Here is a 230686-nt window from a genome sequence, read left to right on the forward strand (position 1 = left end):
GGTAAACGGCGGCCGTAACTATAACGGTCCTAAGGTAGCGAAATTCCTTGTCGGGTAAGTTCCGACCTGCACGAATGGTGTAACCATGGCCATGCTGTCTCCACCCGAGACTCAGTGAAATCGAATTCGCCGTGAAGATGCGGTGTACCCGCGGCTAGACGGAAAGACCCCGTGAACCTTTACTACAGCTTGGCACTGAACATTGAACCTACATGTGTAGGATAGGTGGGAGGCTTTGAAGGCGTGACGCCAGTTGCGCTGGAGCCGTCCTTGAAATACCACCCTTGTATGTTTGATGTTCTAACGCAGGGCCCTGAATCGGGCTCGCGGACAGTGCCTGGTGGGTAGTTTGACTGGGGCGGTCTCCTCCCAAAGAGTAACGGAGGAGCACGAAGGTTGGCTAATCCTGGTCGGACATCAGGAGGTTAGTGCAATGGCATAAGCCAGCTTAACTGCGAGACGGACAGGTCGAGCAGGTACGAAAGTAGGTCATAGTGATCCGGTGGTTCTGAATGGAAGGGCCATCGCTCAACGGATAAAAGGTACTCCGGGGATAACAGGCTGATACCGCCCAAGAGTTCATATCGACGGCGGTGTTTGGCACCTCGATGTCGGCTCATCACATCCTGGGGCTGAAGTCGGTCCCAAGGGTATGGCTGTTCGCCATTTAAAGTGGTACGCGAGCTGGGTTCAGAACGTCGTGAGACAGTTCGGTCCCTATCTGCCGTGGGCGTTGGATGATTGAAGGGAGTTGCTCCTAGTACGAGAGGACCGGAGTGAACGAACCTCTGGTGTTCGGGTTGTCACGCCAGTGGCACTGCCCGGTAGCTAAGTTCGGAATCGATAACCGCTGAAAGCATCTAAGCGGGAAGCGAGCCCTGAGATGAGTCATCCCTGACCCCTTGAGGGTCCTAAAGGGCCGTTGGAGACCACAACGTTGATAGGTGGGGTGTGTAAGCGCGGTGACGTGTTGAGCTAACCCATACTAATTACCCGTGAGGCTTAACCATACAACACCCAAGAAGTGTTCTGGGCCTTGTAGCGAATGAACGAACTACTCAAATTCAGTGATAGTGACAAGCCAAGCGCAACATCACTACTCACGTCAGCTTTCCAAGATTGAAGAATTTGCCTGGCGGCCATAGCGCCGTGGAACCACCTGATCCCATGCCGAACTCAGAAGTGAAACGCGGTAGCGCCGATGGTAGTGTGGCATTCGCCATGCGAGAGTAGGACACTGCCAGGCACCCAATACAAGAAACCCCGCTCATCGAGCGGGGTTTTTTATTGTCTGAAAATCAGCAAATAGCCTGATAATTGCCCCGTTTTATTACTATCCCTTTGAATTCCTCGTCTTCCCCGTCTGTTTTACTCATAAAAAACGGTCGCAACAGCTTAAAATGGCGCTTTATTTCGTCGGAGATAGCCCATGTTTTGTCCAAAATGCGGCGGTCAAACCCTGCAGAGCGTCAGCCCCAAAGAGCTTCGTTGTGGCTGCGGTTTTCATTTTTTCCAGAATGTGGCGACGGCGGTAATGGTGGCGCTTTGCTGGCAGGATGAGGTGCTGGTTGCGGGGCGTGCCCGCAATCCGGGCAAGGGGTTGCTGGATCTGCCTGGCGGATTTGTCGATCCCGGCGAGTCGCTGGAGGTAGCGCTGGTGCGCGAGTTGCAGGAGGAGCTGGGACTCGATGTCAGCGCTCAACCTTTTACCTATCTTGGTTCCTTCCCCAATATCTATCCCTACGATGGCATTACCTATCACACCTGTGACACCTTCTTTGCCATCAGGCTGAGTGAAAAACCGGTCATCCAGCCGGCTGACGATGTGGCCGCCTGTCAGTGGTTGAAGATCAGCGATATCCCCTTGTCCCGCTTTGCTTTCGAGTCGACGCGCACCGCTATGGCGCGGCTGCAGCAATCCTCTTTGCAAGCCTGATCCCTGCTGATGACGATGGGGATTGGCAGCGACCATCCCTGTCTCATCCTTGTCCGCTTTTGTCTCGTAGACGCCATTCGTCAGACGGTGAGTGGTATAGTCAGCAGTGGATCCGGATTCAAGGAGCATATCGTGAAGAAGATAGTTCTCATCTTGCTCGGCATCGCCGTGGCGGCCTTGCTGGCCATAGTGACGTTGATAAGCCTTATCGACCCCAATCAATTCAAGCCCCAACTGGCTGAACAGGTGCGCAAGAGCACGGGCCGGGAACTGGTGATGGCGGGGGAGATTGACTGGCGTTTCTGGCCGAGTCTCGGCCTCTCGCTGGAGAAGGTTGCTCTGCGCAATCCGGCCGGTTTTGCCGAGCCGGATCTGGTTCGTTTCGAACAGGGGGAGGCCTCGGTGGCCCTGTTGCCGCTGCTCTCCCATCGTCTGGAGATTGGTAAGGTGACCCTGAGTGGCGCCCATCTGTTTATCCAGACCAAGGCGGATGGCAGCTCCAATCTGAGCGGACTGATCAAGGATGCCACTGCTGATGCAAGCGAACCGGTCGTCCCTGCAACCCCTGCGCCAACCTCTGATAGCAAGCACTGGCAGATCAGCTTGCAGGGTGTCGCGCTCTCCCAGGCCAGTGCGCTGGTACAGGATGATCGCAGCGGCACCTCGCTGCGACTGGATCGCCTCGATCTCGATATGGGGCAGCTGGCCACCGGTCAGTGGGTACCCGTAACGCTAGCCGCCAAGGGGAGTGCCGACAAGCTCGCTTTCGATGTTAAAGGGCAGACCCAGGTCAAGCTGGCGCAGGAGGTGATGGCCAGTGAACTGAAAGATCTGAGCCTCAGCGGCAGCCTGAGTGACCCGTCCCTGCGACTCGACAGTTTCTCTATCAAGGGAGACCGACTGGCTCTGGGTGAGTGGAGTAACCTCACGTTGGTGCTGAAAGGAGCCAAGGGTGAGGGGCAGCAAGCTTCACTGGCTGGCTCGTTGGAAGGCACGCTCAAGGGACGGCTCGATAAAGAGATGAAGCTGGCCGAGCTCTCCGATGTGCTGCTGACGGCAGCGCTGGAAGGTGATGCGCTGCCACGCCCGCAGATGAAGCTGAAACTGGCCGGGTTTGCCCGTGCCGAGCTCGACAAGCAGTTGATTACCCTGAGCAAGCTGGTGATGAGTGCCGATGAGGCACTGTTGAGTGGCGATGGAACCGTGCAGCTTGGCGCTGTTCCCACAATCAGCTTCGATCTCAAGGGGGAGAAGCTGGATCTCGACAAATGGCTCGCCAAATCGGTGCCGACCACACCTGCGCAGGTGAAAGAGGACAAACCGACGGCCGGTGTTGCCAGCACAGCTGCAAGTGGCAATAAAGCGGTAACCGGCAAGAGCGAAGCCCTCTCCGCGGTCGAACCGGATCTGGGCGCTCTCAAAGGGGTGGATCTGGATGGTCGGCTGCAACTCGGCAGCCTGCGTCTGAAAGGGTTGGATCTCGGTGCTGTCGATCTGCAGGTGGCTCTGGCCAAAGGGCTGCTGACGCTCAAACAGTTCAGCGCGACCGTGGCAGGTGGTCAGGTAAACGCGAACGGGGTACTCGACGCGCGCCAGCAACCCGCCACCTACAAGGTGCACAAGCAGGTGGCCGGGGTGAACATTCGTCCCTTGCTGCAGACTCTGGCCCAGAGTGATCTGCTGGAGGGCAAGGGCGATCTGGATGTGCAGGTGCAGGGCCGTGGTCTCTCTGCGCTGGCACTGCGCAACGGGATGCAGGGCAAGGTTACCTTGAAGCTGAGCGATGGTGCCCTGCATGGCATCAACCTGCCTGAGATGATCCGCGAGGCGCGGGCCACCCTCACCGGCAAGGGGGCCGAACAGGTGAAGGAGGCGCGCAAGACCGACTTCAGCGCCCTGACCGCCAGCTTCCTGATTGCCGATGGCATCGCCCGCAGCAACGACATCCAGCTCTTTGCCCCGGCCTTGCGAGTCAAGGGTGAGGGGCAGACGGCGCTGGTGCCGGAGAGCCTCGACTTCCTGTTCCTCACCTCCATTGTCGAGAGCAGCAAGGGGCAGGGAGGAAAGGATGTGGACGAGCTCAAAGAGATCACCATTCCGGTGCGGATCGGCGGCCACTGGCAGGCTCCCAGCTATCAGCTCGACGTGAAGGCGCTGCTCAGCAACAACAAGCTGTTGGAGGATAAGGCGCGCAAGGAGGCCGAACGCGGCCTCAAGAAGCTGCTGGGGGACAAGGCCGACAACGAGGCCGTCAAAGGGGTGGCTGACCAGCTGCTCAAGGGTCTGTTCAAATAGGTGACGGTTCACATGGGCTGGCGGGAGCCGCGCAAATGCCGTTAGCGGTTGACCGGATGTCAGCGCCATTGAAAAATGGCGCTGACATTTTTTATGGCGCAGTGATCTGCTGTGTCTTCATCCGGAGTCATCTCGAGTTGAAACCATGCGCCTGATCCTGCTGCTCTGTTCCCTGATCTGCTACAGCATGGCTTCTCCGGTGCTGGCCGGGCCGCTGGCGGATCGTCTGGCGGGCGAGCTGGCCAAGCAGGCTCCCGAACAGGCGCTGCCTCTTGACGAGGTGCAGCGGCTCGACCGGCGCTTGATTGCTCCTGACGCCCTTCATCCCGCCTGGCAGCGTTATCCACTGCGCCAGTTGCAGGCCATCTATCGCTACCAGCAGGAGTGCGGGACAGATAATGACTTGCCCGCCGAGTGGCTGCCGCTGCTGCGGGCGCTTTGCAAAGATGGGCCAATGCCCTCGGCCAGCTGGTTTGCCGCTCACCCCGTCTATCCGCTGGGCGGCTCCAGCGCAGCTCGCTGGCAGGCTGGTCATCCGGCGGCCGGGCTCGACGCTCTGTTCCATGTGCGGGAGCGGCGCGATCGGTTGGGGCAGCTTGGCGAGCTTGCTGATGACAACCTAGACGCCCTGCTGCGGGGTGAGCGCTGGCTGCTGCAATCGGGCCAGCTCTGGCTGCTTGCCGATGGGCAGTGGCGCCGCTATGGCGCCGGGCAGTGGCAACCGCTGGCCGATCGGCTTGGCGTGACGCTGGATAGCCGTACCGATGGTCCCTGTGAAGAGCGAGTCGGAGCGATTTGCTTCAATACTCGCCCCACGCTTGGCTGGCAGTGGCTGGCGCTGGCCAGCTCCTTTGGTTTCATCTTGCTGCTGGGGTGGGCCAGCTGGCAGCGCTGGCGCCTGCTGCGGGAGCGGCGCGTCGCGTTGCAGATGCTGACCCACGAGCTGCGTACCCCCATCATGGCGCTCTCCGGCATCAGCGAGGAGCTGCGCCACGATTTCGACCGGCTGCCCTCTTCCGCCCAGCAGAGCGTGGGGCAACTGCTGGGCAGTGTCGCCCGCCTGCATCAGCTGGCGCAGGCCAGTCGCCACTATCTGGCGGCAGAGACCTTCGAGGATGAGCGGGTGGCTGTCAGTCTGGCTGAGTGGCTCACCCTGGCTTGCGAGCGGCATGACGCCACCTTCTGCCTTGAGCGGGAGATGACTCTGGCGCTCCCCTTTTATTGGCTCGATCTCGCCCTCGACAACCTGCTGCGCAATGCCAGCCAGCATGGTCGTGCGCCGGTTCGGATCTGTGCCAGCTGGCAGGCGGGGCGCTTGAGCCTCGCAGTCAGCGATGGCGGCGAGCTGCCAAATTACCGGCTCGCTACCCTGCTGCGCCGCGGTGCCCGTGGCGAGGGTTTGGGGCTGGGGCTTGCCATCGTGCGCCATCTGCTGCGCCGTCTTGGCGGGCGCCTCGCCCTATCCGGCCCGCCCACCACCTTCACCCTGACGCTGCCCTGCCAACTCTGGAGCGACCCCGAATCATGAAGACCATCCTGCTTGTCGAAGACGAGGCATTGCTGGCGGAGAACCTGCAACGCTATCTGACCCGCGAGGGGTATCGCTGCCTCTGGTGCGACACCCTGGCTGCGGCGGAGCAGCAGTGGCTGGCGGCGGATCTGGTGCTGCTCGATCGCACCATGCCGGAGGGGGATGCCCTCGACTGGCTGCCCCAGTGGCTGGCGCGCAAGGCGCTGCCGGTGATCGTGCTCACCGCCAGGGTGGAGGTGAGCGATCGGGTGGCCGGGCTCGATGCGGGGGCGCGCGACTACCTGACCAAGCCCTTCTCCCACGACGAGCTGCTGGCGCGGATCCGGGCCCAGCTGCGCCAGCTGGGGGATGGCACTCAGGCGGTGGGCGGCTTGCAGCTTCATCCCGCCCGGATGCAGGCGAGCTGGCAGGATGCGGAGGTGAGTTTTACCCCCACCGAGTTTGCCCTGCTCACCCTGCTGGTGCGGATGGCGGGGCGGGTGCTGAGCCGGGAGGAGATCCTCAACCGGGTGTGGGGCTATCAGGCGTTTCCCTCCACTCGCACCGTCGATACCCATATTCTGCAACTGCGCCAGAAGCTGCCCGGGCTGGTCATCGAGACGGTGCGCGGCATCGGCTACCGGCTGGAGGTGCCAGCGTGAAGCGCGCAACGCTGGCTGTGCTGCTGGTTATGGGCGTTGGCCTTCTGAATGCAGGCAGCGTGATGGCAACAGAGGGTTTGGCAACTGATAACACCGACCCGCTGCAACCAGCTACTTTGGCGCTGTTGCAGGGGGATAACCGGCACGCCTGGCAATCTTTGCAGCAGGCATGGCCCGCCCTCACAAGTGATGCCGAGCGCCGTAGCTGGCAGGGGATGCTGGCCGCGCTGAGTGCCCAACACTGCGGCAAGGATTTCCCGCTGGCCTTGCCTGATGGGGTGAGCGAGCTGCGCCTTGAGCTGATCCAGCGCGATGCGCCGCTGTTGCGGGACTATCGGGTGCAGTTGACCGGAGAGAGGTCCATCACCGCCGCTGAACTTGTCGATCCCGCTGGCCACAACCGGTTGGCAGGTGCCCAGTGGGAGGCGGAAGGGAGTGAGGGGGTCAGGGTCGTGGGGGCCGATCTGCCGATGCCTTTACCAGCCGGACTCTATCAGCTACGGCTGACGGTGGCGGGCAAGGAGTGGCAGGTGGCGTTGCCGCTGCCTGCGGTGCAGGATCTGGATTGGCTCTCCCGCTCGCCGCAGGCGGTGGCCAATCCCCCCTCTAATCCCGCTTCGTGTACTCCGCTCTGGCTCGATCAGGCGGTGTTGGCCCGCCCGCAATACACCCTGCTCTGGTGGCACCGCATTGCGCCCGATGAGCCGGTGAACTGGCCTGCTGCCACGCCCGACAGCTGGCGTACCCTCTCGCTGGTGCAGACCAGCCAGCGCGGCCAGCTGGTGTTGCAGCTGAGCCACAGTCAGGCGGGGCCGGTGGAGTGATGCCGGGTGATTGAGTCGCTGCTTCTGGCAAAGATTGTTTCGCAGGTGCAATGACTGTTACTTTTTGCTGATGTTATTTGCAACAATTGGCCAGTGGATGGTGGTGGCTATCAAACAGGAAATGGCAGAGCAGCCTCTCCGCTTCTGCTCTGGGCTTAATCCTGACATTGGCCTGACAATCTGAGCCTGCCGATCTGCTGCAATGGCGGCTCCCGTTTGTATCAGGAATCTCCGACCATGACTTCTTTCCCCGTGCTAACGAGCCGGATCCGCCCGCTGCTACTGTTGGCGCCGCTGTTCTCCCTGCCTGCCGAGGCGCTGACCCTTGCCAACGATCAGTGGCGCATCGAGCTGGATCCCGCCACCCTGGCGGCCGAGGCTGTGCTGCCATCGGGCAAGCACCTTCTCATCTCTTCTCCCGGCCCGCGTCAGCCGGTCACCGCTCTGCAGCAGGAGGGGAAGCGCGCCAGCTGGCTGACCCGTGCCGATGGCGAGGTGCGGGCCTTGGCTCGCCTCGAGGGCAATCGTCTGATCCTTACCCTCAGCCGTGCAACTGCTGGCGAGCTGGTGTGGCCGCGGGTACCGGCAGGGGCGCAGGCGCTGATGCTGCCGATCCACGAGGGATTTCGCATTCCGGCTACGCACACTGCGTGGCGCAAGGCGCTGGCGCAGGAGTATCAGGGGATCAACACCACGGATAATCTGACCCTGCCGGTGGTTGGGCTGGATCACGGCGATCAGCAGTTGGCGATCCTCTTTGCCAACCCCTTCAACAACCGGCTCACCTTTGCGCCCAAGCAAGATGGCATTGCCCTCACCGCGACCCATAGCGTCAATCGCCTCAATCTGGCTGACCCCTATGAGGTGGCAGTGTCGTTGCAACCGGGCAACGACTGGCTAGCGGCGGCCAAGGCCTATCGCAGCTGGTTGAAGGCACGGGGTGAACTGGTCTCGCTCGAGAGCAAGCTGGCGGCGGTGCCGGATGGCAAGCGGCTGCTCGGCGCCTCTCACCTCTATCTCTGGGGCGAGCGACTGCTGGTGCCACAGGATGTGAAGAGTTGGCCCGCGCTGCGCCGCCTGATCCCCGCCGACTGGCTTAAGGGGGAGAGCAAGCGTGCGCTGCAAGCGCCCGATCTTGAGCGCAATCGCTACCTGCAAAATCTGGTATTGGCCGGAGTGGAGCAGGCGCTGGCGCTGCGCCATCCGGGTCGGCAACCGGCCGATTTCGCTGCCCGGCGCACGCTGGCGGCCACGCAACTGGGGGCTGAGCTCAACGACCCGCAGAGCTGGGGGGATGGCAGCTCGGCCAAGATGATCGCCGCTCTCAAGCAGGCTGGACTACCCAAACTCTGGCTGGGTCTGCCCCAGTGGACCGCCGGTTTTGCTGCGCCAGAGGGGATTGAATTTGCCAAACAGGCGGGCTATCTCATCGCACCTTACGACTCCTACGATACCGCGCTGCCGGAGGGGAATCGCCAGCAAAGCTGGCTCACCGCCCAGATGGGGCAGGATAGCTATCTGCGTTGCGGCATCATGCAGGAGAGCGGGCGGCGCAAGAGCGGCTTTCAAAACAGCGGCGTTTACACCAATCAGGCCTGTGTGCGCCCGGTGATGGAACAGCGCGTACCCTTGTTGCAGCAGGCGAGCCACTACAACAGCTGGTTCCTCGATGTGGCTGCGACCGGCATGGTGTTTGACGACTTCGACCCGGCCAAGCCAACCACTCAGGCGCAGGATGCGGACAACCGGATGGCAGGGATGGCGTGGATTGCCAGGAGTCAGGGGGTGCTGGTGGGCTCCGAGGAGGGCGGCGCGGTTGCCAACCGCACTGCGGCCTTTGCCCACGGCCCCCAGACCAGCGGCTTTGGCTGGCAGGATCCCGATATGCGCCGCAACAAGCGCTCTCCCTACTATTTGGGGGCCTGGTATCCCGACTATCAGCCTGCATTTTTCTTTCGCCAGAGCCACCTAAAACCTGAGTATCAGGGGCTCTACTTCGATCCGGCGCTGCGGTTGCCGCTGTTCCAGAGCGTCTTTCACGACAGCATAGTGACCACCCATCACTGGACGATGGACAGCCTCAAATTCAGGGAGAGCCGTCAGGTAACCGAGCTGTTGCAGCAGCTCTACAACGTGCCGCCGCTGCTCAACCTCAGTCTGGATAGTGCCAGCGTGCGCATTCCCTATCTCAAGGGGCTCGATGCCTTCTTCCGCCCGTTGCATGAGCGGCTCTACAACCAGCCACTCACCGGTTTTCGCTGGCTCGACAAACGAGGAGTGGTGCAGCAGAGCGAGTTTGCCGATGGCACTCGACTGATAGCCAACTTCGGCCCGGCCACCGAGCTGGCAGGGATAAAACTGGCCGCTCAAAGCGTGCTGGCGCTGCTGCCTGATGGCAGCCAGCAGCAGTTTGTTTCGCAACCGGATGGTGCCCGCTAATCTGGCGTTCTGGCTTCTATTTCATCAGAAGATGCTGTGGCATAACTTTTCATGTATAGATGAACGTTCTGCAAAATAAATGAGAGGTAGTTCTGATGATTGAGAGTGAAGTGATTAGAGAGGCAAACCATCCGGCGTGGCCGCTGGTCTGGCAGATCTATGGCGAGAGTTTTCCCCGCTACGAGCAGCGCCAGTCACAGCATCAGCCACAGAAGATGCGGGATCCTCGCTATCACTGCCAAATCTTTTATCAGGACGGCCTGCTGCTCGGTTTCATCTTCTGGTGGGCGTGTGGCGAGCAGATCTATATCGAACATCTGGCCATCAATCCGGTGCTGCGCGGCCGCAACTACGGCAGCCGCCTGCTGGCCGAATTTTGCGAGCGGGCAGGCAAAACCGTCATTCTCGAGATCGATCCGCCAGAGGATGAGATTGCCATTCGCCGTCTGCGCTTCTATCAGGGGCTGAGCTTTTGTCTCAACGACTATGCCCATCTCCACCCACCCTATCATCCTGACTATCAAGGTCATGCGCTGCGGGTGTTGAGCTATCCGGGGCTTCTTGAGGAAGAGGCCTATCAGCGTTTCAACAGCATGCTGGTGGAGACGGTGATGGATCACGGCTTGAGTTGGAAAACGGGGATGTTCATTGCGAGATGAAGGGGGGATTCCCCCCCTCCTAATTGCAACTATTCATAGACTGATGTCGCGGTCAGCAACTGATCTGCAAAGGTAAAGATTTCATCGATCGAGGAAATAGGATGCCTAGTCTCTTTTTTGTCAGCGTCAAATAAACCGATATATTTCTGCCTTGCATTGAAATGCAACCGGCATAACGGCTTGCGATTATTATCGTCGAGGAGAATACCAAAATAACTTTGGGTATCTCTTGCCGCGATTCTTGTTACATCAAATCGCTGTCTCAGAATTGCTTTGACAACATTAAAGCCTTCCATCTCTTCAATCGTTGTATCGACCTTTGATTTTTCCTCACTACAGCCTTCGGCATTATTGTTATCACTTGATGGATTACTATCAAATGCCGGTTGGATAGTTGAGGAGTTGACACTGCCACCAATCGCAGATTTCAATCTTGCATTGATGCTGTCATTCAGAAATTGGCTAAGTGCCTTCTTGGTAATGTCGGTAAAGGACTGTTTGACCTTTGCCGTTAGTACACCGTCATAGATTCTGGATGCAAAAAACTTAACAAAGTCTTCTTCCGGTGAGCCAAATTGTTCGGCTAGCAATTTTTTGATCTGGCTAAGGTACTTCAGTTCGCCAGCTGCATCGACAACTGAATCAACATCGAAAGAGGTTTTGGTTAGTTTTAATACCTCAGGCACTATGTGTTCATCTATGTCTTCCAGATCGAGCGTCAAAAATGGTTTTTCGTCCATTTTGTTTGGGGCATCAAGGTCTGTGTGAACTCATATTGTGCCCCATTGGTAAGAATGCCGATTCGAGCATTGGTAACTGAAAAATAGCGAAAGAGTTGACCAGAGTGCTTGGCCGAGAGTTTTTCACTGTATTTTTTACACTCAACCAGAATTTGCACTTGGCCATCTTTGAGAATGGCGTAGTCAACCTTTTCCCCTTTTTTGATGCCTGTATCTGCGGTGAATTCCGGAATCACCTCCGTAGGGTCAAACACATCATAACCAAGTACACGATTGAGAAATGGCATGACAAATGCGTTTTTGGTTGCTTCTTCTGTGGTGATCATCGATGACTGTTGAGCAATCTTTTTGGCTAGACTCTGTAGCTGCTCTGAAAAATCCATTTCTTCCTCTCTGCGCTGGGACTGGAATTGTTGAGTTGATATTCACCCGTCATATCTGGCCAAAATCAGGTGAGGTCATAGAGACGGTTTATCTCTACGTATATTCAGCAAAGTGCCATACGATTCCAAGGCTGGTATGCCTGAAACAGGATCCAGCTCACCGCTATTGAGTGTTATATGAAGAAAATATGAGCTTGTAGCTGATGTTTATATTAGAAAGGGGCGCCCAAGCGCCCCTTTCTCGTTGAACCTGCTGTGGTTTATCTCACTCCCCCAGCAGCTTGTGCCAGACGGCGAGCACATGGCTGCGCTCGTTTTGCAGCTGATCGTCGCTCACCTTGCGGGAGATCTCCGAGAGGTTGAGGCGATGGCCGAGGTTGCGGATCTCCAGATAGGCCTGCTTCAGCCCCTCCGCCTGCTCTAGCGTCAGCACCCCCGCCATCACGCACTCATCGAAGATGCGCACGTTATCGGACCAGCGGGTGAGCGCCTCGGGTTCACCGCAGGCGTGGGCCAGCACCAGATACTGGGCGATAAACTCGATATCCACCATGCCACCGGGGGACTGCTTGAGGTCGAACTCGCCGGCACCGGCTTTGAGCAGGTGATCCCGCATCTTGTGGCGCATCTCGCGCACCTCGCGGGCCAGGGTCGGCAGCTCCCGCTCCTTGGCCAGCACATCGCGGCGGATACGGGCAAACTCGGCAACGATGGCGTCATCGCCATAGATGGGGCGAGCCCGTACCAGCGCCTGATGCTCCCAGGTCCATGCCTCGTTTTGCTGGTATTGCTCGTAGGCCGACAGCGACGAGACCAGCAGGCCGGAGTCGCCGGAGGGGCGCAGCCGCATGTCGATCTCGTAGAGTATGCCGGAGGGGGTGCGGGTGCTGAACAGGTGCAGGATCCGCTGCGCCAGACGCAGGTAGAACTGGCGGCTGTCGATGGGCTTGCGACCATCTGTGTAGCTGTTGGGGTCGCCGCCGTGCAGGAACACCAGATCGAGATCCGAGCCGTAACCGAGCTCGATACCGCCCAGCTTGCCATAGGCCACCACCGCAAAGCCGCGCTGGCCGCTGGTTGCCACATCGGGCGGCACCCCGTAGCGCTCGCTCATCTGGGCCCAGGCCTGATTGACCACCTCCTCGGTGATCGCCTCCGCAAGCCAGGTGAGGTGGTCGCTCACCTTCATCAGCGGCAGGGCGCCAGCGATATCGGCCGCCACGATGCGCAGCAGCTGCACCTGTTTGAACTGGCGCAGCGCCTCCATCTGCTGCTCCACGTCCTCTTCGGGGATGCGCAGCAGGAACTGGCGCAGCTGGGGCTTGTACTGGTCGAGCGGGGTGGGGTGGTAGAGGTGCTGGGGATCGAGCAGCTCGTCCAGCAAAATGGGGTAGCGGGCCAGCTGTTCGCTCACCAGATGGCTGGCGTCGCACAGCCGCACCAGCTGGCGCAGGGCGCCCGGGTTTTCCGCCAGCAGTTGCAGATAGGCGCTGCGGGTGAAGATGCGGGTCAGTAGCTCACATACCCGTTCGAACAGGCGGGCGGGCTGCTCGCTGGCGACCACCAGTCGCAGCAGCTCCGGCATCAGCCAGTCCAGCGCGATGCGCCCCTGCGGCCCCACCTGACGGCGCTTGTACTCCTCCTTGAAACGCAGCAGCGCGGCGCAGAGCGGGGCGGGCTCGGCCCCCCCCTGTGCAGTCAGCAATTTTTCCAGCTCGGCGGCGTCGAGCTCGGTGCGCCACAGATCGAGCCAGAGCTGCTCCAGATGGGCGGGGGCCTCCTTCTCTTCCCCCACCACGGCGGCGAACTCTTGATGGACGGCGGCCATCTCCTCATCCAGATGAGCCATAAAGGCGCCCCAGTCAGCAAAGCCGAGGGCAGCGATCAGCCGCTGGCGATCCCGCTCTTCGGTGGGCAGGGTTTGGGTCTGCTGATCGCCGATCTCCTGCAATATGTTCTCGACCCGGCGCAGGAAGCGATAGGCCTCCAGCAAGCGATCGCAATGGGCAGATTCGAGGGCGCCACATTGGGCGATGGCGGCCAGCGCTTCGGGCAGGTGGCGCACCCGCAGCGCCGGTTCACGACCGCCGCGAATAAGCTGCAGCGCCTGGGCGATAAACTCCACTTCACGGATGCCGCCAGCCCCCAGCTTGATATTGCCCTCCAGCCCCTTGCGGCGCACCTCGGCGGCGATCATCGCCTTCATCTGGCGCAGACCGTCGATAACGCCGAAGTCGATATAGCGGCGAAACACAAAGGGGCGCAGCATTTCGGCGAGCTCCACTGCGTGCTCGCATTGGGGGCCCAGCACCCGCGCCTTGACCATGGCGTAGCGCTCCCAGTTGCGGCCGTGATGCTGGTAATAATCCTCCATGGCGGCAAAGGAGATGGCCAGTGGCCCCGCATCGCCAAAGGGGCGCAGCCGCATGTCGACCCGGAACACCTGACCATCCTGGGTGGGCTGGTGGAGGGCGTTGATGATGCGCTGACCGAGCTTGATAAAGAACTGCTGGTTGGCGAGCTCGCGCCGTCCGCCGACCGTGTAGCCGTTCTCGGGGAAGGTGAAGATAAGGTCGATGTCCGAGGAGAAGTTGAGCTCGCCGCCCCCGAGCTTGCCCATGCCGAGAATGAGCAGCGGCTGCGGGTTGCCATTGCCGTCCATCGGGGTGCCCAGCTCGCCGCACTGTTTGGCGTAGAGCCAGTCGCGGGCAGAGCAGATCAGCGTATCTGCCAGCTTGGTGAGGTGGATAAAGCTCTCTTCTACTGTCGCGTGGCCCAGCAGCTCGCGCCAGGCGATCACCAGCATGCGGCTGCGGCGGAACTGGCGCAGGATGCGCTTGAGCGCCTCTTCATCACTCACCTCGGTGAGCAGGGCGGTCAGATCGCTCTGGTAGGCGGGCCACCGCTCGGAGCGCTCCAGATCTCCGGAGGCGAGCAGTTCGGTCAGCAACTCCGGCTGTTTGAAGAGAGAGTCGGCGACAAAATCGGAGAGGCCGAGCAGGGTCAGCAGGGTCTGGCGCACCGGCTCGGGCTGGTTGCCGTAGTCGGGGGCCAGTTCAGTCAGCCGTTGCCACTGGCGCTGGGCCAACTCCTGCAGCAGGGGGGAGAAGGCGGAGAAAGAGGGAGAGTGCTGGGCCACGGTTGCCGTCCTTGTGATTAACGAAACTGCCGGATAAAAAGCTGGCTGCCAATCTAGCACCGTCAGGCCCCCGCGTCACAGCGCAGGGGCGAGAAGCATGATCCAGAAAGGAAAATGGGTTGCTGGTGGGGATATGAAGAAAGGCCCCGCAGGGCCTTTCTGTCTATGCGCTGTGGTCACGCCAGCTTGAAGGACTGGATCTGGCTGTCGAGCTCCTTGCTGTGCTGCTCGACCAGTTCGGAGGCCTCTTGCAGTTCGCGCAGCACCACGACGGAGCCTTCGGCGATCTGCTTGACCTGCTCCAGATTGCCGCGCATCTCTTCGGCGACCGAGCTCTGCTGCTCGGAGGCCGCGGCGATGTGGCGGTTCATGTCGGCGACACCCTGTACCCGCTGCACTATGGTGGCGAGCTGGGTACCGGCCTGGGTCACCTGTTCCACCCCCTTGTCGGCCTGCTGTACGCTTTGGGCCATCAGCTCGCCAGCCTGATGGGCATTGCCCTGCAGCTGTTCGATCATCTTCTGGATTTCGACGGTGGCGGCCTGAGCCCGGTTGGCCAGTTCACGCACTTCGGAGGCCACCACGGCAAAGCCACGACCCGCTTCACCGGCGCGAGCCGCTTCGATGGCGGCGTTCAGTGCCAGCAGGTTGGTCTGCTCCGAGATGCCGCGAATGGTGTCGACCACAGAGCCAATGCGCTCGACCCCCTGCTCCACCTCGTTGACCACGGTGGCGGAGCGCTGGATGTTGCCGGAGAGGGTGTCTATGGTGCTGACGGTGTCGGCGACGCAGCGGCTCCCCTCTTCCGCCAGTTGGCTGGTTTCGGCGGTGGCGTGAGAGGCCTGATCCGCATGGGCGGCCACTTCGCGAATGGCACCGACCATCTGGCTCATGGCGCTGGCCAGCTGTTCGATCTGGGTGAACTCTTCGTTGATCGCTTCGTTGGCCTCTTCCATGCAAAGGGTCACCTGGGAGGCGATGTCGTTGAGCTCCTTGCAGGCGGCGCGCTGGTTGCCAAACACCTCTTTGAGGTTCTCCTGCGAGTGAGAGACCGCCTTGGCGATGTCACCGAATTCGTCACGAGACTTGAGCAGTACCTTGTGGCTGAGGTCCCGCTTGGCGAAGCGTTCCAGCAGGCCCACCAGATAGTGCACCTGCTTGACCATCAGGCGGGAGCCGGTGAGCAGCAGGATCACGAACAGCAGCCCCATGATGGCGGTCTCCATCAGACCGGTCCAGAGCAGGCGATTGGAGATCGCATCCGCCTTGGCGGGATCGAGCCCTTCGCTGAGCAGGGTCGCTTCCAGATTGTTGGCGTCAAACCAGAGTTTTGTCAGTAGCAGGAGGGTACTGAACACCATCAGCAGCACCACTTTGGGTACCAACCGGATGTTGCTCATTCTTTTCTCCAGCAGGTTAAGCTGCATTGTCATTCTCCTTTTAAAAGCCGTTTTTTCCTTTGCCCTCAGGACTATCGGCATTATCTTCTCTTTTATTAATTTGCACTGTGCTTAAAGTTGGAAAATGTATGCGACATCACTTAACTCATCTGCGGGCGATGGATCTGCTGATGGCATTTCTGTCGATTATCTCGGTTGTGCTGGTGACGGCCCGCTGGTGGGGCCATGAGAGCCTGACACCACAGACCCTGCAGCTCTTCTATGACCTCGACAGTCTGATCTGCTACTTCTTCCTCGCGCACTTTGCTTATGGCTGGATCCGGGCCTCCGATCGCAAGGCCTATTTCAAGGCCAACTGGATCTATCTGCCGGGTAGCTTGCCGATGGCGGAGCAACTGCGCTGGGCGCGGTTGATCCAGCTGTGGCGGGTCTATCAGCTGTTCAAGGAGCACCCAGATCTCTGGGCCATGTTCCGTCGCGAGCGCAACGAGACCACTCTCTCCGGCATCCTGTTTCTGTTCTTCCTGCTGCTGGGGGTGGGCTCCGGCGTCATGTACTGGATTGAGTCAGGCCAGCCCGGCAGCCAGATTGAGACACCCTATGACGCATTCTGGTGGACGCTGGTGACCCTCTCGACAGTAGGTTACGGGGATCTGGTGCCCAAGACCGAGGAGGGGCGGTTTGTCGCCAGCCTGCTGATCCTGTTCGGAGTCGGTCTGTTTGGTGCCATCAGCGGTTTCATGGCCAGCCTGTTTTTGCAGCCCAACAAGGGGGATGGCGAGACCGACAAGTGGCGTCATCACTACAACAACCAGCAAGAGGTGCTGCTGCGGGAGATCCGCGCCCTGCGCAGCGAGGTGCAGGAGCTGAAAAACAAGTGAGGCCGCAGACGGGCAAGTTGCGAGGTGACTCGCAACTCTGCGCGTATTATCCCGGGGGAGGTGCTTTTTCTTTGCTTGTCCTTTAACCTGCTGGCGGCTTAACATTCAACCTCTTGTCCAAACCTGAAAAAGAGAACCGATCGACCATGCGCGCCCTTCTCGGGATTTTGATCTGCTTGTGTGCCCAACAGGCACTGGCCGATACCCGTTATGTTTCAGACAACATCTTTACCTATATCCACAATGGCCCGGGTACCCAGTACCGGATCCTTGGCAGCGTCAAGGCTGGTGAACCGCTGGAGGTAAAGGCGGTGAACAGCGAGGCCGGTTTCACCCAGGTGGTGGACGGTCGTGGCCGCGAGGGGTGGATCAAGAACAGCGAACTGCAGAGCCAGATCAGCCTGCGCGAGCGTCTGCCCCAGGTGGAAAAAGAGCGCGATGAGCTTAAAGATCGCCTGCAGAACCTTAACGGTGACAACGAGAAACGCTTCACCGAGAAGGATGGTCAGATCGCTGCCCAGAGCAAGGAGATCGCCGCCCTCAAGGCTCAGCTGGTCAGTCAGGGTGAGGAGATGAGCAATCTCAAAGAGCAGAATGATGCCCTGACCCAGAGCTACGACAACCAGGAGCACGACATGCAGATGGACTGGTTTATTCGTGGTGGTGCCATGGTGGGGGCCGGTATTCTGCTTGGCATCCTGCTGCCCATGCTGCCCCGTCGTCGCAGCCGCGGCGATCGCTGGATGAACTGACAGCATCTGGCTGAATGAATTGCTGAGAAGGGTCGCCGTGGCGGCCCTTCTTTTTTTGGGGCGTATTGGGCGGAATGCGTGGCTGCTTTGCGATAGAGCGGCGGCAAATCGTATACAAAATGAAGTCAGATGACCCTCACGCTTGCTGGCGTATTAGCTTCAAAAGGGAATTCATGGGGGGAATGAGCGATCTTTGTTAAAGAGTGGCAACAAATTCATTTCATATAGGGTGCAACATTGTATACATTATCGGCGTTTCGGCGGCGCGTCCGCCTTTGTCGATATCAGCCCTAGGGCGTACAGGAAGACCCCATATGTTCAAAGCTACTCAAGTGCTTGCCGCTGACTATATCCCCTCTGATCTGGCCGCCCTGCGCGAAGCCATCACCCAGAACTACGTGGTGGATGAAAATGCCTATCTGGCCGAACTGTCGGCCATGTTGCCGGGGGATGGCGCCTCGCTGGAGCAGGTGACCCAGCGTGCCCGTACCCTGGTGACCAAGGTGCGCAAGGAGAGCGGCTCCGGTGACGGTATCGACGCCTTCCTGCAGGAGTACAGTCTCGATACCCAGGAGGGGATTATCCTGATGTGTCTGGCCGAGGCGCTGCTGCGCATTCCCGATGCCGAGACCGCCGATGCCCTGATCAAGGACAAGCTCTCCGGCGCCAACTGGTCATCCCATTTCCGCAAGAGCGACTCTACTCTGGTCAACGCCTCCACCTGGGGGCTGATGCTGACCGGCAAGATCATCAAGCTCGACAAGAAGCTCGACGGCAACCCGGCCAACCTGCTGGGGCGTATGGTCAACAAGCTGGGGGAGCCGGTGGTGCGCTCCGCCATGTACGCCGCCATGAAGATCATGGGCAAGCAGTTCGTGCTGGGGCGCGACATGAAAGAGGCGCTGAAGGCGAGCCGCAAATCCCGCGAGCTGGGCTACACCCACACCTACGACATGCTGGGTGAATCGGCGCTGACTTTGCAGGATGCCGACAAATACCTGACCGATTACCGCAACGCCATCGAGGCGGTGGGCAACGAGCGCATCAGCGACGGCGGCCCGGCCCCCTCCATCTCCATCAAGCTCTCGGCGCTCCATCCGCGCTATGACGTGGCCAACCGCGAGCGGGTGCTCGGCGAGATGTGTGAGCGGCTGGTGGGGTTGGTGCGGCTGGCCCGCGACAAGGATGTGGCCATCAGCATCGATGCCGAGGAGATGGACCGCCTCGAGCTGTCACTGGACTTGTTCGAGCAGCTCTACCGCTCCGATGCCAACCGCGGCTGGGGTAAGCTCGGCATGGTGGTGCAGGCTTACTCCAAGCGCGCGCTGCCGGTACTCTGCTGGCTTACCGCACTGGCCCGCGAGCAGGGTGACCTCATTCCGGTTCGCTTGGTAAAAGGCGCCTACTGGGACAGCGAACTGAAATATGCCCAGCAGGCGGGCTTGCCCGGCTACCCGCTATTTACCCGCAAGGCGGGCACCGATATCTCCTATCTCGCCTGCGCCCGCTATCTGCTGAGCGAGCCGACCCGCGGCTTTATCGCTCCCCAGTTCGCCACCCACAATGCCAATACCGTGGTCAGCATTCTGGAGATGGCCGGTGATCGCCAGTTTGAATTCCAGCGCCTGCACGGTATGGGGGAGGAGCTGCACAACGCCGTGCTGAACGACAATCCCGGCCTGCACTGCCGCATCTATGCGCCGGTCGGCGCCCACAAGGATCTACTGCCCTATCTGGTGCGCCGCCTGCTGGAGAACGGGGCCAACACCTCCTTCGTCCACAAGCTGGTGGACCCCAACACCCCGGTCGATTCGCTGGCCGAGCACCCGCTGCGCACCCTCAAGCGCTACTCCGGCTTTGCCAACGACCGCATTCCGCAGCCGGTGAACCTGTTCAGCGACCGCAAGAACTCCAGCGGCGTCAACATGAACATCCTCTCCATCCAGCGCCCCTTCTTCGCCCGCTTGAAAGAGCTGGAGAGCAAGCAGTGGCTGGCGGGCCCCATCGTCGATGGCGAGACCCTCAAGCGCAGCGAGGCACGCACAGTGCTGAGCCCGCAGGATGTGAGCCTCACCGTCGGCAAGATCCACTGGGCTGACGAGCCGGCGGTGGAACAGGCTTTGGCATCTGCCCACGCAGCCTTCCCGCGCTGGCGTGAAACCCCGGTGAGCGAGCGTGCTGCCGCGCTGGAGAAGCTGGCAGATCTGCTGGAAGCGAACCGCGAGCAGTTTGTCTCCCTCTGTACCCGCGAGGCGGGCAAGCTGCTGCAAGATGGCATCGACGAGGTGCGTGAAGCGGTCGATTTCTGCCGCTACTACGCGGTGCAGGCCCGCAGCCTGATGGGGCAGGCGACCCTGCTGCCCGGTTATACCGGCGAGCAGAACGAGCTGTTCCTGCAGGGGCGCGGCGTCTTTGTCTGCATCAGCCCGTGGAACTTCCCGTTGGCGATTTTCCTCGGCCAAATCGCTGCGGCGCTGGCCACCGGCAATACCGTTATCGCCAAACCGGCGGAGCAGACCGGCCTTATCGCCCATCTGGCGGTGACTCTGGCCCATCAGGCCGGTATTCCGGGCGACGTACTGCAATTGCTGCCCGGTGACGGTGCGACTGTCGGCGCCAAGCTGACAGCGGATCCGCGCATCGGCGGCGTCTGCTTCACCGGTTCCACCGAGACCGCCAAGCTCATCAACATGACCCTGGCCCAGCGCGATGGCGCCATCCTGCCGCTTATCGCCGAGACCGGCGGCCAGAACGCCATGATTGTCGACTCCACCGCCCTGCCGGAGCAGGTGGTGCGCGACGTGGTGAGCGCCGCCTTCCAGAGCGCCGGTCAACGCTGCTCGGCCCTGCGGGTGCTCTACCTGCAGGAGGAGATTGCCGAGCGGGTGCTGGAGATCCTCACCGGCGCCATGCAGGAGCTGAAAGTGGGCAACCCGGCCGAGCACAACACCGATGTCGGCCCGGTGATCGATGCCGATGCCAAGGCGGGGCTGGATGCTCATTTGGCCCGGATGATCCCGCGAGCTCGCCTGATTGCCCAGGCGCCGATGCCCGCCGCGACCATGGAAGGGCACTTTGTTCAGCCGACCGCACTGGAGATCGGCTCCATCCGCGAGCTGGCCAAGGAGCAGTTCGGCCCAATCCTGCACGTGGTGCGCTACGCGACCCGGGATCTGGACAAGGTGATCAGCGACATCAACGGCACCGGCTACGGCCTGACGCTCGGGATCCACAGCCGCAACGAATCCCACGCGGAGGAGCTGGCGAGCCGCATCAACGTCGGCAACGTCTACATCAACCGCAACCAGATCGGCGCCATGGTCGGGGTGCAGCCGTTCGGCGGCCAGGGACTCTCCGGCACCGGCCCCAAGGCGGGTGGCCCTCACTATCTCGGGCGGTTTGTTACCGAGAAGACCCGTACCATCAACACCACGGCGGTGGGCGGCAACGCCTCCCTGCTGGCGATGGGCGATGCCTGATCCGCGTCGAGAGAGGCCGGATACGGGATGCCGGATAACAGCGGGCCGCCTTCGGGCGGCCTCTGTATTTGCACCATCCGTTTTTTACGAATGGGACAATCGGCCACGGCGGGGTCGTCAGCGACTCGTGCTGGTCGTAAGATGGGAGCCACTCGCGCGGCGTTTGCTCCTTGGCGGGTCCGCCGTAGCCAGGGTTTTGTTTTAACGAGAGTGTTTATCTGATGTCATTAACCGAACAAGCCCGCTGGTTCGTGCTGGGGGGCGATCATCTGGTACTGCTCGATCAGCAGGGAGAGGTGCCACAGGGAAGTAAAGCGTGCCTGCCCGCAGCGCTGGCTGACGCCCATTTCGAGCGTTTCGACGAGTGGCAGGGGCTGCCCTGCTATCTGCTCGATCTGGGTGATGAGGCCGGCACTAGCGCCATGAGCCCGCTGCGCCAGCTGATGGTGGCGGGGGACGAAGAGGGCTTTCGTCTCGCCGGTCGCGCCTGGCAGCTCGCCACCTTCCGCCGTACCCACCGTTTCTGTGGCGAGTGCGGCGCCCCCATGACCCCGAAGGCGGGGGAGTGGGCGCAGGTGTGCCAGCAGGGGCACAGCGTCTATCCACGCATTTCCCCCTGCATCATAGTGGCGGTGCGCAAGGGACCGGAGATCCTCTTGGCAGCCCATCGCCGTCACTATCAGGCGGACGATCCCATGTATACCGTGCTGGCCGGCTTTGTGGAGGCGGGGGAGAACCTCGAGCAGTGCGTGGCACGGGAGGTGTTCGAGGAGAGCGGCATCCGGGTGCGCAATGTGCGCTATGTGGCGAGCCAGCCCTGGCCATTCCCCCACAGCCTGATGATGGGCTTCACCGCCGACTACGAGAGCGGCGAGATCCGGGTGCAGGATGACGAACTGGTGGCCGCCGCTTTCTTTGCTGCTGACCGCTTGCCGCGCTTGCCACCCCACGGCACCATTGCCCGGCGCTTGATCGAGTTGTCACTGGCGGGCGAGGGGTAACGAGGCGCTTATCTTTTCGCCAATCCTTTTGTACTTCTTGTTACAAGCGGGGCGCTCAGGTTTGCGCCCCTTCACATCTTTGCAACCGCGCGTCCATTTGCCACGTTTTGGGCAGTCCGATCCGGTGGGCAAAGTGGTATTATGGCCGCCATTTTATGCGTGATATGAACTCAGGAACTGGGATGAAAGAGCTGAAGAACGATCGATACCTGCGCGCTTTGCTGCGTCAGGATGTAGACATGACGCCGGTATGGATGATGCGCCAGGCTGGCCGTTATCTGCCGGAATACAAGGCGACTCGCGCCCAGGCGGGGGATTTCATGTCCCTGTGCCGCAATGCCGAGCTGGCCTGTGAAGTCACCCTGCAGCCGCTGCGCCGCTACCCGCTCGATGCCGCCATCCTCTTCTCCGACATCCTTACCGTGCCCGATGCCATGGGGCTGGGTCTCTACTTCGAGCAGGGCGAAGGCCCGCGCTTCGAGCGCCCGATCACCTCCATAGCCGACGTGCAGGCGCTGCCCATTCCGGATCCGGAAGATGAGCTGGGCTACGTGATGAACGCGGTGCGCACCATCCGCCGCGAGCTGAAGGGCGAAGTGCCGCTGATCGGTTTCTCCGGCAGCCCATGGACCCTGGCCACCTACATGGTGGAGGGGGGCAGCTCCAAAGCGTTCACCAAGATCAAGCAGATGATGTACGCAGAGCCGCAGACTCTGCACCTGCTGCTCGACAAGCTGGCCGACAGCGTGATTGCTTACCTCAACGCCCAGATCAAGGCGGGTGCCCAGGCGCTCATGGTGTTCGACACCTGGGGCGGCGTGCTCACCCCGCGCGATTACCGCGACTTCTCCCTGCAGTACATGCACAAGATTGTCGATGGCCTGATCCGCGAGCACGACGGTCGCCGCGTGCCGGTCACCCTGTTTACCAAGAACGGCGGTCAGTGGCTGGAGCAGATTGCCGCCACCGGTTGCGATGCGCTGGGTCTGGACTGGACCACCGACATCGCCGACGCCAAGCGTCGGGTCGGCGACAAGGTGGCGCTGCAGGGCAACATGGACCCCTCCATGCTCTACGCCACTCCGGCTCGCATCCGTGAAGAGGTCGCCTCCATTCTGGCCGGTTTCGGTCACGGCAATGGCCACGTATTCAATCTGGGTCACGGCATCCATCAGGATGTGAACCCGGAACACGCCGGCGTGTTCGTCAACGCGGTACACGAGCTCTCCGCCCAGTACCACGGTCGCTAAGGCCGGGGCGAGAGAAGAAGAGTGTGTTTGATATCCGGGGCCGTCAGGCCCCGTTTTACATTAAAAAATGGCGCTGCGATGACGAGAGCGTGGCGCCAGTGCAGGAGGCAAGATGAGCAGCAAGTCACTGGATTGGGGTATCGATCTTGGCGGTACCAAGTGTGAATGCGTGGTGCTGGAGGGTGACGAGGTGCTGCTGCGCCACCGCATCCCCACCGAGCGGGCGGGCGGTTATGACCATATGATCGGCCAGATCGCCAAGCTGGTAGCTGAGTGCGCCGAGAAGATTGGCCAGCGCCCGGCTGTCATCGGCATGGGCACACCGGGGGCGCGGGATCCGCAGACCGGCCTGATGAAAAACTGCAACACCACCGAGCTCAATGGCAAGCCGTTCAAGGAGGATTTGGAACGCAAGCTGGGCGTGCCGGTGCTGATCGCCAACGATGCCAACTGCTTCGCGCTGGCAGAAACTCATCTGGGGGCGGTGCGTCAGCACCATCCCGATGCCAAGGTTGTATTCGGCATCATCATGGGCACCGGGGTCGGCTCCGGCATCGTCATCAACGGCCGCATTCTCAACGGTCATCACGGCATTGCCGGTGAGTGGGGCCACAACGTGCTCTCTCCCGACGGCCCCGAGTGCTACTGTGGCAAGCACGGCTGCGTCGAGACCCTGATCAGCGGCCCGGCGCTGGAGGCCTGGTACGAGGCCAAGGCCAAGCGCCGCCTCTCGCTCGCCCAAATCGCGGCCGCCACGGCTCACGATCATGTGGCCAGGCTCACCATCGACCGGCTGCATCTGCTGTTTGGTCAGGCGCTGGCCAACGTGGTCAACATTCTCGACCCGGATGTTATTGTCATCGGCGGCGGTGTGGGCAACGTGCAGAGCCTCTACAGCGTGGGGCGACAGACAATTTTGCCCTTCCTCTTTAATCCCCGCTTCGCAACCCCCATTATTGCTCCTGCCCTTGGTGACAGTGCCGGGGTATTCGGGGCCGCACTGCTGGCCCGCGGTGAATTCAAGGAGGCCCTGCTGTCGTAGCCGGGGCTCCCGGGCGGCCGGTGCGCCGCCCTGTTGCTGGTTCAAGGAAACGGATTCTCGATGATCAAGATTGCCATCAATGGTTACGGGCGGATCGGTCGCAACGTGTTGCGAGCCCTCTATGAAAGCGGGCGCGACAAGACCATCAAGATCGTCGCCATCAACGAGCTGGCGGCCCCCGAGGCCATGGTGCACCTGACCCGTTACGATACCAGTCACGGTCGCTTCCACCATCCGGTGCAACTGGCGGGCAACAGCATGCTGGTGGGGGAGGATCTCATCTCCCTGTTTGCCGAGCGGTATCCGTCAAAGCTGCCGTGGCGGGCGCTGGGGGTGGACGTGGTGCTCGATTGTACCGGGGTATTCGGCTCGCGGGCCGATGCCGAGCTGCATCTGGCGGCGGGGGCGGGCAAGGTGCTCTTCTCCCACCCGGCGGATGCCGATGTGGATGCCACCGTGGTCTACGGGGTCAACCATCATACCCTCACCGGAGCGGAGCGGATCGTCTCCAACGCCTCCTGTACCACCAACTGCGTGGTGCCGGTGATTGAAACATTGCATCGAGAATTCGAGATAAATTGTGGTACTATTACGACAATTCATTCGGCCATGCATGATCAGCAAGTCATCGATGCCTACCACAGTGACTTGCGCCGAACCCGCGCTGCCAGTCAGTCCATCATTCCGGTGGACACCAAGCTGGCAAAGGGGCTGGAGCGTATCCTGCCCCACTTCGCCGGCAAGTTCGAGGCGATCGCGGTGCGGGTGCCGACCATCAATGTAACAGCGATGGATCTCAGTATTACTGTTCGTAAAAAAGTGACAGTTACTGACGTAAATCAAGCCCTGCAACGGGCATCCAGAGGTACATTACACGGTATTCTGGATTACACGGAAGAACCGCTGGTCTCCGTAGACTTCAATCATGATGCACACTCCTGCATCATTGATGGTACCCAGACCCGGGTGAGCGATGCCAACCTCGTCAAGATGTTGATGTGGTGCGATAACGAATGGGGCTTCGCGAACCGGATGCTGGATACCACCCGGGCCATGATGGCCGCAGGCTGAGCCTGCCCCGGGCGAAAGGTTACTGTTTTTAACATTACCTGGAAAATATAGAGGACTGAATATGTCTGTTATCAAGATGACTGACCTGGATCTGGCGGGTAAACGCGTTCTGATCCGTGCTGACCTGAACGTACCGGTAAAAGACGGCAAGGTCACCTCCGATGCACGTATCGTTGCGACTCTGCCGACCATCAAGCTGGCTCTGGAAAAGGGCGCCAAGCTGATGATCACCTCCCACCTGGGTCGTCCGACCGAGGGTGAATACAACGAAGAATTCTCCCTGGCTCCGGTTGTCAACTATCTGAAAGACGCTCTGTCCTGCCCGGTTCGCCTGGCCAAGGATTACCTGGATGGCGTAGAAGTCGCTGCCGGTGAGCTGGTTGTGCTGGAAAACTGCCGCTTCAACAAAGGCGAGAAGAAGAACACCGAAGAGCTGGCCAAAAAATACGCCGCCCTGTGTGATGTCTTTGTAATGGATGCGTTCGGTACTGCTCACCGCGCCGAAGGTTCCACCTACGGTGTTGCTCAGTTCGCACCTGTTGCTTGTGCCGGTCCGCTGCTGGCGGGTGAACTGGAAGCCCTGGGCAAAGCCATGCTGAAGCCCGAGCGCCCGATGGTTGCCATCGTTGGCGGCTCCAAGGTCTCCACCAAGCTGACCGTACTGGAATCCCTCTCCAAAATCGCTGACCAGCTGGTTGTCGGTGGTGGCATCGCCAACACCTTCATCGCTGCTGCCGGTCACAACGTCGGCAAGTCCCTGTGCGAGCACGACCTGATCGACACCGCCAAGAAACTGGCTGCCGAGACCAACATTCCTGTGACCACCGACGTGGTTGTAGGTGCCGAGTTCTCCGAGTCCACTCCGGCCACCATCAAGTCCGTCTCTGACGTGACCGACGGCGACATGATCTTCGACATCGGCCCGGATTCTGCCAAGGCCCTGGCTGACATCATCATGAACGCCAAGACCATCCTGTGGAACGGCCCGGTTGGTGTATTCGAGTTTGACCAGTTCGCCGAAGGCACCAAGGTGATCGCTGAAGCCATCGCTGCTTCTCCGGCCTTCTCCATCGCTGGCGGTGGTGACACCCTGGCTGCCATCGACAAGTTCGGCATCGCTGACAAAGTCTCCTACATCTCCACTGGCGGCGGCGCCTTCCTGGAGTTCGTAGAAGGCAAGGTACTGCCGGCTGTTGCGATTCTGGAACAGCGCGCCAAAGCCTAATTGACCCGGAACGGGGGGCAAAAGCCTCCCGTTTCGTTTATCATGTGCCCGCTGTGCCGGTTCATGATGAACCCCCCATTTTTTATTAACGGCATACGAGACAGGACGATTAAACATGTCTAAGAAAATTTTCGACTTCGTAAAACCCGGCGTGATCACTGGTGATGACGTTCAGAAAGTGTTCGCCATCGCTAAAGAGAACGGCTTTGCTCTGCCGGCCGTAAACTGCGTTGGTACCGACTCCGTGAACGCCGTACTGGAAGCTGCCGCCAAGGTTAAAGCGCCGGTTATCGTTCAGTTCTCCAACGGTGGTGCCGTGTTCACCGCCGGTAAGGGTCTGAAGCTGGAAGGTCAGAAAGCTGCCATCCTGGGTGCCATCTCTGGTGCCAAGCACGTTCACGCTGTTGCCGAAGCTTACGGCGTGCCGGTAATCCTGCACACCGACCACGCTGCCAAGAAGCTGCTGCCGTGGATCGACGGTCTGCTGGAAGCGGGCGAGAAGCACTTTGCTGAAACCGGCAAGCCGCTGTTCTCCTCCCACATGCTGGATCTGTCCGAAGAGTCTCTGGAAGAGAACATCGACATCTGCTGCGAGTACCTGACCCGCATGGCCAAGATGAACATGACTCTGGAGCTGGAACTGGGTTGCACCGGTGGCGAAGAAGACGGCGTCGACAACAGCCACATGGATCAGTCCGCTCTGTACACCCAGCCGGAAGATGTTGCTTACGCTTACGAGCGTCTGTCCAAGATCAGCCCGCGTTTCACCATCGCTGCCTCCTTCGGCAACGTACACGGTGTATACAAGCCGGGTAACGTCAAGCTGACCCCGTCCATTCTGGACGCTTCCCAGAAGTACGTTTCCGAGAAGTTTGGCGTTCCAGCCAAGTCTCTGGACTTCGTATTCCACGGTGGTTCAGGTTCCACTCTGGAAGAGATCCGCGAGTCCATCTCCTACGGCGTAGTGAAGATGAACATCGACACCGACACCCAGTGGGCAACCTGGGAAGGTCTGCTGAACTTCTACAAGAAGAACGAAGCTTACCTGCAAGGCCAGCTGGGCAACCCGGAAGGCGCCGACAAGCCGAACAAGAAGTACTACGATCCGCGCGTATGGCTGCGTGAAGGTCAGACTTCCATGATCGCTCGTCTGGAGAAAGCATTCTCCGACCTGAACGCCATCGACGTACTGTAATTCGTTACAGCACCTTGATTGCATGAAAAGGCGCCCTTCGGGGCGCCTTTTGCATTTCTGTGATCCGCACCGGTTGGTGAGTGGAGGAGGAACTGGGTATTATCGAAACAACTTTGCTTATTTTATTAAACAATTTGCAACCAAGGCAGGATGCTGAGTATGCAGGCAGGAAAGCACAACGGATATCAGGAGCACGTCGCCTCCTACTACGCGGCCACCCGCAACGACCCGCAACAGTGGCCCGAGCTGGAGGGGGAGCACAAGGCTGACGTCTGCATCATCGGCGGCGGCTTTACCGGTCTCAATACCGCCATCAATCTGGCGGATGCCGGGTACAAGGTCGCCTTGCTGGAGGCCAACCGTATCGGCTGGGGCGCCTCCGGGCGCAACGGCGGCCAGCTTATTCGCGGTATCGGTCACGATACCAGCCAGTTCGCCCGCTGGATTGGTGAGGAAGGGGTGCGCGAACTCGACCTGATGGGGCTGGAGGCGGTGCAGCTGGTGCGCGAGCGGGTTGAGCGTTTCAATATCGACTGCGACCTCACCTGGGGTTACTGCGATCTGGCCACCCGTCAGCGCCATCTGGCCGGCTTCGAAGAGGAGCTCGACCATCTGGCGAGTCTGGGGTATGAGCACGAGTTGAAGCTGGTGCCGCGAGAAGATATCCATAGCGTGGTGGGGTCTGATCGCTATATCGGCGGCCTTATCGACATGGGCTCCGGCCACCTGCATCCTCTCAATCTGGCGCTGGGCGAGGCGCGCGCCGCTGCCAGCCTCGGGGTTTCCCTGTTTGAACACTCCCGGGTGACCCATATCGATTACGGCAAGCAGGTCGAGGTGACCACGGCTCATGGGCGGGTCACCGCCGATTATCTGGTGATCGGCTGCAACGCCTATCTCAACGACCTCAATCCGGAGCTGGGAGGGCGGGTGCTACCGGCCGGCTCCTATATCCTCGCCACCGAAGTGCTGGATCGCCGCTTGCGCCAGCGCTTGCTGCCGCAAAACATGGCGGTGTGCGATCAGAACGTGGCGCTAGACTACTACCGCCTCTCCGCCGATGGTCGCCTGCTGTTTGGCGGGGCCTGCAACTATTCGGGGCGAGATCCGAAGGATATCAAGGCCTTTATGTTGCCCAAGCTGCTGCGAGTCTTCCCCGAGCTGGCTGGCACTGCCATCGAGTTTCAGTGGGGGGGCATGATCGGGATCGGCGCCAACCGGCTGCCGCAGATTGGCCGCTTGAAGGAATACCCAAACGTGCTATACGCCCAGGCCTATTCGGGTCACGGTCTCAACGCTACCCATATGGCGGGCAAGCTGGTGGCCGAGGCGATCCGCGGCGAGAGCCGGGGTTTCGATCTCTTTGCCAGCGTGCCCCATATCACCTTCCCCGGCGGCCCGGCGCTGCGCTCCCCGCTGCTGGCACTGGGAATGTTGTGGCACCGGATGAAGGATATCTTCTGACCCCCATTGTCAGCCTGTGCAGTGATGGCTGAACTAAGCCCCCTTGCCAGCCCTTGTTTATAGCGGGTTAGCACTATCGTTCCGCCCGATAGACCAAAAGATGCATTCGCGCCAATCTCGTCCGGTTGGCGCTATCTTTTAGGTGTGAGAGCGGTTATCTGCCAAGGGGACGAGGGTGTGTCTGCTTGCCGGAATACTTGCCGAGAAAGAGCTGAGGACGGGGAGAGGAGGGCCAAGATGGAGATAAATGTGGTCGCGTCAGGCGGGCTCAGCCCGCTGGCGCAACGGCAGGGTTCTCCCGCTGTGCAGGCACAAGAGAGGGCTGCAACTTCACCATCAACGGGCAGTGACAGCCTGGTGCGCGACCTTGGCGCTGTGCTGGACGAGCTGGTGCTAGGGGCGGATGGCGGCGGGAGCAGTGCTTCAATCAGGGATTCGCTGGAGGCGTTCATCAACACCATGATGGGCTCCCTGCAACAGCAGCAGGAGCAACAGTTGGCATTGCAGCAACAACAGCGGCAAGAGCAGGAACAGCGCAAACTCGCCATCGCCGACAGCAGCGAAAACCCGCTCAAGCGGGATCTGGAGCGCCTGCTGGAGACGCTGGATCAGCAGGGCGGACAGGAAAAAGAGAGCGAGCAAGGGGCCGAAAGCGAAGCGGTGAACCCCTTGCAGAACCAGCTGGCCAAGCTGCTGGAGAGCATTGGCGCGGCAGAGAGCGGGGTCACCCTCAAGGAGGTGCTCTCAGGGTTGGCCAGCAAGTTGCCGAGCGAAACCGCCGAGCGAAAAGGGTATCGGGTCGATACCCAGGTTTGAGCTGGTTGGCAACGGCAGTCCAGTCGTTGCAGAGCATAAGGGGCGGAAAGCGCTTTATTGGGCCGGTTCCGCCAGCCGCCAGCCCTGTTCGTCCTTCATCATCCACACCTCGGCCTCTTGCGGCAGCACCTGGCCCGCCTCGAACTCGCCATATTTGCGCTCGAGCTCCATCAGCCCCATCTCCTGCTGGAAGGGGCCAACCCGGTCGTAGACCAGATCCTCGTCGTGCAACACCTGCAACTGATCGAGCCCCTGCTTGAAGTGGAGCTGGTAACTCACCTTGACCAGATAGACCCCCTCCATCCGCTCCTCCTTGCCGAGGATGGTGAAGTCGCTGATATCGAACAGGTTGGCGTCTGTCTCGGCCAGTAGCCTGGCGGTGACCTGCTGGCGGATATCCTCTTCACCGGGCCCTGCACTGCAGCCATAAAGCCAGAGGGCTAGCAGGGGGATGAACCACTTTTTCATCAAAACTCCGGACAAGTGCAAAACGAGAGGGGCGATTGTGCCACGCGAATGCGCGGCGGCAAACCTCGGCTCACGGTTCCAGTGAACGTTCCAGCACGATGGCCTCGGCCCGATAACCAGCCAGCTCGCGGCGATAGCACTCGGTGAAGCCTCTGCGCAGCCAGAAGGATAGAGCACTCTCATTGCTGGCAATCACTGACAGGCGAAGCCGGGTAGCCCCCCATGAGCTTGCCAGCGTGCAGGCGTGAAGATAGAGCGACTGACCACGGCCACTCCCTTGCCAGGGTTCCCCCACCAGTAACAGACCCAGATAGGCGGTGTCTGGATTGGGGTAGCCGCGCAGCAGATCAATGACAGCGGTGAGTTCTCCCTGCTCCCAGCGGCCGATGAGATGTTTGTCGGAGAGAGGCAGGCCGGATGGGCAGGCGACAAGTTCCTTTTCTCCTGCCTGTGCAGAGAGAGGGTCATTGCTCACCGCCGCCTGATAGGAGGGGGCCTGCTCGAACAGCCGCTGCAAGGCAGGTGCATCGCTTGTCTGCAGCCGACGCAACTCAGTGTGCATCACTTACCATCTCGAGATGTTTGGCAAAGGGGATAGGCCCCATAAAACCGGTGACCCGCTGCCCTGTCAGCTCCTTGCCCTCGCGGTCGAAGAAGATCAGGGTCGGCAGCCCCAGCACATTGAGGCCGTTGAGCAGCTCGATATCGGCATCGTCGTTGGCGGTAACATCCGCCTGCAGCAGCACCATCTGGCCGAAGCGCTCGCGCACGGTTGGGTCACTGAAGGTCTTGTGCTCGAACTCTTTGCAGGCGACGCACCAGTCCGCGTAGAGGTCGAGCAGCACCGGCTTGCCGCGGGCGGCGGCCAGCTGCACCTTGAGATCATCCAGCGTCTTGACGCGGATAAACTGCGGCGCCGTTTGACTGGCATCCGCCGTGGCGGCAGCAGGACCGGCCGGTTGCAGCAGATCCTTGCCCACAACCACGGCGCTGATCATCGCCAGCAACAGCACGAAGCCGCGCACGCTTTTGGCCACCGAGTGGGGCTGATGCTGGTTGTGGTGATAAAGGTAGCCGCACAGCAGCAGCCCCCAGCCAAGCCAGGCGAGAGTAGCAATCTGGTCGCTCCAGAGCCGTGACAGCAGTAGGATCGGCACCGCCAGCAGGGCAAAACCAAACAGCTGCTTGATCACATCCATCCAGGCGCCTGCTTTGGGCAGCAACTTGCCACCCGAGGTGCCGAGCAGCAGCAGCGGTAGCCCCATCCCCAGTGACAGCGCATAGAGCGCCGCCCCGCCGAGCCAGAGATCGCCGCTCTGGGCCACGTAGATCAGCGCCCCCGAGAGCGGTGCCGTGGTGCAGGGGGAGCAGACCAGCCCGGAGATCATCCCCATGATGGCGACCCCGACCACAGAGCCGCCCTGCTGGCGGTTGGAGAGGCCGGAGAGACGCGTCTGCAAACTGCTCGGCAGTTGCAGGGTGTAGAGCCCGAACATGGAGAGGGCCAGCAGCACGAACATCACCGAGAGGCCGATCAGCACATAGGGGTGTTGCAGCGCCGCCTGGAATTTCAGGCCCGCCGAGGCCACTATCAGCCCCAGCAGGGTGTAGGTGACCGCCATCCCCTGCACATAGACAAAGGAGAGCAGGAAGGCGCGACCGGTAGAGAGGCGATGGCCAGCACCGGCGATGATGCCGGTCAGAATGGGATACATGGGGAAGACGCAGGGGGTGAAGGCGAGCCCCAGCCCCAGCGCGAAGAAGGCGACGATGCTGAGCCAAAAACCCTGATTGCCGAGGGCGGCGGCGAGCTGATCCTGCTGGCTAACCGGTGCGACGCTTTGTGCCGTTTCAGCAGTAGATGCTGTGGTTGCCGTAACCAGCGGGGCCACATCGATCAGCTTGTCGGTCGGCGGGTAGCAGAGGCCGTCGGTACAGCCCTGATAGCGCACCCGCAGGGTGGCATTTTCCCCCACCTCCTTTAGCGGCACCGCGATGCTCACCTGCTGGTAGTAGACCCGGGTCTTGCCGAAGAAGTCATCCTCGTGCTCGGTGCCTTCCGGCGGGGTCGGCTCGCTGAAGGTGAGGTTGTTCCCCTTGAAGCGTAGGCTGTGGCGATAGAGGTAGTAATCGTCGGCGATGTGGAGGGTCAGCAGCAGCTGATCGCCACGCTGTTCGCTCTCGATCTGAAAGGCCTCATCGACCTGCAAAAATTTGGGTTTGGCGTTGGCTTCAATGCCCAGCGAGCTGAGCAGATCGGCTCCGCTGGCGTGGGCAGGGGAGCTGCCCACCGCTGTCGTCAACAGGGCACAGAGCAGCAACAGGGGAGAGAGCAAGCGGGTGAACGTCATGCGGTCTCCCCATTGAGCCAGTCGAGATAGGCGGGTAGTCCGGCACTCACCGGCAGAGCCAGCAGCTCGGGCACTTCATAGGGGTGATTGGCCTGAATACATGCCTGCAGCTCGGCAAAGCGCGACTGGCGGGATTTGATGATGAGCTGGATCTCGGTGGCGCGCTCCACCTTGCCTTGCCAACGATAGACGGAGGTAATGCCCGGCAGTTGATTGATGCAGGCGGCCAACTGCTGGTTCAGCAGCTGTTCGCAGAGAAGGTCGGCACTGGTTTGATCTGGGCAGGTGCAGAGCACCACAATGGCGTCGGTCATAAAGCGGATCTTCACCTCGTTGGGGTAAACCGGGCAGGCGCCCTTGCCGTCTCATCCCTTTCTGCGGATGAAGGTGAAAAAAGCGCCTGAAAATCAGCGGCTACTATACCCCAGAGCCGCTTCAAATAGCATCTGTAGCCATTTGTGAGCCAGCGCCAAAAATTTGTGGGGGGCATGAGATAGACGCTGTCATGGGGACAGGGCAGAATGAGCGGGCTTGTTCCCAATTGACGTAAGGAAATGTATGACCCAACAGAATGAGCAGCAGAGAAACCGCATGTTGAGCCTGCTGCGCGAAGGTGAGCGCCGCATGTTGGTTCAATTGGCCGGGCTGCTGCGCACGACCGCCGATGAAATCAATGCCGAGCTGGAGAAAGAGGAGCTGATGGCCACCCTGGAGCAGCCCATTACAGTGGAGTATCTCAACGGCGTGGTGCAGCACCATCTGTTCGAGCGCAAACACAAGGGAGATATGGCGGTTGCCCAGCAGATCCTGAGCGATTATCAGAGCGAGCTGGAAGCGCTGCAGGCTGCCCAGGCACAGCCTGAAGAGGCTGCCGCTGCCGACGAAAGCGGCGAAGAGCTCAAGGCCCAGGCTTGAGCAACGGACAGGCCTGAATCCTTACCTCTGAATCAGCCGGCCTGCCAGCACTGATCCCTCTTGCGGCCTCATCATGTCTGCCATGATGGGGCCGTGTCGTTTCTTCTGTTGCCTTCCCTTGTTGACCTTCACTTCTCGGTTTCAATCCAACTGATTCGTGCCTTAGCGCGCCTCTTGGGGCATGCCGTGCGGCACTTCGCGGGGTATGGGGAACACCTTGTCATAGCCCCAGTTGTAGACGAAGGCATAGATCAGATAGAAGACGACGAAGCCCAGATCCAGCACCAGCGCCTCCAGCAGGCTGACGCTCAGCCACCAGGACATGACCGGCAGCGCGACGATCAGCAGACCGCCCTCAAAGCCGAAGGTATGCAGCACCCGTTGCCACAGGGTTTTGTGGGTATGGCCCTGATATTTGAGCAGCAGCTTGTCGACCCCGATGTTGTAGATGTAGTTCCAGACGGTGGCCAGCACCGAGAAGAACAGTGCCAGCGGGCCCATATGGTTGAGCCCTACCCCGGTAACCCAGCTGGCCAGCGGGGCGGCAATCAGCAGGCCAATAAATTCAAAGCCAATGGCATGGCGCAGGCGATCGTTACGGGTACGCATAAGTCACTCTCTCAATCAGGTTCATTCACGAATTGCAGGTTAATCTATAGAACTTTAGCGATAGATTCATGTTGGTATCCATCGCTAAAATAGATGGATGAGAGGGCTTGCCGGAGGGCCATAAGATGACGCCATCACTGGAACAACTGAGGATCTTGCTGGCGGCCGCCGAAACCGGCTCGTTTTCCGCTGCCGCCCGTAAGCTGGGCAAGGCGCAGTCGGTGGTGAGCAGCGCCATCGCCAATTTGGAGATCGATCTGGCGCTCACCCTGTTTGATCGCAGCGGCCGCTATCCGCAGCTGACGGAGGCGGGGGCCCGCATGGTGCAGGAGGCGGGGATCCTGCTGGCGCAGAGTGAACGGTTGCAATCCATTGCAGGGGCGCTGGCGGCCGGGGTGGAGACGCGGCTCACTCTGGCCATCGATGATGACTCCCACCTCCCCTGGCTCGGCACCCTGCTGGAGGAGTTCGCCACTCGCTACCCGACCGTGGAGCTGGAGCTGCTCTTCCCGCTGATGGAGGATGTGACCGAGATGCTGGTGACCGGTCGGGCCCAGCTCGGCATCAGTTATCAGAAGGTGCATCCCCAGCGGGAGATTGTCGCCCATTCGCTGGGGGAGGTGACCATGCCGCTGGTGGTGTCACCGGATCATCCGCTGGCCCGCAAGCAGCCGCTGCGGGAGGTCGATCTGCAGGGGGCACGTCAGCTGATGGTCACCGGCCGACGGGAAGGGAGCGAGCGCCAGCGTTTTCGCATCTCGGCTCAGGTGTGGTGGGTCGAGGGGGATCTCGGGGTGCTGGAGCTGGTCAAGCGGGGCCTTGGCTGGTCCGCCATCCCGGAATTTCTGCTGCATCAGCCGTTGGCTCGCGGCGAAGTGGTGGTGCTGGAGCCGGACTTTATCGCCAGCCACGCGCTGGCGCTGGAGTTGCAGTGGCATCGCGCCCGCCCGCTGGGGCAGGCGGGGCGCTGGCTGAAGGAGGCACTGCTGGCGCGGGTGCCTCGCTAGCCGACCTTACTCGGTCAGGGCGTAAGGCAGGGGCTGCAGGGTGAGGCGGGAGCCTTCGTCCTGCTTGAGGCGGAATTGGGCGTCAGCCTCGGTATCTTTCGGCAGTACGGCGGTGAGCCACACCTGTCCGGCCTGTTGCCAAGCGTTGAGCACCATGCCGCTGCGGCGCCAGTTGTCACCCAGTTGCAGCTCCAGGGTATCGCCGCTGGCGACCGGCTCGCCGGTAGTCCCCGCCAGCAGGAACAGGGCGCGGTTGTTGGCGCCGCGATACTTGGCGCGGGCCACCGTCTCTTGCCCCATGTAGCAGCCCTTGTTGAAGCTGATGCCGTCCAGTGCCTGCAGGTTGAGCATCTGCGGGATGAACTCCCCCTGATGCACCGCTTCCATGTGTGGCAGGCCCGCCTTGATCTCGAGCCCCCACCAGAGTGATTCGTCACCTTGCGGCAGGGCGTCGGCTTGCTGATTGCTCACCAGCAGCCAGCGATCCTGCTCAATCTTCACCGCCATGCCGCCATCGATAAGACCGCTCTGCAGAAGGCCAAACTGCTCGGCGATCCAGCCATCGCTGCCTGTACCGGCGATCCCGGTGGTGTGGCGTTCGTCTGCGGCGATCTCGACCTTGGAGAAGACGGCAAATTTCTTCAGCTCCGGCAACTGACGTTCCAACACGGAAGGGCTGGTCAGCAGCAGCAGACTGTCGTCGAGGCAGAGCAGGCGGAAATTGCTCCACAGCTTGCCCTTGGGATCACAGTGGCCACCCGGGGTCTGTTGCCCCGGTTGCAGGGCGTTGACATCACAGGTGACCTGACCTTGCAGATATTTGACGCGATCCTGGCCGCTGATACGGGTGATGGCCAGCTTGGTCAGGGAGAAGCGGGTCGGCTCGGCAGGAAAAACAGGTGGTTGCAGGCTCACGATGGTATTCCAGAGAGAAAGTATGTGAGCTGCATGGTAAAGACGTAACTAATGTTTGTCAGCCGGAAAATCCAGCTGGTACCATCCCCCGGTCTTTGTAAGGAGAGTGCCATGTTGAGCCCAGTTGAAAAATCCCGCCTGAAGTGGGCCTGCCGTCGCGGTATGCTCGAGCTGGATGTGATCTTTATGCCCTTTTTCGAACACGAGTTCGACTCCCTGAGCGAAGCCGATCAGCAGACCTTTATCCGCCTGCTGGCGAGCGACGATCCGGATCTGTTCAAATGGTGCATGGGTCATGGTGTTCCTGCCGATCCCGCATTTGCCGCCATGATCCCGATGATCCTGGAGCGCAATCAGGCGCGCCACGACCGCCAGGGGTAATACCGTGGAGCGGGTGATCATGAAGGTTCACCCCTCCCGCCATCAGCAATATTTGCTGGTGGCCCTCTTTCTGTTGCTGCTCTGGCCGGTGGCTGGCCTGATTGCCGGTTGGCAGTGGGCGCTGTTGCTGCCCGTCTGGCTGGTGGCGCTCTGGCTGAGCTGGCGTGCGCTTGCCGAGCCCCCGTTCGAGCTTGTCTGGGATGGTCAGTGGTTGCAGTGGCAAGGTCGCCGCTATCAGCTCGACAAGAAAAGCCGCATTCTGCCCGGTGTGCTCAGGCTGGCGCTTTGTTCCGAACTGCAAGAGAGTGGAGCTGTGTCGCCACGGCAACTGTGGCTCTTCTCCGATGCCCTTCCCCCCGAACATTACCGCCTGCTGGCGCGAGCCATCCACTTTCTGCCGTCCCGGCGCTGACGCCTGTTTTCCGTGATGACCATGCGCTGATTTATCGCGATAAGCCGCTGCCATGTGGTTGGTGGCACTATTTGCTGAAAAAACAGTGACCCCGCCGGGGCGGGGTCACTGATTGCTGCAACGCTTTACGGGAAGGGGGATTAATCCCGCTCCGGGGTCAGCACGGTCGGTTTGGAGTCCGGCAGCATATCCGGATAATCCAGGTTGTAGTGCAGGCCGCGCGACTCCTTGCGCTGCAGGGCGCAGTTGACGATAAGCTCGGCCACCTGCAGCAGGTTGCGCAGCTCCAGCAGGTTGTTGGAGACGCGGAAGTTGGCGTAGTACTCCTGCACCTCCTGCTTGAGCAGGTCGATGCGGCGCTTGGCGCGGGCCAGGCGTTTGTTGGTACGCACTATCCCCACGTAGTCCCACATCATCAACCGCAGTTCGTGCCAGTTGTGCTGGATCACCACCAGTTCGTCGGAGTCTTCCACCTTGCTCTCGTCCCACACCGGCAGGCGCGGCGGCTCCACACTCATCGGCAGCTTGGCCAGAATGTCTGCACCCGCCTGATGGGCATAGACTACGCATTCCAGCAGGGAGTTGGAGGCCATGCGGTTGGCGCCGTGCAGACCGGTGTAGGTCACTTCGCCGATGGCGTATAGGCCGGGGATATCGGTCTGGCCGTTGTTGTCGATCATCACGCCACCACAGGTGTAGTGGGCGGCCGGCACGATGGGCATCGGCTCCTTGGTGATGTCGATGCCGACCGCGAGGCAGCGCTCATAAATGGTCGGGAAGTGCTTGATGATGAAGTCGGCCGGTTTGTGGCTGATGTCCAGATACATGCAATCCGCCCCGAGCCTCTTCATCTCGTGGTCGATGGCGCGGGCGACGATATCCCGTGGTGCCAGCTCGGCCCGCTCGTCGAACTCCGGCATAAAGCGGCTGCCGTCCGGGCGGCGCAGATAGGCCCCCTCGCCACGCAGCGCTTCGGTCAGCAGGAAGTTGGGGTCATCGGGGTGGAACAGGCTGGTGGGGTGGAACTGGTTGAACTCCAGGTTTGCCACCCGGCAGCCAGCCCGCCATGCCATGGCGATGCCATCGCCAGAGCTCACATCTGGGTTGGAAGTGTACTGGTAGACCTTGGAGGCGCCGCCGGTGGCCAGTGCCACGAAACGGGCGCGGATCACCTCGACCTGCTCGGCGTTGCGGTTCCAGACGTAGGCGCCCAGTACCTTGTTGCCCGGCAGGTTGAGCTTGCGGGTGGTGATGAGGTCGACCGCGTTGAAGCGCTCCATCAGCTGGATATTGGGGTGGGCGCGCACCTGATCGATCAGGGTCAGTTGCACCGCCTTGCCGGTGGCATCCGCCGCGTGGAAGATGCGGCGATGGCTGTGGCCCCCTTCCCGGGTGAGGTGGTACTGGGACTCGCCGTCGGCGTTCTCCTCCTGATCGAAGGGGACCCCTTGCTGAATGAGCCACTGGATGGACTCGCGGGCGTGGCGTGCGGTGAACTCCACCACTGCCGGGTCACACAACCCGGCGCCCGCGTTGAGCGTGTCGCTCACGTGGGATTCGATGCTGTCGGTTTCGTCGAAAACGGCAGCGATGCCTCCTTGCGCATAGAAAGTGGCCCCTTCACTGATGGGCCCCTTGCTCAGAACCAGGACTTTGGCGTGGTCTGCCAATCGCAACGCGAGGGACAAACCAGCGGCACCGCTGCCAATGATCAGTACATCGCAAAGGTATTCAACACTTGCTTTCATAAGTATCATTGGCCTGGATTAAGAACTGGCACCATGGTAGCCCAAGCGAGGGCGAGGATGCAGCCTGCATCACATTTTTTTCAATTGAAGCGAACTTTCTCTGATTCTCCCTGTCTGAACTTGTGCGCTTAGGAAGGGCCGGAAAAGAAAAACGATAACCTGATGGGGGTTTTACGGCTCTGATGAGCGACCAGAATCTACTGGACGAACAGCTGGTTGAACGGGTCCAGCGCGGCGATAAAGCAGCTTTCAACCTGTTGGTAAAAAAATACCAGCATAAGGTGGTCAACCTGGTTGCCAGGTATGTCAACAATCCCGGTGATGTGCCCGATGTGGCGCAAGAGGCCTTTATAAAAGCCTACCGTGCATTGCCGACATTCCGTGGCGAAAGTGCTTTTTACACTTGGTTGTACCGAATTGCCGTGAACACGGCGAAGAATTATCTCACCTCCCAGGGGCGCAGGCCGCCCAGCAGTGATGTGGAGGCTGACGAAGCGGAGTCTTATGGTGGTGGTGAAGCCTTGCAAGAGGTCTCAACCCCCGAAAACCTGGCGCTGACTGACGAGATCAAACGCACCGTGTTTTCAGCCATAGAGGCATTGCCGGAAGACCTGAGGACAGCTATCACCCTTCGCGAACTGGAAGGGCTGAGCTACGAAGAGATTGCCGAAATCATGGATTGCCCTGTGGGTACGGTCAGATCCCGTATCTTCCGGGCGAGGGAAGCAATCGATAAAAAGCTGCAACCTCTGATCGAGAATTAACTGGGGAAAGACGGGTTAACTTATGGCAAATAAAGAGCAAATCTCTGCCCTGATGGATGGTGACCTGAGTGACGCAGAGGTACTGAACGAGCTGGAGATGGACTCCGACTTGCAAGATACCTGGGGTCGTTACCACCTGATCGGCGATGCCATGCGGGGTGACCTGCCGGTCAATCTGCAACTGGATCTCAGTGACAGCATCATGGCTGCGCTGGAGGATGAGCCCACCATACTGGCACCCAAGCCGGTCGAGGCGGCTCCCGTGCTGCAACCTGCCGTTGCGCCGGTCAAGACTGATGCCAATGTGGTTCCGTTGTTCCGCCGTGTCGGTCAGCAGCTGGGTCAATATGCCATCGCAGCGTCTGTGGCCGCTGCAGTTATCTTCGGGGTGCAGCAGTATCAGGGACAAGATGGCGTTCCGGCCAATCCGGTACTCAATACCATTCCAATCGGTGGCAGTGCGGCGCCTGTGAGTGTTCACTATCCGCAACAGGATGGCGCCCGTGCCCGTCAGCAGGGGCTGACCGAACAGCAGATGCAGGAGCAGCGGGAGCGGATCAACGCCTTCCTGCGTGACCACCAGTTGCAGCAGCGCCTGTTGCAAGACAGACAGATCCAACAATAACGAATTGTCAGGGATACAAACGTGCGCCAGTCCAGCTGTATTTTGCTGGCCTCTCTCCTGCTGATTAGTGCCAAGGCCTCGGCCGACGATAAGTCGGCCGAGGCCTTGTTGCAGCAGATGCAGAGTGCCGTGCAGCAACAGAATTTCGAGTTGTCCATGGTCAAGGCCCGTCAGGGGCGTCTTGAACCGATCCGGATCAGCCATGCCGTGATCAACGGCAAGGAAGTGGCCCACCTCAGTTACCTCGACGGCAAGGCGATCGAGTATCTCCAGCGCCAGAACGAATACACCTTCTTTGAAAACAGCCACGATCCCTACACCCTGAAGGATGCCCGCTTCCCCGGCATCTGGTCGACCCTGGTGAAGATGCCGCTGGCACAGGTGCTGGAGAGCTATGATCCTGTGCTGGCCGGCCGCAGCCGGGTTGCCGGTGTGGTGGCGCAGGTGGTAAGGCTGGTGCCTAAAGAGGCCGACAAATATGGTTTCGTGCTCTGGATTGATGAGCAGAGCCACTTGCTGCTGCGGATCGACATGGTCGAGCGGGAAGGCAATCTGGTGGAGCAGGTGCTCGGTGTCGAGCTGGATCTGCAGAGCAAACCGGCCCCCTGGCTGGTGAAGCTTGCCAACAGCAAGCAGCCTCCGGCGCTGGCGCTGGAGGATGCCTATCCGGCGCCACAACAGCAGTTGAACTGGCAGATCACCTGGCTGCCCGATGGCTTCAAGGTGCTGTCGCAAGACCGGCACCAGCTGGTGACCACCAGTATGCCGGTGGATTACATGATGCTCTCCGACGGGCTGGTGGATCTCTCGGTCTACGTCTCCCGGGTCGATCCCAAGCAGGCGGTGCGCCAGCAGCTGATCCGCCAGGGGGCGACCTCGCTGGTGAGCTATGTCAACGAGGTGGGGGTCGAGATCACCGTGGTCGGTGAGGTGCCTGCCGAAACCGCCAAGCGCATCGCCGAGTCGGTCCAGCCGCTGGCCCGCAACGAAGCGGTGCAGTAACGGGGGATGCGGGGTTCTTCCCCGCTTGCCGAGCGTGGCGAGTCGTGGTCAGATCCCCTGATTGTGTGAACCCGAGGTGTTGCCGTGAATGAGATGAGTGAAGAGCTGGCGACCGTGGTGGCCATTGAGGGTGACCATGCCTGGGTGGAGTGCGAGCGTCGCTCCGCCTGCAGTGGTTGTCAGCAGCAATCCAACTGCGGTACCGGCACCGTGGCCAAGGCGTTTCCCCTGAAAGCTCCCCGCTTGCGAGTCAGGCTGACCGCCGAGGTGCGGGTTGGCCAGCAAGTGAGGCTCGGTATCCCGCAGGAGAGCCTGCTACGCGGAGCGGCGCTGGTCTATGTGCTGCCGCTTTTCTGCTTGCTGGCCGGAGCCCTGCTGGGGCAACTCTGGCTGGCGCCACTGCTCTCGGGGGGGGAGGGGATCACCATCCTCTCCTGCCTGCTGGGGGGCTCTATCGGTTTTTTACTGGTTCGTTACTTTTCCAACCGCCTGGATCAGGGGCGCTACGGCCCGCAGATGCTCGGCGCTGTCGTCCCTGTCCGCATCCTCCCCTGACTGAACAGGCGCTATTTCACTGGCGCTGGCGACTAAAGAATGGCCGTCAGCCGGGTTATCCAGTAAAATCGCGCCTCCATAACTGACCTTAACTAATTTTGAGTGACTCTTGCTCGATGAAACACATTCGTAACTTTTCGATTATTGCGCACATCGACCACGGTAAATCGACCCTGTCGGACCGTCTGATCCAGACTTGCGGTGGCTTGTCCGACCGCGAGATGCAGGCTCAGGTGCTTGACTCCATGGATTTGGAGCGCGAGCGCGGCATTACCATTAAAGCACAGAGTGTGACCCTGAACTACCAGGCACAAGACGGTAACACCTACCAGCTGAACTTTATCGACACCCCGGGCCACGTGGATTTCTCCTACGAGGTCTCCCGCTCTTTGGCGGCCTGTGAAGGGGCGCTGCTGGTGGTGGATGCCGGCCAGGGGGTTGAGGCACAGACTCTGGCCAACTGCTATACCGCCATGGAAATGGATCTGGAAGTGGTGCCGGTGCTGAACAAGATTGACCTGCCGGCCGCGGAACCCGAGCGGGTTGCCGAGGAGATCGAAGACATCGTCGGTATCGACGCGGTCGATGCGGTGCGCTGCTCCGCCAAGACCGGTCTGGGTGTTGATCTGGTGCTGGAAGAGATCGTTGCCAAGATCCCGGCACCGGAAGGTGACCCGGATGCCCCGTTGCAGGCGCTGATCATCGACTCCTGGTTCGACTCCTATCTGGGGGTTGTCTCTTTGGTGCGGATCAAGAACGGTTCTTTGAAGAAGAACGACAAGATCAAGGTGATGAGCACCGGTCAGGTGTGGGGTGTCGATCGTATCGGTATCTTCACACCAAAGCAGGTGGATACCCAGGGGCTGGGCTGTGGCGAGGTAGGTTGGGTTGTCTGCGGTATCAAGGACATCCACGGCGCGCCGGTGGGCGATACCCTGACTCAGGCCAAAAACGGTGCCGACAAGGCGCTGGCTGGCTTCAAGAAGGTGAAGCCGCAGGTTTATGCGGGTCTGTTCCCCATCTCCAGCGATGACTACGAGTCGTTCCGTGACGCCCTCGACAAGCTCTCCCTGAACGATGCCTCCCTGTTCTTCGAACCGGAGAGCTCCACGGCGCTGGGCTTCGGCTTCCGTTGCGGCTTCCTCGGCATGCTGCACATGGAGATCATTCAGGAGCGTCTGGAGCGTGAATACGATCTGGATCTGATCACCACGGCGCCGACCGTAGTGTACGAGATCGAGCTGACCGACGGTTCCACCATCCATATCGACAGCCCGGCCCAGATGCCCGCCATCACCAGCATCAAGGAGATGCGCGAGCCGATCGCCGAGTGTCATATCCTGCTGCCGCAGGAGTACATGGGCAACGTGATCACCCTCTGTATCGAGAAGCGTGGCGTGCAGACCAACATGGTCTATCACGGCAAGCAGGTGGCACTGACCTATGAAATCCCGATGGCGGAAGTGGTGCTCGACTTCTTCGACCGTCTGAAATCCACCAGTCGCGGTTACGCCTCGCTGGACTACGGTTTCAAGCGTTTCGAAACTTCCGACATGGTCCGTCTGGATATCATGATCAACGGTGAGCGCGTCGATGCCCTGGCCATCATCACCCACAAGGACAACGCCCAGTATCGCGGTCGTCAGGTGGTGGAGAAGATGCGTGAGCTGATCCCGCGCCAGATGTTTGATATTGCCATTCAGGCGGCCATCGGCAACCAGATCATCGCTCGCAGCACTGTCAAGGCTCTGCGTAAAGACGTAACCGCCAAGTGCTACGGTGGTGACGTGAGTCGTAAGAAGAAACTGCTGAACAAGCAGAAAGAAGGTAAGAAGCGGATGAAGTCCCTCGGCCGTGTCGACGTGCCGCAGGAAGCCTTCCTCGCGATTCTCCACGTCGGAAAGGATTAATAGATGGCAAGCACGTTTTCCCTGATCCTGGTGGTGGTCTGCGCGATCACCGGTGTTATCTGGTGTCTGGACAAGATGATTTGGTCCAAGCAGCGCGCCGCCAAGATTGCCGTGGCTCGTGCCCATGGCGGTGCCCACCTGGATGAGAAGACCCTGGCCAAGGTCGCCCCCGTACCGGTCTGGATTGAACAGACCGCTGGGGTCTTCCCGGTCATCACCTTTGTGCTGATCCTGCGTTCGTTCATTTTTGAACCGTTCCAGATCCCGTCAGGTTCCATGATGCCCACCCTGCTGGTGGGCGACTTCATCCTGGTGGAAAAATTTGCCTACGGTCTGCGGGACCCGGTGACCAACACCAAGTTCCTCGAGACTGGCGAGCCCAAGCGTGGCGACGTGGTGGTGTTCAAGTATCCCCTTGAACCGCGCGTTGACTACATCAAGCGGGTGGTCGGCATGCCGGGTGATCGGGTCATCTATCGCAACAAGGAGCTGATGATCCGGCCCAAGTGCGAAGAGCAGGAAGGGAAAACGTGTCCGGGCTTCAAGAAGCTCGACGTCAAGTTTGAACAAAGAGGCGAATTTACCCAGATGGGGATCCCCCTTGATCGCTATACCGAGCAGTTGGGCGATGTCTCCCACGAGACCCTGCGCAATCCGCTGATGCCCGACATGGTTGGCCGTTACTATCGCCAGCCCGGCACCTACCCCGACGAGTGGGTGGTACCGGAAGGCCAGTATTTCGTGATGGGCGACAACCGCGACAACAGCACCGACAGCCGCTTCTGGGGTTTTGTGCCCGAGCAGAATCTGGTCGGCAAGGCGGTCGCTATCTGGATAAGTTTTGAATTCGAGCGCGAAGAAGGCTCCCTGCTGCCAAGTTGGGTACCGACAGGTGTGCGCTTCAACCGCATTGGCGGAATCAAGTAAATGAATATCAAGATGAACAGACTGCAGTCCCGTCTCGGGCATGTTTTTGCGGATCTGGAACTGCTGACCCGGGCGCTGACTCACCGCAGCGCCGGTTCCCGTCACAATGAGCGACTGGAATTTCTGGGTGACTCCATTTTGAGTCTGGTGATTGCCGACGATCTGTTCCACCGCTTCCCGCAAGCGGCGGAAGGGGATCTCAGCCGGATGCGCGCCACCCTGGTGCGCGAGAAGACCCTGGCCGAACTGGGCCGGGAGTTCGACCTCGGGGATCACTTGATCCTCGGTCCCGGCGAACTCAAGAGCGGCGGTTTTCGCCGCGAATCCATTCTGGCCGACACGGTCGAGGCGGTGATCGGTGCCGTCTATCTGGATACCAATCTTGAGACGGTGCGGACACTGCTGCTGAGCTGGTATGCCAGCCGCCTGGAAGAGATCAAGCCGGGCATCGAGCAGAAAGATCCCAAGACCCGTCTGCAAGAAATTTTGCAGGGAAGCCGCAAATCCCTGCCGACCTACACCGTGACCAATGTCAAGGGCGAGGCCCACAACCAGGAGTTCACCGTCCAGTGTGACGTGGAAGGTCTGGATGGTCCCCTCGTCGGGGTCGGCACCAGCCGTCGCAAGGCCGAACAGGCCGCGGCGCAGCAAGCATTGGAAAAACTGTCATGACAGATACCACCTACTGCGGCTTTGTCGCCATCGTGGGCCGCCCGAATGTGGGCAAGTCCACCCTGCTCAACAAGCTGCTTGGCCAGAAGGTCAGCATTACCTCGAAGAAGCCCCAGACCACCCGTCACCGGATTTTGGGGATCGACACCGAGGAGAACTACCAGACCATCTATGTGGATACCCCGGGTCTGCACATTGAAGAGAAACGGGCCATCAACCGCCTGATGAACCGTGCCGCCACCAGTTCGCTGGGTGATGTGGCCATGGTGGTGTTCATGGTCGACGGTACCCACTGGACCAAAGACGACGAGATGGTGCTGGGCAAGCTGCGCAATCTCAAGTGCCCTGTGGTGCTGGCGGTCAACAAGATTGACAACGTTAAAGAGAAAGAAGATCTGCTGCCCCACCTCGAGTGGTTGGGCCAACAGATGAACTTCGCCCATATTCTGCCCATCAGTGCCGAAAAGGGCACCAACGTGGAGAAGATCCGTGAGTGGGCCAAGGATCTGCTGCCGGAAAACGTCCATTTCTTCCCGGAAGATTACGTGACTGACCGCTCCTCCCGCTTTATGGCCTCCGAAATCATCCGCGAGAAGCTGATGCGCTTCACCGGTGAGGAGCTGCCCTACTCGGTGACGGTGGAGATCGAGCGCTTCAAGGTGGAAGAGAACGGCCTCTACCACATCCACGGCCTCATTCTGGTCGAGCGCGATGGCCAGAAGAAGATGGTCATCGGCAACAAAGGTGAGAAGATCAAGACCATCGGCACCGAGGCGCGCCTCGATATGGAGCGTCTGTTCCAGAACAAGGTGCACCTCGAGCTGTGGGTCAAGGTCAAGTCGGGCTGGGCTGACGATGAGCGCGCCCTGCGCAGCCTCGGGTATGGTGACGACTGATTGCTGACCCCGGCTTTCGTCATCCACAGTCGGCCCTATCGGGAGACCAGCCAGCTGGTCGAGGTCTTCACCCAGGATAGTGGCCGATTTACTCTGGTGGCTCGCGGTTCTCGCGGGCCACGCTCCCCTCTCAAGGGGTTGCTGCAACCCTTTACCCTGCTCACCATCGCCTGGCGCGGCAAGGGTGATCTCAAGAACCTCACCCAGGTCGAATGCCCGGATCACTCCCTGCGTCTCGGCGGCGATCGTCTCTTCTACGGCCTCTATCTCAACGAGCTGGTTTACTACCTGCTGGAAGCGCACACCCCGTTCCCTGAAGTGTTCGATGCCTATGCCCGTGCCATCATGGCGCTGGCCGACGGCGAGACGCCGGAGCTGCCGCTGCGCCGCTTCGAGTTCCTGCTGTTGCAGGCGCTCGGCTATGCGGTGGATTTCGAATACACGGCGGACGACGAGTCGCCCATCGAGCCGACCTTGCTCTATGGCTTCGAGCGTGAATTGGGCTTTGTTGCTTGCGAGCGGGCGCCGGATCCCCGTACCCTGTTTCTCGGTGCCCACCTGCTCGCCTTTGCCGAGGGACGTTTCGATACCCCTCCCTTGCTGCAGGCGGCCAAACGTTTCAGCCGATTGGCGTTGCAACCCTATCTGGGCAAGCGCCAGCTAAAGAGCCGGGAGCTGTTTTTAAAACGCAAAGCCAGCATGCAAGGCTGACACAGATTACAGACATACGGATATTGGCGCGGGGTGAATCGCTGACCGCGCAGTCAACAGATGAAGCCTTTCAAGGAGTTCTCAATGAGTGAAATCTATCTGGGTGTGAACATCGACCATATCGCCACCCTGCGCAACGCCCGTGGCACCCAGTATCCGGATCCGGTACAGGCCGCGTTCGTGGCCGAGCAGGCCGGGGCCGATGGCATTACCGTGCATCTGCGTGAAGATCGCCGCCACATCACCGACCGCGATGTGGAGATCCTGCGCCAGACTATCCAGACCAGAATGAACCTGGAGATGGCGGTGACCGAAGAGATGATCGGCATCGCCTGCCGCATCAAACCCCACTTCGTCTGTCTGGTGCCGGAGAAGCGCACCGAGGTGACCACCGAAGGCGGTCTGGACGTGGCCGGTCAGCTGGACAAGGTGACTGATGCCGTTGCCCGTCTTTCCGCTGTCGGGGCCCAGGTTTCGCTCTTTATCGATGCCGATCCCATCCAGATCGATGCGGCTGCCGAGAGTGGTGCCCCCTTTATCGAGATCCACACTGGCCGTTATGCCGATGCCACCACAGATGCCGAGCGCAACGCCGAGTTCAAGCGCATCGCTGCCGGTGCCTCCTATGCCGCTGGCAAGGGCTTGAAGGTCAATGCCGGTCACGGCCTGCACTACCACAACGTCAAGGCCATCGCCGCCATCCCCGAGCTCTATGAGCTCAACATCGGCCACGCCATCATCGGTCGTGCCGCCTTCGATGGTCTGGCCAAAGCCGTGAGCGACATGCGCCTGCTGATGCAGGAAGCCCGTCAGGGGATCTGATGCTTCGGGCACTGGCAACGCACAGTGGCCATATGAAACAAAAGGGACGCCATGGCGTCCCTTTTGTTGTTTCTGCCGATGGGAATATCGCACTCGTCAGACCTGCTGCTGCGCCCATCTTCCCAGACGTTGCAGCGCCTCGCCGAGCAGCTGGCGGGAGGTGCCTATGTTGATCCGCACATACTCTTCGCCATCGCTGACGTAGTGGGAGCCATCTTCTATGATGACCCCCGCTTCGACTGCCCACCTGCGGGTCACCTCGCTTGCGCTCATTCCGCTCCCTTTGGTATTGACCCAGACCAGATAGGAGGCATCCATCGGCATGACTTGGAAGTCGGGCAGATTCTCCCTGAAGTAGCGCGCCAGCAGGGCGTAGTTCTCTCTCAGATAGAGATTCAATTCGGCCAGCCATGCATCGCACTCGTTATAGGCGGTGATAATTCCCCAGAGCCCGAACACATTGGGAGAGGTGATGGAGTTCTGCTCAAGGCGCGCTCTGAAGCGGTTTCTTATCTGCGGATTTGGAATGATGCTGTAGGAGGTTTTCAATCCGCCCAGATTGAATGCCTTGTTGGGCGAGCTCATCAGCATCATGTTGTTGCAGTAACGCTCCTCCAGTGCCAGAAAGGAGACGAACTCGCCATGGATGATGTGCTCTGCATGCACTTCATCGACCATCATCAACACCTGATGGCGCAGACAGATGTCGGCAACGGCTTCCAGCTCGGCCTGACTCCAGATCCTGCCCGACGGGTTATGGGGCGAGCAGAGAAAATAGATTTTGGGCTTGTGGCTAATGATCTGCTCCTCCAGCTTCGCCAGATCGATCCGGTATCGTCCTTTGTTCAGGGCTAACGGGTTGGCGACAACCTTGACCCCCTGCCTTTCGGTCGCCTTGGCAAAGGGATCATAGACAGGGGTGTTCATGATGATGCTGTCACCCGGCTGGCAGAATGCCTGCACCGTGTAGTGCAGGGTGGAGACGGTACCATAGGAGAGGGTGATCCACTCCCGTTCCACCGCGACCTTGTGGTGGCGGGCCTGGAAGTTGATGACCGCCTCGTAGAAATCATCGATGCAGTGGGTGTAGCTGAAGGTGCCCCAGCTGATGATTTCGCTGAACTTGCGAGCCACAGCCGGCGGCGATTTGAAATCCATATCGGCAATCCACATGGGAATGCTGTCGGCGGGAACGGGGCCAAAGCGGCTCTCGATCACTTTCATATCCCACTTGCGGCATTTGTCGCTGATGCGATCTGCCAGCTCGTCGAAACGGGAGGATTGCAAGTCGGCAGAGGGGGTTGGGAGGCGCAGGGCCTCCCGATCTTTACAGGAGAGCATCGAGATTATCCTTCACGGTTTGAACCTGAGCGCCAATGATGACCTGCACGCTGTGCTCGTCGATCTTGACGACGGAGAGGGCGCCAGCCTGTTTCAGGATCTTTTCCTGCAGCTTGCCCATATCGTGTACCACCAGTCTCAGCCGGGTAACGCAGTTGTCCAGGCTGACGATATTTTCCTTGCCACCGAGGGCACTCAGGATCACGGCTGGGTCATGTTTCGCAATCTGGATATCATCGACCTCATCCCTGCCGGGGGTCTTGATGTCATATTTCTTGATGTACCAGTAGAAGACGGTGAAATAGATGGCAGACCAGATGAGGCCAATGGGAATTATCAGATACCACTTGGTTTGCCAGCCCTGCATGATGCCGAAAATAAGCAGGTCGAGTGCACTGCCATCGGTATTGCCGATGGTGACGCCACACATGGCCACTACAAAGAGCGCGGCGCCGGTCATAAAGACATGGAACAGATAGAGTACCGGCGCGACAAACAGAAACAGGAATTCGATGGGTTCGGAAATACCGGTCACGATAGAGACCAGTACCCCGGAGATAATCAGGCTCTTGATTCTGGTTCGATTGCCGGGCGTGGCTGCCATATACATGGCTAACGCTGCGGCAGGCAGACCGAATATAAAGGTCGGCATAAACCCTTGCGACAGGAAGGCGGTTGCTGCCGGGCTGATGGGTTCACCCGCTTTCAACTGGGCGAAGAAGATATTGAGAGCGCCGGAAATGGTTTCGCCATTGACCAGCTCGGTGCCTCCTGCCGGGGTGAAGCGCACCATGGCCAGCATGATGTGGTGCAGACCGAGCGGTTTGAGCAGGTTGATGGCCACTCCGTAGAGGAAGGCGCCAAAAGAGCCGGCAGAGATGATCATGTTGCCGACCGCAGTAATACCGAGCGCCACATAGTGCCAGAAGAGCGGCATGGCGAGACCGATCAGTGACATGACCAGCACAGTGATAATGGGCACGGAGCGCAAGCCGCTGAAGAACGAGAAGGCGTCGTGCAGTTTGAGGTTATAGAAACGGCGATGGATGAAGTAGGTCACGATCCCTGACACTATGCCACCCAGCACACCCATGGAGAGGGTCTGAACCCCCATCACCATGGCTTGCCCCGCCAGTTTGATATTTTCCGGCGAAGCCAGTTGATTGGTACTGGCGAGATAGAAGTTGATCCCGATATTCATCGCCATATAGCCGACGAAACCGGAATAGGCCGCGACACCCTTGTTCTTTTCGGTCAATCCCATCGGAATGCCGATGGCAAACATGATGGGCAGATAGGTGAAGCCGAAGCTGCCTACGGTTGCCACCAGATTGAAGACGAGCTGGGTATATTCCCCACCAAGAAAAGGAAAATTATCTATGGTGGAGGGGCTGGTAATGGATGATCCCACTCCCAGCAGTAATCCCATGAATGCCATCAGAGAGACGGGAAACATAAATGTTTTCCCCAAACTCTGGGCAAATTCCCATACCTTATTTCGCAAGGATGCGCGAGCCATCATTATTATCTCCCAGACCTGTTACCGTAATTTTATTGTTATCAAATCTTGTTATTGCTCATGCACATACGGATTTTCGTCTCGACGACTTCCTCCATGGCTGCCATGGCGGGCACCAGATACTGGCGCGGGTCGCTGGCATCCGGATGAGAGCCAAGGAAGGCTTTCATCGCATCGGCGAAGGCGATCTTCAGTTCGGTCGCAACGTTGACCTTGCAGATCCCGAGCTCGATGCAGCGGCGCACATCGGCTTCCGGTACGCCTGAGGCGCCGTGCAGCACCAGCGGAATATCCACCTGCTCGCGAATGGCGGCGAGGCGGGCAAAGTCGAGGCGGGGCTCCTCCTTGTAGAGGCCGTGGGCGGTACCGATGGCCACCGCCAGCGAGTCGATACCGGTGCGGCGGACAAACTCGGCAGCCTTGAGCGGATCGGTAAATTTGGCGTGAGCGGCATCGACGATGAGGTCATCCTCCTGACCGCCCAGCTGACCCAGCTCCGCTTCGACGCTGGCCCCCATGCGGTGGCAGAAGGTGACCACGCTGCGCACCTTCTCGATGTTCTCTTCAAACGGAAAGTGCGAGGCATCGATCATGGCGGAGCGAATCCCCGCTTCGACCTTGCTGTGGATGTCCTGCTCGTCTTCGTGGTGATCCAGATGCAGCACCAGCGGGATACGGTACTCATGGGCCGCGGCCTGACAGATGGAGACCAGATAGTCGACCCCGGCATGGCGATAGGTGCCCGGGGTGCCAGCCAAAATCACCGGAGATCGCATGCGAGCGGCGGTGCGAGCCACCACCTGCACGGTTTCCAGGTTGTGGATGTTGAAAGCCGGTACGGCGTAGCCGCGGCGCTGGGCATCTTTGAGCATTTCATGGGAAGAGATCAGATACATAGTGACTCCTGAGCGTCCTGATTGACGCGAGATCCTGAGAAAAGGGAGGAGAGCTGGGTCGGGTTTATCTCCCGGCCAGCCACCCAGATGTGTTGTTGATTGAGTTCAGTGGTGAGGGCGAGCAGGTTGGCCTGTTTGCCAACTGCCAGTGAACCGAGACGATCGGCAATGCCGAGCATCTTTGCTGGTGCCAGCGAGGCCATTGTGATGGCTTCATCGAGCGGCACATCCGCCAGCTGCACCATGTTGCGTACGGCGCCAAGCAGGGTGAGGGTGCTGCCCGCCAGACCGCCGGTTTCGGTGCGTACCACGCCGTTTTTCATCTCGACCCGATAGTTGCCAAGCAGATAGTGACCGTCTGGCATACCGGCGGCGCGCATCGCATCGGTAACCAAGAGCAGGCGCTGGCCGGCACAGCAGTGACAGAGCTTGAGCACGCTCGGGTGGAGATGATGGCCATCGGCGATCAGCTCCAGCCAGGCTGCGGGATGGACAAGGCCCGCACCGACCATGCCGGGTTCGCGGTGGTGCAGGCCGCGCATGCCGTTAAAGCAGTGCACCAGCCCGGAGGCGCCCGCTGCCAGTGCCGCCATGGTGGTGTCGTGATCCGCCGCCGAGTGGCCCAGCATTACCCGCACGCCGTTTGCGGCAAGATGGTGAATGGCCGCGATGGCGTTGGGCTTTTCCGGTGCCAGCGCGACCACCTTCAGGCTGCCGCGCGCCAGCTGTAGCAGATGGTTCAGCTCGGCAATATACAGCTCACGGAACAGCGCCTGATCGTGGGCGCCCTTGTTGTCCGGAGTGAAGTAGGGGCCTTCCAGATAGCAGCCGAGCAGCTCGGCGCCCGGCATGCCGCGGGCAACGCCATCGGCAATCCGAGCAAGTGTTTGCTCTATCTCGGGGAGTGGGGCGGTGACCGTGGTGGCAAGGAAGGCGCCGACCCCTTCTGCCGCCTTGGCCATCGACAAGGTTGCCAAGGCATTGTCCTCGCTATCCATGACATCGACGCCTGCACCGCCGTGGACATGACCGTCGATCAGCGCAGGCACCAGCAGCTCGACATCTCGCGCCGGATCGCCATCCGTGATGGGGTCGATGGCGGTGATGATGCCCCCTTCATGGGTCAGCTCCTGATGTTCCAGCCAACCCTGTTCGGTCAGCAGGCGACGGGCACGGATCCGTGAGGTCATCAGATGCCCTCCTCGGCGAGAGCGACATCTGTCTGACGCTCTTTACCCATCTCATCTGCCAGCGAGGTGAGCCCCCGGTGGCCACAATCAAGGGCCTGCCGGCGGAATTCACGGGCGCTGAGGCCATCGCGCTCCAGCGCCATCTCCAGCAGCAGTTGCAGGTTGGTACCGGTAATAACCTCCCGCTCTGGCTGGTGCAGTGAGAGGGTTGAGGCGACCCGAAACGGGGTGCCGCCGAGCAGGTCGGTCAGGAAGACCACGCCATCCCCCTTGTCGACCTCTGCCAGCGCCGCTTCGCACTGTGCCTGCAGCTGGGCGGTGGTGGAGCTCTCGGGAAAGTCGATGGCGATAACCGCGTCCTGTTCGCCGAGGATCTGCAGCATGGCGCGCTCCAGACCGCTGGCGAAACCGCCATGACCACAAATGATGATGCCCAACATAGTCTGTTCCTTTACTGCAAAGGGGGCCGGCTTGCTGCCGGCTCCGGATTAGAGGAAACCGGCGAACTTGCCGACGATACCGAGTACCACCGTGATGACGATGAGGCGCAGCGGGCTCCAGCCTTTGCGGATCAGGGCGTACATCGCCAGGGTGTAGAGCAGCGGCAGGAAGGCGGGCATCAGCTTGTCGAGCACATCCGCCTGCAGTTTGACGACAGCATCACCGGCAGTGATCTCCAGCGTGGTGCCAAGACGCACATAGGTGGCGACCAGCGCGCCGATCACCGTCATACCGACGATGGAGGCAGCATGGCCCACCTTGCGGGTATTGGCCTTGATGACCGGAATTGCCGCCACCCCCATGCGGTAGGCGTAGTGCGCCAGACCAAAACGCAGGCCGAAGTGAACCACGTTGAACAGCAGGAAGAAGACTACGGCACCCATGATGGAACCTTGCAGCGCCAGATCTGCCCCTATGCCGCCGCAGATGGGGAGCAGGGTGAGCCAGAACATGGCATCGCCAATCCCGCCGAGCGGTGCGCCTACGGCAATCTTGGTGCTCTGGATGCTGTTGACGTTCTGCTTGGAGCGCTCCATCGCCAGCACGATCCCCATCACGAAGGTGACCAGGAAGGGGTGGGTGTTGAAGAAGCCCATGTGCCCTTTCATGGCCCGGGAGAGATCCCGCTGATTGGTGTGGATCTTCTGCAGTGCCGGCAGCAATCCATAGAGCCAGCCGGAGGCCTGCATCCGCTCATAGTTGAAGGAGGCCTGCAGCAGCAGGGAGCGCCAGGCAAAGCGGTTGATATCCTGCTTGGTCAGCTCGGCGCCAAGCTGCTGATCTTCATAGGTGTCGTCGGATTGTGGCCGGGTATTGTGCGGTTCGGCGCTGGAGATGATCCGCGCAGCTGTGTTGTTAGATGCCATCTTCGGTTTCCTCCTGAACAGGACGAGCTTGCGGGGTGGTGGTGCGCATGAAGTCGATCAGGGCCATGGCCAGCGCGGCGGCGGCGATGGCCAGCACCGGCAACTGGAGCCAGGCGGCAGCGACGAAACCGAGGATGAAGTAGGGGATATAGACGTTCTTCATCATGATCTTGAGCAGCACGGCAAAACCGATGGCGGGCATGATGCCGCCAGCAACGCCGAGGCCATCGATGAGGCGGGCGGGCAGCACGTCGATGGCTGCCTTGGCATGTTCGGCCCCGAAGTAAGTGGGCAGGAAGGCACAGAGGAAGTAGAAGGTGCCCAGCGCCAGCAGCGCCAGGTAGTTGACCCGCTCGATACCGCGCACGTCAGCCGCTTCGGCCATGCGATCGCAGCGGGACATGACCCCCGACATCACCGAGAAGAGGAAGGTGATCCCCATCTGCACGGCCACGGCGAAGGGAACGGCAACCCCGACCGCCACATCCGGCTTGACCCCGGTGGTGATGGCGAAGGTGGCGCCGACTATGGTGCCGATAATGACGTTGGGCGGTTGCGCCCCCGCCAGCGGGGCCAACCCCATCCAGACCAGCTCCAGGGTACCGCCCACCAGAATGCCAGTGGGCAGGTCGCCGAGGATGAGGCCAACCAGCGGCCCCAGCACCACGGGACGGTGGAAGTGGGTCAGACCGTTGAACAGGTCGAGTCCGGCGAAAAACGCCAGGATGCCAAGCAGCAGACCTTGTAACAAACTGATTTCCATCACAATTGTCCTTAATCAGAGCAAATTGAAAATGTCCTGTGCCGGTTCGGTCGGCACGCCCTGGACATAGCACTCGACACGGGCGTCCCGCAGGGCGCGAAATGCGGTGATGTCCTGTTCGTCCACGGATACGGTCTTGTGGATTTGACGCTTGCCGTCGGCGTAATGCATGTTGCCGACGTTGATCCGGGAGATGGGGACACCTCCCTGAACCAGGGTGTTGAAATCGGTCGGGTTTTTGCAGACCAGCAGGATCTTCTGGCGATCCGCCGCCTTGTGGATGTTGTCGATCACCTTCTGGAGCGGCCAGAACCGCACCGCAATGCCTTCGGCCAGCACCATCTCCATCAGGTTCTGCTGGATGGGGTCCTCTGCCACCTCGTCGTTGGCGACCAGCACCAGATTGGCACCGGCAAAGCCGACCCACTGGACACCGACCTGACCGTGGATCAGACGCTCATCGATCCGGCTCAATACGATATTGGGCATCACAGCACTCCTTCTTGGTGGAACGGGTAGATATTGACCCCCTGTACGACCCGGTTGACCTGACCGGTGGGGCAGGGATTGTCCGGGCTGATCCCCAGTCCCAGCGAGGTATGGAAGGCGTAGTACTGGGCATAGAGCAGGTAGCAGAAGGCGAGCTGGGCATCGTCGCCATGCAGAGTGTGGGGCAGGTAGATGTGCTCCCCCTCCTCGATGGCGGGATGGCGCTGGTCAGCGATGGCAACTACCCGGGCAGCCTTGCCATCGCTTCGCAGCTCGCGCAGCAGATCCAGATCGTATTGCCGGGTGTAAGGGTCGTTGGAGATGAGCAGCACGATGAGCGTCTGTTCGTTGACGACCGATTTCGGACCGTGGCGAAAGCCGGTGGGGGAGTCGAACATGGCGACCAGACGGCCGGCGGTCAGCTCCAGCAGTTTGAGTGCCGCCTCCTGCGCCACCCCTTGCAGACTGCCGCTGCCAAGATAGATGACCCGCTCGGGCAACGGCTCGTTCCAGGCCGGTACGCGCTGCACAATCTGCTCCAGAATGGCGTCACTGGTGGTGACCAGCTGCTCGCAGCGCTGGCGGTTGAACCGCTCTGGCAGAAAGAGAGCCAGACAGCTCAGCATCATGCTGGTGAGGCTGCTGGTCATGGCGAAGCTGCGATCATTGGTCTGGGGCGGCATCAGCAGGGCCAGAGAGTGGGCATCTTGCTGGCAGCGGCGATAGAGCGCCCCTTCACCGTTGCAGGTCAGCACCAGATGGTGGCAGTGGCTGAGCAGCTGACTGGCCAGTTCGACCGCAGCCACGCTCTCGGGGCTGTTGCCGGAGCGGGCAAAGGAGATAAGCAGGGTCGGGCAATCTTCGGCCAGATACTCGGCCGGGTCGGTGACGATATCCGTGGTGGCGATCGCCTCGACCCGGGCATGCAGGTGGGCCGAGAGATAGGGGGCGAGCGCCCGACCGGCAAAGGCGGAGGTGCCAGCCCCGGTCAGGATAATGCGCAGCTCTTGCCGGGCGAGCAGGGGGGCCAGAAAACGGGTCAATGCTGGACGGCACTCCTCGACCATGGTGAGGGTCTCGCGCCAGGTGGCGGGTTGCTGGCGAATTTCACGGGCAGTCGCCAGGCCATTGGCACTGCGCAACATCTCTTCTGGATAACCAAGGATCATGTCTGCAACTCCTTATACAACGGGGTCGAGCTGGGAATGGCGGCGAGAGGCCGCAGTGCAGGCGCTGGCGTAGTGCCGCAGCACCTCCTGCACCTGATCGAGAATGAGGTCATGGGGATTGGCCGAGAGCGTGCCCTGACGCACCTTGCGATACTGCAGGGGCAGATGCTGGCTCAGCAGTGGCAAGGGAATGGGCTCCGCCGCCAGATTGGCCAGCAATCTGGCGTAGCACTCATCGACCCGGCTATCGGGCCAGTAGTAGCGAATGCGATCCGAATAGCTGTAGCCACGGGCCAGCCGGCACTCGTTGGCACTGCCCTGGTAGTGGCTGCGCCAGAAGTCGGGGCGCTCCAGCATGGTCTCTTCCATCACCTTGCGCAGACCTGAACAGGCCTTGGCAACCACCAGTTCCTCCTCGATGGCGGCAAGGGCAAACAGCGCTTCGCGCAGGGCGAAGGTGAGGGCTGGGCCGACTTTGAGAATGGCAAAGTGGTCGCGTACCAGCTGGCGGTAGGCCTCGGGAGTTTGGTAATCGGTGGAGTGAGCCTCGAACACCATGTGGGGATAGGCTTCGATCATCCGGCTAAGGGGAGCCGCTTTTTCGGGCCGGTAATCGATGACACGGGTATGGTCAAACTCGACACCGGGTTGCACCACCAGACCGATCACCCTCGGCCAGATATGGGCCAGCCCCGCCTTGTTGAAGGCCTGTTGATGGGCCTCGAGGGTATGGCGCGCCGCCTCCGGCGTGGTGACCGCCAGCTCGGCAAGATCTTCATGGGCACCGCCCGGTACCGGCACCTCGGTGCCAATCACATAGACCAGATCGCTCTCGCCAAAAGTGGCCAGACAGGTTTGCTCGGCGATCTGCGCCAGCCGTGCGGCTCGCTCTGCGACCAGCTCATCGGTCAGGGGAACGGGATCGCCCTGACAGGACATGCTGCAGTCGAGGTGGATCTTCTTGAACCCGGCAGCGACATAGCTGGCGATGAGATCTTCGGCATGTGCCATGGCCTGCTCGGCCGGTTCCCCCTGCCAGCGGTTGGGGCCCAGATGGTCGCCCCCCAGAATGAGGCGCTGCGCCGGAAAGTGACATTGTGCCGCCAGCTCGTAGAGGCGATCGCGAAAGTCGGCGGGGGTCATGCCGGTATAGCCGCCAAACTGATCCACCTGATTGGAGGTGGCCTCGACCAGCAGCAGCTCATCCCCTTCGGCGGCTAGCCGCAGCGCGGCTTCCAGCACCAGCGGGTGAGCGGAGCAGACGGCGTAGATCCCGGTCTGTTCTCCCTGTTTGTGTCTTTCGACCAGTGCCAGCATGGATTTCATTTTGATGTTCCTTGGTTGCTGCGGATGGAAAGGTTCTTTCGATTTCTTTTCTTTACGGTAGTAGGGAGGGAAAGAAAACGAAACAAAAGAGTCGTTAGATCTTGAGATGGATCACAAAAAGAAAGGTATCGAAAGGTTGTGGATGATGGGTAAAGATGGGGAGAGTGGTGGTAAAGCGTAATGAAGGCTTGATTTGGCACCTTCGCTGAGCGTTAATATGCAAACGTAACGAAGTGAAAGCGATCTTTCACTACAGCATTTCGGCAGAAGAACTATGCAAACAAGCGAAAAAGGTGCGCTCGGAACCAGCGAGCGGCGGGAGCGGATTATTCAGCAGCTGCGCAGCAATGGCAGCGTTCAGGTCAACGAGCTGGCGACTCACTATCAGGTCTCTACCGTGACCATCCGCAACGATCTGGCCTTTCTGGAGAAGCAGGGGGTGGCCGTGCGCGCCTACGGCGGCGCCCTACTGTGCGAGCCTGGCCAGACGGTGCCGGAGCGCACTATTGCCGACAAGAGTGTGCTCAATACCCCGGTGAAACAGCGGATAGGTGCGCTGGCGGCGACCCTGGTGCCCTCCGGTTGTCGCCTTATCCTCGATTCGGGGACGACAACACTGGAGGTGGCGCGTCATCTGAAGGGACATCAGGAGATCCTGGTGATGACCAACGGCATGAATGTGGCGAATGAACTGCTCGAAGCAGAGGGGGTGGAGCTGCTGATGACGGGCGGACATCTGCGCCGCAAGTCGCTCTCCTTCTACGGTGCGCAAGCGGAGCAGTCCCTGCAAAACTACCACTTTGACATGCTGTTTCTCGGGGTGGATGGCATCGATCTGGAGCGCGGCGTCAGCACCCATCATGAGGACGAGGCGCGCCTTAACCGCTGCATGTGTCAGGTGGCCGAGCGGATTGTGGTGGTCACCGACTCCACCAAGTTTGGCCGGCGCAGTCTGCACAAGATCATCGATACCCTGCGTATTCACACCCTGATCACCGACGATGCCGTGCCTGCCGATATCCTTTCCGGCCTGCGCAATGCCGGTATCGAAGTGCTGTTGGTACCAGCCGATGGCAGCAAGGGGCAGGAGAAGCAGGGGCAATATAATCCAGTACAATCAGCTATAAGCGGTTGATGACAAACGCGATAGACTGGGTTTCTTACTCACTGATCGAGCCTGTTATGTACCACCCCGATATCACCGAACTTGAACCTGTCGCTCGCGCGGCGGGAGCGGCCATCATGGCCATCTACAGCCAGCCCTTCGCGGTGGAGTACAAGAGTGACGAGAGTCCGCTGACCGCGGCCGACAAGGGGGCTCATGAGGTGATCGTTCAGGGGTTGGCACGGCTGACTCCGGATATTCCCGTATTGTCCGAGGAGTCGGGGTCCGAGGTGATGGCGGCGCGCCACGGCTGGTCCCGCTACTGGCTGGTGGATCCCCTCGACGGCACCAAGGAGTTTGTCTCCCGCAACGGCGAGTTCACCGTCAATATCGCGCTGATTGAAGGGGGGGCGCCGCGCTGGGGACTGGTCTATGCGCCGGTGCTGGACAAGCTCTGGTATGGCGGCAAGGGCGTGGGGGCCTGGCGTATCGCCGATGGCAAGTGCGAGCCTATCCAGACCCGGCCTCATCGTGAAGGAGAGGCGTGGCGAGTGGTGGGTAGTCGCAACCACCTGTCGCAGGAGACGCTCGACTTTTTGGCTCCTTTTGGCGAGATCGAGCTGGTTTCCATGGGCAGCTCCCTCAAGTTCTGCATCATTGCCGAGGGGGGCGCCGAGCTCTATCCACGCCTCGCCCCCACCTGCGAGTGGGATACCGGCGCTGCGCAGGCGGTGCTGGAGGGGGCGGGGGGCAGCGTCACCCAACTCGATGGCTCGTCCCTTGTCTACAACAAGCCCGATATCCTCAACCCCTGGTTTGTCGCCAGGGCATAAACGAGATATCGGGATGCAAAAAGGCCGGACTGGAATGAACTTCCAGTCCGGCCTTTTTTATTTCGCTATGCGCTTTGCGGTCAGAAGACCTTTTTGAACGGCTTGATGGTGACCTTGGCGTAAACACCGGCGGTCACATAAGGGTCGGTATCGGCCCAGGCTTTGGCGTCAGCCAGCGAGGCAAACTCGGCGATGACGGTGCTGCCGGTAAAGCCTGCATCGGCCGGATCCTCGGCATCGATAGCCGGGTTGGGGCCGGCGGTCAGCAGGCGCCCTTCATCCTGCAGGGCTTGCAGGCGAGCCAGATGGGCAGGGCGAACTTGCTTGCGCAGTGGCAGGCTATCGGGGACATCTTCGGAGTAGATGAGATACCACATGAGACAATCCTTTTCTGATGAGGGTTACTTTTTGGGTTCGTCTTTTTGCTGGGACAACTGCTCGGCAGGGATGTGGCGATAGAGATAGACGCCGCTCAGCAGGGTAAAGACCAGCGTCATCCCCAGCAGGCCGAACACCTTGAAGTTGACCCACATCTCCTGCGGCAGGTTGAAGGCCACGTAGAGGTTGAGCAGGCCACAGACGGTAAAGAAGCCGACCCAGCCGAGATTGACTGTGTCCCAGACCTTATCGGGCGCTTGCAGTTCTTTGGCCAACATCTGTTTGATTAGATTCTTGCCAAAGCCGTAGCGGCTGATGAGCAGACCCAGTGCGAACAGCACGTTGATGACAGTCACTTTCCACTTGATGAAGGTGTCATCGTGGAAGAAGACGGTGAGGCCGCCGAAGAAGCCGACCAGCAGGAAGGTAAAGAGCTGCATCTTCTCGACTTTGCGATAGCGGATCCAGCTATAGGCGAGCTGCAGACCGGTGACCACCACTAGGGCGCCGGTAGCCATGTAGATGTCGTAGAACTTGTAGACCGCGAAGAAAACGATAAGTGGAATAAATTCAATAAATTGCTTCATTGTTGGCGCCTAGTCCTCAAAGATGGCCTGCAAATTTCGCCCAGTCTACCTGCATGGCGGACAACGGCAAATGAATAAGACCGCTCATTTTTACGCCGGTTCCGTGCTGTCGCCAAACAGTTGGCGTGCAATGGAGATCCCCAGTCGCTGCTGATCGGCCAGCAGTTCACGGATATGACGCTCTTCGATAAGCGGGTTGAGCAGCACGGCGCGCAGCAGGGTGAGCGGTTGGGCGCCGTAGCGCACCACGGCGCGCTGGGTGCGGGAGACAAAGCTGTGTCCCTCGGCGCGCTGGGCTTTTTGCAGCGCTACGTTGAAGGCGTTGATCTGCTCGTTGGCCGCTTCATCCAGCACCTTGCCCTGCAGATGGGGCGGGATGCAGCGATAGGAGAGCAGGTTCATCACCGGTGCCGACATCAGCTCGAAGGCGGAGTCACTTTCGATGAGATCTGCCATCAGCCGGGCGCGGTCGTAGTTGGCTTCGATAAGCTCGGCGTAGCCTTGCTGGCCGAACAGCTGGAAAGCGGCATCCAGATAGAGGGCATTGGCCGGGCGGGTGCCCTCCAGCGTAAAGCGGCCCTGATCGAACGAGGTGGCACGAATGGCGTAGGGCGCCTCTCGCTTGACCGCCATCATCAGGTCGTGCTGGCGGCAGAGCAGCATGCCTGTACCAAGCGGCACCAGCAGTTGCTTGTGGCCATCGAGGGTGACTGTGTCGGCCTGCTCTATTCCGGCAAGCAGACCTTGATAGCGGGGAGAGAAGAGGGTCGGGCCGCCCCAGGCGGCATCCACGTGGAAGTGGATCTGCTCGCGCTCGGCGATGGCGGCCAGCTCAGGCAGGGGGTCGATGGAGCCAAAGTCGGTACTGCCTGCAACGCCGACCAATGCCAGTACTTTCAATTTCTGCTCTTTGCACTGGATCAGCGCCTGCTCCAGCGCAGCCAGACTGAGCCGGTTCTGCTCGTCGGTCTCGAGGCGCCAAACGCTGCGGGCGCCCAGCCCCAGCAGATCCATCCCCTTGTCGAAGGAGTAGTGCATCAGGCGGGAGCCCAGAATAACGGCGCCGCGATAGCCCTGCTCATAGAGGGTGAACAGGTTGTCGCCGCAGGCGCGGTTGCGGGCCAGCCACAGTGCCGTGACGTTGGCGATGGTGCCGCCGCTGGTCATGACGCCGAGGGCGGCATCCTTGGCATGCATCTGCTCGCCGTAGAAGGCATCGTCCCTGCCATAGATGAGGCGGTGCAGCTTGGCCAGCACCTCTCGCTCCAGAAAGCTGAGCAGGCGGGAGGACTCCATCTTCATCGGATTCTGGTTGAGCATCACCAGCAGGCGCGACAGCTCGGCGGTATAGGCCGGCAGGGGCGCCGTCATGTGGCCCATGTAGCGTGGCGAGGTGAGGTGCGAGGCGCCGGGCACCAGAGTGGCCAGCCGCGCCAGATACTCCTCGATAGGTTGGCCGACTGCAGGCATGCGGGATTGATCGAGCTGGTGGGTGAACAGGTCGCGCTGATAGGGGGGCTGACTGTCGTCGGAGTGGTGGAAGCTCTCCAGCAGGGTGTTCATCGCCTCGCCAAAGGCGGGATCCGCTTGTGCAAACAGCTCAGTCAACTTCATCAGGTTCTCCAGACCAGGTCACCGGGGTAGGTGTCTATGCCGCTTGTCTCGGGCATCGGCGGCAGAGCATACACCAAAGGTTGGCAGGTGACAGCCACTCCATTTTTTAAGCGAACACTTGTACTCCGAAATGGCGCTGGGTAGAGTGAGCCACAGTTATTGTGGAGTCGATGTTATGAGTGGTGTGATGGATTACTCCCCCCGGGAGGAGCTGGCAAACCGGCTGAGCCACGGTGCGGGATTGTTGCTGGGGATTGTCGGGCTGGTGCTGTTGCTCATCAAGGGATGGGGGCAGGGTACGCAAGCGCTGGTGAGCTACAGCCTTTATGGCGGCAGTCTGGTGCTGCTCTATCTCGCCTCGACCCTCTATCACAGCATGGGGTCAGGGCGGGCCAGACGCTGGTGCAAGGTGTTTGATCACTGCGCCATCTATCTGCTGATTGCCGGCACCTATACCCCCTTCCTGCTGGTTGCACTCGACACGCCGCTGGCGAAGGGCTTGATGGTGGTGATCTGGGCCCTAGCGCTGGCTGGCGTGGTGTTCAAGCTGGTGTTTATCAATCGCTTCAAGAAGTTGTCGCTCTTTACCTACCTGATGCTGGGCTGGCTGTCGCTGGTGGTCATCTACCAGCTCTATATCCATCTGGCCGGTGAGGGGCTGCTGCTGCTCGGGCTTGGCGGCCTTATCTACAGCTTCGGGGTCATCTTCTATGTGGCCAAGCGGATTCCCTATAACCATGCCATCTGGCATCTCTTTGTGCTGGGTGGCAGCGTTTGTCACTTTATGGCCATTTACGGCTACGTCGCCTAACGTCTTACAACTAGCCCTTAATTGGTATTTTTAGCGCGTAAAAGGATAAATTCGTGCGGTATCACACAGTTGGCATCAGCGTTTGCTGACAAGCTAGGGCCAGTTCAATTCGCAAAGGATGCACGAAATGAGTGAAATCGCGCTTTCCATCAGCATGTTGTCGCTGGTGGCAGTGCTAGGACTCTGGCTGGGAAACTGGCGAGTCTATGGCGTTGGGTTAGGAATAGGGGGGGTGCTGTTCGGCGGCATCATTGTGGGTCACTTTGCAGGTGCCTCCGATCTCGCGCTGGATGCACAAACGCTTCACTTTATTCAAGAATTTGGCCTGATCCTGTTTGTCTATACCATCGGCATCCAGGTTGGGCCGGGTTTCTTCTCGTCATTGCGCAGTTCGGGTCTCAAACTCAACGCCTTTGCCGCTTTGCTGGTCATCCTTGGCTGCGTGGTGGCTGCTGGCTTGCATCAATTTTTCGATGTGCCGTTGCCGGTCATTCTGGGGGTCTTCTCCGGTGCCGTCACCAATACGCCATCCCTCGGTGCGGGCCAGCAGATCCTGGCCGAGCTGGGCGCCGCGCCCGGTTCTACCGGTTTGATGGGGATGGGATATGCGGTTGCCTATCCGTTTGGTATCTGTGGCATTTTGCTCACCATGTGGCTGGTCAGGGTCTTCTTTCGCATCAAGATCGACGATGAAGCCGCCCAGTTCGAGCTACAAACCGGTAAAACCAAGGAGAGCTTGCAGACCATCAACATCGCGGTGCGCAACCCCAACATGCACGGCCTGATGCTGAGCGAGATCCCGAGTCTCGACGAGTCTGATGTCATCTGTTCACGGCTCAAACGGGGCGACGAGCTGATGGTGCCACGGCCGGAATCCCGTATCGAACTGGGTGACTTGCTGCACCTGGTGGGTGAGCGTCACGCGCTGCACAAGGTGTTGCTGGTGTTGGGGGAGGAGGTGGAGACCTCGCTCTCGACCCGGGGCACCGATCTGCGCGTCGAGCGAGTAGTGGTGACCAACGAGCAGGTTCTTGGCAAGAAGATCCGCGATCTGGACATCAAACAGCGCTATGACGTGGTGATCTCCCGTCTCAACCGGGCTGGTATCGAACTGGTGCCGACCAGTCAGACCAGCCTGCAGTTTGGTGACATCCTCAACCTGGTTGGCCGTCTCGACGCCATCGAAGCGGTGACCAATGTGGTCGGCAACGTGCAGCAAAAACTGCAACAGGTGCAGATGTTGCCGGTATTTATCGGGATTGGCCTTGGCGTATTGCTCGGCTCCATCCCCTTCTATCTGCCCGGTTTCCCGGCCGCCCTCAAGCTGGGTCTGGCGGGGGGGCCGCTGGTGGTGGCGCTGATCCTGTCGCGGATCGGCAGCATCGGCAAGCTCTACTGGTTCATGCCACCCAGCGCCAACCTGGCGCTGCGGGAGATCGGGATCGTGCTGTTTCTGGCGGTGGTTGGATTCAAGTCCGGTGCCGGCTTCGTCGATACCCTGATCAACGGCGATGGTCCAGCCTGGATGCTCTATGGTATGGCGATCACCCTGATCCCGCTGCTGGTGGTCGGTGTGCTGGCGCGCCTCTACGGCAAGATGAACTATCTGACCCTGTGCGGTTTGCTGGCCGGCTCCATGACAGACCCTCCCGCGCTGGCCTTTGCCAACGCCATGCACCCGACCAGTGGCGCCAGTGCGCTCTCATACGCCACTGTCTACCCGCTGGTGATGTTCCTGCGGATCATCTCGCCACAACTGCTGGCTATCATCCTCTGGGCGGGAGCATAGGGTTAATCCTGACGGGAGCATGCCTTGTCATGCTCTCGTCATCATTCTGTAATTTATTGATAATTTTGGTTTTTACCATTATCACAACCTGGTCTTACACACTTCTGTCTGGCTGAACAGTTCAGCCTCAAATCTCCCTATCCTTTCGAATTTTCGAGCTGGTTATTTTTGCCATGTGTATGCACAGTAAGTTGTGGCTTGTTGCATTCAAATCAGGATTCAGGAGAGAACATGATTACCAATGCCGTTACCTTGGAACAGGGCGTAACCGTAACCCAACTTAAAGGACAAATTTATCTGGTTGCCGAAGATGGCAGCCGGAAGCTGTTGGCTGAAGGTGATGTGCTGCCGAAAGGGGCGGTGATCATGTCGCCGGATGGCGCCAGTTTCATGGGGGGCGGACAGTCGTTCACTGTGCAACCGGCCAGCGAACAGAGTGAGCCTGCCGAAGAGGGGGATGCCCCCCAGTTGGCGCAAAACGGTGCTGCAGGTACTCCTGATGATATCAGTGCTCTGCAACAGGCCATTTTGGGTGGGGCTGACCCGACCCAGGCTTTTGAAGCCTCCGCAGCAGGCGGTGCGCCTGCTGCCGGCGGTGGCGGTATTGGGGGGGTCGCCGGTGCCAGTGGCAACGGTGGTTTTGTCACCATCGACCGTACCGGTGATGCAACCATTGCCGAAGCCGGGTTTGATACCGATAACCCCGCAGATACAGCCCCCATAGGGGATGCCCTTGGTGGTGAGGACGATATCCTGTTTGATGGCGTTCCACCATCCATCACCGTGAACGCCCCAGACAACACCAACGACACCACCCCGACCATTACCGGTACGACGGATGCCCCGGCGGGCAGTACCGTTACCCTGGTCGTGACCGATGCCAACGGCAACCAGCAGACCCTGACCGCCATCGTGCAACCGGGTGGCAGCTATAGCGTGGATGTCACTACCCCGCTGGCGGAAGGGAGCTACAAGGTGGATGCCAGTGTCACTGACCCGGCTGGTAACACCGGCACTGCGACCGACGATGGCAGTGTGGAGATTGATGACCCGGTCGATGCGGTAAACGATAGCTACGAGGTCAACGAAGATGGCTCGGTGAGTCTGAGCCTGCTGGCCAACGACAAGGCGCCGGATGGCGGGCTGAAGGTTGTCGCCATCAATGGTGTGGCGCTGACTGGCGGTGCCCAGAGCATCGCGGTCAAGGACGGGGTCGTGGAGATTGCCGCCGATGGCAGCATGACCTTCAAGCCGAGCAAGGATTTCAACGGTAACATCAGCTTTGACTATGAGGTCGAGGATACTGACGGCGATACCGACAGCGCCATCGTCAATATCACTGTCAACAACGTTGATGATCTGGTCGATGCGGTCGATGACGAGTACACCGTCAACGAAGATGGCTCGGTGAGTCTGAGCCTGCTGGCCAACGACAAGGCGCCGGATGGCGGGCTGAAGGTTGTCGCCATCAACGGTGTGGCGCTGACTGGCGGTGCCCAGAGCATCGCGGTCAAGGACGGAGTCGTGGAGATTGCAGCCGATGGCAGCATGACCTTCAAGCCGAGCAAGGATTTCAACGGTAACATCAGCTTTGACTATGAGGTCGAGGATACTGACGGCGATACCGACAGCGCCATCGTCAATATCACTGTCAACAACGTTGATGATCTGGTCGATGCGGTCGATGACGAGTACACCGTCAACGAAGATGGCTCGGTGAGTCTGAGCCTGCTGGCCAACGACAAGGCGCCGGATGGCGGGCTGAAGGTTGTCGCCATCAACGGTGTGGCGCTGACTGGCGGTGCCCAGAGCATCGCGGTCAAGGACGGGGTCGTGGAGATTGCCGCCGATGGCAGCATGACCTTCAAGCCGAGCAAGGATTTCAACGGTAACATCAGCTTTGACTATGAGGTCGAGGATACTGACGGCGATACCGACAGCGCCATCGTCAATATCACTGTCAACAACGTTGATGATCTGGTCGATGCGGTCGATGACGAGTACACCGTCAACGAAGATGGCTCGGTGAGTCTGAGCCTGCTGGCCAACGACAAGGCGCCGGATGGCGGGCTGAAGGTTGTCGCCATCAACGGTGTGGCGCTGACTGGCGGTGCCCAGAGCATCGCGGTCAAGGACGGAGTCGTGGAGATTGCCGCCGATGGCAGCATGACCTTCAAGCCGAGCAAGGATTTCAACGGTAACATCAGCTTTGACTATGAGGTCGAGGATACTGACGGCGATACCGACAGCGCCATCGTCAATATCACTGTCAACAACGTTGATGATCTGGTCGATGCGGTCGATGACGAGTACACCGTCAACGAAGATGGCTCGGTGAGTCTGAGCCTGCTGGCCAACGACAAGGCGCCGGATGGCGGGCTGAAGGTTGTCGCCATCAACGGTGTGGCGCTGACTGGCGGTGCCCAGAGCATCGCGGTCAAGGACGGGGTCGTGGAGATTGCCGCCGATGGCAGCATGACCTTCAAGCCGAGCAAGGATTTCAACGGTAACATCAGCTTTGACTATGAGGTCGAGGATACTGACGGCGATACCGACAGCGCCATCGTCAATATCACTGTCAACAACGTTGATGATCTGGTCGATGCGGTCGATGACGAGTACACCGTCAACGAAGATGGCTCGGTGAGTCTGAGCCTGCTGGCCAACGACAAGGCGCCGGATGGCGGGCTGAAGGTTGTCGCCATCAACGGTGTGGCGCTGACTGGCGGTGCCCAGAGCATCGCGGTCAAGGACGGGGTCGTGGAGATTGCCGCCGATGGCAGCATGACCTTCAAGCCGAGCAAGGATTTCAACGGTAACATCAGCTTTGACTATGAGGTCGAGGATACTGACGGCGATACCGACAGCGCCATCGTCAATATCACTGTCAACAACGTTGATGATCTGGTCGATGCGGTCGATGACGAGTACACCGTCAACGAAGATGGCTCGGTGAGTCTGAGCCTGCTGGCCAACGACAAGGCGCCGGATGGCGGGCTGAAGGTTGTCGCCATCAACGGTGTGGCGCTGACTGGCGGTGCCCAGAGCATCGCGGTCAAGGACGGGGTCGTGGAGATTGCCGCCGATGGCAGCATGACCTTCAAGCCGAGCAAGGATTTCAACGGTAACATCAGCTTTGACTATGAGGTCGAGGATACTGACGGCGATACCGACAGCGCCATCGTCAATATCACTGTCAACAACGTTGATGATCTGGTCGATGCGGTCGATGACGAGTACACCGTCAACGAAGATGGCTCGGTGAGTCTGAGCCTGCTGGCCAACGACAAGGCGCCGGATGGCGGGCTGAAGGTTGTCGCCATCAACGGTGTGGCGCTGACTGGCGGTGCCCAGAGCATCGCGGTCAAGGACGGGGTCGTGGAGATTGCCGCCGATGGCAGCATGACCTTCAAGCCGAGCAAGGATTTCAACGGTAACATCAGCTTTGACTATGAGGTCGAGGATACTGACGGCGATACCGACAGCGCCATCGTCAATATCACTGTCAACAACGTTGATGATCTGGTCGATGCGGTCGATGACGAGTACACCGTCAACGAAGATGGCTCGGTGAGTCTGAGCCTGCTGGCCAACGACAAGGCGCCGGATGGCGGGCTGAAGGTTGTCGCCATCAACGGTGTGGCGCTGACTGGCGGTGCCCAGAGCATCGCGGTCAAGGACGGGGTCGTGGAGATTGCCGCCGATGGCAGCATGACCTTCAAGCCGAGCAAGGATTTCAACGGTAACATCAGCTTTGACTATGAGGTCGAGGATACTGACGGCGATACCGACAGCGCCATCGTCAATATCACTGTCAACAACGTTGATGATCTGGTCGATGCGGTCGATGACGAGTACACCGTCAACGAAGATGGCTCGGTGAGTCTGAGCCTGCTGGCCAACGACAAGGCGCCGGATGGCGGGCTGAAGGTTGTCGCCATCAACGGTGTGGCGCTGACTGGCGGTGCCCAGAGCATCGCGGTCAAGGACGGGGTCGTGGAGATTGCCGCCGATGGCAGCATGACCTTCAAGCCGAGCAAGGATTTCAACGGTAACATCAGCTTTGACTATGAGGTCGAGGATACTGACGGCGATACCGACAGCGCCATCGTCAATATCACTGTCAACAACGTTGATGATCTGGTCGATGCGGTCGATGACGAGTACACCGTCAACGAAGATGGCTCGGTGAGTCTGAGCCTGCTGGCCAACGACAAGGCGCCGGATGGCGGGCTGAAGGTTGTCGCCATCAACGGTGTGGCGCTGACTGGCGGTGCCCAGAGCATCGCGGTCAAGGACGGGGTCGTGGAGATTGCCGCCGATGGCAGCATGACCTTCAAGCCGAGCAAGGATTTCAACGGTAACATCAGCTTTGACTATGAGGTCGAGGATACTGACGGCGATACCGACAGCGCCATCGTCAATATCACTGTCAACAACGTTGATGATCTGGTCGATGCGGTCGATGACGAGTACACCGTCAACGAAGATGGCTCGGTGAGTCTGAGCCTGCTGGCCAACGACAAGGCGCCGGATGGCGGGCTGAAGGTTGTCGCCATCAATGGTGTGGCGCTGACTGGCGGTGCCCAGAGCATCGCGGTCAAGGACGGAGTCGTGGAGATTGCCGCCGATGGCAGCATGACCTTCAAGCCGAGCAAGGATTTCAACGGTAACATCAGCTTTGACTATGAGGTCGAGGATACTGACGGCGATACCGACAGCGCCATCGTCAATATCACTGTCAACAACGTTGATGATCTGGTCGATGCGGTCGATGACGAGTACACCGTCAACGAAGATGGCTCGGTGAGTCTGAGCCTGCTGGCCAACGACAAGGCGCCGGATGGCGGGCTGAAGGTTGTCGCCATCAACGGTGTGGCGCTGACTGGCGGTGCCCAGAGCATCGCGGTCAAGGACGGGGTCGTGGAGATTGCCGCCGATGGCAGCATGACCTTCAAGCCGAGCAAGGATTTCAACGGTAACATCAGCTTTGACTATGAGGTCGAGGATACTGACGGCGATACCGACAGCGCCATCGTCAATATCACTGTCAACAACGTTGATGATCTGGTCGATGCGGTCGATGACGAGTACACCGTCAACGAAGATGGCTCGGTGAGTCTGAGCCTGCTGGCCAACGACAAGGCGCCGGATGGCGGGCTGAAGGTTGTCGCCATCAACGGTGTGGCGCTGACTGGCGGTGCCCAGAGCATCGCGGTCAAGGACGGGGTCGTGGAGATTGCCGCCGATGGCAGCATGACCTTCAAGCCGAGCAAGGATTTCAACGGTAACATCAGCTTTGACTATGAGGTCGAGGATACTGACGGCGATACCGACAGCGCCATCGTCAATATCACTGTCAACAACGTTGATGATCTGGTCGATGCGGTCGATGACGAGTACACCGTCAACGAAGATGGCTCGGTGAGTCTGAGCCTGCTGGCCAACGACAAGGCGCCGGATGGCGGGCTGAAGGTTGTCGCCATCAACGGTGTGGCGCTGACTGGCGGTGCCCAGAGCATCGCGGTCAAGGACGGGGTCGTGGAGATTGCCGCCGATGGCAGCATGACCTTCAAGCCGAGCAAGGATTTCAACGGTAACATCAGCTTTGACTATGAGGTCGAGGATACTGACGGCGATACCGACAGCGCCATCGTCAATATCACTGTCAACAACGTTGATGATCTGGTCGATGCGGTCGATGACGAGTACACCGTCAACGAAGATGGCTCGGTGAGTCTGAGCCTGCTGGCCAACGACAAGGCGCCGGATGGCGGGCTGAAGGTTGTCGCCATCAACGGTGTGGCGCTGACTGGCGGTGCCCAGAGCATCGCGGTCAAGGACGGGGTCGTGGAGATTGCCGCCGATGGCAGCATGACCTTCAAGCCGAGCAAGGATTTCAACGGTAACATCAGCTTTGACTATGAGGTCGAGGATACTGACGGCGATACCGACAGCGCCATCGTCAATATCACTGTCAACAACGTTGATGATCTGGTCGATGCGGTCGATGACGAGTACACCGTCAACGAAGATGGCTCGGTGAGTCTGAGCCTGCTGGCCAACGACAAGGCGCCGGATGGCGGGCTGAAGGTTGTCGCCATCAATGGTGTGGCGCTGACTGGCGGTGCCCAGAGCATCGCGGTCAAGGACGGGGTCGTGGAGATTGCCGCCGATGGCAGCATGACCTTCAAGCCGAGCAAGGATTTCAACGGTAACATCAGCTTTGACTATGAGGTCGAGGATACTGACGGCGATACCGACAGCGCCATCGTCAATATCACTGTCAACAACGTTGATGATCTGGTCGATGCGGTCGATGACGAGTACACCGTCAACGAAGATGGCTCGGTGAGTCTGAGCCTGCTGGCCAACGACAAGGCGCCGGATGGCGGGCTGAAGGTTGTCGCCATCAATGGTGTGGCGCTGACTGGCGGTGCCCAGAGCATCGCGGTCAAGGACGGGGTCGTGGAGATTGCCGCCGATGGCAGCATGACCTTCAAGCCGAGCAAGGATTTCAACGGTAACATCAGCTTTGACTATGAGGTCGAGGATACTGACGGCGATACCGACAGCGCCATCGTCAATATCACTGTCAACAACGTTGATGATCTGGTCGATGCGGTCGATGACGAGTACACCGTCAACGAAGATGGCTCGGTGAGTCTGAGCCTGCTGGCCAACGACAAGGCGCCGGATGGCGGGCTGAAGGTTGTCGCCATCAACGGTGTGGCGCTGACTGGCGGTGCCCAGAGCATCGCGGTCAAGGACGGGGTCGTGGAGATTGCCGCCGATGGCAGCATGACCTTCAAGCCGAGCAAGGATTTCAACGGTAACATCAGCTTTGACTATGAGGTCGAGGATACTGACGGCGATACCGACAGCGCCATCGTCAATATCACTGTCAACAACGTTGATGATCTGGTCGATGCGGTCGATGACGAGTACACCGTCAACGAAGATGGCTCGGTGAGTCTGAGCCTGCTGGCCAACGACAAGGCGCCGGATGGCGGGCTGAAGGTTGTCGCCATCAACGGTGTGGCGCTGACTGGCGGTGCCCAGAGCATCGCGGTCAAGGACGGGGTCGTGGAGATTGCCGCCGATGGCAGCATGACCTTCAAGCCGAGCAAGGATTTCAACGGTAACATCAGCTTTGACTATGAGGTCGAGGATACTGACGGCGATACCGACAGCGCCATCGTCAATATCACTGTCAACAACGTTGATGATCTGGTCGATGCGGTCGATGACGAGTACACCGTCAACGAAGATGGCTCGGTGAGTCTGAGCCTGCTGGCCAACGACAAGGCGCCGGATGGCGGGCTGAAGGTTGTCGCCATCAACGGTGTGGCGCTGACTGGCGGTGCCCAGAGCATCGCGGTCAAGGACGGGGTCGTGGAGATTGCCGCCGATGGCAGCATGACCTTCAAGCCGAGCAAGGATTTCAACGGTAACATCAGCTTTGACTATGAGGTCGAGGATACTGACGGCGATACCGACAGCGCCATCGTCAATATCACTGTCAACAACGTTGATGATCTGGTCGATGCGGTCGATGACGAGTACACCGTCAACGAAGATGGCTCGGTGAGTCTGAGCCTGCTGGCCAACGACAAGGCGCCGGATGGCGGGCTGAAGGTTGTCGCCATCAACGGTGTGGCGCTGACTGGCGGTGCCCAGAGCATCGCGGTCAAGGACGGGGTCGTGGAGATTGCCGCCGATGGCAGCATGACCTTCAAGCCGAGCAAGGATTTCAACGGTAACATCAGCTTTGACTATGAGGTCGAGGATACTGACGGCGATACCGACAGCGCCATCGTCAATATCACTGTCAACAACGTTGATGATCTGGTCGATGCGGTCGATGACGAGTACACCGTCAACGAAGATGGCTCGGTGAGTCTGAGCCTGCTGGCCAACGACAAGGCGCCGGATGGCGGGCTGAAGGTTGTCGCCATCAACGGTGTGGCGCTGACTGGCGGTGCCCAGAGCATCGCGGTCAAGGACGGGGTCGTGGAGATTGCCGCCGATGGCAGCATGACCTTCAAGCCGAGCAAGGATTTCAACGGTAACATCAGCTTTGACTATGAGGTCGAGGATACTGACGGCGATACCGACAGCGCCATCGTCAATATCACTGTCAACAACGTTGATGATCTGGTCGATGCGGTCGATGACGAGTACACCGTCAACGAAGATGGCTCGGTGAGTCTGAGCCTGCTGGCCAACGACAAGGCGCCGGATGGCGGGCTGAAGGTTGTCGCCATCAATGGTGTGGCGCTGACTGGCGGTGCCCAGAGCATCGCGGTCAAGGACGGAGTCGTGGAGATTGCCGCCGATGGCAGCATGACCTTCAAGCCGAGCAAGGATTTCAACGGTAACATCAGCTTTGACTATGAGGTCGAGGATACTGACGGCGATACCGACAGCGCCATCGTCAATATCACTGTCAACAACGTTGATGATCTGGTCGATGCGGTCGATGACGAGTACACCGTCAACGAAGATGGCTCGGTGAGTCTGAGCCTGCTGGCCAACGACAAGGCGCCGGATGGCGGGCTGAAGGTTGTCGCCATCAACGGTGTGGCGCTGACTGGCGGTGCCCAGAGCATCGCGGTCAAGGACGGGGTCGTGGAGATTGCCGCCGATGGCAGCATGACCTTCAAGCCGAGCAAGGATTTCAACGGTAACATCAGCTTTGACTATGAGGTCGAGGATACTGACGGCGATACCGACAGCGCCATCGTCAATATCACTGTCAACAACGTTGATGATCTGGTCGATGCGGTCGATGACGAGTACACCGTCAACGAAGATGGCTCGGTGAGTCTGAGCCTGCTGGCCAACGACAAGGCGCCGGATGGCGGGCTGAAGGTTGTCGCCATCAACGGTGTGGCGCTGACTGGCGGTGCCCAGAGCATCGCGGTCAAGGACGGGGTCGTGGAGATTGCCGCCGATGGCAGCATGACCTTCAAGCCGAGCAAGGATTTCAACGGTAACATCAGCTTTGACTATGAGGTCGAGGATACTGACGGCGATACCGACAGCGCCATCGTCAATATCACTGTCAACAACGTTGATGATCTGGTCGATGCGGTCGATGACGAGTACACCGTCAACGAAGATGGCTCGGTGAGTCTGAGCCTGCTGGCCAACGACAAGGCGCCGGATGGCGGGCTGAAGGTTGTCGCCATCAACGGTGTGGCGCTGACTGGCGGTGCCCAGAGCATCGCGGTCAAGGACGGGGTCGTGGAGATTGCCGCCGATGGCAGCATGACCTTCAAGCCGAGCAAGGATTTCAACGGTAACATCAGCTTTGACTATGAGGTCGAGGATACTGACGGCGATACCGACAGCGCCATCGTCAATATCACTGTCAACAACGTTGATGATCTGGTCGATGCGGTCGATGACGAGTACACCGTCAACGAAGATGGCTCGGTGAGTCTGAGCCTGCTGGCCAACGACAAGGCGCCGGATGGCGGGCTGAAGGTTGTCGCCATCAACGGTGTGGCGCTGACTGGCGGTGCCCAGAGCATCGCGGTCAAGGACGGGGTCGTGGAGATTGCCGCCGATGGCAGCATGACCTTCAAGCCGAGCAAGGATTTCAACGGTAACATCAGCTTTGACTATGAGGTCGAGGATACTGACGGCGATACCGACAGCGCCATCGTCAATATCACTGTCACCCCAGTGAACGACGCGCCTACTACCTCCGGTGGTTATGCCCAGGGTGAAGAAGATATGCCGCTTACTTTGAAGTGGAGCGACTTCAAGGCTAGCGATGTCGATACCGCTGCGGACAAGCTGTCGATCAAGATCACTTCGCTGCCGGCGGACGGAGTGCTGCAGTACAAGGATGACGACGGTAACTGGCTGGCTGTGGTTGAAAATCAGGTATTTACTCAGGCAGAAATCGCCGCCGGCAAGCTGCAGTTCAAGCCTGATCCGCATGAGGCGAGCGGGTCGGCGGATAGTGGCGCAGGTTCAGGTGGGGTTGGCAACAAGCTGGGGGATTATGCGTCGTTCGGCTATCAGGTGAGCGACGGGGTAAACAGTAGTGGTAATGCGACCTTTGTGGTCGATATCAAGCCGGTGGTTGACGGCGTGACGCTGAAGGTTGAGCTGGTGAGTGGCGGGTTTGTGCCGGGGGCGGCTAAGGTAGAGCAGATTCTGTCCGACCTGAATGGCAAGACACCGTCTAGATCGCCGACCACAGAGGATGATTATCTGGTTACCAATGGCAGCCGAGTTAATGGCGGTGGCGGTAACGACACCATCAAGTACGGCACAGGTTTCCATTTTGAGGCCGATGGTGGGACTGGTAACGATATTCTGATCGGTGGTGGCAGTGTCACTGACAACCTGGATGGTGGTGATGGGGATGACATCTTGATTGGCGGTAAGAATGCTACTGCGTCGGTCACTCTGAATGCTGGTGCTGGCGATGACATGCTGATTGCGCAAAGCCTGAAGGCGTCCACGACCTATTACGGTTGGGACGGGAAAGATGTGGCCTATGTCCCAGGCTCAATGAAGGATTTTCAGCTGGTGATGGGCGGTTCGCCAAATCAATTTGATTATCGACTGATTTATACAGGTACCAATGCTGGGTCCAACAGACCCTTCCATGATTTTTACAGTGTTGAGACTCTTTACCTGCAAGATGGCAAGTATGAGTTCAAGAATGGCAATCTGACTAAAGTAGCTGATCTGGCGACCTTGAAGGTTGATGTCGACTTGAAAGATATCGACGGCAGCGAGCGCTTCACCGATCTGACCATTACCGGCCTGCCGACTGGGGCCGTGGTGCAAGGCGGCAGCCTGCAGGCCGACGGCAGCTGGAAGGTGCCGGCCAGCATGCTGGATCAAGACGGGAAAGTGTCGCTGCAGGTGGAGTTGCCGACCGGTAGCGAGAACCTCAAGGTGACGGTCAAGGCAGGCTCGCAAGAGTATGAGATGGATGGTCTGCCAATAGCCGGTGAAGTGAAATATACCGAAGCGGATACCGGCTTTATGGTCAAGCCCACTAACCCGAATGGGGACAATGGTACGTCAGACAAACCTGTCGAGGGTGGGCGTGGTGATGATGTATTGCTGGGAGATATAGGTGGTATCAAGACCTCGGTTGAACCGGGCAAAAACTACAATATCGCCCTGATTGTAGATACATCAGGCAGTATGAAATTTGGCCTGGATGGAAGGGAAAACCCGCCTGCAGGTCAGGACAGAATGACCTTGACGATTAACGCCCTGAAAGCGTTGGCCAATCAGCTGGCAGGCCATGATGGTGTCGTTAACGTGACGCTCATTGGCTTTAGTACCTCGGCGAGTTCGCTGTTGACGATTAACGACCTGTCGAAGAGCGGTAAAGAAAAACTGCAGGATTTTATCGACAAGCTTAGCTCGTTGAAGGCCGACGGGGCGACCAACTACGAGGATGCCTTTATCAAGGCTGCCGCGTGGTTCAACAGCCAGCCGGGCAGTGGCAGCGGGAAAACGTTCGAGAACCTGACCTACTTCCTGACTGACGGTAACCCGACGGTTTATAACGGGGATACTTCGGGCAGTGGTGGCACAACCGACGATATCGATATGCAGAAGGCCATCGATGCTTTTGCGAATCTGTCCGGCCAGAGCGAGGTCAAGGCGATCGGCATCGGTAATGGCGTGACGCAGGGGAACCTGGCGTATTTCGACAATACCAAGGTGGTCGGTTCTGGCAGTAAATATGAGAACGCTCAGTTGCTGAATGATTTTTCCGGCAATACAGGGCCGTGGAGCGCGAGTAGCTGGAGCAAGACCGGCGATAGCTCGGGCTCGGTTGATATCTCCGGCGGCCGTCTGACGCTGACGGATAAGGGTGATAATGGTGTGTCAGTGTTTAGAAGCGAAAAGCTGACAGTGGCGGCGGGGACCGGCCTGCGCTTCGATCTGAGTACGGGTAATGATTTCGGCCGCGGAGACACTTTCTCGGTGCAACTGCAACGCTGGAATGGCTCTGCCTGGGAGAACGTGGGTGCCGCGGTGACCTCGGCCGGAACAGTCAACAGCGGTGCGTTGGCGGCGGGGGATTACCGCTACGTATTCACTGTAAATGAGGATGATAGAGGGGATTCTGCCACGCTGCTGATCGACAATCTGAACAAGGTGATGGGCGGGCGTCCGCCGGTTGGCCAACCCGACATCATCACCACGGCAGATCAGCTTAAGGCTGTGCTGGTTGGCAGTTCGACCACCAATACACCTGCTGAAGTGGGGGTCGATGTCCTGCACGGTGGTGCGGGTAACGATATTCTGTTCGGGGATGCCATCAATACCGATCACCTGCCGTGGGGCACGGCTGGCAACCCGACCAAGCCGGCAGACTGGGTCAATGGCAAGGGGCTGGATGGTCTGACCCAGTTCCTGACCTTGAAAAATGGTTATGCACCCAGCTCCCTTGAGCTTTACGAGTACATCAAGGGGAATGCCAACTCATTGGATGTGGCGGGCGATACCCGAGGGGGGAACGACAAGCTGCACGGTGGCCTTGGTGACGATATCCTGTTTGGCCAGGGTGGCAACGATGAGCTCTATGGTGATGATGGCAACGATATCCTTTATGGCGGCACTGGCAGTGACAAACTGTATGGTGGTTTGGGTAACGACATTCTGACTGGCGGCGAAGGTAAAGATTTCTTCGTATGGAGTCAGGGAGATGCGAGTGCCAGCAATCCTGCCGTTGATACTGTCACGGACTTCAAACCGAGCCTGAGTGATCCTACGCTGCGCGACAAGCTGGATCTGAGTGACCTGCTGGATCATGATGGGTCTAAAACGGAGTCATTGCTTAAAAGTCTGTTGTCTGTGTCTGCAGATAGCCAAGGTGTGCATCTCAAGGTTAGCGATTCGGTGGGTGGTTCTGTGACCCAGGAGATTGTGTTGTCTGGTCACACTTTTGGCTCTCTGACCGGTAATAGTGGTGCAACGGCTAGCCAGGTGATCGATTACATGTTGGCCAACAACATGCTCGATATTGATAAACAGTAAGCACTAACAACTACGCAATAAAAAAGCGGCAGAGCAATCTGCCGCTTTTTTTATCTTTGCAAGGAAGAGAAATCAGTTGCCGAGGGTGGCGAACAGGCTCTGCTCCAGGGTGCCGCGGGAGACGCAGACCGGCTTGATGGACGGGGCCGGTACGCGTTCGCCTGAGGACTCAACGAAGAACAGCTCGGTGTTGCCCTTGACGTTGACCGTGGCCACGCTGCTGTTGCCGCTCTGGGTGATGATCAGGTTGATCTGCAGGTTCGGGTTGCCCAGTGCAACTTTGGAACCCATAGTTCCGCAGTCCAGCCACTCCAGCCCGTCGGCTGACTGGTTGACGTTGGCGGTCATCAGGCCGGAGCCACGCTGGCTGTTTTCGATGGTGAGGCCGTGATCGGTGAACCACTTCTCGGCGCGAGCCCACACCAGATCCACCGGGATCGCCATTTCCTGAGTGTTGTTGGTTGCCTTGGCAATTGGCGGGTTGTAGCGATACTCCTCACCGCCGTTATTGTCACCAGCACAACCAACCAGCAGCAGCGCCAATGCGCTCCCCATAATCTTTTTCATCTTGTTTCTCTCGTCCATATCACCAGGCCATTGGCCAACCGGCGCCTATTATCGCCGGAGCGACAATCTCTGTCAGCAACCATCCAGCGTTCGATGTTATGGGGAGGTGATCGGGGTGCTTTACAAAATTGGTTTGCTATCATAGATTTGCTCGAAATTCCTCCATAAGCACCCCTGTGACCAACATGCTCACCCCGGATCTGCTGCAGCAGATCATCGACCAATTGCCAATGAGTATCTTCTGTCGAGATAGTCATGGGCGTTACCTGTTCGCCAATCGTGAGTTCGCCCGTGAAGCCAAGCTGGAGTCGCCTGCCGAGATTGTCGGCAAGACAGATGCAGATATGCCATGGGGCGATCTCTTTCGCAGTGAGGATGAGCAGCTGCTTGCCGGAGGCGTGCCGATGCTGTATCAGCAGCTCCATTGCAACCGGGGTGGGAATACCTGTTGGATGGAGGTGCACAAGGTGCCTCTTTACACCCCGCAGGGAGAGGCGTGCGCAGTATTCGGGGTGGTTAACGAGATTGCCCAGCGCAAGAGCCTGGAACAGACGGTCAAAAAGCAGCAGTTGTTGCAGCGTTTTCTGCTCGATGCCATTCCTGACCTGATCCGTTTCGATGATCACAACGGGGTATTGCTGGAGTGCAATCAGGCATTCCTCGACTTTATCGGCCAGGGGGCGGATGAGGTGCTGGGTCAGCAACTGCCGTTCCGGTTGGCGGCGCCGCAGGGGATGGGTCATGGCGAGTGTTGTCTGCTGGATGCCAGCGGGCAGGGGCGACACATGGAGATCACCCGGGTCGATGTCCCCGATGGTGACGGCCACTCCCTCGGGATCCTGACGCTGGGGCGTGACATCACCGGCCTGCGCACCACTCAGGCGCAGTTGCAGCAGGAGCAGCACTACGACAGTCTGACCGGGCTGCTCAAACTCTCCCGGTTCTTGCAGACCAGCCGCCATCTTGGGGGACGCAGTGCCACATTGGTGCTGGTCGATCTGCACCATTTTCGTGAAATCAACGATCGCTTCGGGATCCGGATTGCCGACCGCTTGCTGAGCCAGGTGGCCAAGCGGTTGCAGCAGCTGGTACCGCCGCGTTCCCTGCTCTGTCGGGTCGCTGCCGATGACTTCAGCCTGCTGCTGCCGGACTTCAACGAGCCATTGCAGGGGTGGAGCCAGCATCTGCAGCAGCAGTTGATGGAGCACTATCAGGTGGAAGATCATCGCATCCAGATCCCGGTGTTTCTGGGGCTGGCTCAGGGGCGGGCAAGCGATGCCGAGCGGTTGCTCAGTCATGCCGAGGCTGCGCTGGCGCAGGGCAAACGGCAGCAGCAGTACTGCACCCTGTTTGATCCCGAGCTGCATGCCCGGCTCAAGCGGCGTCAGTTGATCGCCGCCCAGTTGCCGCTCGCCATCAAGTCCGCCCAGCTGGTTGCCGTCTATCAGCCCATCATCTGTACCCGCACCCACCGGCTGCATGGCGCCGAGCTGCTCTGTCGCTGGCCCCATCCCGAGCTTGGGATGATCTCCCCCGACGAATTCATTCCGTTGGCGGAAGAGATGGGGATCATCGGTCAGCTTGGCCAGTTAATGCTGGAGCAGGGCTGTGCCCAGCTGGCGCAGTGGCAAACTGCGCAGCCGGATATGGTGCTCTCCATCAACCTCTCGCCGCTGCAGTTCCGTGATCCGGCGCTCTGTGAGCGGGTCTCTGCCTGCATCGCTCGCCATGGTCTCAAGGCCAGTCAACTGGAGCTGGAGATCACCGAAGGGGTGTTGATGGAGAACGCCGACGAGATTGAGACCAACCTCGACAACCTGATCGCCGCCGGTTTTCAGTTGGCCATCGACGACTTTGGTACCGGTTACTGCTCGCTGGCCTATCTGCCACGTTTGCAGGTGGCGACCCTCAAGCTAGATCGCAGCTTCACTCAGGGGCTCGCCAGCAATAGCGCGACCACCGCTATAGTGCGTTCGGTCATCGGGTTGGGCCATGAGCTTGGGATCCGGATCACCGCCGAAGGGGTAGAGACACCCGAGCAGCAGTTGTGGCTGACCGAGGCGGGGTGTGATCGGCTACAGGGCTATCTGTTCAGTCGCCCCCTGCCGCCGGCGGAGTTTGCTGCCAGCTATCTGGTGTGAGAGATCGTCAGAAACAACAAGGCCACCGCAAGGTGGCCTTGTTGTTTTACGATGGAGGCAGGATCAATCCTGGAAGTAGGTGCCCCAGCCATCGTAATCCACCCCATATTTTTCCAGGATGGGCAGCATCTTGGCGATATCGGCGACGATCGCTTCGACATTCAGCTTGCACTCGATGGTGGCATCGAAGCAGAAGATGGTGGCGCCGTCATCCAGCTCCATCTCTTCGGCATCGGTCACTTCAAAACCGGCTTTGAACAGGTCAACCGCTGCTTTTTCCAGACGGTCGAAATCCTGGCAGGCGAAGTGGTGCTCGATGTCGTAATCCGCATCGGGATTGCTGCCATCGGCCAGCAGTTCGTTGACGATCTCGGTGGTCTCATCACGCCACTCTTGCATATTCAGACTCATGTTGCCTCCAGGCGGTATCATTGCGGCAAAGCATACTCGCAGAGTGGATTCGGCTCAATGCGGCGGACCCACTGAACCTCGAATTTCCATCATATTGGCGCAGACTGCAGGGTGTTCAGAGGCCAGCAAGTGCGTGAAACGGGACTGGAATGGATAATAAATGGTCGCTTCGTTCGGTTGTTGAGCGAACGCACTTTTTATCGTGTCATCATGGTTGACACTCTGCGCTGGAAAGGGTTTAATGCGCGCCGTTGCCCAGATAGCTCAGTCGGTAGAGCAGGGGATTGAAAATCCCCGTGTCGGCGGTTCGATTCCGTCTCTGGGCACCATAATTCCTCCTTAGTTCAGTCGGTAGAACGGCGGACTGTTAATCCGTATGTCACTGGTTCAAGTCCAGTAGGAGGAGCCAAATTCGAAAAGCCCGCTCAATCGAGCGGGCTTTTTCATTTCTAGTTGCTGTTGCATGCGGCCAAAAAGAGCGTCGCGCCACAGGTGGCACTGAACAGCAGCATTCCGGTTTGCAGCATGCTGCCAGGGCATGGCTTCTTCTCTCTTTTTCTGGCCCTGATCCACTTCGGTTTCATCACATTCCCTTATCCATTTTGTCGGCCTGAATGGCTGCACTCCTGTGCAGGCGAGCCATCTTTGTTGAATGGCGCCATAGCGTCAATCTCCCCTGCAAAACAATTAATTCAGCACTGTTGAAGAGCTGCTTGTCGGGTGATGTTTCGACCTTTAAGCCATTGTTAACATTTTGGAAAACTGGAGTGACCCTGTGGCCGGGCGGGGATATGATGGGATCAATGATGTTCCCATCCTGACGGAGAGATCCCAGATGAACAGCCCCTTGAGCTATGTACTGGACGGCATTCATTGCGAGCCGCACTTTTTTACTGTTCCCCTCGATCATGATGAGCCTGATGGCGACAGCATTACCCTGTTTGCCCGCACCCTCTGCCGTAAAGACAAGCTCGATGAGAAGTTGCCCTGGCTGCTGTTTCTGCAAGGTGGGCCGGGATTCGGGGCGCCGCGCCCGACGGCCAATAGTGGTTGGCTCAAGCGGGCGTTGCAGGAGTTCCGAGTGCTGCTGCTGGATCAGCGTGGCACCGGGATGTCGAGCCCCATCCACGGGCAGATTCTGGCCAAAATGACCCCGGCCGAGCAGGCGGAGTATCTCGGCCATTTTCGCGCCGACAGCATAGTGCAAGATGCCGAGTTCATCCGGCAGGAGCTCTGCCCCAAGCATCGTTGGAGCCTGCTTGGTCAGAGCTTTGGTGGTTTTTGCTGCCTGACCTATCTCTCGCTCTTCCCCGATAGCCTGCGGGAGGTCTATATCACCGGCGGCATCGCGCCGATTGGCCGCAGCGCCGAGGAGGTTTACCGCGCCACCTACCAGCGGGTGGCTGACAAGAACCGAGCCTTCTTCGCCCGCTTCCCCCATGCTCAGGGGATTGCCAACCGGCTGGCCAACCATCTGCACCAGCATGATGTGCGACTGCCCAACGGCCAGCGCCTGACGGTGGAGCAGTTCCAGCAGCAGGGGCTGGATCTCGGTGCTACGGGTGCCTTTGAGGAGCTTTATTACCTGCTGGAAGAGGCCTTTATCGGCGACAAGCTGAGCCCGGCCTTTCTCTATCAGGTGCAGAGCATGCAGCCATTCAATACCAACCCGCTGTTTGCCATTCTGCACGAGGCTATCTACGCCGAAGGGGAGGCGACTCGCTGGGCGGCGGATCGGGTCAGAGGAGAGTGTCCTGCGGTGAACTGGGCGCCCGGCAAGGATTTCGCCTTCACCGGCGAGATGGTTTACCCCTGGATGTTCGAGCAGTTCCGCGAGTTGCTGCCCCTGAAAGAGGCGGCTCATCTGCTGGCCAACAAGGCGGACTGGGGGGCGCTCTATAATCCGGCCCTGCTGGCCCGCAACCAGGTGCCGGTAGCATGCGCCGTTTATGCCGAGGATATGTATGTGGAGTTTGACTACAGTCGCGAAACTCTGCGTGGGCTTGGCAACAGTCGCGCCTGGATCACCAATGAATATGAGCATAACGGTTTGCGTGCCGATGGTGAGACGATTCTTGATCGTCTGATCGCGTTGAATCGCGACCGTTAATTGCCGTTATCGGCAACCATCGCGGGAGCCCGGACTCCCGCGATGGTTGTTATGGATGGTTGTTATGAAAGCGTGACACCCTGAACCTTGACCCGTATCCGCCAGACGATGAGTGGATAGCAGGCTGATTAATTTCCCCCTCTTTCACTGTCTCTGCCGATCCCTCACCATATACTTGCCAAACGACTCTGTATTGAGCCGCGGTCAAACCGATAGACCAACCCGTGCTCGTTACCATTAGAAAGTCGCTCTGATGTTCTGTATCCCGCGTATCAGATATGCCATCTCTGCATGCCCCGCAATCCGGGGGAGGGGATGGTCGTGCTTTTCAATCACAATAAGGATGTATGATGAGAAAGTCTCTGTTGGCCTGCTCCCTGTTGCTGTGCCCTGTCGTGTTTGCTGCCACCCCCCATTGGGAATATAGCGGTGAGGCGGGGCCTGCCCACTGGGCCAAGCTGACCCCTGAGTTTGGTCAGTGTGCGGGCAGCAATCAGTCGCCGGTTGACCTGAGCGGATTGGTCGAGGCCAAACTGGCCCCGCTGGTACTCCACTATCAGGCGGGTGGCAACACAGTGGTCAACAACGGTCATACCGTGCAGGTCGGTTATGCCCCGGGCAGCACCTTGCAACTCGATGGCACCAGGTTTGAACTCAAGCAGTTCCACTTCCACGCCCCGAGTGAGAACCTCATCGAGGGCAAATCCTATCCGCTGGAAGGGCATCTGGTGCATGTCAGTGACAAGGGAGAGATCGCCGTGGTGGCGGTGATGTTCGAGGCTGGCAAGGCCAATCCGGCGTTGGCGGCAGCTTGGAGTGCATTACCTGCCAAGGTGGGGGAGATCCAGGCCCTCAAGGCGCCGCTCTCTGCTGAGCAACTGCTGCCTGAGAATCGTGACTACTATCGCTTCAGCGGTTCCCTTACTACGCCTCCCTGCTCGGAAGGAGTGCGCTGGCTGGTGATGAAGCAGCCGATTGAGGTCAGTCAGGCCCAGATCGACGCCTTCAAGGCGGTGATGCACCACCCCAACAACCGGCCGGTGCAGCCCCTCAATGGGCGCGTGGTGCTGCAATAACACAGCGTTGCAATAGCACTGCAGATAGCAAAAACCACAAGAGGGCCGCGAGGCCCTCTTTTACATGGCGAGGTATCGGCGAGCGATCAGAGGCTGGCGGCGATGCGGGCGCCAAGTGCCGCGTTGTTCAGTACCAGCTGGATGTTGGCCGCCAGCGAGTTGCCGCCAGTCAGCTCGCAGACGCGGGCCAGCAGGAAGGGGGTCGACGCCTTGCCCTTGATCCCCTGCTCATCGGCTTCACGCAACGCTTGGGCAATGGCTGCGTCGATATCGGCTTTGGGCATGGCGTGTGCGGTCGGGATGGGGTTGGCCACCACGGCGCCGCCCGTCAGTCCCAGCTCCCACTTGAGGCGTAGCGCCTCGGCGATGGCTGCCGGGGTATCGAGGCGATAATCGACCTTGAAGCCGCTCTCGCGGGTGTAGAAGGCGGGCAGCTCTTCGGTTTGATAGCCGATCACCGGCACCCCCTGGGTCTCCAGATACTCCAGCGTCAGCCCGATATCGAGGATCGACTTGGCTCCGGCGCAGACTACGGCCACTGGCGTTTGCGCCAGCTCCTGCAGATCGGCGGAGATATCGAAGGTCTCTTGCGCGCCGCGATGTACCCCGCCAATGCCACCGGTGGCAAAGACCCGGATCCCCGCCATAGCGGCGATGATCATGGTCGAGGCGACCGTGGTGGCCCCCATCCCCTTGCGCGCCAGTACGAACGGAATGTCGCGGCGGCTGCACTTGGTCACGCTGTGGCCAGCCCGGCCCAGCGCTTCCAGCGCACTCGCATCCAGACCCACCTTCAGGCGGCCGTCGAGGATGGCGATGGTGGCCGGAATGGCGCCGTTATCGCGCACCACCTGTTCAACCTGACGGGCCGTCTCCACGTTCTGCGGATAGGGCATGCCGTGGGAGATGATGGTGGATTCGAGGGCGACCACCGGTTTGCCGGCGGCCAGTGCGGCAGCCACTTCCGGTTGGATATCGAGGTAAGCGTTCAGCATGAGTACTCCTCCAGTATGCGGTCAACGGCGGTCTTGCTCAGACCGGAAAAAACGGTATCGGAACAATTGACGGTGAGGGCGGCGCAGCCCAAGGCAAAGCGGGTGGTCTGGGCAATGTCGAGCTCTTGCAGCCAGGCGTGGGCGAGGCCAGCCATAAAGGCATCCCCGCCGCCGGTGACGTTGAGTACCGGACTACCCAGTACCGGCAGGTGACCCTGCTGCTCGCCATCGCTGTAAAAGATCCCCTGTTCACCCAGACTGAGGAACAGTCGCTTGACCCCGGCGCGGTGGAACCAGGCGGCCACCATGGGCCAGGTTTCGGGCCCGGCGATGGTCATGCCGCACAGCTGCTCTGCCTCGCTGCGATTGGGTTTGAGGGTGTGGATCTTGCCGAGCCAGGGGCGGATCTTCTCCACTTTGGCCACCGAAACGGTATCGACAAAGATGGCGTGCTCACCTTGCCGTTCAAACAACCAGTCGAGGGTATGGATAGCCAGATTGGTGTCGAGCACCCAGAGCCGGGCACCACCGAGAAAGCCTGCGAGGGGGGTCAGGCGGGCTGGGGTGAGCTGCTCTATGATGGCCATGTCGTTGATGGCGCAGCTCATTTCGCCGCTACCATCATGCAGGCTGAGATAACAGGAGGTGGCGTGACCATCGAGCACCAGAGTCTGGCGCACATCGACGCCGGCCCGCTGGCTTACCTCCAGCAGATGGTGGCCATACTGGTCGTTGCCGACCGCTGTCAGCAGCCGGGTGTCGCTGCCGAGCCGCGCCAGATTCTCGGCGATATTGCGGCCGACACCGCCTGCCGAGGTGCGCACCTTGCCCGGGTTGGAGTCGCCGAGCAGCAGGTTGTCATGGCTGGTGCCGCAAATATCCATATTGGCACCGCCGATCACCACTATGTAGGGGCCCTCTCGCAGTACATAACCTCTGCCTTGCACATATCCCTGCCGGATCAGGCTGGAGATGTGGCTGGCCAGCGCGGAGCGGCTGATGCCGAGGCGATCGGCCAGCTCCTGCTGGGCAATCATGGGATCCTGACGCAGCATGGCGAGGATCTCTTGTTCACGCTCAGTCATAGACAAACATCCATTTGCAAACGTTTGTCCATTATTGCTGGGAAACGTTTGCTGGCTATCGGCTTGTGCAAGATTTGTCGGATTGCGCACAATAAATCGACATTCAAAGATGGGTTGGCAAGCGGTTTAGCCGGGGAGGGGACTTTTAACGGGTCGGTGGCCCTGCAACGGCTTATAATGGCCGCCGCAAGATGAGGAGAGATGATGGAAAAGAGTGCATTCTGCTGTGTGGGGCTGGTCAATCCCAAGTCTCCGGAAAATGTCGGCTCAGTGATGCGGGCTGCGGGTTGTTACGGGGTGGACGAGGTCTACTACACTGGCAACCGCTTCGAGCTGGCGCGCCGCTTTGCCACCGATACCAAGCAGATGGTGGAGAAGATCCCGCTGCTCGGGGTGGATGATCTGATGGCGTTTATCCCGCAGGGATGCGTGCCCGTGGTGGTTGATCTGATCGACGGCGCTACACCGCTCCCCGACTATGTCCATCCGGAACGCGCTTTTTATATCTTCGGGCCGGAGGATGGCACGCTCGATCCCGCCCTCTATGGCGCGGTGAAAGATGTGGTTTATGTGCCGACCCAGGGCTGCATGAATCTGGCCGCCTCGGTCAATGTGATCCTCTATGACCGCTTGGCGAAGGGGTTCCGGCAACCCTGAGTTGTGGCGTGGCCACGGTCAATCAAACCGTAATGGAAACGGTGTTGCTCATAGACTGGTTGCTGGCGGTGGCCGCTGTTGACGGGGCTGCGGTATCCTTCTCTTTCCCCTATGGTGGGATCAGTTTTCGCCTGCCTTGACCGCCTGCTCCTCGAGAAAGTCGCGGTAGTAGTCATAGAGGTGATAACGGCGATATATCTCGGCCAGCGTGCCGCGACGGATCAGATTCACCATCTCCTGCTCCCACAACTGCAGTAGCCGGTCGCCCTGCTCGGTATCGGCAAAAATGGGGTAAGTCGGGATCCAGCGCAAAATGGTGCGGTACATATTGGCCGGGGTCTCATCGGTAGAATGGAGCACGCCAGCGGTCAGGTAATAGCGATAGCGCCCCTTGCTAATCAGCTGCAGGGCCATCTCATGGTTGTCGATCTCATGCCATCGCATGGTGACCGGAAGATATTTATCCAGCACCCATCCTCGCCGCCAGAGTACGGTCTCTCCCTCCAGGCTGCGTTCTCCCCGCCATTGTGGCTGCCACTGCTTGAGCATGAAGACGGTCACATCATCGGCGGAGGCTGGCTGATGGGGCTGTTTGACCCCCTTGATCTCGTCCCGATAGACACTCATTGCCATATCCCCCTCTTGCCTGGCTACCATGGCGACGGCGCGTTTGTAAGGCACGATATGGGGCACGATCTGATAGCCGTGGGGTTGGTAGATGGTTCGCACCAGATCGAGATAGATACCGCGGCCATCCGGTTGGCAGAAACCGGGCCAGCCATCGCAATAGACGTGGATATCGGTTGTGCGAGCGTGGGCGATCGCACACAGAGAGCAAAGCAGCAAACAACCGATGCGTAGCATGGTCAGCATTATCCTCGCAGGGGTGAGGAGAGCATTTATCACCTGATTTATACCATGCCATTGATCGCGGCGGGCGGAGAAAACATCCCGCATCTCTATTTTGCGACAGGGTCGAGGGTTATTTGCGGTCGGATCGTTATGATCGAGTAAAGATTCAATAGCACCCCAATCAGTAGAGGAGACTGCATTATGCCATCGATCAAGACTCTGCTCTGTCCAGTCGATTTTTCCCAAATGTCTCGCGCGGTACTCGACTATGCCGTTTTCATGGCACAGAGCCATCAGGCCCAGCTCAAGCTGATCCACGTGGTTGATCAACTGCACGGTTTTGACAGTTACAAGATCCTTCATATGACGGCCATCGAGATTACTCACGAGATGGAGCGTCAGGCCAGAACCCAGCTCAAAGAGCTGGTTGCCACCCTGCCGATCCCGGCTACCTTTGATATTCGCTTTGGCCGCGCCGCCGATGAAATTGTCATTCAGGCCAAGGAGGATGAGGTTGAGCTGATCGTGATGGGCAGCCACGGTCGCTCCGGTATCAGCCATCTGCTGGTAGGCAGTGTCGCCGAGTCTGTGGTGCGTCATGCACCCTGTCCGGTACTGGTGGTGCGCCAATAACGCGCCACGTTTAGAGTGAAAAGCGTAACAAACAAGGCCAGCGATTGCTGGCCTTGCGTTTTCTGGTGTTGTGCCCGCTAGCCGTGAGCGTAGATGACACTCCCTCCCTTGATGGTATCTATGATGGCCCTGGCCTGCTCCTTGGGCAGGGCGGGGCAACCCCAGCTGCGGCCCAGCTTGTCATATTTGCGCAGATGAGTCGGGCTGGCATAGGCGGCGCCATGTACCACGATGGCACGCTTGCGGGCATTGCTGTTCTTGCCGGGGCTTAGCCCGTCCAGCCGCAGGGAGTAGCCATGCTTGCCCAGATAGGTTTCTGCGGTGCGATAGACGCCGAGGGAACTTTGGCGGGAGTTGAGCTGGTTGGAAAAGCGTTTTGCGGCCAGTTCACCTGAGTTCCGGCCATGGCTGACCCAGGTGTGATAAAGCAGCTTGTGGCGCTTCATATCGATGACAAACAGTCTGCGCTGGGTGGATGGCTTGCTGTAATCGATGATGGTGAGAATAGGTTTTCGTTTGTGGCGCACAGTTTGATAACTGTTGAGTGCCTGACGAAAGGTCTGTTTATCCAGCTTGCCGGCCAGACCCAGTTGACGATAGAGGCTCTGATCCCAGCTGGCATCTGCCGTGCTGCTCCAGATGAGCGATATCAACAGCAGTGGCAACAACTGCCACCCGCGTTGCCAGTCTATGTTACCGCGCACTTGTCTCATCCGTGAATATCTCCTTGTCACTCCCTGTCAACGGCGCGGATATTGCCATCAATCCGCTCGATAGTTATATGCAAGGTGCTGAAAAGGCGCAATAAAAAAACCGGCCGCAGAGCGGCCGGAAGTCATTCAAACAGTAGACATTGGTATCACAGGGTATAACTGACTTCCAATTACTTAGAAGTTGTACTGCAGGGCAACCGCGACTACGTCGTCGGTGTTCTTGCCCAGAGAGTTGGTGTGAGCATCCACGCCATTGTTGTCCAACAGATTGATCTTGTAGTCAACGTAGGCGTTGAAGTTGTCGGTGAAGTTGTACCAGGCACCGATAGATACGTACTCGGTGTAGGTATCATCAACACCGTGAGCTGAGTCTTTCACGTCAGTGCGCAGGTAGGCCAGAGAAGGCTTGAACTTGCCGATGGCGTACTGGGCAACAGCTTCGTAGCCATCCATCTTCTCTGCATAGCCGTTGAAGGTTTTGACATACAGGTGGTCTTCACCGTGGGAATAGGTTGCTGCCAAGTAAAGGTCACCCACTGCGTATTTGGCACCTACGCCGTATAGTTTAGCGTCGCGATCACCACCAAAAGCGGCATTGGCTGCCTGCTCATCTGTTTTACCTGCTTGGTTATAAGCAGTACCCAGACTCAGACCCATGTCGAAATCATAGTTGGCAGATACAGCAAAACCTTCTGCAGAGCCCTTCGGATTCCAAGTGCTGTGTGCACCAGAGAGGTTAGAGCGGTCAGCATTCTGCGGATCATTGTTACCGGTGAACTGGGCACCCAGAGTCAGCCCCTGATAGGTGTAGATGTACTGGGCCAGACCGTTGGTACGGCCGGTGCCGAATACTTCGGTATCTTTGCCCAGGCCGTCACCGCCCCACTCAGGCAGGACGTCGGTATAGTTGTTGACGGCCTTGGTGAACAGGCCATCCTGACGACCATAGCTGAATGCGCCGAAACGGTCGTGCTTGATGCCGGCATAGGCATAACGCAGCTCGTCGTTGTCAGAACCGGAAGTCGGCAGGTTGTACTCGGCAAAGCCGAACGCCTTCATCTCGGGAGCAATCTTGGTCTCGCCAGCAACGTGCAGACGGAAGTAGCTCTGGTCACCTTCGGAACCGTTGTCGTCAGTACCGTAGTAAGCACCTTGTGCACGGCCGCCGATCTCCAGCTTGGTATCGTTCTGGTTGTAAACGGTAGCAGCATGGGCACCGCTCGCCAGCAGCAGGCTGGAGATGGCAATAGTCAGTGCAGACTTCTTCATATGCGTTATTCCTCTGATGTAAACACTTCCGAACTTGTTGTCGGTTTTGTGAAATCGGAAATAGTCCGATAGCCACACGGTAGGCGTCCCAACCTTGACTGGGCCTGAATCCATCGTTGTTTAATTGAGGTTGCGAGGTCGTTATCAAAACTGGGTGTGACGGTTTTTGACAAGATAGAAAAAGATTAAATTCAATGAATTGTTTTCTAGTGACTTTTTTGACATCAAGGCTGTTCTGAGCAACAAAGTCGATGGCTCAGTTGTGAGCTAGATCACGCAGGGGAGAATGGGGCGGGGCGGGAAAAACGGGGCGGGAGCCTTGCAAGGCTCCCCCCAGTGATCAGATGGGCTGTTGCCACAGGGTCAGCAGCAGATCCTGTTCCAGTTCATTCGGGCCTTGTTGAGCGAAAGCGTGACGCTGCTCACCGGTTGCCCGCCAGCCAAGACGGCTGGTCTCCAGAATAAAGCTGCGCATGGCCTGATCCATGGTGAGGCTGAACTGGCAGCGTTGTTGAGTCACCGGATTGAGGCCGCCGAGGGTTGGCCAGCTGAGGGGGTGTTCCATGCTCACCGGGTTGAGGCTGACCCGCAGTTGCCACTGATGACGGGGGCCAGGCTGCAGATAGAGCAGATAGCCACCGGGCGCCAGCCAGCTGACCAGCTGCTCGGTCTTGACCTTGAGATCGTTGACCAGCAGCACCTGAGCAGAGCCCGGTTGCAGCGGTGCTCGGGCGGGATCGGCAATGACAAACTGGCCGTCCGGCTGCGCTTTTTTGGCGGCAAAGATGGTGTTCTTGGCGATATCAACCCCAGCAAACTGCCAGCCGGGCAGGCGCTCTGCCAGCGCGCGGCAGTAGTAGCCTTCACCGCATCCAAGATGGATCAGCTCTTGTGGGGCCAGCGGAGCGAGCAGGCCGGCCATGGCCTCAACTAGCGGCAGTTGGTGGCCGGCCTCCAGGAAATGGTGCTTGGCGCGCATCAGGGCACGGCTGTCGCTGTCTTTGGGGTTTTTCTTGCCGGGGATGAGATCCAGATAACCTTCCGGTGCCGGATCGAAGTGATGCTTGTTGTCGCAATAGCGCCCCTGGGAGGCTTCATGAAGATGGAGCGGACTGCGGCAGCGGGGACATTGAAGGTGCATAGTAACTCTCTGGGCGAATGCCGGAACAGTGAAGGGCGTTCGGGATTATAGGGGAGAGGATCAAAAAAGGCTGCCGTAGCAGCCTTTTTTATCCCAAGGCCTCAGTCAGGCCTGCGGACGGGTCATCAGCGAGTGCCAAATACCACAATGGTCTTGCCGTGAGCAGAGATGAGCTCCTGCTCTTCCAGCATCTTCAGGATGCGGCCCACGGTTTCACGAGAGCAGCCGACGATCTGGCCGATCTCCTGACGGGTGATCTTGATCTGCATGCCATCCGGGTGGGTCATGGCATCCGGCTGTTTGGCCAGGTTGAGCAGGGTCTGGGCGATCCGGCCGGTCACATCCAGGAAGGCGAGGTTACCCACTTTCTGGCTGGTGTGTTGCAGGCGCTTGGCCATCTGGCCAGAGAGACGCATCAAAATGTCCGGGTTGACCTGGATCAGCTGGCGGAACTTCTTGTAGGAGATCTCTGCCACTTCGCAAGAGCCTTTCGCGCGAACCCAGGCGGAGCGCTCGGGGTTCTCGTTCTCCTCGAACATCCCCATCTCGCCCAGGAAATCACCCTGGTTCAGATAGGAGAGGATCATCTCTTTGCCCTCATCGTCCTTGATCAAGACGGCCACGGTGCCCTTGACGATGTAGTAGAGGGTCTCCGCTTTTTCACCCGCATGGATCAGGGTGCTCTTGGCGGGATACTTATGAATGTGGCAGTGCGACAAGAACCATTCCAGGGTGGGATCGCTTTGCGGTTTGCCAATGACCATGAGAATTCCTCTGTAGTGTCTTTTTATGGACTTGTGCGTCCGGGCAAGCTGCCAATCTTGCCATTCCTTGTATTGGTCGCAGTAGGATAAGAGCCTTTGCCTGTGCTGACAAGGCTTTGCGGGCTTTTGACAGAGCCCTTTGAGTAATGCCTGCTGCGCCGCTCCGGCCATTCTAGGGAAGATAGAGGTCGGAGATGTTGATTTTGATCTATTTCCATCCCAACTCCCCCTGTTCGGCAGAGATAAGCGACTGGGTTATGCTAGGGATCCATCATCATGATTAACAGGAGAGAGTGCGAGATGAAAGCCAAGGTCAGCTGGGTGGAAGGGATGAAGTTTGTGGGTGAGAGTGAATCCGGTCACAAGGTGATCCTGGATGGTGCCAACCCCGGTGAGGGGGCCAGCCCGATGGAGATGATCCTGCTGGCGGTCGGTGGCTGCAGCTCCATTGATGTGGTCTCCATCCTCGAAAAAGCGCGCCAGTCTGTGACCGCATGCCATGTCGATGTCAGTGGCGAACGGGTCGATAGCGTGCCCCGGGTTTTCGAGAAGATTAATCTGCACTTCGTGGTGACGGGCAAGGGATTGGCAGAGAAACAGGTGGCCAGAGCGGTCGATCTGTCGATGGAAAAATACTGTTCTGTTTCCCTGATGTTGGAAAAAGCGGTACAAATTACCCATAGTTATCAAATTGTTGAAGCTTGATAACGATAGTTTCGTTGGTACCCTGGCATAAGGCCGTTACGTAAGGCCACTGCACAAGGCCATGACATAAAGCCATTACATAAGGAAAGTGCAATGAAAAAATTGATCGCTCTGCTTCCCCTTTTGGGCCTGGCGGCGTGCAGCAGCCCGCAACCTACCCAGTATCAATACAGCCAATACCAGTGTGGCGAAGAGATGCTGGCCGTTACCTATGATGCCCAGGCTGACATGGTGCAGTTCCCCTATTCTGGGGTTTACCACAAGCTGGCGCGTGTGGAGTCAGAGTCTGGCGCCAAATATTCTGACGGCCTGACCACCTTCTGGAATCAAGAGAAACAGGCTCTTCTCACCCAGAAAGGGGTCACACTGTTGACCTGTACGCTTAAATAAGTGACCACAGATAGCTGAAGGTGTGCAGCTTTGTGTCCCAGTCTGGCCAAGACCAGACTGGGACACAACTGTGAGACCACAAAAAACGGCTTGCCGGGAGGCAAGCCGTTTTTCTATCCATCCGTTATCACTAAACAAGCGCTAGTTGGTGGGGACGCGATTGAGCAGCTCGGCCGCGAGCTGCTGGCTGAGTGCCTGACGCTGGCTGTCTTCAATGCTCACGTCGCTGGTCAGCTGGATGATGCTGCTCCAGACCGCTTTCTGGGTTTTGCGATCGAGCAGCACGATGGCCAGCGACCCTTTGCGCTGGTTGGCCGAGGCATATACCCCGGGCGTCATGCCAAGACGGGCGAAAATCTCGCCGTCACTCATATCCTTGCCGCCCGCGACGCCGATGGCGACCCACAGATCCGCCTCGTCAAGCGGTGCACTCTGCCACCCCTTGCTATTGAGCTCCCGGCTTACCGCCTGCTGCATTGGCTCTAGCCACCCTTCCGCCAACTCACCGGCAAATTGATACTGCTCGGCCAGGGCGTAGCGCGGGGTTGCACCATAGGTCCAGTTGCCCATCGGACGAACCAGCATGGTGCCGGACTCCAGCGTGGGTGCCGCCGGCCCGCTGCTGCAACCGCCAAGCAGGGCGAGCAGTGCCACAGAGAGATAAGCAAGCCGCATCGTGAACTCCTTTGAATCAGGTTATTTTGCCGGTTTCGATCAATTGCTGGATGAGCGGGCGCAGGATCAGCTCCATCGCAAAGCCCATCTTGCCACCCGGCACCACTATGGTGTTCATCCGCGACATGAATGAGCCGTCGATCATCGACAGCAGGTAGGGGAAATCCACCTGCTTGATACCGCGAAACCGGATCACCAGCATACTCTCGTCCAGACTCGGGATCACCTTGGCGCTGAAGGGGTTGGAGGTATCCACCGTCGGTACTCGCTGGAAGTTGATATGGGTGCGCGAGAACTGCGGGGTGATGAAGTTGATGTAGTCATCCATGGAGCGAACGATGGAGTCGGTCACCGCCTCGCGGGAATGCCCTCGCTCCGAGGTATCGCGAATGAGCTTCTGGATCCACTCCAGGTTGACGATGGGTACCACGCCTATCAGAAAATCCACGTGGCGCGCCACATTGTGATCCTCGGTGACCACACCGCCGTGCAGCCCTTCATAAAACAGCAGATCGGTATTGCTGGGCAGATGCTGCCAGGGGGTAAAGGTGCCGGGCATCTGGTTGAAGGGCACCGCCTCGTCAAAGCTGTGCAGGTAGCGGCGATACTGGCCATTGCCATCCTGCCCATAGCCCTGGAAAAAGCTCTCCAGCAGCCCGAAGTCATTGGCCTCAGGGCCAAAATAGCTGATATGACGCCCCTGTTCGCGCGCCTTGCGGATCGCTACATCCATTTCCGGTCGGGTGTAGCGGTGAAAACTGTCACCTTCCACCACAGCCGCGGTATATCCCAGTTGATGGAACATGGAGCGAAAGGCGTTGGTGGAGGTGGAGGTGCCGGCACCGGACGAACCGGTAACGGCAATAATGGGGTGCTTGGCCGACATGGGATTCTCTCTTCCTTGGGAATTCCGTTATAAGGTCCGGATTGCGGTTGGGTCAAGACTGCTCGATGAAGCGGTCTTTCATCACGATATTCACCGATTCGTGCAGCTCGCTATAGACGATGACAGCTTTGCCTTGCTGTAATTGTTCTCTCACTGCATCGACTTTGACGCCAAGCGGTACATCCTGTTCTCCATATTCTGTTCCCTCCTGCAACACAAAGTGTTCGATCAGGTTGGTCAGGGTGTCGCCGTCCAGTTCTTGCCAGGGAATGATCATTTAAAGGTCTCACAGCAAAAGAGGTGATCGTCAGGCTATTGTTGTGTTGAATCCCGCGAATGCAATCACTTTTTACCTTTTCACCGGAGTCTGAGAGATGTTGTCTGAAGCGCAGCGCAGCGCGCCGTTAACCCTGACTGAGCATCTGGACAGCGCACGTCGAGAGGCGATTGCCCGAGGCATGGTGTGGTTCTGGTTGTTGAACTGGCTGGTGGTGCTGTTTCTTTCGATACGCTACGAGGTTTACAGCCAAGTCGGGCTCGCCAGTGATGACAGCTTGCCCTGGCGCTTTCAGAGTGAGCTGGCCCTGGTCATGGTGGTGCTATTGCTACTACCTGTTGTCAGCCTCTTTTGTGACCATCTGCAGGATCGCCTCTGGTTACGGATGGCTGCGCTGGTGATGGTGCTATGGGGCGGACTCTGGACGCTGCACATCTACACGATTGGTCAGGTGGAGCTGCGGGGAGGGGTCAGCTATGCCAACGGGATCATGCGGCTCAACCTGCTGGCTGCGCTCATCGCGTTTTATCCCGATCGCAAGGTTTTTTATGGCTATCTCTTGGGCCCGATGACGGTGGGTGTAGGGTTGGAGCTCTTTTTGCGCGTCGATTTTCCCCAGATCTACCTGCTTGGCGTGTTGTTTGACGTGATTGCGCTGGAGGTTGGCCGCCGCATGCTGCACCGCTGGTTTGAGTTGGCGATCATGCGGGAGCATGAAAATCTGACGCTGCTGCGCCAACTTGATCAGCTCGCCAAGCAAGATCCTCTGACCGGTGTCGCCAACCGGCGGCATTTCAATATCGAGTTGGAGCGCGCGTTGGCCCATAGCCAGGAGAGCGGCGCTCCGCTATCGCTCATCCTGATGTGGACTATTTCAAGCGCTTCAACGACCACTATGGCCATCAGGTAGGGGATATGTGCCTCAAGGAGGTGGCACAAGCGCTCAACCGTGCGGTACGCACACCATCTGATCTGGTGGCCCGCTATGGCGGGGAGGAGTTTGTGCTGCTGCTGCCCAATACCGACCGTCAGGCGGCGGCCAGCGTGGCGCAGCGGCTGCAAGATGGCTTGGCCATCCTGCGGCTGGAGCATCTGGCGTCCGATGTTGCCCCCTGGGTGACGGTGAGTCAGGGGATTGCCAGCAATGTGTCCGGCGAAGGGGCGAGCCAGTTGCTGGAGCGGGCCGATCAGGCGCTCTATCGGGCCAAGGAGTTGGGACGCAATCAGTTCTGTGTTGCAGAGTGACTATGTTCGGCAATCCAGCGACTGATCCGTTCATCCAGCCAAAACCGTGGCCGCCAGGGCGTGCCGTGCAGAAAGCCGACATGGCCGCCACGCTGGCTCAACTCATAGCGCACCGTGGGCGAGAGTTGCTCTGGCCGGGGAATGACCGCGCGTGACATAAAGGGATCGTCGGCGGCGTGCAGGATAAGGGTAGGGATGGGGATCTGAGCCAGCAGCGGTAGTCCCGAGCAGCTCTGGTAGTAGTGGTTGGCGCTGTGAAAGCCGTGCAGCGGCGCGGTAACCAGCTCGTCAAAATCGCGCAGGGTGGCAATCTGCTCCACTTGTCGAGGTTGCCAGCGTTCACTCGCTTTCTGCTGCTGGCTGATCTTGTTGAGCAGGTTGCGGCGCATGGTGCGTAGCAGATAGTTCTGATAGACCTTCGAGAAGCCCTGATTGACCCGCTCGGCGCAGCTCGCCAGTTGCAGCGGGGCCGAGACTACCACCGCCGCTTTCAATGCCGCAGGACAGCCCCGCGCCAGCAGATTGACCAGCATATTGCCACCCAGTGAAAAGCCGATGGCGATCAGCGGTTTGCCCGGGAAGCGCTGGCTCAGCTCGGCAATCAGCTCCTGCGCATCACCGATGGCGCCGGAGTGATAGGCCTGCAGGTGGCGATTGGGCTCGCCACTGCAACCGCGAAAGTGCATCAGCACGGCCTCTCTGCCTTCTTGCTGCAGGTGGGCGAACAATCCCTTGGCGTAGTGGGAGTGAATGCTTCCCTCCAGCCCGTGAAACACCACTATCAGCGGCCGTTCATCAAGGCTGACTTCCCCGCTCCAGGAGAGGTCGACAAAGTCCCCATCCTGCAGTTCAAACCGCTCCGCCACAAAACGGGCAGGGGGGCGGCGCAGCCATTTGGGCAATATGGTCTGCAGATGAGGATTGCGTGCCCACCAGGGGGCGTGGAAGTGGCTCTCGGTCAGCATGGGGTCAGTCGGTCTGGGTCGAAGATAAGGAGGACGGGAGGCGTGTTCCTCCCGCCAGTCATTGGCTTATTTCAGCAGGCGATCGTGATGTTCGGCACCGCGCAGCATGGCCTGGATCAGCTCATTGGCCTCGAACTTGGTCAGCGCCTCATGAGCACCCACCTGATGGGCTCGCTCCACACTGATCTCGCTGGAGAGGGAGGTGTGCAGGATGATGTAGGCCCCCGCCAGTTTGCTGTCGCTCTGTACCTCGAAGGCCAGCTCGTAGCCATCAAGCCCCGGCATCTCGATATCGCTCACCAGAATGTCGATGGGGGTCTTCTGGCTCGCCCGCGTTTGCATCAGGGTCAGTGCATCCTTGCCATTGGTGCAGACTTCATAGGGGATATTGATGTAGTCGAGGGCGGCCATCAGCTGACGGCGGGCGACCGAAGAGTCATCAACCAGCAGGATCCGCATCGGCTTGATCCGTTCCCGCTGCACATCGGTTAGCACCGGATAGAGGTGGCTCGGATCATCCGGATAGACCCGGGAGAGGATCAGCTCCACATCCAGCAGCTGGATCAGCTGGTCATTGACCCGGGTCACACCGGTTACGAACACATTGTGGCCGAGGGAGGCGGGTGGCGATTCGATATCGCGCCAGTTGCACTCGGTGATCTTGTCGATGCCCCGTACCAGAAAGCCCACCAGGGTGCGGCGGCAGTCGGTAATGATGATGAAGCAGTGGGGCATCTCCTCCTTGCTGATGGGGCGATAGCCCACCGCCATCGCCATGTCGATCACCGGAATGGTGGAGCCGCGCATATTGGCAGCCCCTAACACGGTCGGGTGCGAGTGGGGCATTGCCGTCAGCTGGGTGTAGGGCACTATCTCTTTCACCTTGAGGGTACCGATGGCAAAGGATTGTTTGGCTGAAAGGTGAAACAGCAACATGCCCTGGGATTGATTGGCTTTGCTCGTCATGGCAGATGTCCTGTTGGTCGAAACGTTGGCAGTCACTTCAGGCCTCTAGCATAAAGGATTACGGGGGGAATGGCCCTTCCTTGTTAACGACCATCTGGCAAAAAACTGGACTCATTCAGCCAATTTCGTTGGCGCACTCACATCGGCGTCCGGTTATTGATCACCATCTTCGCCAACTCCCCACTGTTGGCAGGCAGCTTGCAATGCGGCCTCATCGGCATAACCCAGCTTGCTGGCCACCTGCGCGGGTTTGCTGCCGCCCTTGAGCAATCTGAGCGCCTGCAGCAGTTGCCACTGTTGTTGCAATGCAGTCCCTTCCACCGGCGCATCGGCTTGTTGTGCCCACTGTTGCAGAGACTCCGGTTGGCCATTGGCCAGCGCTTGCCAGCAGGCTTGCAGCTCACCGTGACCCTGCTGGCTGATGGCGCACTGTTGCAGCTCATCCAGGATAACCTGCAGTCGCTGACCGTAGGCCCCTTGCCACTCTTTCGGACGTTGCCACAGGGCTAGCGAGTCGAGCAGGGCATCGAGCAGCGGGGTGGTCTGCAGCCAGCCTGCCTGCTGCGGCTGATCCACGCGCAAAGAGACGCTCAGCTGATCGTAATCACAACCGCTGAGGGGGCTGAAGGCCGCGAGGGCATCGGCGCAGAGCCAGAAGCTGCTGCCTGCCGGCAGCAACAGCTCATGTTGGCCCAGTCTCAGCAGCGCAGCGCCCCGGGTGATCCGCAACAGCTGCCCGACCGGGGTCCGTTTGCGGTTGCCGGCGTGCAGGCCCTGACAGGAAAAATGGTGATACTCGATGGCGTGATGCATGTAAAAACCCTGATATGATGCTGCCTGGAGGTAACAAATATGGAAACCAGACGTAAAAAACGCTTCATTGCCGGTGCGGTTTGCCCGGCGTGCGGCAAATTGGACAACATGATGCTGTATCTGGAGCATGGAGTCGAGAAGGTGACCTGCGTCGCCTGTGGCGATACCCAGGTACAAACACCCGCCGAGGTCGACAAGCAGACTCGCGAGGCGGAAGAGGTGATCGGGGTGTTTCGCCCCTGATAAGGGAACGGCGGGTGGAATGAGGGTCTCCTTACTGACGCTGTTGCCGTTTTTTTCGTCACTCCGTGGCGCCGCACGGCATATGCGCGGCCCGCTTTTTAGGGTATTCTGAGCCCGTTTTTTTCTATCCGCAGGATCCTGACATGAAAGTAGCTCCTCTGAGCGTGGTTACGCTGGAATACACAGTCACCGACGAGCACGGTGAAGTCATCGACAGCACTGTCGGCAAAGAGCCGCTGGTCTATCTGCACGGCACCCGTTACCTGGTCTCTGGCCTGGAAGCCGAGCTGGAAGGTCGCGCGGTAGGTGAAGCCTTCGAAGTGACTCTGGCACCGAGCCAGGCCTACGGCGAATATGACGAGACACTGGTACAAGAAGTACCGGGCGAGCTGTTCGACGGCATGGAAGTCTCCGAAGGGGATACTTTTGTCGCTGAAACCGACGATGGCCACCGTCCGGTGACCGTGGTTGAAGTGTCCGAAGAGTTCGTCAAGGTAGATGGCAACCATCCGCTGGCTGGCGTGACTCTGGGCTTCAAGGTCGAGATCAAGGACGTGCGTGCTGCCACTGCCGAAGAGCTGGCCCACGGCCACGTTCACGGTGCCGGTGGTTGTGGTCACGATCACGGTCATGACCACGATCACGGCGGCTGCTGTGGCGGTCATGGTCACGACCACGATGAAGATCACGGCCACGGCGGTTGCTGCGGTGGTGCTGGTCACGGTCACGATCATGGCCACGACCACGGTGACGACCATGGTCACGGCGGCTGCTGCGGTGGTGGCGGTTGTGGTGGCAAGGGCCATCACCACTGATCACGGCCATGCCGATGATAAAAAATCTGCCGTAGGAGTCATACCGAGCAATTAATGCTCATTAATTGCTCCTCCTTGGATGATGAAATCCGAAGCCGGTTGTTCTGGCTTCGGATTTTTTATGTCTGTCAAATAGGCTCGCGGCTTTTCCCAAGCTAACAGGGGCGCTTATTTTTGGTTAATGCTCAACATTATTTCCTTCTCGATTCCGCGATGTGTTTTTGGCTCGGTGCGTAAACGGGTTACCAAATCGGTGTCTTCATCAGCACAATATGACCATGTTAGGTCATGTCCCAACAGCTATAACGAGCCAGCGTCAGTCTCTATTTGGTCTCGTTGTGCCCCATAAAAAAATAGCCAGTCAGGCTTAACTGACTGGCTATTGCCTAGTGACTAACTGATAGGCGCGAAGCCTTACAGCTGCTCGATACCGACGATATGCCAGGGGGCATTGTTCTTGGCCAGATCGCGCTCGAGGTGCCACACCTCTTTGATGTCTTCTTCGACCTGCTCCTGACGGTCCATGTAGCGGCCGCTGAAGCGCACGCTCACCTGGGCCCAGTCGCTGCCATAGTCAGCACGTACCAGCTGGGTGTCGACATACATTACTTCTGTGTGCTGGTCGCCAGTCAGTTCGGCGCGCTCGGCTTTGAGCTGTTCAAACAGCTCGGGGCTGACGTATTCGCGCACTTTTTCCAGATCGTTCTTGTTCCACGCCTCTTGCAGGGTGCGATAGTGATCGCGGGCACCGGCCAGGAAGCTGTTCATGTCAAAGCCCAGCGGCAGGCGGAACGGCACGTCGCTGTCGGCAAAGCCGGTGGCTTGCGGTGCGCTGTTGCTCTGCTCAAATTGCTGCGGGGCCGCGGATTGCGGTGGCTGATAGCCCGCATAGGCCGCCTGTTGTGGCTGTGGTGTCGCGACCTTGCCCTTGCGCAGGGTACGGATCAGGAAGACTGCCCCCAGCGCCAGCAGGGCGATCAGCAGGAAGTCCATTCCTTGCAGACCTTCAAAGGCACCGCTGCCCAGCAGGTAGGCAAACAGGCCGCCAGCCAGCAGGCCGCCCAGCAGGCCACCCATCATGCCGCTCTTTTTCGGCGGAGTCTGGGCATTCAGTGTCGGATTCTTGGTGTCGACCGGTTTGGCCGCAGGCTGGGCCGGCGCAGTTTTGTAACTTTTACCAAAGGATTTGCCGCCGCCAAATTTCTTGGCTTCGGCGTGAGGTGCCCCCAGGCCAATGGCCAGGATCACGGCAAACAGGGTCAGCATCTTTTTCATTTTGACTCTTTTCACTCTCGTCTGTGGGTGGGGCATGCTCCGCTTTGGCAAGCTCAGCAAGGCGCATGGCAGGCTGCCTGTCCCTAATTGTGTCGCAGCTTGTATTCATCAATATCACCTCTGGCATGAATTATTCATGAACGAGGTTGCCGCGATACGGCGTCAAACAAGAGGAGTAAACCGGATGAAAAGCAGAAGATTGAGTCGCAAGGAGCGCAAAATGCGAAGCAAAATCAAAATGGTCAAGGTAGAGCAGACTCTGGTTTGGCCCTTTATGATGGTATGAGCCGCCAGATAGGGCTCGCCGTAGTTGGCTTTCTTTTGTAAAATTCCCGTCCCCTTCCCGCTGCGGTTTTTATGTGTATGGCAGAGCAAGTGACGGCGAAAAAAGACGCCAAGACACAACAGCTGAAAGTTCCTCCCCACTCTTTTGAGGCCGAACAGTCCGTACTGGGCGGCCTGATGCTGGATAACGATGCCTGGGATCGGGTTGCCGAACGGGTGATCGATCAGGATTTCTACAGCCGTCCGCACCGGTTGATCTTCCAGGCTATGACCCGCCTCTCCAACGTGGGCAACCCCATCGACCTCATCACCCTGCAGGAGGAGCTGGAGCGCTCCGAACAGCTGGAAGAGGCGGGCGGCTTCGCCTATCTGGTGGAGATCGCCAAGAACACCCCGAGTGCCGCCAACATCAACGCCTACGCCGAAATCGTGCGCGAGCGGGCGGTCGTACGGGAGATGATCTCGGTCGCCAACGAGATAGTCGAAGCGGGTTACGAGCCACAGGGCCGTACCTCCGGCGATCTGCTGGATCTTGCCGAGAGCAAGGTATTCAAGATTGCCGAGCAGCGCACCAGCGCCAACGAGGGGCCCCAGCCCCTGAAGCTCATCCTCGAGCAGACCGTCGACAAGATTGAAGAGCTGTTCAAGACGCCGCACAACGGTGTTACCGGGGTATCTAGCGGTTACAACGATCTCGACAAGATGACCGCCGGTTTGCAGCGTTCGGACTTGATCATCGTGGCGGCCCGTCCCTCAATGGGCAAGACCACCTTTGCCATGAACCTCTGTGAGCATGCGGCCCTCACCGCCGACAAGCCGGTGCTTATCTTCTCGCTGGAGATGCCCTCCGAGCAGATCATCATGCGTATGCTCGCCTCGGTCGGTCGTATCGACCAGACCAAGGTGCGTACCGGTCAGCTCGACGACGAGGATTGGGCACGCCTCTCCTCCACCATGGGATTGCTGCTCGAGAAGGGCAAGATGTATATCGATGACGCCTCCGGCCTCACTCCGACCGATGTACGTTCCCGTGCCCGTCGGGTGGCGCGCGAGCACGGTGGCCTATCCATGATCATGGTGGACTACCTGCAGCTGATGCGGGTGCCGGCGCTCTCTGACAACCGTACCCTGGAGATCGGCGAGATCTCTCGCTCCCTCAAGGCCTTGGCGAAAGAGCTGCAGTGCCCGGTGGTGGCGCTCTCCCAGCTGAACCGAAGCCTGGAACAGCGGGCCGACAAGCGCCCGGTCAACTCGGATCTTCGTGAATCGGGCTCCATCGAGCAGGATGCGGATTTGATCATGTTTATCTATCGTGATGAGGTTTATCACGATGACAGCCCGGACAAGGGGATTGCCGAGATCATTATCGGCAAGCAGCGTAACGGCCCTATCGGAAGAGTGCGTCTCACCTTTCAGGGTCAGTTCTCCCGGTTCGACAACTACGCCGGTCCGGCGTTTGACGACGATTATTGATGTAAACCCAAGGTGATGGCGGTTTCGCCATTACCACGATTGCCCTGATCGATAGCCAGTCATTGGCTGCTGCTCAGGGCCTGTTTTCCCGGTTCGACAATTATGCCGGTCCGGCCTTCGACGACGATAAGTGAGTGGCGGTCTTCGGCCCGATGAGGGGGAGACCATTTGTGCCCTCGTAAGGGAAAACCATGAAAGCGGCTACTGCCCAAATCAACACTGCGGCCTTGCGCCACAACCTCGCCGTGGTCAAGCGCCACGCTCCCGCTTGCAAGATCATCGCTGTGGTCAAGGCCAACGCCTATGGCCACGGACTGCTGCCGGTCGCCCGCACCCTGGTGGATGCGGATGCCTACGCGGTGGCCCGTATCGAAGAGGCGCTGATGTTGCGCTCCTGCGCCGTGGTCAAGCCCATCGTGCTGCTGGAGGGCTTCTTCTCCGCCGACGATCTGCCGGTGCTGGCGGCCAACAATCTGCAGACGGCGGTTCACACCTGGGAGCAGCTCGAAGCGCTGGAACAGGTCGAGCTACCTGCCCCCGTGGTGGCCTGGCTCAAGCTCGACACCGGCATGCACCGCCTCGGGGTACGGGCCGACGAGATGCCCGCCTTTATCGAGCGACTCGGCAAGTGCAAGAACGTGGTGCAGCCGTTCAACATCATGACCCACTTCAGCCGCTCCGATGAGCTGGAGCAGCCTATTACCCGCGAGCAGATCGATTTGTTCAGCAAGTTGACCGCACCGCTGGCGGGCGAGCGGGCCATGGCCAACTCGGCGGGCATTCTGGCCTGGCCTGACTCCCACTGCGACTGGGTTCGCCCCGGTGTCATCCTCTATGGCGTGTCGCCATTCCCCAACACGGTGGCGGCCGATTACGATCTGCAGCCGGTGATGACCCTCAAAACTCAGCTGATTGCGGTGCGGGATCACAAGGTGGGCGAGCCGGTGGGCTACGGCGCCAACTGGGTGTCCGATCGCGATACTCGCCTTGGCGTGATCGCCATCGGCTATGGTGACGGCTATCCGCGCATGGCGCCCAACGGCACTTCCGTGCTGATCAACGGCCGAATCGTGCCGTTGGTGGGGCGTGTCTCCATGGATATGAGCACAGTCGATCTTGGGCCCGGCGCAACCGACAAGGCCGGCGACGAGGCGGTGCTGTGGGGCGAGGGGTTGCCGGTGGAGCGGGTGGCCGACGAGATTGGCACCATCCCCTACGAGCTCATCACCAAACTCACCTCCCGCGTCTTTATGGAGTACGTCTGATGTGGCAGCAGTGCCTGCTGACTCTGAAGCCCCATTCACGGGGCTTTCATCTGGTGACTGACGAGCTGGTGGCCAAGCTGCCGATGCTGGCCGATTACCGAGTCGGCATGGCCCACCTGCTGCTGCAACATACCTCCGCCTCGCTCACCCTCAACGAGAATTGCGACCCCAGCGTGCGCAGCGATATGGAGGCCCATCTGCACCGGCTGGCGCCGGAAGATGCCCCTTACTATCGCCACACCTATGAGGGGGCGGATGACATGCCCGCCCACATCAAATCCTCCCTGCTCGGGGTGAGCCTGCTACTGCCGATCCGTGACGGTCAGCTGGCACTCGGCACCTGGCAGGGGATCTGGCTTGGCGAGCATCGCGTCGATGGTGGCGCCCGCAAGGTACTGGTGACCCTGCAGGGTGAGTAATCAGGCTGCAATCAGCTGAAAGATGACGATAAAAAAGAGGGATGGCATTGAGCCATCCCTCTTTTGTTTTTACCGTTTCGCGAGCTATCCGCTGGCAAGTGGCGCGGCGCTCTTCGTGGCTCAGCTGACCTTGAAGGGGGTCAGCTCGGCCAGCGGGGCTGCGTCCATAAAGGCCTGCGGCTCCTGACCGTGTTTGAAGATCTTGAAGTCCTGCTCGCGGGCGCTCCAGTACTCCAGACGCTCGCCACTTACCTGTAGCAGGCTCGCTTCGCGCAGGGCCACCACGTGCTCGCTCGGGTTGATGGCGCAGAACTCGGCCAGACGCTCGTCGCGGGTCTCGCCCATGTGGCCGCTGATGCTGGCGTCCAGATAGTGCGGGTTGATCTGCAGCGGGAACAGGCCCAGCGCCGGCAGCACGGCGGCGCTGCAAACCGGCATGTCGTTGGTGGTACGGATGCTCGGGGTCGCCACGTTGCAACCGGCGCTCCAGCCCACATAGGGGACGCCCCGCTCGCGCACGGCACGCTGGATCGGCACGATCAGGCCGTTTTCGTGCAGCATCTGGTTGAGGCGCCAGGTGTTGCCGCCGCTGATAAAGATGGCGTCCGCCTGATTGATGGCATCAACCGGATCATCGAAGTGGTGGATGCTGATTGCATCGACTCCCAGACTCTCCTGCAGCTCGTTGGCACGGGCATCCCAGTCGCTGCGGATCACCGCGTAGGGGATGAGCAGGATGCGCTTGACCTGTTTGCGCGCGAGCAGGCTTTGAACCCGATCCCGGGCCCAGCCGAGCAGACCCGGAAATTCGTTGGCTTTACCGTTGCTAAGCAGAAGCAGTTCCATCAAATCGTTCCTCAAAAAGTGAAAGCGGAGGAGGGAGGGCCACCGGATCCGCCGTGCGGCCGGATGGCAAGAGGAGGCATGCTACCACCATTGGCGCGGCGGTTCTGTGATCGGAGGGCCTATTCAACGGCTATGGATGAGTTATGGATGGATAACTCAATGCCAAGCGGTGGACTAATGAGCCGTGGTCAACTCGCCAGTCATCGCCAAGAAAAGACCCCGCCGCAGCGGGGTCATGGCAGAGTTAGTCGAGTTTGAGATCGACCCACACCATGCGGTGATCCGAGCTGACTCCCTTGGCGATGCCGAGTTTCGCATCATAGACCAGGTGATCACCGGCCTCGAAGCTGGCAGGCCAGAAGACGCCGCTCTTGACCGCGTTGAGGTTGGCGGAGGGGATGACGTGATCCAGCTGCAGCACGCTGGAGTTGGTGATGCGTTCCGGGTTGGGGCGAGTGAGGTTGCGTTTGCAGTCGGCCCCCTTGCTGACACACTCCGGGCCCCCTTCGCTGACCGGGATCAGGGTGCCATTGGTGATGGCCTGATTCATCAGCGGGTTGTTTAGCAAATCCTGAATGGCGGTCAGGTCACCGTCACCGGTGAGCGGATCGGCGTTGAAATCACCCGCGATAACGAACTTGGCGTTTTTGGCCAGCCCACCCTTGGTGCCCTTGTCATCGGTCATGTAGTTGAGACCCTTGACGTAGTCGTTCCAGAAGGCGATCTCGGCGCGGTTGTGCTTGACGGTGTGACGCGCCGCGTTGGCAAAGATCGGCGGGGTCGGGTGGGAGATCAGGAAGTGGATCACCTCTTCACCCTTCTCGGTCTTGATCCGTACTGGCACATCGGCGTGGTTCTTGGAGGAGAGCGGGTACTGCTGCCAGGCGGCGTCTGAATACCAGGCATCACCACACTGGCGGCTGGCCGGGATCTTGACCTTGGGATTGTTGCAGTCATCGATGATGGGGTTCTGCTCGCCCGGCATATCCTTCCACTTGAAGTGCTGGAAGGTGCGGATCTGCTTGGTGTCGATGGGGTATTTGGACATCACCGCAAAGGCGTACTGGCCGTGGTAGTTGCCAAAGCCCCAGGCATCGTCGGGGCCGCTGTTGACCTTGCCATCCAGATTGAGGTCATAACCGCTCATCAGGCCGGTGTTGGTGGCGAAGTTCTGCATCACCGGATAGCTGATGGCCGTCACCTCTGCGTGCTGGGCGTGAGCCAGATAGTTGTCGTTGAAGGCTTTCAGATCGGCGGTGCTCTCGCCTTTGCCGTCGTTGTCGAACTCGTTGAGCAGGAACACATCCGGACGGGTGCGCTGGATGATCTCCGCCACGTTGCGGATCTGCTGCACGTTCTTGGCTTTGGTTTCCGTGGCGCCGCTCAGGCTCCCTTCGGCGAGGCGGGCCAGCAGGGCATCCTGCTCGGTGCGGGTCAGCGCCAGCTCACCGGTCAGCATACCGGCAGCAGAGCGATCAAAAGCGACATTAAACGTGGCAAAGCGAATCATGGTGACACCTGCGTCGGTTAACAGGCTGCCATTATAGGGTTGCAGTGGTTCGATCGAGCATCTCGCATCAGAAAGAATGACTACACCACCATCGGCAGGCCGCTCTCGGGGTGGTGGATCACCTGTGCCGGATAGTCATAGAGACGGGCAATCAGCTCAGGGGTGAGCACCTTGGCAGGTGTGCCATCGGCCATCAGCTTGCCCCGTTCCAGCATCACCAGCCGATCGGCATAGCGCGCCGCCAGATTGAGGTCGTGCAGCACCACCAGCACTGCAGTATTGCGGCTGGCCAGGGCGCGCGCCATGGTGAGCAGCTGATGCTGGTATTTCAGATCGAGCGCCGAGGTGGGTTCGTCGAGCAGCAGCAAGCGGGGTTGCTCGGTCTGCTCGGTCGGAGAGGGGGCCTGCCAGATCTGCGCCAGCACCCGGGCAAACTGCACCCGCTGCCGCTCGCCGCCGGAGAGCCCCGGATAGAGCCGCTTGGCCAGATGCTCGACCCCGGCATGGGTCATGGCCGCTGCCACAATCTCGTCGCGCCGCGCCGCCGGTTCACTGTGTGGCAGGCGCCCCATGGCGACCACTTCCTCGCAGAGAAAGGGGAAGTTGAGGGAGGAGCTTTGCGGCAATACCCCGAGTCGGTGGGCCAGCTGGCTGCTGTCCCACTGCTGGCGATCTGCGCCAAACAGGGTGATGGAACCCTCATATTCCAGCTCGCCGGTCAGGCACTTGAGCAGCGAGCTCTTGCCCGCCCCGTTGGGGCCGAGCAGCGCGGTGAGGGTACCGCTCTCGAGACTAAGATCGAGCCCATCCAGGATCTGGCGCTGGCCACGGCGCAGGCTGAGTCGGGTGCAGCTCAACAGGGGGGCGGAGAGTGAGGATGAGAGTGGTTGCATAACAGTCCGTATCACAGGGCGCGGCGGCCTTTTACCAGCAGCCAGATGAAGAAGGGGGCGCCGAGCAGGGCGGTGATGATGCCCACCGGCAGCTCGGCAGGGGCCAGCAGGGTGCGTGCCAGCATATCGGCTGCCAGCAGCAGGGCGGCGCCAAGCAGGGCCGATAGCGGCAGCAACCTGACATGGTTGGGACCCGCCAGCAGGCGCACCAGATGAGGCACCACCAGCCCGACGAAGCCGATCATCCCCGATACCGCTACCGCCACCCCGACGCCCGCCGCTGTGAGCAGAATCAGACGACGTTTGAGGGATTGCACATTGACCCCCAGATGACGAGCCTCCCCTTCACCCAGCAGCAGGGCATTGAGGGGATTGGCATCGCGCATAAAGAGCCACAGCAGGGCCGCCAGGGTGAGCAGGGCCAGCGCCACATCGGCCGGTTTGCCTGCCGCCAGCGTTCCCATCTGCCACAGGCTCAGGTTGCGCAGCATCTGATCGTCCGCCAGATAGGTGAGCAGGCCGATCACTGCACCGGAGAGCGCCGTGATGGCGACCCCGGCCAGCAGCATGACAGTGACCGAGGTGCCCCCCTCACGGGTGCCGAGCAGATAGACCAGGGTGGTGGTGAGGGCGCCGCCGAGAAAGGCGAGCAGCGGCAGCAGACCAACCCCGATGGTGGCTTGCAGCTGCTGGCCGAGGGGGGCCAGCAGCACGATGGCGAGCGCCGCACCGAGCGCCGCACCGCCGGAGACACCTATGATGCCGGGGTCAGCCAGGGGGTTGCGAAACAGCCCCTGCATCACGGCACCACAGAGCCCTAGAATCCCCCCCACTGCGATGCAGAGCAGGGTTCTCGGCAGGCGAATTTCCTGCACGATCAGCAGTTTGTGCGACTCAATCCCGCTCTCCTGCCCGGCAAACAGCGCCCGCAGACTCTCGCCCAGGGTGAGGGTCATAGGGCCGGTTGCCAGCGAACCGAGCAGCAACAGTGCCAGTGCGGCCGTGGTAAAGGCCAGCAGCCAGGAGAGGGGTAACCGCATCATGACCCCTGCTTGATCCACTGGGCGATCTGGTTCGCCTGTTGCAGGGAGTTGAGGCTCAGGCCCCCTTGCAGGGCGTGACCGTCGATGGCGTGAATGGCGTTGCGCTTGCCTGCCGGGGTAGCCGCCAAGGCGGGCACTTCCGCCAGCACCTTGGCCGGATCGGCATATTGCTGCCAGTCACGACCGCTAACCAGCACCAGATCGGGCTGCATCTCGATGAGGGATTCGGCGGATACCGGCTTGTAGTTGCGTAACTCGGCGACCGGATTGATGCCGCCCGCCAGCGAGATCAGCGCGCTGGCAGTGGTGTCCCCCCCGGCGATGCTGGTGGGTTGCCCCTTGTGCAGCAGCAGGAAGGCGACCTTGAGCGGTTTGTTCTGTTTGGCTTGCGCCGCCAGCTGAGCAGTCTGAGCCTGGATCTCAACCTTCAGGCGATCGCCAGCGGCTTTATCGCCCAGCAGGCTGGCGAGGGTGTCGATACGCTGATTGAGGTTGGCGAGGGTCGGCGCGGTATCCAGCACCTCCACCTTGACCCCGGCACGACGCAGCTGATCCAGGGTCGGGGCCGGGCCCATCTCGTCGCTGCCCACCAGTCGGGTGGGAGAGAGGCTCAGGATCCCTTCGGCGGCCAGAGCCCGGTGATAACCCACCTTGGGCAACCCTTTTGGCAAGGGGCTGCTGACATCGGTGGCGATCAGGCTCGATTCACCGCCAAGAGCCAGAATGAGTTCAGTGGTGGCCGGGCCGATACTGACGATACGCTCTTTCTGTCCGTCGGCGGCAACGGCAGAGAAGGAAGAGAGTGAACTGCAGAGCAGGGTGATGGCGAGGGCAAGACGACGGCCCATGCTAACCTCCGAAGGGGTGAATGAAACGGGTGTGCCGCCGAGAATATCAAGGCTTTGGAAAAAATGCACTGATAATGATAGCAATTATCAATTGCATTGATTCCGGTGCTTTATTAGAGTAGCCGCCATGATAAACAGCGGGACAATATGGTCCCGCAGAGGGAGAAAACATGAGCATTGCACAACGCATTCACGCGCTGCTGGAGCAGGATCCCGGCGCTCATCCGTCCACCCTGGCGGCCCAGCTTGCCATCAGCGAATGGGAGGTGGTTCGCCATCTGCCCGCCGAGCTGGTGACCTTGCTGCCCGCCGATCGCGCACAAGGTCTGCTGGAAGATCTGGCCGACTGGGGCCCGGTGACCACCATCGTCGAATCAGAAGGTTCCATCTTCGAGGTCAAAGCCCCCTTCCCGAAAGGCAAGGACGCACGCGGCTACTACAACCTGATGGGCCGCGACGGTGAGCTGCATGGTCATCTCAAGCTCGACAACGTGGCGGGGATTGCGCTGGTCAGCAAGCTGTTCATGGGCAAGGAGGGGCACTCCTTCCAGTTCTTCGGTCACTCCGGCCGCTGCATTTTCAAGGTCTATCTGGGTCGCGACGAGAAACGCCAGCTGCTGGCCGATCAGGTCACCCGTTTTATGGCGCTGCGCCACAACTCTCAAGAGGAAGTCAAAGCATGAGTGAACGTCAGGAGCGTCTGCAGAACCGCCTGCAACCGGAGATCCGCGAGTTTCGCGACAGCTGCCGCACCCTGCAGCTCGCCACCGTCGATGGCGAAGGCAATCCCAACGCCAGCTATGCCCCGTTTGTGCTGCAGGAAGATGGCTACTATGTGCTGATCTCCGAGATCGCCCGCCACGCCCGCAACCTGCAACAGGTGCCCCGGGTATCCCTGATGCTGATCGAGGATGAGAGCGGTGCCCGCGAGCTGTTTGCCCGCAAGCGCTTGACCTTCGATGCGGTGGCTGAAGTGGTGGCCCGTGACGACGCCCGCTGGAGCAAGGCGGTGGCGGCACTGGAAGGTCGTTTTGGCGAGATCATCAAGGGTCTCTCCAACCTCAAGGATTTCAAACTGTTCCGCCTCAAGCCGGAGCAGGGGCTGTTCGTCAAGGGCTTCGGACAGGCGTTCGCGGTTTCCGGTGACGAGCTGGTGGATTTCGTCCATCTGGTGGAAGGGCACAAGCGCATCGACAACGGTGCCGAGCTCACCAGCCCGGCCGATGCGCCGGTCTGATAATCCCTGTCGACCACGACAGCCGTCATAACAAAACGGGCAGCCAATTGGCTGCCCGTTTTTATTGCGTTATCTCATCCTCCAGTTCAATCCTGCCAGCTGGCCTTGTTGGGAAAAGCGCGACGATCGGCGTCGGTGGCCGTTTCGTTGCACTCCCCCCGCACCTTCCAGGAGGTCTGGCTCAGCACTATGTAGCCCTGGCGGCAATACTGCTTGGTCGCCAGGGTCTCGGTCAGCAGGTTCTCCTGCAACGCCTCTCGCTGTTCCAGCAGCCGCTGGCTCTGGGCCGCCGAGAGGCCGCGCGGCAAGGTGTCGTTGGGTGCGGCTTCAAAGGTGAACCGCTTGCTCCCCTCCTCGTTGATGTGGGTCAGAAAAAGAGGTTCCGGCTCGTCATACTTCTGTCCGGGCAAGCTGGAGCAGGCCGACAGCAGGGGAACAATCAACAACAGGGTGGCAGACAACAGGCGCACGACAGACTCCAGTGAGAAACGAGGCGAGGCTCGCAGATTAGCACGGCTGCAGGGTGGGTGTTACTGCCAGCAGCTCGTCGGTGGTGAGCAGGGTGACACTGCGCCCCTCCGGCAGGCTGAGGTGGCGCCACATCCAGTGATGGTGCTCGGTGATTTGGGCCGCGCTCAGGTGGGGGCGATCGGCGGTGGTGTGACCATCGCTCAACACCAGCACCTCGTACCCATGGGAGGCCGCACTGCGCACCGTGGTGTCGACGCAAAAATCGGTGGCACAGCCACAGAGGATCAGTCGATCGACCGGCTGCTCGGCCAGCAGGAAGGCGAGCTCGGTGTCGAGAAAGCTGTCACAGGCCGTTTTGCGTACCCGGCTCTCTCCCTTGGCCGGTTGCAGTGCACTGTGCAACTGCCAACCCGGGGTACCCGGTTCCAGTTCGGTACCAGGGGGCGAGTCATGCTGGATATAGATGACCCGTCCCTGTTGCTGTCTGACATGGGCCGCAGCCCGATTGATATTGGCCAGCACCTGCTCCTGGCGGTAACGGGGCTCGTTGAACAAGCCTTGCTGCACATCGATGATCAGTAACACATCCATATTTTACCCGCCGTTTCCTGGAAGATTAGGGTTGCAGCCACTGGCTGCAGTCACGACTGCGGGATTGATGCAGCGCGCCCATATCTTGCTTCATCTCGTCACTGTTTTGCCAGCGCTTAGGCAGCGGCATGATGGTTACCTGCACATCGGCTGCGGGATCTGCAACAGAGGTCTCATCTGTGCGGGGCACGACCAGCGCTACCTTGAGGGCAGGATTGCGGCTGGCGATGCGACTGGCGAGCCCAAGCCCCCCCTCGACGTGGAAATTGCCGGCGATATGCATGATCTGCTGGCCCGGGTGCTTGGCGAGATAATCCACCATGCTCTCGGCCATGGTGTCATCCCAACTGGTCTGGGCGGCGAAGCGGCGGGCGTTGCTGTCGGCATCGCCGTGGTGCATGGAAGCCATAAATTTCTGGCGATAGGGATCATCCCCCTGCGTCAGTTGGCGGGCCAGCTGGCTGCGACGCGACGCGGGCAGTTTGTCTAGCCACTCAGCCCCCTCCTGACCGACACAGCTCACCAGCGGCTTGGGGGCGTTGGCGGCGATCACCGGCATCTGGTGCGCTTTGGCAAACTCTACCAGCGGGCGGTAGTCGCTCGGATAGTTGGGCCAGGCGTTGCCTTCGCGGATCAAGGCCGCTTCACCAATCTGGTTCGCCAGATAGGCATCCAACGTCTTCTGATCGGCGCGGCTGAACTGCTCCATGGAGAGGGCCAATGGCCGACCGTGCTGCTGACCTGCGGTGTAGAGCCCGCTCAGCAGGCGCGATTGCAACAGATGCACGGCGGGATGGCTGTGCAGCTCACCCACCAGAATGATGTCGGCGTCGGCAATGCGCGCGATTGCTTGCTCCAGCGTCAGGTCTGCTTCTCTTTCGCCGCTTAGCCGGTAGTCATAGAGCGTCTGCAACTGTGATGACTGGGTCGGTTGGGTGGGGGTGGCACAGGCTGCCAGTAGCAGCGGCAGGGCGAGCAGGGGAAGTCGTCTAATCATGGGATCTCACGGCTGATATGCCCGGATGCCGGTGCATCTCGGGGGGCTAATAGAGAATAAGGGCAACACAGGGCGACAGTGTAAAACCAATTTGGTTCAAAACAAATGAGAATGATTTCGTTTCTTGTTGATCTTTGTCTAGAGCCGGGTAATATGCGGCCTGTTTGATAACAGTTCTCAATAAGGATTCGCTGTGACCCATCATAACGCACTCTCTCTGGTTGCCCTCGCCGTGGCGGCTGGTCTCTCCTCCCAGGTCTTTGCTGCCACCCAGAAGGCGGATGAAGTCGTGGTCGTCAGCGGCTCACGGATGGAGCAAAAACTGGAAGATGTCTCCGGCCCCATCTCGGTGATCACCGCCAAGCAGATTGAAGAGCAGGTCGTCACCAACGTTGCCGACCTGTTCCGCTACGAACCCGGTGTGACCGTGCTCGGCGGTCAGGGGGATGCGCAGACCTTTATCATCCGCGGCATGGGGGAAAACCGGGTCAAGGTGGTGCGCGACGGTGTGCGCCAGAACGATGCCTACAGCAAGGGTGGGGTTGGCCAGAGCTACTTCGATACCGACATGATCAAGCAGGTAGAAGTGGCCAAGGGGCCGGCGTCTGCCGCCTACGGTTCCGATGCGCTGGGTGGCGTGATTGCCATCACCACCAAGGATGCCAGCGATTTCCTCAAGGGCAAGGATAGTTATCTGGATGTGACCAGCGGTTACGCCTCCAGCAGCCACCAGAAGATGGCGGGCTTTACCGGCGCCCTGCGCACTGGTGAAGTGGAGAACCTGCTGCGCTACACCTGGCGCGATGGCGGTGTGACCCAGAATTTCGACTCCACCAAGAACGACTTCGATATCGGTACCCACGCTCTGCTGCTCAAGAGCAAGTGGAACCTCTCCGATGAGCAGTTCCTCAAGCTGACCGTTGACTACCTGACCGATGGCGAGGAGCCGGATGCGGTCAAGCTCAACAAGGTCGGTACCGGTACTGCCCGTGTCTTTGATCAGCCCATCACCGACAAGCAGACCGACAACCTCTCTGTGGTGCTGGATCACGGCATCGCGCTGAATCAAGGCTGGGCCGATCGGATGGATAGCAAGGTCTACTTCGCCCGCACCAAGCAGACACTGGATCAGTACGCCTCATCCAAGTATCCGGTCAGCCCCGGCAACCCCTATGTGACCAAAAACTCGCTTGATCACAACGTGTTCGATCAGAAGAACATCGGCGCCCAGCTGCAGTTCCACAAGGCGGTCGCCAACCACCGCCTGGCCTGGGGGGCTGAATACGAGCACACCGACAACGAACGTACCCGTTACAAGGGGCCGACGACTCCCGGTGATTTTGTCGGCTACAACGAGCTGAGTTTCCCGGCTACCACCAGCGAGCGCAGCGCCCTGTGGGCCTTTGACGAGATCAAGTTTGGCGAGCGCTGGGTACTGACCCCGGGTGCCCGTTATGACTACTACCGGATGACCCCGGACGATCCCGCCTACACCGGCGACAAGCTGCACAAGTTCTCCGAAGGGGAGTTGTCACCCAAGCTGGGTCTGGTGTTCAAGGCCCACGAGGCGGCCAACCTGTTCGCCCAGTACAGCCACGGTTTCAAGGCCCCCATGTATGACAGCGCCTTCTCCACCCTGAACCATCAGGCTTACGGCTATCGCATCGAGCCCAACCCGAACCTCAATCCGGAGAGCAGCGACGGCATCGATCTTGGTGTGCGTGGCAGCAGCAACGGCTTCAGCTATGAAGTAGCCAGCTTCTACAACAAGTTTGAAGACTTCATCGAGATGGTGGAAGTGGGCAAAGAGGGGCGCACCGCCGTCTATCAGTACCAGAACCTGAGCAAGGCGACCACCAAAGGGGTCGAAGCCAAGGCGGATTACTGGCTCAACGACATCGTCAATGTCTGGGGCAACCTCGCCTACATCGAAGGCAAGGATGGGGATGGCAACTATATCAACAGCCTGAGCCCGCTCAACGGCTCCGTCGGTGTGCGTCTGGAACAGTTCCAGTGGAACTTCAATACCGCGCTGCGCTTTGCTGACGATATGGACAAAGTCCGTAAAGACAGCAAAGGCAACGATTACGTGAAGAGCGCCGGTTGGGGTGTCGTGGATATGTACGCCCAGTTCAACCCGATGAGCGATCTGCAGCTCAACGTCGGGGTCTTCAACCTGTTTGACAAGGAGTACACCAGCTACGAGCGCATCGCCGGTCGTGATGCAGGTTCCGACAACAGCCTGATGACCGAACCGGGCCGCAACCTGAGTGCACGGGTCAAATACGTATTCTAAAGAGCAAACAACAGACGCAGATAATCAAAGGGGCTTCGGCCCCTTTTTTGTCGCTGCCATGTTGTGACGATGGAGCAGATCAAATGTTTGCCTAAAAAAGAAACCCGCCGTGGGCGGGTGGAAGGATTGCAACACTAACCAGGAGGAGGTGTTACCAGGTAGACCCCGCATCTTCGGTAATAGTTCAATTTTATTGAAGTTTTTTCGTTTTCTTCGCGGGGTTTCCATCGGGATCTGTGGGTGCGGATGGGTTATCATTCTGCTCCCGTCATCCGGTTGCAGAGGATCTATGCCCGCGTTTTCCTGGTTAGCGCTCTTTTTCGGCGCCTTCTATTTTGTCTACGGTGCTTACTTGCCGTTCTGGTCGCTCTGGCTGGAGGGGGTGGGCGTCAGTGCCGAGATGATAGGTCTGCTGCTGGGGGCGGGGATGGCGATCCGCTTTGCCGGCAACCTGATGGTGATGGGGCAGATCAAGGGGGCGGGCCATCTGCTGCCGGTTACCCGGTTGCTCTCCCTGCTCAGTCTGCTGGCGTTTCTCGGCTTCTATCTCAGTCATCACCTCTGGTGGCTGGTGGGCTTGACCCTGCTGGCGAACTTTATCTATCCGACCCTGATGCCGGTGGGTGAGGCGCTGGCGACCCGCATGGTGGTGCAGGCGCATATCGACTATGGCAAGGTGCGACTTTGCGGTTCGTTTGCCTTTATCGTTGCCTCGACCCTGGTGGGGGCGCTGGTGGGCAACTTCGGCAGCGACTGGATTTTGCACACCATGGTGGCGGGGCTGGTGCTGATGCTGTTGCTCAGCTGGCTGCCACTTAGTCCCGCGCCACAGGATGTGCAGGGGGAGCGCGCCAAGGCATCCCTGCTGGCGACCCTGCGCAGCGCGCCGGTGCGCCGCTTCCTGTTGCTGACTGCGCTGCTGCAGGGAAGCCACGCCGCCTACTACGGTTTCAGTGCCATCTACTGGAAGGCGCAAGGGTATAGCGGCACCATCATCGGTTACCTATGGGCGATCGGGGTGGTGGCCGAGATCTGTATGTTCGCCGCCGACAAGCGCTTCCTGCAACGCTTCGGGGCGCAGAGCCTCTTTATCGCCGGAGCCATCGGTTGCGTGGTGCGCTGGGTATTGCTGGGGGCTTCGACCGAGCTGTGGGTACTGGTGCTGGGGCAGCTGCTCCACGCGGTCACTTTCGGGGTGAGCCATCTCGGGGCAGTGCGCTTCATGACCCGCCAGCTACCGGCCGAGCAGTTGATCCCGACCCAGTCCCTCTACGCTGCGCTGGGTCTTGGCATGACGGTGGCGGCTCTGATGGCACTCTGCGGCGTGCTGTTCGAGCCCCTTGGCGGCGGCATCTTCTTCCTGATGGTGCTGGTGGTCTTGCCGGTGTTCTTCCTGCGGCTGCGCCCCTTTGTGCCCTCAGCGCAGGAGAGTGCTCCGGCCTGATATCTGTCTGTTTGAATCATCACCTGGAAAAAGGGAGAGCCACGGCTCTCCCTTTTTCGTTGCTGCGGTTTGCGGTGTTACTGCTGCTCGCCAAGATAGTGGCGTCTGAGGCGGCGCCAGGTATCCGAGCCGATGGTGCCGGCAAGCAGTTCACTGGATGCGGCATCAAAGCGGCCATCCGGCAGCCAGCCCAGTTGGGGCAGCAGTTGGGCCAGCGTCACGTCATTGTGTTTCAGCTCCCGCTCCAGTGCCTCCCAGAAGGCGCTCCCCTTGACGTAAAAGAGCGGGTAGTAGGAGCGATCGCCAGCCATCACTTCGCGGGCAGCCCGATAGAGGCCGCTCTCGTTATGAGGCAGTTGTTTGCCCCGCCCGGCCAGTTCGTTGATCGCCGTGACCTGATGCAGCCGAAAGCGGCGCAGAGCCTTGATGGCGAGGTATTCTGCAAGGCTCTCTTCAACCCAGGTGGGCTGTGGCGTCGAGCTGCGGTCGTTAAGAATGTGCACCGCCTCGTGGGCCGAGGTGCGCAGCAGGCGCAAGGGGGCCTGTGGCGTCGGCTTGCCATTCATGGTTGGGTAGTTGGCGACAAACACCTGATCCCCGGCGGCTCCGCCAAGAGAGTGGGTCGCCACATCTCGCCCGAGCCACACCAGTTGCCATGGATGAGTGGGCTGGGCCACATCGAGCTGAAAGGCCAGATAGTCGATGATCTCATTCAGTTGTTGCTGCAAGGCCGGCAGATCGAGCTGGTTGGCAATCTCGTCATGGCTCAGCACCAGCCGCGGATCCGGCTTGGTGACGGGGACAATTTGCAGACCAAATGGCAGGATCAGCGGTGGCTGGTTGACATCCGGTAACGGTTGGCAGCTGCCATCCGGCAGACAGACCTCCCCTTGGTGGCTCCCTTGCTGGCGCACAAAGTTACCCCACTCGGTCAATAGCCACTGGTCGGGAGCAAACAGCAGCGACTGTTGGGCCGAGGCATCAGCACCCTCTGCCGGAGCCGGTGTGAGCGTGATCTGCCAGCCGATCTCCTTGCAAGAGAAGGGTTGGTTGAGAGCAACCGGCTGGTTGTCTGCAAGGCAGACCAGCGCGGGGGAAGCCGGCGTGGCACTGCCCGGCAACTGGCGGGTTGGGAGTAGGGTAAAAGGGGGCTCGCCCTGCATGGTAAGGCGCACTTGCAGCACATTGGCGCTGGCGCCCTGCTCGACAAGGTAGCGGGGGCCGCTCCCGTTATCGCTGGCGCAGGCACACAGCGGCAGCAGCCACAGGGCAAACAGGGTGATATGACGACTCATAAGGGGTTAGCGCTCCTGCTCGTAGCCCAGCAGATCGCCGGGCTGGCACTGGAGTTCACGGCAGATGGCCTCCAGAGTGGAGAAGCGCACCGCCTTGGCGTGGCCATTCTTGAGGATCGAGAGATTGGCCTCGGTGATGTCGATGCGCTGGGCCAGTTCACGGGCGGTCATTTTGCGCTCGGCCAGCAGTGCATCGAGTCGGATGATGATGGGCATGGGATCCTCACACCGTCAGTTGCTGTTCATCGGCCAGCAGTTTGGCCTCGCGCATGACCAGTGCCAGCGCCAGTACGATCAGTCCCGCCAGCAGTACCCGGAAATCTGAGGTACTCAGCGCTATGGTACCGAGTACTTCCGGGCCTCTCATGGTGAGCACAGTATCCAGCAGGGGCAGGTGGATCAACTCGACCACGAAGGTTGCACAGAGCAGCAGCCCGATCTGCCGGTAGCGGCGGATTTGCTCGAAGGTGAAGAGCAGGCCGTGGCGGTAGCCACGAAACAGCTGGCGCAGTTGCCAGAGCATCATCATGAAGACCAGATCCGGCAACAGTTGTACCAGAGTGCCGAGCAGCCGGGTGGAGAAGTGCAGCGGATAGTCTGCCGGGTTGATGCCGGGACGGCTCAGAATGGTGTTGAGCTTCTCCTGCAGCAAATCGGCGCCACCGAAGGGGGTCCACACCTCCAGCAAGGTGATCAAAGGGGTCGCCAGCAGAGCCAGTAGCAGCAGCCATTCGATCAGCATGCTCGAGCGTTCGAGTTTGTTGGATATCATCTCATTCCTCGCCGTTATGGGTGTTGTCTGAAAGGTAAAGTTTATCGTTTATCAATATTCACAGCGGCAATGTTTATTGTTTTGCGATATACAGTCAAGATGAAACTTATTGAGAAACGATAATTTCAATCTGTCCGAAGGGGATGACTTTTGGCTGCAGCCTCTCTAGACTGGCGAGGTTGTATACAAAAACTCAACATGGACAAGGAGTTATCGATGCACCAGGGATGGCTGCTGATCGGATTGTCGCTCTCCTATCTGGGGCTGCTGTTTCTGATTGCCTTCGTGGCGGACAAGCACAAGCGGCATCGCATGAAGGGGCAGCCCCTGCTCTACAGTCTGTCGCTGGCGGTCTACTGTACCTCCTGGACCTTCTTCGGCACCGTGGGCCAAGCGAGTGAATCCCCCTGGTCGCCGGTGCCCATCTATCTCGGCCCCATGCTGGTCTTTCTGTTTGGCTGGCGGCTGCTGGCGCGTCTCATTCTGGTGGCCAAGCGGGAACACATCACCTCCATCGCGGACTTCATCGCCGCCCGTTACGGCAAGTCCCAGCGTCTCGCCATGCTCATCGCCCTTATCGCCATCATGGGGATCCTTCCCTACCTGGTGCTGCAGCTCAAAGCGATCGTGACCGGGCTCGATCTGCTGATGGTCAACAGCGTAGGGACGGGGCACGCCAGCGCTATATCGGGCAATACCGCCGAACTGGCGCTTGGGGTCGCCATGTTGCTGGCGTTGTTCAGCATCCTGTTTGGCACCCGCCATCTCGATGCCACCGAGCACCACAGGGGGATGGTGGTGGCCATCGCTTTCGAGTCGGTGGTCAAATTGCTGGCCTTTATCGCGGTGGGGGGCTTCGCCCTCTGGCTGATCCTGAGCAAACCGGGCGAGGCTCACGAGCAGGTGACCCGCGACTTCTTTGCACAGGTGGTGGCGGTGAGCCCCGGCAATCTGCTGGAGCTTGCCATCTATACGGTGCTGGCGATGTGCGCCGTCATCTGCCTGCCGCGCCAGTTTCATGTGACTGTGGTGGAGAACAATCAGGGGCAGGACCTGCACTGGGCGCGCTGGATCTTCCCGCTTTACCTGTTCGTGATGGGGCTCTTTATCTGGCCGCTGGCGCTGGCGGGCAAGCAGTGGGTGGGTGCCGATATGGCCTCCGACACCTATGTGATCAGTTTGCCGATGGCCCTCGGGTTCGATGGCATGGCGATGCTGGCGTTTCTCGGCGGCACCTCGGCGGCTACCGGCATGGTAATCGTCTGCACCATCGCACTGGCGATCATGGTGAGCAATGATCTGGTGCTGCCGGTGCTGCTGCGCCGCTTCTGGCGGCAGGGGCGTGACGAGCGGCTGGTACGGCTGCTGTTGCAGGTGCGCCGTGGCGCCATCCTGCTGATCTTGCTGGCGGCCTGGGGTCTCTACCTCTGGCTCGGCGATCTCACCAGCTTGTCGCGCATCGGCTATCTCTCTTTTGGCGCGGTGGCCCAGTTTGCGCCAGCCCTGCTGCTCGGTCTTTACTGGCGTCACGGCAATCGCAAGGGGGTCTATCTTGGGTTGAGCCTCGGGGTGAGCCTCTGGTTCGTCACCCTGCTGGTGGAGAGTGGCTTGCTGGCGGGCTCGCCCTTGGCCGAGCTGCTGGCGCCGCCGGACTGGCCTGCGTTTCGCGAGCTGAGTCTCGGGGCCTGGTGCATCTTCCTCAGCCTGCTCTTCAACCTGCTCGGTTATGTGGCGGGCTCGCTGCTGTCGCGCCCTGCGGTGAGCGAGCGGCTGCAGGCGGCCAACTTTGTCGGCAAGCCGAGTCGCGATACCGCTGCCCTCTATCAGGCGCGGGTCTCGGTCAAGGAGCTGGAGATGCTGGCGGCCCGTTTCGTCGGTTCAAGCCGGGTCAAACGCGCCTTTGGTCGCTTCGCCGGTGAGCGCGGCGGCACCCTGGCGCCCCAGATGCAGGCTTCGGCCGAACTGATTGCCCACACCGAGCGGCTGCTGGCGGGGGTGTTTGGCACCTCGTCGGCACGGCTGGTGCTCGCCTCGGCCCTGCAGGGGCGCAATATGCAGCTCGAGGAGATCGCCACCATCGTCGATGAGGCTTCCGACGTGTTTCGCTTCAACCGCGGCCTGCTGCAGGGGGCGATCGAGCATATCGGGCAGGGGATTTCGGTGGTGGACAGGGAGCTTAGGCTGGTGGCATGGAACCGCCGCTACATCGAGCTGTTCCACTATCCGCCAGGGCTTATTCAGGCAGGGCGTCCCATCGAGGAGATCATTCGCTACAACGCCCAGCAGGGGCTCTGTGGCCCCGGCGATATCGAGGATCACGTGGCGCGGCGCGTCGCCTTTATGAAACGCGGCAGCGCCCATATCTCGGCGCGGGAGCGCCCGGACGGGCGGGTGATCGAGATGCAGGGCAACCCCATGCCCGCCGGCGGTTTTGTCATGACCTTTACCGACATCACGCCGTTTCGCGATGCGGAGCGGGTGCTGCGCGAAGCGAACGAACATCTGGAGGCACGGGTGGCCGAGCGCACCCGTGAGCTCTCCGAACTCAACCGCCAGCTGCTGTTGGTGAACCAGCAGGTGGAGCGGGCCAATCAATCCAAGAGCCGTTTTCTGGCGGCGGTCAGCCACGATCTGACCCAGCCCCTCAATGCCGCCAAGCTGTTTACCTCCTCCCTGCTGGAGATGTTGCCCGATGCTGGCGAGCAGGCCCGCATCGCCCGCCATATCGATGATGCGCTGGGGGCGACCGAGGATCTCATCACCGATCTGCTCGATATCTCGCGGCTCGAAGCGGGCAAGTTCAAGGCCAAGAAGCTCGACTTTGCCCTGTGCGATCTGCTCGACAACCTCAAGGCGGAGTTTGGCGTGCTGGCGCAGGCGGGGGGATCCACTTCTCGGTGGTGGAGAGCAAGCACGCGGTGCACAGCGATGTGCGGCTGCTGCGCCGGGTGTTGCAGAACTTCCTGACCAATGCGTTTCGCTACAACCCGGGGGGCCGGGTGCTGCTTGGTTGCCGCCGGATGGGGGAGAAGATCCGCATCGAGGTATGGGACAACGGCCCCGGTATCCCGCAGGACAAGCAGGAGGCTATTTTTGACGAGTTCTCCCGTCTCGATCACTCCCGCACCGCCAAGGAGCAGGGGCTGGGTCTGGGGCTTGCCATCGCCCGCGGCATCTCGCAGGTGCTCGGTCATCAGCTCACATTGCAGAGCTGGCCGGGCAAGGGATCGGTCTTTGCGGTGACCCTCAATCTGGCGACCCGGCCGGTCACGGCCCATCAGCTGGCGGCGCCGGTGGTGCGTGACAGCCAGCTGGAAGGGGTAGCCGTGCTCTGTATCGACAACGAGCGGGACATTCTGACCGCCATGAGCACCCTGCTCGGCCGTTGGGGCTGCGAGGTGCGATGCGCCGTCGATCTGGCCGAAGCCGAGGAGCTGGTGGCACAAGGGTTTGTGCCGAGACTGGTGCTCTCTGACTACCACCTCGACGACGGCAAGACCGGGTTGGAGGCGCTCGCTGCCCTGCAACGGGTGTGTGGCGACGAGCTGGGGGGCATCATCATCAGTGCCGATCGCAAGAGCGAGCTGCAGGCGCAGATCCGCGAGCGGGGGTATGGCTACATCAGCAAACCGGTCAAACCGCTCAAACTGCGGGCCCTGATGAACAGTCTGCTGCTGCGCTAGCCGCATCCGGGGCGGCTAGCCGTGAACCGGCTCACAAAACCGCGCAATGATCCCGTGGACCCTGGTCATGGATGAATGCCGAAAACAGAGATTTATTGGCGAAGATATCGTCATCTTCTTGCGTAATGGCTGCCAGTTACTCTTTTGGCTTGCCACTGTCGGTGAACGCCGACAGTGGCAGACCGGATTGGCTCACTCTATAGTCGGGATGCGATTTTTTGCATCGCAAATGAAGTAACCGAAGGGCAAACCGATCGCAAGATCGGGACGCAAAGCTTCCGGTCCAGGGATGAGCCGTACTTGAGATAGCGGGGCCACCACAGGTTGTTGTGCACCTTTGCCAAGAGGCCGCACTGCCGTCTGCGTTACCTGTCAGGGCGTAGCCCTTTTCGTTGCCAACATAACGAAATAGGGAAATATAAAAATGCTAAGTCCAAAGCCTACCATGCTGGCCCTTGCGGTCGGTCTGTGCTGCGCCTCGTCCGCTTATGCTGCGGCGCCCGGCAAGCCGACCATCGGATGGGGCCCCACCAAGTTTTCCATCGTTGAAGTCGATCAGGCGGCCACTGCCTACAACAATCTGGTCAAGGTAAAGGATGCCGCCGATGTGGAGGTGAACTGGAACCTCTGGAGCGGCGATCTGGGCCAGAGTGCCAAGGTACTGCTCAATGGTCAGGAGGTGTGGTCCGGCTCCTCGGCCGCGGCGGGCAGCGCCAAATTCAAGGTGAAGAAAGGGGGGCGCTACCAGATGCAGGTGGCGCTGTGCAACGCCGATGGCTGTACCCTCTCTGATGCCAAGGAGATTGTGGTTGCCGATACCGACGGCAGCCATCTGGCGCCACTCAAGGCGCCGCTGCAGGAGAACAACAAGCCCTACGCCAACAAGTCCGGCAAGGTGGTGGGGACTTACTATGTGGAGTGGGGGGTCTATGGCCGCAAGTTCACAGTGGACAAGATACCGGCCCAGAACCTGACCCATATCCTCTATGGTTTCACCCCCATCTGCGGCGGGGATGGCCTCAACGACAGCCTCAAGGAGATCGAAGGGAGCTTCCAGGCGCTGCAACGGGCGTGTGCCGGCCGGGCTGACTTCAAGGTGGCGATGCACGATCCCTGGGCCGCCATCCAGATGCCGCAAGGCAACCTCACTGCCCATGACGAGCCCTACAAGGGCAACTTTGGCGCCCTGATGGCGCTCAAGCAGGCCTATCCGAACCTCAAGATCCTCCCCTCGGTCGGCGGTTGGACCCTCTCAGACCCCTTCTACTTCCTCGGTGACAAAACCAAGCGTGACGTGTTTGTCGGCTCGGTGAAAGAGTTCCTGCAGACCTGGAAGTTCTTCGACGGTGTGGACATCGACTGGGAGTACCCGGGCGGACAGGGCGCCAACCCGAAACTGGGCAGCCCGAGCGATGGTGCCACCTATGTGGCCCTGATGAAGGAGCTGCGGGCCATGCTCGACGAGCTGGAGGCCGAGACCGGTCGCCAGTATGAGCTCACCTCGGCCATTGGCGCGGGGGGCGACAAGATCCAGGATGTGGACTACAAGGCGGCCCAGCCCTACATGGACCACATCTTCATGATGACCTACGACTACAACGGTGCCTGGAGCAACACCGAGCTGGGCCACCAGACCAACCTCTATGCGGCGAGCTGGGATCCCGATACCAAGTACACCACCGACAAGGCGGTGAATCAGCTGCTGGCGCAGGGGGTTGAACCGGGCAAGCTGGTGGTCGGGGCCGCCATGTATGGCCGTGGCTGGACCGGGGTGAGCGGTTATCAGGGCAACAACCCCTTCACCGGCAAGGCGACCGGCAAGGTGAAAGGCACCTGGGAGGACGGGGTGGTGGATTACCGCGACATCGTCAACAACCGGATGGGGGCTGGCTGGGAGAAGGGCTACGACGAGGTGGCCGAGGCGCCCTATCTGTTCAAGGCGGCGACCGGCGATCTCATCACCTATGACAACGAGCGCTCGGTCAAGGCCAAGGGGCAGTATGTGCTGGCCAACAAGCTCGGTGGCCTCTTCTCCTGGGAGATCGATGCCGACAACGGCGACATCCTCAACGCCATGCATGAAGGGCTGGGCCACGGCGAGGGGACGACTCCACCAGCCAACAAGCCGCCGCTGGCCAACGCGGGCAGTGACTTCAAGGTGACCGGCCCGACCGAGGTGACGCTGGATGGGTCGGCCTCCCACGATCCGGAAAACAGCGCGCTCAGCTACAGCTGGAAGCAGATCTCCGGCCCGCAGGCAGCCCTGCTTGATGCCACTCAGGCCAAGGCCCGTGTTGTACTCGATGCGGTGACTGCCGACATCAATCTGGTGTTTGAGCTGACAGTGACCGATGACCAGCAGTTGAGTGCCAAGGATCAGGTTGTTGTCACCAACAAGGCGCCGCAGGCCAATCTGGCGCCGGTGGTGAGTCTACCTGCCACGGCCTCCGTGGAATCTGGCAAGCAGGTGACCCTCAAGGCGACCGCCTCTGATCCGAATGGTGATCCGTTGACCTATCAGTGGAGCGTGCCGGCAGGCATCACCGCAACGGGTCAGAACAGCGCCACCCTGGTGGTCACCGGCCCGAGCGTCACCAGCGACACCGGCTATGACTTGAGCGTCACCGTCTCCGACGGTGGGTTGGATGCCAGTGCGGCAACCCGTCTGACGGTCAAACCGGCCAGCAGCGGCGGTGGTTGCACGGCGACCGATCCGGATGCGGCCAACTGGCCAGTCTGGAAAGCGGCCAGCACCTATAACAGCGGCGACAAGGTGAGCCACAACCAGCTGGTGTGGCAGGCCAAGTACTGGACCCAGGGCAACGAGCCGAGCCGCACTGCGGATCAGTGGTTGCTGGTGAGTAAGGTGCAACTGGGTTGGGATGCCAATGTGGCCTACAACGGTGGCGAGCTCACCACCCATAACGGCCGTCAGTGGAAGGCGCAGTACTGGACCAAGGGCAATGAGCCCGGCAAACACGGCGTCTGGCAGGATGTGGGGGCCGCCAGCTGTAAATAAGCATTGAATGGTGGCGGGGCATGCCAGTCATGCCCCGTTTTTTCTCCCCGCTTCGCCACATTCTGGCGGGTCTGCCAACCGGTTTCCCCCAGCTTCTCTCGTGTCCCTGCAAAGTGCTCACTCTTGCCTAGTGATTAATGCTCTCCCCGCTTGCTGGCATCTGTGCCGCACGCTGCTCTTTGTTGTGCCGCTTGTGTTGATACATGTCGGCATCGGCTCTGGCAAACGCGGCGGCAAAGTCGCCGCGATAGGGGGTCATCCCCATGCTGCACGAGATAGTCGGAGAGGCGCTGGCCAGCATGGTCGTCAGCCTGGCCATCGCCTGTTGCAGCTCGGTCGGTGTCAGAGTGGTGAGCAGCACAAACTCATCCCCGCCGAAGCGGGCGGCAATCACCCCCTGACCGAAGTGCTGGCGTATGCCATCAGCGATAAGGCGCAGGGCCTGATCACCCGCTAAATGGCCACTGCTGTCATTGAGCTGCTTGAGATTATCCATGTCGATCAGCAGCAGGGTGCCTTCCGGCTGTGCTTGCAGAGCGAGTTCGAATTGCTGGCGATTGGCGAGCCCGGTCAGCTGGTCGGTATTGGCCAGCTGATAGATGCGGCGGGACTGCTGATAGATGGTGATGGCGTGGCGAATATCCCGCGCCAGGATCGCCATCAGGTGGCTGTCGTAGCGGGTAAAGGCATGACGTTTGCTGCTGTCCATATTGATCATGCCGTAGAGCTGACCATCGATATGGATCGGGGTCGCCAGCGTGGCCTGGATGGGCAGGTCGGTGCAGTTGACCAGCAGCTCTCTGTCCTGTTCGGACAGGGGCATGGTGGCATTTATCTTCGACAGGTCGTTGATCAGCAGTGTTTTGTTGCAGCGCCCCTGAGTCAGCTTGTACTGAAAGGTGTGCTCCAGCGGCAGATTGATCCGCCGCAGTTTCACCAGATCCATGCCGATGGCCGCTTCATACCTCAACATGCCTGTGCCCGGCAGCAGCTTGATCAGGCAGCCCATCTCGGCTCCCGGGATCAACATCACGGCTCGTCTGAGCAGATCCTCCAGAAAGGCCTCTTCGGTCTGGTATTGCGCCGAGTTGCGGGCCAGTTCGGCGGTGGTTTCGTTGATCTTGAGCGCCTCACTCAGATGCTGCCACTGGCGGTGCAGATGGTAGCGGTAGTGGCGATAGAGCCAGAAGGTGCAGATAAGGTAGCTCTGGACTAGCAAGGTGCTGGCAAGCGGCGCCCTTTGCCAGCCATTGAGGCTGTTGATAAGCCAGATCATCCCGGCCAGTGGCAAGGCATAAATCGTCAAACGAACAAATTTGTCGTATCTGGATAACCGGGTGCGTGAGGGCAATTCGCTGGGCATGAAGACACCTGCTGGCCATGCAAAGCGGCGATTATAAATTCATTAGTTGCGATACAGATGGGTCTTTTGTCGCATATTGTTCTTACTCATTGATTTTTCTCAATTTGGTGTGATGCAGATCAAAAAAATGGTGTGAGGTATCTGGTTGGAGGTGATGAGATTATGTCTGCATATCCGGCTGTTTTTTAAACATTAATTTCTTGAAAGTGGGTAATTGTCGGGGTTGGTAACTGGTGGGCTGGCAATGGTCCTATTTGCTTACTTATCAGAATTACCCTACAGTCAATCGGCGATTATTTATCGCCAGAAATAACGTTGTGACAAGGGCAAACCGATTGAAAAGTCGGGACGCAAAGCTTCCGGTCTAAGGGTCAAGACGACCTAGGATAGCGGGGCCACCACAGTAGAATGCAGGCTGCCTTTGCCAAGGGGTGGCCGTTTTTGTGTCACCTGTCGTGTTGCGTTGCTCTTTCGTTTTTCCAATAACGAAAAGGAAAGCAATATGCTAAGTCCAAAACCCGCGCTGCTGGCCATGATGGTCGGTACCCTGCTCGCCTCCTCCGCCGCTTATGCGGCAGCTCCCGGCAAACCCGCCATCGGTTGGGGCCCCACCAAGTTTGCCATCGTCGAAGTCAACCAGTCCGCGACCGCTTATAACGAGCTGGTCAAGGTGAAGGATGGCGCCGATGTGACCGTCACCTGGAATCTCTGGAACGGCGATATTGGCCAGAGTGCCAAGGTGCTGCTGGATGGCAAGGAAGTCTGGTCCGGTCCCTCTTCCGCCGCGGGTACCGCCACCTTCAAGGTGCACAAGGGGGGCCGCTATCAGATGCAGGTCGCGCTGTGCAACGGCGATGGCTGTACCCTGTCTGATGCCAAGGAGATCGTGGTCGCCGATACCGATGGCAGCCACCTTGCGCCGCTCAAGCCTGCCCTGCAGGAGCACAACAAGCCTTACGTCAACAAGTCTGGCAAGGTGGTCGGCACCTACTATGTGGAGTGGGGGGTCTATGATCGCAACTTCACCGTGGACAAGCTGCCGGCCCAGAACCTGACCCATATCCTCTATGGCTTCACCCCGATCTGTGGCAGTGATGGCCTCAATGACAGCCTCAAAGAGATTGCCGGCAGCTTCCAGGCGCTGCAACGTGCCTGCGCCGGGCGCAAGGATTTCCAGGTCGCCATTCACGATCCCTGGGCCGCGCTGCAAAAAGGGCAGGGGTCACTGGTTGCCTGGGATGAGCCCTACAAGGGCAACTTCGGCAATCTGATGGCTCTCAAGCAGGCTTATCCGGACCTGAAGATCCTCCCCTCCGTCGGTGGCTGGACCCTCTCCGACCCCTTCTTCTTCATGCATGACAAGGCCAAGCGTGATGTGTTCGTCGCCTCGGTCAAAGAGTTCCTGCAGACCTGGAAGTTCTTCGACGGTGTCGATATCGACTATGAGTTCCCGGGCGGCGATGGCGCCAACCCCAATCTGGGGGACAAGACCAAAGATGGTGAAACCTATGTGCTGATCATGAAGGATCTGCGCGCCATGCTCGACGAGCTGGAGGCCGAGACCGGTCGCACCTATCAGCTCACCTCCGCCATCGGTGCCGGTTACGACAAGATTGAGGATGTGGATTACAAGGTTGCCCAGCAGTACATGGACCACCTCTTCGTGATGAGTTACGACTACAACGGTGCCTGGAGCAATACCTCCCTGGGTCATCAGGCCAACCTCTATCAGGCCACCAACGGCTCGGCCAACAAGCGCTACAACACTGATGCAGCGGTACAGCAACTGCTGGCGCAAGGGGTCGACTCCGAAAAGCTGGTGATCGGTGCCGCCGCCTACGGTCGCGGCTGGAAAGGGGTGAGCGGTTATCAGGGCAATGACCCCTTCACCGGCACCGCCACCGGCAAGATCAAGGGCACCTGGGAAGATGGCGTGCTGGATTATCGCCACATCGTCAACAGCCATATGGGCGCAGGCTGGGAGTACAACTACGACGAGACTGCCGAAGCGGCCACCCTGTTCAAGCCCTCCACCGGCGAGCTGATCACCTATGACGACGAGCGCTCGGTCAAGGCGAAAGGCCAATACGTGCTGGCCAACAAGCTGGGCGGGCTCTTTTCCTGGGAGATCGATGCCGACAACGGCGACATCCTTAACGCCATGCACGAAGGTCTCGGTCACGGCGAAGGGGTCACTCCGCCAGCCAACAAGCCGCCGGTTGCCAATGCGGGCAGCGATGTGGCGGTGACCGGCCCGACCGAGGTGACGCTGAACGGCTCTGCGTCACACGACCCGGAAAATGGCGCCCTCACCTATAGCTGGAAGCAGCTCTCCGGCCCGCAGGCCGCTCTGCTTGATGCCACTCAGGCCAAGGCCCGTGTAGTACTGGATGCCGTGGCAACCGACATCAATCTGGTGTTCGAGCTGACGGTGACCGATGACCACAACCTCACCGCCCGCGATCAGGTGGTGGTGACCAACAAGGCACCGCAGCCCAACCTGCCTCCGGTGGTGACTTTGCCTGCCAGCGTCAAGGTGGAAGAGGGCAAGCAGGTGACCATCACTGCCAAGGCATCCGACCCCAACGACGACGAGCTGATCTATCAATGGCAAGTGCCTGCCGGTATCACGGCGACCGGCCAGAACAGCGCCACCCTGGTGGTCACCGGCCCGGCGGTGGATGTCGAAACCGGTTATGACCTCTCTGTGACCGTCTCCGATGGCGCACTCGACGCCAACGCGGCCACCCGTCTCACCGTCACGCCAGTCAACGAAGGTGGTGAGGGTGGCTCTTGCAACACCACAGATCCGGAAGCGGCCAACGTTCCCGCATGGCAGGCCAGCAAGGTCTACAACGGCGGTGACAAGGTGAGCCATAACCAGCTGGTATGGCAGGCCAAGTACTGGACTCAGGGTAATGAGCCGAGCCGCGCCGCCGATCAGTGGGCGCTGGTGAGTCAGGTTGATCTGGGTTGGAACGCTGCCGTTGCCTACAACGGCGGGGATCTCACCAACCACAACGGCCGTCAGTGGAAGGCCAAGTGGTGGACTCAAGGCCATGAGCCGGGCAAGCACGATGTCTGGCTGGATATCGGGGCAGCAAGCTGTAACTGAGGCCTCCTCACCGATGACGGGGCATGGCGACATGCCCCTCATTCCCGGTAGCAATATGAACGAGAACCCGACAATGACCACAAATGTGACCCGAATCGCTGCCCTCATCATGGCAACCCTGGCGGCTGGCCCCCTGTCTGCCGCCACCTCGCCCCTGATATTCAATGAGACGACACCGCAAAGCGATCTGGCGGGCAGCCTGGCTGCCAGCGTGCAGTTTGCCCAGAGCCAGATCCTGCCGTCCCATCCCAAAGAGGGGGATCGCCAACCCATCCTGACCAGCCTGCGCAAGAGCCTGCTGCTGGTTAAACCGCTCCAGGCCGACGGGGTGACCCCCATGACGGTGGAGGCCCGTGACGGCAGCGGCGAGCTGCTGGGCACCTTGACCTTGTCGCCGCCATCGGCGCTGCCCGAGACGGTCTACCACCTCGCGGGGGCTCCAGAAGGGGGAGTGAGTTTCATCCCGGAGAGCGGCACCACTGCCGTCATCAGCAGCAGTGCTGATTTGGCCAAACTGAACGACAAGAGCGGCGCCTTCCTCAAGGATCGGCTGACTGGTCGCGCGCTGGTGGAGATCCAGACCGTCGACGGCCGCTGGGTTCGGGATATCTACCTGCCCGTGAGCCCGGAGCTGGAGGGCAAGATGGTGCGGATCCGCTCCAGTGCCGGTTATAACTCGATGGCCTTTTATGGTGAGCGACAGGTGACCGTCTCCCGTGGCCAGACCCTGCAGTTCAAGTTTGCCAATGGGCAGTGGTTCCGCGAGGGGGAGCTGGAGAACAACCGCATCACCTATGCAGCGGATACCTGGAGCGGCGAGCTGCCTGCCGAGTGGATCCAGCCCGGACTGAACCTCTCCGTTCGTCAGGGCAATCTCAGTGGTGAACTGCGTGACATCAAGGTCGGCGCCCCCGGCGAGCTGCTGCTGCACACCATCGACATCGGCATGCTCACCACACCACGGGATCGCTTTGCCTTTGCCAATGACAAGGAGGCCCATCGCGAATACTTCCAGACCATCCCGGCCAGCCGGTTGATTGTCAGTCAGTATGCACCGCTCTCCCTGCCTGAGGTGATGTTGCCCAACGGCACATTGCTGACCGATTTTGACCCGAGCGAAGGGGGCTGGCATGGCGGCACCATGCGTCAGCGCATCGGCAAGGAGCTTATCTCCCACGGTATCGACAATGCCAATTACGGCATCAACAGCAGTGCCGGTGAAGGGGAGGGAAGCCATCCATTCGTTGTTGCCCAGCTGACGGCGCACAACAGCCGCGGCAAGTATGCCAATGGGGTTCAGGTGCACGGTGGTTCCGGTGGCGGTGGCATCGTCACGCTGGATGATTCGCTGGGCAACGAGTTCAGCCACGAGGTGGGTCACAACTTCGGCCTTGGCCACTATGTAGATGGTTTCCGCGGCTCGGTTCATCGCAGTGCCGATCAGCTCAACTCCAGTTGGGGCTGGGACAGTGACAAACACCGTTTCATCCCCAACTTCTCGCCGACCCGCACCAATGAGGATGCCTGTCTGGATGGCCAGTGCCAGCCACCGTTCGATGGCCGCAAGTTTGGGCACGATGCGATGGCGGGCGGCCGCCCTCTCTCCGGCGCCAACCGTTTCACCCTCTATACCCCCAATTCGGCCGCCATCATCCAGCGTTTTCTGGAGAGCAAGGCGGTGTTCGATGCCAACTCGGCCACCGGCTTTAGCAAGTGGAACAGTGCGACGGCCAGGATGGGGCCCTATCAGCACACAATCGAGGGGATCGAGAAGGTCGATGCCCCCATGGATGCCCTGAGCGAGGCCGGACTGAGTGCCCTGCTGGCGGATTACGGCTTGGTCAGGGTCGCCATGTGGGATGGTCGCTGGACCCGTGATATCCGGGTGCCGGTTGCCTCTGCGGACAATCGGGGGCGCAGTCTGACCATCGATCACGGGGCCGGTTACAACAGCCACCTCTTTATCAACGGCAAGGATATCCTAGTGAGCAGGGGCTTCAAGAAGAGCTTCACCTCGGATGGCCTGAGCTGGGTGGAGGTCTCCCCCATCGATACCAAGGTTGCGCGCAAGCCCGAGCAGTTCGGCGTGCCGGTGACCACACTGGTGGGCTATTACGATCCGCAAGGAGCCCTGCGCAGTTACATCTATCCGGCACTGCACGGCGCCTATGGCTTCACCTACCCGGATGACAGCCGCACCCTGTCCGGCAATGACTGCCAGTTGCAGGTGGAGACCCGCGATGGTCTACAGCGCTTCAGGCTGGCCAATCACAGAGCGGCGAGCAGCGTCATGAACAAGTTCCACATCAACCTGCCCACCGCCAGCGAGCCCGGTCGCGCCACCATCCAGTGCCGTGGCCAGACGCTGGTACAGCAGAGCTTGTTGCCATCGCAGCAGACCCTCTCCTTTACCGTCAACGGGCGGCCGCTGGAGCAGGGCGTGGTGGAAAACCAGCCTCCGGTGGTGACCGTGCCGGCGCAGCTTGGCGGCATCGGCGGTGAGTGGCTGACCATCACTGCTGAGGCGAGCGATCCCGAGGGGGATGCGCTCAGCTACAGCTGGCACTTCCCGGCGGGCTGGCAGGCGGAGGGCGAGACCAGTGTCAACCTGCGTCTGCTACCGCCAGCTGTCACCACCAGCGAGCAGCATGAGCTGAGTGTGAACGTCTCGGACGGAGTACATCAGAGCGAAGGGCGCATCGTGCTGACGCTGGAGCCCGTGGTCGACGGCTCTTGCAACACCACCGACCCGGAAGCGGCCAACGTTCCCGCATGGCAGGCCAGCAAGGTCTACAACGGCGGTGACAAGGTGAGCCACAACCAGTTGGTATGGCGTGCCAAGTATTGGACTCAGGGCAATGAACCGAGCCGCGCCGCCGATCAGTGGGCGCTGGCGAGTCAGGTTGATCTGGGCTGGAGCGCTACCGTTGCCTACAACGGCGGGGAGCTGACCAATCACAACGGCCGTCAGTGGAAGGCCAAGTGGTGGACTCAAGGCAACGAGCCGGGCAAGCACGATGTCTGGCTGGATGTCGGGGCGGCAAGCTGCCCCTAGGTTGAGTCCATGATGAAGATGGCGGAGCCTGTTCAGGCGGGCTCTGCCTTTTGCCACAAAACCATAGAGAGCAACAATAATGAAAAAAAACCGCATCACCCTTCTGCTTGCCAGCATGATGCTGAGCGGCCACCTGTGGGCGGCCGAGGCATACGACATCAACAAATCCTATCCGGGCGGCAGCCAGGTCAATTACAACGGCCAGGTTTTTGAGGCCAAGTGGTGGGTCAACCCGGGTCAGACTCCCGGCATGGCGGCCGCCAATGAGTGGGATACCCCTTGGAAGCCTGTCGGCGAAGGGGAAGTGAACCCGCCGGATACCGGTGGCGATGACAAGCCCAATCCGCCAACGCCTACCCCGCCGGATGGCAGCACTACCACCGTCTATATGAGCCAGGCCGAGCTGGATGCCAAAGAGAAGGCGCTGACCGACTTCCCGGCGATGGAAGCGGTCAAGGCTTCCATCGCTACCCGGGACAATCTGGTAGTCGAGGCGGTGCAGCCGGGCCGTGCCGACAACCCGGGCAACGTCAAGCGGGTCGAAAGCCTGCTGAGCGAGGGTCAGTTCAACTACCTCTTCCCGCTGCGCGCCCCCGAGTACACCTATCGCGGCCTGCTGCAGGCGGCGGCCAAGTTCCCGGCCCTGTGCGGCGACTACAGCGATGGCCGCGATGCCGATGCCATCTGCCGCAAGACGTTGGCAACCATGTTCGCCCACTTCGCCCAAGAGACAGGCGGCCATGAAAACTGGCGCCCGGAGGCCGAGTGGCGTCAGGCGCTGGTCTACGTGCGCGAGATGGGATGGAATGAGACCATGCGCGGTGGTTACAACGCCGAGTGCCGCCCCGATGTATGGCAGGGTCAGCAGTGGCCGTGCGGTACATTCGATAATGGCGAGTTCAAGAGCTACTTTGGCCGCGGCGCCAAGCAGCTCTCCTACAACTACAACTACGGCCCCTTCTCCGAGGCGATGTTCGGTACGGTGCGCACCCTGCTCGACCGCCCCGATCTGGTGGCCGACACCTGGCTGAACCTGGCCAGTGCGGTGTTCTTTTATACCTATCCGCAGCCGCCCAAGCCCTCCATGCTCCATGTCATTGATGGCACCTGGCAGCCGAATGACCATGACAAGCAGAACGGTCTAGTGCCGGGCTTCGGGGTCACCACCCAGATTATCAATGGCGGGGTGGAGTGCGGCGGCCCGGTCGAGCATGCCCAGTCCCAGAATCGCATCAACTACTACCGCGAGTTTGCCAACTACCTCGGGGTGGCGGTGCCATCCGACGAGGTGCTGGGTTGCAAGAATATGAAGGTGTTTGATGACAATGGCACCGGTGCCTTGCCCATCTATTGGGAGCAGGACTGGAGCTATGTGGCAGAGAACCCCAACGGCGGCAAGAGTTACGCTTGCAAGCTGGTGGGCTACCAGACCCGTTTCAGCGCCTTCAAGGAGGGGGATTACAGCCGCTGCGTTCAGCACTTCTATCCGGAGGTGGTGATCGAGGATAACGGCGGGGGCACCAACCTGCCGCCAGTGGCCAATATCACTGGCCCGGCGCAGGCCGAAGGTGGCAGCAAGGTGACTCTCTCCGGACAGCACTCCAGCGATCCGGAAGGCAAGCCGCTCTCCTATGCCTGGACTATCCCGGCTGGAGCCTCTGCCCCGGCACTGGATCAGGTAATGCTGGAGTTGACCCTGCCCACGCCGGCCAGCGATACCAAGCTGGAGATCAAACTGACGGTCACAGATGAAGGTAATCTGAGCCGCAGCACCACCCATAGCCTGCTGGTGAAAGGAGAGGAGGGGGGCGTAACGCCGCCTGACTATCCGGCTTATAAAGAGGGGACTCCCTACAAGGCGGGCGAGCGGGTCAGCAACGGCGGTGCCAGCTACGAGTGCAAACCGCACCCCTACACCGGCTGGTGCGCAGGTGCCGCCTGGGCCTATGAGCCGGGAAAGGGTACGGCCTGGGCCGATGCCTGGATCAAGCTCTGAGCCGTTTCAGGGTTACAGGGCTTGCCGATTAGCCAGCGCACTATCTGGTGTAATCACAGTCTGGAGCAATAAAAGATGGGGCCTGCGGGCCCCATTCTTGTTTGGTGGAGTTCAGGTTTGGCCGTGGAACATCTGGCCCGGACAGGACAGCGCCTCGAAAGGGCTGTGTGATGATGTGTATTGTTGTTTTATTACATTTTCCGTGAAAGGCTTTCAGCAATTATTTGCCGTAGCGGAAGTAGTATTCACGGGTGGAGGGGGCATAGGCATCTTTCTCTACAACGCCGTTCTTGGTGGTTGCACCGCGCAGGTGGAACAGGACTGCCAGATTCTCAAACATGGTTTACCTCGTCGCTCTGTCATTTATGGTTATGGTGTGTGACCTGGGTCACGGTTTGATCCTATGGTCATTTGTGAGCCAGATCAACTTTCTGTGTTGTAAATTTACAAAAATCATGGAAAGGGTTTTCAAATGCAATGCCCTTTATGGAAAGGCTTTCCCGAGGTGACGGGGGAGAAGCTGACGATCAGCCTGCAAAAGATGCTTGAGAGCGGGGGCGTTGCACGGGGAAAGAGGCTTGCTGCACGGCCTCTCCTTTATAGGTGCTTGAGCCGATTTATGACATAAAACAGAGAGATAGCACGCGTCTTGCTGGTAAAAACAGCGAACTGCTGCAATTTTGACTAAACGAATCAGTCGCGGTTATTTTAGGGTTGACAGCAAAGCGGGTGATGCCTATCATGCGCCTCCGTTGCCGGAGATAACTTCGTCAGCGCCGAGGTGAGTTGGGGTTATAGCTCAGCTGGGAGAGCGCTTGCATGGCATGCAAGAGGTCCGCGGTTCGATCCCGCGTAGCTCCACCAAATTCTCCTCGAACAATCTGGAATCAAAGGGGTTATAGCTCAGCTGGGAGAGCGCTTGCATGGCATGCAAGAGGTCCGCGGTTCGAACCCGCGTAGCTCCACCAGATTCTTGATTGTTTTATTGAATACCCAGGGCAGTGTGGTGTGTATCACCCAAGCCGACCTTTGTGGGGTTATAGCTCAGCTGGGAGAGCGCTTGCATGGCATGCAAGAGGTCCGCGGTTCGATCCCGCGTAGCTCCACCATTATTTAGGATGAATGGCCGCCAGAACCATTCATTCAGTACCGAATTTGGGGTTATAGCTCAGCTGGGAGAGCGCTTGCATGGCATGCAAGAGGTCCGCGGTTCGATCCCGCGTAGCTCCACCAAATTCAGAGTGACTGCCGGTCATTCACACAAATCGGGGTTATAGCTCAGCTGGGAGAGCGCTTGCATGGCATGCAAGAGGTCCGCGGTTCGATCCCGCGTAGCTCCACCAAATTCTTGTTACAAGAAGAAAAAGGCCACCGCATCGCGGTGGCCTTTTTGTTTTCTCCATCATTTATTTTCTCCATACGTCCGCGCCTTTCATTTGTAATCCAATGACCTGAATGAAAAAGCCCGCGAGAGTCGCGGGCTTTGCTTGCACTATTCAGATACGCCAGTGGTTAACGGCGACGTCGCCAGGCCAGTGGCAACAGGGCCAGCAGGCCGAGTCCCAGTGCACCACCGCCTGAGGAGGTGTCCGGTTTGGTGGCATCGCTCTCCAGTCTCAGGTCGACGATGATGGGATCATGGTCGGAGGCACTGAAGGGGTTGTCAGACTTGAGCAGTGTGCCGGTGTACTGGCTGCCGTACTCGAACAGGGAGCTTTCGAAGGAGTTGATGTGCCAGTCGGCGACACCAGCCACCTTGCTGGCCAGCGCCGGGTTGGCGAGGGCATAGTCCAGAGTGCCCAGCTCCCCGTCGTAGCTGTAGGAGATGGCTTTCTCCTTGTTGAATTTGACGTTGAGATCGATCAGGCCGTAGCTGCGAGTCACTTCGCGACCGAGCTGTTCATAGGACTGATCACCGATAAAGGTGTGAGAGGCCGATACGATCTTCCGCTCGCTGGTGGCAGGGTTGTAGTCGGTCAGCACCCGGATCGGATCTTCCTTGGCGTAGGAGTTGAAGTCGCCCACCAGCAGCACCTGGCCCGGCAGTTTGCTGACTGCCTCACCCAACACCTTGGCGGCAGAGACCCGGAACTCGGTGCACTTACCCTGCAGGTCGGTCGGTTCTGTCTTGCCATCGCCATTTTCGTAGCAGCCTGACCCCTTGGATTTGAGGTGGTTGACCACCAGCGTCAGCGGCTCCTTGCTCTTGGCGAGGGTGAAGGTCTGAACCAGAGAATCGCGCTGACCAGCTGTCTTGGCTACACCACCAGTGGTGTAGCGCTGCTCCGGCAGCTTGATGACGCTGGCATCTCCGCTGGGGGTGAGCAGGGCAGGGCGGTAGATCATCGCCACCATGATGGCGTCGCCGCCGAAGAACTCGCCATCGGTAAGGGCAGTGACCGGCAGACGCACATAGGCGTAGTGTTTGCTCGCATCCTTCTGTTGTTCGTTGAGGCGGGTCACCAGATTGTGGAGGGCCGAGTTATCCTCGAAGCCGTTGTTCTCCATCTCCATCAGGCCGAGCAGATCGGCATTCATTGCGGTAATGGCATTGACGATCTTGGTGCGCTGCTTCTCGAACTCGGGCTGGCTCTTGGCACCCCGGTTGCAACCTTTGGCGTTGTCGGCATCCGCCTGATCCTTGCACAGTATATTGAGTGCGCCGCCAATGCTGGAGTGGCTGGTGAAGTAGTTGAGCACGTTGAAGCTGCCGATCCGCAGATCGCTGCCAGCGAGGCGAGCCGGCGCGTCTTGACGATCCTCTTCAGGGCTGCGCAGCAGAGCACCGGCAGTCAGGGTGATATCGCTCGGTACCACCAGACGGAAGGCATCCTTGTTATAGACGATTACCCCCTCCAGCCCGGTCAGTTTATCACCGATGCGCAGATAGCCCTGATCTGCATCTAGCGCAGGGAACCAAGGCAGGGCTCCATTTTGTACTTTGAAATCAGACTCGACGACCAGACGGTTGCTGCCATTTTGGGCCGCCAGGGCCACCGCTTCCGGACTGCTGGCGACATGGAGCTGGGTCGGCTTGATAAGCGGCGCCTTATGGGAGAGTTCCAGGTTAGTGCGAGAGGCCTTGTAGTCGAAGCTGAAGTTGCGGGTCAGGTGAAGATCGCTGCTGCTGTCGAGCCGTACCCGCATCCCTTCGTGGCGATTGAGGGCTTGTTTCAGGCTTTCATCGTCATTGACTTTGAGCACGCTTACCGGCACGTTTTTGCCCTGCCCGAGGACCTGGATCCGGGGCGAAGTACCATCCCATTTCAGCTTGAGCTGGGTGCCGCCCAAGAACTCCTCGACCTGCGCTTCCAGGCAAAGCTCAGCTCCCGGCTTGATGTCGGCATATTTGGTTGCGAAGTCCTTGTCGCTCAGATAGACAAAGATGCCATCCGAGGTGGCTGGGTCGCCATCACCCACCGGGTCGGTCAGATAGAAACCCTTGGTCAGACTTTGGCCCACAGTGGTAACAACACCCTTGACGTAGAAAGAGCCTGGGCTGACAGCCCCGGTGGATGTTGAGGTAGTGGCCAGCGCGCTGGCGGAGCCTGTGCCCTGAATGGTCGGGATGGGAGTGAGTTGAACCGGATCGGACGGGCAGACAAATGCCGCATGGGCGCCTGAGGATGCAAGTGCCAGCCCCACGGCCAGCGACAGCAGGGTACGAGTACCTTTCATAGGTGTTCCTTTTTTATTTTTGCCAGTAATTCCATAGCCTTGGCTCGTTGACCAAGGGCGCGCATTGTCACATTTCTGGCATGTCATACCAGTGAGCCAACGCACATTAAATGAATCTGGGAAGGTGCGAGAAAGCGTTTTTATGAACCCAGTAACAGTATGATTTTTTTGATAATTCAATCAATTTCAACCCTGTGATCATGACGCTTTAGTGGCAGGGAATAATTCTCTTTGAGAATAAAGATTGAGGGGATCTTGTCGCCTTCCTATACTGGGTTCGTTCCTCACGGAACCCAGGTAAAGGGCAAACCGGCAGTGATGTCGGGGCGCAATGCTTCCGGTCTCGATCGTGGATCCAGATAGCGGGGTTTCCCTGGGTGAGGGGTGGTTTTTGTGGCAGGTCCATTGCCAGTTGTCTGCGCCCATCATGCAGATTGCGATTGTTCTTTGCCTTGGTGACCAATGCCAAGACAAAACAAGGAAGATAACAATATGCAACAGCTCTTCAGACCCAGCAGGCTTGCCATGCTGGTCGCCCTTGCGGCTGCGCCCGCCTGGGCCCAGGCCGCTTATCCCGCCTATAAATCCGGTACTGCCTACAAGGCTGGCGATATCGTCAGCAACGTCGGCGCCCTCTACGAGTGCAAAGAATTTCCCTATTCAGGCTGGTGCGGGGCATCCCCCTATCACTATGAGCCGGGTGTCGGTGTGGTCTGGGCTGATGCCTGGAAGCCCTATGGTGGCGAGGTGCCCCCTCCCGCACTCGGCGTAGCCGTCAGCTCGCCAGCTGCTGGTGCCAGCTTCAACGAAGGTACCAGTGTGGCGCTGGCGGTGACCTTGAGCGGCCCGGTGACGGCGCTGGTTAAAGTGGAATACCTTGTCGACGGCAAGCTGGTGGCCACGGCCAGCGCCTCGCCATGGAGTGCCAGATGGAGCCTTGCTGGAGTGGGAGGCCATACCCTCAAGGCTCGCGCGCTGGATAAAGATGGCAAGGTGCTGAGCGAGGCGGATTCGAGCTTCAACGTCGCCGCCGTGGTCGCGCCAGAGGCGCCCAAGGCGAGCATCAGCAGCCCCGCCAATGGCGCCAAGGTGACCCTGGGTCGCAGTGTGGCGGTGAGCGGCAACGTCACAGATGCCAACAACGATGTGGCCAAAGTCGAACTCTATGTCGACGGCAAGAAGGTGGGCGAAGATACCACTGCCCCCTGGCAGGTGAACTGGACACCGGATGCCAAAGGCAGTGCCGCCCTCAAGCTGGTGGCTACTGACAATACCAATCTGAGCGGTGAGTCGGCGGCGGTGACCGTCAATGTCGAGGAGGCCGCGCTGCCGCCCACCGGTGGCAACCTCTCTTGTGACATTCGCCAGGTCTATCGCCCGGATGGTTACGAGTGCATGGGGGATGACCATGCCCGCCGGGTCATCGGCTACTTCACCTCCTGGCGCACCGGCAAGAACGGCCTGCCCGCCTATCTGGTGAGCGATATTCCATGGAACAAGATCACCCACATCAACTACGCCTTCGCGGCGGTGGATGAGCAGAGCCACACCATCAAGGTGGACGATGCAGCCACCAAGATGACTTGGGATGGTGTGCCGGGTGCCGAGATGGATCCTGAATTTGCCTACAAGGGCCACTTCAACCTGCTGTCGAAGTACAAGAAGCAGTATCCGGACGTGAAGACCCTGATCTCGGTCGGGGGCTGGGCCGATACCCGCGGTTTCTACACTGCAACTACCAAGGGTGACTGCTCGGTCAATACTGCCGGTATCAACACCCTGGCTGACTCGGCGGTGAGTTTTATCCGCCAGTACGGTTTTGACGGGGTCGATATCGACTACGAATACCCCACCTCGATGAAGGATGCGGGCAATCCCAACGATTTCCCGCTCTCCAACCAGTGCCGGGCCAAGCTGTTTGCCAATTATGAGGTGCTGATGAAGACCTTGCGGGCGCGGCTCGACAATGCTGGTAACGAAGATGGCCGCAAGTATATGCTGACCATCGCCTCACCGGCTTCTGCCTATCTGCTGCGCGGGATGGAGAACTTCCAGGTCACCCAGTACCTCGACTACGTCAACCTGATGACCTATGACTTCCACGGTGCCTGGAACCACTTTGTCGGTCACAACGCGGCCCTGTTCGACAACAATGCCGACCCCGAGCTCTCCCACTGGGGCGTCTATACCCAGACCCAGTTTGGCGGCATCGGTTACCTCAACGCCGCCTGGTCTGCCCACTACTTCCGCGGTGCGCTGGCGGCTGGCAAGATCAACGTTGGCGTGCCCTATTACACCCGCGGTTGGCAGGGGGTGAGCGGTGGCAGTCATGGGTTGGGTGGCAAGGCAGCCCTGCCGAGCCAGAACGAGTGCCAGCCGGGCACAGGTGGCAGCACCATTCCGTGCGGCAACGGGGCGGTCGGCATCGACAACATCTGGCATGATCTCGACAAGAACGGCAAAGAGATCGGCGGTGGCGCCGTGCCTATGTGGCATGCCAAGAACCTGGAGAATGCGGCCAGCCTCGGCATCACCACGCTGCCGAGCTATGGCACTGCCTGGGGTCTGGATCCCAACAATCCGGCTCACGTGATGCAAGGCAAGTATGTGCGTTACTACGATGACAAGGCCCACGCGCCCTGGTTATGGAATGAAGAGAAGAAGGTGTTCCTCTCAACCGAAGATGAAGAGTCCATGGGCCACAAGCTCGACTACATCATCAAGCGCGGTCTGGGTGGCGTGATGTTCTGGGAGATGGCGGGTGATTACGCCTTCGATCCGGCCAAGAACGAGTACGGCATGGGCAGTACCCTGACCACCCTGGCTTATGAGAAGTTTGCCAAGGCAACTCCGTACAACACCAAGCAAAACGATCTGGCCGCGCCGAGCGCCCAGCTCGATATCCAGGTCAGCCTCTCCGGCTTCAAGGAAGGGGACTCCAACTACCCGATCAACCCGAAACTCAAGCTGATCAACAAGTCGACCCAGACCATTCCGGGCGGCGCGCGCATCGAGTTTCTGGTGCCCACTTCCACCTCTGACACCATCACGGATCAGAGTGGCATGGGCCTGAAAGTGGTGGAGAGCGGTGGTAACGACAATTCGGAAGGCATTGCCAATGAGAAGGACTTCCACAAGGTCGCCATGAACCTGCCGGGATGGCAGACCCTGGCACCGGGGGCCGAGATTGAAGTCGCCATGACCTACTACCTGCCCGCCGCTGGCGTGCCGAGCGGTATGCGCATCATCAGCGGCAGCCAGACCATTGGTCTCAAGGCCGAGTTCCCGACCCTGCCGGAGGCCGTGCTGGGCTCGGGTGGCGGTGAGAATCCGGGCACCAGTTGCAGCAGCCAGAACGTCAATCCGGCAGCCTACAAGGCCTATCCGAGCTGGCCACAGGGGGATCATGCCAATGGCGGCGATCGCATCACCCATAACAAGGCAGTGTGGCAGGCCAACTGGTGGACCAGCAGCGAGCCCAAGGCAACCGATGGCAGCTGGAAGTCTGTCTGTAGCTATTGATTTTAAAATCAATGAGATAAGTGAGGCTTCGGCCTCACTTTTTTTGTCTGGTTGGTCGCTCTGGTTGAAAATGCGCCTGCCTTTCCTGGCGGGCAGCCTCTATAATAGAGTCGATTAATAATCAGATGGATATCAGCGTATGGCGAGTATATTGGATTCCGTTGATCAACGAACTCAACTGGTGGGTGAAAACCGCCTCGAGTTGTTGATGTTTCGTCTCGGCACCCGTCAGATGTTCGCCATCAACGTCTTCAAGGTACGGGAAGTGGTCAAGTTGCCCCATCTGAGCAAGATGCCGGGCTCCCATCACAATATCAGCGGGGTGGCCAATATCCGCGGTACCTCGATCCCGGTGATCAACCTGCGCAGCGCCATCGGGATGCGCCCCATGCCCATCGACAGTGAATCCAACCTCATTATCACTGAGTACAACCGCACCATTCAGGGCTTTCTGGTGGGGCAGGTGGCCAATATCGTCAACATGACCTGGAAGGACATACTGCCGCCGCCGCGCTCCGCCGGGCGCGCTAACTACCTCACTGCCATCACCCGCATTCCCGAAGATGGGGTGGAGCAGATCGTCGAGATCATCGATGTGGAGAAGGTGCTGGCGGAGATCATCACCTATGACATCCGCATCTCCGAAGAGGTGCTGGATCGGGAGATCCTGCCCGAGATGCATGGACGCAAAGTGCTGATCGTCGATGACTCCAGCACCGCCCGCAATCTGGTGCGCGAGACCCTGGGCCAGCTTGGGCTTGAGGTGATCGAGTGTCAGGATGGTTTGCAGGCGCTGACCCTGCTCAAGGGGTGGTGCGATGCTGGCAAGAAGGTGACCGACGAGATCCTGCTGATGATCACCGATGCCGAAATGCCGGAGATGGACGGCTACCGCCTGACCCACGAGGTGCGCAGCGATCCGCGCATGTCTGATCTCTTTATCACCCTCAACACCTCCCTGAGCGGCAACTTCAACGAAGCCATGGTCAAGAAGGTGGGGTGTGACCGCTTTATCTCCAAGTTCCAGCCCGATTTGCTGGTCGGTGTGGCCCAGGAGCGGCTGCGTCAGGTGCTGGAAAGCTGAGAAGCTGCCTGCCGGTTATGCTAAATCAATAACAACACATCCCGCTTCGGCGGGATGTGTTGTTATTGGGTATTGGCGATGGATTGGTTGAATCAAGGTGCCATGCCGAGATCGTCGACCATTCAAAACATCCGATTTTGGCGGGATATTTTGTTATGGGATATTGGCGATAGACGGCGGGCTTATTGGCTGAGCAGCGGCTCCATAAAGCGGGCGACTTTATCGCGGATTTGTGGCTGGGCCGCCGGGGTGGGATGAATACCATCGTTCATCATAAGTTCAGGGCGCAGCGCAATATCATCCATAAAGAAGGGCAGCAGCGGCAGATCGTTAGCCTGGGCCAACTCGGGAAAGATCTGTTCGAACTGGCGCAGATAGCGGGCACCGTAGTTGCGGGGTAGCTGGATTTGGGTCAACACCACACGGGTCTGCTGCTCCTTGGCGAGCGCGATCATGCTGGCCAGATTTTGGCGGGTAATGGTCGGTGCGAAGCCGCGCAGGCCGTCGTTGCCTCCCAGTTCGATCAGCAGCCAGTCCGGTTTGTGCTCCTTCAGCAGAGCGGGCAGACGGGCCAGCGCCCCCTGGGTCGTTTCACCGCTGATGCTGGCATTGAGCAGGGTGTGTTTGCCCCCCTCCTCCTGCCATTTCTGGTTGAGCAGGGCTGGCCAGCTCTGCTCAACCTGCATTTGATAGCCGGCGCTCAGGCTGTCTCCCAGCACCAGCAGGGTCTGGGCCTGAGCCGACGAGAGCAGGCTGCCGAGGCCAACGAACAAGGCAAACAGAATACGCACCATCAATTCAACTCCCGCTATGGATTGTCATCAAGGGATTGGAACAAAGGATACAGAGCATGAGTTCAACCCCCATTATTGTCGTCAAGGGCCTCGGCAAATCGGTTCGCCTCGGCCAGGAAAGCCTCACCATCCTTGAAGGGATCGATCTGCAAGTCAATAGCGGCGAGACGGTGGCACTGGTTGGCGCCTCCGGCTCCGGCAAGTCCACCCTGCTGGGGCTGCTGGCCGGGCTCGATCTGCCGAGTCAGGGGGATATCGAGATCCTCGGCAAATCCCTTGGCGAGCTGGATGAGGAGGGGCGGGCCCGATTGCGCGCCGAGCAGATCGGTTTTGTGTTCCAGTCGTTCCTGCTGCTCCCGACCATGACGGCGCTGGAGAATGTGATGCTGCCTGCCGAGCTGCGCGGCGAGCGCGATTGCGAACCAAGAGCTCGCGAGCTGCTGGCCGCGGTCGGGCTTGGCGAGCGGTTGCACCATCTGCCGCCACGGCTCTCCGGCGGTGAGCAGCAGCGGGTGGCCATCGCCCGCGCCTTTATGACCCGTCCCAGCCTGCTGCTGGCGGACGAGCCGACCGGCAACCTCGACAGCAAGACCGGCGAGAAGGTTATCGAGCTGCTGTTTGAACTCAATCGCAAGCACGGCACCACGCTAGTGGTGGTGACCCATGATCATCAGCTGGCCGAGCGTTGCCAGCGGCAAGTGGTTATGACGGCGGGCAGACTGGATCGCGAGGTGGCCCATGGTGTGGTGTAACGGGGTGAGCTGCGGGTCAGGCGGGAGATGCAAGGGATGATGCAGTGGCGATTGGGATGGCGACTGCTTCGCCGGGAAGGTTTCAGCGGCGAGCTGCGCTGGTTTGTGCTGGCGCTGGCCCTGAGCGTGGCGTGCGTCTTGAGTGTGGCATTGGTGGCGGATCGGCTCGATGCCGGACTCAAGGCGTCGGGCCGCGACTTTATCGGGGCGGATCGGGTGCTGCGTACTGCCGCTGCTCTGCCGGATGGTTGGCTGGAACGAGCGAAACAGGATGGCTTGGCGGTGCAGACCACCGTCAGCTTCAACAGCATGCTGTTTCACGGTGATGCGTTGCAGCTCGCCTCCATTCGGGCGGTGCCCGACGGTTTTCCCTTCTATGGCAAGCTCACTCTGGAACCTGCCCGCGCCCCGGCTCCCGGCGAGATCTGGCTCTCCGCCCGGGTGATGCAACTGCTCAAGGCCAAAACGGGGGATGAGCTGGAGGTGGGCAATACGGTGCTCAATGTGGCAGGCCTGCTTGGCGAGGAGCCGGATCAGGGCTTCAGCCCCTTCCTGCTGGCGCCGCGTGCGCTGATCCACACAGCCGATATCGAGGCAACTGGTGCCCTGCTCCCCGGCAGCCGCCAGCAGTGGCGCTATCTGTTCAAGGGGCCGAGAGAGTCGCTGGCCCGTTACGAGCAATGGTTGTTGCCGAAATTGCATGCCGGACAGAAGTGGATCAAACCGGATGACAGCGAATCCCAAGTGGGCCGCTCGCTGGCCAATGCCGAACGTTTCTTCCGGCTCGCCTCGCTAAGCGGGGTGTTGCTGGGGGCGTTGGCGATGGGGATTGCGGTGCGCCACTTTGCCGAGCGCCAGACCAATATGGTGGCGCTGCTCAAGACCCTGGGGGCATCTCGTCGCTCGCTCTGGCAACTGATGGGAACCCTGCTGCTGTCGCTGACGCTGATTGGTGCGTTGCTGGGTCTGGTGGCGGGCACAGCCATGCAGTGGATCACCTTGCAACTGCTGGGGGACCTGCTGCCGCCGGATCTGCCGCCCCCCTCCTGGCGCCCCTTTGCGCTGGGCGTGGCAGTGGCGCTCTTTATCACCCTGCTGCTTGCTTTTGTGCCCTTCTTGCGGCTGCTGAAGGTGCCGCCGCTGCGGGTATTGCGCCGGGAGCTGGAGGCGGGGATTCCCCCCTGGCTGGCCCTGCCGGTCGGCCTGTTCGGGCTGTTTGCGCTGGTCTGGGGCTTTACCGCCGATGTACGGCTGGCGCTGGGTCTGGTGGGTGGCATGGGCTTGCTGATGGCCCTGCTGGCCCTGCTGGCCCTGCTGGCGGCACTGATGTTGCGGCTGGGGGCAAGAGTGAGCGGGCCTCATGCCTTGCGGCTGGCGCTGGCCCACCTGTCGCGCGAGCGCAGCAGCGGCCTGTTTCAGCTGGCGGGCTTTGCGCTGGCGCTGATGCTGTTTGGCTTGCTCTGGGCGGCCCGGGTCGATCTGCTGGATGAGTTTTCGGCCCGTCTCCCGGTTGATGCGCCCAACCGTTTTCTGGTCAATGTGGCGGAGAACGAGCGGGAGGGGATCCTGAGCGAACTGGCGGCGGCCGGGGCCAACACTTCCGACTTCTACCCCATGGTGCGCGGCAGGCTGACCCATATCGCCGGTGAGGCGGTGGGCGAGGGGGCCAGCAGTGGCCGCGAGGGGGTCGATCGGGAGCTCAACTTCACTACCACAACAACCCTGCCAATCGACAACAAGCTGGTGGCCGGGAAATGGCTTGCCGGACCCGGCGAGGTGTCGGTGGATAGCGAGCTGGCCAAGCGGCTCGATATCAAGTTGGGGGACATGCTCGCCTTTACCATCGAGGGGCGCAGCTTTGGCGCCAGGGTCACCAGTTTGCGCAGCATCAAGTGGGACAACATGCGCCCCAACTTCTACATGATCTTCTCCGAGGATCTGCTGGCATCCTTCTCCCGTACCTGGCTTGGTAGTTATCGATTGCCCGAGGCGGGGCGCACTGCCGAGGTGGAGCTTATTCGCCGCCACCCCACGGTGAGCCTTATCGATGTGGATGATCTGATTGCGCGGCTCACTCAGGTCTCGGAGCAGGTGAGTAGGGCGCTGGCGCTGATGCTGGGGCTGGTGACAGTGGCGGCGCTGCTGGTGCTGCTGACCCAGACTCAGGCCAGCATGGCTCAGCGTCGGCGCGAGCTGCTGCTGATGCGCACTCTGGGTGCCAGCAGTGAACTACTGAAAAAGATGCTGCGCTGGGAGCTGGTGGCCAGTGGTGCGCTGGCGGGGCTCTGTGCCGCCATGGTGGTGGAGCTCTGCTCTTTTGGCCTGCAGTGGTGGTGGTTCGAGGGGCAGTGGCAGTTCCACTGGGCCATCTGGCTCGGCCTGCCGACGCTGGGGGCACTGCTGGTGACGCTGGCGGGGCAGAGGATGCAGCGCCAGCTGCTGGCTGGCACCCTGAGCGATCGGCTGCGGGGTCTGGGCCAGGGGTTGTTGTAATCCCGCCAGCGCGAGCCGATGCACACAAGGCGCAATAGCGCAGCCACAATAAACAAGCAGCCCGGCCATTGGCCGGGCTGCTTGCTATATGAGGTGCTGACGAGTGGACGCAGCGAGCAGGTGTGATTTAGCGGGGCTCACGCAGCAGATTGGTGAGGGCGCTCGGCAGCTCGGGATAGCTGAAGTGAAAACCGGCCTGTTGCAGCCTTGTTGGTATCACCTTTTGTCCGGTCAGCAGCAGATCTGCCGCTTCCCCCATCACCAGTTGCAACAGCGGCGCCGGGACGAAGAAGAGGTGTGGACGGTGCAGCGTGGTGGCAAGGGTCTGGCTGAACTCCCGGTTGCTGACCGGATGGGGCGCAGTGCCGTTGAAGATGCCGCTGCACTCTTCGTGATCCAGCAAGAACAGCATGGCGCGCACCAAATCCTGCACATGGATCCAGCTCATCATCTGGCTGCCTGATCCCATAGGGCCGCCGAGTCCGAGTCGGTAGGGGGGAGCATTTTGGGCAGGGCGCCGCCATCCATGCCAAGCACCAGCCCGATCCGCACGATACAGACCCGGGTTTGGCGGCTCTGGGCCTCCTGCGCCAGGGTCTCCCACTGCTGGCAGAGCTGGTGGGTAAACTCGTCGTTGGGAGAGCGGCACTGCTCGTCGAGGGTTTCGGTGCCCTGTCTGCCATACCAGCCGATGGCGGAGGCGTTGATCAGCACCTTGGGCGGCGTGCTAGATAGCTTGATGAGATCCACCAGCTGCTCGGTCAACAGCCAGCGGCTATCGCAGAGCAGCTGTTTGCGCGACTCGCTCCAGCGTCCGGCGGCGATGGGTTCACCGGCCAGATTGATCACTGCGTCCACGTCATTGAGGTCATCAAGCCGGTCGAGGTTATCCAATACCTTGATATCGTGACCGAGCAGGGAGTAAGCACGGCTCCCCTGCCTGCTCAATACCACGACCTCGTGATTGACTTTGAGATGGGCAACCAGCTTGCGGCCGATAAAGCCGGTTCCTCCGGTAATAAGAATCTTCATCGCTGCATGCTCCTGCTGCCGTTTGCTCAACTTTAATGGTGTGGCTTCCCTTCAACAAGTGAGACGTGCTTCGGGAGTTTTCTGTTTGACGTTTGTTAACTCTATCCTCTTCTTACGACATATTGTTGAACAATAGTTTGAATTGATTGATTTTTGTTGTGTGGACATTTGTTGAACAATCGCTATTATGGCGACCCTTTTCGCCTGTCCACCGAGGCTGTCACCCATTATCCGAGCATCAAAGAGGCCGCCATGCCATTTCGCCGTTTGAAACTTCGCCAGCTTTACTCGAGGATTCTGTTGGCGCTGCTGATGGGGGGCGGGATCCTGCTGCTGGGGGTTATTGCCGTTATCTGGCAGACCGTGACGGAGACAGAGCGTGATGCCGATTCACGGTTGCAGCATGCCCGGATGATGTTTGATCGCTCCATCGGTCATGCCCGGCAGGCGGCCATCAATGTGGAGGGGATGCTTGGTCACTCCTGCAAGGAGGCGGCACAACTGCTGCGCGAGCAGGTGGCCACGGTGCCCGATGTCCGTTCCGCCAATCTGGCTGTCGGCAGCCACATCTACTGCACCTCGCTCTATGGTGACTACGATGGCCCCTTCAATCCCGACCGCTATGTGGATGGCAGGTTGCAACTGCTGCCTGGCAATGAGGTCACACCGGATCGCCCCTTGATCGTGCTGCGTCATGAAACTGACAAGGGGAGTGTGCTGATCGGTGTAGATGGCTACTACCTGCGCAATACCCTGGAGATCTCCAGCAAGAACTCCCCGATGGCTCTGGTGGTGGGGCAGAGGGCTCTGTTTGGCTCAGGTCAGGTCGGGGCGGCGCCCTCTCCGACAGAAGAGGGTTATATTGCCCTCGCTTCGGCCGATTTCCCCTATCAGGTCGTCACCCGGGTCACGGTGCATGACTACTGGAGCCACGCATGGCGCTACTCCAGATATACCTTGTTCCTCTCTCCGCTGCTGGCACTGCTGATTGGATTCGGCACCTTCAGGCTGATGGGGCGTAGCAGCTCACCAGCGGAAGAGCTCAAGCGGGCGTTGATCGAGGAGGAGTTTATCCCCTATCTGCAGCCGGTGGTCTCCGGTGAGGATGAGCAGTGGCGTGGCTGTGAGGTGCTGATGCGCTGGCAGCATCCCAAGCAGGGGATGATCTCGCCGGATCGCTTTATTCCGCTGGCGGAAGATAGCGGGCTGATCGTGCCCATGACCAGCCTGTTGATGGCCCAGGTGCGCGACCACTTCTCCCCTTATGCCCGCAAGCTGCCGGCCAAGTTCCATTTTTGCTTCAATATCAGCGCCAAACACTTTCAGGATCTCGACCTGTTGGCTGACTGCAAGGCCTTTCTCGACGCGTTTAAGGACAATCCCGTTGATTTGGGGCTGGAGCTGACCGAGCGTGAACTGCTGGTAGCTGATGAGACAACCGCTCAGATGTTTGCCGAACTGCGCAAACTGGGCGTCTTAATCTCTATCGATGACTTTGGCACCGGTCACTCCAGTCTCACCTATCTGCAACAGTTTCAGGTCGATGCACTCAAGATTGATCGGAGCTTTGTGGAGATGATCGGCACGGATGCACTCTCCAGCCATATCGTTGAAAACGTGATTGATCTGGCGAAGCGACTTGAATTGATCCTGATCGCGGAGGGGGTCGAGAAGCAGTCGCAGGCGGACTACCTGCGGGCGCGCCACGTTGACTATCTGCAAGGGTATCGTTACAGCCGCCCCATCCCGATGAAGCAGTTTTGCAAGACCTTGTTTGGCTGAACGGTTGAATGGGGAGCATAAAAAAACCAGCGATCGCTCGCTGGTTTTTTGTTGGTACGGTTTGGCTTGGGCGATCAGAGCATGCGCTGGAGGGCGCGGGCCAAGCGTTTGACCCCCTCCTCGATGGTCGCTTCATCGACGCAGGAGAAGCTCAGGCGCAGGGTGTTTTTGATCTCGGGGCGCACGTAGAAGGGGGCCCCAGGTACGAAGGCCACCTTCTCCTTGATCGCCTCGTCAAACAGCGCCATGGCACTGATGTGTGCTGGCAGAGTCAGCCAGAGGAACATGCCCCCTTCCGGTCGGGTGTAGCTGACGCCGGGCGGGCAGTGACGGGCCAGCGCGGCCTCCATGGCAGCGCGCTGGCGGCCATAGACCTCCTTGATCTTCTCCAGGTGAGCGTCGAGGGAGTTGTCGGTCAGGAAGCGGTGCAGCACCTGCTGGCTGAAGGCGTTGCTGTGCAGATCGGTCGCCTGCTTGGCGATGGTCACCTTCTTGCGCAGCCACTCCGGCATTACCATCCAGCCCAGCCGGAAGGCGGGCACCACGGTTTTCGAGAAAGAGCCGAGCAGCACGGTATTGTTTGGCGCCAGCTTGGCAATCGGGGGGAGATGCTCCCCTTCGAAGCGCAGCTCGCCGTAGGGATCATCTTCCACCATCAACAGCTCGTGGCGCACCAGTCGCTCCGCCACTGCCTCGCGGTTGGCACGGCTATAGGAGACACCGCTCGGGTTCTGGAAGTTGGGCACACCGTAGAGCAGCTTGGCACTGGATCCGCTTGCCAGCAGCGCATCCAGCGCCGCCAGGTCCAGCCCCTCTTCTTCAAGGGTGATCGGCTTGAAGGTGGGCTGGTAGACAGAAAAGGCCTGAATGGCGCCAAGGTAACCCGGCTCTTCGATGATGAGATCCTGACCCTCGTCGATCAGCACCTTGCCCAGCAGATCCAGCGCCTGCTGGGAGCCGCTGGTGATGAGGATGTTGTCCGGATTGACCTGCATGCAGTGGCGGGTCAGATAGCGGTCGGCAATATATTGGCGCAGCGGGGCGAAGCCCTCGGTCGCCGCATATTGCAGGGCGGCAGCCCCCTGTTCGCGCAGCACATCCTGACAGGCCTGATCGATCGCCTTGACCGGAAACAGGTGGGGATTGGGCAGGCCACCGGCGAAGGAGATGATCTCCGGATTGGCGGCAACTTTGAGGATTTCACGGATAAAAGAAGGTTCAACCTTCTCGAAGCGCTGGGCAAAAAACGGCTGCATAGACAATTCTCTCGGCATGTGGGCGGTCGCTCCATTCGACCGCCAGGTTATCCGTTTGTATCAGATTTCAGAAATGAGGCAATGATTGTCACAAAAATCGCCAAAAAAGGGCTGGAACGACTCTACTGCGGATTATATTGGACGGTTAGTCGGTGTGGTGATGCCAGTGAGGGAGCAGGGAAGTGGATGGCCGGAATATTTGTTGCGCGAAACACTTGCGCCTTGGGCCTATCTTGGGATAATTCGCTCCCCTGTTTTCGCGGGTCGATGAAATGCCGAGCCGCGAGCGGTCCCGCTCGGGATCGGACACAAGATGTATTACCCGGATTGATGAAATAACGAGACCATTATGCCTGTGACCCAAGATGTATTTAACGAAGACGGCAAGTTCATGCGCAAGATCCGCAGCTTTGTCCGTCGCGAAGGCCGCCTGACCAAAGGGCAGGAGAAGGCCCTGGAAGAGCTTTGGCCGGTCATGGGCATCGATTTTGAGCCAAAGCAGCTCGATCTGGTCGCGCTGTTTGGCCGTGAAGCACCTGTGGTGCTGGAGATCGGCTTTGGCATGGGCGCCTCTCTGGTGGAGATGGCCAAGAATGCCCCCGAGAAGAACTTCATCGGCATTGAAGTGCACTCCCCGGGCGTGGGCGCCTGTCTGGGTACCGCTCAGGAAGCGGGCGTCACCAATCTGAAGGTGATCTGCCACGATGCGGTGGAAGTGCTGGAGCACATGATCCCGAACGGCTCACTCTCCTGCCTGCAGCTCTTCTTCCCGGATCCCTGGCACAAGAGCCGTCACCACAAGCGTCGCATCGTACAGCCTGCGTTTGCCCAGGACATTCGCCAGAAGCTGGCCATCGGTGGCGTGTTCCACATGGCGACCGACTGGGAAAACTATGCCGAGCACATGCTGGAAGTGATGAGCGCCGCCGAGGGTTACGAGAATACCTCTGCCACCGGTAACTGGGTGCCTCGTCCGGACTGGCGTCCGCTGACCAAATTTGAACAACGTGGCCACCGTCTCGGCCACGGGGTTTGGGATCTGATTTTCAAGCGTGTCAGCTAAGCTGGCACGTCAACACACCTAGCGTATCAACTAACTTGAGGAGCTATCATGGCCAATCGTAGCCGCCGCCTGCGCAAGAAACTGCGCGTCGATGAATTCCAGGAAATGGGTTTCGACATCAGTTTCAACTTCCCGGTCGGCACTGCCGAAGAGACCATCGATGCGGTAGTCGATGCGATGATCGATGAGGTTGTTGAACCCCGCAAACTGGCTTTTGCCGGCTCCGGTCACCTGGCCTGGGAAGGGATGATCTGCACCCAGCAACTGGGCAAGTGTACCGAAGAAGACCGCGCTGCCGTCAAATCCTGGCTGGAAGGCAAGGGGATGGAAGCCGTGGTCGTTACCGAACTGTTCGACCTCTGGTACGGTGAACCGGCCTGATACAAGGCTGCCGCATCTGGCGCCTTGTTGTGGGTAACTGAAAAATCCCGCCGCTGGCGGGATTTTTGTCAGTGGGGATGGGATCTCCACCGCTGTTTTAGTCATGGAATCGCTTATTGCTTATGGTGTTGTCATCCGAATTACTGGCCAGCATCCTTGAAGAGGTGCGCCCGTTGCTGGGACAAGGCAAGGTGGCCGACTACATTCCGGCACTGGCTCAGGTACCGGCCGATCGGCTTGGTATCGCAGTCTGTACCGTCGAGGGGGAGCTGTTCACCGCCGGTGACGCTTTTGAACCCTTCTCCATCCAGAGTATCTCCAAGGCCCTGAGCCTGACCCTGGCACTCACTCTCTATCAGGAGGAGGAGATCTGGGCCCGGGTTGGCAAGGAGCCCTCCGGCCAGCCCTTCAACTCGCTGGTTCAGCTCGAGTTCGAGCAGGGGATCCCCCGCAACCCCTTTATCAATGCCGGGGCGCTGGTGGTGAGCGATCTGCTGGAGACCCGCCTCACTGCGCCGCGTCAGCGTACCCTCGAGCTGGTGCGCCGCCTTTCCGGCAATCCGGCCATCATGGCGGATCAGGTGGTCGCCCGCTCCGAATATCAGCACTCTGCCCGCAATGCCGCCATCGCCTATCTGATGAAGGCCTATGGCAACTTCGAAAACGAAGTGGACAAGGTGCTGCAAAGCTACTTCAATGCCTGTGCCATTCGCATGAGCTGCGTCGATCTGGCGCGGGCATTCATCTATCTGGCCAACCGTGGTGTGCCACTGGGCGAGAGCGTGCCGCTGCTGCCCGCCCGCACCACCAAACAGGTCAACGCCCTGCTCGCCACCTGCGGTCTCTATGATGAGGCGGGCGATTTTGCCTATCGTGTCGGCATGCCGGGCAAATCGGGTGTCGGCGGCGGTATCATCGCCCTGATCCCGGGCGAGCTCTGCGTCTGTGTCTGGTCGCCCGAGCTCAACAAAGCCGGTAACTCGCTGGCGGGCACGGCAGCGCTGGAGCTGCTGGCCGAGCGGCTGGGTCGCTCCATTTTTTAACCTTGTTCACTATGAATCGAGAAATCACCATGAAACGACATCTTCGCTTCCTGCAGGCCGCGCTGGCGACCTTACTGCTCTGGTGTGCCCTGCCCGCCGTGGCAGGGGAGTTGCCACCGCTCTCGCTGGCCGATGCCAAGGCCAAACAGGCTGTCATCCTGGATACCCGCGCCAGCTACTTCTATCAGGGGTGGCCGATGGAAGGGGAGAAGCAGGGCGGTCATGTGGCGGGCGCCGAGAACCTCTCTGCCGAGTGGAAATACAGCGATGAAGAGTGGCCAAAGGCCCTCGAGATCAAGGGACTGAAGGCCGATCGTCCGGTTGCCCTCTACGGTGCGTCCCGCGAAGTGGCCGAGGTGGCCCGTCTGCTGCGCAAGCAGGGGATCAAGCAGCTGTTCGAGCTGCAAGGGTGGCAAGCCGCACCGCGCGAGTCGTTGGCACGCTGGCAGCAGCTGGTCTATCCGCGCTGGTTGGCGGATCTGCAAGAGGGCAAGCCGGTTGCCGCTGCGCCCAAGGGGGACTGGAAGCTGTTTGAAGTGGATTGGGGTTCACCCAAGGCCTACCTCATCAGCCACATCCCGGGGGCCGGTTATATCGATACCAACAGCCTCGAAGAGGAGCCGCTGTGGAACAAGGTCTCTGACGAAGCGCTCAAGAAGCTGCTGCTGGATAACGGCATCCGTCACGACACCACCGTCATCCTCTATGGTCGCAACACCATGGCGGCTGCCCGTGCCGCGCATCTGATGATGTATGCGGGGGTGGAAGATGTGCGCCTGCTGGACGGTGGTCTGGATGCCTGGTTTATCCAGCACCTGCGCACCGAAACCGGTCTGCCCAACAAATATGAGCCGGTGAAGGAGTTTGGCGTGGCCATTCCCGCTCACCCCGAGTACTACACCACGTTAAGTCAGGCGAAAGAGCTGCTCAAGCAGCCCGATAGCGCACTGGTCAGCGTGCGTACCTGGGACGAGTTTGTCGGCAACACCTCAGGTTATAGCTACATCAAGCCGAAGGGCGATATCCCGGGGGCCAAGTGGGGTCACGGTGGGGTGGATGCCAATAGCATGAGCGATTTCCACAACCCGGACGGCACCATGAAGCCGGCCCGCGAGATCCTCGCCATGTGGGAGCAGTGGAACATCGAGCCGACCCAGCAGGCGGCGTTCTACTGCGGTACCGGCTGGCGCGCCTCCGAGGCCTTCTTCTACGCCTGGCTGATGGACTGGAAACAGATCAGCGTCTACGACGGCGGTTGGTACGAGTGGAGTTCCGATCCCAAGAACCCGACCGTGACCGGTGAGCGCCAGCCTGCCAAGTCATGATTGCGCTCTTGCGCTGAAAAGAAGAGGCCGGACAGAGATGTCCGGCCTTTTTCATTGCGCTCGCCACCCGGCCAGATAGCGAGGCTAAGTCGCTGATTATTGACGGCGATCCCGCTTTGCTCATCCCGCCATCCCGTGCCGTGCTATTGAACTAGGCTTCAAGAAACATCCTCGTGGTGAGGATGATCGCAGAAGAGGCCGCAATGAAAAAACTGATGATGATCCTGGTGTGCGCCCTGGGGCTGGTGGCATGCAGCTCCCAATACATCATGAGCACCAAGGATGGCAAGATGATCACCACAGAGAGCAAACCCAAGCTGGACGAGAGCACCGGCATGTATCGCTATTACGATCATGAAGGGCGCGAGGTAATGATCAAGAAAGATGACGTGACCCAAATCATGGAGCGCTAAGCGCTCTCTTGCCGCAAGGGCCGCTATCTGCGGCTCTTCTCTTTTTGCCGAAAAGTCGCGCTGTTTTCTCTGTTTATCCCCGCACATTCGCAGCAAATTCAGCCGTGATACAGCTTCCGTTATGGTTTAACCCTTATCATCACACTCCATTTTTTATTGGAGGTGTTATGTCCTTGATGTCTATCTGGAATTCCCGTTTTTCTGCACGCAGCTTGCTGGGTGGTGCCTTGCTGGTGGTGGCGTCAGCCAGCCATGCCGGTGACGATCAGTTCACGCTGGGGCGGACTATTTTGCTGGGAGCCGGTGATCATGGTGCGACAATACCTTTGGTGGTTTGCCGTCAGACCAAATATATCAAGGTGAAGGCGGAGCGTGATTTGACCCTGGATCGGGTGGTGGTGACCTATGGTGGTGATCGTACCAAGACCATTCGTTTCGATCGGGAAATGAGCAGTGATAAAGAGACCGAGTGGAAATCACTGGGCTCGCGCCGTTGTGTGAAAAAAATCGAAGTGTACGGTAATTCAGAGCGCAGCAAAGCGGGCGTAAAAGTATTCGGCCGCAAATAATTGATGCGGTTTTTCTGCGCAGACAGATGAGTTAAAAATAATGGCGAGCCTTGGCTCGCCATTATTTTTTATGGTCGGGTTCGCTATTTTTTCGGCCGAAACGGCTTGATGACAGTTTCATCGCACTCGAGATACGGCCCTTCCATCAAATCGATACAGTAGGGGATGGCGGGGAAGACTGCATCCAGACATTCGCGGATTGATTTGGGCTTGCCTGGCAGATTGACGATCAGGGTATCGTCCCGCAGCCCGGCAGTCTGGCGCGATAGAATGGCAGTCGGCACAAACTTGAGGGATTCGGCCCGCATCAGCTCGCCAAAGCCAGGCATCATGCGATCACATACCGCCTCGGTCGCTTCCGGCGTGACATCCCGCTTGGCCGGACCGGTGCCGCCTGTGGTGACGATGAGACAACACTGCTCCTCATCCGCCAGCTGGATCAGGGTCGCTTCAATCAGCTCCTGCTCATCGGGGATCACCTGATAGACAGGTTCCCACTCCGAGGTCAGATAGGCGTTCAGGGTGTCGATGATGGCCTTGCCGGAGAGGTCTTCATAGATGCCCGCGCTGGCGCGATCGCTGACGGTGACGATACCGATTTTTGCCTTGCTCATGGTTTGCTCTTGAATGTCCGATAAAAGTGGCAATTAAAATAACATAATCAGTGAGATATGTTAAACCGTCAGGAGATGACGCGGGTCGGTGAGGGAAGAATAAAGTGTCGAATGAAGCAAAATAAGGCCACCCGGATTTTTATTTGCAATAAAAAACAGAAAATCACAACCTAAAATGTATAAGTGTTTTATCTCGCCTGAATTAAAAACAATCGCTTGTTTCCAAACACAATTAAAATAGATAGACACCCTCGTAGTGACCATTGTCCGGTTTAGTCGCCAGTGGATGGATTGAACCCTTTTTAGCCGCGTCGTATATACAGATTTATATGGCTGGGACGTGATGGTGTGGTACCGCAGTGTGTTGCCAGCAATAGTCGCCAAGGAGGGCATATGGAGTTGCCTGATTTTGACACCCTGAAGGAGTTGGCTGCGAGTGAGCCCTCCCGGCTGGATGCGATTCTGGAGCAGCAGATCGACCAGCTGATGGCCCGAGCGAGCCCCGATCAGCAGCGCCGTCTGCGCGGGTTGCAGTTCAAGATTGATGGTCAGCGCCGTCTGGCGAAAAACAATCTTGATAGCTGTATCCGGATTACCAACATGATGCGGGAATCTTTTTATTTGATGCGCAGCGAAATGAGCCAGTTCAGGGAAGAGGGGGACCCTCCGCCTGAAAGCGATGGCTGTGGTAAAATAATCCATCTGGCGGACTATCGACGTCGCAAATAATCTGCAATAGCCCTCTTGAATGATATTTCAGCCAAATCGGTGAGGCCATAATAAAGGGAGTTTCTGGCGACCTGATTGTTATGGTTTTTAATGCTAGTCGTAATGTATTTGTGATGTAACCTCTTTTCTCTTTCTTGTAATAACTAATTAGTCAGGTTGTGATAGGGGTGGATGAATAACAGTAAAAGTTAGGCTAATATGGCCGAAATTTTTATTGCTACGACTCGAAGGGATTATGAGAAGTATCACACCAAGACGGGTGTTGTCGCGGGAGCAACAGACAGAGATCACCCGCATTATCGTCAAGGTGGGTCAGATGTTGGCCCAGTTCGGGGCGGAGAGCCGGATCATCGAGCAGACCACGGTGCGGCTGGGGATGGCGCTGGGGCTGGAGAGTGTCGAAATGGCCATCTCTTCCAGTGCCATCGTGCTCACCAGTCTCTATCAGGGGGGTTGCGTCACCACTACCCGGCGGGTGCGCGAACATGGCATCAACATGCAGGTGGTGTGCGAGATCCAGCGGATCTGCATCATGGCGGAGAAAGAGCTGATCGGCGCCCGTGAAGTGCGTCAGCGCCTCGAGGCCATCGTCCCCTTTCACTATCACCCCTGGTTGGTGGTCCCCATGGTGGGGCTTTCCTGTGGTGCCTTTAGCCTGCTGTTTGGCGGTGACTGGCCCATCTTCCTGGTGACCTGTTTCTCGTCTGCCGTGGCGATGCGGATGCGCCAGCTGATGGCCCGCCATCACCATAGCCCGCTCATCAACTTTGCCGCCACCGGCTTTATCGCTACCTTGCTCTCCTCCAGCGCCACCTTCTTTAACTGGGGTGACCAGCCCTATCTCGCCATGGCGGCCAGCGTGCTGCTGCTGGTGCCGGGCTTTCCGCTGATCAATGCGGTCTCAGACATGGTGAAGGGCTACTTCAACATGGGGCTGGCCCGCTGGGGGACCGCGACCCTGCTGACCATCAGCGCCGCCATAGGTATCATTTTGGCCATGTCGGTCACGGGGATCTGGGGGTGGAAAGTATGATGGATTTGCTCTGGCTACTGGCCAAGGATGCCTTCTGGTCCTCCATTCCGGCGGTGGGGTTTGCCATGCTGTTCAACGTGCCGCCATGGATGCTGAAATATTGCGCCATGGGCGGCGCGCTGGCCCACAGCCTGCGTACCCTGCTGATCCACTATGGTATGCCCATCGAGTGGGCGACGTTGGCGGCGGCGACCACGGTCGGCTTTGTCTGCGTCTACTGGTCGCGCCGTCTGCTGGCGCCGCGTCCGGTGTTCAGCGTTGCTTCCATCATTCCGATGATCCCGGGCAGTTATGCGTTCAAGACCATGATTGCGGTGGTAGAGCTCAACATCAACGGCGTGACTATGGAGTTGATCCAGAGTGCGGTGGAGAACGGCCTCAAGGCGCTGTTTATCGTCGGTGCCCTCAGTTTCGGTTTGGCGATCCCCTCTCTGGTCGTGTACCGTAACCGCCCCATAATCTGACAGACGGTGAGAGGCCCCATGAAGATTTCCATGATTGCCGCCATGGCCCACGACAGGGTGATCGGCAAGGACAACCAGATGCCCTGGCATCTGCCTGCCGATCTGGCTCACTTCAAGCGTGTCACCCTCGGTAAACCGGTATTGATGGGGCGCAAAACCTTCGAATCCATCGGTCGACCGCTACCCGGACGGCGCAATTTGGTGATCAGCCGCAATCCCGACTATCAGGCCGAGGGCATTGAGGTGGTGGGCTCCGTCGAGGCGGCGCTGGCTCTTTTGGCAGGCAGCTTGGTGGAGGAGTTGATGGTGATCGGTGGCGGTCATCTCTATGCCGAGATGTTGCCGAGCGCGGATTGTCTCTACCTGACCCGCATCGATCTGGCGGTGGAGGGGGATACCCGCTTCCCCGCTTTTGACGATGGTCAGTGGCAACGCGTTGATTGCGAGAGCCACCCTGCCGATGAGAAGAACCCGCACCCCTATAGCTTCGAGACCTGGCAGCGCCGCTGACGGATGAATGCTAATGGGCAAATAACAACAAGGGCATCTTCGGATGCCCTTGTTGTTCTGTTGGGTTTTCAAGATGGAATTAGATGCCTGAGCCGTCGTTCTCGCCATTTTCCTCGTGCAAACCGCACTCGCGCTTGAGGCCGAAGAAGCGGGTCTGCTCCTCGCTCATGCCCGGTTCCCACTTGGCGGTGGTGTGGACATCGCCCACCGAGAGATAACCCTGCTCCCACAGCGGGTGGTAGGGGAGGTCGAACTCCTTGAAGTAGTAGAAGACATCCTTGTTGCTCCAGTCGATCACCGGCAGGAACTTGAAGCGGCCGCGCTGGATGCCCAGCACCGGCAGCTTGCCACGGCTGCCGGACTGCTCCCTGCGCAGGCCGGAGAACCAGGTCTGGGCCCCCAGCTCACGCAGGGCGCGGTCCATCGGCTCCACCTTGTTGAGCTGGTTGTAGCGGGTGATCCCCTCCACCCCCTGCTCCCACAGGAGGCCAAATCGCGCCTCCTGCCAGGCTGGGCTGAGCTCGGCCCGATAGATCTTGAGATTTAGCGCGAGGCGCTCGGTCAGCTCGTCGATAAAGCGGTAGGTCTCCGGGAACAGATAACCGGTATCGGTCAGCACCACCGGCACATCGGCCCGCTCGCGGCTCACCAGATGGAGCATCAGCGCCGCCTGAATGCCGAAGCTGGATGAGAGCACATGCTCCCCCGGCAGATTTGCCAGGGCCCAGCGCACCCGCTCGGGGGCACTCATGGTATCCAGCTCCCGGTTGAGGGGCGCCAGCGCCTCGACTTGCTCCTCACGGCCGAGGGCCAGCAGTGCCTGTAGGTCAAGACTGCCATCTTCAGTGACATTAAGCGGCAGATTAAGCGGCATAGAAATCCCTCGCAGAATCGATAACGGGGGCAATCACCCCAACTCGGATCACGAAGTCGCCGAAGCACTCACCTTGATTGCGCTCTTTGGCCCAGCGGCCGATCAACGCGTCCAGTTCGGCCAGGATCTGCGGCTCGGTGATGTTCTCGAGATGCAGGCGCGGAATGCGGGTGCCTTCTAGGTTGCCCCCCAGATGCAGGTTGTAGCGGCCGGGCGCCTTGCCCACCAGACCCACTTCCGCCAGCATGGCGCGGCCGCAGCCGTTGGGGCAACCGGTGACCCGGAAGATGATGGCGTCATCCGCCAGCCCATGTTTGGTTAGCAAGCCCTCGATGTCGGTGACAAATGCCGGCAGCATGCGCTCGGCCTCGGCCATCGCCAGCGGGCAGGTGGGCAGGGCCACACAAGCCATGGACTGCTTGCGCTGCTCGCTCACGCCGTCATCCAGCAGGCCGTATTGGCGCGCCAGTCCTTCGATGCGGGCCTTCTCGCTGGCAGGCACCCCTGCGATGATCAGGTTCTGGTTGGCGGTCAGGCGAAAATCCCCCTGATGCACCTTGGCGATCTCCAGCATGCCGGTTTTGAGCGGCTTGCCCGGGAAGTCAAGCAAGCGGCCATTCTCGATAAACAGGGTGAGGTGGTGCTTGCCGTCGATCCCCTCGACCCAACCGAAGCGATCGCCACGGCTGGTGAACTCATAGGGGCGAACCGGTCCGAACTGGATGCCGGCGCGGCTCTCCACCTCGGCCTTGAACGCTTCGACGCCGACACGCTCTAGGGTGTACTTGGTCTTGGCGTTCTTGCGGTTTACCCGGTTGCCCCAGTCGCGCTGGGTGCTGACCACGGCGGCCGCCACCTCCAGCACGTGAGAGAGCGGAATAAAGCCAAAATCGCTCGCCTTGCGCGGGTAGGTGCTGGTGTCGCCGTGGGTCATGGCCAGGCCGCCGCCCACCAGCACGTTGAAGCCCACCAGCTTGCCGTGTTCGGCAATGGCCACGAAGTTGAGATCGTTGGCGTGGATATCCACGTCGTTGTGAGGCGGGATCACCACGGTCGTCTTGAATTTGCGCGGCAGGTAGTTGGAACCCAGGATCGGCTCCTCATCCTGCCCCAGTTTTTCACCGTCCAGCCAGATTTCCACGTAGGCGCGGGTCTTGGGCAGCAGGTGCTCGGAGATCTTCTTGGCCCACTCGTAGGCCTCCTGATGCAGCTCGGACTCCACCGGGTTGCTGGTGCAGAGCACGTTGCGGTTCACATCGCCGGCGGTGGCGATGGAATCGATGCCGGTGCTGTTGAGGGTCTGGTGCATCAGCTTGATGTCGCGCTTCAATACCCCGTGGAACTGGAAGGTCTGACGGGTGGTCAGGCGGATGCTGCCGTAGAGGCTGTGCTCTTCGGCGAACTTGTCGATGATCTGCCACTGGGCCGGGGTGATGATCCCACCCGGCAGGCGGGCACGCAGCATGACGTTGTGCAGCGGCTCCAGCTTCTGGGCAGCGCGCTCCGGGCGGATGTCGCGGTCATCCTGCTGATACATGCCGTGAAAGCGGATCAGCTGGAAGTTGTCGCCGTTAAAGCCGCCGGTGAGCGGGTCCTGCAGATCTTGCTCTATGGTGCCGCGCAGGAAGTTGCTCTCGCGCTTGAGGCGCTCGTTGTCGGCCAGCGGCCCTTCGACCGGTCCCGCTTTTGGGTGAGAAAGAGGTTGTTTGCTCATCAATAGACATCCCTTTGATAACGTTTGGCACGACGCAATTCGCTCAAATACTCTTCTGCTTCCTCACGGCTCTTGTGACCGTGTTCAGCAATTACATCCAGCAGGGCCTCCTGCACATCTTTGGCCATCTTGTTGGCGTCACCACACACATAGAAGTGAGCGCCTGCTTCCAGCCACTGGTAGAGCTCAAGCCCTGCCTCGCGCAGGCGGTCCTGCACATAGATCTTGTTGGTCTGATCCCGGCTGAAGGCTAGCGAGATCTTCGACAGCAGCCCAGATTTCACATAACGCTGCCACTCCACCTGATAGAGGAAATCCTGGGTAAAGTGGGGGTTGCCGAAGAAGAGCCAGTTCTTGCCCTCGGCCCCCTGCGCTTCCCGCTCCTGCATAAAGGCGCGGAACGGGGCGATGCCGGTGCCCGGGCCCACCATGATGACGGGGGTGTCGGGATTGGCGGGCAGGCGGAAGTTGTCGTTGTGCTCGACGAATACCCGCACCTCGCCATCCTCAATCAGCCGATCCGCCAGATAGGAGGAGGCTGCGCCGCTGCGCACTGTGCCATCTTCCTGCGGGTAGCGCACCACGCCGACGGTCAGGTGCACCTCCTCTTCCACCTCGCTCTGGGCGGAGGCGATGGAGTAGAGGCGCGGGGTGAGGGGACGTAGCAACCCGATCAGCTGCTCGGCCGTGAGGGCGGTCGGGAAGCGTTTCAGCACATCCACCACCTGAGCGGAGGCCACCAGTGCATTGACCTGGGCCTTGTCACCGGCCAAGTCTTTCAGCGCCGCGTTGTCCGATATGTCAGCGAGTCCTGTGATAAAGCTGCCGTGCAGCCGGGTCAGTTCGAAGTGACCGGTCAGGGCGGCGCGCAAGGTGCCGTGGGCCGTGGCTTCATCGCCGGAGAGGCCGGTCAGGGCCAGCACTTCGCCCACCAGTTCGGCGTCATTGTCGAACCAGACACCGAGGGCATCCCCCGGCTGATAGGCGAGTCCGGAGGACTCGAGGCTGATCTCGATATGGCGGATATCCTTGGTGGAATCCCGGCCAGTGATCTTCTGATTGACCGACAGGCGGGCAGGGAAGGGATTCTCCTTGCTGTACTGGCTGTGGCCAACCGCCTGCTGCACCGCACTTGCCACGCTGCGGCTGGCCGCTCCGGTAGAGAGGGTCGTGGCAATGGCGTTGAGCGCCTGTTCGCTCCACGCCTTGGCGGCATCCTGATAATCCACATCGAGGCTGGCGAGCTCATAAATGCGCTCGGCCCCAGCGGTGGCGAGGAAGTTGTCAAAATCTTTCCCGGTCTGGCAGAAAAATTCGTAGGAGCTGTCACCCAGCCCCAGTACCGCGAACTTGAGGCCGTCCAGCTTGCCAATCTTGCCTTTTTTAAGCTGCTCGAACAGGTCGACGGCGCTCTCCGGCGGTTCACCCTCCCCGTAAGTGCTCACTACCACCAGCAGGTGGCTCTCTTTCTTGAGCTGCTTGGGTTTGTAGTCGGCCATCGACGCTAGGGTGACGGGGAGGCCGCGGGCCTCTGCCTGCGCCTTGATGGCAGTGGCGACACTTTTGGCGTTGCCGGTCTGGGAGCCGTAGAGAATGGTCAGGCTGCCGCTGGGCGCAGCCACGGCGGCGCTGACTGCAACGCTCTGCTGACCGCTCTGGGAGAGGCCGTAGAGATATCCGCTCACCCAAGCCAGTTGCTGGGTATTGAGGGTCGAGAGTACCTGACCCAGCTGACGTTGCTGCTCGTCAGAGAGGGGGAGAGGTTGAATGGGGAATCCTTCAATTGCATCACACGCGTCTTCCATGGTCTGATTTTTGGCCAGATTAAAGGGCGTGTTGGATAACAACAAAGAATAAAAATGTCTTCTTTATTCTATTAATGCATTAAAGGGGCAGAGGTACGCCTGTTCCCGCAGCAAAAGAGGGGCGTGGTATAAAGAGCGTTAAATGAAAGCCACTTGATAACACAGGAAGTGCCATGTCGAATATCCGATTGTTTCATGTCAATGCGTTCAGTCAGCAGCCCCTTGGTGGCAATCCCGCGGTGGTCGTATTGGGAGCAGCCCTGCCTGATGCCAGCCAGTTGGCGATGGCGGCCGAGTTCAACCTCTCCGAGACAGCCTTCTGGTACAACTTGGCAGGGCCCATTATCAGTTGCGCTGGTTCACGCCGAAAGTCGAGGTTGATCTCTGCGGTCATGGCACCTTGGCGGCTGCTCATGTGTTGTGGCAGACAGGCGCGGTAGCTGCACACGAGACTATCCGCTTCGAGACCCGTAGTGGTGAGCTGCTGGCCCGGCGCGAAGGGGAGTGGATTTGGCTCGATTTTCCGCGTATCGCGTTGACGCCACTGACGCTGGATCCCGCCTATGCTGCCGCGCTTGGTTGCCAGCCACGACAGACCTTGGCGGTCGGGGCCAAGTTCTTGCTGGAACTGACAAGTGAAGAGGAGATCCGTTCGCTTTCGCCTGATTTTCATGCTCTGCGTGCTTTGCCGGGACGGGGGGTGATAGTGACGGCGCCCTCAAACGACCCGAACCATGACTTTGTCTCCCGCTATTTCGCCCCTTGGGTGGGCGTCGATGAGGATCCGGTTACTGGTTCCAACCACTGCGCTCTGGTGCCCTTCTGGGCCGAACGGCTTGGTAAACGGCAACTGCGGGCCCGTCAGATTTCGGCCCGTGGTGGTGAGTTGCGGCTTGAACTGCAGGAGGCGCGGGTACTGATGGCCGGTCAGGCCGTCACCTTGTGGCAGGGAGAGTGGCTGCTACCGCCAGCCTCATAAGCGGTAAGCATTCGTCAATTGTTGTGAGCATTATAAAAAAACGCCCCGCAGTCGCGGGGCGTTTTTATTGGCTATCACGCTCGGGATTGACCCAAGGGATTTAGCTGGCTTCTGCGGGCCTTACTTCTGCGGACGCAGGGCAGGGAACAGAATGACGTCACGGATGGTGTGGCTGTTGGTGAACAGCATGACCAGACGGTCGATACCGATACCCTGACCGGCAGTCGGCGGCAGGCCGTGTTCCAGTGCGGTGACGAAGTCGGCGTCGTAGAACATGGCTTCGTCGTCGCCAGCTTCTTTCTGATCAACCTGATCCTGGAAGCGCTTGGCCTGGTCTTCTGCATCGTTCAGCTCGGAGAAGCCGTTGGCCAGCTCGCGGCCACCGATGAAGAATTCGAAGCGGTCGGTCACGTCCGGGTTCACGTCGTTGCGGCGGGCCAGCGGAGAAACTGCAGCCGGGTACTCGGTGATGAAGGTCGGTTGCAGCAGCATGTGCTCCACGGTCTCTTCGAAGATCGCGGTGATCACGTGGCCCAGCTCCCAGCCCTTCATCAGCTCGATGTGCAGACGCTTGGCAACGGCCTTGGCGCTCTCGAGGGTAGCCAGATCGTCCAGGGTCACATCCGGGTTGAACTTCAGGATGGACTCGACCATGGTGAGGCGCTGGAACGGCTGACCGAAATCGATGGTCAGGCCCTCTTCGCCCTCTTTGGCGTAACGGATCTTGGTGTCACCCAGAATGTCCTGCGCCAGGGTGCGCAGCAGCTCTTCGGTCAGGTCCATCAGATCGATGTAGTCGGCGTAGGCCATGTAGAACTCGATCATGGTGAACTCGGGGTTGTGACGCACCGAGATACCTTCGTTACGGAAGTTGCGGTTGATCTCGTAGACACGCTCGAAACCACCGACCACCAGACGCTTCAGATAGAGCTCCGGAGCGATACGCAGGTACATGTCGATGTCCAGCGCATTGTGGTGAGTGACGAACGGACGCGCGGAGGCACCACCCGGGATGACTTGCATCATCGGGGTTTCCACTTCCATGAAGCGCTTTTCGTTGAAGAACTTGCGGATACCGGCAACCACCTGGGTGCGGATCATGAAGGTCTTGCGGGACTCTTCGTTGGCGATCAGATCCAGGTAGCGCTGGCGGCAGCGAGCTTCCTGGTCGGTCAGGCCTTTGTGCTTCTCGGGCAGCGGACGCAGCGCCTTGGTCAGCAGGCGGATATCGGAAACGTGAACGGAGAGCTCACCGGTCTGGGTCTTGAACAGGGTACCTTCGACACCCACGATGTCGCCCAGATCCCACTTCTTGAACTGCTCGTTGTAGAAACCTTCCGGCAGGTCGTCACGGGTGACGTAGACCTGGATCTTGCCGGCCATGTCCTGCAGGGTGGCGAAAGAAGCCTTGCCCATGATCCGGCGGGTCATGATGCGACCGGCAATCTTCACCCGTTTACCCAGGCTCGTCAGCTCCTCGGCGCTTTTGTCGTCGAACTCTGCGTGCAGATCGCCAGAGAGGCTGTCGCGACGGAAGTCGTTGGGGAAAGGATTACCCTGGGCGCGCAGGGCGGCCAGCTTGGAACGACGCTCGGTCATCTCGTTGTTAAGTTCGAGAGTTTGGTCGACTTCCGGAGTGATGGTTTGTTCAGACATGGTGATTCCTGCTTGTTTACAGACCTGATTTCAGGCTGGCTTCGATAAACTTGTCCAAGTCACCGTCGAGCACCGATTGGGTATTACGGGTTTCGACGCCGGTGCGCAGATCCTTGATACGGGAGTCATCCAGCACATAGGAACGGATCTGGCTGCCCCAACCGATATCAGACTTGGTCTCTTCCAGGGCTTGTTTCTCAGCGTTCTGCTTCTGAATTTCCAGCTCGTAGAGCTTGGCTTTCAGTTGCTTCATACACTGGTCTTTGTTTTTGTGCTGGGAACGGTCGTTCTGGCACTGTACCACGACACCGGTCGGAACGTGGGTAATACGCACCGCGGATTCGGTTCGGTTAACGTGCTGACCACCGGCACCAGAGGCGCGGTAGACGTCGATCCGCAGATCCGCCGGATTGATCTCGATATCGATATCGTCGTCGATCTCGGGGTAGACGAACACAGAACAGAAGGAGGTGTGACGACGGCCACCGGAATCGAACGGGGACTTGCGAACCAGACGGTGTACGCCGGTTTCGGTACGCAGCCAGCCGAACGCATATTCGCCGGTGAACTTGATGGTGGCGGATTTGATACCAGCCACGTCGCCTTCGGAGCATTCAATCAGCTCGGGCTTGTAGCCGTGGGCATCGCCCCAGCGCAGGTACATGCGCAGTACCATGTTGGCCCAATCCTGTGCTTCGGTACCACCGGAGCCGGACTGGATGTCGATATAGCAGTCGGAGCCGTCGTGCTGACCGGAGAACATGCGGCGGAATTCGAGATCCACCAGCTTGGCTTCCAGCTGTTCGGATTCGGCGATGGCTTCGTTGAAGGTCTCTTCGTCTTCCCCTTCCACGGCCAGGCTCACCAGCATCTCGACGTCATCCACGCCCTGGGTCAGGGTGTCGATGGTGCCGACCACGTTTTCCAGCGCAACGCGCTCTTTGCCCAGCGCTTGTGCGCGCTCGGGTTCATTCCATACGTCCGGCTGTTCCAGCTCGGCGTTGACCTCTTCTAGACGCTCTTTCTTGGCGTCATAGTCAAAGGTACCCCCTAAGAAGCTCGGTCCGCTCAGACAGCTCCTTAAGTTTATTTAATACGGGATTAACTTCGAACATCGTGAAAACTCTCAGGGTCGATGTGATTTAAAAACGGGATATTCTAGCCAATTGTGGAAGGAATAAACAGGGTTGCCTTGGCTTGTGCGGCTCATGCCGTCAATTTCTGGTGCACTTTTCTCCACCTCGGTAGAAAATATCGCCCGCAGACCCATTTTCAGGTTCAGTTTTGGCCATTCGGGTCGCTAATGACTACGTGTAGTGTTGTGCAATTTAGGGAAAAACCCGCTCCTCACCTCAATAAGAAGAACACATGATGAAAAACCTGTCACTCAAGCAGAAGATACTGTTGTCAGTGGTGATCGCCCTTTCGTTGGTGATTTTGTTGCTCTCCTGGCAGAGCTATAGCAGCCAGAAGTCCCTGTTGCTGCAAGGCAGCCAGGAGCAGTTGCAACGGCTGGGTACCCAGCAGGCCGAGCGTGTCAGCGACTGGCTCGCAGCCCGTCGCGACGTGATCCAGGCGCTCGGCAACAAGGCCGGTGCCGAACCCCTCAATGCCTTGCAACAGGCACAAGTTTCCGGCCGTTTCCAGCTCACCTATTTCGGTGAGAGCAGTGGCAAGATGAATGACTCGGATCCCTCCATCAACCGCGATGGCTACGACCCGCGCTCCCGCGGCTGGTATCAGGAGGCGATGAGCAAAGGTGGCCTGATTGTCACCAAGCCCTATCTCGATGTGGCTTACAACATCATGGTGGTGACTCTGGCCCAGCCGGTTTCTGGCGGGGTAGTCGGTGGTGACCTCTCCATCGCCTCGCTAGTGGAAGACGTGACCAAGATGCAGCTGCCTGCCGACGGTTTCGCCATCATGATGCACAAGGATGGCACCATCATCGCCTACAAGGATGCTGCCAAGGCGATGAAACCGGCCAGCGAGATCGACAACGATCTGACCAACGCGCTGATCGAGCAGAGCAAGTCAAGCAAGGATCTGGTACCAGCTTATTTTGACAGCGAAGGTCGCGACAAGCTGTTGTGGGCGGTTGATATCCCCGACACGGATTGGGAGCTGGTGCTGGTGCTGGACAAGGCCGCGCTGGAAGCGCCGCTCTCCTCTCTGCTGATGACCCAGCTGGGGATGGCGCTGCTGGTGCTGGTGGGGAGCATCCTCGCTATCTCCTGGCTGGTCAGCATGCTGCTGGGCCCGCTCACCAAGGTCTCCCAGGCACTGGCCCGCATTGCCGATGGTAATGGCGATCTGACCCAGCGCATCAAGATCGACGCCAACGACGAAGTGGGCCAACTGGCCAACAGCTTCAACCGTTTCGTCGGCAGTCAGCATCAGCTGATCGGCAATATCCGCCAGCTGGCCAACGAGTTGAACGCCGATGCCGAGCGCAGTCTGGTGACCAACCAGGCCGCGGTGGACGAGCTGCAGCGTCAGCAGCAGGAGGTGACCATGGTCGCCACGGCCGTCACCGAGATGGCGAGCGCCACCATGGAGATCGCCGGTAACGCCGAGAACACCGCCGCCGCTGCCCAGCAATCTGCCCAGAGCAGTGAGCAGGGCAAGATGCTGGTCAACAAGACCCGCCAGTCCATCAATGGTCTGGCCGAAGAGGTGGGGCAGGCGACCGAGGTGATCGGCGAGCTGAGCCGTCATGCGCAGGCGATCACCAGCATTCTCTCCACCATTCAGGGGATTGCCGAGCAGACCAACCTGCTGGCGTTGAACGCGGCCATTGAAGCGGCCCGTGCCGGTGAGCAGGGTCGTGGTTTTGCGGTGGTGGCTGACGAGGTGCGGGTGCTCTCGCGCCGTACCCAGGACTCCACCCAGCAGATCCAGTCCACCATCGAGACCCTTCAACAGACCACTGCCCGTGCGGTGAGCCTGATGCAGACCAGTCAGGGGCTGGCGGACAACAGCGTGCAGGATGCCGATCAGGCGGTACGCGCACTGGAAGAGATTACCAGCGCCATCTCCCTCATCTCCGACATGGCGGGCCAGATCGCCACCGCCGCCGAGGAGCAGACTCAGGTGACCGGCGAGATCACCCAGAACACCACCGCCATCAAGGATGTGAGTGACGAGATCACTGCATCTGCCATGCGCGATCTGGATCAGGCCCACAGCCTTAAAGGGCGTGCCGCTGACCTGAATCAGCAGGTGTCGACCTTTATCCTGTAAGGGGCAACTCACGGCCTGTTCCGGCTGAGATAAACAAGCCCCGCACTCTGTCGAGTGCGGGGCTTTTTGTTGTTCGGGGGAGTGCGGGATGTGGGGATTTCGGGTTTTCTGAGTTGCTCACGGGTCACCCGGGTAGCGGATATGTGCCCCGGCTCTGCCTGCGTCAGCTGGCGAGTAGAGAACAAACAAAGAGCCCACCGAAAGGTGGGCTCTGATCATATACGTCTGACGGAAAGGGAATTACAGGAATGGCATCGCCATAAACAGCTTGATCACCATGGCGTTGATGATGTCGATAAAGAAGGCCCCCACCATGGGCACCACCAGAAACGCCAGGTGGGAGGGACCGAAGCGCTGGGTGATGGCTTGCATGTTGGCAATCGCGGTCGGGGTGGCCCCGAGGCCAAAGCCGCAGTGACCCGCCGCCAGTACGGCAGCATCGTAATTTTTGCCCATCACCCGGAAGGTGACGAAGATGGCGTAGAGCGCCATCGCCACTGTCTGGGCGGCCAGCAGAATGAAGATGGGCAGCGCCAGGCTGGCCAGATCCCACAATTTCAGGCTCATCAGTGCCATGGCGAGGAACAGCGACAGGCTGACGTTGCCCAGCAGGGAGACTTCTCGATCGCTCACCTCATGCCAGTTCAGCAGGGTCAGGACGTTGCGCAGCAGCACGCCGACAAACAGCACGCAGACAAAGATCGGCAGCTCGAAGGCGCCCCCTTTGAGGGAAGCAGAGAGCAGCTCGCCACCCTTGAGGCTGATGGCGATCAATGCCAACGTTTCGATAACGCTGAAAGTGGTGAGGGGGCGCTCCATATCCGGCATTTCGAAGCCCTGGGGGGCCTCATCCTGATTGTGCTCCTCACCGGGCACCTGCACTTTCTTCACCAGATAGCGAGCCACCGGACCACCGATCAGGCCGCCCAGCACCAGACCGAAGGTGGCACAGGCGATGGCGAGTTCGGCGGCGGATTGCACGCCGTATTTCTCGGAGAAGGTGGCACTCCAGGCCGCCCCGGTGCCGTGGCCGCCGGAGAGAGTGATGGAGCCTGCCAGCAGCCCCATGTGGGGATCCAGACCGAGCAGGGTCGCCAGACCGACGCCCAGACTGTTTTGTACCAGCAGCAGGCCGGTGACCACCATCAGGAAGGTAACCACCGCCTTGCCGCCGCGTTTCAGGCTGGCGAGATCGGCGGAGAGACCGATGGAGGCGAAGAAGGCCAGCATCAGCGGGGTTTGCAGGCTGGTATCAAATTGCAGCTCCATCTGCAGGGTGGAGCGCAGCAGCAGCAGTACCAGCGCGACCACCAGGCCGCCTGCTACCGGTTTGGGGATGTTGAAGGTACGCAGCAGCCCGACTCGGGTAACCAACACCCGGCCAAGCAGCAATACCAGAGTGGCAGCGACCAGCGTTGCGTAGGAATCAAGTTGTAACATTCAGTACTCCCATGTTGATTGGCTGTGTCTTTCATAGCAAAAGACTTACAGATTCAGCCGGGATGAAAACAGTGTGGCTTATGTGCCAGCAAAGAAGGGGAAACATCTCCCCGCCCCAGGAAAGATGGGGCTTGTGCGGGCCTGAAATGCTCAGGCATCCAGATGAGATTTTAGTAAAATCCGGCGGATTGTAGCAAAAAGCATCGTTTAATTCCATCTTTGTCGTATTAATGCTCGTTTTAGTGGTTTATTGTGACATTTAACACTATGTAGGTAGAGGGCAGAAAAGCCGAAAAGGGTGCATGGAACGGCTGTCATTTGGGGCGCCAGTCTCTATAATTCGCCGGTTTCCGCTGCATGCAGAGGCGCTGGCGGGCGTTGACATTGTGGTTCACCCCGACATGGTTCATGTTTTGGCGGTGTTCACTTCATCAAGAGGAGAGGGTGTGAAGAAGTCTATCTACATTGCCTACACAGGCGGCACCATTGGGATGCAGCGTTCCGATCACGGCTACGTGCCGATGGCGGGCTTTATGGAAGACTGTCTGGCGCGGATGCCCGAGTTCCACCGCCCCGAGATGCCGGATTACCATATCCACGAATATGCGCCCCTCATCGACTCCTCCGACATGACCCCGGCGGATTGGCAGCGTATCGCCGAGGATATTCGCGACAACTACGAGAAATACGATGGTTTCGTGATCCTGCACGGCACCGACACCATGTCGTTCACCGCCTCGGCGCTCTCTTTCATGCTGGAAGATCTGCACAAGCCGGTCATCATCACCGGCTCCCAGATCCCGCTCGCCGAGTTGCGCTCCGACGGTCAGCAGAATCTGCTCAACGCCCTCTATATCGCGGCCAACTACCCGATCCACGAGGTGACGCTGTTCTTCAACAATCAGCTCTATCGCGGCAACCGCAGCAAGAAGGTGCACGCCGACGGCTTCCACGCCTTCGATTCGCCCAACTATCCGCCGCTGCTCAATGCCGGGATCGCCATTTCGCTGGAGGCGGGCGAGCTGGGCGTGCCGTCCGAGCGGCCGCTGGTGCTGCATGACATCACCCCCCAGCCGATCGGCGTGGTGACCCTCTATCCGGGGATCTCCAGCGAGGTGATCGCCAATATCCTGCAACAGCCGGTGAAGGCGCTGATCCTGCTCTCGTTCGGGGTCGGCAATGCGCCGCAGAACCCGGCCATGCTGGCGCTGCTCTCCGAGGCCTCGGCCCGCGGCGTCATCATCGTCAACCTGAGCCAGTGCCTGCACGGCAAGGTCAACATGGGCGGCTATGCCACCGGCAATGCCCTGTCGCGGGCCGGGGTTATCTCGGGCTTTGACATGACCGCCGAAGCGGCGCTCACCAAGCTCCACTTCCTGCTGAGTCAGGACTTGCCCTCCCACCGCATTCGCGAGTTGATGCAGCAGTCGCTGCGTGGGGAGCTGACTCCCTAAGCGATGCGGCCCTCACCCTAACCCTCTCCCGGCGGGAGAGGGGATAGAGCGAGGTGCTGTTGGCCACGAGGCTTGCCATGAAGAGCGTTGGCAGGTGGCCCGCTAACTGTCCGCAGGCTGCGAGCCTGCTCCCTTCTCCCCTGGCGGGAGAAGGTGGGGATGAGGGGAATTGTCACCCTGCACAGGGAAAAACAGAGGGGAGCCATGATGGCTCCCCTCTTTGCTATCTTGCTGCCGTATAGCGGAAGGTGCGGTCTGTCTCAGTGATTGAGGTCGACCCGCACTATCTCTTCCTCATCGCGATACTGACGCTTGAGCTCGCTCTTGCTCTTCATCACGATCTCGCCGTCACGACCTATGTTCATGTGCTCCGGGTTGTCGAGATGCATCGCCTGCCAGGCCATCACGGCTTGCAGGGAGGTGGCCTTCTGCTCGTCGGTGAGGGGCTTGCCATCGGGCCACTTGCCAAGCTCGACTGCGGTCTTGAGCCGCTCGTACACCTCTTCGGGCATTTGCCTGATTGCTTGTAAAAACTCACCCTGTTGAAACGACATCCGGCCTTCTCCTTGAACTATTGAACCATAAACTTCGGGGTCAGCCCGGCAGATCCTGGCGGGCTATGCCGGTAGATCCTGGCGGACTACGCCAGCCATCTGCTCCATCACCCGCACTACCTGACAACTGTACCCGAATTCGTTGTCATACCATACGTAGAGCACACAGTGATCCCCCTCGGCGATGGTCGCCTGGGAGTCGACGATGCCCGCATAACGGGAACCTACCATGTCGGAGGAGACCAGCTCGGTACTGGCGCTGAAGTCGATCTGGCGGTGCAGGGCCGAGCTTAGCGCCATCTGCTGCAGATAGGCGTTGAGGCTCTCCCGATCGGTGGCCTGTTCCAGCGACAGGTTGATAATTGCCAGCGAGACATTGGGGGTCGGTACCCGGATGGCGTTGCCGGTCAGCTTGCCCTTGAGCTCGGGCAGCGCCTTGGCCACCGCCTTGGCGGCACCGGTGCTGGTCATCACCATATTGAGGGCGGCACTGCGACCGCGGCGCTCCCCCTTGTGATAGTTGTCGATGAGGTTCTGATCGTTGGTGTAGGAGTGAACCGTCTCCACGTGGCCGTGGCGGATGCCGTACCGCTCCTGCATCACCTTGAGTACCGGAGTGATGGCATTGGTGGTGCAGGAGGCGGCGGAGATGATCCTGTCATCCGGGCCTATCACCTCATGGTTGACCCCGAACACCACGTTCTTCATCTCCCCTTTGCCGGGGGCAGTCAGCAGCACCTTGCCGGCACCGCGTGCTTTCAGGTGTTCGGAGAGGCCTGCCTCGTCACGCCATACCCCGGTGTTGTCGACGATCAGCGCATCGTGAATGCCGTAGGCGGTGTAGTCGATGTCAGCCGGACTATTGGCGTAGATCACCTGAATGAAGGTGCCGTTGGCGATGATGGCGCTGCGCTCCACATCCACCTCGATGGAGCCGTTGAAGGGACCGTGCACCGAGTCGCGGCGCAGCAGGCTGGCGCGTTTCTCCAGATCTCCGTCGCGACCACCGCGTACCACGATGGCGCGCAGGCGCAGCGGATTGGCAGCGCCGGTGCGCTCGATCAGCAGGCGGGCCAGCAGGCGGCCGATACGGCCAAAGCCGTAGAGCACCACGTCGGTCGGCTGCGGCATCTGGTTGCGGCCAAGGGCCGGTGCCAGTCGCGCTTGCAGATAGTCCTCGATCCCCGCTTCATCCTGATGATCCTGCCAGTAGCCGACTGCCAGCTTGCCAAGGTCTACCTCGGCGGCGGTGGGTTTGAGGGCAACGATGGCCTGAAGCAGGGGGAAGCTTTGCTGGATGGGGAGGGGAGCGCCTTGGTGGCGGCGGACGACCCGATGGGCCTTGAGGATATCGATGGTGGAGGCGTTTTGCAGCGGGCGGCCGTAGAGGGTGATCTCGACCCCTTGTTGTCGGTAGAGGCGACCAATCAAGGGCTGCATGGCTTCGGCGAGCTCCTGGCTCTCCTGCCACGCTTGCAAGTAGTGCTCGTGGGTCATTGACCAGATCCTTTATTTCACGTTGTTGGTGTAAATAGAAAATTCGTCGAATGCAGATCAGTGTAGGGGTGTATATTTCGTTATATTATTCTGCAATCGCGGCCTTATATGGCGCGCGCATTGTAATGGATATGTAACCGGTTTGCTAGCCGGAGGTGGCCCGTAAAGGCGCCAGTTGTTACCAACCCGCGTTACCAACAAGATGTGAACTATGGCCAATTTCCCCCTGCGACAGACCTTCATCATGCTTTCAGTCGGCCTTGCCGTGGCTGGCTGCAATGACGACCGGATCCACAACATCTGTGGCAATCATCCTGAGCTCTGCCAGGATCTGGTGGACGATGGCTGGTGTCGCTACGAGCGTACCGATGTGATCCGCAGCCGCTTCTATCTCAAGGAGGAGGGAACGGATCGGCGCAAGTACGAGCTGATGCGCAACCTTGAGCGCTATCTTAAGTGTGCCGAGCGCTCTACCAACATCGAGTATAAGAATGCCCGCGAGCAGAAGAGTCCACGGGTGGAGGGGATGCTGGCGGCTGGCGAACAGCTGGCCCAGCTCGATGCCGCGACCCGCAATTCGCAAGATCCCTACCTGCTGCTCTGGCACTGGACCAACAACACCAACGAGCTGGCTCGTCAGCAGTTTATGGCGCTGGAAGGCACCAAGGCGCTGGATGAACCCGAGCTGCAACTGGCGCTCGGCGGTATCTACGCCAAGAGCGACCCGGAAAAGGCCATTGCCACCCTGCAGCACGGGCTCTCCCTCTATCAGGAGGGGGACAAGGTGAACAGCCGCATATTCACCTCCCTCAGCACCCTCTATATGGGCCAGAAACAGTATGGGCTGGCCTATCTGTGGGGCAAGGTGAGCGAGTCGTTTCAGGATAGCCCCGAGGTCTCCGCCAAGCGTTTTGGCATCTACCACACCCTGAGCAAGACAGAGCAGGATGGTTACGATGTGCGGGCTGCCGAAATTGTCGAACAGCTCAAGCATGGCAACTACCGGCCCTGAGGCAGTGATGACGACGCTCTCCCCGGCCAGCTGCTGGCCCAATCCGTTCGATCTCTCTTTCGTTCATGGCGAGGTACGTACCGATGGTCGTACTCTTGAGCGCCTCACGGTACGTGCCGTGGTGCCCCGTGGCGACGAGCTGCTGCTCGTTCACTCCCGGGTCAACGGCGATCTGATGTTCCCCGGGGGCGGCATTGAAGCGGGGGAGAGCCACCATGTGGCGCTCGCTCGCGAGCTGCTGGAGGAGTGCGGTGCCGAGCTGCGGGAAGTGGGGGGCCTGCTTGGCGAGACCCGTGAATATCGCGCCGCCCGCGAGCCGGGGTTCGATGCCTACTGCATCCGCTCGCTCTACTACTTGTGCCGGATTGGCGATCAGCTGGTGGTCCCGCAGCCACAGCCCTACGAGATCCGCCTTGGCTTCGTACCCGGCTGGTTTGCCCTCGACGAAGCGCTGCAGACCAACAAAACCCAGCTGGCGGGGCCCTGTCCCCAGTGGACGGCGCGAGAGACCCGGGTGCTGGCCCAGTTGCAACGCTGGCATCAGCAGGGGATCTTCGACCACGGCTACTGAAGTAGATCAAGCAGCAACGGTCAGTGACACCAACAAAAAGAGCGCCAATAGGCGCTCTTTTTCATTGCGAGGGTGGCAGTTACTTGGCCACTCTGTCGTGCGAGATCATTTGACCTCTTCGCCCTTGGCTTGCAGATCAGCATGGTAGGAAGAGCGAACGAAAGGACCACAGGCGGCGTGGGTAAAGCCCAGCTCCATGGCGACATCTTTCAGCTCGTCAAACTCTGCTGGCGGCACGTAGCGCTTGACCGGCAGGTGGTGGCGGCTCGGCTGCAGATATTGACCCAGGGTCAGCATGTTGACGCCGTGGGCGCGCAGATCCTTGAGCACCTCGACGATCTCTTCGTTGGTCTCGCCAAGGCCCATCATCAGACCGGACTTGGTCGGTACGTGGGGGTGCATCTCTTTGATGCGGCGCAGCAGCTCCAGCGACCACTTGTAGTCGGCACCCGGGCGGGCGACGCGATACATGCGCGGCGCGGTTTCCAGGTTGTGGTTGAAGACATCCGGCGGGGTTTCGCGGAACACCGCCAGCGCCTGCTCCATCCGGCCACGGAAGTCCGGAGTCAGGATCTCGATGCGGGTCTGCGGGCTGTGCTCGCGGATCTCGCGGATGCAGTCGGCGAAGTGCTGGGCACCGCCGTCGCGCAGATCGTCGCGGTCCACCGAGGTGATCACCACATACTTGAGGTTCATCTCCTTGATGGTCAGCGCCAGCTTCTTCGGCTCTTCCGGATCGAGTGCCAGCGGGCGGCCGTGGGCCACGTCGCAGAAGGGGCAGCGACGGGTGCAGATGGCGCCCATGATCATGAAGGTGGCGGTGCCGTGGTTGAAGCACTCCGCCAGGTTGGGGCAGGAGGCCTCTTCACAGACCGAGTGCAGCTTGTTTTTGCGCAAGGTGCTCTTGATGTGTTCGATCTTCTGGCTGGAGGGGGGCAGCTTGATCCGCATCCAGTCCGGCTTGCGAAGGAGTTCTTCGTTGGGATCCGGCATGAATTTCACCGGGATCAGGGCCATCTTGTCGCCATCGCGCAGCTTGACGCCCGGCTCCATACGAACGGGTTTGCTCATGATTCACTCTCGGTGTTTGTTATTGTTTGGTAGCCAATCAGGCGGGCCAGTTCGGCCACCAGAATGGATTGCGCCTCGGCCACGCTTTGCGGGCCGCCCAGGGCGCTGGTCTGGGTCATGGCCATGCCCGCATAGCCGCACGGATTGATGTGCAGGAAGGGGGTCATGTCCATGTTGATGTTGAGGGCCAGCCCGTGGAATGAGCACCCCTTGCGGATGCGCAGACCCAGCGAGGCCAGTTTTGCCTCCATGCCAAGGTCATTTTTCACATAGACCCCGGGGGCATCGGCCTTGGCATAAGCCTGGATATCGCTTTTGGCGAGGGTATTGATGATGGCTGTCTCCAGCGCGGTCACCAGCTCGCGAACCGAGAATTTGCAGCGGCGGACATCCACCAGTACGTAGAGCACCAGCTGGCCCGGGCCGTGATAGGTCACCTGACCGCCGCGATCGCTCTGCACCACCGGGATATTGCCCGGATTGAGCAGGTGTTCGGCCTTGCCGGCCTGACCCTGGGTGTAGACGGGATCGTGCTCGACCACCCAGAACTCGTCCGGGGTGTCGCTGGTGCGGTTGTCGGTGAAGGCTTTCATGGCGTCCCATACCGGCTGGTAGGGGCGGCAACCCAGCTGCCTGACAATCAGGCTGGACTGGGCGGGGATCTGGGATGACATGGCGTCCTCGCGGCGTGCTGCGGCCAAAAACAGTCGCCCCGCAGAACGGGGCGAGAGAGAAATTACAGTACGTATTTCACCAGCTCGATCTTGCCAAGGGCGTGGTACATCGCTTCGATGTGCTCCTTGCTCTGGGCAGTCACGGTCACGCGGACCGAGTGGTAGTTGCCCTTGGAGCTGGGCTGGACGGTCGGGCTGTAGGTGCCGGGGGCGTGCTGCTGCAGCACTTCAACCACCATTTCCGGCAGTGCCGGGTCGGCAACGCCGAGTACCTTGAACGGGAATTTGCAGGGAAACTCCAGCAGTTCATCAAACTTGGTATTCATTTACTCACCTTTTGCGTCATCACCGGGATGACTTCATCTTGGATGGCTAGTGGCCGATGGCCCGTGGAGGCCGCCATTTCAAGTCTATATGGGCACGGCTCATAACTATATGGGCGCTGCCCGGACCGGGATCAAGGCCAGGATCGGTCAGACAAGGATGGAAGTGCTGCTTTTTACCACAAATCAGGGTAAGGCGGAACCTGCAGTTTACAGGGTTATTCACTGCCTTTGCCGGTCACAGACAGCAGCGGCGCCTGTTGGCGCCGCTGTTTGGTGAGGATCGTGCGTTGGATTACTTGAACCAGCTGGTGACCAGCAGTACCAGGTAGTCCCACAGACGGCTCATCAAGCCACCTTCCTGCACCTCTTCCAGGGCAACCAGCGGCACCTGCTTGATCTCTTTGTCGCCCTGTTTCAGGAACACGGTACCGACGCGCTGACCCTTGGCCAGCGGCGCTTTCAGTTCGCTGTCGAGCTGGAAATCAGCCTTCAGGTTGTTGCCCTGACCGCGGGTGACCAGCACGGAGACATCTTTGTCGACGCCCAGTTTCACTTCCGGTTTGTCGCCCATCCAGATCTTCTGGGTGACCAGCTCGGTGCCTGCCTTGTACGGGGTCAGGCTCTGGAAGAAGCGGAAGCCATAGGTGAGCAGTTTTTTGCTCTCGGCGGCGCGGGAGGCTTCGCTGCTGGCGCCCAGTACCACGGCGATCAGGCGCATGCCTTCGTTGTTGGTGGCAGAGGAGACCAGGTTATAGCCGACCTGGCTGACGTGGCCGGTCTTGATGCCATCCACTTGCAGGGATTGATCCCACAGCAGGCGGTTGCGGTTGTGCTGGGTGATGCCGTTGAACACGAAGGATTTCTGGGAGTAGATCTTGTACTCCTCCGGCAGGTCGCGGATCAGCGCCTGACCCAGACGGGCCATGTCGTGAGCGGTACTGTAGTGACCTTCCGCATCCAGACCGTGCGGGTTCATGAAGTGGCTGTCGTTCATGCCGAGCTTGGCGGCCCAGCTGTTCATCAGGCTGGCGAAGGAGTCGGTGCTGCCTGCCAGGAACTCGGCCATGGCGACGCAGGCGTCGTTGCCGGACTGGATGATGATGCCCTTGTTGAGATCATCGACGGAGACCTGCTTGCCCACCTCGATAAACATCTTGGAGGAGTCGGAGTAGTTCTTGGACCAGGCGTTCTGGCTGATGGTCACCATGTCGGTGCGCTTGATGTTCCCCTTCAGCAGCTCCTGGCCGATGATGTAGGAGGTCATCATCTTGGTCAGACTGGCGGGCGGCAGACGCTCTTCGGCGTTCTGCTCGGCCAGCACCTGACCTGAGTAGTAGTCGATCAGAATATGGGCCTTGGCGGAGATCTCCGGCGCGGCGGGAACCACCATGGGCATGGCATTCGGGGTCGGTGTCGGCACCGGCGTATTGGCCTGGGCGGTTACGCTGATCAGTGAGGCCAGAAGAACTGAACGGGCAAATTTGGACATCTTGAAATTCCTGCGAGCCAGATGGGGATAAAATGCGGGCCTAACTATACCAGATGCGCCCGCAGGTTATAGCCCGAGATGGCGATCAGAACTGGTTTTTTATCCATCACTCCCTGTCATCACGCCATAAAACGACGTGATGACAGTGAGTAAGCGGTTAGTCACATCCGCGGCAAAAGGGGGCGATCAGGGCACGATAAAGGCCTGTTCCAGTCCGCCCTGACGTACTTTTTCCAGCACACTTGCCTGCTGATCGGCGGCGACTGGGCCAATCAGTACTCGGAAAATGGCGCCATGGGCATCGATCCGGTAGGGCACGCCGTAACGCTGGGTCATCACCTTGCCCATCGCCTCGGCCCGATCCCGGGAGCCGCTGGCCAGAACCTGGATCATCTTGCCATCACCACTGCTGGCGGGCGCTGCAGCCTTGGCTGGTGCTGGCGTGACAGGTGCCGCTTTGGCTGGCTTGGCGGCGGGCGCCTTGACGGGAGCGGGTTCGGCAGCGGGAGTAGCCATCGCCAGTGCCGTCGGTTCACCCAGGAAGCCATCTTGCGACAGCGTGTTGGAGGCCGCAGCCGGAGTGGTCGGAGTCATTTCGATCGGCTTCATCGGCTCCATGATCACCATCTGATCCGGGGTGTCGCTGATCAGCTCCAGCCGTACTCGGGCCTCACCGCTATCGACCATCTCCAGCTGCTTGGCCGCTGCGTAGGAGAGGTCGATCAGGCGCGGGCTGTTGAACGGGCCGCGGTCGTTGACCCGCACTATGGTCTCCAGCCCGTTGTCCAGATTGGTGACCCTCACATAGCTCGGGATGGGCAGGTTGCGGTGGGCGGCACTGAACAGCTTGCTGTCCAGCACATCGCCGTTGGCGGTCTTCTGGCCGTCCAGATCCGGCGACAACCAGCTGGCGGTGCCCTCTTCGCTGTAGTGTTTGATGTCGCGCCACACCTCATGCTTCTGCTTGCCGATCCAGTAGTCCCGGTTGCCGCTGGCACTCAGGGGCTCGGGGCGCGGAATGGCGCCGGTGGCTTGCGGGATCTCGATAACGGGTGGCTTGCTGACCGGTGCTTGCGGCTCGACGGGGGCGCTCTGTTCCGGCTGGCTGCTACAGGCGGCCAGCAACAAGCTCAGGCTGAGTGGGAGGAGTTTGTGACGAAGATGCATACGCTTCCTGAATGGCTTGGCTAAGTTGATACACCGCCATCGCATAGAGTGGGCTGCGATTGTAACGGGTGATCACATAAAAGTTATGCCGTGCGACCCAGTATTCCGGTCCATCGGCTTGGGCAAACGCCAGTAACTTGACCGGCGTCTGTGGGGCCAGCGGCGTGGCGAGCTCAATCCCTGCCGCCGCCAGTTCTGACCACTGTTGTGTTAACTCGGGCTCAGGCCTGAGTAGAGGTTCGACTGCCATCAACCCGATCTGGGCCGGTTCCACCACGGATTCGCCCCAGCGCCACTGGTGGCTGGCAAAATAGTTGGCCACGCTGCCGATGGTATCGACCGGGTTGGCAAACAGATCCCGCTTGCCATCCCCGTCAAAATCGACGGCGTAGTGGCGGTAGCTGGAGGGCATGAACTGCCCCATCCCCATGGCGCCGGCATAGGAGCCCTTGAGGGCATCGAGTTGCCACCCTTCCTCTTTGGCCAGCACCACCAGCTGGGCAAACTCCTTGGCAAAGAAGTCCGCCCGCTCCGGGTAGTGGAACCCCAGGGTGTAGAGGCTATCGAGCACCGGATGACGGCCCATCTGGCGACCATAGAAGGTTTCTACCCCTATGATGGCCACGATGAGCGAGGCGGGCACCCGATAGGTCTGCTCTGCGCGGGCCAGCGTCTCGGCATGTTGTTGCCAGAACTGCTGGCCATCACGGATGCGATCCGGGGTAACAAACAGCGGCCGGTAGCGATGCCAGGGTTTGGCCTCCCACGGCTTGCTGATGGTGTCGAGCACCTCCTGCCGTAATTGGGCGCGGGCGACCGCGGCCTGCAGCTCCGCCAGCGGCACCTGCTGCTGGTCGGCGAGCAGGGCCAACCGATCCGGCGCTACGGCGGCGGTCGCCATCGTGGTGGCGAGCGAGAGCAGCAATCCGACCCGTCTCATCAGGCGAGCAGTCTTCTATGAGTCTGGATGGACATCAGGATACCGAATCCGGCCATCAGGGTCACCATGGAGGTGCCGCCATAGCTCACCAGCGGCAGGGGCACCCCTACCACCGGCAAGATGCCGCTCACCATGCCCATGTTGACGAACACATAGACGAAGAAGGTGAGGGTGATGGCGCCGCCCAGCAGTCGCTCGAAGCTGTTCTGGGCCTGCATCGAGATAAACAGGCAGCGGCTGATGACGTAGAGGTAGAGCACCAGCAGCAGGGCAACCCCTACCAGACCGAACTCCTCGCTGAATACTGCGAAGATGAAGTCGGTATGGCGCTCGGGCAGGAACTCCAGCTGGGACTGGGTCCCTTGCAGCCACCCCTTGCCAAAGACGCCGCCGGAGCCGATGGCAATCTTGGACTGGATGATGTGATAGCCGCGACCGAGCGGGTCCTTCTCCGGGTCGAGCAGCATCAGCACTCGCTGGCGCTGGTAGTCGTGCATCAGGAAGAACCAGAGCACCGGCATAAAGGCCAGCATCAGCAGGACCGCCAAGCCGATCAGCCACCAGCTGAGCCCTGCCAGGAAGATGACAAAGAAGCCGGAGGCGGCCACCAGAATGGAGGTACCAAGGTCAGGCTGGGCGGCGATCAGCAGGGTGGGCAGCAGCACCATGATGAGGGCGATCACCACATGGCTGAACTTGGGTGGCAGCGAGTGGCGACTGAGCCAGGCGGCCACCATGATCGGCATGGAGAGCTTCATCACCTCGGAGGGCTGGAACTTCATAAAGCCCAGATCGAGCCAGCGTTGGGCCCCCTTGCCGATGTGGCCGAACACGTCCACCGCAATCAGCATCAGCACCACCACGGCGAATAGCGGCACCGACCAGCGGGCGTAGAGGGAGGGGGGCAGCTGGGCCAGGCCGATCATCAGAGCAAAGGCGAGACCGCCGCGCACCAGCTGGCGCACGATGGAGTCCATATCCTGACCGGAGGCGGAGTAGAGCACCACCATGGAGAGGGTCATCACGGCCAGCAGACCGAGCAGCAGGGGCAAGTCGATATGCAGCTTGTACCAGATGCTCTGCTGGCGGGCAGAATTACTCATTGGGAGCGACCTCACTCGGTTGGGACGGCTTTTCCGGTGCCGGTGCCGGTGGCAGTTGCGGATCAGGGGGCAGCAGATAGGCATCCAGCATCTGGCGTGCAATGGGCGATGCAGCTCGACCACCACCACCTCCGATGGAGTTTTCCAGTACCAGAGCTACCACCGCTTTGGGTGCCTCGAAGGGGGCATAAGCAACGAACAAAGCGTTATCGCGATGCTCCGCCTTGACCGTCTTGATGTTGTAAACCTGATTTTCCTTCAAACCGACTACCTGGGCTGTGCCCGATTTGCCGCCTGAGGAGTAAGGCGCCTTGGCAAACGAGTGACGGCCACTGCCTTCACTGCCATGGTTGACTCGCCACATCCCATCCTGCGCCACTTTCCAGAAGCTGTCGTTCTTGAGCTTGAGGGCGATATTGGGGTTGATGGGGGCATCGACCACCCCCGCCTGGGAGGCGGTGCTCTTGAGCAGGTGCGGGGTGACGTCGTGACCATTCTGGGTCAGGATGCTGATTGCCTTGGCCAGTTGGAGCGGGGTGGCGCTCCAGTAGCCCTGACCGATACCGACAGAGATGGTGTCACCCTGATACCAGGGCTGGCGCCAACGGGCCATCTTCCAGTCACGGGACGGCATGACTCCTTTGGTCTCTTCATAAAGATCGACCCCGGTGTACTGACCGAAGCCGAACTTGGTCATATAGCTGTGGATCTTGTCGATGCCGACCCGATAGGCGAGATCGTAGAAGTAGGTATCTGCCGAGACCTCGATGGCGCGATAGACGTCGAGCCAGCCATGACCCCAGCGGCGCCAGTCGCGAAACTTCTTGGTGGTACCGGGAATGGAGAAGCTCGGGCCGCCGAAATAGCGGTAGCCCGGGGTGATGGCCCCCTCGTTGAGACCCATGATGGACATCATGGGCTTGACGGTAGAGGCAGGGGCATAAATGCCCTGGGTGGTGCGGTTGACCAGCGGCCGCGCCGGATCGTTGAGCAGCGCCGAGTAGTTGGCGCTGGAGATACCGGTCACGAACAGGTTGGGGTCATAGCTCGGGCTCGACTCCAGGGCCAGGATGGCGCCGGTTTTCGGGTCCATCATCACGATGGCACCGCGCTGGCCAGCCAGCAGTTGCTGGGCCTTGAGCTGCATCCGGACGTCGATATTGAGGTAGATATCCTTGCCGGGAATAGGTGGCTGGAACTTGAGGGTGCGGACAATCCGGCCGCGGTTGTTCACCTCGACCTCCTGATAGCCCGCCACGCCGTGCAGCTCATCCTCGTAATACTTCTCCACCCCCTGCTTGCCGATATCCTTGGTGGCCGCGTAGTTGGCGAGTTTTTCTTCCTTCTCGAGGCGCTCCACGTCACGGGTGTTGATCTTGGCCACATATCCCAAAGCGTGGGTGAGGGTGTCACCAAACGGGTAGTAGCGCTTGAGGTAGGCCTCGATGCTGGCGCCCGGGTAGTTATGCTGGTTGACCGAGAAGAGGGCTACCTGATATTCGGTCAGTTTCTCGTAGAGGGGGACCGGCTTGAAGCGGCGCTGGCGCTTCACTTCGGCGAGGAACTTCTCCTTGGTGCCCTCCGGCAGACCCAGCAGGGTGATCAGCTGGTCGGCGGTTTTTTCGAGATCCTTGGTCTCTTCCGGCACGATTTCCAGACTGTAGACCGGGCGGTTTTCCGCCAGCAGCACACCGTTGGTGTCATAGATGAGGCCCCGTGGCGGTGCCACCGGCACCACGCGGATTCGGTTGGAGTTGGAGCGAGTCTGGTAGGTGTCGTAGGACTCGACCTGCAGATAATAGAGATTGCCCAGCAGCACCAGCATCAGCACGACGATGCCGATGTAGGCTACCAGGGTGCGCCGGAAGAACAGATTGCCCTCGGCACTGTGATCGCGCATTTCGATGCGTTGTTTCAGCATGCCTTTACCTCAAGACCCTTGGGGGCAATAAGAGCAGGAACTGCATTGTTCACTCTCTGTGATAGGGGTGAATATGAGCGGTGAGACTCCAGAGACGCATGGCTCACTCTCTATGATACGGATGATTGGTGGTGATGCTCCAGGCCCGATAGAGGCTCTCGGCCACCAGCACCCGCACCAGCGGATGGGGCAGGGTGAGCGGTGACAGTGACCAGCTCTGTTCGGCGGCAGCCTTGCACTCGGGGGACAAGCCTTCCGGCCCGCCTACCAGCAGCGCGACATCGCGGCCATCGAGTTTCCAAGCCTCCAGCTGGGTCGCCAGCTGCTCCGTGGTCCAGGGTTTGCCCGGAATGTCGAGGGTGACGATGCGCGAACGCCCCGCAGCCGCCAGCATGGCTTCCCCTTCCTTCTGCAGGATGCGGGGAATGTCGGCATTTTTGCCCCGTTTGCCTGCGCCGATCTCGACGAGTTCAAACGGCATGTCTTTGGGGAAGCGGCGACGATACTCTTCGAAGCCATGCTCTACCCAGGCGGGCATCTTGGTGCCCACCGCAATCAACTGGATCTTCATGGTCGTTACACTTGTGCTCTTATTGCGTATTCATTTGAGCGGCACCGCTCCACAGCTTTTCCAGTTGGTAGAAGTCACGGTGTTCATCCTGCATCACATGCACGATCACCGAGCCCATATCTACCAGCACCCATTCACCGCTCAGTTGCCCTTCCACGCTCAGCAGATCCAGACCCGCGTGGCGGGCCTCGCTGGCCAGATGGTGGGCAATGGCGCTGACGTGACGACTGGAGTTGCCGGAACAGATGATCATGGTGTCAGTAATGCTGGATTTGCCGCGTACATCGAGGGTGATGATGTCGCGGCCTTTCATGTCATCGATCTTGTCGATGATAAAGGCATGCAATTCTTGGCCTTGCAATGAGTCTCTCCTGTATTCCGGCGCGCAGCGTTTGCGTCAGGGCGGCGGATTATATCATGGTCACTCCCGTTTCCCATCGGGTGGGGCGGGATTACGACAGGGGCTAGCGGCGGTTGGCGCGGTAGAGCCCCTGTTGATCAATATAGTGCGCAACCGACTCGGGCAAGAGGTAGCGGGTGTCTTGCCCCGCATCCAGCAAGGCCCGCAGTCGGGTGGCTGACAGTTCGATGGGCTGGTTGTCCGCCAGCCAGATATGACCGGCCAGACGCTGATGCAGCGCGTTGGCATCTGTGGTGTGATGGCGCGCCAGCAGCTGCGCCACCTCGGTCGGATACTCCGGTTGCCAGCCCGGTCGCACGCTCACCACCAGATGGGCATGGTCGAGTAGCTCCTGCCAGCGGTGCCAGCTTGGCAGGCTCAGCAGGGAATCCATCCCCATCAGAAAACAGAGCGGCGTGTCGGGCAGTTCATGACGCAACTCGATCAGGGTATCGATGGTGTAAGAGGGTTTATCCCGCTTCAGCTCCCGCTCATCTACCACAAAGTGGTGGTTCTCTGCCGCCGCCAGTTTGACCATGGCAAGGCGCTGTTCGCTGGAGCAGAACGGATTGGCACGGTGGGGCGGGATATGGTTCGGGATCAGCCGCATCTCGGCCAGCCCGAGGGTATCGCGCGCCTCGATGGCCGGGCGCAGATGGCCGATATGGATAGGATCGAACGTGCCTCCAAGCAGGCCAATGGGCGCCTTCAGCACGGGCTGCTCTCCATCACCAGCGGCAGCGGGGTGCCATCACGAAAGCCGAGGGCAATGGTCTGCAACATCAGCCAGGCCTGCTCGGTATCGAAGCGGCGCTGGGCATCGTCCAGCTGGGCCATCAGTTGCCACAGTTGCTGCAACTTGGCAAACGGCAGTCGGGTCAGCGCTTGCTGAATGAGCTGCTGGCGGCTCTGCCAGATGCGCAGGCGGCTGAAGTGCTCACCCAGCGGCTGGCCGTTGCGCATCGCCAACGACAGCTCGGTCAGCTGCTCCAGCTCGCGGCAGAGGGTCCAAGCCAGCATCCCCGGCTCGGTGCCTTCGGCCCGCAGGGCGGCCAGAATGCGCTGGGCCCGGTTCACCTTGCCCTCCAGCAGGGTATCGACCAGCTGGAACGGGGTGAAGTGGGCGTGGCGGATAATGGTCTCTTGCAGATAGGTGACGCTGATGGGCTGGGGCGGCGAGAGCAGGGTCAGCTTCTCGATCTCCTGGCTGGCGGCCAGCAGGTTGCCCTCGTAGGAGTGGCACATGAAGTTGATGGCATCCGGCAGCGCCTTGAGGCCGAAACGCGCAAAGCGGGCACTCATCCAGCGCGGGAAGAACTTGGGCTCCGGATGGTTGACCGGCACATAGGTGCCAATCTGGTAGAGCTTGTCGAACCAGGCCGCCTTCATCTGGGTCTGGTTGAGGCGACCGCCACTCAGCACCAGCAGCAGGTCGGGATGAAGCTGTCTGCCGATTTCGCTGATGCGGGCTGCGAGATCCTTGTCCACCTTGGCGGGCAGCTCCAGTTCGATGATCTGACGGGCGGAGAAGAGGCTCATGGCCTGACAGGCATCGTAGACCTGATTCCAGTCCAGCCCCTGTTCCACCACGAAGGTGTGGCGCTCATCGAAACCCTGCTTGCGGGCGATCTGACGGATGGCGTCGATGGCCTCCAGTCGCAGCAGGGGCTCGTCGCCAAAAACGAGATAGCAGGGCCGAAGCCCTGCTTTGAGGTGGTCACCAAATTGCTCAGGATAGACTCTCATCAAAATACTCGCATCAGAAGCTGACCTGACTCAACTGCCGGATCACCTGATTGGCCGCCTGCTCCTGCATTTCGCGGTTGAGCTGCTCCTGCTCACGGGAGGAGGCGAGCGCTGCATCCGGCTTGTTGAGGAAGCTGCGGTTGAAGTTGATGGGGAAGACCTGAGTTGGCTTGCCAGGTACCGAGATGGTGAACTGGGTACCAAAGCCCAGCACATATTCGGTGTCCGTCCCCAGCGCGTTGACCGAGGCGACCTGACTGGTGCTGCCTACACCGCCCAGAGTGAGCACCGGAATGCCCTCCTTGTCGGCCAGGGTCACGCCAGAGGCCTTCAGACGGGTAGTAACCATCCGGTAGAAGTCGCTCTTGTTGTCGCCCACGACCTTCATGGTCATCAGCTCGCTCGGAATGCCGTTGCCGCGCATGTGAAAGCCGCAGCCTTGCAGCAGCAGACCAGCCAGCACGATGGCCATCCAGCGGGTGAAGATGGTGCCCATAGAAAATCCTCTTTGCATTAAGGGAAAGCGGCGGGCGCAGGGCCCGCCGTTATCATCCGTTTGCTGTCACAGATTGGCAATGATCAGTTGGTAACCAATCAGTTGGCCGCCAATTAGTTAGCGACAATATTGAGCAGCTTGCCTGGTACATAGATCACCTTGCGCACGGTCAGCCCGTCGGTGAACTTCTGCACGGAGGCATCGGCCATCGCCAGCTTCTCGACATCGGCCTGGCTGATCTCGGCCGGCACGGTCAGCTTGCCGCGCATCTTGCCGTTGATCTGCACCACCACCAGCTTCTCGGTCTCGACCATGGCCGCTTCATCGGCCACCGGCCAGGCTGCGTGATCGATGTCGTCGCCCTTGCCCAGCATCTTCCACAGCTCGAAGCCGATGTGCGGAGTGATGGGGTAGAGCATAACAACGACAGCTTCCAGCGCTTCCTGCATCAGGGCGCGGTCCTGCTCGTCGTTGCCCAGCTTGGAGAGATTGTTCATCAGCTCCATGATGGCGGCGATGGCGGTGTTGAAGGTCTGACGGCGACCCACGTCATCGCTCACCTTGGCGATGGTCTTGTGCAGTTCACGGCGTACCGCTTTCTGCTCGTTGGTGAGAGCAGCCACATCCAGCGCGGCAACGGCGCCACCGGAAACGTGTTCGAAGGTGACGCGCCACAGGCGACGCAGGAAGCGCTGGGCACCCTCTACGCCGGAGTCGGACCACTCCAGAGTCATCTCGGCCGGAGAGGCGAACATCATGAACAGACGGACGGTATCGGCGCCGTAACGCTCGACCATCAGCTGCGGGTCGATGCCGTTGTTCTTGGACTTGGACATCTTGGTCATGCCGGAGTGGAGCACTTCGCGGCCTTCGTTATCGATGGCCTTGGTGATGCGACCCTTCTCGTCACGCTCTACCTTGACGTCAGTCGGGCTGACCCAGACGTTGCCGCCCTTCTCGTCTTTGTAGTAGAAGGCGTCGGCAAGCACCATGCCCTGGCAGAGCAGGCGCTTGAACGGCTCGTCGCTGTTGACCAGACCCGCGTCACGCAGCAGCTTGTGGAAGAAGCGGGCGTAGAGCAGGTGCATACAGGCGTGCTCGATACCGCCGATGTACTGATCCACCGGCAGCCAGTGGTTGGCAGCCGCCGGATCCAGCATGCCCTTGTCGTAGTCCGGGGAGCAGTAGCGTGCGTAGTACCAGGAGGACTCCATAAAGGTGTCGAAGGTATCGGTCTCGCGGAATGCTTCCTGGCCGTTGTAAGTGGTCTTGGCCCACTCGGCGTCGGCCTTGATCGGGCTCTGGATACCATCCATCACCACATCTTCCGGCAACAGTACCGGCAGCTGATCTTCCGGTGTCGGCACTACGGTGCCGTCAGCCAGGGTCAGCATCGGGATGGGGGCGCCCCAGTAACGCTGACGGGAGACACCCCAGTCACGCAGACGGTAGTTGACGGTGCGCTTGCCCTTGCCGAGCCCTTCCTGCTTGCTGGCGATGGCATCGAAGGCGCCCTGGAAGTCGAGACCGTCAAACTCGCCGGAGTTGAACAGCACGCCTTTCTCGGTATAAGCGGCGTCGCTCACGTCGACGTCGCCATCAACCGGCTTGATCACCGCCTTGATGTCGAGGCCATATTTGGTGGCGAATTCGAAGTCACGCTGGTCGTGGGCCGGAACCGCCATCACGGCGCCAGTGCCGTAGTTCATCAGCACGAAGTTGGCGACCCAGACCGGTACCTTGCGGCCATCCAGCGGGTGAATGGCATAGAGGCCGGTGGCCATGCCCTTCTTCTCCATGGTGGCCAGTTCGGCTTCGGCGACCTTGGTGTTCTTGCACTCTTCGATAAAGGCTGCCAGTTCCGGATTGTTTTCGGCGGCCTGCAGGGCCAGCGGGTGGCCAGCGGCGATACCGACATAGGTGACGCCCATGAAGGTGTCCGGACGGGTGGTGTAGACCTCCAGCTGCTCAGCCTGATCTTCGATGGCGAAGCTGATGTTGACCCCTTCGGAGCGGCCAATCCAGTTGCGCTGCATGGTCTTGACCATCTCCGGCCAGCCTTCCAGATTGTCGATGTCGCTGAGCAGCTCTTCGGCGTAGTCGGTGATCTTGATGAACCACTGGGGGATCTCTTTCTGCTCCACCGGGGTGTCACAGCGCCAGCAGCAGTTGTCGACCACCTGCTCGTTGGCCAGCACTGTCATGTCGTTCGGGCACCAGTTGACGGAGGAGGTCTTCTTGTAGACCAGCCCCTTCTCGTAGAGCTTGGTGAAGAACCACTGCTCCCAGCGGTAGTAATCCGGTTTGCAGGTGGCGACTTCACGATCCCAGTCATAACCCAGACCCAGCATCTTCAGCTGGTTCTTCATGTATTCGATGTTTTCGTAGGTCCAGGGCGCCGGCGCGGTATTGTTTTTGATCGCGGCGTTCTCGGCCGGCAGACCGAATGCATCCCAACCTATGGGTTGCAGCACGTTCTTGCCATTGAGGCGTTGATAACGGGAGATCACATCACCTATGGTGTAGTTACGAACGTGCCCCATGTGTAGTCGACCAGACGGATAGGGGAACATGGACAGGCAGTAGAACTTCTCCTTGTCTACCTTCTCCACGGCCTTGAAGGTTTTCTTGGCATCCCAGTGCTTTTGCACTGCTGGTTCGATTGATTGGGGAACGTATTGCTCTTGCATTGGTGACATCCGGATCTGTGAAATGAATAGATAAATCAGCTGGGAAATCGCAATAGAATACCCATATCCTGCGGCGGCAACAACCGCCAGCGTCCCTTGGGCCTTAAGCCGGGCCAGATCAGGGTTTAGTAGAGGAGTTAGAGCCATGGACAAACGTCAAAAAGGGTACGAAGCCTTCATTGCCGAGCTGCAAAAACAGTGGCAAGAGACTGAAGAGTTCCAGGGGGAGCGCCTCAACCGGATGATTGCCAAGGTGCAGGCCTATCTGGAGGCTGCCAGCGACCTGACTCAGGACGAACTGGCGCTCATCGCCGAGTACGTGAAGCGGGATCTGGGCAACTATGACGAGGGGCGCCATGACGATAGTGCGCAGGTGGAAGAGTCTGCCTTTATGTTGGCCCTCAAAGACACCGCGTGGTCCTGGCTGGCGGATGTGACCGACCGCGCCCAGGTGGAGTGGCGCGAGCTGGCCGACGAGCTGGAGCACAAGGGTGTTTACGAAGCGGGTGACTGGGTGGGGCTGGGGGTCATGGTGTGCGACCAGTGTGGCTGGCGCCATACCGTGCTGCACCCCCAGCAGCTCGATACCTGCCCCGAATGTGGCTGCGCCGAATATCACCGCGAGCCGCTCTCGCCCTGAGTCATGCCATCAATGCGGATGAGATAACGAGCAAAAAGGCGCCATCAGGCGCCTTTTTCTTGCTTGCAGATTTCGTCGGGGCGTTTACTTGCCCGCGACGGAGAGGCCGCCAAAACGGATCTGCGGGGCGTAGAAGCCCTTGCTGTCGTTGTGGTGCATGGTGTCACCGACCGCTTCCAGCTCGCCCAGCAGGCGGTAGAAGTTGCCTGCTACCGTGATGCCGCGCACCGGCTGCAGGCGAACTCCATCGTGACAGAGGAACCCTGACGCGCCAAAGGAGAAGTCGCCGCTCACCGCATCGGCTCCCGAATGCAGGCCATCCAGCTTGACCAGCTCCAGATAGTCGCCGCTCTGCACCTCCGCTTCACAGTGAGGGCCCGCGCCAAACACTAGGTGGCGAGCGGTCACATCGAGGGCGCTGCGGGCACCGCGGGCGGCCGAGCCGTTGCTGGCCACACCAAAGTGGCGGGCGGTGGCGCTGTTATGGAGCAGGGTCTTCAGCTCCCCTTCGCCAATCAGCAGCAGATCCGAGCTGGCCGCCCCCTCGCCATCAAACGCCTTGATGTTCATGCCGCCCGGCATATAGACCCTGCTCTCCAGAGTGAGCCAGCGTGACGCCACGCTCTGGCCGACCTTGCTGCGCCAGGGGTTGATCCCCTGCTGGGCCCACTTGCCCGACAGCACGCCCTGAAAGCAGCCAAACAGGCTGGCGAAGCAGTTGGTACTGAAGATGACGCTGTAGCGACCGCTCGGCACCGCTTCACCGGGCAACAGACCATCGGCGATGGCGTAGATCTGCTCGATCAGGGCCTGGCTATCCAGCTCGTCGAAGCGACGGCCATACTGGCCCTGCGAGTGCATCGACTGGCGGCCATCCCGTTCCACCAGCGCCGAGGTGTAGCAGCCGACGCTGAACTCGCCGTGCTGGCAGAGGGTGCCCTGACTGTTGGCGAGCCAGAGCTGGCTCTCCCCTTCGAAGAAGCTGTTGTAGGGAGCGCCGCTCACATCGGGCATGGCCAGCATGTCAGATTCCAGGCGCAGGGCCAGAGCGATCTTCTCCTCAACCGGCGTGGTATCGGGCTGGTTGATCTCGGCGCAATCTGTGGTGATCCGGCTATTGGCCACCGAGATGCGCTGATCCGGGTCAACCTTGGCAAAGCGGCTGGCATCGAGCGCATCCTGCAGCATGGCATCCAGCGCCAGCTCATCGAGGGATTCCGAGTAGGCGATGCCGACCCGACCCTCTTTTATCAGGCGAATACCGAGTTGCTGGCTGCTGGTGACCTTGTATTCACCCAGCTCGCCCTTGTCTGCCTTGAGGGAGAAGGCTCTCTCCTGATTGGCGATGATGTCTGCCTCGGCACCGAGGTCGGCCACTTTATCCAGCAGGCGGGTGAGCAGTTGGTTCATGTCGAGTTGGCTCATCAGGCGTTCCCTCCCACCAGAATATTGTCCACTTTTAGCGCCGGCTGGCCCACCGAAGTGGGGACCGAGCCCGAGACAGAGCCGCACATACCGGCGGCCAGCGCCAGATTGCGGCCCACCATGGAGATCTCTTTCAGCACCTGCGGGCCGGTGCCGATAAGGGTGGCTGACTTGAGCGGCTTGGTGATTTTGCCGTGCTCGATGAGGTAGGCCTCTTGCACATTGAAGTTGAATTCACCGGTGCCGGGCTGTACCGAGCCGCCCCCCATCTTCTTGGCGTAGATGCCATGTTCGACGGTGGCCAGCATATCGTCGAGGCTGTGGTTGCCCGGTTCGATATAGGTGTTGCGCATGCGCGAGGTGGGGGCGTACTTGTAGGATTCGCGCCGCCCGGAGCCGGTGCGTGCGTAGCCTGTTTTGAGGGCACCCATTCTGTCCACCAGAAAGCCGGTCAGTACGCCGTCCTTGATGAGCTGGGTATGCTGGGTCGCCATCCCCTCGTCATCGACGTTGATGGAGCCCCAGGCGTTGCTCTGCAAGCCTTCATCCACCGCATTGACCACCGGATTGGCGATAAGCTGGCCCATCTTGTCGTGGAACACTGAGGCCTTCTTGGCTACCGAGGTGGTCTCCAGCAGGTGGCCGCACGCCTCGTGGAAGATGACGCCGCCAAAGCCGTTCTCCATGATGACCGGCAGGGTGCCGCTCGGACAGGGAGCCGCGCCCAGCTTCACCAGTGCCTGACGGGTGGCGGTGAGGGCCAGCTCGCGCGGATCGATGCGATCGGCATGCTCCCAGCCCATCAGGGCGCCGGGGGCCTCGTAACCAACGCTCTGCTCGCTCCCTTCCATGGCGATGGTCTGGGCCATGAGGCGGTTGTAGTGGCGGCGATCGGCCACTTGCACTCCTTCGCTGTTGAAGATCTCCACCTCCTGCTCCCAGCCCAGCACGTTGCCGGAAAACTGGCTCACTTTGCTGCTCTCGGCGCGGGCTACCGCATCCATGGCGTGCAGATAGGCAATCTTCTGCTCCAGCAGCTTGTCTGCCGACAAGGGCAGGGCCACCGGGTTGCGATCGCTCAGGCGGGTGAAATCGAAGGCGGTGGCGGTCACCACTGGGTCGCGGCGGTCTTTGGCCGCCAGCAGGGTGACGATGCGCAGCAGCTCGTCGCGGCTGGCCAGATTGGTGTAGCCGTAGAGCACCTTGTGGCCGTAACAGAGGCGCACACCGATGCCGAAATCGAGGCCGCCGCTGATGTTCTCTATCTGGCTGGAGAGCAGGCTGAGCTGGCTGCGGCGCTTGCGCTCGACAAACAGCTCGGCGAAATCGGCACCCAGCGCCAGCGCGTGATCGAGCACGTCACGGGCGATGGTGGGGGCCAACAGGGAGAATGGGGTCATAGAATATCCTTTTCTGGTCTGTCCGTTTGCTTCCGACATCCGGCTCTGATTGTTATGGGATGTCGAGTCCATTGTTGCAGACCAGCACAAAAAAGTCGCTATAGCGTCATGCGATGATACCGATTGAGAAACTCGGTGCGATAACTGCGCCCGGCGGCAAGGGCCAGGCGCTCAGGGTCGTTTTGCCAAAACGTGGGAAAGATCAGAGCAGGGCGTGGATTTCGCTCAGGATCTGCTCGACCCACTGCTCGATGCGCGGATCGGTCTGGTCATATTGGTTGGCATCATCGAGGGCCAGCCCGACGAAGTGACGGCCATCGTCGATCAGTGCCTTGGAGGCATCGAATTCGTACCCTTCGTTGGGCCAGTAACCCACCAGCTTGACCCCTTTTGGCACCAGCTGATCGTGCAGCATGCCGAGGGCGTCCTGGAACCATTCGCCATAACCGAGCTGATCGCCGAGGCCAAACAGGGCCAAGATGCGTCCCTCCAGGTGGAGGTCGGCGATATCTTCCCAGCGGGACTCCCAGTCCTCCTGCAGTTCGCCAAAATCCCAGGTGGAGATACCGAGGATCAGGATCTCGTAATCCTCCATCCGGCGCAGGGAGACATCCTTGATATTGTGAATATCCACCAGCTCGGGGCCGATGAGGGCGCGGATCTTCTCGGCAGCCATCTCGGTGTAACAGGTGGTGGAACCGTAAAACAGACCAATCTTCATCGCTCTTCTCTCTTTGGGCGCTTTCTCGCTTGCTCGTGTGGACGACGCCATGTGGGCAACACGATGGGTAACGTAAGGGGAGGGGGCCAGTCTAGCAGATTGCCATTCGACCTTCACCGCCCGGCAAGAGGCCTGGCAAACGTGCCTTATCTTTCCAATGAAAGTGCCTTGTCTTTCCAAGGAGTTGGCGCGTTACAATGGGCCATCGATCCCCTGATTGCAGCGCACCATGAGCAAGCCCGACCTCCATCCCCTGATTGAACCCTTCCTCGACGCCCTCTGGCTGGAGCGGGGATTGTCTGACAACACGGTCAGCTCCTATCGCAGCGATCTGGAGAAGTTCTCCCTCTGGCTCGACGAGCAGGGTAGCTCGCTGCTGCTGGCGGGGATGGACGAGATCCAGCACTACCTCGCCTGGCGGGTCGATCACCAGTTTGCGGCGAGCAGCACCGCCCGCTTCCTGTCGGCGCTGCGCCGTTTTTACCAGTATCTCAACCGCGAGAAGCTGCGCAGCGATGATCCGACCGTGCTGCTGGAGGGGCCCAAGCTGCCGAAAAAACTCCCCTCCGATTTAAGCGAAGCGGAAGTGGATGCCCTGCTGAGTGCGCCGCTGGTGGATGACCCGCTGGAGCTGCGGGACAAGGCGATGCTGGAGCTGCTCTACGCCACCGGGCTGCGGGTCTCCGAGCTGGTGGGGCTCACCGCCGAGCATGTCAGCCTGCGTCAGGGGCTGGTGCGGGTGGTAGGCAAGGGCAACAAGGAGCGGCTGGTGCCGATGGGCGAGGAGGCGATGCACTGGCTGGAGCGTTACTACCGGGAGGCCCGCACCCTGCTGCTGGGGGGCACCAGCTCGGATGTGGTGTTTCCCTCCAAGCAGGCCCGTATGATGACCCGCCAGACCTTCTGGCACCGCATCAAGCTTTACGCGCAGCGGGCCGGGATTAACGGCGAGCTATCCCCCCATACCTTGCGCCACGCCTTTGCCACCCATCTGCTCAACCACGGCGCAGACCTGCGGGTTGTGCAGATGCTGCTGGGTCACGCGGATCTTTCCACCACCCAGATCTACACCCATGTGGCCAACGAGCGACTCAAGGCGCTGCACGGGGAGCATCACCCCAGAGCCTGAGTGGCTGGCCTCCCAAAAACAAAAAACCGCCAGCAGGCGGTTTTTTTATCTCTACACGACAGGAGATGGCGCTTATTTCCCTTGCTGGGATTTCAGCAGATCACGGATCTCGGTCAGCAGCTCCTGATCCTTGGTCGGGCCTGCCGGGGCGGCGGCTTCCTCTTCCTGCTTTTTCTTCAGGGTGTTGATGGCCTTCAGTCCCATGAAGATGGCAAAAGAGATGATCAGAAAGTCGATGATGGTCTGGATGAACTTGCCATAGGCGATAACTACGGCGGGTGTTGCACCTTCTGCGGCCTTCAGGGTGACCGCCAGGTCGCTGAAGTCCACGCCGCCCAGGATCAGGCCGATGGGCGGCATGATCACGTCACCGACAAAAGAGGAAACAATTTTGCCGAAGGCGGCACCAATGATGATACCGACCGCCATGTCGATGACGTTGCCGCGGGCGGCAAAGGCTTTGAACTCTTGAATCAGACTCATTATTTCCTCCGAAATTAAACAAGATAGCGTGTTGATTACCCTTGCCAAAGGGCGAACTCTTGTCAGGAAAAACAGAGGCTAAGCCGCGTTGTTCCTGTCGTCCTGACTAGCTTGCGGGCGTTATGAGTCCTTGGCAATCGGGGGGAGCCATTTTTTTGGTACAAAGTGATATTAATTTTTTGGTAAGTAGCTGGTTGAATGATGAGCTGTGCTGCTGTAGTTTGCTGGGTCGATTCATTCATACCACGTGAGTAAACAAGTGAAGTATTTACTACTGGGAATGATGCTTTTGTGCACATTTGCTGCCAGAGCGGGGATGGATACCCAAGCCTTGAAACAGACCATCACGGCCCGGCTGGGGGTTCCCGTCTATCTGGTTGAACCGACCCCGATCGCGGGGTTGTATATGCTGGGCACCTCACAGGGGGTGCTCTACAGCGATGCCAAAGGGGATTATGTGGTGCAGGGGGTCATGCTGGATATGACCCGCGACATGAAGAACCTGACCATCTCGGGTATGCGCGAGCAGCGCCGACTTGGCTTGGCACAGGTGGCCCATGCCCCCATCGTGCTCAAGGCCAGGGATGAGCGTCACCGGGTCGCTCTGTTTCTCGGCGAGCAGGACGCCAAACGTCGTCAGCTCTCCGGCACCTTGCAACACCTGCAGGCATCCGGGGTGAGCGTGGCACTCTATCCGGTGATTGATCACGCCGAACGGGCCGCCGACTGGTGCAGCGATCCCCTGCTGCAAAATGATCCGTTAAAAGCCTATTTGCCTCAAACGGCATGTAGTGAGACCCTTATCCAAAATATTGGCCTGAGCCAATGGTTGGGGGTCAAGGTACTGCCGGCCTGGGTCTCCTCTGACGGGGATCTGGTGCGCGGGTATCAGAGCCCCGAACAACTGCTCAAGATACTGGATCATATTGATGTCCCTGCAAATCCGTCGTCGTCCGCGAGTTGATGATTCCCATCTGCCTGCCACCCTGCATCCCCTGCTTCGCCAAATCTTCGCCAGCCGTGGCGTAGAGGATCCCGCCCTGCTGGAGCGCAGCGCCAGCCAGCTGTTGCCGCCCCAGCGCCTTTATGGCATGGAACAGGCGGTGCCGCTGCTGGCGGAGGCCCTGACCGCCCAGAAACGGATCCTTATCGTCGGCGACTTCGACTGCGATGGTGCCACCAGTTCGGCGCTGTGTGTGCTGGCCCTGCGCGCCATGGGGGGTCGCCACATCGATTTTCTGGTGCCCAACCGCTTCGAGTTTGGCTACGGCCTTACCCCCGAAATTGTCGAGCTGGCTGTGGCCCGTGGCGCCGAGTTTCTGATCACGGTGGATAACGGTATCTCCAGCATCGCTGGGGTGGCGGCAGCCAAGGCGGCGGGCATGCAGGTACTGGTTACCGATCACCATTTGCCGGGTCAGGAGCTGCCCGACGCCGATGCCATCGTCAACCCGAACCAGCGCGGTTGCGATTTCCCCTCCAAATCGCTGGCCGGGGTGGGGGTGGCCTTCTACCTGATGGCGGCCCTCAATACCCATCTGCGTCAGCTCGGCTGGTACGAACGGCAAGGGTTACGCGCCCCCAATGTGGCGGATTACCTCGACCTGGTGGCCCTCGGCACGGTCGCCGACGTGGTGGCGCTCGATGGCAACAACCGCATTCTGGTCCATCAGGGCTTGCAGCGGATCCGGGCCGGGCGCTGTCGCCCCGGCATTCAGGCGCTGGTGGATGTGTCGGGCCGCGATGGTCGTCGCCTCACCGCCGCCGACCTCGGTTTTGCACTGGGGCCACGCCTCAATGCGGTGGGCCGTCTCGATGACATGTCCCTCGGGGTCGCCTGTCTGCTCTGCGATGATCTCAATCTGGCGCGCCAGCTTGCGGCCGAGATGGACAGCCTCAATCAGGAGCGCAAGGAGATCGAGCAGGGGATGCAGCAGGAGGCCCTCGCCACCCTGGAGCAGATCCGTTTTCGCGATGGCGAGGTGCCGTCGGGCATAGTGCTGCACCGCAATGAGTGGCATCAGGGGGTGGTGGGGCTGGTGGCCTCCAAGGTGAAGGAGAAATACTACCGCCCGGTCATCGCGTTTGCCGAGAGCAGCGAGACCGAGCTCAAGGGCTCCGGCCGCTCCATCCCTGGCGTGCACTTGCGCGATGCGCTGGAACTGCTCGATACCCGCCACCCGGGCCTGATGGGCAAGTTTGGCGGCCACGCCATGGCCGCGGGGTTGACCCTGCCCAAGGCCAACATCGAGGCGTTCGGTCGGGCCTTTGAGGCGGTCATCAGTGAGCTGGTGACACCGGAGCTTTTGACCGGGGTGTTGCTCACCGATGGCGAGTTGTTGTCGGATGAGCTCAACCTCGAGCTGGCGGAGCTTATTCGCGCCTCCGGCCCCTGGGGTCAGGCCTTCCCCGAGCCGCTGTTTGATGGCGAGTTCGTGCTGGTGCAGCAGCGGCTGGTGGGGGAGAAGCACCTCAAGATGATGCTGACAACCGATTCCGGTCACGCGGTGGATGCCATCGCCTTTGGCGTCGATCTCAAGCGCTGGCCCGATGCCTCGGTGAAGCGGGTGCGGCTTGTCTACCGGCTTGACGTCAACGAGTGGCGCGGCAACCGCAGCGTGCAGCTGCTGGTGGAGCATCTGGAAGCAGCCGGCCTCTGAGTCAAGAACATCGCAGCCCTATCGCTGACAACGGCCACCCTCGGGTGGCCGTTTTTGTTGGTAGATCTCTGGAAAAGGGCGTTGACCCGTCTATAGCTTCACAGTTTAAGCTCATCTCTATCGGGTCACCTGAGGGCCCGCACTCTGAGTGATTGCCATGAAAATATCCGAACTGGCCCGCCGCTGCGGCCTCGCCCGCTCCACCCTGCTCTATTACGAGAAGCTGGGGGTGATTGCCGGTACCCGGGCCGCCAACGGCTATCGCCACTATGACGAGGGGGATCTGCAGCGACTGCAAATGGTGCAGGCCCTGCAGGCGGGTGGTCTCAGCCTCAAGCAGTGCCTCGCCTGTCTGGCTGGCGAGATAGATCAAGCGGCATTGCAGGCCCGGGTCAGGGAGCTGGATGAGGAGCTGGCGCGGATGCAGCGCGCCCGGGATCTGTTGGCGGATCTGGCAGGGCTGCGCCCGCGCTCCGGTGAGGAATTCAAGGCCTGGCAGCTGCAACTGCAGCGCGAGGCACCGGAGGCCTACTTCGCGTGGGTGATGAAACAGGGTTTTAGCGAGAAAGATCGCTACCACTTGCAATGGTTGAGCAAAGACATGAATGAACATGAGCGTTACATCAAGGACTTTATCCAGTTGCTGGATGGCATGAGTTACTGGGGGCCGGGGGATCGCGCCTTCACCCAGCAGCAATTTGCCGCCTTGCCCATCCGGCCGGGCCGGATCCTCGACATGGGCTGCGGGCGCGGTGCCTCGACCATGGCGCTGGCTCAGGTGACCGATGCCGACATTGTGGCCATCGATCTGGAAGAGGATGCACTGGCCGCCGTGGCGCACTCCGCCCGTGCAGCGGGCTTTGAGCATGTCTCCACCTTCTGCGCCAACATGGCGGCACTGCCGGACGATCTGGCCCCGGCCGACCTCATCTGGGCAGAGGGGAGCGCTTACGTGATGGGGGTTGCCAATGCGCTGAAGGCGTGGCGTCCGCTGCTCGCGAGCCCGCAGGCTTGCATCGTGCTGAGTGATGCGGTCTGGCTGACCGATAACCCGCCCGAGGAGGCATTGGCATTCTGGCAGCAGGATTATCCCGCCATGCAGACGCTGGCGGGCCTGCTTGAGACGGTACAAGCGGCAGGCTACCGCTGCCTGTCACACACTCCGTTGCCGATGAGCGCCTGGAACAACTATCTGGACCCTATCGAGGTCAATCTGGTGCGCTATCGAGACGAGCTGGGGGAGAGTGCTGCCTGGCAGGACTTGAGCCGGGAAGTAGCCATCCACCGCCAATATCTGGGCAGTTACGGCTATGTGATCTGCTGCCTGCAAAAAGATGCGTGATAAGTTGTCGTAAAAAAATGAGGCGCTTGCGGGCGCCTCGTTGTTTATCGGGGATTGCGGATGGCCATTACAGCTCGCGGGCCCAGGGGTGAGCCTTGGGGCGCAGCGCCAGCGCCAGACCCAGCAGCAGCACGGTCAGGCCGTAGAGGGGCCAGCTACCAAAGCGCATGTAGGGGGTCTCGCCGTGGGCGGGACGCACCTCGCTGCGCGCACGCCCGCTTCAAACTGCGGGATCTGGCCGATGATGCTGCCGTCGATCTCGGTGACGATAGTGATGCCGGTGTTGGTGTCCCGCAGCAGCGGACGAGCCAGCTCCAGCGCGCGCATCCGGGCGATCTCCATATGTTGCCAGGGGCCGATGCTGGTGCCGAACCAGGCGTCGTTGGAGACTGTCAGCAGAAAGTCGGTATCGGCATTGACGTTGCGGCGTACCTCCTCCGGGAAGATGATCTCGTAGCAGATGGCGGCGGCAAACTTGAGCCCCTTGGCGATCAGGTTGGGCTGCACTTCGTCACCCCGGCTGAAGGAGGACATCGGCAGGTTGAAGAAGGGGGCGATGGGGCGCAACAGATCTTCAAATGGCACGAACTCGCCGATGGGCAGCAGGTGGTACTTGTTGTAGCGGTTGGGGTGGTTGTAGTAGTAGGACTCCTTGCCATCAACATCCTGCACCCCCATGCCGAGCACGGTATTGTAGAAGCGCTGTTGCTGCTCGTCGTAGTGAATGATCCCCGCCAGCAGGCCGGTATCGTTCACCTTCATCGCCTTGTCCAGATTCTCCAGATAGGGGCCCATCGCCTTCTCGATGGCCGGGATCGCCGACTCCGGCCAGATGATGATGTCGGCATCCTGATTCTCGCGGCTCAAGTCCTGATAGGTGCGCACCGTGGGGGCCAGCGCCTCCGGATCCCACTTGAGGGACTGGGCAATATTGCCCTGCACCAGTGCCACCTTGACCGGCTCGCCACGGGTCACCCAGTTGAGCTGCATCAGACCGTGGGCACCGGCCACCAGCAGGGCGGGCACCGCCAGCCACAGTGGCGAGCGGGATTTCCACACCAGCCAAATGGCGGAGGCGGAGAATAGCAGTGCTAGGGTGATGCCCTGTACCCCGAGAATGGGAGCAAATCCCTTGAGCGGGCCGTCGATCTGGCTGTAACCAAACCAGAGCCAGGGGAAGCCGGTCATCACCCAGCCGCGCAGCCAGTCAGCGACCAACCAGAGGGCCGGGAAGGCGAGCAGCCAGCGGCTCCAGTGACGGCCGCCAAAGAAGCGGGCAAAGACCCAGCAGGCGAGCGTCGGGTAGAGGGCCAGATAGGCGGAGAGCCCGGCCAGCAGCACAAAGGCGACCGGCAGCGGGATGTCGCCAAACTCGGTCATGCTGACATGGATCCACCATAGCCCCGGTAAAAAGAGTCCCATGGCGTAGCCAAAACCGCGCCAGGCGGCCTGTTTCGGCGTGGCTTTGTCCAGCAGGGCGTAGAGGCCAAGCAGGGAGGGGATCACCAGCGGCCAGTAGCCGAAGGGGGAGAAGGCCAGCACGGCGATGGCACCAGAGGCCAATGCACTGAGGCTTAACAGAATTTTGGAAGTAACAGGGGATAATCTCACGGGCGATGGTGCTCGTCTTGGTGTGCAACTGGGGTCGAATGGCCGGTATCTTAACCTGTAAGCGGGGCAACGGCGAGCCTCGATGCCGGTGGCAGAGAGCACAACGCCCCGAGGTCGGGGCGTTGTTTCACACATCGAGCGGATCTGCTTATTGCGGCTCGGATTGCGCCGCCGCGTGGTGCTCGGGGATCTTCACCTGCAGTTGCTGCAGACGGCGCCGGTCGGCATGCATCACCTTGAACAGGTAGCCGTCCAGCTCGATCTCCTCGCCCTTCTTTGGCAGGTGGCTGAATGCGTGCATCACCAGACCACCCACCGTGTCCACCTCTTCATCGCTGAATTTGGTGCCGAAGAAGTCGTTGAAATCCTCGATCTCGGTCAGGGCACTGATGGAGAAGACCCGCTTGCTGAGGCGGCGGATTTCGTCCGGTTCATCCTCGATGTCGTCAAACTCGTCGTCGATCTCGCCAACGATCAGTTCCAGTATGTCTTCGATTGTCACCAGACCGGAGACGCCACCAAATTCGTCGACCACGATGGCCATGTGGTAGCGCTCTTCACGGAACTCCTTGAGCAGACGGTCAACCCGTTTGCTTTCCGGCACGATCACCGTGGGGCGCAAGATTTTCTCGAGCTGCAGCGGCTCGCTGGCGTGATGGCCGCCAAACCCGAAGGGGAGCAGATCCTTGGCGAGCAGAATGCCCTCCACATGATCCTTGTCCTCGTTGATCACCGGGAAGCGGGAGTGGCCGGACTCGATGATCACCGGCAGGATTGCATCCACCGGTTGGGACTTCTCGATGGTCACCATCTGGGAGCGGGGGATCATGATATCGCGCACGCGAAGATCGGCGATCTCCAGCACCCCCTCGATCATGTCCTTGGTGTCCTGATCGATGAGGTCGCGCTCTTCGGCATCGGCTATCACGTCTACCAAATCATTGCGGTCTTTTGGCTCGCCCTGGAAGAGTTGGCTGAGTTTGTCGAGCCAGGTTTTCTTCGGCGAGCCGGTACTAGGGTGATCGTCGGTCATTTTCTCTCTTGGTTACTCGTATGAACACACTTGAAATAGTTCGGGTTATATAAGGATGGCCATCTGCTGTTTCAAGACGATGACCATCCGGTTCTTTACTCTTCGTCGTTCAGATAAGGATCGGCAAAACCGAGCTCCTGCATGATGTCGCGCTCAAGCGCTTCCATCTCTTCGGCTTCCTCATCCTCGATATGGTCATAACCTAGCAGATGCAGACTGCCGTGCACAACCATGTGGGCCCAGTGGGCCATCAGGGGCTTGCCCTGCTCCTCGGCCTCGCGCTCTACCACCTGACGGCAGATCACCAGATCGCCGAGCAGCGGCAGCTCCAGACCGGGTGGCGCCTCGAACGGGAAGGAGAGCACGTTGGTGGGCTTGTCCTTGCCGCGATAGGTGAGGTTGAGTTCGTTGCTCTCCGCCTCGTCGACGATGCGCACCGTCACTTCGGCCTCCTGCTGGAAGCCGAGAATGGTGCCGTCGAGCCAGCCCTGCAGCTGGGCCTCGCTTGGCAGGCCGTCGGTGCTGGCACTGGCCAGCTGCAGATCCAGGGTTACGCTCATTGCTCGCTCTCTTTGCTGGTGTTTGCTTGGCCGGCAACCTTCTCGGCTGCCTGCTTGGCGTCGAATGCCTCATAGGCCTGCACGATGCGGGCCACCACCGGGTGGCGCACCACGTCGGTAGACTGGAAGAAGTTGAACGACAGACCATCAACGTCCTGCAGCACTTCCAGCGCATGGCGCAGGCCGGACTTGGCGTTGCGCGGCAGGTCGATCTGGGTGATATCGCCGGTCACCACTGCCTTGGAGTTGAAGCCGATCCGGGTCAGGAACATCTTCATCTGTTCGGTGGTGGTGTTCTGGGCCTCATCGAGAATGATGAAGGCATCGTTGAGAGTACGACCGCGCATATAGGCAAGCGGCGCCACCTCGATGATGTTGCGCTCCATCAGCTTCTCGACCCGCTCAAAGCCAAGCATCTCGAACAGGGCGTCGTAGAGCGGGCGCAGGTAAGGGTCGACCTTCTGGGAGAGATCGCCGGGCAGGAAGCCGAGCTTCTCGCCCGCTTCCACCGCAGGACGGGTCAGCAGAATGCGGCGGATCTCCTGACGCTCCAGTGCATCCACCGCAGCCGCCACCGCCAGATAGGTCTTGCCGGTACCGGCCGGGCCAATGCCGAAGCAGATGTCGTGGCGCACGATATTGGCGATGTACTGGGCCTGATTGGGGCTACGTGGCTTGATGAGACCGCGCTTGGTCTTGACCGTTACCTCCTTGCCATAGGGGATGGAGGGGGCCGGTTCGTCATCCTGCTCCAGCACCCGCGACTCCAGAATGGCCAGATGAACCATGTCGGGAGTGATGTCGGTTACCTTGCCACCCTTGAGGGGCTGGGTTTCCACATAGAGGTGCTTGATGATGACGGCGGCGGCATCCAGTTGGGCCGGTTTGCCCACCAGCTGGAAGTGGCTGTCACGGTAGCTGATCTCGACGCCGAGGCGGCGCTCCAGCTGCTTGATGTTGTCATCGAAGGGGCCGCACAGGCTGGCAAGGCGCTGGTTGTCGGCGGGCTCCAGATGCAGATTCAGGGTCGAGATGTGTCGGCTCAAAATATCCTCGTCTCAAGGCGCTCCCCATCCGCCGGGCGAATGGGGAGGAGGGGATTAATGGGGTGTGAAAGCGGCCACGCCCAGCTCGTCCGGTACGTTATCCGGGCGGTTGGATTTAACCGGGATTTCGCTCTGGGCGGGGGTAAACGCGGCTACTCCGAGTTCGTCCGGTACGTTATCCGGGCGACGGGCCAGGATTTCGCTCGGGGCGGTGGCGATCCGCAGGTTCATCTCGCTCTCGCCGCGGATGAACTTGCCGCGCAGGGAGTTGGGACGCACCTCGGTGATCTCCACGTCGGCAAAGCCGCCGATCAGGGTGTGCTGGCCTTCAAAGTTGACCACCCGGTTGTTCTCGGTGCGGCCACACAGCTGCATCGGGTCGAGCTTGGAGGGCCCTTCCACCAGGATGCGCTGGGTGGTGCCCAGCATGGCACGGCCAATCTGCATCGCCTGGTTGTTGATGACGTGCTGCAGGCGGGCCAGACGGGCTTTTTTCACTTCCATGTCGACATCGTCGGGCATGTCGGCGGCCGGGGTGCCCGGGCGCGGGCTGAAGATGAAGCTGAAGCTCATGTCGAAACCCACATCCTCGATCAACTTCATGGTCGCTTCAAAGTCTTCGTCCGTCTCGTTCGGGAAGCCAACGATGAAGTCGGAGCTGATGGTGATGTCGGGACGGGCGGCACGCAGGCGACGGATCTTGGATTTGTACTCCAGGATGGTGTGCGGGCGCTTCATCATGGTCAGAATACGGTCGGAGCCGCTCTGCACCGGCAGGTGCAGGAAGCTGACCACTTCCGGGGTATCTTTGTAGACTTCGATGATGTCGTCGGTGAATTCGATCGGGTGGCTGGTGGTGTAGCGAATGCGATCGATACCGTCGATGGCGGCCACCAGACGCAGCAACTCGGCGAAGGTGCAGATGCCGCCATCAAAGGTCGGACCGCGGTAGGCATTGACGTTCTGGCCGAGCAGGTTCACTTCGCGCACGCCCTGCTGGGCGAGCTGGGCGATTTCGTAAAGCACGTCGTCCAGCGGTCGGCTCACCTCTTCACCGCGGGTGTAGGGCACCACGCAGTAAGTACAGTATTTGGAGCAGCCTTCCATGATGGAGACGAACGCGGTAGCCCCTTCGGCGCGCGGTTCGGGCAGGCTGTCGAATTTTTCGATCTCGGGGAAGGCGATATCAACCTGGGCACCACGGCCCTCTTGCACTTCCTTGATCATGGTGGGCAGGCGATGCAGGGTCTGCGGGCCGAACACGATATCCACATAGGGAGCGCGCTGGCGAATCGCATCGCCCTCCTGAGAGGCAACGCAGCCACCCACGCCGATCACCAGACCGGGCTTTTTGGCCTTGAGCTTTTTCCAGCGTCCCAGCTGGTGGAACACCTTCTCCTGCGCTTTTTCGCGGATGGAGCAGGTATTGAGCAGCAAGACATCTGCCTCTTCGGGCTCTTCGGTAAGCGTGTAGCCATTGCTGGCATCCAACAGGTCGGCCATTTTGGACGAGTCATACTCGTTCATCTGGCAACCCCAGGTTTTAATGTGAAGTTTCTTGCTCATTGCTTCTCTTGACTTGTTTTGAAATCGGCATGGTCAAAGGACCGCGCATTTTACTCCGCAATCTGGATACTGCCTAGCTAATATCCAGCTGGCAATGGTGCTCACCCGATACCTGTTGCCAGCAAGCTCAATAAGCTTTCTCCTTGATTTGACGCAGCAATTCCCCGTTTGTCTCACTGTTTATCAGCCGCCCTTGCGCTATCATGCAGCCATCCGGTTCACGTCCGGGCGTTGTCGCCGGACGCACCCTTTCAGGAATAAATGTATGGAACAGTGTGATATCGCCATCGTCGGCGCCGGCATGGTGGGCGCCGCCACCGCCTGTCTGCTGGCGGCTCAGGGCCTCTCGGTGCGGGTCATCGAGACCCAACTGCCGGAGCATTACGCGCCGGATCAGCCGCTGGATCTGCGGGTCTCCGCCATCAGTCAGGCCTCGGTGGCGCTGCTGGAGCAGGCCGGTGCTTGGCACCATCTGCAGCAGATGCGGCTCTGCCCCTACCGCCGACTGGAGACCTGGGAGCTGGACGGTTTTGCCACCCGCTTCAATTCCGCCGATCTCGGTCTGCCCCAGCTTGGCTACATCATCGAAAACCGGTTGGTACAGCTCGCCCTGCTCAAGCGGATGGAGGATTTTCCCACCATCCAGACCCACACCCCGGCGGCGGTGACCAGCCTGCGCCAGAGTGCAGATGAAGCTGTGCTGACTCTGGATGACGGCACTGAACTGGCCGCGCGCTGGGTGCTGGCCTGCGACGGTGCCGAATCCCACACCCGCAAGCTGGCGGGTATCGGCGTATCGCGCTTCGAGTACCGCCAGCACTGCATGCTGATCAATATCGACACCGACTTTGCGCAGGAAGATATCACCTGGCAGCAGTTCACCCCGAGCGGCCCGCGCGCCTTCCTGCCGCTGCCCGGCCAGCACGGCTCCCTGGTGTGGTATGACAACCCGGCCCGTATCCGCGCGCTGGCGGCCATGAGCAACGAAGGGCTTGCCGCCGAAGTGCGCCGCCACTTCCCGAGTCGGCTCGGCGGATTTACCGTCACTGGCAAGGGGAGTTTCCCGCTGGTGCGTCGCCACGCCAACAACTATCACGTCGGTCGGGTGGTGCTGCTTGGCGATGCTGCCCACACCATCAACCCGCTGGCGGGGCAGGGGGTCAACCTCGGCTTCAAGGATGTGGCCTGCTGGGCTGATCTGCTGCAAGGAGCTGGCGCCGACTGGCATCAGCTGGCGTTGGCCGAGCGTTACGAGCTGCGCCGTCGTCCTGACAACCTGCTGATGCAGTCGGGGATGGATCTCTTCTACGGGGTGTTCAGCAACGAGATTGGCCCCCTCAAGCTGGCCCGCAATCTGGCCCTCAATCTGGCGGACAAGGCGGGCCCGCTCAAGGAGATGGCGCTGCGCTATGCACTGGGGCTGGTTTGACAGGTAGGAACCAGATAACACGGGCTGAATGCGCGAAGGAGCAAAGGTGATGAACAAGGCACTGCTGGTGATCGATTTTATCAACGATATTGCCCATCCCGATGGGCGCATTGCCGCCTCGGCTGCCCATGTGCTGGAGCAGGATGCCATCGCGCATGCCAATCAGGCGCTGGCCCATGCCCGCGCCCACTGCTGGCTGGTGGTGCTGATCAAGGTGGGCTTTGACGGCGGCTATCAGCTGCAGCCCAAGGGGTCTCCCATGTTTGGTCGCGCTCACCAGTTGGGGGCGCTCTCCTTGGCTGACAGCGGCACCGACTTTCACGCCGACCTCGATGTACAGCCCGGCGATCTGGTGCTGACCAAGCCCAGGGTCAGCCCTTTCTATGGCACGGCGCTGGAGCCTGCGCTGCGGGCCAATCACATCGACCACCTCTATCTGTGCGGGGTGAGCACCAGCTGGGCCATTCAGGCGGCAGCGCGGGATGGTCACGATCGCGACTACGCCATCACCATTCTGGAGGATGCCTGCGCCGCCGCAGATGCCACCGAGCATCACACCTCACTGCGGATGCTGGGTCGCATCGCCGAGATCATCAAGGTGTCCCAGCTGGCCTGAAACCTTGCCGGATGGTGTTCGATGGTGAAATTTGGTCTCAGTTGGCTAAGTGGGAATGGGGTGCTTTACTCTATCTGATGACTTAATTGTTAATAGATGGCGGTATGCCACTTTTGCCACAGGATGGCCACCATGGCGGATGATATACAGACGCGGCAGAGTCACTTCGCCGAGCGAGCCCATCATCTGGCTGCACTGCTGGATTCGCTGGAAGACCAGATATCGGTGATAGATCGGGATGGCGTGATCCATTACACCAATCTCGCCTGGGATCTGTTTGCCGAGCAAAACGGTATGCCAAAGGGATATAACTGGATTGGGGTCAATTACATGGGGGCTTGTGACGCTGAATCCGAGCCCTCTGGATTGGCTGCCGTGGAGGGGATCCTTCGGGTTATCCGTCATCAGCAGGAGAAGTTCTATCTGGAATACCCCTGCCACAGCCCCGACACCCAGCGCTGGTTTATGATGCGAGTCGCGCCGGTACCCGGGCTTGACGCCGAGTATTTTTCCATCGCCCATATCAATATCACCGAGCGCAAGCTGCTGGAGCTGGAAGTTGCCAGCCTCTCCCAACATGATCCCTTGACCGGACTGGCCAATCGGCGGCTGTTCAACAGCTTTTTGCATAACGAGTGGCGGCGCAGCATGCGTGAACATACCCCGCTCTCCCTCATCATGCTGGATCTGGATAACTTCAAGGCGTGCAATGACCATCTTGGTCATCAGATGGGGGATGGCTCCCTCCAGTTGGTGGGCCATCTTCTGCAATCCTTCTGCCAGCGTCCGGCGGATCTGCCCTGCCGTTTTGGTGGTGACGAGTTTGCCCTGATCCTCGGCAATACCGATCGAGATGCGGCCCAGCGGATTGGAGAGGAGATCCGCCAGGCCATCAACGATCTCGATATCGTGGTGGCAAATAATATTCAGCTTAGCGCCAGCATTGGCATTGCCACCTACACGGCAGAGCAACTGCTGGAGGGGGAAGGGGCGTTGCTGGCCGCGGCCGATGCGGCGCTTTATTGCGCCAAGGGGGCGGGTAAAAACCGTAGTCACTGCGCCAGCTGTTGAGCCGCATTGCCGCTTTTGTCCTGCATGCGCCCCCTTGATGGGGGCGCACTGTTTTTTGGCTGGTTACGGTGTTAGCCACCAGCGAGCGTTGGTTTCAGCGCTCGGGCGTGGCTGACACCGGCAAGGGATGGCTGGCGATCACCTGCCTGACGAAGTGATCCCGGATGGGGTCGGCAAAGTCCGGATTCCATACCATGCTGACCTCCCACTCGGAGCTGGGGCCAGAGAGCGGATAGAGGGTGACATCGGGCCCTGCGATAAAGCTGACGCTGCGTGGCAGGATGGCGTTGCCGATGCCCGCCGCAACCAACGCCACCAGCGTCTGGATATCTTCGGCCTCCTGGACCATGCCGGTCAGCCGATTGGCGCCGAGAAAACCGGCGATCTGCTGGCTGAGCCCAGGGCAGCGGTGGCCCACCATCTGCAACAGGGGTTGACTGGTCAGTGCCTGCTGGACGTCGAATGCGGCCGGGTCTGGCTCGGTCATCCGTGTCGGCACCGCCAGCACCAGCCGGTCGATCAGCAGTCTGTGTTCCTGCAACTGCGGCACCTGCGGTCTGCGCATAAAGCCCAGCTGCAACTGGCCGGAGAGCAGCTGCTCCTGCTGGATGGCTGAGGGCATATCCTGTAGATGGACCATCACGTCCGTGACCTGCTGCTTGAAGCGGGCGACCAGCGAGGGGGCCAGCGCGAAACTCGACAGACCGAAGCCAATCTTGAGCCGACCGGCTACCCCGCTCGCCACCGCCAGCGCATGGCTTTCGAACTCCCGACTGTGCTCGACCAGCGCACTCGCCTGAGTGAGCAGCTGGGCACCGAGCGCTGTCAGCTCGGCGCCGTGGCGGCCCCGTTTGAACAGGGTGCAGCCCAGCGTCTGTTCCAGCCCCTGGATCTGCTTGGTGAGGGCCGGCTGGGTGATAAAGAGGCGGCTGGCCGCTTCCCGGTAGTTGGCGGTGTCGGCCAGCGTCACAAACGCCTGCAGTTGCCTCAAGTCGAATTTCATTCCAATTGGTTATCAAAAGTGGCGATTTATTGATTATAAATTATCTAATCGCCTTGTTCTAATGGCTCGGCAAGGGGGAATCGCCCTCCTCTGAACCGGAACAAGGAGCCATATCATGTCCACTCAACGTTATCTTTTTTTGATCAAGGGCACGCTGGTGCTGGCTCAGCCGTTGGCGGCCCCGGAGACGGGGGAGCTGCTCGCCAGCCTGCTGCAACAGGGTTTTGTGGTCGGCCCCTTGCAAGTGTGGGCAGGCAGTACCGAGCAGGCACTCGCCTGTTATGAGCGTGCCGCCCAGCAGCAGGCCTTTGCCGATGCACTCTCTGGCTCTCTGCCCGAGCTGGCCGGGGTGCCTGTATGAGTGCTGGCATGAACACGATCACCCTGTCGGTATCCGCCCTGCTGCTCGATATGGATGGCACCCTGGTCTGCTCGACCGGCGATGTGGAGAAGGTGTGGCGGCTCTGGTGCCAGTATCATCAGCTTGCTCCTGAGCCGGTACTGGCTATGTGCCACGGTATGCGCTCGCGAGAGGTGATCCGGGCGCTGGCCCCGCAACTGGATGTCGAGCGGGAGGCGGCGCGGCTTGACGAGCTGGAGATGGAACATACCGGTGGCGACGCCATCGCTGGGGCTGGCGAGTTGCTGCACTGTTTGCCGCCAGAGCTTTGGGCCATCGTGACCTCCGCCAGTGAGCGGGTTGCCCGCCATCGCCTGAGTTGTGCCGGTTTGCCGCTGCCCCACGTACTGGTGGGGGCCGAAGAGGTGGTCAATGGCAAACCCGATCCCGAGCCCTATCTGCTGGGGGCTGAACGGCTTGGCGTCTCGCCCGCTCGTTGCTTGGTGTTCGAGGATGCCCCGGCCGGTATCGAGAGTGCCCTGCGTGCAGGTTGCACCGTGGTGCAGGTAGGGGGCGATGCGCCGCTCAATCCGGCGGTGGTGGCGGTGATCTGCGACTGGTGCGAGGTGAAGGTGGAGTCGGGGGAGGCGTCCCTGCTGGTGACGCTGCCCACCTGAGCGGTGGATAGAGCGCGTTATGACCGCAGATTGCGGTATGAACCATCGCCATCAACACTGTATGCCGCAATAAAAACGCCCCCGAGATGCGGGGGCGTTTTGCTTTCTCAACGGTTATTTGAAAACACGGAAACGGGTAGCGTCGTCGATAAAGGTCTTGTCGCCGGCCGGTTGCTTGATGCTGCCAAAGGGCATCTGGGCACGCAGCAGCCAGCTGGCGGGCAGGTTCCACTCCTTGCGTACCGCCTCGTCGATCAGCGGGTTGTAGTGCTGCAGGGAGGCACCGACTTTCTCCTGCGCCAGCGTTGTCCAGACCGCAAACTGGGCGATGCCGGTGGCATGTTCCGACCAGATGGGGAAGTTGTCTGCGTAGAGGGCGAATTTTTGCTGCAGATCCTTGATGACGTCGGTGTCTTCGAAGAACAGCACGGTACCAAAGCCTGCGCGAAAGCTGCCATCTACCTTGGCCTCACTCTGGGCGTAGGCTTCCGGCGGCACAATCTTTTTCAGCTCGGCTTTGACGATATCCCACAGCTTGTGATGCTGGGCGCCAAACAGGATGACGGCACGGGAGCTCTGGGAGTTGAAGGAGGAGGGGCTGTGCCTGATGGCATCCTGGATCAGGGCCGTCAGCTGCTCCGGTGTATGGGACACCTGGTCGCCCAGGGCATAGATGGTACGACGTGCTTTGATCTGTTCGATAAACGGACTGCTCATAACATCTCCTTGTTCTGCTTGGCGTTGCAGCCGGTGATGGACGGTTTGTCCAGCGCCTGCCGAATCAGGTATAGACTATAACACCCGCGATGCAGAGCGGGGTTAACCCGGGGTAACTAGCGTTTTTCCTGTCAGTTGATATTCGTTTGCGAACCTTGAAGTTTCGTTAATGTTGGAAATGTCATTTAAGGGGCGCGAAAGTGATATTAATCAATGATTCACTCTCCTTTCTCTCCCACAATCCCCGTATGTTTTCTTGGTTCGGATGTGATGTGAGCCGTTCGTATCTCAATAAACGCTACTATGTGCTGGTCCCCCTCTCTGCATTGATTGGTTTGATGATCCTGATAGTGACGATCATCATGGCTATTGCCAGCTATCTGAGGGATATCGACATGACGGTATCCGGTTTCGGCCACATGGCATCCTCCGTTGAAGCGTCCCTGATCCACGAGATGGTGAAGGTCAATGAGCGGCAACTGGCAGTGCTGGAGGCTTCGCTCGACAAGGAGAAGATCGCTCGCGGCGGGCTGGCCGACTCCCCCATCTGGGCCATTGCGCACAAGATCAAACCAGGTAACCACTACATCTACTTTTACAACCTGAACGCGGATCGTATCGACAGCTACCCGGACTGGCTACCGCCCCCCGGTTATCAGGCGGCGCTGCGACCCTGGTATCAGGTGACCACCATGCCGGGCGACGAGCTCGTCTGGTTTGGCCCCTATCCTGAATACAATACCAATAAACTGATACTCAGCCTGATCAAACGGGTGCGGGACGATCAGGGGCAACTGCTGGGGCTGCTGATGGTCGACATGTCGTTCGACTCGCTGCAGCAGGCGCTACAGCGGACGGTTGGTGGCAATCAGGCTGCACTTTATCTTACCTTGCGCGACAGCGGCCAGCTGGTGGTGGGCAGCAATATGGATCTGCTGGCAGATCACCCCATCGAGCAGCATCAGGGCCAGCAGTGGCTCGGTCTGGATGTGTTGTGTCATGGCACTTTCCTTAAGCGCGAGCTGGCGGACATTGGCTGGGATCTCAATATCTATCAGCCGCCCGTGCTGTTTCGCAACAGCCTCTATGAGGCGCTGCAGATGGTGGTTTTGCCATTGATCTCCCTGTTTGCCATCTGGTGTTGCACACTGAGTCTGCTGGTGCGGATCTTCCGCCAGGAGCAGGCGCTGGTGTCGGGTTCACTGACCGGTATCGTGCGCAATCTGGAGAGTTCTCCCCCCATCACCAAGGCCAATACCTGGTTTGTGCGACGCAGCCTGAACGAGATCGATCAGGTCAGGGCCAGCTTCCTCAAGGGGCAGGATGCGCTGTTGCGGGACCCTCTGACCGGTATCATGAACCGGCGAGCCTTCGAGCAGCACAAGAGCGCGCTGGAGCTGAGGGGGGAGCGCTTCTGGCTGCTGCTGTTTGATATTGATCACTTCAAAGGACTCAATGACAGTCGGGGTCATGCCTTCGGCGATCAGGTGCTGTGTCGGGTGGCCAATTGCCTTGCTGATGTGCTGGGGGTGAGCACGGTTTACCGGATTGGTGGCGATGAGTTTGCCGCTCTGCTGCAACAGCCGCAGGATGAGTTGGCGGAGAAGCTCAATTGTCTGCTTGAGGTGGTGCGACATCAACAGTGGCGTGAGCACAAGGGGCAGGTCACCTTGAGTATCGGCGGCGCCTGCCATTCACCCGTTGCCGACCCCATCTTCGAGCGTGCTGATGCAGCCCTTTATCGTAGCAAGGAGGCTGGCCGGGACTGCTGGCATCTGGCGGATGAGGCTGCTGACTGACAGCTTTTGTCCCAGCGCGGTGGGTCTGTGCCGGGACACGACAACCCGATTGTGGGTCACCCTGCCGTAATATTATGGCTTTTTGGTGATTTTAATCTTTAAATTCAATTGCTTGATTTTACTCTTCCATTCTGGGCGGTGGCCGTGCGGCCATTGACTGTCGCATCCCTCATTTCTGCCGGCTGGCGAACCCCGTGGCACTTTGTATAGTGCCGCTGAATATTAATCAGGTTTGACAGGAGTACCCATGGAGATGAATTCGCGTGCTCTTCGCGCACTGGCACTGCTGGGCGCCTTGCTGGCTGGCAGCACGACCGTGCACGCCTCCGAGACCCTCAATACCATTTTGGGTGGCGGTGCAGGCGGGGTGGCGGGGACCATGATCGGCAAGGAGCTGGGTGGCGATACCGGTGCGCTGGTGGGAGCGGCGTTGGGCGGTGCTGCTGGTGGGGCTGCGACGGCCAACAAGGGCAACAAGAATGAAGCGGCCCTTGGCGGCGCGGTGGGGGCGCTGGGCGGTGCCGCCATCGGCAAGAGTGTCGGTGGTGATACCGGGCAGCTGATCGGCGCCGGGGTCGGCGGGGCGAGCGGTTCGGCCATCGGTGCCAAGACGGGCGATGGCCACAAGAGCCAGGATCGCTATTACGATGATGACGACGATCATCACCATCACAAGCACCACAAGAAGTACAAAAAGCATAAGAAGCACAGATGGCATGACGACGATTGATGTGCGCGCAGTGAGTGCGAAAGATGCAAAACGGGGCCTGTTGGCCCCGTTTTGCATGGTGTGGTCACTCGATTTTGCGGTGACTCGCTCGTGCGGTTACACCAGCCGGTGCTGGCGGCGACCGGCGGCAAAGGCGTTGATGTTGTCGATCAGCTGATCGGCGAGACGCTGCATCGACTCCTCGCTGGCCCAGGCCACATGAGGGGTCAGAATGAAGTGAGGGTATTGCAGCGCCTTCATCAAGGGGTGGTCGGGAGGCGGGGGTTCGACGCTCGCCACATCGAAACCGGCACCACCGAGGCGGCCATTGGCCAGCGCTTGCAGCAGCGCCTCCTCATCCACCAACCCACCGCGGCCGACGTTGATCAGCAGGGCGCCCGGTTTCATCAGATCCAGCTCCCGCTCGCCAATCAGGTTGCGGGTGTAGGGGGTGAGCGGGCAGTGCAGGCTGATCACGTCCGAACTTTGCAGCAACTCGTCGAGGGGCAAGCGATCCTCGTCGTGGCTGGCGCCGACCTGGCTCTGGGCGTAGCGCACTGTCATCCCCATCCCTTTGGCCCGCTCGCCGAGCGCCTGACCGAGCGTTCCTTTGCCGATGATGCCAAGCTGCTTGCCGTGCAGATCCATGATGTTGTGGTCGAAAAAGCAGAACTGGCCGCTCTGTTGCCAGCGCCCCTCCAGCAGCGACTGGCGCCAGCAGAAGAGGTTGCGCGACAGGGCCAGCATCAGCGCCATGGCATGCTCCGGCACCGAGGGGCCCGAGTAGTTGCGGATATTGCACACCCCGACGTTGGCGGCGCGGCACGCTTCCAGATCCACGTTGTCGCTGCCGGTGGCGGCCAGGGCGATGAGTTTGAGCTCTGGCAGTTGGGCCAGTTCGGCGGCGCCGATCCGTACCTTGTTGATGATAGCGATGCTGGCATCTTTCAGCCGTTCCACCACCTGTTCCGGGGTAGTACTTGGATAGCTCTGCCAGTGGTGGGGGAAGTCGGGGTGATGCAGGGTGATGCCCGCATCCAGGGTATCGCTGTCGAGAAACACAATCTGCTGCATGGGCCTTCCTGCCATTGTTCAGGTTCGAGAGGCCATGATGCCAAAGAGGATGCAGTTAGGGCCAGATCGTCGCCGTGGTAGGGTTGGGCTTTATCCGGCAGATGTGAGCTGGCGCGCGCTTTATTGCGCCACGGTGGCGGCTGGTTTAGAGCCAGCCCAGATGGTTGAGCCAGCCCTGAATGCGGGTGGGGGTCTCCTCCAGCTCCATCAGGGCGTAGGGGCGATAGTTGAGCTTGTTGCTGCGCCGGCTCTCGCTTCTGCGGGCCTCGGCGGCCAGCAGGGGCCAGCGACCGCCATCCTCCTGATAGAGGTCAAGAGTGGGGATGGCCGCCTGAGCCACCTGTTTGGCCAGGGTCTGGTTGCTCTGCTGGTTAGGGAAAAAACCATCGAGCAGCACCAGCGCGTCGGGGGCTGGCAACTGTTCGCTGGCGATGAGGTTGGCTGTCCAGGCGGCGCCGGTACCTTGCGCCAGGATCAGCTTGAAGCCCCCCTCCTGCAGCTTGGCATCCGCCAGCTTGCTGATCCGCTCGGCAAACTGCTTGCGAAATGCATCGCTGTTTTTCGCTTTTTTCTCGGCGGCTGGGTCCAGTTCGGTCTGCTGGGGGGAGGGGAGCAGCAGCAGGGTATCAAAGCCCAGTCGACCAAGGGCGCGAGTCAGTTGCCAGAGCTGGCCGCTGCGCTGCCAGTCGGGTAGTAAAATGGCGAGCCCCAGATAGTTTTCACTGTCGTGTTTGGCGAACAGCACTGTCTGCTTGTCGATTTGGGTAGCATCGGGCAACCCTTTCCAGTCGCTGGCTTGCCAATGGTCGAGGGGCATAGGTTCGGCAACGGGGGGCGCAACCTCACTCGCCTCTGCCCCATGGCCAGCCAGCAAGGTCAATAACAGCAGTGATAAGGATAATCTGGCCATAGTGTGCTCCCCCGGTTATCTGGGTTAGCGGCGGCGGCGGGATTTTCTGAAGGCGGGCGGTGTGATGGCAACCCGGAGGCAATAAAAAAGCGAGCCGTTGGCTCGCTTTTTTGCAATCAATTCAAAGCGGTCAATTAGTTGACGCGACGCTTGAATTCGCCGGTGCGGGTATCGATTTCGATCTTGTCACCGATCTCTACGAAAGCGGCAACAGCCAGCTCGTAGGTAGTGCCTTTCAGACGGGCAGGCTTGGTCACTTTACCGGAGGTGTCACCACGAGCAGCCGGCTCGGTGTACTCAACTTCACGCACGATGGTGGTCGGCAGTTCTACGGAGATGGCTTTCTCGTTGTAGAAAGTCACTTCACACAGATCTTCCATGCCGTCTACCAGGTAGTTCAGCACGTCACCCAGGTTGTCTTTCTCTACGTCGTACTGGTTGTACTCGGTGTCCATAAAGACATACAGGGGGTCGGAGAAGTAGGAGTAGGTGCACTCTTTACGTTCCAGCTGAACAACGTCCAGCTTGTCGTCGGCCTTGAAGACGGTCTCGGTAGCGCTGCCGTTCAGCAGGCCCTTCAGCTTCATTTTGACCACGGCGGAGTTACGGCCGGATTTGTTGAATTCAGCCTTCTGAACCACCATCGGCTCGGTGCCGATCATGACTACGTTACCAGCGCGGATTTCCTGTGCGGTTTTCATGTAAAAAATTCCTGTTCGTGAAACGGACGGATAAAAACTGCCAGATTATATACGGCTTTCTATAAATTTCACCAACCGTGTGACGAGATCCCCATCCCGGAGCAACTTCTGTGACCAGCTTCGCCCATGTTGCTGCCAAATGGCGCTATATCGGGGCCATTGGGCCCAAAGTTCGCTGCAATCTTCGCCAAAGTTGAGAGCCAGATTAAAGCGGCGCAGCCATTGGCCGCACTCGGCGGGTAGATCGGATAAGTAGTGGTCAAGGAACTGCTCCAGCTTGACCAGATGGGCCTCTTCTTCCTGCTGGTAGATGTGCCAGAAGAAAGGACGAGCCGCCCACTGGGCCCGTACGAAGGAGTCCTCCCCACGCACCAGATTGAGATCGCAGCTCCACAGCAGCCGATCGTAACCGGCCTGATCGGTCATCGGCAGCAGCTTGATGGTGAGGTTGCCCGCGTGGAGCAGATCCCCCGCTTGTGCGGTGGTGATGGCATCTGCCAGACCGGCACCGGTGAGCACATCGTTGAGAGAGCGCCCCAGCGGCAGCAGCAGGGTGATGGGCGTGGCGCTCCGGCACCAGCTCTCGACTAGGCTTTGCAGCGCATCGCTCTCGTAGGTAAAGAGGCTGACCCGCAGCTCGTTCTCTTGTCTGGGCGGCAAACCGAGGCTGGCCCAGTAGGCTGCCAGTCCCGCATCATCTTGCTGCCACTGCTCCCGTTCGGTGATGAGGTCATGCTCGCACAAAAGGCCGCCGGTTTTAGCGGTAAAGCCCGGGAAGAAGAAGTATTTGTTGAGGCTCTGGTTGCCAACTCGCTGTGGTGAGGCAAGGCCGTGGCAATCCTCGACCCAGCTCTCCGCCGAGAGGTACTCCAGATTGATCCAGCAGGGGGGCTTGGGTTGGCTCGCCATCAGTTCGGCCATTCGTTCAATGAAGGGGGCGGGCAGTTCGCAGGCAAAGGCCTCGATCACCACCTTGGCCGGTGTCATGTCGCTCGGCAGGGTCTCATGCCAGTGCTGGATATAGATCCCATCGACCCACTGGCCATCCTGCGCCGGGTCGAGGCCCGGACAGATGCGGGCAAAGCTTGCCAGATCGTCCACCCAGAGCCGCACCTGAACCTCATCGCCATGTGCCGCAATATTCCCCTCCCGTTTTAGCTGGCGGGCGAGTCGCCAGGTGACGCCGATGTCACCGAAGTTGTCGACGACGCAGCAGAAGATGTCCCAGTCAAACGGGGGCAGGGGAGTGGTCATGGCTCGGGGTTCCAAATGCAAAAAAACCGGTGCGCAGGGTAGCACACCGGTTGACTGGCTTCTAACCGTCAGCGCGTGACGGCGGTCTGTGGCAGGTTACTCCTTGCCGTAGACGTTGTTCTCTTGCTCGCGTACCCGGATGAAGGTGGTGCGCTTGGTGAGCTCTTTCAGCTGGCTGGCGCCCACGTAGGTACAGGTGGAACGCACGCCGCCCAGAATATCGCGCACGGCGTTCTCGACCGGGCCGCGGTAGGGCAGCAGCACGGTTTTACCCTCGGAGGCGCGGTACTCGGCGACGCCGCCGGCGTGCTTGTCCATGGCGCTGGAGGAGCTCATGCCGTAGAACTTCATGAAGGGTTCACCGTCTACATCAACGATCTCGCCACCGCACTCTTCGTGGGCTGCCAGCATGCCGCCCAGCATCACGAAGTCGGCGCCGCCGCCGAACGCTTTGGCGACATCGCCCGGACAGGTACAGCCGCCGTCACCGACGATCTGGCCGCCGAGGCCGTGGGCCGCATCGGCACACTCGATGATGGCGGAGAGCTGCGGATAACCGACACCGGTCTTGACGCGAGTGGTGCAGACGGAGCCCGGGCCGATGCCGACCTTGACGATGTCGGCGCCGGAGAGGATCAGCTCTTCGACCATCTCGCCAGTCACCACGTTGCCCGCCAGAATGACGTGGTTGGGGCAGGCTTCACGAATTTTGCGCACGAATTCGACGAAGTGTTCGGAGTAGCCGTTGGCCACGTCGACACAGATGAAGCGCAGCGCTTCGGACATGGCGAGGATTTGGCGGGTCTTGGCGAAATCTTCAGCCGAGGTGCCGGTGGAGACCATCACATGGCCCAGCAGCGCCGGGTCGGTCTCGTTGACGAAAGCTTGCCACTGCTCAAGGCTGTAGTGCTTGTGTACCGCGGTCATCATCTCGAAACCGGCCAGCGTGCGCGCCATGGCGAAGCTGCCGACGGTATCCATGTTGGCGGCGATGACGGGTACGCCTTGCCATTGGGTCTGAGTGTGTTTGAAGGTGAACTGACGGGTCAGGCTTACTTGGGAACGGCTCTTGAGAGTAGAGCGCTTGGGGCGGAACAGGACATCCTTGAAACCGAGCTTCAAGTCTTCTTCGATACGCATTACAAATTCCTTATTGAGCCTTGTTGAAAGTCACTTTTGCAGTGGCAAATTTTCGGCAGGCGCAAAAAAACCGGTGGTTTTCAGGCCCTCCGGTTTACAACAGTGTAGGCAAAAATCCCTTCAGAACAAGACTGATAATTTGTAAATCCTTGTGGTAGCCTTTGGCGTCACAACCTGAGGTTAACCACCAGTTTCATCCAGCACCGTTCGGTGCCTTGCTCTCCTTCGATATTCCTGCCCGCTTGGGCCGCCGTTCGGCCACTCTTTGTCGTCTCTCTCCTGACCCGCCAGATATTATCCAAGTAGCTGAAATAAATCGGATTGACCCACAATGGGACTGTGGTAGATCTGGGCGCAGGATTGACAAGGCAGGGCAGTAAAATGGGCAAGATGATGGTGGGGATCGCCTTGATGCTGGCACTGTGTGCCAGTGCGCTGGCAGAGACCCCGACCAGCTATGGCTGGATCGAGAAGGGACTTATTTTGCCTACCGGCGTGGCGGTGAAGATGAAACTCGACACCGGGGCGCTCACCTCTTCCCTCGATGCACGCTCCATCACCAGATTCAAACGGGATGGCAAGCCCTGGGTGCGCTTCATGCTGGTTGTGACCGATGCCGACAGCGGCAAGCTGGTCAAGCAGCAGTTCGAGAGGCGGGTCGAACGCAGCGTGACGGTGCGCGGGGCGGGCGGCATGGAGCAGCGGCCAACGGTGACCATGTCCATCTGTCTGGGGGACAAGGTGTATGAGGAGTGGTTCACCCTGCGGGATCGCAGCAAGATGATCTATCCGGTGCTGCTTGGCCGCCGCCTGCTGGCGGAGCTGGGCCCAGTGGACTCCAGTCGAACCTTTACCGTGCAGCCAGATTGTCATTGAAAGTAAAGAGCCCGCATCGCGGGCTCTTTACTTATCGCTTATCTTGCCGGCGGGAGCGGGAGTAACACGCTCACCTCCAGCCCCCCTTCCGGTCGGTTGTGGACATCGAGGTCGGCGCCGTGCAACTGGGCGATACGCGAGACGATGGCCATGCCGAGACCCACGCCATCCCCCTGCTGGGGATTGACCCGAAAGAAGCGTTCATACAGCCGGGGCAAGGCGCTGGCGGGAATGCCGGGGCCGTTGTCGCTCACATCCACCCTCACCCGGTTGCCCTCTCGCAGTACCCGCACCCTGATCTCGCCCTCTGGCTGGGTGTAGCGCAGCGCATTGTCGATGAGATTACTGAACAGCAGCTCGAGCAGGGTGGCCTGCCCCATCACCAGCTGCGGCAATTCACACTCCAGCGACAGCTGCTGATCCTTCTTGAGCGCGATGGGTGCCAGGGTCGCGAGGGTGCCTTGCAGCAGGTGGCCTATCTCCAGCTCGGTCAATACCAGCCCCTGCTGGTTGTCGATACGGGCCTGGGTCAGCAGTTGGCGGATCAGCCGATCGCTGCGGTCTAGGGCTTGCAGCATCTTGTGCAGGGATTGCTGGCGGCTCACTTCATCTTCGGCAGCCAGGGCATTTTCACTGTGGATCCGCAGCACCGCCAGCGGGGTGCGCAGCTCGTGGGCCGCCTCGTTGGTAAACTGTTTCTCCCGCTCTATGGTCTCCGCCAGCGCCTGCATCAGCCGGTTGATCTCGTTGGTGAGAGGCGTCAGCTCCTGAGCGCTTATCTTGAGGCTGAGGGGGCTCAGGTTGGCGGGGTGACGTTCACTGATGGCCTGGGCCAGCTGACGCAGGGGGGCCAGCCCGCGGGTGATGAGCCACCAGAGCAGGGCCAGCAGGAAGGGCAGGGTGATCAGCAGCGGCAGCATGGTGAGGGTGGCCATCTTGCTGGCCAGTTCGCTGCGCTCGTCGTCCCGCTCGGCCACCACCAGCCAGGTCTGCTCCTGCTGGTTGTAGAGAGTGAAGGTGCGCCACTGGTGATTATCTTTTTCGACCGTGTCGAAGCCGATGGCCAGGGTGACCAGCGGCTGATCCGGGGCGCTGGGGGCGCGCAGCAGCAAGCCGCCCTTTTCATCGAGCAGCTGGAAGTAGAGATTGCGTTCGAACTCGTGGCCGTAGGGGGTGATCTCCCGATCCTCGCCGGTCAGGTTGAGACTGGGGTCTTTTTGCCACTCATCGGGATTTTGCGCCTCCCACTCCTGATAGACGGTGCCGTTGGCGGGCAGTTGCCCCTGCTGGGCCATGTAGCGAGCAAGCAGCTGATTGGTGATGCGGGCCGACTGGGCGAGGCGGGCATCAAACAGCTCCTCCATTTCGTGGCTCGCCTCCATGTAGCCGATAAAGGCGCTGATGGTAAGACTCAGGCTCACCAGCGTCAGGATACCGGTGAGCAGAAAGCGGCGAATGGAGCGGGGACGTTTCATCGTGGGGGTGTCCGGCTTGGCTGTTCGAGCTGGGGAATGATGTAGCCGACCCCGCGAATATTGCGGATGAGGTCGCTGTAGAACTTCTTGCGCAGATGGTGGATATGCACCTCTACCGCGTTGCTCTCGGCCCCTTCATCCCAGCCGTAGAGGCTCTGTTGCAGCTGATCCTTGCTCAGCACCCGGCCGCTCTGGCTGATCAGCTCCTGCAGCAACTTGTATTCATGGGGGGTGAGTTTGACCGCTTCCCCCTGATAGGTGACCTGCTGGGATTCGGGATAGATGAGGATGTCGCCATACTCCAGTACCGCCTGAGCCTGCCCCTTGCTGCGACGAACCAGGGCGCGCAGGCGGGCGTTGAGCTCCTGCAGGGCGAAGGGCTTGACCATGTAGTCATCGGAGCCGGCATCAAGGCCGACCACCCGATCGTCCAGCGCATCGCGGGCGGTGAGGATCAGCACCGGCAACTGGTGGCCTTCACGCCGCAACTTGCGCAGCAGGCTGAGGCCATCGATGTCGGGCAGGTTGAGATCGAGGATCAGGGCGGCGAACTCGTCGCTCTTGAGGGCTGCCAGAGCGGGCAACCCCTGTTGCAGCCAGTCCACCGTGTAGCCGCTATGGCGCAGTGCATCCTGCATACCATCCCCCAGCATCACATCATCTTCCACCAGCAGGATCCGCATTCTTTTCTCCCTGTTTGTTGGGTGTGGCGATCTGGCTCAGCGCCAGGGCGTGCCGTGGCATAAACAACCCTGCCCACCAGTATGCAAGCTGGTGGGCAGAGTTTAAATAGTTCTTTGATCCATCAGGATTTTATAGCTTGGCCAGCCGATCGCGGATCTCCATTCTGCGCCCTTCGTCGGCCACTTCGCGGCCCGGGCGAGCCGGGGCGGCCAGCGCCTTGTCGAGATAGGTTTTGGCCTCGGCCTTGCGACCCTGATCCAGCAGGAAGTCGCCATAGAAGAAGTTGGGGTCGATGCCATCCGGATTGATGGCCAGCGCCTGCTTGAGCAGCTGCTCTGCCTTTTCGTCATCGCCAAAGCCGACCGGCCAGCCGGGCACCTGATAGTAGAGGGAGCCCAGACTGGTGTAGGCAGAGCCGTCCAGCGCCTTGGGATCCTGCTTGAGCGCCAGCTCCAGCTTGGCTTTGGCCTCTTTCACCAGACCCAGTGCCCCCAGCCCCCCTTTGGCCCCCGCCCAGGTGCTCTTGACGATGGCCGACCAGATCAGCAGATCGGCGCGAAAAGGCTCCTTGGCGCTGGCCGCTTCGGCCTGGGTGCTCAGGGTTTCGAGGCAGCTCTCTTTCGCCTTGCCGCTCTGTTGATACTGGCAGACGGCCCACTGTTGCTGGATGGGGACGAGGGCATCACCCGCGGCCATGACTGAGGTGGATCCCAGCAGGATGGCGATGGCACAAGAGGTCACTGATTGACGGAAAAAGTTCATATTAATGCTCCTTCTTGGTCGGGATCGGGCGGGACAAGTCTGGTTGTGGCGCGCTGTTGGCGCCAGCATCAGCCGTCCCTGGCTGAAGATGACGGGCATAACGTTTGATGATCGGCAGCTGTCTGGCCAGCGCCTTGTCGACAATGCCGGGCAGCATGGCATTGAGCCGCACGAACATTTTTTCCGGCCAGCCGAGCCAGCTGCGGCGGGTTTCGTTGCACAGGGCGATGACCGCCTCTTCGGCCACCTCCTGCGGGCTGTCGGTCTGGGTGCCTAGCGCTGCATTCATCTCGTAGGCAGCCTCGGAGTTGAGCTTGGTGCGGGTGGCGCGGGGGGCAAAGTGCAGCACCTTGATGCCGCTCCCCTCCAGCTCCCGTCCCAGCGCTTCGCTAAAGCCGCGCAGGGCAAATTTGCTGGCGCAGTAGACGCTGTAACCGGGGTAGCCGATGCTGCCCAGGCTCGAGCCCATGTTCATGATGATCCCCGGCTTGCGCATGGTTGGCAGCAGGGCACGGGTGAGCTGGATGGGCGCCTCGATATTGAGCAGCAGTTGGCGCTCTACCTGCTCGAAGCTCTGATCTTCCAGCCAGGCAAACTGGTTGCAGCCAGCGTTGTTGATCAGGATGTCGATCCCATCCTCCAGCGCAGGGTGTTGCAGCAGCTTGGCCCGCTCCTGTGCAGAGCCGAGGTCGGCGAGCACCACCTGATGGCGCTCGGGGTGGGGCAGTGACTTGCACAGCCGCTCCAGTGCCGGGCCACGACGACCGTGCAGCAGCAGGTGTGCCCCCTGGGCCGCCAGCTCCTGTGCCAGCTCCTCACCTATGCCACCGCTGGCGCCGGTGAGCAGCACGAGTTTCCCTTCAAGGTTCATGGTGTGGGTTCCCTTTTTGCTGTCTGCTGATCCGCTGCCAACTTACGGTGTGGCGGTGAGGTTGTAGAGCATCTCGCCGTAGAGGCGGTAGACCACCTTGGTGGAGTGGATGATGGCGGCCTGATCTGCCGGGCTCTCGACCTTATCCATCAGGGATTCAAAGAACTTGAGGTGCTCCTGATCCAGGGCGCCGTGGGAGCTCAGGTAGCTCATCGCCTGCGGTGGCAGGCTGAGTCCCTTTTTCAGCTGGTCGGCGACGGTGAGGGCGATGGCGACGCTGGTGCCTTCCAGTACCTGCACCATGCCGAAGAAGCCCATGGGGTTGCCGCGCTGGATCTGGTCGTAGAGGAAAGCGACCATCAGCTCGATGGGCAGCCCGGGCTGGCCGTGGCGCACCGCCTCGGCATCACCGCCACAGGCGCGGATATCGCTTAAGATCCACTCCTGATGGCCATACTCCTCGTCGATGTACTCGGCAATGGCGCCGCGCACCCACTCGTACTCCTGACCCAGCTTGCCGCCGGTGGCCATCAGCAGTGGAACTGTGTGGCGCACGTGGTAGTAAGCCTGCGCCAGAAAGGCGAGATAGGTGTCACGGCTGATATCGCCACGGCGACAGGCTTCGATAATGGGGGCGTTGAACAGATGCTCACGCTCACTGGCAGTGGCTTGTTGCAGAGTCTGGTAGAAGCTCATGACGATTCTCCTGTAAGGCATTGGCTGATTTGCCGGGAAAAGTGTTGGTAAATCTCGTTGCGACGGGGGCGCCCGTTGGCGGTCAGCAGCCCGGGATGTTGATCCAGCGCCACCGGCAACCAGTGGTGCAGCCGGGCATAATCGGGCAGCCGCTGGTTCAGACCTGCGATCTGGCGGGGCAGATCCGCCTCTTTGCCCGGCAGGGGCTGGATCAGCGCCACGTTGGCGGGCTGGCCATCGCCGAACACCACGATGCGGGCGATGGCGGGGCAGAGCTGGGCTTCAGCCTCGACCCACTCGGGGGAGAAGTTGCGGCCAAAGGCGGTGATCTGGACATTCTTCTTGCGCCCGGTGATATGGAGGTAGCCCTCATCATCCAGATGACCCAGATCGCCGGTGGCAATCTGTTCGGGAGTCGGTTCGTTGCTGCCGAGATAGCCCAGCATGGCGCTGCCGCTCACCATAATTTCGCCGTCGCTGGCGATGGTGACCTGACAGTGGGGCAGGGGGCGGCCGACGCTGCCGGGCTTGTCAGCATCCGGGCTGTTGAGCGCCACCACGGAGCCGCACTCCGAGAGGCCATACCCCTCATACACCGGCAGGCCGAGCTGGCGGGCATGTTTGATCAGGTCGGGTGCTACCTTGCCGCCACCGACGGCAATAAAGCGCAGGCTCTTGAGCTGCTGGGCCAGCGTCGGGGTGCTGGTGCAGAGCGCCAGCAGCAGGCGCAGCAGTTCGGGCACCAGCACCAGACTGTGGGTCGACCAGCGCAGCAGGGCCTCCCCCAGCATGGCCGCATTGAGCGAACTGGATCCGGTGAAACCGAGCTCCCCGAGGGACGGAATGCGGCTGCAGGCGCCGGTCAGCAGCGGCACATAGAGGCCGGTGATGTTCTCAAGCAGGGTCGCCAGTGGCAGCAGGGTCAGGTGTTTTTCCACCTTGGCTGGCGCGACCCGCTCGGCCAGCGCATGGCTCACCGCCATCATCTGGGTCAGTGGCAGGCAGACGCCCTTGGGCTGGCCCGTGGTGCCGGAGGTGTAGGTGATCTTGGCGGTGCCCTTGGGCAGCGCCGGTCGATTGACTGGTGCGTGGCGCCAGAGCGGCAGCTCGCCGGTGATCAGCGAGAGCGGCTCGGCGGCATGCCACCCCTGATGGTGTGGCCCCACCAGCGCATCGGCACCACTGCTCTCCAGCAGCCACTCTTGTTGCGCCAGACTAAAAAAGTGGGGCACCGGGATCACCACGATACCTGCGCGGGTGCAGGCGAGATCCAGCAGCGCCCAGGGCAGGCCGTTGTCCAGTTGCAGCGCCAGACGGCTGATGTCGAGATGTTGCAGCTGGCTGGCCAGACGCTGGATCTGTTGCCACAGGGTCTGGTAATCGAGACGCTGCTGGCTGCTCAGCAGCGCTGGGGATTGCGGATCCTCGTGGGCATGTTTGGCGATGGCGTCGAACAGGTTCATTGGGCGCACCTTTTTTGATGGGGCTGGTTATCACTGCTCTCGCCGGCATCGTCAAACAGGGTCGGCATGGGGGCCAGCAGATTGAGCAGCAGGCTGCGCTGGGCCAGCACCTCGCGCCCCTGATTGATGTCGCCCACCATCACCTTGGGTTGGCAACGGTAGTACTCACCCCAGGCATCGGCGTCGGCCCCCACCTGATGGGCCTGTGCGGGGGCCAGCTCCACTGGGTTTAGTTGCAGGCGGGCAAAGCTGTTGCGCAGCTTGGCTGTGCCGGTAAAGACCACGTAGTCGAGGGCGTTTTCACACAGCAGACGACACAGGGCTGCGAACATCAGGCGGGCATTGCCCGGTTCGCTGCAGGCCAGATTGCCCACTTCGATAATGCGGTTGCGTGCCGGATAGACCCCGAGGCGGGTATTGATGGCGGCCTCGATGGGTTGCTCCAGATACTGTTCCAGATAGAGAGGCCCCTCACTGGCATGATTGAGACCACAGGCACCGACCAGCGTCCCGTCCGCCCTGTAGAGTCCCAGCAGGCAGGGGAGAAAATGGGGGATGTGGGCGTTGAACTCGAGGGTATAGGCTGCCTGGATATAGGTTTGCAGTGCCATGACCTGCTGCGGGGACTTGGCTAGCAGCAATCGGTAGGGGGCCTGGATCTCGATGGTCATGGGTGACTCCTTCTCTTGCGATGGTTTGAGAGTAAAAGGGCAAACTTAAGAAACCCTTAAGGAGCAAAAAAAGTTGTCAGCGACGCGACGGGCAGGCAATCTGCGCCGCTGTTATCCAACAGGAAGCCCCCAAGAGGAACCGTCATGTCATCCACCGTCAGCTGCCCCCTGTGTGCCAGCCATCGCAGTTATCCCCTGCCGGTGGCGGGCAAGCGCTATCATCGCTGCCTCGCGTGCGAGCTGGTCTGGCTGGATGAGGCCGATCATCTGGATGAGGCGGCGGAGAAGGCGGTCTATGACGGTCACGACAATCGGGTGGATGATCCCCGTTATCGCACTTTTCTGATGCGGGCATTTGGTGAGGTACTAGCGCGAGTGCCGCTACCTGCCAGTGGCCTCGATTTTGGCTGTGGCCCGGGGCCGGCGCTGGTGGCGATGGGGCGCGAGGCGGGTTACCAGATGGCGGGGTATGACAAGTTCTACGCCGATTTTCCAGAGTTGCTGACGCGTCAGTATGACTTCATCACCAGTACCGAGGTGATCGAGCATATCGCCGAGCCGCGCACGGTGCTGGCGCAGTTGTGGGATTGCCTCAAGCCTGGTGGCCTGCTGGTGCTGCAGACCCAGCGGGTGCTCAGTGACGAGCGGTTTAAAAACTGGCGCTATCGCCACGATCCGACCCACATCGTCTTCTTTGCCGAGGCATCGTTTCAGGTGCTGGCCGCCCGCTGGCAGGCCGAGCTCAGCTTCCCCCACGCCGATGTGGCGGTATTGCAAAAAAGCACGCCCTGAGGCGTGCCTTCGTCTGTTACTCGTCGGGTTCGCCCGGCGCTACTCCTTGTAGCTCTTGTCCTGCCACTGGTAGTACATCAGGGCAGATTTGACGCCGATTGACTTGAACGGCTCTGGCGGCAGCCACATCGGAAGAGTCTGCTCGGCATGGTTGAACCAGGGATGCTCCTTGCCCTGATAGAGGCTGGCTACGATATCGCCAAACAGGAAGGAGAGATTGATGCCGTGGCCGTTGTAGCCGAGGGCGTAGTAGATGTTCTTGTGAGCCCCCATCACCCCCACCGCTTCAGTGCTGTCGCCGGTCATGCCGAGCACCCCGTCCCACACCAGCTCAAATTTGATCCCCTTGAGGGCCGGATAGAGGGTCACCAGCTCGGTCATCATCATCTCGCTGACCCGGTTGAGATCGCCCTTGTAGTTGAGGCCGTCGTTGAAGACGTACTCGGCATTGCCGCCACCGATGACGATGCGGTTATCCGGGGTCAACACCAGATGGAACAGGATGTTGCGGGTGTCGTAGTAGGGCACCCGACTCTGCCACTGGATGGCGGCCAGCTGCTTTTTGGTGAGCGGCTCGGTGACGGCGCTCTGGGCGTGCACCGGAAAGACTCGCCCGCTGAAGTAGCCAAGTTTTGAGGTATAGCCGTTGGTCGCCAGCACGATGCTGTCGGCGGCCACCTTGTACTTGTCGGCCACATTGAGCTCGATCTGCTTGCCCTCCTTGATCCCCATTACCGGGCTCTGCTCGTAGATGGTGACGCCCGCCTGCTCCACCGCCTTGCGCAGGGCATTGACCAGTTTCATGGCGTGTACCTGACCGCCATTGGGGTCGTAGACCGCCCCCACGTAGCGATCGGTGCCGAGTTTTTCCTCTGTGGTATCGGCGTTCCAGTACTGGAGCGGGATGCCGAGGCGATTGGCGGTTTTCACATAGTCGCGGTACTCGGCTATATCCTCCTCATCGAGGATCGCCTCCACATAGCCATCGAGCTTGAGATCGGCCTTGACGCCGGTTGAGGCAACCAGCGCCTGCAGCTTGCGCATGCTGGCGACGGTGAGATCGTAGTGGCGTTTGCTCGCTTCCCCCTCTTCGTAGAGATCCATCACCTCGGAGCCCGGCAGCACCATGCCGCCATTGCGGCCCGAGGCGCCGCTGCCCACCTGCTTGGCTTCGAAGATGGCGATCTTGAGCGACGGATTGGCCTTGGCCAGATGCCAGGCACTGGAGAGGCCGCTGTAGCCGCCACCTATGATGGCGATATCGACCTTCAGGTCTTGCGCCAGCGGGGCACTCTCCTCTGCCGGTTTCTCCTTGAACCAGTAGCTGGTGTTGGGCTCAAAGTCGCTCATCTTGGGGCCGCAGGCGGCGAGGAAAAAACAGCTGATACACATGGTCAACGCTCGTTGGCAAAGGGTGGTCGGATTCATCTTCTACTCCGGTTACAGATACAAAATGTCAAATCAGTTCATCAGGTTGGGCGGTATTGACCCGGCGACCGATATCTCGCAGCCGGGCCAGCTGATCGGCAAGACCGGGCCCCTCATCCAGGCTGGTGACAAAGTTCCAGAGGTAGGTCATCACAGCATAGACATGGCCTGCCGAGACCTGGGGCTGGGCCATCAGCATGGTGATGGCCAGCAGGAATAGCAGGGAGGCGCTGATACCGACCGCCAGAAAAGCGAGTGCCTCCCGATCCGAAATCCGGATGCGGAGCCAGGCCAGCGCGCGGTAGTGGCGGGCGAGGCTGGCTGACTGGGCATGG

Annotated in this window: 190 protein-coding genes, 7 tRNA genes, 2 rRNA genes, 7 pseudogenes and 3 riboswitches (2 of these 209 only partly in view); of the genes and pseudogenes, 103 read left to right on the forward strand and 103 right to left on the reverse strand. The window is 59.9% G+C overall.

What is annotated here, in order from left to right:
* From ACTG19_RS17200 to ACTG19_RS17240, 9 genes are all read left to right on the forward strand, one after another.
* Positions 1-1010: ribosomal RNA gene (locus ACTG19_RS17200) — 23S ribosomal RNA — on the forward strand (it extends 1880 nt beyond the left edge of the window).
* A gap of 121 nt (positions 1011-1131) precedes the next feature.
* Positions 1132-1246: ribosomal RNA gene (gene rrf, locus ACTG19_RS17205) — 5S ribosomal RNA — on the forward strand.
* Positions 1247-1429: 183 nt separating this feature from the next.
* Positions 1430-1936: an NUDIX domain-containing protein gene (locus ACTG19_RS17210; RefSeq protein ID WP_107683479.1), complete on the forward strand. Its 507-nt coding sequence runs from the start codon at positions 1430-1432 to the stop codon at positions 1934-1936.
* A 132-nt stretch (positions 1937-2068) separates the two neighbouring features.
* Positions 2069-4231 carry an AsmA family protein gene (locus ACTG19_RS17215; protein WP_113739601.1) on the forward strand — a complete coding sequence of 721 codons (2163 nt, stop codon included), beginning with the start codon at positions 2069-2071 and terminating at the stop codon, positions 4229-4231.
* 145 nt (positions 4232-4376) lie between these two features.
* Positions 4377-5759: an ATP-binding protein gene (locus ACTG19_RS17220; protein ID WP_113739602.1), complete on the forward strand. Its 1383-nt coding sequence runs from the start codon at positions 4377-4379 to the stop codon at positions 5757-5759.
* On the forward strand, positions 5756-6403 hold the full coding sequence (locus ACTG19_RS17225) for a response regulator transcription factor (protein WP_113739603.1): 648 nt from the start codon (positions 5756-5758) through the stop codon (positions 6401-6403). The genes ACTG19_RS17220 and ACTG19_RS17225 overlap by 4 nt, the downstream gene beginning before the upstream one ends.
* Complete coding sequence (locus ACTG19_RS17230) at positions 6400-7227, forward strand: DUF2861 family protein (protein ID WP_113739604.1); 828 nt, start codon at positions 6400-6402, stop codon at positions 7225-7227. Before ACTG19_RS17225 ends, ACTG19_RS17230 begins: the two co-directional genes overlap by 4 nt.
* A 237-nt stretch (positions 7228-7464) precedes the next feature.
* Positions 7465-9666 carry a glycoside hydrolase gene (locus tag ACTG19_RS17235; protein ID WP_113739605.1) on the forward strand — a complete coding sequence of 734 codons (2202 nt, stop codon included), beginning with the start codon at positions 7465-7467 and terminating at the stop codon, positions 9664-9666.
* Positions 9667-9761: 95 nt separating this feature from the next.
* Complete coding sequence (locus ACTG19_RS17240) at positions 9762-10325, forward strand: GNAT family N-acetyltransferase (protein ID WP_113739606.1); 564 nt, start codon at positions 9762-9764, stop codon at positions 10323-10325.
* 29 nt (positions 10326-10354) lie between these two features.
* Here the strand turns inward: ACTG19_RS17240 and ACTG19_RS17245 are convergent.
* From ACTG19_RS17245 to ACTG19_RS17255, 3 genes and pseudogenes are all read right to left on the reverse strand, one after another.
* Positions 10355-11448, reverse strand: a pseudogene (locus ACTG19_RS17245) (type I restriction endonuclease).
* 265 nt (positions 11449-11713) lie between these two features.
* Positions 11714-14587 (reverse strand): bifunctional [glutamate--ammonia ligase]-adenylyl-L-tyrosine phosphorylase/[glutamate--ammonia-ligase] adenylyltransferase, encoded by a 2874-nt coding sequence (glnE, locus tag ACTG19_RS17250; RefSeq protein ID WP_439989324.1) that lies wholly within the window; start codon positions 14585-14587, stop codon positions 11714-11716.
* 176 nt (positions 14588-14763) lie between these two features.
* Positions 14764-16014, reverse strand: coding sequence for a methyl-accepting chemotaxis protein (locus ACTG19_RS17255; protein ID WP_005362726.1), 1251 nt, complete (start codon positions 16012-16014; stop codon positions 14764-14766).
* Between the two features lie 101 nt (positions 16015-16115).
* On the opposite strand from ACTG19_RS17255, the gene ACTG19_RS17260 reads away from it, so the two are divergent.
* The 11 genes from ACTG19_RS17260 (at position 16116) to ACTG19_RS17310 (ending at position 30163) form a co-directional block, all read left to right on the forward strand.
* Entirely contained in the window at positions 16116-16868 is a 753-nt protein-coding gene (locus ACTG19_RS17260; protein WP_237672033.1) for a potassium channel family protein, read from the forward strand.
* Between the two features lie 146 nt (positions 16869-17014).
* A complete protein-coding gene (locus ACTG19_RS17265) occupies positions 17015-17620 on the forward strand; it encodes a TIGR04211 family SH3 domain-containing protein (RefSeq protein ID WP_005335443.1) in 606 nt (201 codons plus the stop codon).
* 314 nt (positions 17621-17934) lie between these two features.
* Positions 17935-21099: a bifunctional proline dehydrogenase/L-glutamate gamma-semialdehyde dehydrogenase PutA gene (gene putA, locus ACTG19_RS17270; RefSeq protein ID WP_164537623.1), complete on the forward strand. Its 3165-nt coding sequence runs from the start codon at positions 17935-17937 to the stop codon at positions 21097-21099.
* Positions 21100-21320: 221 nt separating this feature from the next.
* The gene (gene nudC / locus ACTG19_RS17275; RefSeq protein WP_113739610.1) at positions 21321-22100 is read left to right on the forward strand and encodes an NAD(+) diphosphatase; all 780 of its coding nucleotides are present in this window, start codon (positions 21321-21323) and stop codon (positions 22098-22100) included.
* A 182-nt stretch (positions 22101-22282) separates the two neighbouring features.
* Positions 22283-23350: a uroporphyrinogen decarboxylase gene (hemE, locus tag ACTG19_RS17280; protein ID WP_164537622.1), complete on the forward strand. Its 1068-nt coding sequence runs from the start codon at positions 22283-22285 to the stop codon at positions 23348-23350.
* Between the two features lie 112 nt (positions 23351-23462).
* Entirely contained in the window at positions 23463-24392 is a 930-nt protein-coding gene (locus ACTG19_RS17285) for an ROK family protein (RefSeq protein ID WP_113739612.1), read from the forward strand.
* 60 nt (positions 24393-24452) lie between these two features.
* Entirely contained in the window at positions 24453-25463 is a 1011-nt protein-coding gene (gene epd, locus ACTG19_RS17290; protein ID WP_257687803.1) for an erythrose-4-phosphate dehydrogenase, read from the forward strand.
* Between the two features lie 61 nt (positions 25464-25524).
* Positions 25525-26688 carry a phosphoglycerate kinase gene (locus tag ACTG19_RS17295; RefSeq protein WP_005335436.1) on the forward strand — a complete coding sequence of 388 codons (1164 nt, stop codon included), beginning with the start codon at positions 25525-25527 and terminating at the stop codon, positions 26686-26688.
* Between the two features lie 115 nt (positions 26689-26803).
* Positions 26804-27883, forward strand: a complete 1080-nt coding sequence (gene fbaA / locus ACTG19_RS17300; RefSeq protein WP_005340963.1) for a class II fructose-bisphosphate aldolase — start codon at positions 26804-26806, stop codon at positions 27881-27883.
* A 159-nt stretch (positions 27884-28042) separates the two neighbouring features.
* On the forward strand, positions 28043-29347 hold the full coding sequence (locus ACTG19_RS17305) for an NAD(P)/FAD-dependent oxidoreductase (protein WP_257687802.1): 1305 nt from the start codon (positions 28043-28045) through the stop codon (positions 29345-29347).
* 237 nt (positions 29348-29584) lie between these two features.
* Entirely contained in the window at positions 29585-30163 is a 579-nt protein-coding gene (locus tag ACTG19_RS17310; protein WP_257687801.1) for a hypothetical protein, read from the forward strand.
* 54 nt (positions 30164-30217) lie between these two features.
* On the opposite strand, the gene ACTG19_RS17315 is transcribed toward ACTG19_RS17310, so the two are convergent.
* From ACTG19_RS17315 to cutA, 4 genes are all read right to left on the reverse strand, one after another.
* Complete coding sequence (locus ACTG19_RS17315) at positions 30218-30631, reverse strand: hypothetical protein (protein ID WP_257687800.1); 414 nt, start codon at positions 30629-30631, stop codon at positions 30218-30220.
* Between the two features lie 70 nt (positions 30632-30701).
* Positions 30702-31193, reverse strand: a complete 492-nt coding sequence (locus tag ACTG19_RS17320; protein ID WP_257687799.1) for a GNAT family N-acetyltransferase — start codon at positions 31191-31193, stop codon at positions 30702-30704.
* On the reverse strand, positions 31183-32982 hold the full coding sequence (locus ACTG19_RS17325) for a protein-disulfide reductase DsbD (protein WP_257687798.1): 1800 nt from the start codon (positions 32980-32982) through the stop codon (positions 31183-31185). Before ACTG19_RS17325 ends, ACTG19_RS17320 begins: the two co-directional genes overlap by 11 nt.
* Positions 32979-33296 (reverse strand): divalent-cation tolerance protein CutA, encoded by a 318-nt coding sequence (gene cutA, locus ACTG19_RS17330; RefSeq protein WP_120415501.1) that lies wholly within the window; start codon positions 33294-33296, stop codon positions 32979-32981. Before cutA ends, ACTG19_RS17325 begins: the two co-directional genes overlap by 4 nt.
* Before the next feature lie 244 nt (positions 33297-33540).
* Between cutA and ACTG19_RS17335 the strand changes: the two genes are divergently transcribed.
* Positions 33541-33897, forward strand: coding sequence for a hypothetical protein (locus tag ACTG19_RS17335; RefSeq protein ID WP_005362699.1), 357 nt, complete (start codon positions 33541-33543; stop codon positions 33895-33897).
* A 162-nt stretch (positions 33898-34059) separates the two neighbouring features.
* On the opposite strand, the gene ACTG19_RS17340 is transcribed toward ACTG19_RS17335, so the two are convergent.
* A complete protein-coding gene (locus tag ACTG19_RS17340; RefSeq protein ID WP_047436069.1) occupies positions 34060-34506 on the reverse strand; it encodes a PACE efflux transporter in 447 nt (148 codons plus the stop codon).
* Between the two features lie 125 nt (positions 34507-34631).
* Here ACTG19_RS17340 and ACTG19_RS17345 point away from each other — a divergent pair, with 125 nt between their 5' ends.
* A complete protein-coding gene (locus tag ACTG19_RS17345) occupies positions 34632-35513 on the forward strand; it encodes a LysR family transcriptional regulator (protein WP_257687797.1) in 882 nt (293 codons plus the stop codon).
* A 6-nt stretch (positions 35514-35519) separates the two neighbouring features.
* Here the strand turns inward: ACTG19_RS17345 and ygfZ are convergent, their stop codons facing one another.
* Positions 35520-36428, reverse strand: coding sequence for a tRNA-modifying protein YgfZ (gene ygfZ, locus ACTG19_RS17350; protein WP_439989326.1), 909 nt, complete (start codon positions 36426-36428; stop codon positions 35520-35522).
* Between the two features lie 111 nt (positions 36429-36539).
* Here ygfZ and ACTG19_RS17355 point away from each other — a divergent pair, with 111 nt between their 5' ends.
* Together ACTG19_RS17355 and ACTG19_RS17360 are read left to right on the forward strand one after the other, a co-directional pair.
* The gene (locus tag ACTG19_RS17355) at positions 36540-36809 is read left to right on the forward strand and encodes an FAD assembly factor SdhE (protein WP_005335417.1); all 270 of its coding nucleotides are present in this window, start codon (positions 36540-36542) and stop codon (positions 36807-36809) included.
* Positions 36810-36828: 19 nt separating this feature from the next.
* Complete coding sequence (locus ACTG19_RS17360) at positions 36829-37221, forward strand: protein YgfX (RefSeq protein ID WP_201954519.1); 393 nt, start codon at positions 36829-36831, stop codon at positions 37219-37221.
* Between the two features lie 140 nt (positions 37222-37361).
* On the opposite strand, the gene nadB is transcribed toward ACTG19_RS17360, so the two are convergent.
* On the reverse strand, positions 37362-38969 hold the full coding sequence (nadB, locus tag ACTG19_RS17365) for an L-aspartate oxidase (RefSeq protein WP_005354382.1): 1608 nt from the start codon (positions 38967-38969) through the stop codon (positions 37362-37364).
* A gap of 182 nt (positions 38970-39151) precedes the next feature.
* Here nadB and rpoE point away from each other — a divergent pair, with 182 nt between their 5' ends.
* The 10 genes from rpoE to pdxJ all read left to right on the forward strand — a co-directional run bounded on the left by rpoE (position 39152) and on the right by pdxJ (position 47853).
* Positions 39152-39733 (forward strand): RNA polymerase sigma factor RpoE, encoded by a 582-nt coding sequence (gene rpoE / locus ACTG19_RS17370; protein ID WP_005335411.1) that lies wholly within the window; start codon positions 39152-39154, stop codon positions 39731-39733.
* A gap of 22 nt (positions 39734-39755) precedes the next feature.
* The gene (locus ACTG19_RS17375) at positions 39756-40358 is read left to right on the forward strand and encodes an RseA family anti-sigma factor (protein WP_128835004.1); all 603 of its coding nucleotides are present in this window, start codon (positions 39756-39758) and stop codon (positions 40356-40358) included.
* 21 nt (positions 40359-40379) lie between these two features.
* Positions 40380-41360 carry a MucB/RseB C-terminal domain-containing protein gene (locus ACTG19_RS17380; protein ID WP_439989327.1) on the forward strand — a complete coding sequence of 327 codons (981 nt, stop codon included), beginning with the start codon at positions 40380-40382 and terminating at the stop codon, positions 41358-41360.
* Between the two features lie 93 nt (positions 41361-41453).
* The gene (locus ACTG19_RS17385) at positions 41454-41915 is read left to right on the forward strand and encodes a SoxR reducing system RseC family protein (RefSeq protein ID WP_257687812.1); all 462 of its coding nucleotides are present in this window, start codon (positions 41454-41456) and stop codon (positions 41913-41915) included.
* A 116-nt stretch (positions 41916-42031) separates the two neighbouring features.
* Entirely contained in the window at positions 42032-43825 is a 1794-nt protein-coding gene (lepA, locus tag ACTG19_RS17390; protein WP_005335396.1) for a translation elongation factor 4, read from the forward strand.
* 3 nt (positions 43826-43828) lie between these two features.
* Positions 43829-44752: a signal peptidase I gene (lepB, locus tag ACTG19_RS17395; protein WP_005335395.1), complete on the forward strand. Its 924-nt coding sequence runs from the start codon at positions 43829-43831 to the stop codon at positions 44750-44752.
* Complete coding sequence (gene rnc, locus ACTG19_RS17400; RefSeq protein ID WP_005335394.1) at positions 44753-45424, forward strand: ribonuclease III; 672 nt, start codon at positions 44753-44755, stop codon at positions 45422-45424. It begins immediately after the preceding gene.
* Entirely contained in the window at positions 45421-46320 is a 900-nt protein-coding gene (gene era, locus ACTG19_RS17405) for a GTPase Era (protein ID WP_042053921.1), read from the forward strand. The genes rnc and era overlap by 4 nt, the downstream gene beginning before the upstream one ends.
* The gene (recO, locus tag ACTG19_RS17410; RefSeq protein WP_005335391.1) at positions 46321-47031 is read left to right on the forward strand and encodes a DNA repair protein RecO; all 711 of its coding nucleotides are present in this window, start codon (positions 46321-46323) and stop codon (positions 47029-47031) included. It begins immediately after the preceding gene.
* An 84-nt stretch (positions 47032-47115) separates the two neighbouring features.
* Positions 47116-47853, forward strand: coding sequence for a pyridoxine 5'-phosphate synthase (pdxJ, locus tag ACTG19_RS17415; RefSeq protein WP_005335389.1), 738 nt, complete (start codon positions 47116-47118; stop codon positions 47851-47853).
* Between the two features lie 96 nt (positions 47854-47949).
* On the opposite strand, the gene ACTG19_RS17420 is transcribed toward pdxJ, so the two are convergent.
* From ACTG19_RS17420 to kbaZ, 10 genes are all read right to left on the reverse strand, one after another.
* Positions 47950-49194, reverse strand: a complete 1245-nt coding sequence (locus tag ACTG19_RS17420) for a MalY/PatB family protein (protein WP_439989328.1) — start codon at positions 49192-49194, stop codon at positions 47950-47952.
* Positions 49181-50650 (reverse strand): maltose/glucose-specific PTS transporter subunit IIBC, encoded by a 1470-nt coding sequence (gene malX / locus ACTG19_RS17425; protein WP_231499775.1) that lies wholly within the window; start codon positions 50648-50650, stop codon positions 49181-49183. Before malX ends, ACTG19_RS17420 begins: the two co-directional genes overlap by 14 nt.
* A 104-nt stretch (positions 50651-50754) precedes the next feature.
* Complete coding sequence (locus ACTG19_RS17430) at positions 50755-51609, reverse strand: tagatose bisphosphate family class II aldolase (protein ID WP_439989329.1); 855 nt, start codon at positions 51607-51609, stop codon at positions 50755-50757.
* The gene (gene nagA / locus ACTG19_RS17435) at positions 51600-52799 is read right to left on the reverse strand and encodes an N-acetylglucosamine-6-phosphate deacetylase (protein ID WP_439989330.1); all 1200 of its coding nucleotides are present in this window, start codon (positions 52797-52799) and stop codon (positions 51600-51602) included. Before nagA ends, ACTG19_RS17430 begins: the two co-directional genes overlap by 10 nt.
* Entirely contained in the window at positions 52799-53239 is a 441-nt protein-coding gene (gene agaF, locus ACTG19_RS17440; RefSeq protein WP_439989331.1) for a PTS galactosamine/N-acetylgalactosamine transporter subunit IIA, read from the reverse strand. The genes nagA and agaF overlap by 1 nt, the downstream gene beginning before the upstream one ends.
* Positions 53240-53287: 48 nt before the next feature.
* Positions 53288-54166 (reverse strand): PTS N-acetylgalactosamine transporter subunit IID, encoded by an 879-nt coding sequence (gene agaE / locus ACTG19_RS17445; RefSeq protein WP_139733326.1) that lies wholly within the window; start codon positions 54164-54166, stop codon positions 53288-53290.
* On the reverse strand, positions 54156-54929 hold the full coding sequence (gene agaW, locus ACTG19_RS17450) for a PTS N-acetylgalactosamine transporter subunit IIC (protein ID WP_005354369.1): 774 nt from the start codon (positions 54927-54929) through the stop codon (positions 54156-54158). Before agaW ends, agaE begins: the two co-directional genes overlap by 11 nt.
* A 15-nt stretch (positions 54930-54944) precedes the next feature.
* Entirely contained in the window at positions 54945-55418 is a 474-nt protein-coding gene (gene agaV, locus ACTG19_RS17455) for a PTS N-acetylgalactosamine transporter subunit IIB (RefSeq protein WP_005335358.1), read from the reverse strand.
* Positions 55418-56587, reverse strand: a complete 1170-nt coding sequence (locus ACTG19_RS17460) for an SIS domain-containing protein (protein WP_204382155.1) — start codon at positions 56585-56587, stop codon at positions 55418-55420. The genes agaV and ACTG19_RS17460 overlap by 1 nt, the downstream gene beginning before the upstream one ends.
* Before the next feature lie 12 nt (positions 56588-56599).
* On the reverse strand, positions 56600-57913 hold the full coding sequence (kbaZ, locus tag ACTG19_RS17465; RefSeq protein ID WP_374511708.1) for a tagatose-bisphosphate aldolase subunit KbaZ: 1314 nt from the start codon (positions 57911-57913) through the stop codon (positions 56600-56602).
* Positions 57914-58187: 274 nt separating this feature from the next.
* Here kbaZ and ACTG19_RS17470 point away from each other — a divergent pair, with 274 nt between their 5' ends.
* Positions 58188-59048, forward strand: coding sequence for a DeoR family transcriptional regulator (locus ACTG19_RS17470; protein WP_108542420.1), 861 nt, complete (start codon positions 58188-58190; stop codon positions 59046-59048).
* 47 nt (positions 59049-59095) lie between these two features.
* A complete protein-coding gene (cysQ, locus tag ACTG19_RS17475) occupies positions 59096-59851 on the forward strand; it encodes a 3'(2'),5'-bisphosphate nucleotidase CysQ (protein WP_439989332.1) in 756 nt (251 codons plus the stop codon).
* An 80-nt stretch (positions 59852-59931) separates the two neighbouring features.
* On the opposite strand, the gene ACTG19_RS17480 is transcribed toward cysQ, so the two are convergent.
* From ACTG19_RS17480 to ACTG19_RS17490, 3 genes are all read right to left on the reverse strand, one after another.
* Positions 59932-60228 carry a YciI family protein gene (locus ACTG19_RS17480; protein WP_439989333.1) on the reverse strand — a complete coding sequence of 99 codons (297 nt, stop codon included), beginning with the start codon at positions 60226-60228 and terminating at the stop codon, positions 59932-59934.
* A 24-nt stretch (positions 60229-60252) separates the two neighbouring features.
* Positions 60253-60816, reverse strand: a complete 564-nt coding sequence (locus tag ACTG19_RS17485) for a septation protein A (RefSeq protein WP_064335576.1) — start codon at positions 60814-60816, stop codon at positions 60253-60255.
* A gap of 90 nt (positions 60817-60906) precedes the next feature.
* Positions 60907-62430: an aminotransferase class V-fold PLP-dependent enzyme gene (locus ACTG19_RS17490; RefSeq protein ID WP_439989334.1), complete on the reverse strand. Its 1524-nt coding sequence runs from the start codon at positions 62428-62430 to the stop codon at positions 60907-60909.
* A 175-nt stretch (positions 62431-62605) separates the two neighbouring features.
* Between ACTG19_RS17490 and trhA the strand changes: the two genes are divergently transcribed.
* The 3 genes from trhA (at position 62606) to ACTG19_RS17505 (ending at position 78062) form a co-directional block, all read left to right on the forward strand.
* Entirely contained in the window at positions 62606-63241 is a 636-nt protein-coding gene (gene trhA, locus ACTG19_RS17495; protein WP_439983038.1) for a PAQR family membrane homeostasis protein TrhA, read from the forward strand.
* Positions 63242-63368: 127 nt separating this feature from the next.
* On the forward strand, positions 63369-65030 hold the full coding sequence (locus tag ACTG19_RS17500) for a putative transporter (RefSeq protein WP_005335335.1): 1662 nt from the start codon (positions 63369-63371) through the stop codon (positions 65028-65030).
* Positions 65031-65261: 231 nt separating this feature from the next.
* Positions 65262-78062: a retention module-containing protein gene (locus ACTG19_RS17505; RefSeq protein ID WP_439989335.1), complete on the forward strand. Its 12801-nt coding sequence runs from the start codon at positions 65262-65264 to the stop codon at positions 78060-78062.
* Positions 78063-78134: 72 nt separating this feature from the next.
* On the opposite strand, the gene ACTG19_RS17510 is transcribed toward ACTG19_RS17505, so the two are convergent.
* A complete protein-coding gene (locus tag ACTG19_RS17510; protein ID WP_005335330.1) occupies positions 78135-78629 on the reverse strand; it encodes a hypothetical protein in 495 nt (164 codons plus the stop codon).
* A 185-nt stretch (positions 78630-78814) separates the two neighbouring features.
* Between ACTG19_RS17510 and ACTG19_RS17515 the strand changes: the two genes are divergently transcribed.
* The gene (locus ACTG19_RS17515) at positions 78815-80770 is read left to right on the forward strand and encodes a sensor domain-containing protein (protein ID WP_429118351.1); all 1956 of its coding nucleotides are present in this window, start codon (positions 78815-78817) and stop codon (positions 80768-80770) included.
* Positions 80771-80833: 63 nt separating this feature from the next.
* Here the strand turns inward: ACTG19_RS17515 and rraB are convergent, their stop codons facing one another.
* A complete protein-coding gene (gene rraB / locus ACTG19_RS17520) occupies positions 80834-81169 on the reverse strand; it encodes a ribonuclease E inhibitor RraB (RefSeq protein WP_026034893.1) in 336 nt (111 codons plus the stop codon).
* 265 nt (positions 81170-81434) lie between these two features.
* Between rraB and ACTG19_RS17525 the strand changes: the two genes are divergently transcribed.
* From ACTG19_RS17525 to ACTG19_RS17540, 4 genes are all read left to right on the forward strand, one after another.
* A tRNA-Phe gene (locus ACTG19_RS17525) sits at positions 81435-81510 on the forward strand.
* A 4-nt stretch (positions 81511-81514) separates the two neighbouring features.
* Positions 81515-81590, forward strand: a tRNA-Asn gene (locus tag ACTG19_RS17530).
* Positions 81591-82016: 426 nt separating this feature from the next.
* Positions 82017-83291, forward strand: coding sequence for an alpha/beta hydrolase (locus tag ACTG19_RS17535; protein WP_439989336.1), 1275 nt, complete (start codon positions 82017-82019; stop codon positions 83289-83291).
* 350 nt (positions 83292-83641) lie between these two features.
* On the forward strand, positions 83642-84367 hold the full coding sequence (locus ACTG19_RS17540) for a carbonic anhydrase (protein WP_201992107.1): 726 nt from the start codon (positions 83642-83644) through the stop codon (positions 84365-84367).
* A gap of 86 nt (positions 84368-84453) precedes the next feature.
* Here ACTG19_RS17540 and ACTG19_RS17545 read toward each other — a convergent pair whose 3' ends face one another.
* Entirely contained in the window at positions 84454-85362 is a 909-nt protein-coding gene (locus ACTG19_RS17545) for a pseudouridine-5'-phosphate glycosidase (RefSeq protein ID WP_439989337.1), read from the reverse strand.
* A complete protein-coding gene (locus ACTG19_RS17550) occupies positions 85356-86447 on the reverse strand; it encodes a PfkB family carbohydrate kinase (protein WP_439989338.1) in 1092 nt (363 codons plus the stop codon). Before ACTG19_RS17550 ends, ACTG19_RS17545 begins: the two co-directional genes overlap by 7 nt.
* A gap of 204 nt (positions 86448-86651) precedes the next feature.
* Between ACTG19_RS17550 and ACTG19_RS17555 the strand changes: the two genes are divergently transcribed.
* Complete coding sequence (locus ACTG19_RS17555) at positions 86652-87104, forward strand: RNA methyltransferase (protein WP_005335311.1); 453 nt, start codon at positions 86652-86654, stop codon at positions 87102-87104.
* 120 nt (positions 87105-87224) lie between these two features.
* Here the strand turns inward: ACTG19_RS17555 and ACTG19_RS17560 are convergent, their stop codons facing one another.
* Positions 87225-87968 carry a substrate-binding periplasmic protein gene (locus tag ACTG19_RS17560; RefSeq protein WP_439989339.1) on the reverse strand — a complete coding sequence of 248 codons (744 nt, stop codon included), beginning with the start codon at positions 87966-87968 and terminating at the stop codon, positions 87225-87227.
* Between the two features lie 189 nt (positions 87969-88157).
* Between ACTG19_RS17560 and ACTG19_RS17565 the strand changes: the two genes are divergently transcribed.
* Positions 88158-88589 (forward strand): universal stress protein, encoded by a 432-nt coding sequence (locus tag ACTG19_RS17565; protein WP_005335309.1) that lies wholly within the window; start codon positions 88158-88160, stop codon positions 88587-88589.
* Between the two features lie 77 nt (positions 88590-88666).
* Here ACTG19_RS17565 and ACTG19_RS17570 read toward each other — a convergent pair whose 3' ends face one another.
* The 4 genes from ACTG19_RS17570 to crp form a co-directional block, all read right to left on the reverse strand.
* Complete coding sequence (locus ACTG19_RS17570) at positions 88667-89302, reverse strand: murein L,D-transpeptidase catalytic domain family protein (RefSeq protein ID WP_252657246.1); 636 nt, start codon at positions 89300-89302, stop codon at positions 88667-88669.
* 174 nt (positions 89303-89476) lie between these two features.
* Complete coding sequence (locus ACTG19_RS17575; RefSeq protein ID WP_439985624.1) at positions 89477-90571, reverse strand: porin; 1095 nt, start codon at positions 90569-90571, stop codon at positions 89477-89479.
* A gap of 340 nt (positions 90572-90911) precedes the next feature.
* On the reverse strand, positions 90912-91712 hold the full coding sequence (locus tag ACTG19_RS17580) for a putative RNA methyltransferase (protein ID WP_439989340.1): 801 nt from the start codon (positions 91710-91712) through the stop codon (positions 90912-90914).
* A gap of 125 nt (positions 91713-91837) precedes the next feature.
* Entirely contained in the window at positions 91838-92476 is a 639-nt protein-coding gene (crp, locus tag ACTG19_RS17585) for a cAMP-activated global transcriptional regulator CRP (protein ID WP_005335304.1), read from the reverse strand.
* Positions 92477-92776: 300 nt separating this feature from the next.
* Here crp and ACTG19_RS17590 point away from each other — a divergent pair, with 300 nt between their 5' ends.
* Together ACTG19_RS17590 and ACTG19_RS17595 are read left to right on the forward strand one after the other, a co-directional pair.
* Complete coding sequence (locus ACTG19_RS17590; protein ID WP_005362569.1) at positions 92777-93181, forward strand: OsmC family protein; 405 nt, start codon at positions 92777-92779, stop codon at positions 93179-93181.
* A 93-nt stretch (positions 93182-93274) separates the two neighbouring features.
* Complete coding sequence (locus ACTG19_RS17595) at positions 93275-93571, forward strand: MliC family protein (protein WP_113739634.1); 297 nt, start codon at positions 93275-93277, stop codon at positions 93569-93571.
* Positions 93572-93712: 141 nt separating this feature from the next.
* On the opposite strand, the gene ACTG19_RS17600 is transcribed toward ACTG19_RS17595, so the two are convergent.
* The 3 genes from ACTG19_RS17600 to ACTG19_RS17610 are packed head-to-tail and all read right to left on the reverse strand — an operon-like array spanning position 93713 to position 95409.
* Positions 93713-94246, reverse strand: a complete 534-nt coding sequence (locus ACTG19_RS17600; RefSeq protein ID WP_421323032.1) for a DUF4136 domain-containing protein — start codon at positions 94244-94246, stop codon at positions 93713-93715.
* A 16-nt stretch (positions 94247-94262) separates the two neighbouring features.
* Positions 94263-95132: a phosphoribulokinase gene (locus ACTG19_RS17605; protein ID WP_005335299.1), complete on the reverse strand. Its 870-nt coding sequence runs from the start codon at positions 95130-95132 to the stop codon at positions 94263-94265.
* A 52-nt stretch (positions 95133-95184) separates the two neighbouring features.
* Positions 95185-95409 carry a YheU family protein gene (locus ACTG19_RS17610; protein WP_005335298.1) on the reverse strand — a complete coding sequence of 75 codons (225 nt, stop codon included), beginning with the start codon at positions 95407-95409 and terminating at the stop codon, positions 95185-95187.
* Between the two features lie 97 nt (positions 95410-95506).
* Here ACTG19_RS17610 and ACTG19_RS17615 point away from each other — a divergent pair, with 97 nt between their 5' ends.
* Positions 95507-96319, forward strand: a complete 813-nt coding sequence (locus ACTG19_RS17615; RefSeq protein WP_429102816.1) for a membrane-associated sensor domain-containing protein — start codon at positions 95507-95509, stop codon at positions 96317-96319.
* The gene (locus tag ACTG19_RS17620; RefSeq protein ID WP_257124431.1) at positions 96274-96654 is read left to right on the forward strand and encodes a diguanylate cyclase; all 381 of its coding nucleotides are present in this window, start codon (positions 96274-96276) and stop codon (positions 96652-96654) included. Before ACTG19_RS17615 ends, ACTG19_RS17620 begins: the two co-directional genes overlap by 46 nt.
* Here the strand turns inward: ACTG19_RS17620 and ACTG19_RS17625 are convergent.
* From ACTG19_RS17625 to ACTG19_RS17635, 3 genes are all read right to left on the reverse strand, one after another.
* The gene (locus tag ACTG19_RS17625; RefSeq protein ID WP_439989341.1) at positions 96633-97619 is read right to left on the reverse strand and encodes a hydrolase; all 987 of its coding nucleotides are present in this window, start codon (positions 97617-97619) and stop codon (positions 96633-96635) included. The two genes, ACTG19_RS17620 and ACTG19_RS17625, sit on opposite strands and share 22 nt — an antisense overlap.
* A 66-nt stretch (positions 97620-97685) precedes the next feature.
* Entirely contained in the window at positions 97686-98585 is a 900-nt protein-coding gene (locus ACTG19_RS17630) for a chemotaxis protein (RefSeq protein WP_005335289.1), read from the reverse strand.
* A gap of 153 nt (positions 98586-98738) precedes the next feature.
* On the reverse strand, positions 98739-99398 hold the full coding sequence (locus ACTG19_RS17635) for a hypothetical protein (RefSeq protein WP_201989834.1): 660 nt from the start codon (positions 99396-99398) through the stop codon (positions 98739-98741).
* A gap of 39 nt (positions 99399-99437) precedes the next feature.
* Between ACTG19_RS17635 and ACTG19_RS17640 the strand changes: the two genes are divergently transcribed.
* Together ACTG19_RS17640 and slyD are read left to right on the forward strand one after the other, a co-directional pair.
* Entirely contained in the window at positions 99438-99641 is a 204-nt protein-coding gene (locus tag ACTG19_RS17640) for a YheV family putative zinc ribbon protein (RefSeq protein WP_005335287.1), read from the forward strand.
* A 143-nt stretch (positions 99642-99784) separates the two neighbouring features.
* Complete coding sequence (slyD, locus tag ACTG19_RS17645) at positions 99785-100456, forward strand: peptidylprolyl isomerase (RefSeq protein WP_100645229.1); 672 nt, start codon at positions 99785-99787, stop codon at positions 100454-100456.
* A gap of 414 nt (positions 100457-100870) precedes the next feature.
* Here slyD and ACTG19_RS17650 read toward each other — a convergent pair whose 3' ends face one another.
* A complete protein-coding gene (locus tag ACTG19_RS17650) occupies positions 100871-101731 on the reverse strand; it encodes a Tim44 domain-containing protein (RefSeq protein WP_439989342.1) in 861 nt (286 codons plus the stop codon).
* A 363-nt stretch (positions 101732-102094) separates the two neighbouring features.
* Here ACTG19_RS17650 and dnaB point away from each other — a divergent pair, with 363 nt between their 5' ends.
* The 3 genes from dnaB to ACTG19_RS17665 all read left to right on the forward strand — a co-directional run bounded on the left by dnaB (position 102095) and on the right by ACTG19_RS17665 (position 105173).
* Entirely contained in the window at positions 102095-103489 is a 1395-nt protein-coding gene (gene dnaB / locus ACTG19_RS17655) for a replicative DNA helicase (protein WP_041235109.1), read from the forward strand.
* 191 nt (positions 103490-103680) lie between these two features.
* Positions 103681-104754: an alanine racemase gene (alr, locus tag ACTG19_RS17660; protein ID WP_439989343.1), complete on the forward strand. Its 1074-nt coding sequence runs from the start codon at positions 103681-103683 to the stop codon at positions 104752-104754.
* The gene (locus ACTG19_RS17665) at positions 104754-105173 is read left to right on the forward strand and encodes a secondary thiamine-phosphate synthase enzyme YjbQ (RefSeq protein ID WP_113739639.1); all 420 of its coding nucleotides are present in this window, start codon (positions 104754-104756) and stop codon (positions 105171-105173) included. The genes alr and ACTG19_RS17665 overlap by 1 nt, the downstream gene beginning before the upstream one ends.
* Positions 105174-105293: 120 nt before the next feature.
* Here ACTG19_RS17665 and pepE read toward each other — a convergent pair whose 3' ends face one another.
* The 5 genes from pepE to ACTG19_RS17690 all read right to left on the reverse strand — a co-directional run bounded on the left by pepE (position 105294) and on the right by ACTG19_RS17690 (position 110313).
* On the reverse strand, positions 105294-106019 hold the full coding sequence (pepE, locus tag ACTG19_RS17670) for a dipeptidase PepE (protein ID WP_106842880.1): 726 nt from the start codon (positions 106017-106019) through the stop codon (positions 105294-105296).
* Positions 106020-106263: 244 nt separating this feature from the next.
* The gene (locus ACTG19_RS17675) at positions 106264-107529 is read right to left on the reverse strand and encodes an endonuclease/exonuclease/phosphatase family protein (protein WP_113739640.1); all 1266 of its coding nucleotides are present in this window, start codon (positions 107527-107529) and stop codon (positions 106264-106266) included.
* Between the two features lie 80 nt (positions 107530-107609).
* Entirely contained in the window at positions 107610-108422 is an 813-nt protein-coding gene (locus ACTG19_RS17680; protein ID WP_113739641.1) for a heme ABC transporter ATP-binding protein, read from the reverse strand.
* Between the two features lie 11 nt (positions 108423-108433).
* Complete coding sequence (locus ACTG19_RS17685) at positions 108434-109465, reverse strand: FecCD family ABC transporter permease (RefSeq protein WP_005335261.1); 1032 nt, start codon at positions 109463-109465, stop codon at positions 108434-108436.
* Positions 109462-110313 carry a heme/hemin ABC transporter substrate-binding protein gene (locus ACTG19_RS17690; protein ID WP_439989345.1) on the reverse strand — a complete coding sequence of 284 codons (852 nt, stop codon included), beginning with the start codon at positions 110311-110313 and terminating at the stop codon, positions 109462-109464. Before ACTG19_RS17690 ends, ACTG19_RS17685 begins: the two co-directional genes overlap by 4 nt.
* A gap of 170 nt (positions 110314-110483) precedes the next feature.
* On the opposite strand from ACTG19_RS17690, the gene hutX reads away from it, so the two are divergent.
* On the forward strand, positions 110484-110996 hold the full coding sequence (gene hutX / locus ACTG19_RS17695) for a heme utilization cystosolic carrier protein HutX (RefSeq protein ID WP_005362516.1): 513 nt from the start codon (positions 110484-110486) through the stop codon (positions 110994-110996).
* Positions 110993-111550 carry a heme utilization protein HutZ gene (gene hutZ / locus ACTG19_RS17700; RefSeq protein WP_005335257.1) on the forward strand — a complete coding sequence of 186 codons (558 nt, stop codon included), beginning with the start codon at positions 110993-110995 and terminating at the stop codon, positions 111548-111550. The genes hutX and hutZ overlap by 4 nt, the downstream gene beginning before the upstream one ends.
* Positions 111551-111636: 86 nt before the next feature.
* Here the strand turns inward: hutZ and ACTG19_RS17705 are convergent, their stop codons facing one another.
* From ACTG19_RS17705 to ACTG19_RS17715, 3 genes are read right to left on the reverse strand one after another with little or no spacing between them, the layout of a single operon-like run.
* A complete protein-coding gene (locus ACTG19_RS17705; protein ID WP_439989346.1) occupies positions 111637-112020 on the reverse strand; it encodes a hypothetical protein in 384 nt (127 codons plus the stop codon).
* A 37-nt stretch (positions 112021-112057) separates the two neighbouring features.
* Positions 112058-112612, reverse strand: coding sequence for a cysteine hydrolase family protein (locus ACTG19_RS17710; protein ID WP_158114134.1), 555 nt, complete (start codon positions 112610-112612; stop codon positions 112058-112060).
* A gap of 25 nt (positions 112613-112637) precedes the next feature.
* The gene (locus ACTG19_RS17715; protein ID WP_439989347.1) at positions 112638-113609 is read right to left on the reverse strand and encodes a ChaN family lipoprotein; all 972 of its coding nucleotides are present in this window, start codon (positions 113607-113609) and stop codon (positions 112638-112640) included.
* 193 nt (positions 113610-113802) lie between these two features.
* Between ACTG19_RS17715 and ACTG19_RS17720 the strand changes: the two genes are divergently transcribed.
* Entirely contained in the window at positions 113803-115905 is a 2103-nt protein-coding gene (locus tag ACTG19_RS17720) for a TonB-dependent hemoglobin/transferrin/lactoferrin family receptor (protein WP_439989348.1), read from the forward strand.
* Between the two features lie 289 nt (positions 115906-116194).
* Complete coding sequence (locus tag ACTG19_RS17725) at positions 116195-117349, forward strand: 3-phenylpropionate MFS transporter (protein WP_439989349.1); 1155 nt, start codon at positions 116195-116197, stop codon at positions 117347-117349.
* 77 nt (positions 117350-117426) lie between these two features.
* Here the strand turns inward: ACTG19_RS17725 and ACTG19_RS17730 are convergent, their stop codons facing one another.
* From ACTG19_RS17730 to ACTG19_RS17740, 3 genes are read right to left on the reverse strand one after another with little or no spacing between them, the layout of a single operon-like run.
* Positions 117427-118644, reverse strand: coding sequence for a hypothetical protein (locus ACTG19_RS17730; RefSeq protein ID WP_439989350.1), 1218 nt, complete (start codon positions 118642-118644; stop codon positions 117427-117429).
* Between the two features lie 6 nt (positions 118645-118650).
* Positions 118651-118860: a helix-turn-helix domain-containing protein gene (locus tag ACTG19_RS17735; protein WP_033112641.1), complete on the reverse strand. Its 210-nt coding sequence runs from the start codon at positions 118858-118860 to the stop codon at positions 118651-118653.
* A 7-nt stretch (positions 118861-118867) separates the two neighbouring features.
* The gene (locus tag ACTG19_RS17740; protein ID WP_041210868.1) at positions 118868-119416 is read right to left on the reverse strand and encodes a DUF2975 domain-containing protein; all 549 of its coding nucleotides are present in this window, start codon (positions 119414-119416) and stop codon (positions 118868-118870) included.
* Positions 119417-119632: 216 nt separating this feature from the next.
* Between ACTG19_RS17740 and ACTG19_RS17745 the strand changes: the two are divergent.
* Positions 119633-123099: pseudogene (locus tag ACTG19_RS17745) on the forward strand (hybrid sensor histidine kinase/response regulator).
* A 234-nt stretch (positions 123100-123333) separates the two neighbouring features.
* Positions 123334-123421: riboswitch (cyclic di-GMP riboswitch) on the forward strand.
* 102 nt (positions 123422-123523) lie between these two features.
* Entirely contained in the window at positions 123524-126118 is a 2595-nt protein-coding gene (locus ACTG19_RS17750; protein ID WP_439989351.1) for a glycosyl hydrolase family 18 protein, read from the forward strand.
* A 127-nt stretch (positions 126119-126245) separates the two neighbouring features.
* Here the strand turns inward: ACTG19_RS17750 and ACTG19_RS17755 are convergent, their stop codons facing one another.
* A complete protein-coding gene (locus ACTG19_RS17755) occupies positions 126246-127481 on the reverse strand; it encodes a sensor domain-containing diguanylate cyclase (protein ID WP_439989352.1) in 1236 nt (411 codons plus the stop codon).
* Positions 127482-127796: 315 nt separating this feature from the next.
* Positions 127797-127884, forward strand: a riboswitch (cyclic di-GMP riboswitch).
* Positions 127885-127983: 99 nt separating this feature from the next.
* On the opposite strand from ACTG19_RS17755, the gene ACTG19_RS17760 reads away from it, so the two are divergent.
* The 8 genes from ACTG19_RS17760 (at position 127984) to ACTG19_RS17795 (ending at position 136990) form a co-directional block, all read left to right on the forward strand.
* On the forward strand, positions 127984-130596 hold the full coding sequence (locus ACTG19_RS17760) for a glycosyl hydrolase family 18 protein (RefSeq protein WP_439989354.1): 2613 nt from the start codon (positions 127984-127986) through the stop codon (positions 130594-130596).
* 73 nt (positions 130597-130669) lie between these two features.
* The gene (locus ACTG19_RS17765; protein ID WP_439989355.1) at positions 130670-133651 is read left to right on the forward strand and encodes a M66 family metalloprotease; all 2982 of its coding nucleotides are present in this window, start codon (positions 130670-130672) and stop codon (positions 133649-133651) included.
* Positions 133652-133730: 79 nt separating this feature from the next.
* Entirely contained in the window at positions 133731-135647 is a 1917-nt protein-coding gene (locus tag ACTG19_RS17770) for a glycoside hydrolase family 19 protein (RefSeq protein ID WP_439989357.1), read from the forward strand.
* A gap of 788 nt (positions 135648-136435) precedes the next feature.
* Positions 136436-136511 (forward strand) — tRNA-Ala (locus ACTG19_RS17775).
* A gap of 28 nt (positions 136512-136539) precedes the next feature.
* A tRNA-Ala gene (locus tag ACTG19_RS17780) sits at positions 136540-136615 on the forward strand.
* Between the two features lie 65 nt (positions 136616-136680).
* A tRNA-Ala gene (locus tag ACTG19_RS17785) sits at positions 136681-136756 on the forward strand.
* 48 nt (positions 136757-136804) lie between these two features.
* Positions 136805-136880 (forward strand) — tRNA-Ala (locus ACTG19_RS17790).
* A gap of 34 nt (positions 136881-136914) precedes the next feature.
* Positions 136915-136990 (forward strand) — tRNA-Ala (locus ACTG19_RS17795).
* A gap of 169 nt (positions 136991-137159) precedes the next feature.
* On the opposite strand, the gene ACTG19_RS17800 is transcribed toward ACTG19_RS17795, so the two are convergent.
* Positions 137160-139325: an ExeM/NucH family extracellular endonuclease gene (locus ACTG19_RS17800; RefSeq protein ID WP_439989358.1), complete on the reverse strand. Its 2166-nt coding sequence runs from the start codon at positions 139323-139325 to the stop codon at positions 137160-137162.
* Between the two features lie 293 nt (positions 139326-139618).
* Positions 139619-139701, forward strand: a riboswitch (cyclic di-GMP riboswitch).
* A 116-nt stretch (positions 139702-139817) separates the two neighbouring features.
* On the opposite strand from ACTG19_RS17800, the gene ACTG19_RS17805 reads away from it, so the two are divergent.
* Together ACTG19_RS17805 and ACTG19_RS17810 are read left to right on the forward strand one after the other, a co-directional pair.
* Positions 139818-142847, forward strand: a complete 3030-nt coding sequence (locus ACTG19_RS17805) for a glycosyl hydrolase family 18 protein (RefSeq protein WP_439989359.1) — start codon at positions 139818-139820, stop codon at positions 142845-142847.
* A gap of 139 nt (positions 142848-142986) precedes the next feature.
* Complete coding sequence (locus tag ACTG19_RS17810; RefSeq protein WP_005362471.1) at positions 142987-143931, forward strand: chemotaxis protein CheV; 945 nt, start codon at positions 142987-142989, stop codon at positions 143929-143931.
* Between the two features lie 182 nt (positions 143932-144113).
* On the opposite strand, the gene ACTG19_RS17815 is transcribed toward ACTG19_RS17810, so the two are convergent.
* Entirely contained in the window at positions 144114-144725 is a 612-nt protein-coding gene (locus tag ACTG19_RS17815) for an arylesterase (protein ID WP_005335237.1), read from the reverse strand.
* A 56-nt stretch (positions 144726-144781) separates the two neighbouring features.
* Between ACTG19_RS17815 and ACTG19_RS17820 the strand changes: the two genes are divergently transcribed.
* Entirely contained in the window at positions 144782-145477 is a 696-nt protein-coding gene (locus tag ACTG19_RS17820; protein ID WP_098970368.1) for an ABC transporter ATP-binding protein, read from the forward strand.
* Positions 145478-145513: 36 nt separating this feature from the next.
* Positions 145514-147970: an ABC transporter permease gene (locus tag ACTG19_RS17825; RefSeq protein ID WP_439989609.1), complete on the forward strand. Its 2457-nt coding sequence runs from the start codon at positions 145514-145516 to the stop codon at positions 147968-147970.
* Positions 147971-148097: 127 nt separating this feature from the next.
* On the opposite strand, the pseudogene ACTG19_RS17830 reads toward ACTG19_RS17825, so the two are convergent.
* Positions 148098-149002 (reverse strand): annotated as a pseudogene (locus tag ACTG19_RS17830) (TIGR01777 family oxidoreductase).
* A 252-nt stretch (positions 149003-149254) separates the two neighbouring features.
* On the opposite strand from ACTG19_RS17830, the gene ACTG19_RS17835 reads away from it, so the two are divergent.
* On the forward strand, positions 149255-150784 hold the full coding sequence (locus ACTG19_RS17835) for an EAL domain-containing protein (RefSeq protein ID WP_162628400.1): 1530 nt from the start codon (positions 149255-149257) through the stop codon (positions 150782-150784).
* 74 nt (positions 150785-150858) lie between these two features.
* Here ACTG19_RS17835 and ACTG19_RS17840 read toward each other — a convergent pair whose 3' ends face one another.
* Positions 150859-152040, reverse strand: a complete 1182-nt coding sequence (locus ACTG19_RS17840; protein WP_069526452.1) for an aminotransferase-like domain-containing protein — start codon at positions 152038-152040, stop codon at positions 150859-150861.
* Positions 152041-152389: 349 nt separating this feature from the next.
* Here ACTG19_RS17840 and trmB point away from each other — a divergent pair, with 349 nt between their 5' ends.
* The 6 genes from trmB (at position 152390) to ACTG19_RS17870 (ending at position 156834) form a co-directional block, all read left to right on the forward strand.
* Positions 152390-153103: a tRNA (guanosine(46)-N7)-methyltransferase TrmB gene (gene trmB / locus ACTG19_RS17845; protein WP_005335228.1), complete on the forward strand. Its 714-nt coding sequence runs from the start codon at positions 152390-152392 to the stop codon at positions 153101-153103.
* A gap of 48 nt (positions 153104-153151) precedes the next feature.
* Positions 153152-153484 (forward strand): YggL family protein, encoded by a 333-nt coding sequence (locus ACTG19_RS17850; RefSeq protein ID WP_005348158.1) that lies wholly within the window; start codon positions 153152-153154, stop codon positions 153482-153484.
* A gap of 122 nt (positions 153485-153606) precedes the next feature.
* Positions 153607-154527, forward strand: coding sequence for a glutaminase B (glsB, locus tag ACTG19_RS17855; protein ID WP_005348151.1), 921 nt, complete (start codon positions 153607-153609; stop codon positions 154525-154527).
* A gap of 29 nt (positions 154528-154556) precedes the next feature.
* Positions 154557-155852: a sulfurtransferase gene (locus tag ACTG19_RS17860; RefSeq protein ID WP_040066781.1), complete on the forward strand. Its 1296-nt coding sequence runs from the start codon at positions 154557-154559 to the stop codon at positions 155850-155852.
* Between the two features lie 203 nt (positions 155853-156055).
* Positions 156056-156265, forward strand: coding sequence for a YgdI/YgdR family lipoprotein (locus ACTG19_RS17865; protein WP_005335219.1), 210 nt, complete (start codon positions 156056-156058; stop codon positions 156263-156265).
* A gap of 167 nt (positions 156266-156432) precedes the next feature.
* Complete coding sequence (locus ACTG19_RS17870) at positions 156433-156834, forward strand: DUF2541 family protein (RefSeq protein WP_005335217.1); 402 nt, start codon at positions 156433-156435, stop codon at positions 156832-156834.
* A gap of 83 nt (positions 156835-156917) precedes the next feature.
* Here ACTG19_RS17870 and mog read toward each other — a convergent pair whose 3' ends face one another.
* Positions 156918-157448 (reverse strand): molybdopterin adenylyltransferase, encoded by a 531-nt coding sequence (mog, locus tag ACTG19_RS17875; protein WP_021229718.1) that lies wholly within the window; start codon positions 157446-157448, stop codon positions 156918-156920.
* A 393-nt stretch (positions 157449-157841) separates the two neighbouring features.
* On the opposite strand from mog, the gene ACTG19_RS17880 reads away from it, so the two are divergent.
* The 4 genes from ACTG19_RS17880 to folA all read left to right on the forward strand — a co-directional run bounded on the left by ACTG19_RS17880 (position 157842) and on the right by folA (position 160184).
* Positions 157842-158177: a DUF3135 domain-containing protein gene (locus tag ACTG19_RS17880; protein WP_040066785.1), complete on the forward strand. Its 336-nt coding sequence runs from the start codon at positions 157842-157844 to the stop codon at positions 158175-158177.
* 235 nt (positions 158178-158412) lie between these two features.
* Positions 158413-159210, forward strand: coding sequence for a threonine/serine exporter family protein (locus ACTG19_RS17885; protein WP_201989851.1), 798 nt, complete (start codon positions 158413-158415; stop codon positions 159208-159210).
* Positions 159207-159674, forward strand: coding sequence for a threonine/serine exporter family protein (locus ACTG19_RS17890; protein WP_439989360.1), 468 nt, complete (start codon positions 159207-159209; stop codon positions 159672-159674). The genes ACTG19_RS17885 and ACTG19_RS17890 overlap by 4 nt, the downstream gene beginning before the upstream one ends.
* A gap of 18 nt (positions 159675-159692) precedes the next feature.
* A complete protein-coding gene (gene folA, locus ACTG19_RS17895) occupies positions 159693-160184 on the forward strand; it encodes a type 3 dihydrofolate reductase (RefSeq protein WP_236316865.1) in 492 nt (163 codons plus the stop codon).
* A 79-nt stretch (positions 160185-160263) separates the two neighbouring features.
* On the opposite strand, the gene ACTG19_RS17900 is transcribed toward folA, so the two are convergent.
* The 3 genes and pseudogenes from ACTG19_RS17900 to ACTG19_RS17910 all read right to left on the reverse strand — a co-directional run bounded on the left by ACTG19_RS17900 (position 160264) and on the right by ACTG19_RS17910 (position 164561).
* Complete coding sequence (locus tag ACTG19_RS17900) at positions 160264-161058, reverse strand: phosphoadenylyl-sulfate reductase (protein WP_201972889.1); 795 nt, start codon at positions 161056-161058, stop codon at positions 160264-160266.
* Positions 161048-162772 (reverse strand): assimilatory sulfite reductase (NADPH) hemoprotein subunit, encoded by a 1725-nt coding sequence (gene cysI, locus ACTG19_RS17905; RefSeq protein WP_439989361.1) that lies wholly within the window; start codon positions 162770-162772, stop codon positions 161048-161050. The genes ACTG19_RS17900 and cysI overlap by 11 nt, the downstream gene beginning before the upstream one ends.
* Positions 162772-164561 (reverse strand): annotated as a pseudogene (locus ACTG19_RS17910) (assimilatory sulfite reductase (NADPH) flavoprotein subunit). Before ACTG19_RS17910 ends, cysI begins: the two are co-directional and overlap by 1 nt.
* A gap of 189 nt (positions 164562-164750) precedes the next feature.
* On the opposite strand from ACTG19_RS17910, the pseudogene ACTG19_RS17915 reads away from it, so the two are divergent.
* A pseudogene (locus ACTG19_RS17915) lies at positions 164751-165556 on the forward strand (PhzF family phenazine biosynthesis protein).
* Positions 165557-165676: 120 nt separating this feature from the next.
* Here ACTG19_RS17915 and lysS read toward each other — a convergent pair.
* Both lysS and prfB read right to left on the reverse strand, forming a co-directional pair.
* Positions 165677-167212 (reverse strand): lysine--tRNA ligase, encoded by a 1536-nt coding sequence (gene lysS / locus ACTG19_RS17920; RefSeq protein WP_005335201.1) that lies wholly within the window; start codon positions 167210-167212, stop codon positions 165677-165679.
* A 16-nt stretch (positions 167213-167228) separates the two neighbouring features.
* Positions 167229-168327, reverse strand: a protein-coding gene (prfB, locus tag ACTG19_RS17925; RefSeq protein WP_100645262.1) for a peptide chain release factor 2 whose coding sequence is annotated in 2 segments (ribosomal slippage) — positions 167229-168251 and positions 168253-168327 — 1098 coding nt in all. Because the reading frame shifts where the segments join, the coding sequence is not laid out codon by codon here.
* Positions 168328-168583: 256 nt separating this feature from the next.
* On the opposite strand from prfB, the gene ACTG19_RS17930 reads away from it, so the two are divergent.
* The gene (locus tag ACTG19_RS17930; protein WP_113739749.1) at positions 168584-170455 is read left to right on the forward strand and encodes a methyl-accepting chemotaxis protein; all 1872 of its coding nucleotides are present in this window, start codon (positions 168584-168586) and stop codon (positions 170453-170455) included.
* A gap of 240 nt (positions 170456-170695) precedes the next feature.
* On the opposite strand, the gene gltS is transcribed toward ACTG19_RS17930, so the two are convergent.
* A complete protein-coding gene (gene gltS, locus ACTG19_RS17935) occupies positions 170696-171895 on the reverse strand; it encodes a sodium/glutamate symporter (protein WP_005348115.1) in 1200 nt (399 codons plus the stop codon).
* Positions 171896-172341: 446 nt separating this feature from the next.
* Here gltS and ansA point away from each other — a divergent pair, with 446 nt between their 5' ends.
* Positions 172342-173349, forward strand: coding sequence for an asparaginase (gene ansA / locus ACTG19_RS17940; protein WP_005335195.1), 1008 nt, complete (start codon positions 172342-172344; stop codon positions 173347-173349).
* A gap of 260 nt (positions 173350-173609) precedes the next feature.
* On the opposite strand, the gene ACTG19_RS17945 is transcribed toward ansA, so the two are convergent.
* Together ACTG19_RS17945 and ACTG19_RS17950 are read right to left on the reverse strand one after the other, a co-directional pair.
* Positions 173610-173903 (reverse strand): YeaC family protein, encoded by a 294-nt coding sequence (locus ACTG19_RS17945; protein ID WP_005335194.1) that lies wholly within the window; start codon positions 173901-173903, stop codon positions 173610-173612.
* Positions 173904-173966: 63 nt separating this feature from the next.
* The gene (locus ACTG19_RS17950; protein WP_113739663.1) at positions 173967-175400 is read right to left on the reverse strand and encodes a glyceraldehyde-3-phosphate dehydrogenase; all 1434 of its coding nucleotides are present in this window, start codon (positions 175398-175400) and stop codon (positions 173967-173969) included.
* Between the two features lie 211 nt (positions 175401-175611).
* Here ACTG19_RS17950 and ACTG19_RS17955 point away from each other — a divergent pair, with 211 nt between their 5' ends.
* Both ACTG19_RS17955 and ACTG19_RS17960 read left to right on the forward strand, forming a co-directional pair.
* A complete protein-coding gene (locus ACTG19_RS17955) occupies positions 175612-176412 on the forward strand; it encodes a DUF2989 domain-containing protein (protein ID WP_439989362.1) in 801 nt (266 codons plus the stop codon).
* A 7-nt stretch (positions 176413-176419) separates the two neighbouring features.
* Entirely contained in the window at positions 176420-176983 is a 564-nt protein-coding gene (locus ACTG19_RS17960) for an NUDIX domain-containing protein (protein WP_429150779.1), read from the forward strand.
* 105 nt (positions 176984-177088) lie between these two features.
* On the opposite strand, the gene lipA is transcribed toward ACTG19_RS17960, so the two are convergent.
* From lipA to leuS, 14 genes are all read right to left on the reverse strand, one after another.
* Complete coding sequence (gene lipA, locus ACTG19_RS17965) at positions 177089-178054, reverse strand: lipoyl synthase (RefSeq protein WP_181223069.1); 966 nt, start codon at positions 178052-178054, stop codon at positions 177089-177091.
* Positions 178051-178728 carry a lipoyl(octanoyl) transferase LipB gene (gene lipB / locus ACTG19_RS17970; RefSeq protein ID WP_439989363.1) on the reverse strand — a complete coding sequence of 226 codons (678 nt, stop codon included), beginning with the start codon at positions 178726-178728 and terminating at the stop codon, positions 178051-178053. Before lipB ends, lipA begins: the two co-directional genes overlap by 4 nt.
* A 62-nt stretch (positions 178729-178790) precedes the next feature.
* The gene (ybeD, locus tag ACTG19_RS17975) at positions 178791-179054 is read right to left on the reverse strand and encodes a DUF493 family protein YbeD (protein WP_005335178.1); all 264 of its coding nucleotides are present in this window, start codon (positions 179052-179054) and stop codon (positions 178791-178793) included.
* A gap of 292 nt (positions 179055-179346) precedes the next feature.
* Positions 179347-180543 carry a D-alanyl-D-alanine carboxypeptidase family protein gene (locus tag ACTG19_RS17980; RefSeq protein WP_005335176.1) on the reverse strand — a complete coding sequence of 399 codons (1197 nt, stop codon included), beginning with the start codon at positions 180541-180543 and terminating at the stop codon, positions 179347-179349.
* 186 nt (positions 180544-180729) lie between these two features.
* Positions 180730-181710, reverse strand: coding sequence for a septal ring lytic transglycosylase RlpA family protein (locus tag ACTG19_RS17985; protein WP_113739666.1), 981 nt, complete (start codon positions 181708-181710; stop codon positions 180730-180732).
* Entirely contained in the window at positions 181652-182650 is a 999-nt protein-coding gene (gene mltB / locus ACTG19_RS17990; protein ID WP_113739667.1) for a lytic murein transglycosylase B, read from the reverse strand. Before mltB ends, ACTG19_RS17985 begins: the two co-directional genes overlap by 59 nt.
* Complete coding sequence (gene rodA / locus ACTG19_RS17995) at positions 182650-183753, reverse strand: rod shape-determining protein RodA (protein ID WP_005335170.1); 1104 nt, start codon at positions 183751-183753, stop codon at positions 182650-182652. The genes mltB and rodA overlap by 1 nt, the downstream gene beginning before the upstream one ends.
* Positions 183746-185674 (reverse strand): penicillin-binding protein 2, encoded by a 1929-nt coding sequence (mrdA, locus tag ACTG19_RS18000; protein ID WP_113739669.1) that lies wholly within the window; start codon positions 185672-185674, stop codon positions 183746-183748. The genes rodA and mrdA overlap by 8 nt, the downstream gene beginning before the upstream one ends.
* Before the next feature lie 103 nt (positions 185675-185777).
* Positions 185778-186245 carry a 23S rRNA (pseudouridine(1915)-N(3))-methyltransferase RlmH gene (rlmH, locus tag ACTG19_RS18005; RefSeq protein WP_005335166.1) on the reverse strand — a complete coding sequence of 156 codons (468 nt, stop codon included), beginning with the start codon at positions 186243-186245 and terminating at the stop codon, positions 185778-185780.
* A 19-nt stretch (positions 186246-186264) separates the two neighbouring features.
* Complete coding sequence (gene rsfS / locus ACTG19_RS18010; RefSeq protein ID WP_005335165.1) at positions 186265-186606, reverse strand: ribosome silencing factor; 342 nt, start codon at positions 186604-186606, stop codon at positions 186265-186267.
* A 103-nt stretch (positions 186607-186709) separates the two neighbouring features.
* Entirely contained in the window at positions 186710-187360 is a 651-nt protein-coding gene (nadD, locus tag ACTG19_RS18015) for a nicotinate-nucleotide adenylyltransferase (protein ID WP_113739670.1), read from the reverse strand.
* Positions 187354-188391, reverse strand: coding sequence for a DNA polymerase III subunit delta (gene holA / locus ACTG19_RS18020; RefSeq protein ID WP_113739671.1), 1038 nt, complete (start codon positions 188389-188391; stop codon positions 187354-187356). Before holA ends, nadD begins: the two co-directional genes overlap by 7 nt.
* A 13-nt stretch (positions 188392-188404) precedes the next feature.
* Positions 188405-188887: an LPS-assembly lipoprotein LptE gene (locus ACTG19_RS18025; protein WP_005335160.1), complete on the reverse strand. Its 483-nt coding sequence runs from the start codon at positions 188885-188887 to the stop codon at positions 188405-188407.
* A gap of 113 nt (positions 188888-189000) precedes the next feature.
* Positions 189001-191577 carry a leucine--tRNA ligase gene (gene leuS, locus ACTG19_RS18030; protein ID WP_439989364.1) on the reverse strand — a complete coding sequence of 859 codons (2577 nt, stop codon included), beginning with the start codon at positions 191575-191577 and terminating at the stop codon, positions 189001-189003.
* A 145-nt stretch (positions 191578-191722) separates the two neighbouring features.
* Between leuS and ACTG19_RS18035 the strand changes: the two genes are divergently transcribed.
* A complete protein-coding gene (locus ACTG19_RS18035; RefSeq protein WP_005335155.1) occupies positions 191723-192217 on the forward strand; it encodes a zinc ribbon-containing protein in 495 nt (164 codons plus the stop codon).
* Positions 192218-192301: 84 nt separating this feature from the next.
* Here ACTG19_RS18035 and ACTG19_RS18040 read toward each other — a convergent pair whose 3' ends face one another.
* From ACTG19_RS18040 to fldB, 3 genes are all read right to left on the reverse strand, one after another.
* A complete protein-coding gene (locus ACTG19_RS18040) occupies positions 192302-193642 on the reverse strand; it encodes a TldD/PmbA family protein (protein WP_439989365.1) in 1341 nt (446 codons plus the stop codon).
* Positions 193642-195042: a TldD/PmbA family protein gene (locus ACTG19_RS18045; protein WP_439989366.1), complete on the reverse strand. Its 1401-nt coding sequence runs from the start codon at positions 195040-195042 to the stop codon at positions 193642-193644. The genes ACTG19_RS18040 and ACTG19_RS18045 overlap by 1 nt, the downstream gene beginning before the upstream one ends.
* Before the next feature lie 202 nt (positions 195043-195244).
* Positions 195245-195763 (reverse strand): flavodoxin FldB, encoded by a 519-nt coding sequence (gene fldB / locus ACTG19_RS18050; RefSeq protein WP_179902374.1) that lies wholly within the window; start codon positions 195761-195763, stop codon positions 195245-195247.
* 229 nt (positions 195764-195992) lie between these two features.
* Between fldB and xerD the strand changes: the two genes are divergently transcribed.
* Positions 195993-196892: a site-specific tyrosine recombinase XerD gene (gene xerD, locus ACTG19_RS18055; RefSeq protein WP_108542164.1), complete on the forward strand. Its 900-nt coding sequence runs from the start codon at positions 195993-195995 to the stop codon at positions 196890-196892.
* A 72-nt stretch (positions 196893-196964) separates the two neighbouring features.
* Here xerD and mscL read toward each other — a convergent pair whose 3' ends face one another.
* Positions 196965-197375 (reverse strand): large-conductance mechanosensitive channel protein MscL, encoded by a 411-nt coding sequence (gene mscL, locus ACTG19_RS18060; protein WP_047438040.1) that lies wholly within the window; start codon positions 197373-197375, stop codon positions 196965-196967.
* A 316-nt stretch (positions 197376-197691) separates the two neighbouring features.
* On the opposite strand from mscL, the gene ACTG19_RS18065 reads away from it, so the two are divergent.
* The 3 genes from ACTG19_RS18065 (at position 197692) to ACTG19_RS18075 (ending at position 201377) form a co-directional block, all read left to right on the forward strand.
* Complete coding sequence (locus tag ACTG19_RS18065; RefSeq protein ID WP_005335146.1) at positions 197692-198339, forward strand: disulfide isomerase DsbC N-terminal domain-containing protein; 648 nt, start codon at positions 197692-197694, stop codon at positions 198337-198339.
* Positions 198305-200035, forward strand: a complete 1731-nt coding sequence (gene recJ, locus ACTG19_RS18070) for a single-stranded-DNA-specific exonuclease RecJ (protein ID WP_439989367.1) — start codon at positions 198305-198307, stop codon at positions 200033-200035. The genes ACTG19_RS18065 and recJ overlap by 35 nt, the downstream gene beginning before the upstream one ends.
* Positions 200036-200192: 157 nt before the next feature.
* The gene (locus ACTG19_RS18075) at positions 200193-201377 is read left to right on the forward strand and encodes a MerR family transcriptional regulator (RefSeq protein ID WP_439989368.1); all 1185 of its coding nucleotides are present in this window, start codon (positions 200193-200195) and stop codon (positions 201375-201377) included.
* 67 nt (positions 201378-201444) lie between these two features.
* On the opposite strand, the pseudogene lnt reads toward ACTG19_RS18075, so the two are convergent.
* The 5 genes and pseudogenes from lnt to miaB form a co-directional block, all read right to left on the reverse strand.
* Positions 201445-202988: pseudogene (gene lnt, locus ACTG19_RS18080) on the reverse strand (apolipoprotein N-acyltransferase).
* Between the two features lie 148 nt (positions 202989-203136).
* Entirely contained in the window at positions 203137-204021 is an 885-nt protein-coding gene (corC, locus tag ACTG19_RS18085) for a CNNM family magnesium/cobalt transport protein CorC (protein WP_005354092.1), read from the reverse strand.
* A 95-nt stretch (positions 204022-204116) separates the two neighbouring features.
* Complete coding sequence (gene ybeY, locus ACTG19_RS18090) at positions 204117-204581, reverse strand: rRNA maturation RNase YbeY (protein WP_236380149.1); 465 nt, start codon at positions 204579-204581, stop codon at positions 204117-204119.
* Positions 204578-205627 carry a PhoH family protein gene (locus ACTG19_RS18095; protein WP_236380140.1) on the reverse strand — a complete coding sequence of 350 codons (1050 nt, stop codon included), beginning with the start codon at positions 205625-205627 and terminating at the stop codon, positions 204578-204580. The genes ybeY and ACTG19_RS18095 overlap by 4 nt, the downstream gene beginning before the upstream one ends.
* Before the next feature lie 138 nt (positions 205628-205765).
* Positions 205766-207193, reverse strand: a pseudogene (gene miaB / locus ACTG19_RS18100) (tRNA (N6-isopentenyl adenosine(37)-C2)-methylthiotransferase MiaB); the annotation flags it as partial.
* A 265-nt stretch (positions 207194-207458) separates the two neighbouring features.
* On the opposite strand from miaB, the gene ACTG19_RS18105 reads away from it, so the two are divergent.
* From ACTG19_RS18105 to ACTG19_RS18115, 3 genes are all read left to right on the forward strand, one after another.
* Positions 207459-208622: an FAD-dependent oxidoreductase gene (locus tag ACTG19_RS18105; protein ID WP_439989369.1), complete on the forward strand. Its 1164-nt coding sequence runs from the start codon at positions 207459-207461 to the stop codon at positions 208620-208622.
* 49 nt (positions 208623-208671) lie between these two features.
* Positions 208672-209238, forward strand: coding sequence for a cysteine hydrolase family protein (locus ACTG19_RS18110; RefSeq protein ID WP_439989370.1), 567 nt, complete (start codon positions 208672-208674; stop codon positions 209236-209238).
* A gap of 132 nt (positions 209239-209370) precedes the next feature.
* Positions 209371-210309, forward strand: coding sequence for a sensor domain-containing diguanylate cyclase (locus ACTG19_RS18115; RefSeq protein ID WP_005335125.1), 939 nt, complete (start codon positions 209371-209373; stop codon positions 210307-210309).
* Positions 210310-210403: 94 nt separating this feature from the next.
* On the opposite strand, the gene ACTG19_RS18120 is transcribed toward ACTG19_RS18115, so the two are convergent.
* Positions 210404-211312 (reverse strand): LysR family transcriptional regulator, encoded by a 909-nt coding sequence (locus tag ACTG19_RS18120; protein ID WP_439989371.1) that lies wholly within the window; start codon positions 211310-211312, stop codon positions 210404-210406.
* A 115-nt stretch (positions 211313-211427) separates the two neighbouring features.
* Here ACTG19_RS18120 and ACTG19_RS18125 point away from each other — a divergent pair, with 115 nt between their 5' ends.
* Both ACTG19_RS18125 and ACTG19_RS18130 read left to right on the forward strand, forming a co-directional pair.
* Positions 211428-211673: a hypothetical protein gene (locus ACTG19_RS18125; RefSeq protein ID WP_064340815.1), complete on the forward strand. Its 246-nt coding sequence runs from the start codon at positions 211428-211430 to the stop codon at positions 211671-211673.
* A gap of 8 nt (positions 211674-211681) precedes the next feature.
* On the forward strand, positions 211682-212329 hold the full coding sequence (locus tag ACTG19_RS18130; RefSeq protein ID WP_439989372.1) for an HAD-IA family hydrolase: 648 nt from the start codon (positions 211682-211684) through the stop codon (positions 212327-212329).
* A gap of 114 nt (positions 212330-212443) precedes the next feature.
* On the opposite strand, the gene ACTG19_RS18135 is transcribed toward ACTG19_RS18130, so the two are convergent.
* Positions 212444-213046 (reverse strand): nitroreductase family protein, encoded by a 603-nt coding sequence (locus tag ACTG19_RS18135; RefSeq protein ID WP_005348028.1) that lies wholly within the window; start codon positions 213044-213046, stop codon positions 212444-212446.
* 248 nt (positions 213047-213294) lie between these two features.
* Here ACTG19_RS18135 and ACTG19_RS18140 point away from each other — a divergent pair, with 248 nt between their 5' ends.
* Together ACTG19_RS18140 and ACTG19_RS18145 are read left to right on the forward strand one after the other, a co-directional pair.
* A complete protein-coding gene (locus ACTG19_RS18140) occupies positions 213295-214845 on the forward strand; it encodes a diguanylate cyclase domain-containing protein (protein ID WP_439989373.1) in 1551 nt (516 codons plus the stop codon).
* A 247-nt stretch (positions 214846-215092) separates the two neighbouring features.
* On the forward strand, positions 215093-215575 hold the full coding sequence (locus tag ACTG19_RS18145) for a YMGG-like glycine zipper-containing protein (protein WP_005354064.1): 483 nt from the start codon (positions 215093-215095) through the stop codon (positions 215573-215575).
* Positions 215576-215671: 96 nt separating this feature from the next.
* Here the strand turns inward: ACTG19_RS18145 and ACTG19_RS18150 are convergent, their stop codons facing one another.
* From ACTG19_RS18150 to ACTG19_RS18170, 5 genes are all read right to left on the reverse strand, one after another.
* Complete coding sequence (locus tag ACTG19_RS18150; protein WP_005362328.1) at positions 215672-216628, reverse strand: D-2-hydroxyacid dehydrogenase; 957 nt, start codon at positions 216626-216628, stop codon at positions 215672-215674.
* A 145-nt stretch (positions 216629-216773) separates the two neighbouring features.
* Complete coding sequence (locus tag ACTG19_RS18155) at positions 216774-217538, reverse strand: DUF3530 family protein (protein WP_139398849.1); 765 nt, start codon at positions 217536-217538, stop codon at positions 216774-216776.
* A 134-nt stretch (positions 217539-217672) separates the two neighbouring features.
* Positions 217673-218239 (reverse strand): elongation factor P, encoded by a 567-nt coding sequence (gene efp, locus ACTG19_RS18160; RefSeq protein WP_005335100.1) that lies wholly within the window; start codon positions 218237-218239, stop codon positions 217673-217675.
* 45 nt (positions 218240-218284) lie between these two features.
* On the reverse strand, positions 218285-219493 hold the full coding sequence (earP, locus tag ACTG19_RS18165) for an elongation factor P maturation arginine rhamnosyltransferase EarP (RefSeq protein WP_439989374.1): 1209 nt from the start codon (positions 219491-219493) through the stop codon (positions 218285-218287).
* Positions 219494-219589: 96 nt separating this feature from the next.
* A complete protein-coding gene (locus ACTG19_RS18170; RefSeq protein WP_005348017.1) occupies positions 219590-220633 on the reverse strand; it encodes a GMP reductase in 1044 nt (347 codons plus the stop codon).
* A 381-nt stretch (positions 220634-221014) separates the two neighbouring features.
* Here ACTG19_RS18170 and rloA3 point away from each other — a divergent pair, with 381 nt between their 5' ends.
* On the forward strand, positions 221015-221509 hold the full coding sequence (rloA3, locus tag ACTG19_RS18175) for a retropepsin-like aspartic peptidase RloA3 (protein WP_120415574.1): 495 nt from the start codon (positions 221015-221017) through the stop codon (positions 221507-221509).
* 38 nt (positions 221510-221547) lie between these two features.
* Here rloA3 and ACTG19_RS18180 read toward each other — a convergent pair whose 3' ends face one another.
* From ACTG19_RS18180 to ACTG19_RS18210, 7 genes are all read right to left on the reverse strand, one after another.
* Positions 221548-222984 (reverse strand): ATP-binding protein, encoded by a 1437-nt coding sequence (locus tag ACTG19_RS18180; RefSeq protein WP_123172518.1) that lies wholly within the window; start codon positions 222982-222984, stop codon positions 221548-221550.
* Positions 222981-223667 carry a response regulator gene (locus ACTG19_RS18185; RefSeq protein ID WP_113739688.1) on the reverse strand — a complete coding sequence of 229 codons (687 nt, stop codon included), beginning with the start codon at positions 223665-223667 and terminating at the stop codon, positions 222981-222983. Before ACTG19_RS18185 ends, ACTG19_RS18180 begins: the two co-directional genes overlap by 4 nt.
* Positions 223668-223797: 130 nt before the next feature.
* A complete protein-coding gene (locus tag ACTG19_RS18190; RefSeq protein ID WP_216950292.1) occupies positions 223798-224430 on the reverse strand; it encodes a tetratricopeptide repeat protein in 633 nt (210 codons plus the stop codon).
* A 1-nt stretch (position 224431) separates the two neighbouring features.
* On the reverse strand, positions 224432-225301 hold the full coding sequence (locus ACTG19_RS18195) for an SDR family oxidoreductase (protein WP_439989376.1): 870 nt from the start codon (positions 225299-225301) through the stop codon (positions 224432-224434).
* 42 nt (positions 225302-225343) lie between these two features.
* Positions 225344-225997, reverse strand: coding sequence for a TenA family transcriptional regulator (locus ACTG19_RS18200; RefSeq protein WP_439989378.1), 654 nt, complete (start codon positions 225995-225997; stop codon positions 225344-225346).
* The gene (locus tag ACTG19_RS18205) at positions 225994-227460 is read right to left on the reverse strand and encodes an AMP-dependent synthetase/ligase (RefSeq protein ID WP_439989379.1); all 1467 of its coding nucleotides are present in this window, start codon (positions 227458-227460) and stop codon (positions 225994-225996) included. Before ACTG19_RS18205 ends, ACTG19_RS18200 begins: the two co-directional genes overlap by 4 nt.
* Positions 227457-228131 (reverse strand): thermostable hemolysin, encoded by a 675-nt coding sequence (locus tag ACTG19_RS18210; RefSeq protein WP_439989380.1) that lies wholly within the window; start codon positions 228129-228131, stop codon positions 227457-227459. Before ACTG19_RS18210 ends, ACTG19_RS18205 begins: the two co-directional genes overlap by 4 nt.
* Before the next feature lie 144 nt (positions 228132-228275).
* On the opposite strand from ACTG19_RS18210, the gene ACTG19_RS18215 reads away from it, so the two are divergent.
* Positions 228276-228923, forward strand: coding sequence for a class I SAM-dependent methyltransferase (locus ACTG19_RS18215; protein WP_439989381.1), 648 nt, complete (start codon positions 228276-228278; stop codon positions 228921-228923).
* Between the two features lie 39 nt (positions 228924-228962).
* Here ACTG19_RS18215 and ACTG19_RS18220 read toward each other — a convergent pair whose 3' ends face one another.
* Both ACTG19_RS18220 and ACTG19_RS18225 read right to left on the reverse strand, forming a co-directional pair.
* Positions 228963-230351 carry an NAD(P)/FAD-dependent oxidoreductase gene (locus tag ACTG19_RS18220; RefSeq protein WP_439989382.1) on the reverse strand — a complete coding sequence of 463 codons (1389 nt, stop codon included), beginning with the start codon at positions 230349-230351 and terminating at the stop codon, positions 228963-228965.
* Positions 230352-230379: 28 nt separating this feature from the next.
* Positions 230380-230686, reverse strand: partial view of an ABC transporter six-transmembrane domain-containing protein gene (locus ACTG19_RS18225; protein ID WP_236294521.1) — the end only. Its footprint extends 617 nt past the window's final position; 307 of the gene's 924 nt are visible here — the last part of the coding sequence; its start codon lies beyond the right edge, outside the window — the gene reads right to left on this strand; its stop codon occupies positions 230380-230382.

Source organism: Aeromonas sp. 3P, from assembly GCF_051919745.1.
Lineage (GTDB): Bacteria > Pseudomonadota > Gammaproteobacteria > Enterobacterales > Aeromonadaceae > Aeromonas > Aeromonas veronii.

Coding starts and splice junctions, on each gene's coding strand:
- ACTG19_RS17210 (WP_107683479.1), top strand. CDS start 1,430: ATGTTTTGTCCAAAATGCGGCGGTCAAACCCTGCAGAGCGTCAGCCCC.
- ACTG19_RS17220 (WP_113739602.1), top strand. CDS start 4,377: ATGCGCCTGATCCTGCTGCTCTGTTCCCTGATCTGCTACAGCATGGCT.
- ACTG19_RS17225 (WP_113739603.1), top strand. CDS start 5,756: ATGAAGACCATCCTGCTTGTCGAAGACGAGGCATTGCTGGCGGAGAAC.
- ACTG19_RS17235 (WP_113739605.1), top strand. CDS start 7,465: ATGACTTCTTTCCCCGTGCTAACGAGCCGGATCCGCCCGCTGCTACTG.
- ACTG19_RS17240 (WP_113739606.1), top strand. CDS start 9,762: ATGATTGAGAGTGAAGTGATTAGAGAGGCAAACCATCCGGCGTGGCCG.
- ACTG19_RS17255 (WP_005362726.1), bottom strand. CDS start 16,014: ATGCAGCTTAACCTGCTGGAGAAAAGAATGAGCAACATCCGGTTGGTA.
- ACTG19_RS17260 (WP_237672033.1), top strand. CDS start 16,116: ATGCGACATCACTTAACTCATCTGCGGGCGATGGATCTGCTGATGGCA.
- ACTG19_RS17265 (WP_005335443.1), top strand. CDS start 17,015: ATGCGCGCCCTTCTCGGGATTTTGATCTGCTTGTGTGCCCAACAGGCA.
- putA (WP_164537623.1), top strand. CDS start 17,935: ATGTTCAAAGCTACTCAAGTGCTTGCCGCTGACTATATCCCCTCTGAT.
- nudC (WP_113739610.1), top strand. CDS start 21,321: ATGTCATTAACCGAACAAGCCCGCTGGTTCGTGCTGGGGGGCGATCAT.
- hemE (WP_164537622.1), top strand. CDS start 22,283: ATGAAAGAGCTGAAGAACGATCGATACCTGCGCGCTTTGCTGCGTCAG.
- ACTG19_RS17285 (WP_113739612.1), top strand. CDS start 23,463: ATGAGCAGCAAGTCACTGGATTGGGGTATCGATCTTGGCGGTACCAAG.
- epd (WP_257687803.1), top strand. CDS start 24,453: ATGATCAAGATTGCCATCAATGGTTACGGGCGGATCGGTCGCAACGTG.
- ACTG19_RS17295 (WP_005335436.1), top strand. CDS start 25,525: ATGTCTGTTATCAAGATGACTGACCTGGATCTGGCGGGTAAACGCGTT.
- fbaA (WP_005340963.1), top strand. CDS start 26,804: ATGTCTAAGAAAATTTTCGACTTCGTAAAACCCGGCGTGATCACTGGT.
- ACTG19_RS17305 (WP_257687802.1), top strand. CDS start 28,043: ATGCAGGCAGGAAAGCACAACGGATATCAGGAGCACGTCGCCTCCTAC.
- ACTG19_RS17310 (WP_257687801.1), top strand. CDS start 29,585: ATGGAGATAAATGTGGTCGCGTCAGGCGGGCTCAGCCCGCTGGCGCAA.
- ACTG19_RS17315 (WP_257687800.1), bottom strand. CDS start 30,631: ATGAAAAAGTGGTTCATCCCCCTGCTAGCCCTCTGGCTTTATGGCTGC.
- ACTG19_RS17320 (WP_257687799.1), bottom strand. CDS start 31,193: ATGCACACTGAGTTGCGTCGGCTGCAGACAAGCGATGCACCTGCCTTG.
- ACTG19_RS17325 (WP_257687798.1), bottom strand. CDS start 32,982: ATGACGTTCACCCGCTTGCTCTCTCCCCTGTTGCTGCTCTGTGCCCTG.
- cutA (WP_120415501.1), bottom strand. CDS start 33,296: ATGACCGACGCCATTGTGGTGCTCTGCACCTGCCCAGATCAAACCAGT.
- ACTG19_RS17335 (WP_005362699.1), top strand. CDS start 33,541: ATGACCCAACAGAATGAGCAGCAGAGAAACCGCATGTTGAGCCTGCTG.
- ACTG19_RS17340 (WP_047436069.1), bottom strand. CDS start 34,506: ATGCGTACCCGTAACGATCGCCTGCGCCATGCCATTGGCTTTGAATTT.
- ACTG19_RS17345 (WP_257687797.1), top strand. CDS start 34,632: ATGACGCCATCACTGGAACAACTGAGGATCTTGCTGGCGGCCGCCGAA.
- ACTG19_RS17355 (WP_005335417.1), top strand. CDS start 36,540: ATGTTGAGCCCAGTTGAAAAATCCCGCCTGAAGTGGGCCTGCCGTCGC.
- ACTG19_RS17360 (WP_201954519.1), top strand. CDS start 36,829: ATGAAGGTTCACCCCTCCCGCCATCAGCAATATTTGCTGGTGGCCCTC.
- nadB (WP_005354382.1), bottom strand. CDS start 38,969: ATGAAAGCAAGTGTTGAATACCTTTGCGATGTACTGATCATTGGCAGC.
- rpoE (WP_005335411.1), top strand. CDS start 39,152: ATGAGCGACCAGAATCTACTGGACGAACAGCTGGTTGAACGGGTCCAG.
- ACTG19_RS17375 (WP_128835004.1), top strand. CDS start 39,756: ATGGCAAATAAAGAGCAAATCTCTGCCCTGATGGATGGTGACCTGAGT.
- ACTG19_RS17385 (WP_257687812.1), top strand. CDS start 41,454: ATGAGTGAAGAGCTGGCGACCGTGGTGGCCATTGAGGGTGACCATGCC.
- lepA (WP_005335396.1), top strand. CDS start 42,032: ATGAAACACATTCGTAACTTTTCGATTATTGCGCACATCGACCACGGT.
- lepB (WP_005335395.1), top strand. CDS start 43,829: ATGGCAAGCACGTTTTCCCTGATCCTGGTGGTGGTCTGCGCGATCACC.
- rnc (WP_005335394.1), top strand. CDS start 44,753: ATGAATATCAAGATGAACAGACTGCAGTCCCGTCTCGGGCATGTTTTT.
- era (WP_042053921.1), top strand. CDS start 45,421: ATGACAGATACCACCTACTGCGGCTTTGTCGCCATCGTGGGCCGCCCG.
- pdxJ (WP_005335389.1), top strand. CDS start 47,116: ATGAGTGAAATCTATCTGGGTGTGAACATCGACCATATCGCCACCCTG.
- ACTG19_RS17420 (WP_439989328.1), bottom strand. CDS start 49,194: ATGCTCTCCTGTAAAGATCGGGAGGCCCTGCGCCTCCCAACCCCCTCT.
- malX (WP_231499775.1), bottom strand. CDS start 50,650: ATGTTTCCCGTCTCTCTGATGGCATTCATGGGATTACTGCTGGGAGTG.
- ACTG19_RS17430 (WP_439989329.1), bottom strand. CDS start 51,609: ATGTATCTGATCTCTTCCCATGAAATGCTCAAAGATGCCCAGCGCCGC.
- nagA (WP_439989330.1), bottom strand. CDS start 52,799: ATGACCTCACGGATCCGTGCCCGTCGCCTGCTGACCGAACAGGGTTGG.
- agaF (WP_439989331.1), bottom strand. CDS start 53,239: ATGTTGGGCATCATCATTTGTGGTCATGGCGGTTTCGCCAGCGGTCTG.
- agaE (WP_139733326.1), bottom strand. CDS start 54,166: ATGGCATCTAACAACACAGCTGCGCGGATCATCTCCAGCGCCGAACCG.
- agaW (WP_005354369.1), bottom strand. CDS start 54,929: ATGGAAATCAGTTTGTTACAAGGTCTGCTGCTTGGCATCCTGGCGTTT.
- agaV (WP_005335358.1), bottom strand. CDS start 55,418: ATGCCCAATATCGTATTGAGCCGGATCGATGAGCGTCTGATCCACGGT.
- ACTG19_RS17460 (WP_204382155.1), bottom strand. CDS start 56,587: ATGATCCTTGGTTATCCAGAAGAGATGTTGCGCAGTGCCAATGGCCTG.
- kbaZ (WP_374511708.1), bottom strand. CDS start 57,913: ATGAAATCCATGCTGGCACTGGTCGAAAGACACAAACAGGGAGAACAG.
- ACTG19_RS17470 (WP_108542420.1), top strand. CDS start 58,188: ATGCAAACAAGCGAAAAAGGTGCGCTCGGAACCAGCGAGCGGCGGGAG.
- cysQ (WP_439989332.1), top strand. CDS start 59,096: ATGTACCACCCCGATATCACCGAACTTGAACCTGTCGCTCGCGCGGCG.
- ACTG19_RS17480 (WP_439989333.1), bottom strand. CDS start 60,228: ATGTGGTATCTCATCTACTCCGAAGATGTCCCCGATAGCCTGCCACTG.
- ACTG19_RS17485 (WP_064335576.1), bottom strand. CDS start 60,816: ATGAAGCAATTTATTGAATTTATTCCACTTATCGTTTTCTTCGCGGTC.
- ACTG19_RS17490 (WP_439989334.1), bottom strand. CDS start 62,430: ATGAAGTTGACTGAGCTGTTTGCACAAGCGGATCCCGCCTTTGGCGAG.
- trhA (WP_439983038.1), top strand. CDS start 62,606: ATGAGTGGTGTGATGGATTACTCCCCCCGGGAGGAGCTGGCAAACCGG.
- ACTG19_RS17500 (WP_005335335.1), top strand. CDS start 63,369: ATGAGTGAAATCGCGCTTTCCATCAGCATGTTGTCGCTGGTGGCAGTG.
- ACTG19_RS17505 (WP_439989335.1), top strand. CDS start 65,262: ATGATTACCAATGCCGTTACCTTGGAACAGGGCGTAACCGTAACCCAA.
- ACTG19_RS17510 (WP_005335330.1), bottom strand. CDS start 78,629: ATGAAAAAGATTATGGGGAGCGCATTGGCGCTGCTGCTGGTTGGTTGT.
- ACTG19_RS17515 (WP_429118351.1), top strand. CDS start 78,815: ATGCTCACCCCGGATCTGCTGCAGCAGATCATCGACCAATTGCCAATG.
- rraB (WP_026034893.1), bottom strand. CDS start 81,169: ATGCAAGAGTGGCGTGATGAGACCACCGAGATCGTCAACGAACTGCTG.
- ACTG19_RS17535 (WP_439989336.1), top strand. CDS start 82,017: ATGAACAGCCCCTTGAGCTATGTACTGGACGGCATTCATTGCGAGCCG.
- ACTG19_RS17540 (WP_201992107.1), top strand. CDS start 83,642: ATGAGAAAGTCTCTGTTGGCCTGCTCCCTGTTGCTGTGCCCTGTCGTG.
- ACTG19_RS17545 (WP_439989337.1), bottom strand. CDS start 85,362: ATGCTGAACGCTTACCTCGATATCCAACCGGAAGTGGCTGCCGCACTG.
- ACTG19_RS17550 (WP_439989338.1), bottom strand. CDS start 86,447: ATGACTGAGCGTGAACAAGAGATCCTCGCCATGCTGCGTCAGGATCCC.
- ACTG19_RS17555 (WP_005335311.1), top strand. CDS start 86,652: ATGGAAAAGAGTGCATTCTGCTGTGTGGGGCTGGTCAATCCCAAGTCT.
- ACTG19_RS17560 (WP_439989339.1), bottom strand. CDS start 87,968: ATGCTACGCATCGGTTGTTTGCTGCTTTGCTCTCTGTGTGCGATCGCC.
- ACTG19_RS17565 (WP_005335309.1), top strand. CDS start 88,158: ATGCCATCGATCAAGACTCTGCTCTGTCCAGTCGATTTTTCCCAAATG.
- ACTG19_RS17570 (WP_252657246.1), bottom strand. CDS start 89,302: ATGAGACAAGTGCGCGGTAACATAGACTGGCAACGCGGGTGGCAGTTG.
- ACTG19_RS17575 (WP_439985624.1), bottom strand. CDS start 90,571: ATGAAGAAGTCTGCACTGACTATTGCCATCTCCAGCCTGCTGCTGGCG.
- ACTG19_RS17580 (WP_439989340.1), bottom strand. CDS start 91,712: ATGCACCTTCAATGTCCCCGCTGCCGCAGTCCGCTCCATCTTCATGAA.
- crp (WP_005335304.1), bottom strand. CDS start 92,476: ATGGTCATTGGCAAACCGCAAAGCGATCCCACCCTGGAATGGTTCTTG.
- ACTG19_RS17590 (WP_005362569.1), top strand. CDS start 92,777: ATGAAAGCCAAGGTCAGCTGGGTGGAAGGGATGAAGTTTGTGGGTGAG.
- ACTG19_RS17595 (WP_113739634.1), top strand. CDS start 93,275: ATGAAAAAATTGATCGCTCTGCTTCCCCTTTTGGGCCTGGCGGCGTGC.
- ACTG19_RS17600 (WP_421323032.1), bottom strand. CDS start 94,246: ATGCGGCTTGCTTATCTCTCTGTGGCACTGCTCGCCCTGCTTGGCGGT.
- ACTG19_RS17605 (WP_005335299.1), bottom strand. CDS start 95,132: ATGTCGGCCAAGCACCCCATTATTGCCGTTACCGGTTCGTCCGGTGCC.
- ACTG19_RS17610 (WP_005335298.1), bottom strand. CDS start 95,409: ATGATCATTCCCTGGCAAGAACTGGACGGCGACACCCTGACCAACCTG.
- ACTG19_RS17615 (WP_429102816.1), top strand. CDS start 95,507: ATGTTGTCTGAAGCGCAGCGCAGCGCGCCGTTAACCCTGACTGAGCAT.
- ACTG19_RS17625 (WP_439989341.1), bottom strand. CDS start 97,619: ATGCTGACCGAGAGCCACTTCCACGCCCCCTGGTGGGCACGCAATCCT.
- ACTG19_RS17630 (WP_005335289.1), bottom strand. CDS start 98,585: ATGACGAGCAAAGCCAATCAATCCCAGGGCATGTTGCTGTTTCACCTT.
- ACTG19_RS17635 (WP_201989834.1), bottom strand. CDS start 99,398: ATGCATCACGCCATCGAGTATCACCATTTTTCCTGTCAGGGCCTGCAC.
- ACTG19_RS17640 (WP_005335287.1), top strand. CDS start 99,438: ATGGAAACCAGACGTAAAAAACGCTTCATTGCCGGTGCGGTTTGCCCG.
- slyD (WP_100645229.1), top strand. CDS start 99,785: ATGAAAGTAGCTCCTCTGAGCGTGGTTACGCTGGAATACACAGTCACC.
- ACTG19_RS17650 (WP_439989342.1), bottom strand. CDS start 101,731: ATGAAAAAGATGCTGACCCTGTTTGCCGTGATCCTGGCCATTGGCCTG.
- dnaB (WP_041235109.1), top strand. CDS start 102,095: ATGGCAGAGCAAGTGACGGCGAAAAAAGACGCCAAGACACAACAGCTG.
- alr (WP_439989343.1), top strand. CDS start 103,681: ATGAAAGCGGCTACTGCCCAAATCAACACTGCGGCCTTGCGCCACAAC.
- ACTG19_RS17665 (WP_113739639.1), top strand. CDS start 104,754: ATGTGGCAGCAGTGCCTGCTGACTCTGAAGCCCCATTCACGGGGCTTT.
- pepE (WP_106842880.1), bottom strand. CDS start 106,019: ATGGAACTGCTTCTGCTTAGCAACGGTAAAGCCAACGAATTTCCGGGT.
- ACTG19_RS17675 (WP_113739640.1), bottom strand. CDS start 107,529: ATGATTCGCTTTGCCACGTTTAATGTCGCTTTTGATCGCTCTGCTGCC.
- ACTG19_RS17680 (WP_113739641.1), bottom strand. CDS start 108,422: ATGCAACCACTCTCATCCTCACTCTCCGCCCCCCTGTTGAGCTGCACC.
- ACTG19_RS17685 (WP_005335261.1), bottom strand. CDS start 109,465: ATGATGCGGTTACCCCTCTCCTGGCTGCTGGCCTTTACCACGGCCGCA.
- ACTG19_RS17690 (WP_439989345.1), bottom strand. CDS start 110,313: ATGGGCCGTCGTCTTGCCCTCGCCATCACCCTGCTCTGCAGTTCACTC.
- hutX (WP_005362516.1), top strand. CDS start 110,484: ATGAGCATTGCACAACGCATTCACGCGCTGCTGGAGCAGGATCCCGGC.
- hutZ (WP_005335257.1), top strand. CDS start 110,993: ATGAGTGAACGTCAGGAGCGTCTGCAGAACCGCCTGCAACCGGAGATC.
- ACTG19_RS17710 (WP_158114134.1), bottom strand. CDS start 112,612: ATGGATGTGTTACTGATCATCGATGTGCAGCAAGGCTTGTTCAACGAG.
- ACTG19_RS17715 (WP_439989347.1), bottom strand. CDS start 113,609: ATGATTAGACGACTTCCCCTGCTCGCCCTGCCGCTGCTACTGGCAGCC.
- ACTG19_RS17725 (WP_439989349.1), top strand. CDS start 116,195: ATGCCCGCGTTTTCCTGGTTAGCGCTCTTTTTCGGCGCCTTCTATTTT.
- ACTG19_RS17730 (WP_439989350.1), bottom strand. CDS start 118,644: ATGAGTCGTCATATCACCCTGTTTGCCCTGTGGCTGCTGCCGCTGTGT.
- ACTG19_RS17735 (WP_033112641.1), bottom strand. CDS start 118,860: ATGCCCATCATCATCCGACTCGATGCACTGCTGGCCGAGCGCAAAATG.
- ACTG19_RS17740 (WP_041210868.1), bottom strand. CDS start 119,416: ATGATATCCAACAAACTCGAACGCTCGAGCATGCTGATCGAATGGCTG.
- ACTG19_RS17750 (WP_439989351.1), top strand. CDS start 123,524: ATGCTAAGTCCAAAGCCTACCATGCTGGCCCTTGCGGTCGGTCTGTGC.
- ACTG19_RS17755 (WP_439989352.1), bottom strand. CDS start 127,481: ATGCCCAGCGAATTGCCCTCACGCACCCGGTTATCCAGATACGACAAA.
- ACTG19_RS17760 (WP_439989354.1), top strand. CDS start 127,984: ATGCTAAGTCCAAAACCCGCGCTGCTGGCCATGATGGTCGGTACCCTG.
- ACTG19_RS17765 (WP_439989355.1), top strand. CDS start 130,670: ATGACCACAAATGTGACCCGAATCGCTGCCCTCATCATGGCAACCCTG.
- ACTG19_RS17770 (WP_439989357.1), top strand. CDS start 133,731: ATGAAAAAAAACCGCATCACCCTTCTGCTTGCCAGCATGATGCTGAGC.
- ACTG19_RS17800 (WP_439989358.1), bottom strand. CDS start 139,325: ATGAAAGGTACTCGTACCCTGCTGTCGCTGGCCGTGGGGCTGGCACTT.
- ACTG19_RS17805 (WP_439989359.1), top strand. CDS start 139,818: ATGCAACAGCTCTTCAGACCCAGCAGGCTTGCCATGCTGGTCGCCCTT.
- ACTG19_RS17810 (WP_005362471.1), top strand. CDS start 142,987: ATGGCGAGTATATTGGATTCCGTTGATCAACGAACTCAACTGGTGGGT.
- ACTG19_RS17815 (WP_005335237.1), bottom strand. CDS start 144,725: ATGGTGCGTATTCTGTTTGCCTTGTTCGTTGGCCTCGGCAGCCTGCTC.
- ACTG19_RS17820 (WP_098970368.1), top strand. CDS start 144,782: ATGAGTTCAACCCCCATTATTGTCGTCAAGGGCCTCGGCAAATCGGTT.
- ACTG19_RS17825 (WP_439989609.1), top strand. CDS start 145,514: ATGATGCAGTGGCGATTGGGATGGCGACTGCTTCGCCGGGAAGGTTTC.
- ACTG19_RS17835 (WP_162628400.1), top strand. CDS start 149,255: ATGCCATTTCGCCGTTTGAAACTTCGCCAGCTTTACTCGAGGATTCTG.
- ACTG19_RS17840 (WP_069526452.1), bottom strand. CDS start 152,040: ATGCAGCCGTTTTTTGCCCAGCGCTTCGAGAAGGTTGAACCTTCTTTT.
- trmB (WP_005335228.1), top strand. CDS start 152,390: ATGCCTGTGACCCAAGATGTATTTAACGAAGACGGCAAGTTCATGCGC.
- ACTG19_RS17850 (WP_005348158.1), top strand. CDS start 153,152: ATGGCCAATCGTAGCCGCCGCCTGCGCAAGAAACTGCGCGTCGATGAA.
- glsB (WP_005348151.1), top strand. CDS start 153,607: ATGGTGTTGTCATCCGAATTACTGGCCAGCATCCTTGAAGAGGTGCGC.
- ACTG19_RS17860 (WP_040066781.1), top strand. CDS start 154,557: ATGAAACGACATCTTCGCTTCCTGCAGGCCGCGCTGGCGACCTTACTG.
- ACTG19_RS17865 (WP_005335219.1), top strand. CDS start 156,056: ATGAAAAAACTGATGATGATCCTGGTGTGCGCCCTGGGGCTGGTGGCA.
- ACTG19_RS17870 (WP_005335217.1), top strand. CDS start 156,433: ATGTCCTTGATGTCTATCTGGAATTCCCGTTTTTCTGCACGCAGCTTG.
- mog (WP_021229718.1), bottom strand. CDS start 157,448: ATGAGCAAGGCAAAAATCGGTATCGTCACCGTCAGCGATCGCGCCAGC.
- ACTG19_RS17880 (WP_040066785.1), top strand. CDS start 157,842: ATGGAGTTGCCTGATTTTGACACCCTGAAGGAGTTGGCTGCGAGTGAG.
- ACTG19_RS17885 (WP_201989851.1), top strand. CDS start 158,413: ATGAGAAGTATCACACCAAGACGGGTGTTGTCGCGGGAGCAACAGACA.
- ACTG19_RS17890 (WP_439989360.1), top strand. CDS start 159,207: ATGATGGATTTGCTCTGGCTACTGGCCAAGGATGCCTTCTGGTCCTCC.
- folA (WP_236316865.1), top strand. CDS start 159,693: ATGAAGATTTCCATGATTGCCGCCATGGCCCACGACAGGGTGATCGGC.
- ACTG19_RS17900 (WP_201972889.1), bottom strand. CDS start 161,058: ATGCCGCTTAATCTGCCGCTTAATGTCACTGAAGATGGCAGTCTTGAC.
- cysI (WP_439989361.1), bottom strand. CDS start 162,772: ATGAGCAAACAACCTCTTTCTCACCCAAAAGCGGGACCGGTCGAAGGG.
- lysS (WP_005335201.1), bottom strand. CDS start 167,212: ATGTCTGAACAAACCATCACTCCGGAAGTCGACCAAACTCTCGAACTT.
- ACTG19_RS17930 (WP_113739749.1), top strand. CDS start 168,584: ATGAAAAACCTGTCACTCAAGCAGAAGATACTGTTGTCAGTGGTGATC.
- gltS (WP_005348115.1), bottom strand. CDS start 171,895: ATGTTACAACTTGATTCCTACGCAACGCTGGTCGCTGCCACTCTGGTA.
- ACTG19_RS17945 (WP_005335194.1), bottom strand. CDS start 173,903: ATGTCGTTTCAACAGGGTGAGTTTTTACAAGCAATCAGGCAAATGCCC.
- ACTG19_RS17950 (WP_113739663.1), bottom strand. CDS start 175,400: ATGACCCACGAGCACTACTTGCAAGCGTGGCAGGAGAGCCAGGAGCTC.
- ACTG19_RS17955 (WP_439989362.1), top strand. CDS start 175,612: ATGGCCAATTTCCCCCTGCGACAGACCTTCATCATGCTTTCAGTCGGC.
- ACTG19_RS17960 (WP_429150779.1), top strand. CDS start 176,420: ATGACGACGCTCTCCCCGGCCAGCTGCTGGCCCAATCCGTTCGATCTC.
- lipA (WP_181223069.1), bottom strand. CDS start 178,054: ATGAGCAAACCCGTTCGTATGGAGCCGGGCGTCAAGCTGCGCGATGGC.
- lipB (WP_439989363.1), bottom strand. CDS start 178,728: ATGTCATCCCAGATCCCCGCCCAGTCCAGCCTGATTGTCAGGCAGCTG.
- ybeD (WP_005335178.1), bottom strand. CDS start 179,054: ATGAATACCAAGTTTGATGAACTGCTGGAGTTTCCCTGCAAATTCCCG.
- ACTG19_RS17980 (WP_005335176.1), bottom strand. CDS start 180,543: ATGTCCAAATTTGCCCGTTCAGTTCTTCTGGCCTCACTGATCAGCGTA.
- ACTG19_RS17985 (WP_113739666.1), bottom strand. CDS start 181,710: ATGCATCTTCGTCACAAACTCCTCCCACTCAGCCTGAGCTTGTTGCTG.
- mltB (WP_113739667.1), bottom strand. CDS start 182,650: ATGAGACGGGTCGGATTGCTGCTCTCGCTCGCCACCACGATGGCGACC.
- rodA (WP_005335170.1), bottom strand. CDS start 183,753: ATGAGTAATTCTGCCCGCCAGCAGAGCATCTGGTACAAGCTGCATATC.
- mrdA (WP_113739669.1), bottom strand. CDS start 185,674: ATGCTGAAACAACGCATCGAAATGCGCGATCACAGTGCCGAGGGCAAT.
- rlmH (WP_005335166.1), bottom strand. CDS start 186,245: ATGAAGATCCAGTTGATTGCGGTGGGCACCAAGATGCCCGCCTGGGTA.
- holA (WP_113739671.1), bottom strand. CDS start 188,391: ATGAGAGTCTATCCTGAGCAATTTGGTGACCACCTCAAAGCAGGGCTT.
- ACTG19_RS18025 (WP_005335160.1), bottom strand. CDS start 188,887: ATGGGCACCATCTTCACCCGCTGGATGGCCATCGTGCTGGCTGGTCTG.
- leuS (WP_439989364.1), bottom strand. CDS start 191,577: ATGCAAGAGCAATACGTTCCCCAATCAATCGAACCAGCAGTGCAAAAG.
- ACTG19_RS18035 (WP_005335155.1), top strand. CDS start 191,723: ATGGACAAACGTCAAAAAGGGTACGAAGCCTTCATTGCCGAGCTGCAA.
- ACTG19_RS18040 (WP_439989365.1), bottom strand. CDS start 193,642: ATGAGCCAACTCGACATGAACCAACTGCTCACCCGCCTGCTGGATAAA.
- ACTG19_RS18045 (WP_439989366.1), bottom strand. CDS start 195,042: ATGACCCCATTCTCCCTGTTGGCCCCCACCATCGCCCGTGACGTGCTC.
- fldB (WP_179902374.1), bottom strand. CDS start 195,763: ATGAAGATTGGTCTGTTTTACGGTTCCACCACCTGTTACACCGAGATG.
- xerD (WP_108542164.1), top strand. CDS start 195,993: ATGAGCAAGCCCGACCTCCATCCCCTGATTGAACCCTTCCTCGACGCC.
- mscL (WP_047438040.1), bottom strand. CDS start 197,375: ATGAGTCTGATTCAAGAGTTCAAAGCCTTTGCCGCCCGCGGCAACGTC.
- ACTG19_RS18065 (WP_005335146.1), top strand. CDS start 197,692: ATGGATACCCAAGCCTTGAAACAGACCATCACGGCCCGGCTGGGGGTT.
- recJ (WP_439989367.1), top strand. CDS start 198,305: ATGTCCCTGCAAATCCGTCGTCGTCCGCGAGTTGATGATTCCCATCTG.
- ACTG19_RS18075 (WP_439989368.1), top strand. CDS start 200,193: ATGAAAATATCCGAACTGGCCCGCCGCTGCGGCCTCGCCCGCTCCACC.
- corC (WP_005354092.1), bottom strand. CDS start 204,021: ATGACCGACGATCACCCTAGTACCGGCTCGCCGAAGAAAACCTGGCTC.
- ybeY (WP_236380149.1), bottom strand. CDS start 204,581: ATGAGCGTAACCCTGGATCTGCAGCTGGCCAGTGCCAGCACCGACGGC.
- ACTG19_RS18105 (WP_439989369.1), top strand. CDS start 207,459: ATGGAACAGTGTGATATCGCCATCGTCGGCGCCGGCATGGTGGGCGCC.
- ACTG19_RS18110 (WP_439989370.1), top strand. CDS start 208,672: ATGAACAAGGCACTGCTGGTGATCGATTTTATCAACGATATTGCCCAT.
- ACTG19_RS18115 (WP_005335125.1), top strand. CDS start 209,371: ATGGCGGATGATATACAGACGCGGCAGAGTCACTTCGCCGAGCGAGCC.
- ACTG19_RS18120 (WP_439989371.1), bottom strand. CDS start 211,312: ATGAAATTCGACTTGAGGCAACTGCAGGCGTTTGTGACGCTGGCCGAC.
- ACTG19_RS18125 (WP_064340815.1), top strand. CDS start 211,428: ATGTCCACTCAACGTTATCTTTTTTTGATCAAGGGCACGCTGGTGCTG.
- ACTG19_RS18130 (WP_439989372.1), top strand. CDS start 211,682: ATGAACACGATCACCCTGTCGGTATCCGCCCTGCTGCTCGATATGGAT.
- ACTG19_RS18135 (WP_005348028.1), bottom strand. CDS start 213,046: ATGAGCAGTCCGTTTATCGAACAGATCAAAGCACGTCGTACCATCTAT.
- ACTG19_RS18140 (WP_439989373.1), top strand. CDS start 213,295: ATGTTTTCTTGGTTCGGATGTGATGTGAGCCGTTCGTATCTCAATAAA.
- ACTG19_RS18145 (WP_005354064.1), top strand. CDS start 215,093: ATGGAGATGAATTCGCGTGCTCTTCGCGCACTGGCACTGCTGGGCGCC.
- ACTG19_RS18150 (WP_005362328.1), bottom strand. CDS start 216,628: ATGCAGCAGATTGTGTTTCTCGACAGCGATACCCTGGATGCGGGCATC.
- ACTG19_RS18155 (WP_139398849.1), bottom strand. CDS start 217,538: ATGGCCAGATTATCCTTATCACTGCTGTTATTGACCTTGCTGGCTGGC.
- efp (WP_005335100.1), bottom strand. CDS start 218,239: ATGAAAACCGCACAGGAAATCCGCGCTGGTAACGTAGTCATGATCGGC.
- earP (WP_439989374.1), bottom strand. CDS start 219,493: ATGACCACTCCCCTGCCCCCGTTTGACTGGGACATCTTCTGCTGCGTC.
- ACTG19_RS18170 (WP_005348017.1), bottom strand. CDS start 220,633: ATGCGTATCGAAGAAGACTTGAAGCTCGGTTTCAAGGATGTCCTGTTC.
- rloA3 (WP_120415574.1), top strand. CDS start 221,015: ATGGGCAAGATGATGGTGGGGATCGCCTTGATGCTGGCACTGTGTGCC.
- ACTG19_RS18180 (WP_123172518.1), bottom strand. CDS start 222,984: ATGAAACGTCCCCGCTCCATTCGCCGCTTTCTGCTCACCGGTATCCTG.
- ACTG19_RS18185 (WP_113739688.1), bottom strand. CDS start 223,667: ATGCGGATCCTGCTGGTGGAAGATGATGTGATGCTGGGGGATGGTATG.
- ACTG19_RS18190 (WP_216950292.1), bottom strand. CDS start 224,430: ATGAACTTTTTCCGTCAATCAGTGACCTCTTGTGCCATCGCCATCCTG.
- ACTG19_RS18195 (WP_439989376.1), bottom strand. CDS start 225,301: ATGAACCTTGAAGGGAAACTCGTGCTGCTCACCGGCGCCAGCGGTGGC.
- ACTG19_RS18200 (WP_439989378.1), bottom strand. CDS start 225,997: ATGAGCTTCTACCAGACTCTGCAACAAGCCACTGCCAGTGAGCGTGAG.
- ACTG19_RS18205 (WP_439989379.1), bottom strand. CDS start 227,460: ATGAACCTGTTCGACGCCATCGCCAAACATGCCCACGAGGATCCGCAA.
- ACTG19_RS18210 (WP_439989380.1), bottom strand. CDS start 228,131: ATGACCATCGAGATCCAGGCCCCCTACCGATTGCTGCTAGCCAAGTCC.
- ACTG19_RS18215 (WP_439989381.1), top strand. CDS start 228,276: ATGTCATCCACCGTCAGCTGCCCCCTGTGTGCCAGCCATCGCAGTTAT.
- ACTG19_RS18220 (WP_439989382.1), bottom strand. CDS start 230,351: ATGAATCCGACCACCCTTTGCCAACGAGCGTTGACCATGTGTATCAGC.